Below are 230,686 nucleotides of genomic sequence, written 5' to 3'. Positions count from 1 at the left end.
GTTAACCAGTTTCTAAACTTGATGATTCAGGAAAATTATCAGGGGAAAATCTCTGCCGTTAAACACTGTCATCGGACAAGTTTTGGACGATTTTTAACGGATAGTCCTTGGGATGAGGAGGCGATCAGTCACCAGATTCAAACCTATGTTTTATCCTGTATCTATCAGCGTTCTTATCAAACTCAACAACCTATTTACGTGATGGTTGATGATACGACTTGTGTTAAAACTAAACCTTCGTCACGGGCAACACATCCTATTCAAGGATGTAGCTGGCACTTTTCTCATCTTCATCATCAACACGTTTATGGTCATCAATTTGTCGCCTTGATGCTTCAATGTGAGGATTTAATTCTTCCTTATCAAATCATTCCCTATGAAAAAGAGAAACAGAGTAAAATCGAACTCGTTCGAAGAGCTCTGATGGAATTACCCAAACCTCCCTATAAAGGCTATGTCTTAGCGGATAGTTGGTATACGTGTGAAGCTCTCCTTCAAACGGCTAAGCAAGTCGGGTTTCATTATTTAGGAGCGATTAAAACGAATCGAATCATTCTTCCTAAAGGTTACCGTCCCAACGGAATTCAACTGAAACAATTTGCGAAAACATTATCCCTTCATGATCTCGACTTAGTGACCGTCGGATCTGAGCGTTATTATACGTATCTATATAAGGGACGAATAAGAGGGGGACATGTCGTCCAAATCATTTTAAGTTGGCCCCAAACGGCTCCTTTGGAAGAAAAAGCTTTACGTTGTTTTATGAGTCATGATTTGAAAATGTCTGCCAAACAACTACTTAAACACTATACTAAACGTTGGCCTATTGAAATTTTCTTCCGAGAAGTGAAGCAAAATTTCGGAATGGGGAACTATCAAATTCGAACTTTACAAGGGATTAAACGATTGATGTTAATGATTCAATTCGTTTACCTTTATTTAAAACGAATAACGTTAAATAATCGTTGTTTGGGTGACAGTTTACGCCAGTGTCAACGAAAGCAAAAACAAGAATTAGTGAAATTAATTTATCATAAAGCTCAAAAAGGTGTGGAATTAAAAACCATTTTTGAAGAGTTGAAAATTGCATAGGGTAAGTGTATTTTCATTCCTTGGAAAATTTTTCTTAAAAATTGCACATTAATAGTTCTATAATATTTAGTGTTGCTGATTAAGCAGCACTTTTTTCATAGGATAAAAAAAAGAGACTTCAAGTCTCAATCCTGTTACAATGTTATCGACTAAAACAATATTGAAAGGATAAGATTTAATGTCTCACTCATATTTTACTAGAAAACTTTTAAATATTAAAGATAAAAATATTACATTTTCAGAAGATTATCTTGAGGAAGTGAAGTTGAACGGAATTACTAGCTTTATCTTTAAAGGTATTCTTACGTATCAACCGACTCATTGTCAAAAATGCGGAACCCTATTTGATTCAAAATTTAAGAAGCATGGATTTAAAACCTCTCGAATTGTCATTCCAAAAGTCTCTCTTCACGATACCTACTTAGACCTAAAAAAACAGCGTTATTATTGTGGGCATTGCCAGTCTACTTTTACACTAAGTACTTCAATTGTTGAAAAGAACTGTTACATTTCTTATCATACGAAACACGCCATTGCTTTAGAGGCCCAAAATAAAATTTCTGAATGTGATATCGCACGTCGCCATCAGGTCTCTCATTCAACCGTCAATCGAATCATCCATAGCTTTTATGAATCTCAAACCTTAATTATTTACCTGAAAATCTCTGTTTTGATGAATTTAAATCCGTTAAGTCTGCTGAGGGGCATATGTCTTTTATTTTTTGCGATGCTGACTCAAAACAAATCATCGATATCGTTGAAGATCGTCGTTTAAACTCCCTTCAAGCTTATTTTAAACGATACACAAAGGAAGCACGTCATCGAGTAAAAAATATTGTGATTGATATGTACGCTCCTTACATCAGCCTCATTAAGGATCTTTTTCCTCATGCCCAAATTATCATTGATAAATTTCATCTCGTTCAACATCTCTCTCGTGCACTGAACAAAACTCGAATCCGATTCATGAAAAAGTTCAAAAAGCATGGTCGTAAATTCAAACGTTATTGGCGCTTATTTTTAAAATCTCACGCTTTACTTAATACCACCACTTATCGATCAGTTTACTGCTTTAAACAACCCATGCGTGAAATTGATATCTTAAACTTTCTACTTGATTTATCTCCTGAATTAAAAGCAACCTATGATTTATATCAAGAGTTACTTTTCGCTCTTCAGACAAAAAACTTAAAACGATTTAATCATTTACTCGAAACGGAACATCCGCTTGTTTCTCCTGAGTTTCAAACGGCTTTCCAAACCTTTAAAACTTATCAATCCTATATTAAAAATACACTCTCAACTCATTACACAAATGGTCCCATCGAAGGAATTAATAATAAAATTAAGGTCATTAAGCGTATTGCCTTTGGATATCGTAGTTTCTATCACTTTAAATCTCGTATTCTCATGGTTCAAAATCTAACAAAGCCTAAAACGAAAATCCTAGCAGCATAGCTACTAGGATTTCGATTTGAATTTTCGTTGTAACAGGTTACAAATTAATCAGCAACACTATTTGACAAAGAACCCTTTTATTAGACCTCTTTTTTGTTAAAATAATGTCATTTGATTGCTTGGTGGACGTGAAGCTGATTTGTTTGGCTTATCCGTTCCAAGTTCCATATCACCAAAGACATTCATCATTTGCATTTTTTCAATCAGCGTTTTAGAAACTTTCCCTCGAGTTTGAACATCCTTAATCGTTTTAAAGGGCTCCTCTTCTCTTGCAGCTACAATTTGTCTAGCCACGTTTTCCCCCAATCCATCCAACGCTGTAAATGGAGGGATTAATGACTTTTTATCGTCAGAAATTTTAAAATCAACGGCCTGTGACTCTTCTAAATTAAAGTTTTGAAAGTAAAAACCGCGTTCTGTCATCTCTAATGCAATTTCAAGTATAGTAACTAAGTTTTTTTCCTTAGGTGTGGCCTCAAATCCCTTTTCATCAATTTCGTCTAAACGTTTTCTAATAGCATCTGGCCCCTTCATCATCGTTTCAATTTCAAAGACATCCGCACGTTTTGAAAAGTACGCACAATAATAATAAATAGGATGATGAACTTTAAACCATGCAATTCGAATTGCCATTAAAACATATGCAGTAGCATGGGCTTTTGGGAACATATATTTAATTTGCCCACAAGACCAAATATACCATTCAGGAATATGATGCTTGCGCATCTCTTCTTCAAACTCTTTCCATCCGTCTGGCACCTTACTCGCCATCCCTTTACGCACAAACTCCATAATCTTAAACGCCAGAGCGGGTTCTAAGCCACCATACATTAAATAGACCATAATATCATCACGACATCCGATAACATTTTTAAATTCAATCTTGCCAAACTTCTCGTATTTCCCAGACACTAAATCGGCTGCATTATTCAACCATACGTCCGTTCCATGAGAAAGACCTGAAATCTTAACTAACTCCGCAAACGTTTTAGGCTTCGTATCTTCAAGCATATTGCGCACAAAAGGAGTTCCAAACTCCGGAACGCCATATGACCCCGTCGTTGAACGAATTTGCTCTGGTGTCACCCCTAATGATTCCGTGGAATAAAATAATTTATAAACTTCTGGGTCGTCGGTTGGAATGTCCTTCGGATCTATTCCTGAAATATCTTGTAAATAACGAATAACCGTCGGATCATCGTGCCCAAGTATATCAAGTTTTAATAAATTGTCATGAATAGAATGGAAGTCGAAGTGAGTAGTTCGCCATTCCGCCGTTGGATCATCGGCAGGATACTGAATTGGTGTCACATCATAAATATCCATATAGTTTGGAACAACAATAATCCCTCCCGGGTGTTGCCCCGACGTTCTTCGCACACCCTCGCATCCTTTTGCTAAACGTTCAATTTCAGCTGTACGCATTTGATGATGCGTATCTTCTAAAAATCCTCTTACATATCCAAATGCTGTTTTTTCAGCGACGGTTCCAATCGTTCCGGCACGGAAGGCAAAGTCATCACCAAATACCTCTCTACAATACAGATGGGCAACCGGTTGGTATTCTCCTGAGAAATTTAAATCGATATCGGGAACTTTGTCTCCCTTAAATCCAAGGAATGTCTCAAACGGAATATCATGTCCATCTTTTCTCATCTTCGTGCCACAATGTGGACAATGTGCATCTGGCAAATCAAACCCCGACTCAGCATTAGCTAAAATCTCCTGAAACTGTTCTTCCTCCGGACGAATTCCGTAGCGATGTTTTTCATCTTCGTTCATTTTAAAGGCCGAAAAAAGACAGTTTGGGCATCGATAATGCGGAGACAACGGATTAACCTCCGTGATATCCATTAAAGTGGCTACAAACGATGACCCGACCGATCCACGAGAACCAACTAAGTAGCCGTCATCAAGTGATTTTTTTACAAGCATGTGAGAAATATAGTAAATAACCGCAAATCCGTTCCCGATAATACTATTTAGTTCTTTAATCAACCGATCAAGAACATACTGTGGCAATTCTTTACCATACCATTCATAAGCTCGTTCATAACACATTTCACTTAAACGGTCTTTAATACTTGGAATCCCCTTATCTTTAAGGAAATCATCTGCCGGTGTAAATAATTCATCTTTAATTGCCTTAATCATTTCACACTGATCGGCGATCATATTTGGATTAATCACAATAATTTCTTTCTGTTTCTCTTCACTTAAAAAGTGAAAATCGTGGTACATTTCATCCGTTGTTCTAAAATGCATACTCGGGATCGATTTTATATCTGGATGATTAAGTGGATGACGCCCTCCCCCAATTGCTGGTGTTCGCGTATATATTTGACGATAAATTTTATCATCACGATTTAAGTGGTGAACATCTCCCGTTGCACAAACTGGAATGTTCAACTCCTCCCCTACTTTAATAATTCGCTCGATGGTCTTTATAATATAATTTGCCATCTCCTTTGAGTTCAAATCAATTAAATGGGAATATACTTCCGGTGGTTGAACTTCTAAATAATCATAGAATTTCGCCTTTTCCTTTAACTCTTCATAAGATTTATTTAAGGCTGTTTCAAAAACCTCACCATTGACACAGCTACTCCCAATAAGTAGCCCTTCTCGATGGGCCTGTAAATAACTACGGCGAATACGAGGTTGCCCATACAAATCGTTTGTCATGGACTGAGAAACAATTTTAAATAAATTTTTAAATCCTATCTCATTTTTAGCCAGGATAGTCACATGCGTTGAATAATCCAATTTAAATGAACTATCATCATCAACTAATTGATTAATTTGATCATGCGTCTTAATCCCTAGTTTCATCATATCCTTTAATAGCAAAATAAAGGCTTGACCTGTCGCACGCGCATCATAAATCGCCCGGTGATGTTGCGTTAACTCTACTTTAAAAAATTTAGATAAAGCTTTTAAGTTAAATCGTTTCATTTTACGCTTAAACTTTTCATCAATAAGGGCATCTGTCGCATAGTTCCAATAAACACCATATTGATGATGATACATGACACGGGCAGCTGCTAGTGTGTCAATCACAGGATTTTCACAGTCTCCTAAATTAAATCGCTCATATGTTGCCTGTAAGTGCCCCATATCGAATGAGGCATTATGCGCAACTAGAATACAACCTTCTGACCATTCCTTAAACCTTCTCATCACATCCTCAAGCTCAGGGGCCTGATCAACATCACTTTGCATAATATGCGTTAACTCAATGGTTTTTAGTGACAGTTTTCGATGAGGATTAGCAAAGTCAGAAAACTCATCAATAATTGATCCATTATAAATTTTTACTGCGGCAATTTCAATAATCACATCATAATTAGTCGAAAACCCTGTCGTTTCCACATCATATACGACATATGTCGCTGAGTTGAGTGAAATATCTTGTTCCGCCCAAGCGATTTTAGGGCGATCTTCAACAAGGTATCCCTCAACTCCATAGATAATTTTAATATCGTTCTTTTTGGCTGCATGATAGGCATCTGGAATGGCCTGAACGACTCCGTGATCGGTCAAAGCAATTGCTCGGTGCCCCCATTTTGCTGCCTGGCTAATATAAGACGAAATATCAGTCACTCCGTCCATCGCACTCATCTTCGTATGGACATGCAATTCCACACGCTTTTCACCCTCAGGTGCTAAATCTTTTCTTTCTTCAACCTTAGCATCAATAAGATTCGCAGCATTGACCATCATGCACAATTCCTTTGAAAAAGTATCAAATTGAATTCTCCCACTGACACGAACCCAGTTTCCCTTTTTCAAAATCTTTGGGACCATTTTCTTTGTTTCATCCGATTTTGCAAACATTTTAATATAAATAGAGTCCGTATAGTCAGTAAATTTAGCAGTTATTAACAGCATCTCACCATTTCTAATATCGCGGGTTTCTGCATCAAAGATATAACCTTCTAACACACACCGACTCATTTCATCATCAATATCTTTACAGTTCATCGGATTCCCTGTAATAGGTCCACCAATCGATGTCTCAGTAACTTCAGGTTCTTTTCGCGAATAGCCTCCTCGTCCTCCTCTAGCTCCTCCTTCATTTCTAAAGGTTGGGCGTTGCGGATTAGGTTCAGTCTCAACACTCTTTTTCACCTCTACGATTGGAGGTAAGGAAGTCTCCCTTCTTGTCAAAATTTCTGCATCAGAAAGAGCATCCTCGGAATAGATAGGACACACTTCTTTTATTGGAAAGCCAAACTGTTCAAATCCACGTTGAATTTTTATCGCGTACTTTTCTTTAATTTCTTGATAATCACGAGCTTCCTTTACTGCAATTTGTAGCTGATCACCTACAACGGTTGCTTTAAAACTTTCAAGACAGCGTATCAATAAATCTTGCCGACTTAAATATTCAATCATTAATGGCCAATACTCCAAAATCTGTTCATCACTCGGACGGCTTAAATAACGAATCGTAAAGCTCGCATGATTAATGGTTGAAATACGACCAAATGTATTTTCAAAATGGGAATAAAACTCATAAAAAGCGGCTGAAACCAATGGTGTATCAAAAGTTAAATGAAAGAGCAGTTCCTGACGTTTTCTAAAAACATCGACTTTTTCAATGAGCTTATTATCGAATAAAAAAAGTTGGTGCTCTGGATATTGAATTTGTTCTAACAAAATTTGCATCTGTTTTTGCATGCGGGGATCCCCCTTTTCTATCTAAACACACAGTCTATATCTACTATATATTTCTCCTATCATCAGATAAGAGACGTCAGATGGTAACTCACCACCCATCATAACTAATCCATTCTATCACTGTTTTCAAATTATTTCATCATCTAATAGAACTGATTTTTTCATGTTTCATTACCATAAATATTTTTTACTTTTTATACCGTATTCATACGATCACATGACCATACACATTAAGTAAAAGCTCTCCTATCACTTATGTATAACATTTCTTCTAGTAGTAAATCATTCAAAAAATTCCTAATTGTATAAATACGACACATGTATCATAGGGCCTATCAGCTTTCATTTAAAAGAAAATATTCTTTCGTTCCTTATATCTTTTTAGGCACACTGCCTTTGACTGAGTCTTTCCGTTTTTTCGATACAAGCCTTAGTTTCAGCTTTATATTACAAAATAGCGACAAATAGCCTTCTAGCCTCTTCAGAGACTCGAATGGTATGTTGGAAAATTTAAGTGCATAAAAAGACACCAAATTGACTTCCATATCCTAATTAATTCCTCATATCAGGCTACTTGTATTAAAATAGCCGATAAAAAAAATTCTCTCAGGGAGAGAATTTTTTAAGCTAATTCCTGATACTTTTCCTTAATAAATGATACAAGTTCTGTAACCTTTACTTCAAAAACTTCACCAGTCTGTCGAATTTTGATTTCCACTAATCCATCACTAATTCCACGACCAACTGTCACGCGAATCGGAAGACCAATTAAATCTGCATCAGAGAATTTGACACCTGCACGTTCTTTACGATCATCTAATAGTACTTCAAATCCAACAGCTTTCAAGTCTTCATAAATTTTTGTAGCAGCGTCTAACTGCTCAGCTTTCTTAACATCAACTGGAATAACATGAATATCAAATGGAGCAATCGACTTCGGCCAAATCATTCCATTCTCATCATTATTTTGCTCAATCACTGCCATCATCACACGGCTAACACCTATTCCATAGCATCCCATGATAATAGGTTGTTTCTTTTGATTCTCATCAAGAAAAACAGCATTCATTGATTCAGAATATTTTGTTCCTAATTTAAAGACATGTCCAACTTCGATTCCTTTTGCATGATCTACCACACCGACACCATCTGGTGATGGAGCACCAACTGGTAAATCTGCAACTTCAATATTTGCCGCGAATGATCCTGTTGTTGAATACACAATTGTGTCTTCTCCAACTTCAGCTAAAGCCATAAACTCCGCTGATTGTGATCCACCGATTTGTCCACTATCCGCTTCTACCATTCTAAATTTTAATCCACAACGATTAAAGATATTAGTATAAGCCTGTACAAATTTATCATACGTTTTATCTAAAGATTCCTGATTTGCATGAAACGAATAGGCATCCTTCATAATAAACTCTCGACCACGCATTAATCCAAAACGTGGACGTGCTTCATCACGGAACTTTGTTTGAATCTGATAAACGGTTAATGGTAATTTTTTATATGAATTTAAATAATCACGTACAACATCTGTAATAACCTCTTCATGTGTAGGTCCTAACGCAAATTCACGGCTATTACGATCAGTTAATCTCATCAATTCAGATCCATAAACAGACCAACGTCCCGTCTCGTCCCATAATTCTTTTGGTTGTAACGCTGGCATTAATAACTCGTTTCCATCAATCGCATTTAATTCTTCGCGAATAATCGTTTCAATATGATGAAGTGAACGCTTCGCAAGCGGTAAATAAGTATAGACTCCAGCTGCAACTTGTTTAATAAATCCAGCACGCAATAAAAATTGATGTGAGCGAATCTCGGCATCACTTGGTACTTCACGCAATGTTGGAATAAACATCATTGATTGTTTCATGTTTTATCCTCCTACAAAATTAAAGATATTTTTACATCCTTAACTTCTTATTTTTTTCATTATCGCATCTTTTCGACCGCTTTTCAATCCTTTTATGCATTAATCAGGCGAATAACATCATTAAACGTCACATAAATGAATAATCCGAAGAATAAAAGTAGTCCCGCCATATGAACATACCCTTCAACACGACGGTCGATTGGACGCCCAATAAGCGCCTCAATTAAAACAAAAACGATTCTTCCTCCATCTAAGGCCGGTAAAGGTAGTAAATTCATAATTCCAATATTAACACTTAAAAAGCCAATCCATATTATTAGCGAAGTTAATCCAAAGGTTGCAATGGTAGATGTCATCGTATAAATTCCAACAGGTCCTGATAAATCATCAATCCCGGCCTCTTTTGTAACAAATAACATTTTAAATGTTTGAAAAATTGATACAAATGCTTCCTTCATTTTAAATACCGCATAGTTAAAACCCGATAAGAGAGATTTTTCATATTCTGTAGAAACCCCAATTGAAGTACTTATTTGCCCCCCATTTTCACTAATTTGAGGGGTAAGCTCTACCGTCTTTGTCTGTCCATCTCTAATGTACGTCACCGTTGTTGAATCCTTGGTAGAAGAAATAGCCTGGGTTAATTCCTCCCAATTTGCTACGGAGTGATTGTTATAAGAAATAATTTGATCACCCGCTACCAATCCGGCCACCTGAGCAGGAGAATTTTCAACAACTCCTCCTAACCTATTTGATCCAGTTGGCATTCCTACTGCAAGACCCACAATAAAAAACAGAACAAATGCTAAAACAAAATTCATTGTAGCTCCTGCGGCCATGGTCGCAAATCGAGCCCATTTTGATTTTGACTCTAGGCAGCGGTCGTACGGGGCAATTTGCTGTACACTTTTTTCAAGGATATAATTTGCATCATGATCAACATCATACCTTTGCACTTCGCCACCTTCTAATGTCAAAGTGATACTTAATGCCTTGTATAAATCTAACTCCTTAATTGTCCCAACGACTTTCTGATTCGTAGGATCTAGAAATATCTTATTAACTTTTCCATTTTGATCAAACTCTAACCCGACGACTTGATCAACCTTAACGATCTCTTTCTCGGCCTCTTCGCCTGCCATTGAAACGTATCCCCCGAATGGGATTGCGCGAATAGAATAAGTCGTTTCACCGCGCTTTTTACTCCATACAAGCGGTCCCATTCCTATTGAAAACTCGTGACATAAAATTCCATAATGTTTTGCAACTAAAAAATGTCCTAGTTCATGAACAAGGATAATAACCCCTAAGGCTAAAATAAAGCTTAAAATTCCTATCATCTATCCATCCTCCATTATTCATACTTTTCAGTTATTATACGACGTGTGTTTTTATCAATCTCTATAATGTCCTCTAAAGCTGGACGATCAACCTTGTGGTGATGTTCCAAAGATTCATATACAACTTTCTCAATATCTAGAAAGGAAATTTTATCTTTTAGAAACAAATCAACGGCTGCCTCGTTTGCCGCATTTAAAACCGTCGGACAACTTCCTCCTTCATGTCCAGCCTCATAGGCCATTTTCAAACAAGGAAAACGTTCAAAATCCATTTTTTTAAACTCTAACATGCCTACCTCTTCTAATTTTAAAGATTTAGACTGTTTTAAATCAATTCGCTCGGGGTAACTCATTGCAAATTGAATAGGAATACGCATATCTGGGGTTCCCAAATGAGCAATAATACTTGTATCCTCAAACTCAACCATGGAATGAATAATACTTTGTCTATGGAGAATCGTTTCAATTTGATCATATGGTAAATCAAACAACCAATGTGCTTCAATGACCTCTAATCCTTTATTCATCATGGTTGCAGAATCAATCGTAATTTTGGCACCCATTGACCAATTTGGATGATTTAGAGCCTGTTCACGGGTTACTTCCTTCAACATTTCCCGTGTGTAATCTCGGAATGAGCCACCACTTGCCGTAATAATAATTTTTCTTATTGCCTTTGCATCCTCCCCCTGTAAACATTGATAAATTGCAGAATGTTCACTATCGACGGGTAACAACTTCACTCCATATTTTCGAGCCTTCTCCATCACTAAATGACCCGCAGTAACAAGAGTCTCCTTATTAGCAATTCCAATCGTTCTACGCATCTCAATTGCTTTTAATGTTGGCAATAACCCAACCGCCCCCATAACAGCTGATAAAACAAAATGCTCATCACCAGCAACTGCATCGTATGTTGCGACATTTATTAAACCTTCATCCCCAAATCCAAACTCCACTTCTTTATATTGTTCAGCCAACTGCTTAGCGGATTGCTCACTAATAACAGAAACATAGGCCGGTCTGAATTCATTAATAATCTTTTTTGTTAACTCAATGTTACGCCCCGCGGAAAATGCAACTAAACGGAACTTATCTGGATGTTGTCGAATCACATCTAGTGTCTGTGTACCAATTGAGCCTGTTGCTCCTAATAAATAAATATTTTTCATTTTACATCACCACGTTCAATCCATTAATTAAAATATATAATGCCAATGACGCATATAGATGGCTATCAAATCGATCCAATACTCCTCCATGGCCTGGAAAGAGATTTCCAAAATCCTTAATACCGAATTCTCTTTTCATCGATGATGCGACTAAATCTCCTAATTGCCCCACAACGGCAACAACTAAGCTTATCATTATTAGAATGCCAATATGAGTTGAAATCCCCGTCAAACTTCCAAATAGGGTTCCACCAATCACCCCCAATAGCGTTCCACCAAATGACCCTTCAATCGTTTTATTGGGACTCACACGAGGAGCCAACTTATGTTTTCCAAATTTTTTCCCACAAAAATAGGCTCCTGAATCCGTTATAGCTACTATTAAAATCATAAATAAAAGAAGATTTAATCCTAAAAAGCGGATAAATAAAAGTGCATGAAATGTTAAGCCCACGTAAAAAATGGTTAAGAGATAATAAGATGCATCTTTTAAACTAAAATCTTTACGAATCATTGAAACAAGTAATAGAACAAATAAAAAGATAGCCGGAATCTCTAACCCAAAAGAGGTAACTGCATGATAGTTTAATTGATTAAAATCAAATGAATAAAAAACAATAACCAATGTTGCAATTATAGTGAACAGTTTAATTTCAATCGGCGTCTTAGTCGTTATATCCTTCATTGAAATCATTTCACGTACAGCTACTAACGATAATCCCCCCCCTAAAATAAGAACAGGATAATTCCCATAAACAACAATAGGAACACCGATTAAAACCATGATAATAGCTGTAATAATTCGTTGTTTCATGAATAAATCTCTCCTTTACTTTTTCTCACTTAATCCACCAAAGCGTCGTTGACGACTTTGATAATCAAAAAGTGCCTCATATAACTGTTGCTCTTTAAAATCAGGCCAGGCAATTGACGTAAAATATAACTCAGCATAAGCTAATTGCCATAGTAAATAATTACTAATTCTTAATTCCCCGCTCGTTCTAATCATGAGATCAAGCGGTGGTAAATCATAGGTCATGAGATAGCGATCAATAAGATCCTCACTTATCTCTTCTACTTTTAATTGATGATCTAGAACATCTGTCGCAATCTGCTGAACTGCCTGTTTAATCTCATCCCTTGAACCATAATTTAGTGCAATCGTTAATGTCATCTTCTTATTATTTTGTGTCATTTCCGTAATTTCTAACACTTTTTTCTGTAAATCTTTAGGCAAATCCTCTACATTCCCAATAACCTTTAATCTAATATCATTCTCTATTAATTCTGGCGCAAAATCATTAAAGAATTTAATGGGTAATTTCATTAAAAATTTAACTTCCTCTTCCGGTCGTTTCCAATTCTCCGTTGAAAAGGCATAGACAGTTAACGCCTTAACCCCAATATTTGCACATATTTTTGTAATCTCACGTACATTCATCGCACCCTCTTGATGACCTGCCGTTCGCGGGAGACCACGCTTTTTAGCCCATCTTCCATTCCCATCTAAAATAATCGCAATATGTTGTGGCAAAGGTGCATTTAAAATGCGATTTTTATCTAACTGTGCCTTTTTTTTCTTTTTAAAGAACATTAAAGAAACCGCCTTTCATATATATAACCTATCTTATATATTTTAATACACTTACTTTCTTTTTTCTACCAACATTCCGTAATTATACAAATAAACTTTAACTCTGTCATAAATAAATACCTGCCTTGAAATTTTTTCATAAAAAAAAGCTACTAAAAAATTAGTAGCTTAATTTATATAAAGCCATCTTATGGTGCCACATATATTTAATGACATTCCAGAAAAATCACTCACTGCAGGCTAATGCTTAAGGGCATGTTGCCGAATTTTTTTCTTTATTCTTCGAATTTCTTCCTTCGTCAAGGGTTGAAGCTCACACCCCATCTCGAGAGTGGAATTTCCTTTCTGTTTATTAAAAGATAACTTAATAAACTTACTATCCTTTCCTTTCATTCGAATTTACCTGCAAAATAATTAGTTACTTCTTTTGAAATATCCATAACGTTGTGCGTTTGTTTTCACCCGAGTTTCTACACTTTGGGCCGCACGTTTTTCGTCGCCAACAAATTCAGCACCAAATTCCGTTTGCATTTTAGAAACATCAGGGATTAATGCATTACGAGCTGACTTTTTAAATTTTTTTTCTTCAACCGTCATGTTGCCGCCTCCTCATAACACCATGTGATGACAATACTATTTTGCATTTTTTGTCGAATAATATACTTGGATGTTGAGTGTTTTTTTTTATTTTAATTTGAAATATCCCATTCATAAATATTAATTTCTCTTACACCAAACATATACATTTCTAAATAAATAGGAATATAATAGGTACCCATCCATCGTGCATTTAGTCGTTGACAAGTTCTATTCGATGGAATATTACTCGGTAAACAACTAATGTACAAGTAATTCATCCCATGTGCCTTAGCCACACGTTTAATAAGCTCACACGCTTTTTGTGCATAATGATTTCCACGATACGGAGGATATATTTCATATCCAACGTTTCCCCCATAAAATGTATTCTCATTATAACCAATACGAATATCAATTTTCCCTATTTCATAAGGGCTTAAATGTTTTTTAATTTGAAAATAGTACGTTGGCGCCTTAAACTTCTCTAAATGAGCAGGAACCTTTCTTTCAATAATTAAATCAATTTCTCCGTCTGTTAAATACCCCACATCCTTGAATCTAATCATTATCCCAACACCCCCCTGAATCTTGTTACATTATTCTTTATAATCATACGTCTTTCATTAGAAAAAAATGAAAAAAAGACAATAAAGATTATCTTTTTGGGGATAAAAAAAGCTACCCAACTTGGGTAGCTTTTTTATGCTAGATAGACATAATATCTTTTTCTTTTTCGTCAGCGACTGCGTCAACTTCTTTGATTTTTTTATCAGTTAATTTTTGAACATCTTCAGTATAACCTTTTAAAGCATCTTCAGTAATTTCACCATTTTTTTGTAATTTTTTAAATTCATCATTGGCATCACGACGAACATTTCGGATTGCAACTTTTGCATCTTCTGCGAATCCTTTAACTTTTTTCGCTAACTCACGACGACGTTCTTCAGTTAAAGCTGGAACATTTAAGCGAATAACTTCACCATCATTATTTGGTGTTAATCCAATGTTTGCTTCATTAATTGAACGTTCAATCGCTGATAACATTGATTTATCATATGGTTTAATTACAAGTTGACGTGCTTCCGGAACTGTAATTTGTGCCATTTGATTAATTGGTGTTGGCATTCCATAATAATCTACTTGAATATTATCTAATAATGCTGCACTTGCGCGTCCAGTACGTAATACTGAAAACTCACGTTTTAAAGAATCAATTGCTTTACTCATTCGAGTATCTGCGTTTGTTAATACACTTTTAGGCATAATTATCTCCCTTTCACGATTGTTCCGATTTTTTCTCCGGCTACAGCCTTTTTAATATTACCAGACTCATTCATATTAAAAACTAATAATTCAATATCATTATCCATACATAAAGAAGCCGCTGTAGAATCCATTACCTGTAACCCTTGATTTAAAACTTCTAGATATGATAACTCATCATATTTAGTTGCTTCTTTATTATAACGTGGATCATCATTATATACACCATCTACGCCATTCTTTGCCATTAAAATTGCATCTGCATTAATTTCTGCTGCGCGTAAAGCAGCTGTCGTGTCTGTTGAAAAATATGGATTTCCAGTTCCACCACCAAAAATAACGATACGTCCCTTTTCTAAATGGCGGATAGCACGACGACGAATATAAGGCTCTGCAATTTGATTCATATGAATAGAAGTTTGCGTACGTGTTTGAATCCCACATCCTTCTAACGCGTTTTGCAACGCCAGTGCATTCATTACGGTTGCTAACATTCCCATATAGTCAGCACTAGATCGTTCCATTCCCATTTCGCTGGCAGTTTTCCCACGCCAAATATTACCTCCACCGACGATAATTGCAATTTCTACACCTATTTCATATGCACTTTTAATTTGTAGTGCAATCTGTTGCACGGTCTCAGCATCAATACCAAACCCTTTTCCTCCTGCTAAAGCTTCACCGCTTAGCTTTAAAACAACGCGCTTGTAAGCCGCCATCAGGACACCCACTTTCCATAACCTTTTAAATTCGAAACAAGGGACACAGAAATGTGCCCCCTAAATATAAATGGTAATTATGCGCGAACTTGGCTCATTACTTCTTCAGCGAAGTTTGCAACAACTTTCTCAATTCCTTCTCCAACTTCTAATCGGATAAATAATTTGATTGTTGATCCATTATTCTTAGCATATTTAGCAACAGTAACATCTCCATCTTTAACAAATGGTTGTTCTAACATACATACATCTGCTAAGAATTTACGGATACGACCTTCTACCATTTTTTCAACGATATTAGCTGGTTTTCCTTCATTTAATGCTTCTTGAGTTAAGATTTCACGTTCTTTAGCTACAACTTCAGCAGGAACTTGATCAACAGTTAAATATTGTGGGTTAATAGCTGCTGCATGCATAGCTGCGTCCTTAGCAACTTCTTCTTTTCCTTCAACAACTGTTAATGCTGCAATACGTCCTCCCATGTGTAAGTAAGAACCAAAGAATTCGTTATCTGCTTTTTCAACAACTGTTAAACGACGTAACGTAATTTTTTCTCCGATTGTTGATGTTGCTTCGATTAACATTGCATCTACTGTTGTTCCATCAACTTCAATTGCTAATGCTTCTTCAACATTTGCTGGTTTGTTAGCTACTAAGATTTTTCCTAATTTATCTAATAATGATAAGAATTGTTCATTCTTAGCAACGAAGTCTGTTTCTGAGTTTAACTCAAAAATAACTGCTGTATTACCATCGATTGCTACTGAGCATAATCCTTCAGCCGCTACACGATCTGATTTTTTAGCTGCTTTTGCGATTCCACGTTCACGTAACCAATCGATTGCAGCTGACATATCTCCATTTGTTTCTACTAATGCTTTTTTACAGTCCATCATTCCTGCACTAGTTTTTTCACGTAATTCTTTAACCATAGCCGCTGTAATTGCCATTATGATTCCTCCTAAGATTTTAATAAAAGTTTAACACCACTTATCGTTGTATCTTTTTGATAATAACAAAAAAACACAAATATTGCAAGCTATTACAATCTTCTTTTTAAAATGAATTCATCTTAAATCATTCATCTATATTCTAGAAGATTTATCTTATATTTATTCATTAAATATAAAACAACTTATTTATTACACATTTTCAAAAAAAATACCTTTAACTCTAATGAGAAAAAGGTATTCATTATCAAATTACTCAGCTACTACTGCTTCTTCAACTACTTCTTCAGTAGCTACTTCTTCAGCAGATCCTTGATTTACTTCAATGATTGCATCAACCATTTTACCAACAATTAAACGTACCGCACGGATAGCGTCATCGTTAGCTGGAATTACATAATCAACATCTTCAGGATCACAGTTTGTATCAACAATACCGAATACTGGAATGTTTAATTTACGTGCTTCTGCAATTGCAATACGCTCTTTACGAGGATCAATTACGAAGATTGCGCTTGGTAATTCTTTCATATCACGGATTCCGCCTAAGAATTTATTTAAACGATCCATTTCTTTGCGTAATGTGATAACTTCTTTTTTAGGTAATACATCAAATGTACCATCTTGCTCCATTGTTTCTAATTCTTCTAAACGAGCAATACGAGCTTGGATAGTTTTAAAGTTTGTTAAAGTTCCACCTAACCAACGTTGGTTAACCCAGAATTGTCCTCCACGGATTGCTTCATCTTTAACAGCTTCTTGAGCTTGTTTTTTAGTTCCTACGAATAAAACACGTCCACCATCTTTTGCGACTTCTTGTAAAGCGTAATAAGCTTCATCTAATTTTTTAGCTGTTTTTTGTAAGTCGATGATGTAAATTCCATTACGATCAGTGTAGATGTATTTTTTCATTTTTGGGTTCCAACGACGTGTTTGGTGTCCGAAGTGTACCCCTGCTTCTAACAATTGCTTCATTGAGATAATAGCCATTGTAAGTTCCTCCTAAGTTCGAATTTGTTCGGCCGCCACATCTTTCAACACAAATTGCCACTATCATAAATAGCACTAGACAATTCGCTCCAGATGTGTGTGTATTTTTATGCCGTTTATAAATTTATCATACTTCGTCTTTTTTTTCAACTATCTTTCAAATTTTTTTATTTCTAAAATAAAATTTCAAGCAAATCCCTCATCATTAAAAACCTTGAGCGAGTTAATGACAGTCTTTCCTTTTCTACTACAATAAAAGCTATTCGTCAGGGGTTAGATGCTTCCTCTTAGATATGAATCAAATAATTTATCACGTTTTACTACCATCTATCCGTCTAAAACCTTATAAACTGCACCAAAAGTATATCCCCTAAAAGCGTCCTGCACCATATGATTACCCTTTTTCGAATTTTAAATAGACAGAAACCTTCATTTACTATAATTAGAAAAAAACTTTCCTTATCAGAAAGTTTTCGGTTCATCCATTTCTTTATTTATAATATTCTAAGTCTGCGTTATCAGCCACACAAATAATTGTTTGTAGTAAAAACGGTGGAAAATTCAATTGACTCGTTTTTATTGTACGAGGTTCACCCACAACCTTCGCACATCGAATACCATCTTGCGTTAAAACAAGCACATATTGCCCCCTATTTATATCCGTTTGCATTACCGCATATGTATAAAAACCACTATATCCTTTAAATTGAACTTCGATTACAGTGACCCATTCATCTACTAATTTTTCCCCCAACACTATCTGTCCATCCCTATCTTCGCAAATTTGCGACTGTTCAGAGTTTGGTATTAATAAGTAAATCAATATCCCTAATCCAATTAAAAAGATGATAATAATGCCACTCACTAGTAAAATTGCTTGCACAATATATCACCCCGTAAATTAATGTCTCTCTTTCGTTCTAAATAAATTTTATCGAATATTGCTAGCAAAATCAACCACTTATATCTTTTTTTCGTTATTTTATGACATTATTTTTGTAGTACTCTCCTTATATCTCAATAACTAATTATAATATCCCCACTTCCGACCTTTTTATACTTTTTAATGAAAAAAGCATCCCATAGATTAAACCTTCTATCTAACCTATGAGATGCCTATTATGATTTAAATTGGTTATTCTTTAATTGTCTTTGACGTTTCCGTTAACGATGCAATCAACCCACTAACATTTTGAATTTCAGATGGAATAATTAACTTCGTTGCCTGTCCTTCAGCTACCTGCGCCAATGCCTCAAATGATTTTAACGTTAATACTTCCGTAGTTGGTTGTGCCTCATTAAGCATCTTTAACCCTGCTGACGTTGCCTCTTGAACTTTTAAAATAGCTTCCGCTTCCCCCTCTGCTTTACGAATAGCAGCTTCTTTTTCTGCTTCTGCCGCTAAAATCATCGCCTGCTTACGTGCCTCTGCTTCAAGGATTTGCGATTCTTTGAGCCCTTCTGCTTTTAAAATGGCTGATGTCTTTTCCCCTTCTGCCTGTAAAATTTTCTCTCGTCTCTCACGCTCAGCACGCATCTGTTTCTCCATAGCAGCCTGAATATCTTCCGGTGGAATAATATTTTTTACTTCTACCCGATTAATTTTGATTCCCCATGGATCCGTTGCTTCATCCAATACAGCACGCATACGTGAATTAATAATATCCCTTGAGGTCAATGTCTCGTCTAATTCCAATTCCCCAATAATATTACGCAATGTTGTTGCCGTAAGATTTTCAATAGCTGCAAATGGGTTACTAACTCCGTATGTAAATAATTTAGGATCCGTAATTTGAAAAAATACAACCGTATCAATCTGCATCGTAACATTATCTTTAGTAATGACTGGTTGTGGTTTAAAATCAATCACCTGTTCTTTTAATAATACTTTATTTGCAACACGGTCCATAATAGGAATCTTAACGTGTAAACCGACGTTCCATGTTGCTGCATAAGCCCCAAAACGTTCAATAACGTAGGCATTTGCCTGAGGTACAACTTTAATATTTGCCATAACTAAAATAATCATCACAATGATAATAGCCAATATAAAATAAAGCATAATTTTCATCTCCTTCCTTCTATTTAACGATGATCGTAACCCCTTCAATTCTTAAAACAGTCACAATAGCACCTTCGGCGTAAGTCTGTTTACTTTCAGACATAGAGCGCCAAAATTTCCCTTCCAGCTTCACCTCACCCGCTACATACGGAAGAATTTCTTTAGTAACAACGGCTTCTTTACCAATCAAGTCATCAAGATTCGTCTTTTCCTTTCCAACCTTCAACATACCAACCGCAAATTTTCTCGTTTTTACAATCAAGATTAAAGAGGTTGCAAGAAAAATAAAAATTTGAATCATAACCGAATCAATAAAAATAGAGGTAAGCATAGCGGCCAACGCTCCAATAGCAAACCAGATAGAAACTATCCCTAGCGTCATTGCCTCAATAATACCAAAAATAGTAGCAAGTAAAAACCATAACCACGGTAAAGGAATAGTTAAACCTACACTTAATAAACTAGCCATTTCCCCTCACTCCATTCTAACCACTACTCTTCCATTATAGCTAATCAACCGTCCATTTAGTACTCTTCCTCAATACTATTTTTCACTTTTTCTTGCTCTAGGATGTGCGACCGCATAAGCCTGTTTAAGGTGCTCCTTCGAAACGTGAGTATAAATTTGCGTACTTGATAAATGCTCATGTCCAAGTAATTCCTGCACAGCTCTTAAATTTGCACCATGATTCAGTAAATGCGTTGCAAATGTGTGCCGAATCATATGTGGGGCAACCTTAATATGCATGGCAGTATTCCGAGTTAACCTCTTTAAAATATCACGAACGCCTCTGTCAGTTAATGGAAACCCAAGGTGATTTAAAAATACAACATCTGTTTCAATATGTGACTTATTCAATAATTGGTTTCGTCCCACTTTTAGATAGCATTGCATCGATTCCACAGCAAAATCTCCAAGTGGAACATACCGGTCCTTTTTCCCCTTTCCGTGCACCAATAACATCCCTGTCTCAAAGTCAAACTGGCTTATAGTGAGATTACAGCATTCCGAAACCCGTATTCCGGTTGCATATAAGAGCTCTAACAATGCATAATTGCGGCTTCCTAGTACAGTTGATCGATCGATTCCTTCGAACAATGCTACCATTTCTTCCTCATATAAAAATTTAGGCAACACCTGTCCTCCCTTCGGTGCCTTAATAATTGAAAAGGCATTGGAAGAGACGACCCCTTCCTTCAGTAAAAAATAATAATAGGAACGCAAAGACGATAACTTTCGACTTACCGTATGACGATTCAATTTTTGTAAGTAACATTCATTAAGATAACTCCTAACATCACCGTATTCCACATCAAAAGGGGGGATAGATTCCTTCTCGCAAAATAACGTCCATTCGACTAAGTCCTTTTGATAATTTGAAATTGTATGCATCGAGTACCTCTTCTCATACATCAGGTATTCCAAATATTTATGAATCAGCTCCTCCACTTTAACCCTCCTTTATGCCAAAGAAAACAGTACCTTCCGTACTGTTTTCTTTACCACCTTCTATAGTAACTCTTTACATTCCTTAATTTTTTCGATAGCACGTGCTGCATACATTGCTTTCTTTTCTTTTTTCTTCACACGACCCTCTAAATCTAAAAACAGCCCAAAATTAGCATTCATCGGTTGAAATCCATCACAAGAAGTATGCGTAATGTAGTAAGCCATTGATCCCATCGCCGTTTCCCTTGGGAATTCAATTAGCTCTTCACCCAACATATACTTCGCCATATTGATCCCTGCAATCATTCCCGATGCAGCCGATTCAACATAACCTTCCACTCCCGTTAATTGACCTGCAAAGAACAAATCATCACGTGTCTTAAATTGATAAGTCGGACGAAGTAGTACCGGAGAATTAATAAACGAATTTCGATGCATCACTCCATAACGGACAATTTCAGCATTTTCAAGTCCTGGGATCATTTGAACAATACGTTTTTGTTCCCCCCATTTTAAATGCGTTTGGAATCCAACTAAATTATAAAGCGTTCCCGCCGCATTATCCTGTCTTAATTGAACGACGGCATACGGTGTTTGTCCTGTCTTTGGATCTTCAAGGCCTACTGGTTTCATTGGACCAAATAAAACTGTTTGTCGGCCACGTTTTGCCATTACCTCAATTGGCATACATCCTTCAAAGAAAACTTCTTTTTCAAATTCCTTAACCGGAACCACTTCTGCATTAACTAAAGCCTCATGCCAAGCATTAAACTCCTCTTCAGACATCGGACAATTTAAGTAGGCAGCCTCACCTTTATCATAACGAGACTTTAAATAAACTTTATCAAAGTTAATAGAATCCTTTTCAATAATAGGCGCTGCGGCATCATAGAAATAAAACGAATGATGTCCTGTCATTTCACGAATATATGCGCTTAAAGCATCACTTGTTAACGGACCTGTCGCCACAATCGTCGGCCCATCGGGGATTTCCGTTAACTCTTCTCGAATAACTTCCACATTAGGGTGTTGACTTAAATAATCTGTAATTTGTCCTGAAAAGCCTTCACGATCGACGGCAAGGGCTCCTCCTGCAGGTACAGCATTAGCATCTGCTGCCTTCATAATAAGTGAATCTAAAATTCGCATCTCTTCCTTTAAAACACCGACCGCATTAGCTAAACCGTCTGCACGCAATGAATTTGAACATACTAATTCTGCAAAATTTTGCGTATGATGAGCTGGCGTATTTTTTACTGGACGCATTTCATATAGCTTAACTTGAATTCCACGTTTAGCAAGCTGGTAAGCTGCCTCCGAACCTGCTAAACCTGCTCCAATGACATTTACATATTTCATTTATACTAGCCTCCTACAAGTTGCGACTGAATATTTCATTACAACTGAAAATTATATCATAAATTCAATCAACTGCTAAGCCCCTTTCGGTGCCCGACTCCTTCACCGACTATCGGTTCATACTTTATAAAATACCCTTGAAAACCCCACCTTTTAAAAGGTGGGGTTGAGATTAATCCTCTTTATAATCACATTCCTTATTTGAACACTGAACCTCATTTTTCTTTCCTTTGACCACAAGTAGTTGCCCACACTTCGGACATTTTTTATCAATCGGCTTATTCCAAAGTGCATAATCGCACGCTGGATATTTATCACATCCATAAAAAACTTTTCCACGACGTGTTTTCTTTTCAACGATCTCTCCCGTTTCACACTTAGGACACTTCACTCCAGTTGAAACAGGGGCCGCTTCCTCTTTCGCTTCTTTTTTTATATATTTACACGTCGGATATCCGCTACAAGCGACAAATTCACCGTAACGCCCACGACGAATAACGAGCGGGCTTCCGCATTCTGGACACTCTTCCCCTATTTCAACAGGGGCAATTTTCTCCATATTTTTCTGTGCCTCTTCAAGCATTGGCATAAAATGATCGTAAAACATTTTCAACTCATCATACCATACTTTTTGACCTTTAGAGATTTCATCGAGGTTATTTTCCATTGCGGCCGTATACTCGACGTTGATAAACTCTGAAAAAAACTCGGCTAACTTGTCACTTGTTAAAATACCTTGATCAGTAGGTTTAAATTTTTTATCCTCTAGCATGACATACCCACGATTTTTCAAGGTTTCCATCGTTTGCGCATATGTAGATGGACGGCCAATTCCTAACTCTTCCATTTCTTTAATCAATTTTGCCTCACTATAACGTGCTGGCGGTTGAGTAAAATGTTGCTGTGGTTCGATGTCTACGAGGGCTAATGTATCCCCTACATTTAGACGCGGTAAAGCTGCATTTTTCGTTTCCTCATAACTATAAACACGTAAATACCCATCAAAAACTAAGACCTGACCATTAACACGAAATAAATAATCATTCGAGCGAACCTCAATTGTTGTTGCTTCTACGGTAGCACTTTTCATCAAACTCGCAACCGCACGCTCCCAAATTAATTTATATAAACGCAATTCATCGCGTTTTAAATACGGCTTCATCTCTTCAGGTGTTCGGGAAACAGATGAAGGACGGATTGCCTCATGGGCCTCCTGTGCATTTTTCACTTTTTTTGTACTCGTTGCTGTTGTTTTAACGTAGTTCGTTCCATAATTTTTTTTAATAAATGATTTTGTTGCATCGATGAAGTTATCAGCTAATCTCGTAGAATCCGTTCGCATATAGGTAATTAATCCGACTGTTTCTGAACCTATATTAATCCCTTCATATAACTTCTGAGCAATCGTCATCGTTTTCTTCGCGTTATATCCAAGCTTACTTGCCGCTTCCTGTTGAAGCGTTGAAGTAATAAATGGAAGTTTGGGTTGTTTTAATTTATTCTTTTTTTCCACCTTTTCTACAACATAAGGGTCTGAAAGCTCCGCCAAAATAGCCTTAACTTCATCCTCGTTCGCAATTGAAATCTTTTTATTTGCTTTTTTCATAAGTTCAGCTTCAATTTTGGCACTTTGTCGTTCAAACATCGCATGAATCGACCAATACTCTTCACTTTTAAACTTTTGAATCTCTTTTTCACGTTCAACAATAAGTTTTAGAGCCACCGATTGAACACGACCTGCACTTTTACTCTTAATCTTACTTTGTAACAATTTACTTAACTTAAAACCAATAATACGATCAAGTATACGTCGGCTCTCTTGGGAACGAACTAAATCCATATCAATCGCTCTCGGATGTTTAAAAGCCTCTAAAATAGCGTCTTTTGTAATCTCATTAAAGACGACACGTCGCTTTAAATCAACATCCAGTCCAAGAACATCTGCCAAATGCCAACTAATCGCCTCCCCTTCACGGTCGGGGTCGGTAGCTAGATAAACGGCATCTGAATTTTTAGCAGCCTGTTTTAATTCTTTTATAATTTTGGATTTTCCAGTCACATTTTTATAATTTGGCTTAAAATGATCCTCAACATCCACTCCTAAACCACCCGGTCCAGTCGTTGCTAAATCACGAATATGTCCGACGCTCGATAAAACCGTATAGTCCGATCCTAAATAATTTTCAATCGTTTTGGCTTTAGCAGGCGACTCTACTATTACTAAATTTTTCCCCATACCTATCACCTTTTCTATCTCAATAACTAACCCAGCTATTCTTTAACTGAGCGCTTTCTCATCTATTATTCGACTCTATTTATAAACTATTCACTAGTTATTAACAATAAACAGTCAAAATAAAACACAAAAAATATTACTGCTTTCCTCTCCTCTTGTCAATCATTTCATTAGAAATTTCATAGAAAGAATCCATTCTTTTTCATTTTTTTACTCTTTTTTCTTTTCTATTCAACACAGCGTTTAATAATTTCCAGAATTATCATATTGTTAGCACAGTCATTCTACAATTTTTTGCACTTAGGCCGATGACCCCTCACTTTTAAATCACCAAGTACAACTTCTACATATGGTTTAACCAAGAAAAAATTTCACTGCAATTTAAAAAACAATGTGCGCCATAGCGAATTAACTCTAAACATCCCCTTGATGAATGAACATTGTACGAAGCGGGCAACGCATAAACAACCTTTCCAACATCAATTTGGCCTTTTAATGAATTTAATCGATAATCGCCTTTCGTCATTTCTATAACAATTAAAACATCACTTAAAGCTTGTAACAAGTGATGCGCTCTATTAAATCGTTGAGCAGACGGGGAAACACCTGGGGGATACTCTGTTAATACCAAGTGCCCCTTTATTAATTGATAATATAAATCGTAGTTTTCTCGAGGGTAAATAACCCAAAAACCAGAGGGCAAAATAGCAATCGTTTTCCCCTCTTTAGTAGCTATTGAATGCGCAACTGTTTCAATCCCGAGTTGTAAATTTCCTACAAGAGTAATTCCCTTATCTAGAAGTTGAAAGCCTAGTTTACGTGCCTCACCTATCCCTGTTTGAGAAGGTCTTTGATTTCCAATTAAAGCAACCCTTTTTCCCTCTAACAAGTTTGGATTCCCCTTGTAATAAAGAACAAATGGAGGAGCCGGCATCTCTTTATAACACTCTGGGTATTCCGGATCTAAGATTGTTAAAACTGATATATTTTTTATCTGCTTTAAACACTCCTTCACCTGATTTTCAGTTATTTGCGTTAACATTTTATCTTGTATCAAAAAATCATACATTTCCTTCCAATTACCTTTTTTTAAAATACTAAGTGTAATTAACTTTTCACGTATATTCATGTTTATCACCCAATATACTATACGAAGAAGGCAATCCCTTTCCTTTTCTAAACAAAAAAAGATTACATTTTCGTAATCTTTTTTTGTTTAGAGCGTATAGGTTCAAACGATTTACGGTGCTCCGCTACGATTCCATAATCCTCTATCGCTTGTAAATGTTCCTTCGTTCCATATCCTACATGGCGTTCAAACCCGTAATTCGGATATTTTTCCCCTAAGTCCTTCATATAGGCATCCCGCGTTACCTTTGCTACGATACTAGCCGCGGCAATTGAAACACTCTTTGCATCGCCCTTTATAATTGAGGTTTGCGCAATGTTCACCCGAGGCAATTGAATGGCATCCAGTAACAGGTGTTGTGGTTGCTGTTGCAAATGATTAATCGCCCGTTCCATCGCTAGCTTCGTTGCTTCATAAATATTCAGACGATCTATTTCTTCACTGGTACAGATTCCTACCCCTATTCCAATCGCATGTTTTTGTATCTCCTCGTAAAAATATTGACGCTTTGCCTCTGATAATTTTTTTGAATCATCAATTCCGAACAACCAACAATCAGTTGGTAAAATAACGGCCGCCGCCACAACAGGTCCTGCTAATGGCCCTCGTCCTACCTCATCAACACCAGCTATCAAATCAATACCATTATAACGAAGCTCATTCTCATAGATAGACATTGTAATAAATTTTTGAAATTCATCGTACTCTCGTTGAACCTTTTTTTCATACTGTCTAACTAATCTCTGAACCCCTATACGGTTATCCTCTTTTAACTTCTCCAAAATAGAATCTTCAACGATATCTTGTTGTAAGAGATTTTTTATCTCACTTATTGTATAATTTTCCATCCGTTAGTCGCTCACCCTTCTAAATCACTAGAAATCATATCTTTAACCCATCGGATTTATATTATCAACTTTCCGATGCTCACTAAATGATGCTAAAATTCACCCTCCTATTTTAACATCATTCCTAAAAGGATTCTAGACTATTTTCCTCGTTTTTATAAAATCCCCCTAAAAGTAAACGATTGTTTCGGATCACCCCCTACGAAAAAGGCCTTAATTACTATCTAATAGTAAATTAAGGCCTCTCTACTAATCCTCTTTTTTAATATCTATCGGACGCTCAAAAGATAACCGCCCTAACTTTAATCCTCGAATTTCACGGAGTAAAATTTCATAAACTTTATCATAATCTACATAGCCACCCGATTGTAAGAATCCGCGTTTCCGACCGATTTCCTCCAAAACAGCAACCTTATCATCAAATTCTCCACTTAAATGATAGCGTTCAATCAATCGCTCCGGATAATTATTTATTAAATAGTCCAATGCATATAAAATAATATCATCTAGGTGCAAAATTGTATCTTTAATTGCCCCAGTTACTGCTAGATTATAACCTACTCGTTGATCTTCAAATTTTGGCCATAAAACACCCGGTGTATCAAGCAATTCTAATTCCTTTTCAACCTTGATCCACTGTTGCGCTTTCGTCACACCTGGGCGATCTCCCGTTTGGGCCGCTTTTCGTTTAGCTAAATTATTTGTTAACGTTGATTTACCTACGTTAGGAATTCCCAAGATCATCGCTCGAATAGGACGTGGGCGTAACCCTTTAGCCTTTTCTTTCTCAAATTTTTCTTTTAAAATCTCCTTTGAAGCTTCAACGATTTGTTTAATCGCATTTTGGTGAAGAGCATCAACGGTGATGACTGGTTGATTTTGCTGCTTAAAGTAGTTCACCCACTGTTGTGTAACGGTTGCATCTGCAATATCAGCTTTATTTAAAATAATCAATTTAGGCTTATGCTTTATGATTTCATTCATCATTGGATTACTCGATGAATAAGGAATACGAGCATCTAATAATTCATAAACAATATCTACTAATTTTAATTTTTCTTGTATTTGACGACGGGCCTTTGCCATATGTCCTGGAAACCATTGTACTGTCATCGTGTCACTCCCTAGGTTGTTTTTACTATTAGATTATCCTGATATGAACATTTCATTCCCACCCTAATAACTTAATTGTCTCTATGATCCATCCATTGCGCCCCAACTACATGACCTAATATTTGATTTTCATGGATAAGCCCAATTTGCCGACTATCCACGCTTAGCGGGCGATTATCACCAAGGACCAGATAGTACCCCGGTGGAATTTTTTCACAAGATTGAAATTGACATACTTCTTGTAGTGTAAAATCCCAAGTAAAGGTATCCCCTGACTTGATATCTTTATCAAGATATGGCTCCGGTACAACTATCCCATCCACATATAGTTGATCTTCTACCACTTCTATACTTTGGCCAGGAAGTCCAATTATTCGTTTAACATAGTACTGTCCCTCACTGACCTCAAAAACAATAACATCAAAGGCCTTCGGTTCATAGCCTAACTTCCATAGAATTGCTGAATCACCATCTTGTAAGGTTGGCAACATTGACGCACCATCTACCTTTACTGGCGTAAATATAAAATGTTGAATCAATATGACCATTACTAATGCAATTAAAAATGTTTTTCCCCAATAAAATCCAAACCGTAATACCCTAACTCTCATATTACTTTCCCCCTTAGTAAGTCCCCCTATTCTATCCTAATTTAATCAATTATTCAATCGGCCCAAAACTTGATAATGGCCACTGAATCCAAACCGCCTTTCCTAAAAGCTGATCCTTATGAACCAACCCAATATCCCGACTATCCCGACTATGTGGGCGATTATCACCAAGGACCAAATAATAATCTTCTGGAATAACAGAACACTCATCAAATTGGCAAATGTCTTCTAAAGTAAAATCCTCAGTAAAAGAACCGCTATACGCTACAACACTTTTCCCTCTTTGTAGATAATTTTCCATAACAGGTTGGTTATCTACATACAATTGATCGTCATAATAAGAAACCGTTTGTCCAGGTATTCCAATGACCCGCTTAACATAATAGACATTAGGAGAATATTCAAATACTACCACGTCAAATGGCTTAGGTTGATACCCTAATTTCCACAAAATAACAGAATCCTCATCGTGCAGGGTTGGATACATAGAAGGCCCATCCACCTTTACCGGTGTAAAAACATATTTATGAACAAGTGTTACTATAATAAAAATAATAACAAATGTTTTTACCCAATCAAAAACTTCTCGCAGTATTTTTTTCATTCCCTTCACTCCACCAATCTATTTTTCACCTAGATTTATCATATGCTATCATAGTCCAAACCAACGGTGCTTATACATTTTACTGTTAATTTTACCATAAAAATGAATTAATAACAAAAAAAAGATGCCCCAAACCGGAGTTTTTTGGGCATCTTAGTTGCAATTGAGGTAAGTGTGTTAAAATTCTAAAATTATCGACGCTCTTTAATACGAGCTGCTTTCGCTGATAAGCTACGGATGTAGTTAAGTTTTGCACGACGAACTTTACCACGACGAGTAACTTCGATTTTTTCAATAATTGGTGTGTGTAATGGGAATGTACGTTCTACACCACATCCGAAAGAGATTTTACGAACTGTGAATGTTCCGCTAATTCCTTTACCATTTTGACGTTTTAATACTAAACCTTCGAATACCTGAACGCGCTCACGGTTACCCTCTTTAATACGAACGTGTACACGTACGTTATCTCCTGCGCGGAATTCTGGTAAATCTGTTTTTAAATATGATTGTGTTAATTCATTGATTAATTGTTGACTCATTAATCTCACGCTCCTTCATTACGCAAGTTCATTCAATTAGATCATCTAATTCAGCGGAACCTGGGGTAGTGCTCTTTGGCACGTTTGAAATCATACCATATTATTTTTACTAATTCAATGGATTTTGAGTGAATATTCGCAAAATTCTTCTTTTTTTGATTTCTAGCTCTTAAAATAAAGCTTTTTTTCCTTTTATTTAGTAACACATCTTAATTTTCCATTTATAAAATTCACAGATAAATCACAGATTTAATCATTTTTTAACGCTTTAAATTGATCAATGAGTTGTTTTTCTTTCTCCGTTAATGACCGAGATTCTAGTAAATCTGGACGGCGTTGATAAGTACGGTAAAGTGATTGTTCATGACGCCACTGTTCAATCCTTTTATGATTACCTGAAATTAGCACCTCTGGAACTACCATTCCCCGAAAGTCAACCGGACGAGTATACTGGGGAAATTCAAGTAATCCTGTTGAAAATGAATCATCTTCATGAGATTCTTGCTTTCCTAAAACATCAGGTAACAAACGAACAACGGCATCCGTCATCACCATGGCAGCAAGCTCCCCACCCGTTAATACGTAATCACCTAAAGATAATTCGTCCGTAACTAAATATTCACGAATTCGCTCATCGAATCCTTCATAATGTCCACAGATAAAAATGAGATGTTCCTCTTTAGATAACTCTTCTGCTTTCGATTGGGTGAATCGCTCGCCTTGAGGACACATCAATATAATCCGTGGCTTCGTCTCTCCAGCCTGACACACTGATTCAACTGCATCAAAGATTGGCTGGGCTGTCAATAGCATTCCAGCACCACCACCATAAGGATAATCGTCCACCTTTTTATGTTTATTTTCGGAAAATTCTCGAAAATTTACGGTGTTTAATTCAACAGCGCCACTCGCTTGTGCCCTTTTTAAAATGGAATCATTAAAAACCCCTGTAAACATTTCTGGAAATAAAGTTAAAACATCTATTTTCATTATAATAACCCTTCTAACACATTAATTGTTACTTTTTTTGACTCGATGTCTACTGATTTTACAACATCTTCAATGTAAGGAATCAGCGCATCTTTCTGACCTGGACGTTTCACAACCCAAACATCATTCGCTCCTGTTTCAAGAATTTCACTAATCTCTCCAATCACTTCATCATCCGTTGTCACTACTTGACACCCGATAATCTCGAAGTAATAAAATTCATTTTCATCGAGTTCGTCTAACTCGTCCGCCGAAACTAATAATGCACACCCTTTAAACTTTTCAACATCGTTGATGGAATTAAGATGTTTAAACTTTAACAAATCGGCCCCTTTATGAACACGATGAGTAGCCACTGTTACCTCAATATGATCGCCATTAAAATCAATCACTAATTGGCTTCCCTTCTTAAATCGATCTTCTTTAAAATCACTATTTGAAATAACTTTAACTTCCCCTTGAAGGGCATGTGTATTAACAATTTTGCCAACCTGTAAAAAATCCATAACCTAAACCTCCTATAATAAACAGGGCCTCTTATTTCAAAGTAAGCCTTTATATCTCTATTATAGCATATCGTCGATAAACTCATACAAAAACCTCCATAAACATTCAAATCCCACCTACCGTTGGACATTCTATCCCCAATCACCTTAAAATAAGCGCATGCTAAGGCGAATGAGGAGGGCTTGTCTTCAAAAATTTACAAAACCATAGAAAAATTCTTAAAAAGAGTGTCTCTTTTGCCATATTTTATTTCCTATTTGGATATGTTATAATATCCATAATTATCAAATTTATAGGAGGGATTTTATGAATTTACGTCTAACAAAATCAACTGTCTTAATTTTCACGTATATTTTTGCGATGTTTTTATTACCTTATTTATCTTGTCAACTACTTGCTAAGATTTGTACAAGCGAAATTGATATTCAGGTGTATGCCAATTTAATCTCTTACCTTGTCCTCGTGGTTGTTTCACTCTTATTCTTCGGATCAGAACTCTCTAAACAATTCAAACAAATTGTATCGGCTAAACACTTCATTAAACATATTTTTATCGGCTGGCTACTCTTATTTATTTCATCCTATATTGCGAGCTTCCTCATTATTTTCTTTACTCAATCGTCAGATTCTTCAAGCAATCAACAAGTCATCACGGATTTAATGGCATTTCATCCAATTTTAATGGGGGGAATGACCATTTTATGCGCCCCACTTGTTGAAGAGGTAGTTTTTCGATTAACTGTAATGAGAGGATTACTTAAATATCCTTGGATTGCGATTTTACTAAGTAGTTTCTTATTCGGACTCATTCACGTCATTAGTTCATTATTCATTGGTGATTTTGCAGATTGTATCTATATTATTCAATACATGGCTATGGGATGCGCTCTTGGGTATGTCTATTATCGTCATCAAAACATTTGGTATTCTATCGGTGTTCACGCTATTCAAAATACATTATCAACCGTTATGGTTATTCTTCTTTCACTTTTAACAGCATAAATACCACCACAAAAATGGGCCCCTCAAATTGAGGGGCCCATTTTATTAAATCTAATAGATAAACAATCCAAGCTGATAAACAATTAAACTCACAACATAGGCAACTATTAATCCGAAGGAAATCATTAACAGGGTTGTCTTAATTGACTTTGTTTCTTGATACATGACCCCTACGGTCGACAGACACGGAATATAAAGTAACGAAAAAACGAGGAAACTAAATGCCTGTAGTGGTGTAAATAAGTTTAAAATTCCTATTTCGGCCCCGCAGATAATCAACATAGACGAGGCGACTAATTCTTTGGCTAAAAATCCCACCACTAAACTACTCGTTGCCTGCCAGGTTCCAAATCCAAGTGGGATAAATAGAGGTGCTAAAAGGCCCCCTAGTATGGCCAAATAACTTTGATCACCCGCTACATGCAACCCTGAGGGTCCCATCTCTTGAAGCAACCATAATAACACAGAACCAAGTACAATAAATTTTCCCGCCGTATGCAGAAAATCATTTCCACGACTTAATGTTTGGCCCATTAAGTTTTTAAACTGTGGCGCACGGTAAGGCGGAACCTCTAAAATAAACTGACTTTGAGTTTTCTTAAAAATCGATACAGATAATAACTTAGCACTTAACAAGGCAACAATAATCCCCAATAAATAAAGCCCCATAATAATGAATGATTGTGATTTTTTAAAAAATAGGCCCACGAATAAAACGTAAACCGGTAACCGAGCCGAACATGACATAAATGGAATGACCATCATCGTCTTGATTCTTTCAAACTTATCAGGAATGGTTCGAGTTGCCATAATAGCGGGAACATTACATCCAAAACCAGTAATAAGTGGAACGATTGCTTTACCATTTAAACCGAATCCAGAAAAAATATAATCCATGACGATAGCAACCCGAGCCATGTATCCCGTCGCCTCCATAAGTGAGAGACAGAAAAATAAAATTAAAATTTGCGGAAGAAAGACAATGACTCCTCCTACCCCGGCTAAAACACCGTCAATTAAAGCCCCATAGATAAAGCCGTCTTCGGGAAGTCCTAGGGATAAAAGCATCGACGAGATAGTAGGTGTTACCCAATTCTCTAAAACAGCTGTAAATCCATCAGAAATTGGATTTCCGAGCCAATCAAACGTTAAAACATAAGTTACAAACATGAGAAATAAAAAAACAAACAAACCAAATACAGGATGTGTTAAATAGCGGTCGATAGGAGTCAATTTTACCTCATTCTCTACCTTAGCCCCGGGAATTGGTTTAATACAAGCCTGATAGACTTGATGAATCCATTCACGTCGTTTATTAAAAATTGCCCCCTTTAAAGAAAGAGCATCACCTGATTCAACAATTTGGCTCTCTGTTGTGCAAACAACCTGTTGAATCTTTTTCTTCTCTTCATCAGATAGAATGGAGTAAATTCCATCATTGCCCTCTAATGCTTGAATGGCAACCCAACGTTTATCCAACTGATTAACCGTCTGGGGAACTAATTCAATAATTTGGGTAATCGCCTTTTCAATGGTCAGTCCATAATATAGTCTAAACGGCTTTTTGACAGATAGGTGATCTAATCGATCCACGACCTGAGAAACTCCCTCACCTTTTCTGGCAGAAACTAAAACAAGTTCATTCGAAACATATTCATTAAATTTTTTTGTATCGAACGTTAATCCCTTTTTATTAAGAGCATCTATCATATTAAGTGTCATCATCATTGGCACATTTGCTTCAAGCAACTGAATCGTCAAATGTAAATTTCTCTTAAAGTGTGTCGTATCAATAATATTAATAAACCCATTATACGATTCATTTATAATAGCATACGTTACTACCCCTTCATCTTCACTACTCGGTGTCACGCTATAGGTTCCGGGTAAATCAATGAGCTCGGCCTTCTTGCCTTTAATGGATCCGACTAATTTATCAACCGTTACCCCGCTCCAATTTCCAACGTGAGCATTCGCCCCTGTTAGCGCATTAAATAATGTTGTTTTTCCAACATTAGGATTTCCAATCAACATAAAACGCAATCTTAAAACCTCCTCAATTATATCCTTTCAATCATAATTTTTGTGGCATCCTGTTTTCGGATACAAAAATCAACATCATCAATCGATATATAAAACAGTTGTCCAAAATTTAAAACACTTAATAGTGTCACCTCAGAGCCAATTGCAATCCCAACATCATATAAACGACGGCTAAAACTTTCAGATAACTCGTTAAATGATGTAATAATAGCACGGTCTCCCTTTTTTAATGTCGCTAACGTCATAGCCATTCCTCCTTTTTCGTCTTACATAACACCCGATAAGCCCCGAAAATTAGAGATTGTTTTCACAGTCAATCTCCCTTCTCCATGTTCGTGTCACCATCTGTCATCTAAAACAAGACATACTTTTAGTAGCTAATTAATACATTCATTATAGGTGATCAAAGATGAAAAATATCATGAAATCTGTTATTCTTCTTGCATTTCTTGCAATTCTTTTACTCCAACCAGCGCCCATAATTGCGGCGACTAAAACTGGTTTTTTAACATGGGCTGATAAGGTCATCCCATCGCTTTTCCCATTTTTTGTTTTAACACGCCTCATGGTGTACTACCAGGTTCCCCAACTCATTGGAAAACTATTAGCACCCCTTTTCAAGTACCTTCTTCATCTCTCGCCAATTACATTCTTTGTTATGTTAATGAGTATGATTAGCGGGAACCCATCCGGATCTAAAATGGCGCGGGATTATTACGACCAACGCCTCATCAGTGACCGTGAGATGGAAGGATTGATGTACTTTTGTAATTTTTCAAGTCCACTATTTATTTTAGGAACGGTCGGCGTGGTGCTTTATCAATCAACAACCATCGGATACCTTCTCCTTATCGCGCATCTCGTTGGATCATTAACCGTCTTTCTAGCATGCTATCCTTTATTACGTAATAAACATGCGCTAAGTCAGGTTAAAATCCAACTGCCTACCCAATCCTTCTCGTCCATTTTAATTGACTGTATTGAGGGAAGTTTACAAACTTTAATTCGTATCGGTGGAATTATTGTTTTCTTTTATATTATATCAGAGGCGCTGACAATCATCCACTTTACATCGTTCATCAGCACCCTTACTTCCCCCTTACTCACCTCAATCAATCTTTCATCTGCCGATCCACTGATTGCCGGAATTTTAGAGTTTACTCAAGGAGTCACAAAAGTTTCCCAATCTTCTGCCTCCTTACAAATTAAACTCATTCTAACTGCTTTCATTGTAGGATTTACAGGACTCTCTGTCCATACTCAAAGTTTTATGTTTGCTAAAAACTTAAAGATCCCTTATTTCAAATATCTTATGATGAGAATCCTCCATGGAACTACGAGTTCTATCATCATGGTTCTGTTGTCAAAAACCTATTTACTAGAAAACATCCATGTCTTCGCACCAATAGAACCATCCACTTATCCACTTCCTCATCCAACCATTTCAATCACACTTTTTCTTCTAGCCACACTCATCATTTTAAAGGTAGGACGTCTACTAAAACAAACATTCTTTACCTTTTCTAACTAACTGGCGTCCATTAAAAAAGCAGTCCGATAGGACTGCTTTTTTAATCTTTCTTTTTTAATTGTTGATACTTTTTTTCCAATTCCACTTGTACAAATGGGGGAACAAAACTTGACACATCCCCCCCAAATCTTGCAACTTCTTTCGTTGTCGATGAAGAGAGGAACATATTCTCCGCTTTTGTCATCAAAAAGACAGTTTCAATATCTGGTGCCAGTCGCTTATTCGTCGTCGCAATCTGAAACTCATACTCAAAATCTGTTACGGCACGTAACCCCCTTAAAATCGTTTTTGCCCCTACTTGTTTGGCAAAATCGACGATAAGTTGATCCGAGCATACCCTCACCTCTACACGTGGTAAATGAGCCGTTGCTTGCTTTAACAGAGCCACCCGCTCCTCAAGCGTAAATAATGTTTTTTTATTAATATTTTCTGCTACGGTGACATATAAATAGTCAAATAACTCGTAGCCCCTTTCAATCACATCTAAATGTCCATTAGTTACCGGATCGAAAGTTCCGGAATAAATTCCCACCTTATGCACGACCTCATTCCCCCACTTTCTCGCTATGATTCACGACGGTAAATAGTAATCGCCGTAATTCCGTAGACTTCTCGTTTACAAACTACAATATCTCCAACCGAATCATGAAGTTCATCCTCTTTCAGACACTCAGCCATAATAATTCCACCCGGACTTAATAATTCATGCTCATGAATAAATTCAATCAACTCATTAATTCGTTGTCCTTTATATGGAGGATCTAATAAAATAAGATCAAACTTTAATTCACGTTTGACTATAGCTTTTAACGCCTTAAAGGCATCATTTCGATAAATTTCAACTCGCTCATCTAATTTTAAATCTTTAATATTTTGCTTAATCGTCTGGATCGCTATATTTTCACGATCAACGAAAATAGCTCGTTCAATCCCACGACTTAATGACTCTATTCCAAGATTCCCACTTCCTCCAAAAAGATCTAGAGCAAGCCCTCCTTCAAAATACGGCCCTATAATATTAAAGATACTTTCCTTAACCTTATCTGTCGTCGGGCGTGTATTGGTCCCTTTAACAGCCTTGATACTGCGTCCTTTTAATGTACCAGCAACCACTCGCATCTTATCACTTCCTAATATTTTTGCTAATTTAATTGTATAAAAATTCTCGTTAATGTCAATATTATAATTGTAGCCAATCGGCTACTGTAAAATAATCCCCCCTATTCTTCTATCATACTTCTCCTCTCCCTTTCACATATGGTCAAAGTATGAATAATAAGCCGCCACTCCCCCTAGGCGGCTTATTTTTATTATATTGCTCAAAAAAAGATTGCCTGTCGGCAATCTTTTTTATATTAGAAACGGAAACCTCCACGTCCCTTTCCTTTTCCTTTTTTCCCTGAACCAGGTCCCATCATTCCAGAAAGCCCTGCTAACGGATTAGACCCACCACGTTGCATCGCTGCGGCCATACGTTCCATTTGGCGTGGATCCATATTTGAAAAACGTTTCATCATTTTACGCATATCCGTGAACTGTTTAATTAATCGGTTAACTTCCGCAAGATCACATCCACACCCTTTAGCAATACGATTTTTTCGACTGGCATTAATTAAATCTGGATTTTTTCGCTCCTGCTCTGTCATCGAATAAATAATAGCTTCAACACGGGCCATTTGTTTAGGATCAATATTAATATCTTTCAATTGATTTCCAACTCCGGGAATCATTTTTAAAATATCTTCAAATGCACCGAGTCGTTTCATTTGCTTCATTTGTTTTAAGAAATCATTAAAATCATACGTTGCATTCATCATCTTATCTGCAAGCTTCATGCTCTCTTCTTCATCAAAGTTTTCTTGAGCACGTTCAATTAACGTCATGACATCTCCCATTCCCAAAATACGAGAAGCCATCCGTTCTGGGTGGAATACTTCTAATGTATCTAGTTTTTCCCCCATCCCCATAAACTTAATCGGAACATTCGTCATTTTACGAATTGATAGAGCTGCCCCACCGCGTGTATCCCCATCTAACTTCGTTAAAATAACCCCTGTCAAATCTAACTGTTGATGGAAAGATTCAGCGACATTAACTGCATCTTGCCCGGTCATCGCATCGACAACTAAGAGGATTTCCTGAGGCTTCACTAAAGCCTTAATTTCTTTTAATTCATTCATTAATGATTCATCAATGTGCAAGCGTCCAGCCGTATCAATAATCACTAAATCGTGACCATTTTCTTTGGCATAAGCAATTGCTTCAGCTGCAATGTCAACTGGATTCATGGATGTTCCTTTTTCGAAAACAGGAATATTTAATTGTTTCCCAATAGTTTTTAACTGATCGACGGCGGCTGGTCGATAGACGTCACAAGCTACTAATAATGGATTCTTCTTATCCTTTTTACGCAAATAAGTTGATAATTTACCTGTGTGTGTTGTTTTCCCGGCACCTTGAAGACCAACCATCATAAAAACTGCTGGCTTAGATGTACCGAAATTTAAATACTCTGCTTCATCTCCCATTAATTTAGTTAACTCTTCATTAACGATTTTAATAACCTGTTGTCCTGGGGTTAAGCTTTTTAAAACTGTCTCCCCTATAGCCTTTTCTTTCACTTCTTTAATGAATTCACGTACTACTTTAATGTTAACATCCGCTTCAAGTAAGGCTAAACGCACCTCTCGCATCATGACATCAACGTCTTTTTCTGTTAATTTCCCTTTACGTGTCACGTTTTTTAACGCAGACTGTAAACGTTCTGATAATGTTTCAAATGCCATCAACTAAACCTCCTATATCCAACTGTATGAATCATCTATGATTTAAGCTACCGCTCATTCTATTTCGTCCGAAACATTTAAAATTTATTTTATTTCTTTTCTTAAAAGCAAGCGTGCCCTCTAACCAAATTAATCGAGCGCCTGTAACTCATCCATCCATTGTCTTAGTCGTTCATCGGTTAAATCGACTAAAATTTGTCCTATAATTTTTTCACGCGCCTCACGCTTACTTAGTAATTGTAATTTTTCCTCATACCCGTCAAGTAATTTTTCCGTACGTTTAATATTATCAAAGACGGCTGTGCGACTCACTTCAAATTGCTCCGCAATCTCACTTAATGATAAATCTTCCTGATAATATAATTCAAAATATAACTTTTGCTTCGCCGTCAACAATGCCTGATAGATATCGTATAATTCATTCATCCGATTAACCTTTTCTAGCACAGTTACACCCCCAGTCTATCTATCCAAAGTGATTCCGGCTCTTTTTCATACCCTCACCGAATACAATAAACCGAATACCTCATCAAACAGAAGGTCTTTTTCCCCTGTCATTTAAAAAGTCCTTAGCCCCGCTTCAACACGTGTATTATTTATACTATGATACAACGGAACGAAACGTTCCGTTGACCGATCAAAATGAAGTCGCATCAGACAGAAAAAATCAACCTTAATAAATGGATTTTCTTTTTATAAATTTATTGAGATTCTCGCTTATCAAATAAATCCGCAAACAATCCATAAATATACTGCTCAATATCAAATTGTACAAGGTCCTCAGGTTTTTCTCCAAGCCCAACGTATTTAATTGGAATTCCAATTTCGTTACGAATAGCCAGCACAATCCCACCTTTAGCTGTCCCATCTAATTTAGTTAAAACAATTCCAGAAACATCCGTAGCCTCTAAGAAAGCTTTCGCTTGGCTCATTCCATTTTGTCCTGTTGTAGCATCTACGACAAGTAATGTCTCGTGTGGGGCCCCTGGGACCTCTCTTTCAATGACACGTTTAATTTTTTCAAGTTCTTTCATTAAATTAACTTTATTTTGTAAGCGTCCCGCTGTATCGCATAATAAGACATCAACTTGGCGAGATTTTGCTTCTTTAATCGCGTCAAACATAACAGCAGATGGATCTGATCCTTCCTTAAGAGAAACAACGTCAACGTCTAAGCGATCTCCCCAAACTTGTAACTGTTCAATTGCTCCCGCACGGAATGTGTCTCCTGCAGCCAGTAAAACTGATTTTCCTTTTCCTTTTAACTGATGAGCAATTTTAGCGATTGACGTCGTTTTCCCAACTCCGTTTACTCCAACGAATAAGATAACCGTTAACCCCTCTTTATTCATTCTCAAATTAGAGTTAACAATTTCACCCTTTACATAAATTTCAAATAATTTATCTACCATTACTCGTTCAAGTTCTTCAGGTTTTGTTACGCCATACTCACGAACCGTATCTTTTAACTGATCGATAAAGTCCACCACCGTTGATACCCCAACATCGGCTAAAATAAAAATATCCTCTAATTCATCAAATAATTCATCATTCACATCTGAGTAGTTAGAAAAAACGGCCTGTAATTGTTTTAATAAACTTCCACGCGTTTTTTTCATTCCTTCTTTATAGTGTTTTTGTGCACGTAATTCTGTTTCAGATACTTCCTTATTTCCTAAAACGATCGATTTTAAGCGATCAAATAAACCCATGGAATTCACCTCAATCATTGTATTATCCTAATATAAATTACTACTTATTGTTACTCTACCATACTTTTTATCATCTGACCATCACTTTTCATCATCCATATAATCAGAGACATTTTCCATTCGAACTGAAACAAGTTTTGTTACCCCGCGCTCCTGCATCGTCACGCCGTATAAAACGTCCGCCTTTTCCATTGTCCCCTTACGGTGTGTAATCACAATAAATTGTGTTTCTTTACTAAAGGCCTTTAAGTAATTAGCATAACGCGCAACGTTTGCCTCATCAAGCGCCGCCTCTACCTCATCCAAAACGCAAAATGGTACCGTGCGAACACGTAAAATGGCAAATAATAAAGAAATTGATGTTAAGGCTTTTTGCCCACCCGATAATAAATTAGATGTTTTTAACTTTGTACCTGGTGGCTGAGCAATAATTTCAACCCCTGTATTTAATAAATCGTGAGGATCCGTTAAAACAAGATCAGCCGTTCCACCACCAAATAATTTTTTAAAGATTTCAATATAATGTTCACGGACCGCATCAAACGTTTCTTTAAACTTAACGGTCATCTCCTGGTCCATTTCATTAATCGTTTCCTCTAAGGTGGCCTTGGCTTCAATTAAATCATCACGTTGAGTCGTTAAAAATTCATATCGTTCCCTTACACGCTCGTACTCTTGAATTGCCCCAAGGTTAATTTCGCCAAGCGCGTTCATCTGATTTTTAATGGTACGAATTCGAGCCTTCATTTCATCAATTGACCCCTTTAATGGGTAGTTTTCATTCGCATGGTCGAAAGTCATTTGATATTCTTCTTCTAGTTTATGAATCAAGATATCCATCTCGACGTCAATTTTTCCAAGTGTGACGTCTAATTGTTTTAACGATTCAGACATTTGTTGTTGGACCTTATGGCTTTCTCTTACCTCGCGTTCAAGCAGTTCTAATTCTTGACTAACCTGAGTTAAATTCATTCTTTCTGATTGAATTTGGCTTAAAATCTCTTCGCGACTTCCCTGATTTTTAACAAGATCGGCCTCTAATTGGATAACCTCATCATCATTTCCACTGATCGCTTGCTCGCTTTCCTCAATTTTGTTCAGTAACTCTTGGAGTTGCTGCTCTACCTGTTGACGTTCATCACTCAATCGTTCAAAAGTTGATGTTTCATTATGCAATGCCGTCTCAAGTTTAGCCACTTCAACCTTTAATTCCGTCATCTGATGTAATAATTGAGATTTTAACTCCTCTTGTTGCTCAATCTGATACTCTAACGCCTCTAGAGTCGCCTTTTCTTCCTCAATACGATTTTCTAATTGTAGACGTTGCTCTGCTAATTCATTATTTTTTTGTACGGCTTGTTTCAATTCCGTCTCATACTCTACCCGCTCATCTTCAAGCATTTGTTCACGCTCTTGTTGGGATTTTTCTCGGTATTCAAAAGCTAACTTTTGTTGATTAACTTCTGCTAATTTATCTTTTAATCGTTCGCCCTCCGCCTGAACTTTTTGTAACTCTCGTTCCGTCTCTTTGACGGTTTCTTTCCATTGTTCTTGAAGTTGGCGCGATTGTTCCACTTCTCCTTCAAGCGTGGCTATTTGCTGTTTACACTCCTCAATCTCATTCTTTTGTCGTAATAAGGATGACCCTTGACGTTTGATGGCTCCTCCGGTCATGGCACCACCCGCATTAATCACATCTCCTTCTAATGTCACGATGCGATATCGATAATTTAACTGTTTAGCTAAATTTTTAGATGTATTCAAATCACGGGTAACAATAATACTCCCTAAAATATTTTCAATAATGTGACGATAACGCTCATCATACTCAACGAGCTCAGAAGCCACGCCAATGACATCGCGATGACCCTGGATTCGATTTCTAACATCACTCGGTAATACGCGTGGTTTGATCACATTTAACGGTAAAAATGTAGCACGCCCTGCATGATTTCTTTTTAAAAATTCAATCGCTCGCTTTGCATCATCATCCGTCGTTGTGACAATTTGCTGCATCACCGGACCTAACACAACATCCATCGCTAACTCTAATGATTTAGGAATCGTTACTAACTCAGCAACTGCCCCTTCAATCCCCTTAATCTGATTTTGTTCACGGGCCTTTAAAATCTTTTTTACCCCTTCGTTAAATCCAGAAAAATCCTTTTGCGCATCTTCTAGCCACTGCAATCGATTCGTTAATTTATCTAATTGATGCGTCAATTGCCGATGTCGGTTTGTCTCCATTTCCGACTGTTTCAACTTTTGTTGATATTCCTTATGTAACGTCTGATATTGATCACGCTTTTCCTTTAGCGTCGTTTCAAAATCACCATATTTTTTTATAAATGCCGATTGCTCTTCTTGTAAGGCTTCCCGTTCTATTCTTATTTTTTCCTCATCTTCAGCAAGACGTGTAATAATGTTTTCACTACGTGTAATTTGCTGACTAATCGTCTGGTATTGATTTTTAACACTTGATAGTTGATTCACATCTTTAAAATAAGACTCTCTTGTCGCCTCCAACTGACTCTTTAAGTTTTCTTCTAAATGCTGATATTCCTCGGATACCTTCGTTAATTGAGACTGGTGATGTTCAAGGGAGTCCCTTGTCTTTGAAACCCGAGTCTCAGCCTCGAAAACGTGTGAAATAGATTGGTCGAGACGCTCCTTTAACTGCGCCTGTTGCATAGCCAACTCTTCTTTATTAAAGGATGCGTTTTTATGTCGTTCTCTTAGCACATCCCGTTGTCCCTGGAGTCGTTGAATACTTTCCGATGTCTCAACTAACCGGGCTTGTAATTCTTCAAGTTGACCCTCTTTGTGCTGCTTTTGTTGTTTTAACTCATCGCGTCGGCGTTCATCCGTTAAGATTTTCGTCTGAATACTTACATGTTCAAATTCAACATTTTTTCGTTCTTTTTTCGCATGGGCTAATTGATCGTTTAAAGTTTTAATGTCGTAAGCTAGCACACTAATTTCAGAATCGCTACATTCTTGTTTAAGCAATAAATACTTTTGTGCCTGATCCGCTTGCTTTCGTAAAGGTTCCACCTGATCTTCAATTTCAAAAATAATGTCTTGCACGCGACTTAAATTATCACTCGTTGACTCCAACTTTCGTGTCGCCTCTTTTTTCCGCATCTTATACTTTAAAACACCCGCCGCCTCCTCAATAATCGTGCGGCGCTCTTCTACGCGTGCCTCAACAATAGCCTTGACTTTGTCCTGTGAAATAATAGATAACGAATCATGTCCGATTCCGGTATCCATTATCAAGTCAATCACATCTTTCAAACGTACTTTCTGCTTATTAATTAAATATTCCCCATCGCCTGTTCGATAAACCCGACGGGTAATACTAACTTCCTCATAATCAATAGGTAAGCTATGGCAACTATTATCAAGGACGAGCGTCACCTCTGCAAAGTTCAAAGGCTTTCTCGTTGAGGTTCCCGCAAAAATAATATCCTCCATTTTAGCACCGCGTAAACTTTTAGCTGATTGTTCACCTAAAACCCAGCGTATCGCATCAGAAATATTACTTTTCCCTGACCCATTCGGACCTACTACAGCCGTCACGCCCTTTTCAAATTCAACGACTGTTTTATCTGCAAAGGATTTAAAACCAATTGTTTCTATTCTTTTTAAATACATATGTTTCTTCCTTTATCTACATTATTAACTTTATTATTATACCGAATGTTTGTCGTAAAATAAAGGGACAAGACGAGGGTTAAGATACGGAGTTTATAAACAGGTTATTAGTGAGGTGACCCTTACCGATTCAAAGCATTATAAAACTTCCCATGAAGCGCCCACACATCATGCTCAAAATTACTCATCAAGGTCATAGTCCGGCACCTTTGACAATCATAGGAACTAATAAAACTCACGCCTGGATGGCTTCCCTGAATAAACGGAAGATATTGATGATCTCCTAACGCCTTTAACCAAACCCCATATCCATACCATTCTCCTTCTACTTGAGGAGATAGCATTTCACTCACCATTGATGGCGACAGAAGTCGTCCCTTTACAAGGCAAGTCCAAAAACGATCCATATCTTTCGCTGTAGTGTAGGCTCCACCTGCCCCGTTTCCTTTCACATCTAAACTATAAATATTACTATAATAGGTTTGCGATTCCTCTTCTAAACAATACCCTGTCGCACAATTTAATGGTAATCGGTCCAATTCGTAATACCCTGTATCCCCCATGTTACATGGAGTAAAAATCATTTTTTCCAAGTAGTGTTCAAATGGTTGCTTCGTCACTGCCTCAATTATTAAACTTAGGACAACATAACCTGCATGATTGTAATGAAACTTTTGCCCTTTTGGATAAACCATGCGTTTATGTAAAAATAAAGGGAGTAAATCCTCTCCACTCCTAATTCGATAATTCGGATAGTTTTCCCACATTGTCGCATAATTCTTCCCTAAGGACTCATCAAAATAATCGGGTAATCCTGAAGTATGTGTTAAAAGTTGACGGATGGTAATTGTTTTATCAATATGATGCCAGTCCATTGGCAATACTTCCCCCAATGTCTGATTTAGTGATAGAAATTTTCCTTCAATTAATTGTAAAATCGCAACGGCGATAAAAATCTTGCTTGCTGATGCCATGGAAAATTTGGTATCTAATCGATTCATTCTCTGATTAGCCAAATCTGACTCACCATAAGCCTGCTTAAATATCCATTTTCCATGTTCCTCAATGGAGATAACCCCTTTAAAATTATCTTGAACCAAATCATTCATTCACAATTCCCCTCCTTTATGCATTGATGACTCTCTTAAAATGTATTAAAAAACAGATTACTTCATGAATAAGCAATCTGTCTTTTATTAAATTTCAAATAAAAATCCTTATTCACCAATTCCTAGCCTTCCCCTTCACTCACATTCCTTTTCGCTCATGATCTGAAGATGATTTTAATATCTCATATTCATCCTCAAGATCACAATCGGCGCGTGATGCCACAACAAGACAACTGTATAAGGTAATTCCTATAATTCCAACGGCGGATCCTACAATAAAACCACTCCAAAACATGCCACCACCTCCCTTCCTCTTAGAGAGATTGTTCCAATCGCATTTATTTCCTACTTTCCTAATATATGCCTAAAGATTAAAAAAGGAATCAGGCAAAAAGTGTGGAAAATGAAGCGGTAGACTTCCCATCTTTTAATTCATCTAAGAGTTGATAAAATTCATAACCATTCATGGTTTCTACACCATTTCGACCGGCAAATAATAAGGCTTCTTCTTCGAAATCACTTGTACTGATAACGAGTGAAAGATCCGCCTGAACCTCATAATCCTTTACACTTCCATAAAATTCACGAATCTCATTTAAAGTGACTAATTCGCCTAAGGCAAATTCCAATCCTTCTGGATTTGTATATATATTTTCTATCATCGGTACCTTTTTGAAAATTTTAACGATCATTTTTTTCCCTCGATGCCAAACTGTTAAGTCATAACCTAACCGATCTGAGGGATGACTAACTTGAATATCAGAATACCCTAGTAACTCAAAACATCGCTTTAACAACTCACAAAACATCTCATCATTCATTTTAGAAAGTTGTTCAAACATGAGTAGCTGATTTAATTGAATTCGTCGTCGATCATTTTCCTTCGCATATTGTTCAACCGCTAACTTTCGCTGATTTTGCTTATACTTAATAACAAGTAAACTCATAATGGTTCCCATTAAGATAATAAGATACCAATCAAGCACCTGCCATGATTTTATCCAATCTGTAAAGCCATAAAAGAAATTAAATAAAACAAATGCAATAATTACATATGAAACATATACTATTCTTTTTTCCATCTTGTCCATCACCCCCTGTATTATAAACATCCATCCAACGTTCTAAACAAAAAAGATAAAAAAAACGCCTTATTTTAAGACGTTCTTCTTACTTCTTTTCCAAAAGGCATCAACGACAGGATGGCAAATTTAAAAGCTTGTAAAGCAAACGGGATTCCTACGATGGTCACCGTTAAAATAACAGCACTAATCAAGTTGGCAATCGCTAACTCTAATCCTCCGAAGACTACCCATAATATATTTAAAAGAAAAGTTCCCCCAGAATCATTTACCGTAACTACCTCCTTACCAAAAGGAGCTAATTGCAACGACGCGAGTTTAAAGCACTGGCGACCAATTGGAATTCCAATAATCGTAATACTCCAAAGAACACCAAAAAAACACCAAATAAGGGCGTTAACAAAACCGCCACAAATAAACCAAATCAAATTACCAAGACACGACATTTTCTCACCCCCATTCTCCATTTTATGCAACTGTACGCGTGTTTATTTCATTATTTTCTTAACCCACTTTACCCGGCTTCCATAAGGGGGAAATACCAAATGAAGCGGAATCTTTGTTGAACGCTTCACCACCGATTTACTATAAGTAAAAGTATCAAAGCTTGCTTTTCCATGATATCTTCCTACTCCAGAAGTACCGACGCCCCCAAAGGGAAGTCGATGAGAAGCCACATGCGTCACCACATCATTAATACACCCTCCACCAAATGAATAGCGATGAATCAACGACTGAGCAAATGAATGACGTTCTGAAAAAATATAAAATGCTAAGGGGCGCGGATGTTTTAAAAGGCAAGCATCAATATCTGTTAACTCCCTATAGCTTATAACCGGTAACAACGGTCCAAAGATTTCTTCATCCATTAGTGAATCTTCCAATGTGACTTGACTAAAAACAGTGGGTGCAATATAACATTCCCAGATATCAACCTCTCCCCCACAATAAATTTTTAAGCGATTCTCTTCGATGAGTGAAGCCAACCGTTTCGTGTGCGATGAATTAACAATTCGTCCATAATCATCATTTTCTAACGGGTTTTCTCCATAAAAACATTGAATGGCCCTCTTTAATTGATCTAAAAAATCATCATAAACCTCTTCGTGAACCAAAACGTAATCAGGGGCTACACAAGTTTGTCCATTATTCATAAACTTTCCCCATGTAATTCGTTGAGCCGCTAATTTTAAATGGGCAGTTTCATCCACAATCACTGGAGACTTTCCACCTAATTCTAACGTGAACGGAATAAGTTGTTCACTCGCCTTTTGCATGACTAACTTACCAACACGGACACTTCCTGTAAAAAAGATATAATCAAATGGAAGTGAAAGTAAGTGTTGATTAACAGTAACACCCCCTGTGACAATGGAGATATAATTGGCATTAAATGTTGAACTAATTAATTGAACAAGAACCCTTTCAACCGTCGGTGTCAACTCCGATGGCTTTAATATTGCCCCATTTCCTCCCGCAATTGCCCCGATTAACGGCTCAAGCAATAACTGTACAGGATAATTAAACGGAGCCATAATTAAAACGACACCATACGCAGATGCATAAACAGTCGAGGAGCCAATAAGTTGCGCACTTTCGCTCCTAACCCGACGAGGACGCATCCACTTTTTTAGACGTTTTAAAGTATAATCGATGGAAGTATACAAAAAACCAATTTCTGCTGTATACGATTCAAAGTCTGGTTTCCCTAAGTCTTCTTTTAATGCGCGCATTAACTCAGGCTCATACTTCTTAATCGCCTCTTTTAAGCGTTTTAAAGCCTCTATTCGGTCAGAAAAAGATAAGGGCCCGTGCATCGATAAATAATTTTTTTGCTTAATTAGTTGTTCATTCACGTTCATTTAATCACCCTTCTTAATAAAAAAACCTCTGCATAGCAGACGTTTCTTTTCTACTTCCTTTTACGGTGGTTTTCCTTACGGTTAATATAAAATCCAGCCATCACTGTAATAATTAACGAAATAATAAATACGATTAAAAAACCGTACGGATTATTTTGAAAAGGAACAGGAACATTCATTCCCCAAAAACTTGAAACAACCGTCGGAACAGCGATAATTACTGAAACGACCGTTAAAAACTTCATTACCATATTTAGGTTATTTGAAATAATTGTTTCAAATACGTTTAAGTTACTACTTAAAATATTTCCATAAATTTTTGACATGTCAATCGCCTGTTTATTTTCGATGATCACATCTTCTAACATCTCGGACTCTGGCGTATCATTTTTCTCTAATTTAACCAAACGCTCTAGTACAATTTGATTAGAACGTAAAGAAGAAGACAGGTAAACTAAACTTTTTTGTAAGTCTAGCATCTCAATTAAATCTTCATTTTTCGGAGAGTGCCGTAGGGCGCGCTCAACTTGACTACTTTTTCGTTCAATAACCCTTAGGTATCCTAAATATTGGATCGAAATCGTATATAAAATTTGATATATATGAGCATTAATACTCGTTGTTGGCATTTTAAGCCTTTTGGTAAAGACATTTAATTCCCTCGTGCATAACGTCAGTAACATATGATTAGTCTTTACAATTCCTAGTGGAACGGTTGAATAATACGTATCCGACTCAAAAGAGACGGGAACGTCAACGATAATCATCGTAAAATTATCTTCAATTTGGACACGTGAACGTTCCTCTTCATCGAGTGCCGTAATCACTGTCTCATATTCTAAATCATATACTTTACACAATTCTTCAACCTCTTGATGGGTTGGATCAATCAAGTTAACCCACTCAAATCCTCCGCTAGCTAATGAATTAATAAAATTCACTTCACTTCTCATCGAATCACCTCTTATCATTTCTCCCGATGTCGATCAAGATGAGCTGACATCTTTAGGATTCGTTTAATTGTCCGTATGGGAATGGAATCTTCCACGTGATGTCACCTCCTCAGAATTATCAACATAATAAAAGAACAAAAACTGACATCTTCCTAGTCTTTGTACCTTTAAAAGAAATATAACAGGATGAATTTCCTTATTTAGTATACTACTAATCTAATGAATTAGCCACTAAAGAAACGACCTTTTTCACTTTTGTCGTATAATTAGACCTCCCCCCCTCCTTTCTTTCTCTTTTCACCGCCAATTAGAAAACTTAAAATCATGAAATAAAAAAGAGTTCTCCTTAACTTTTGTCATTATTTTCGCTATAATAAAGATAAATGACGATAAAGAAAGGACGTGACGGCAACATGAATAAACCATCTATCCCTGAAAAAATTGTACCTGAGGTAACAAGCAACTTGCGTAAAAATTTCGTACGTGTTCCCGATGTCATTCGAAATGCGAGCGGAATCCGAATCTTTGGAAAACGATTAAAATCATTTATTTTTACAACAGATGTTGCAATTATAAAGAATACAAATGCAGATGCAGTTATTGCTGTCTACCCCTTCACTCCACAACCGACCATTACACAGGCCATTATGTCAGTTTCAGATATTCCGGTTATTTGTGGCGTAGGGGGCGGGCTCACCCATGGTACCCGCTCAGGTAATATTGCCTTGCACGCCGAATTCCAAGGAGCCATTGCGGTCGTGTTAAACGCCCCAACACCGCAAGAAACCATTGAATATGTTAAGGAAACCATTGACATCCCTGTTGTCGTAACCGTCGTCTCTGAACATACAGACGTTCAATCACGCATTGAAGCAGGAGCCGATATCTTAAACGTAAGTGGTGGTTCAAAAACGGCAGCGATTGTTCGTAAAATTCGCGAACAATATCCAACTATCCCAATTATTGCAACAGGAGGACCTACTGATCAATCCATCCTCGAAACCATTGCTGCGGGGGCAAACGCCATTACTTATACACCGCCAACTAACGGTGAACTGTTCCGGGTGAAAATGGATCACTACCGTGAAATAGAAAATAGTGTTCAACACCACGAACCGATCGATCGTATTCATGAAGAAGAACTTTCATTAACTGAATAATTGCCTTTTAGAGCCATCGTGACTGATGGTTCTTTTATTTATAGAAAAAAGTGTGGCGATCACCACACTTTTTTTCTTTATTCATGACGTAATGCATCAATTGGATTAAGGTTTGCTGCCTTCATTGATGGAAGCAATCCAAAAATTAGCCCGATTGCAATCGAAAATACAACTGATCCGACAGTAGCCGGAAGACTAATCGCTACCGGTGTTTGTGAAACAACGGAAATGACTTTGGCGAGTATAATTCCCGCTAAAATTCCCAAGATCCCACCTAAGCTCGTTAATACGGCCGCTTCCGTCAAAAATTGGGCTAAAATTACTCGTTTTCTTGCCCCAATAGCTTTCTTCAAACCAATCTCATTTGTACGCTCAGTCACAGAAACGAGCATAATATTCATAACCCCAATGCCTCCGACGAGGAGTGAAATACTCGCAATCCACAACAATTGCTGATTCGTTGCAGCACTTAATTCTTGTAATTGCTTCGCCTGTTCAAGAATGTCAATGGCCTGATAACTTAATGTACTATCCCAAAGCTCAGCATTTAAAATATTCGCACAATCACGTCCTACTGTTCCCATATAATCGGTATGACTCGCCTTAACCGCGACATGTTGGGGTTCATCGTATGCATACACAACCGGCCAAACAACATCTGGAAGAAAAATGTTACCACCTTGGTTTTGATGGTAGGTATAGTAATCATCAATCGAGTGAATAACAGGTTTGGATTGATTAGCCAATTCAACAACCCCAATAATAATAAACGGTTCCCCTCTTATCTCCAACGTCTGTCCAATTGGACTTTCACTTTGAAAAAGACTTGAAGCAACATCCTGATCGATAATCATATTTTTTCTAAATTCCTGGTAATCCGAATCAATAAAGAGGCGTCCCTGACGGATCACATAGCCCATGACGTTAAAATAATCCTCATCTATTCCTTTCACGCTCGGCCCTTCTAATAAGGTGCTCTTATAATAGATTCCATCTGCATAACTTCTACTCCGATACAAAGAGGCACCTTCTACATGCTCTATCGCCTTGATCTCTTCCAACGTAGCGGCAGATACTTCTTTCGTCCCATACGGAATCTGGTCTCCCTCGACTTCATATCCATCTTGACTCAACTTAACCTGTACGACATTATTCCCTGACCCAATCAAATTCTGTTTAATTTGCTCATTTGTCCCTTTAATCGTAGAAACAATGGCAATAATCGACGCAATCCCAATAATAATACCTAACATGGTTAAGAAGGAGCGCATTTTATGTGACCAAATACCTTTTAGTGATAGCCCAATATTTTCGATCATAGTTATTCCTCTCCTTCTAGCATCACCTTAGCTTTTAACCCGTCCTTAATATTTTTAGTATACGGGAAGGCTAAATGATCTTCCTCGTTTACTCCCGAAAGAATTTCGATATACGAACCGTAAATAACCTTTCCTGTCTGAACACGTTCTTTGACTAAACGTTTATTCTGATCCACCTTATAAACAAATTTTTGGCCGTGATCCTCGCCGACATAGGCCATGTCGATGTAAAGAGTTTGTCCTTCCTCCTGCGGCGATTTTAGTGTGACTGACACATTCATATTTGGGCTTAATTGTTGATCTCCTTCAATGGTCGCAACAAATGGATAACGTGACACTTTCGGACCCCAATCTTGATTATCTTCAACAGGGTAGGGATAAATCTCTGTAATTCGTGCTTCATAGCTCATCCCCGTTTCATAAGACTGGATATCTACTACTTGACCGACATCTACCTTAGCCAATTGATATTCATTGAGCGTTCCCTTTAAGTAAAAGCCTTCATCACTTGTGACCACAAGAAGCGGGGTCCCATCGTCTATTTTAGACGGAAGGTCCTCTACCTTTTTTACAACACCGTTGACGCTACTTCGAACGGTCAATTGTTCGATTTCTTTTTTAATTTGTTGCTCCTTTAAGAGCGCTTCTTTATAATCCAACTCCAACCCTCTAACAGCTGACCGTTTCTCTTGAATCAATTGTTGAAGCTCCTCTTTTGAATAAGTATCCTCACCTTCTGTCCCATCTTGAACAGGTTCTTCGTCATCGGGTTGAGCAGCAGGAGGCTCCACCGAAATTGGCGGTTCCTCTTGACCTGGAACCTTCTCACCATCTGGCTCTAGGATTTCATCCTTTATCAGGGATAAGTAGTCTCCCACGCTCATCGAAACAACCCCCTCTGGAATTTTCAACCCTTCTCCATCAATGAAAAACGATTCTTTGTTTCCATCATCTGAAAGAACGATTAAATTTAATTTCATTGGGGCAAAAACGGTGGTTTTTCCTACCTCATCTAATCCCTTTAAACGATATAAAAATGAAACATGTAACCGGTCTTTTTGATGAGCTTCTACTTGATACGTTCCATCCTCTAATGGGAAAAATTCGGAGTTATAATTTAACCCTTCTTTCGCATCCGTTCCCTCTTCCTGAGACGCTGTAACTGCCTTCGCCTGGTTGCTTCCTGTCGCAAAAGAACTCATCGATTGTAAGTTTTTCAACTCTTTTTTTGCCAATTGAATTTGAACATCTAACCCTTTAACTTTAGATTGTTGAACCTGTAATTCTAATTCTTTCAAACTTTGGTCATAAACAATTAAGGGGTCACCTACTTGTACCCGATCTCCCTCAGCAACTAAAACCTCTTTAACTGTTTTAAAATTCTCAAGCATGACCTCTTGGGTCATATTCGAGGCAATATACCCTGAAGATTCTTCTAAATCCCCCCACCATGAGGTACTTAAGTGGGCGACGGGAATCGTTTCAATTTCATTTGAACGCATAAATGTTAGATAGCAACCTATCCCTCCTATTAAAAGGATAAAAAGCATACCACCGAACATAAGTAATTTCTTCTTTTTCACCATTCCCATCTCCCTTTAACAGCCGAATGAATGAGCTCACCGTCTAAAATTGCAATCTGTCGATTCGCTGCCTGCGCTACCTTTGCGTCGTGAGTAATCATAACAATAGTAACGCCTTCATCATTTAATTGTCTAAATAAGTCCATAATTTGTACCCCTGATTTACTATCTAACGCTCCTGTTGGTTCATCTGCTAACAAAAGAGATGGATGATTTACAATTGCTCGTGCAATCGCAACGCGTTGCTTCTGCCCACCTGATAATTGCGTAGGCTTAAAATGAAGCCGATCACCGAGTCCAACCCTTTCAAGTGCCTGTATCGCGCGCCGACGGCGTTCACTTTTAGGAATTTTGGCATACGTCAAGGGTAACTCAACATTTTCAAGCGCACTTTGCGAAGATAAAAGTTGAAAATTTTGAAAAACAAATCCGATTTCATTTAATCGCAAGTCCGAAAGTTCGTCCTCAGATAAAGATAGAACATCTTTTCCATTCAAAAAGTAGTCACCCGATGTTGGCAAATCAAGACATCCTAAAATATTCATCAGTGTCGATTTTCCTGAACCCGAAGGTCCCATAACGGCGACATAATCACCCATTTCAACTGAAAAATTTATATTTTTTAACACTTCTACTTTTAATTTATCCTGAAAATAATTTTTTTGTATATTTTTCGCCTCTAATAGCATTTTTTACCCCCCTATTCCTCAACCTCGGTTAATGAGCCATTTTGCATTTTCTCGCATGCAATCCCTTCTTTAACTTGCTCGTCGGGAAAGGCAATATAATCATCCCCTGTTAATCCATCTAAAATTTCATATCGTTGTTGTTGCTCATCATAAGCTCCTAATTGCACTTCGCGTTTTTCTAATTTATGATCATTTTCTACGTATACGTAGCTTTTATCATCTTCATTCATCAAATAGTAGTCATAAAGCCATATCCCCTCGGATGACTGATCCTGCCCCTCATCTAATTCCACGTAGACGTGTTGGCCTAAAATTAAATTTTCTGTCGATTCTAATTCAACATAAAAAGGATAATTGGTTGCCACCTCTGAACTTCCGCCCATATTTAAATCATTCGGGGTGAGCATATTATTTAAATCAATCATGGTTATTTTTCCTTTCCATGTTTGTTCCTTATTTACCCGTGATCGAACGATGACAGGCTGTTCTACCTGTAATTGTGAAACACTTTGCTCACTAACTGTTCCCTTAATGCGATAGTTGGTCATCGATAACAAGGTCATGTAGCTTTCGCCATTTCCCTCTGAAGCAGTGGCATCGCCCCCAATTGATTTAACAACACCTGTAACTGTACTTTTAACCACCGAATTTTCAACAGATGATTTTAATTGTTCGACTTCAACCTGTTTACTTTTCCTATCATACTCCGCCTGCTTTAGTTCATTCTGTGTCGTTAAAATTTGTGCTTTATGTTCAAGGCTTAATTCGTTTGCTCCTACTGAGGCATTATTGAGTAAACCTACCTGCTCATTTAAATCTGTTATAGATGCACTTAGCCGTTCTAACTCTAATTCAGCATGACTTAACTGTAGCTCGAGTTCCCCCGTCTCATAAGAAAATAGTGGTGTCCCCTCTTCAACTAAATCGCCAACCTTTACGTAAACGTCTTTAATGACACGGTCCATATTTCGTTTTACCTCTGTTGTCTCTTGTGGTTCAACAATCCCGCTGTATCTTTGAAAAAGTCCAGATCCACTCCCTAATTGATGAATAGATGAGACGGATTCAACATACACGATCCCCTCTTCATTATTTTTTAGAGACTTTCTTGCAAAAAAAGTACATGGAATTAAAATACCTAACACGCAAAGTACACAAAGCAAGACTATCTTTTTCTTATTCTTCCTCATTTTTACAATACCTCCTATTTTTTTCTAAATTATATCACTATTTGAGTTTAAGAGGCAACCTAAATTCATCATTATTCCCTTTAATTGAAAGACGATGACCTAGTCTTCACTCACCATGGCCGTAATTTCATCATATGATATAGTAAATTCCCCTAAAATGGAGGCGGTCTTAGTGAAGATTAAATCATTACGCGTTAGTACCCCCAATGGCTTGTGCGTCAACGTCACGACCCCCGTTCCCCTGACGCTACTCGTCGGTCTATCTGGTTCAGGAAAAAGTCAAATTTTGTTTTACATTTATAGCCTGTTTCAGCTCTTAGCAGGACACTCCATAAAAGGTCTAGCAAACGGAGAATACGAAATGTGTTTTATCCTCAATCAAAAAGAGTACCGTTACCTCGTCTACATCAATGATAATTACCCCATCATTCAACACTTATGGAACTCTGCCGACTCCTCATCCCCAACATTTGAAGAATTAATTCCCCTTTTAATGCCTGTAAAATGGTTAACCTCTATTCCGCAATTTCGTCAAACCAACACCATCACCAAATCGTATCTCCTTGCAACGAAACAGCAAACTTCTGAAATTCTCTCTATTTTTCAAAGTATTTTCGACTCCGTTGAAGACATAAAGTTACTCCATCGCCCGAAAAATACTCTCGAACTCTTCTTTAAAGAAAAAGGAGGTAGCTACCTTGAAATCCACAAGATGTCTGATGGAATGCTTAAAACATTATATTATTTAACAGAATTTGTGTTAAGCGAACCGGGTACCCTCCTACTGGTCGATGAATTTGAAAACGGACTTGGATTAAACTGTATGGGTTCATTACTCGAAGAGATGATGGGACGTGATGACCTTCAGCTCATTTTAAGTAGTCACCACCCTTACGTCATTAATAATGTCCACAGTCACTTTTGGCGTATTATCACACGCCAACAAGACACGATTGAGGCGCATACCGCTGAAGAGCTTGGAATCGGGCAAACAGAATATGACAGTTTTTTTGAACTCATTAATGTCCTTTCGTTTGAAGGAGGCGTCTAACATGAAACTCTATATTCTTGTCGAAGACGGAAAATCAGGACATAAAATCATTGATCACTGGATACCCCTACTACTGCCGACCCTAACACGTGCAAAATCTATTGCAGAAATTCAAAATAATCAATACGTTCTCTATAGTGGAATGGGTTATCCTCGTCTCCTTGGAACCGATCGTTCCTCTCCCGAAAAAAACATTCTAGGGCAAACGATTGATACTATCAATCTCTATCAAACTATCGACTACCTTTTAATATTTCTAGATGGGGACGATGATGGCGTCAATCTTCGTCATCAAATCGTTCAACAAAAAATTGAAAGTTATCACCGCCCTCTCAGTTGCCCTTATGTAATCTTTGTCCAAAATAAATGTCTTGAAACTTGGTTACTCGGTAATCGGGACCTTTTCCCCACAACCCCTCTCCCTAACTTTCTCCCCTTTCTAGCCCACTACAATGTTAGCATCGATGATCCTGAACAAATGGAAAAGGACCCAAATTTCGCCTTCGCCTCTACGTCAGCTCTCTATCATGAACGCTATTTAAGAGCAATGATGCAAAACTTAGGTTACCGCTATAGTAAATCACGCCCCTGTCCTATCATGTATACAGAAAGTTTTATTAACGGTCTTAAAAAACGCATAGCTGAAACGCAACACCTTCAAAGCTTAAATAATTTTTTCATTTTTATGGATCAATTAAAGGAAAACCCACCTCATGCACCTACTCCCCCTCCACCTTAATTTAAGCTTTCTATCTTTTCATCCCCTTTTTAAAAAAACTTCACCCATGCATCTTATATCAATGATACAAAATATAGTAAAATACAAGGGAATACTACAAAGATTAGGAGAAATAAAATGAAACCAGAATGGAAAATTCAATTAAATCATACGGTGTATGGTTGCTACCAACAACAACTTATCCTTGAGAATGAACAATTCACTCGTCTAGCTACTACCCAAGAAAATATAACATTCCTTCATGACCTCATGTCGATTGAGTTAGATGACTTAAAAGAAGCTTATCTAATTGAACGAATTGACTTATTTAGGGAACACTTAAAAGCCTTAAATTTTTCGATTGAATTTTTTCATTGCTGGAATGAAGAAACGGCCAATAGCTACACAGAGTATACAAAAATTGCTCACTCTCAAGAAAATGAAATTGTAGTTTGTTATAAACAGGTCACTTTACCTCACGTAACAAAGGAAGGAAAAATAATAGATAAAATTGGTGATCTTCAGTGCATTGACAAAACAAAGTACGAAGTTGCCAAAGATTCAAAAATAGGGTCAATCAAACTACAACTACTTGATATGGGGATATCAGAAATCAAGGCATAAAAAAAAGAGCGTTTCAGTAAGAAACGCTCTTTTTTTAGTCCATTTGAACGGTTTTTCGACCGTAGTAAACCTCTTCATCAATCTGATTAAATGCTTTTCCAACTAAAACGGCTGTTGTTAATGTTCCGTTCACATTTAACATTGTACGTCCCATATCAAGAATTGGATCAATCGCAATTACACCAGCAATCAAAGGAAAATACTCCCCTAATCCCATTCCCGATAAGACAACAGATATTGCCATCGTCGCCGAACCTGGTAATCCTGCAATTCCAAATGAAGCTAACGCGATAACAATAATTAACATCATAATAAATGTTATGTCAATCGGTGTTCCCGTCATATTAGCAACCATCACCGCTACTAATGCTGGATAAATTCCGGCACACCCATTCATTCCTGCATTAGACCCTAAGCTTCCAACGAACGTTGCAGTCCCATTATCTAATCCGACATTCTCGGTTAATTTTTCAATACTCACTGGTAAAGTTCCTAATGACGATCGAGATGTAAAGGCTAAAACTAATGCATCAATTACATTATGTACATAACGAATTGGATTTAACCCTTTACACGCAATTAAAATGAAATGAACTACCATCATGAGCGCGACTCCAACATAGGTAGCCAAAATAAACCCAATAGCATCATTAATTGCAGAGATTCCGCGTCCCGCAATTGTATTGGCCAATAGAGCAATAACCGCATACGGCATCCATTTAATAATAGTCATGGCAACGCTTAATATGATTTTATAAAAGGCTTCAACTAAGTCAATAAATGGTTTAACAATCGTTTCATATTTTTTCATCTGACGCTTAGTCGCTAATCCTAAAAATGTCGCAAAAATAACAACTGCTACAATATTCCCCTCAGCCATTGCCGATACTGGATTAGATGGAATCAAGCCTTGTAAGGTATCAACAAGCGGTTGTACTTCTCGAATAGCGGCATCACCTGTCACTAACTCATATCCAACACCCAGTTTAAATACATTTCCAACAATCAATCCAATAATCGCAGCAACAATCGTTGTCGAAACAAGGGTTAATAACGTATACATCGTTAACTTCCCTAAATTTTCTCCCTGCCTCATATTTAAAATCACTCGAATGATAGAAACAAAAATTAGTGGAACAACTAACATTTTTAATAAATTCATAAATCCATTTGCAATTAAACCATACCATTTATTAATTTCCGCAATAAACGGCACTTCCAATGGATTCGTTGGATATGCCCCAACGATTTGAATTAAGATTCCTAAAATAAGCCCCAATCCAGTAGCTGACAGCATACGTGTTGAAAACTTTACCTTTTTCTTCTCCATGTGTTTCATGACACCAAATAAGATAACGAGTACCCCAATAAAAATAATCGTCCTTATATCCGTTAAATATAAGAAATCTTTAAAAAATGCGCTTTGCATAAACGATGAAATCCTCCTCATTCTATCAAATACTAATATTTTACTTAAAATAATAGTTTTTTACAAGTATTTTACGTGTTTTCTCCCCACAGTCAATTTTTCAACCTAATCTTGTCTTAAAAAAGAAATAAAATCATTAGGATGCATATTATCAATGTATTGTGCGATTAAAAATTCGTCCCGGATTGATGAATGAGAATTAACATACTCTTCATAAATAAGCCTAATCTGATTTTCTACCTCATCCGACTGAACCTCATAAAAGTCTTGATAGCCATTTGAAGTAAACAAATTCGTTCCAATGAACATTTTATTATCGATGAGATACAAGCTTGGCAATAAATCTAAAAAACCATCTTTCATCACCTTGAAATCACAATGTTTCTTTATATTCGAAACCTTAATAAGTGCCCGATGATTTAATAAAATATACATCCAAAAGCACAGCAAAATAACCCCTGTAAATAAAGTGACTTTTAAGAAAAAAGAATGCATGGGTTGAAGAAATAATAAAGAGAACGCAATGATCATGATGAGACAAATAAATTTTTGATATTTAAACTTTAATTCCCTTTTTACATCTATCTCTATCTGTAAAGATTCAAATAAAACATCATGGAAGAAACTTGTAAATTGTTCTGGAGCAAGCATTAACGCCTTTTTAGATAAAATGATTTGAGTATTTTTCAATAGATTGATATCCAGTGTGGAGTAAACATGAGGGTCAATTTTTTCAACATAAATGGTGACATTCTCCTTGGCCTGTCTTAAATGTTCATAAAGTTCGGCTACTGAGCACGAACGCAATGAGTCGTATTTTTTTAAATCCATTTAATGACATCCTTTCCTATTTCTTTTCTCCTATTATGGGTCAAATCTGTCATTTTATATCAAACTAATTACTTTTTTTATTTCATCAGCACAAAAAAAGTAGTGATCCACTCACTACTTATAATTCTATTGATTCCAAGTTATTGTTAGGCTGTTTAATGTGATTCAAGTATAATTGTGTTTCTGAAACAACAACCCCACTTAAGGCAATAATCGCTACTAAATTAGGAAGCGCCATGAGACCATTAACAATATCGGCAATTAACCAAACGGCCTCTAACTGTAAAAAGGCGCCACTTCCAATCATCACAACAAAAATAATACGATAAGGCGTTATACTTTTGACACCGAATAAAAACTGACAACAACGTTCCCCGTAATAGTTCCACCCTAAAATGGTTGTAAAAGCAAATAAACTTAAACAAATCATTAATAGAATAGAACCTAATGGGACTCCCCAAATAGTTGGTAAAACAGTATTAAATGCCCTCTCTGTTAAAGAACTTGCAACTACACCCTCCATCTGCCAAACACCGGTAACCATCAATGTTAAACCTGTTAATGTACAAATAATCAAACTGTCAATAAACGTCCCGGTCATCGAGATAAGGCCCTGTTCTGCCGCCCACTCCGTTTTTGCTGCAGCAGCTGCAATAGGTGCACTTCCAAGTCCTGACTCATTTGAAAAGACACCTCGCGCCACACCATTACGAATTGCCATCGCCACAGTTGCCCCCGCAAAACCACCTGTTGCAGCTGTCATATTAAAAGCCCCTTTAAAAATCATTTCAAACGCAGGTATAATAGACTGATAATTAATAATCAAAATAAACACACAAATGATCAAATAGCTTGTTGCCATAACCGGGACCACTTTTTCTGCTACCTTAGAAATGGACTTAATCCCACCGAATGTAACAATTAAAACAATACCCGCTAAAATAAGACCCACAATCTCTGCTTTAATATGGAGGGTACTTTCAATACTAGATGTAATCGCGTTTACCTGGGTAAACGTTCCGATTCCAAGTAAAGCTACTAAAATTCCACTAAAAGCAAAAAACACCGCTAATGGTTTATATTTTTTACCCATTCCATTCGTAATATAATACATAGGTCCACCCGCAACCTCTTGATTTTCATCTAATTGGCGGTACTTAATAGCTAGAACACCTTCGGCATACTTCGTTGCCATCCCAAAAAATGCTGCTAACCACATCCAAAATAATGAACCGGGTCCACCTGCAGCCAATGCTGTCGCAACTCCTATAATGTTCCCTGTTCCTACAGTAGCTGCTAATGCTGTGCATAAAGCACTAAACGAGGAAATGTCCCCCTCTCCAGAGTTTTCAGATTTAAAAATTAACGTTAAAGCATGTGGTAATTTAATCAACTGAATGAGTTTCAGTCGAATGGTCAACAGTATTCCGGTTCCAACTAATAATACGAGTAATGGTGGTCCCCAAATAAAACTATCTAACTGGTCTAAAAAATTAATCATCTTATCGTCTCCTTTTTCACACCCGGCGGGTTGCCTAAAGAGGGATGTTTTTTTTAAAGCTCTCACGTCTCCTAACCACAAAAAAAGAGTCATCAATAAGATGACCCTGGAGTGGCGTAGGATAAAATTGAGCACGCTTTAAAAAACGTCTCAAAAATCGATCCGATCCCTGTCCTTTTGCCTGAGAGATTGAGCAGTTTGCCTTGCCCCTTCGGCGCCTAAATCAATAGGTCTCTCCAGAGTTCCGTCCACTTTACAGTCCACACTTACAACTAAGTACCTGAGAGTATGACTCCTTCGGTGTTCCACTAAGGGAAGCTCTTCTATAAAGTTTCAACCGGTGTTTATTAATATATACTTATTGTACCCCCCTCGCTATAAAAACGCAAGGTTACATTTAAATATTTTCTCATTTAAAAAATTCCATGAAAAAAGAGAGGTTACTCCCCTCCCCCTTCGTTAGAACGGATAAAAATTAAAGTAGCGCCAACGATAATTAATAAGACCGGAACAACAAGTTCCGCAGATAATAAATTCCAACTAGATAATAACAGGAGTCCTCCTACGGATAACCCTATAACATTCAAACGCTTCACCCCTTCTTCTAGGATGTTGCATAATGAAGGGACAATAATAAACAATGTCCACCACCCGCAAAAGAAAAATTCAAAATTCCAAAGATGTAAGGAGTCACCAAAAAATCCGATTCCTACAGCAATGAGTAGGCACCCCCAAAACATATCGATGCGACTTAATTTCATAAGCATCACGCTCCCTAAGGAAACATATGCTTTGCCTTACATCACTATACCTAATTGAGATAATCAGTCAGTACTTTTTTCACCCATTGATCATCGATATCAAGCTTCCAACCTAAATAAGAACGTACAAAAGGAATTTCTACGCTCAACCGTTTAGTCGGACGATCCTTATCTTTTGTTTGGGTTAAAATCATTGCCAACTGCCGTGTCATCGTTCCCTGCACCCGATCATTCACAAGATCATCAATAACGCGTCGCCAATCAGATAACGTATTTTTCAAAATATCATTGCGCTCATCGATGATTAATTGGGGAATATCAATCACTTCAAACTCTGCCTCTACCCAAGCCTCATTTTCTACAAAATGAGTTTGACCTACCGTGTATTCTAACGTGTTCAAGACTTCTTGCGCAATCACCCTCTGATCCTCATCTAAATCTAATTTATTAGAATCTAAAATAGCCGTATATTCCGTCTCCTTCAAATAATAAAGTCCCCCTCTAACTAACCATTGGGGTAATTGAAAATAGACAACGATTCCCACGAGTAAAATAATTACCATGCTACATAAAATGACTAATCTTTTTTTCATTCCTCACACTCCTTTAATACCTTTAACAATAGGACTCTTTATTCATTTTAAAAAACATCCTCCATTAAAACAACGCTTCTTCCCTCAAAAGGTAAAAATCTTTCCATTTTTCTTCTAAAATTCTTTCCCTAAAACGACATTCTTTAAAAATAAGACATTTTCTTAATTTATCAGACATATCATTTAATAGACAGATCAGATATGACACACAATCCCTTTAACAATTTACCTCACACAAAACATACAACAGATCCATCTATTTCTATCTAATAGACACATCTCATTCTATCAACCATCACGAGAGGACCCATAATCTATCGCCTAGCAATTAGATAGCCGAATTTTGATAGATTATCATTTCCTCATGATAAAGGAGGTCTATAAATGATTAAAATTTTTTCAAGTACAGCAGGTGAAGAAATTTTGGTATCAACAATTAATAAATGGTTAGAAGAACATCCTAATGTTTACATTCAATCTTTTAATTACCATACTTACTATAAAACTTCATTTGCAAGTGAAGATGAATTAGTTTATAGCTTTGTTATTAATTACATGACTATAAATAATTAAAAAGGGGGACCTACACTGTAGGTCTCCTTTTCACCCTTTAACTTAATGGTGCTGAGAGTATCACAAGAATCTGCGCAGGGGTTAGTGCAACCAACTCATGCACCACACGGGCGTCAAATGATAACATCGTTTTTTCAGTTAATTCAAATACACCATCGTCGGCTAATGGAATATTCTCCATTTCAAATGACATTTTCACGCTTCCTTTTAATACAATAACGGTTGCATAACCATTATGACGATGCTTTGATAAGCCTTCTCCTGTCTCAAAATTAAATTGTACACACTTATATTTGTCATTCGTTGTTAATAATTCTTTTCTTGATGATAATTGGCCTAAATCAATAAATTGTACTTTACTTTCCATTTTCAAATGACCTCCATCATGCTCAATTAACCAAAAATCTCTTCTTTAGAATGGCCTTCCCCTTAATAAATATTCTTATTTTTTTTCTTTTTAGGCCTGATGAAGCATACAATTTTAAGAGGACTTTAACGGGGAGGAACACTTATGGATTATCAATTATTTACCGACACAATACTTAGGACACTACTTTCAATGTTTATCGGAGGACTCATCGGATGGGAACGTGAAAACACCCATCGTCCTGCAGGGTTGAGAACACATATGCTCGTATCCGTCGGTGCTTGCGTCGTCATGCAATTAGGCGCCTATAATTCCACGCATATCGCTGCCCAGTTTAACATCGATCCGTCACGGCTTGGAGCACAGGTGATATCTGGAATTGGTTTTTTAGGTGCTGGGACAATCATTAAAGAAGGGACAACAATTAAGGGATTAACGACTGCAGCTAGCCTTTGGGTTGTTGCCTGCTTAGGGTTAACCATCGGAGCCGGAGCATATATTCTCGCCATCGTCGGATCCCTTTCCGTTTTAATCACGTTAACCGTCTTCGAACATGCCTCATCATTTATTCCCTTTGGAAAATACCGACGCTTCTCTATCCATATTAAATGCAAAGAATTAACCGAAACTCTTCAGTTTTTAAATGAAATCTCCCTTAAATATCACGCTAAAATACTTGATCTTGAACTTATCTCCGTGATGGGGGATATTCGTGAAATATCTTTTCATCTTTCCACTAAACGATTAAACAAATCACTCGACTCAACAACCCTATTTTCTGACATGAATCAAAATGAAAAAATCATCTCTATTAAACTAACCGAATATTAAAAAGGAGCTTAAACCTAGTTTAAGCTCCTTTTTAAAGCCATCTAACCTACTCACTATCAAACGAATACCGTTAGAAATAAATTTCCTACAATTAACAAAGAGAGTGCCCACCTTACGCACCTTATAAAAGGTTCTTCCATCATACTGCCACTTTAATGTCATCAACTAAAACTTTCTTGAGGCACCCCCGCCACCCGATTGGCCGCCTCCCCCCCGTGAGGATGAAGAATCAGATGTTGAAGAAGAGGAGACATTAGAAAAAATACTTAATATCACAAATAACGTATCTATAGCATCCAGTCCAAGGATTCGGCAGATAAAGAGATAGATAACAAACGTCACCACAAAGCCCACCATCATAAAAACGGGATGAATTGAGGCCCCCTCATCAATCGATGTAAGATGCCCCTCAAAAATATCTTCATATCCATACTCCTCTTGAACGGCGAGGACCAATTGATTAAAAATATTAGTGATTGCTTCCGAATAGTCCCCTAATGATAGATCATTCATGGAGGCATCAATGATTCGCCCAACTTTTCCATCAGGCAAAATCCCTTCTAATCCATAACCTACTTCCACGCGTATCTCTCTATCTTTTACTGCTAATAAAACGAGCACGCCATTATCATATTGCCTATTTCCGAGTTTCATCATCTCAAACTGATTCACAGCATAACTTTCGATGTCTTTCCCCTCTAAACTATTAAGGGTTACAACCGCTAATTGTGGTTGCTCCTTCGTTTTTTCAAATGCACGATTAATCGTTAAAATATGTTCCTTTGCCTGTTCACTCAATACGTGCGCCTGATCCGTCACATAAAAATTTTCGGATGGTTGAATAGCGGCTTGTCCTTTAAGTGGCCAAAAAGCAGCACAACTGCTTATAAAGCACACGAGAACGAAAAAGCGAATGAACCTTTTGAAATTCCGACATACTACTACATGTTTATTATTTATAATTTGCATTCATAACATCCCCTTAACTACCCGAAAAAAGGTTGCTCTCCATGCAACCCTTCCTTCTTAAAACTCTACATTTGGAGCCTGTTCCGCACCAGATTGTGCCTCAAAATAATCTCGTTTTTCTACACCCATTAAACGTGCAACGACACTTGTTGGGAACTTACGAATTTTTGAGTTAAACATTTTAACCGATTCATTGTAACGATTACGCTCTACACTAATTCGATTTTCCGTTCCTGCTAATTCATCCATTAATGTTTGGAATTGAGCATCAGCCTTTAAGGCCGGATAGTTTTCAGTAATCATCAATAACCTTGAAAGTGCACCTTCTAATTCATTAGATGCTTCAACCTTATCGTTGATTGTCTTTGCACCAGCTAGTTTTGCACGAGAATCTGCGATTGATGTAAAAACTTCTTTCTCATGCTCCATATAACCTTTTGTTGCATTAACTAAATTGGGAATTAAATCAAATCGACGTTGTAATTGAGTTTCTACCGCAGCAAACTGTCCATCTACATTTTCCTCAGCAGAGACAATCCCGTTATAACTTGAAATAAAAAAACCTGCTATAACCACAATGATAAATAAAATACCCATTATAATTGGTGCTGATTTTTTCATCCAAACATCCCCTTTATTTTCAATTTTATATGATTATTATAACATAAATGAAAGTTTATTAAACATCTATTGCCTTTTTTATTAAATCTTTCCCTAAGGAAGGAGAACGCGAAACCAAATGAACCTAACCTAATCCTCAGCCATAATTTTTAACTTAAAAAAGCTAATCTCTCCAGTATCAAATCAAAAGGGTCCCTTTTTATCGCTTTTCTTCTCGAGTGATCAATGACAAATAATCTTGCGCGCCTATTACTTTCACAGGGATTTCATTTAGAGGTTGTCTCCTCTTGTCGTTTAGTGACCACCCTATGTGTGAAAAAGAACTTTATCCCCATCATAAATAGGGCAGGTGCTAACAGATAACTCGTAATTGCCAATAGGGTATATAAAGACGGTTGATACCGGTAAATGTCCTGAACAAACGCAATTGGAATCCGTAATGGTTTCTGGATAATCATCAAATTAGCTTCATAATATTTATTTAAAATAAGGCAAATCATCGTTGCCCCCAAAAAATAGGCACTAAAGTAACCGTAGCTTTTCAAACAAATTAACTCTGGCACATAGCGAAGGTATAAAACATTTAAGTAAATCATGAGAACATGAAATATTAAACTATGAAGACTTAAAAAATGCCAGATGGGATAATTCATCAAAGACGTTGTGGGCATCAATAAAAAACTAACACCCCCAACAATCCCCCCTATTATAATAAACGACTCCCCTAACCTTTTAATAACCCCTTTCCCGTAGCCACTCATAAAAGACGCATAAATAAATAATGAACAAAAGGAAAGAGGAAGCCATGAATCGATTTCAGTATATCCATAATAAAACTTGTACCCTATTTTAACTAATTCTAACAAAGTAACAACCCAAGCAATCACGCGTGTAACTCTTATTAAATGATTTTCAGATAAATAGCGAAAGGACACGCGTAATCCGATGACCAACGCGAAAACACAGATAAATAAGGCTACTAAATGAGGAAGAGTAAACATCCCCGCCGCATCATACTCATGTAAAGGAGCAAAAATAGGAACTTGCATAAACTCCATAAAAACCCGCCTCCTTCTAATTTCAAACCATAACCTCAAAGCTAAAAAAAGTTACCCCTTAAAACTATTCGACCCATAGATTAAGACATAAATTCTTTGTGTTGTTAATGTGCATCCCCCTCCCATTTCCTAATAATTATCCGTATCAGCAGGAGGAAAGAGCATCTATCAAAAATAATATAACAAAACTCGACAAAATACTACTTATTTTAATCCCTAATCATCACGAGTAGGGATTAAAAATGAAAATAAAGTTTGAGTAGGTTGTTCAGGTGAGATGGGATTAAGAATAAATAAAAATATAGATTCCTAAAAGAATTCTCATACCATCTACTTCAATCCTCTACACTACATATAATATGTGTGCTTACCTAATTAATCTACTAAAAAGGAGAATTTTGTCGCTTAAACTTTAAATTCATACTATTCTTTACCTCTCTGAAAAATAGAAGATCTATATGGTTTATTTTTTTATACCTATCCCCTTTTCCTGACCCAATGAGAGCTCGAAAAAAATGCCTACACAAAGGGGACCTAATCCTGGCATTTGACAACTATTCGACTCTCGCCCGTCATCCTCCGTTGAAAAAAGATATTTTTAAAACCGTCTGACTTGAAATCGACAACCCCTTCCTTAAGAATCGTCATTATTAAAAAAAAAGAAGCGAATCAAAGCATACATACTAGAATCCACTTCTTTTATAGATCTTATCAAACTTCACGCCATAAGATTAAATCTAATCACCTTTAACTATTTGGACGAGCATCATATTGAGTACGCATCGTCAATATTAATTGATGATGCATCGGCGATTCAACTAAAGGCATCGCTTTACATGCTACTTTTCGAACATCCCCCTGTTCTTTGTGATGACAACAAGTCGATTTTAAATAACTTAAAAACTCCATATGAGATTTATTCTGACACAGCTGCTGATTTTTTCTAAACGTCAGCTTATTATCTCCCTCCGTTTGGTAAAAAACATCGTCATTTTCTAAAATCCCCTTTAGTTTATGAGCCATTCTATCTCTCCCCCTTTGTCCTACTAATAGCATACGCGAATCCCCTCTAAAATATACGAATCTCGCGGTGAAAATACACTAAATTTTGGTAATAACACTCCGTTATCTCTCATTTTTCTATAAAAAAAGAATCCGTAAAAATTTCTTTCTACGGATTCCTTTTTACTCTAACGTCAAGAAAATGGAGGCATCAATCGGAGTCGAACCGATGCATTGGAAATAATATTCCCTGCCTTACCTCTTGGCTATGACGCCTATTTCTATTTTCTTTTAATGGAGGCGCCAATCGGAGTCGAACCGATGCTCAGGGAGTTGCAGTCCCACGCCTTACCTCTTGGCTATGGCGCCTGTTTCTATTTTCTTTTAATGGAGGCGCCAATCGGAGTCGAACCGATGCTCAGGGAGTTGCAGTCCCACGCCTTACCTCTTGGCTATGGCGCCTTTTCTATTTTCTTTTAATGGAGGCGCCAATCGGAGTCGAACCGATGCTCGGGGAGTTGCAGTCCCATGCCTTACCTCTTGGCTATGGCGCCTTTTCTTCATACTTCATTATATGCATTCAATCAAGAAAATGAACCATTTGTCCTATAAAATAGAAATATTTTTAGGCCTCATTAATTGAATGTCCACTCTCCCCTGTACAATAAAAACAACATAAAAAATGGAAACAGTCCCTGTTTCCATTGTAAGCACGTAATAATAACACGGATACAAAAATAGCTACCACTCCTGTAAACTAAAGGTACAGAGTTGGTAGCTATTATTTTATATTGTTACCGACAAATCTCTTGGACTGTTTTTGCCCATGGCAAAAAGTCCACCAATACGCCTGGATTTCGTATGAAGTCCGTATTAGGTAGTTTTTCAAAAAGATAAGTGAGATATTTGGATGGATTTAGACTATTTTCCTTGGCTGTCTCAATGATAGTATATGCCATCGCATTGGCAGTCGCACCCTTCATACTGGTTGAAAAAAGGTAGTTTTTACGGCCAATCGCGATAGGGCGAATTGCTTGTTCAGCTAGATTATTCGAGGCTTCAAGATTTCCATCATCTAAAAAGCGCAAAAGCTCTACCTTTTGATTGAGGGCATACATAACCGCTGTTTGAAGTTTTCCTTTCATCACATAGAAGGATTCGAGCCACTTGAAAAATTCTTCGATGACTGGTTTGATGATCAGTTGGCGCTGTTTTTGACGTTGCTCAGGAGATAAATCTTTAATCGTCTTTTCAAAACGAAAGATTTGATCGCAGTATTCGACTGCCTTTTTTGCCTTACCATTATTCCCAGGTATCTCAAAAAACTTTCTTCTGACATGAGCCCAACATCCAACTAATTTCACGTTGGGAATATTTTTATAGCCCGAATACCCATCACAGTGAAGATAACCTTTAAATCCTTCTAAGATAGTGGTTGCCACCGCGCGTTCACGTGTTAGATCAGCGTGGTAATAAGCTACAGGATGTTGGGCATTTTTGATGGTTCTAAATAACCAAATCCTTGATTGAGAGGTGGCAGGTTTTCCATCCGCTCGATTTAAAATTTGATACGGTGTTTCATCTGCGTGTAAAACGGTCTGTTGAACTAGTTCATCTCTCAATCGCTCATAAATCGGAAGTAACCAATCATAAGAGGTAGTGATTATCCAATTTGAGAGCGTCTTATCACTCACACTTAATCCATAGCGTGCCCATTCTGATACTTGTCGATAACAAGGAATACTTAAGACATATTTTTGATGAAAAACTTCAGCTAACACACTCGCTCCGGCAAAGCTTCTTTGAATCGGAGCTTTTGGAGTTTCGGCACAACGAATCGGTTTAGCTTCGATCGATGCATCATGACAATCACATGCATACGCGTAACTAATGTATCGCTTTTTATATAATCGGGCTGGAACGAAACAAACTTCGTCACGAATGACCTTTTTTCCTATCCGTTTCATTTCGTTTCCACAATTTGTACATAAGCAGTCTTCTCCATGTAATTGACAATGGATTTCCTCAATCGGTAAGTCCTTGATTAATTCTGCCTTCCTTCCCTTTTGTTTTTTACGTCGATAGGTTATTTCTTCGACGGTTTGGTCTTCAGTTGTCTCTGTCTCTTCAAAAAATTATCTGGATTAAATAATGAAATTTGGCCATCGGCTACTTTAGTCTTTTCACTCGAAGATCCAAATAGTTTTTTAGTCATGCATTGAATTTGTTCATTTAATTGGCGAACTTGTTCTAAAAGTTCTTGATTTTGCGCAAGTAAGTCTTTGTTTTGTTTCATTAATTGTTGTTCAAGTTCTGTCATCAAATTCGCCTGCTTTCAAAAAGGTTTCGTTGTAAGATTAGTATACCTAATCTTACAACTTATGAAAATAGAAATAAGAGATTTTTGTCGAAAATCCCTTATTTCTATTAGTATAAACATCCTGTTTTAGCAGGTTTAATGGCTTTGGGTTGTTGAATGGATAACCCCTCTAATAACCAACGGAGTTCTTGGGCCGTTAATTTCTTAACTTCGTCTTGATCTTTAGGCCATTGTAAATTTCCATTTTCAATTCGTTTGTACAATAACATAAATCCATCACGATCCCAGTACAAAGCTTTATATCGATCCTTTTTTCTTCCACAAAACAAGAAGATGGCATCATTAAATAAATCTAAGTTGTATTTATCCGAGACAACACTAGCTAAACCGTCAATCCCACAACGCATATCAGTATGGCCACAAATGATAAAGATATTTTGAACCGTAGTAAAATCAACGAGCATACTTAGACATCTCCGCTAGAACAGTATGTAAGATATATTTGTTCACACCATTGTAAAACGTAACTTCAGCATCCTTAATTTTAAAGTGACAAACAGGTGTATTTTTATTAGTCTCAGATACTGAATTAGACTTTAAATTAGAGTCACTCAATGCGACTGGAACTATAATAGGATTTTCTTTCATAAAAAATAGACCTCCTTTTCTTTGATAGCTACAGTATAGCTCAAAGATGGAGGTCATAATAGACATGTTTATATTACGTGCTTACTTTCCATTTTAGTGATGAAGGTGTTCATAAACATCAAAGAAAAGTTTAATCCAATGCGAGGGTGCCTTCCCATCCCTAATGTTTTGAATTAACCGTCCAGTTATGTCTTTCCTATAAGGGCTCTGTGCCAATTGCCGGTGAATAGCAACAGGGAGTTCAAATAACCATTCATCTTCAATCATTAATAAGGCTCCTTCGTGGTAATGAATTAAAAAATGAGCCTTCTTATCTTGTTCCATTAACTCCTCGAATCCGTCCTCTCTTAAATACTGACATAAAATCCACTGCGCTACCGTTATTAAATCTTTTGGAGCACGTTGTAAATGATGGTAAATACCATTAGAAAACTGTTGGTAATCCATCTCAATTTGAGCCTCGATTGCCTGTTGAATCGATCTAAAATTAAAGCAAGACTGCCACCTTCTCTCTAATTCCAATACGATCCGCTCACGTACATCCGATAAGGTGATATTAAATAACATAATGAGCTCATCATCCGTTAATTGATTGAGATACATCCTTACAAGTGAAGATAACTCACCATTTGGTCCCGTTAAAAAGGAGGCTAACTTCACATATTCCACGTCCAAAAATTCATGAAGGACATGTCTCCCTACAAAGTGCCGTATTAACTGTTGCTCAATCATCCCCTCAATCACCGGACACAGTTGAGGACGTGACGTTAAAAATTCAAGGCACTCCCCAATCGTGGTAGAGACCATCACTTGACCAAATAAAAAACGAACCATTCGAATCAATTGTTCATCATCCATAGACAATAATCCATACACCTCTAATAGTGTTTGCCTCATTCTACAAATTCCCTGCTCAATCTCTTTTGAAAGCGCCCGATTCGTTAATAAAGAAAAAACTTGTTGACCATACTCTATTAATTCATCCACATGTTTTGTCTGTAAACGCGTGATTCCCATTCGAGCGATTAAACTTTGAAGTTCTTTACGGCTCATATAATGAATCATTAAATAAAGGGTAAACGAATCAAGTTCTTGAGCACCTTGCATCAAACGCATCTCTATATATTTTTTATATAAGTAAGTCACCTCCTGACAATGATTAATGACTAACTTATTTTCATCAATAAATTCAAATAATTCTTGAATTTTAAATTGCACCTGCTCTAATTGAGAAGACCCCTTGGTCAAATCATCCGTTAAAACAAGTACCTCATTTAAATACTGATTAATAAAAGAAAAATTACTCAAATCAGCTAAAAAAACATACTTTCTCTTAAAACTAGCCGGCAAATGATAATAGAGTAATTCCAAATTCAGCTGAGAAATCTCATCAGCAACCCCTAAACCCTCTTCCGGCGCTAAACGCGAAACAATTAATTTCCCTACGAAATACCGATTAAACTGAGCTAAAAAATAAAGTAAATAATGTCGGCTCTTAAACGCCTCAACAGCTGTCTTCTTATATAAATCGTAAGCGTAGGACCAATTACCATGTCTAAACTGATAGTAAGCTCGATGATAGTGCTGCCAACTCCCCCCCTCGTTAACACAACATTCCGATAAAATACTCGTATATGGTGGCATTAAATAATTTTTTTTATTGTTATTGAGCTCATACACCTCTCCATCCCTAGAAAACACGCGGCTAATTCCCGCTTTTTTTAATAACTCAAAGGTTTCATCTTTGAGCTGACTCGTTTCTAACAACGTTAACTCTCCTAATTCTGAAACTTTGTCCTCAATCAATAACCTTAAATCCTTTAATCGTGCCCGTTTCAGCTCAATCAGTGGACGCAACTGATAAGTTAATTTTTCTTCCTTTGACACATGTTGATACATATTTTCTAAATTTAACGAAGAGAGTGTCCGAAAAAATGAGCGATAACGTTCTAGATACGGATACTTTTCTGCCTCTTTTAGAAGATAATTCACATCTATTACATGAATACCTTGAGATTTATAATAATCAAAACTATTATGATCAAGCATCTGTTCTAAATAAAGCAGATAAACGGGTTGAAAACTACTTCCTTGTAATTCCTTCACCCAATTTAAAATCAATTTCATATTACGGTCATTTAATGAATATCCAACAAAGAGCGTCGTATTCGATGCAATAATTGATTTGACCATCGTTTCAATGAGACGAAACTGGCGGCTATAAGAAAGATAGTCGTTTTCTTTTAAAACAACATTCTGATGCCGAACATCTCCATGCATCTTAATTAAAAACTTCTTTGTTCTCGTCTGAGAAACTTCCTCATCCTTTGCAATCACATCATAAAATAAGCCTCTAGCATAAATAGCCTGTTCTAGTAAATCATCATAATTAGTTGTGATTAAATGGACCGGATTTAGTTTTAAAATCTCATCATGAATCAAATTACTTTGTAAATCCAAATCAAAAATATCCCGCAATAAATCATAATATTCTTTATGCCCGCGCAAATTATAATATTTTTGTGGAATTCGTAAATATTCATTTTGCGAGTACTTCTCTTTTTGTTCAGAAAAAGGACCGGCAAATTGGTCAATAACCTCCTTCCACGAAGGAAAATGAGAGAGCATCGACACCCCCGCCCCAACAACAACCACTAACTTGTTATCTTCTGACGCCCTTTTAATAATCCTTAAACTCTCTTGAATAAATGGTTCCATTTGTACCCCCATCCCTGTGTGTCTTCTAATCAATGCCTACATGACGCTCATCCCAATATGCTTAACGATTCCATCGATGCCTAATCACTCACGGTTTATCTCTCCTATTTTATGAGGAATCTCCTCCTAGCATACCGTTCGTTCATCACAAACTAAATTCTTTCAATTATATTCTTTTGAAAATAGGTTAAACTAACAGTAACTATAGGAGGGATTCTTGTGAGCCTAAAAGAAACATATGATGATTTATTTTTCAAATCTTCGGAAGTCCAAAAGAATTTAGAAACATTAAAACAACGAATGGAAGAACTCGATACACAAATTCAAGTGATTGAACGAAACCCTAATTTTTTAGAAACAGACGTTGAACCATTGTATGAGTTACTTTGGAAGGCGAGAATAGATTATAAAAAACAACAAACCGAATTTCATACTTTAACGCTCCAACTCCAACAGCTCAACCATATTCTTGAGGATCTCCACTAGTCCTCTCTCTTCACCATAAAAAAAGCATCCTATGATGCTTTTTTATTTCAAGTAAATCGGATGATAAGAAGCAATATAACCACTGTCACCATTAGGTTCAAAAACGACGGTAGCTGCTCCTACCTTGTGGCAATCAACAGTCATGGACCACCCTTTATCTAAAATCAGTTGATCTCCTAACATCCTATCCTCTAATTCATATAAATCTAAATCAATCGTATAAGTCCCATCCTCATTTTGCTGACACTGATAAACCTCAGGATAAATCGCATCTTTATGAACAGGAATTTCTGGACGTGCAACATAATCCCCTAAATCAATATAGATATTATCAATGACAAGGTCTTCATTAAAATAATGATCAATTAATGACTTCATCATCTTTTTATCGAAAGCGACATACACCTCTTCATTTTTAAACATCTGTTCAACCATGGCTGGATACTCAAGTTCAAGCATATAAGAGGAAAAGTTCAAAAGTTGAAGCGTGTGTTCCTCATCCGCTTCATAATCTAAAAAGTGTGTCACCGTTAATGCGCTAAAATACTCATTTAACTCACCCACCTGTACATCAGAAAGCGGAATAACCCATTCCTCTTCGGTTTCAACAGATACTGCCTTACTGTTTCCAAAGCTCAATAAAATAACTACACATAACATCGCCAATGAAAACCAAACCATACCTAACACCTGTTTCATTAAAAATTCGCTCCTTTAATCTGTTCTCATAAAGATGATTTTGTTTATAAATGCGGATTCAACACGCTCTCAAACCCTTTGAGTTAGAGTGAGTTAAAATCATCTTCATCCATCGAGCAGATTTTTAAATTTACCTTGCTAGATAAAACCTTATGCCTGTGCAGATAAATTTTTACGATTCTTAAAACATGGATGGCGACACCGGCAACTTTCTTACCATTACCCCACCATCAGAAGGAAGCACTGGTTAAAATATAAAGACCATTTCCATTTGATAGATTTGATGATTAAACCTGTTGCAACGCAACCCTCTCTTCCATCATGCGACAAATTAATGATTGATATCTATTATAGTTTATTCCACAAGCCTAAAAAAGTTGACAATGTAAAAGGCTATAACTGGGATCTGTTATAGCCTTTCGTAGTGATGTGATTAATTATTTAGACATTCCCATTCACATATATATGTCCTTTAATCCCTAGATAGACCTTTAGAAGAAATAAAAGTTAAAAGTTGACCGATTTATTCACCCCTTCAATGGTTACACACCATCGATTAATAAACCCACGCCCGCATCGCCTACGATGCCCATTCCAAACAGGACCCTAGCTTCGGAAGCCTCCCTCTGTTTCTACGTTTTAGTGCATAAAAAAATGTCCAGTAGGTGATAAAGTTATCACATACTGAACATCTGCATGAAATGGCCTTGAGACTTCTAATTCAAATTTTCCATACGTTGATTCCATAGTCGTCAAGGTTGCATTTTGTGGACTCGGGGTTGAATGAACCTTAAAGGATTTAATAATAGTCTCCGTTACCTCAAGCGTGTTTGTAAAATTTCCTGTAAACGATACGGTAATCTGTAATAATCGTTGATGTGAAATCAAGAATGCACGCGTCACAACCCCCAACTGCTTTACCGACTCCCGAATAACAAGTGCTGGATGACCATCAATCACCGTCTCCACTAACTCATCAATTCCCACCTGGTTTAATTCACGTTTTACCAACTGTTTTAAAAATTTTCGTTGATCCGATTTCGTATGAAAAGAGGCCAAATCTAATCGTCGATTACGAATCGTTACCACCAATGGAGCAAGCATATAATCCTGACATTGGCTTCCCTCATAAGCAATAAAATCATACCCGTCACGATAATGGTCCACTTTTAGATGATTAGGCACTAAAAGACTATAATTAGATGCCCCATACGCTTCTAATTGATGATAGACATACTCGCGACAAGCGTATTTTCCTAACAACTCTTCTAAATTTAACCCCTGAAGCGTTGTGCAGAATTGATGATTTAATCTCATGAATCCATTTCCCCTTTTATCAAAGATATTCGATTGTAGTCGTCTTTTTTACTACATTGTCATTGTATGGGCCAAAGTGGTTTTTTAGACATTATTTTTTTCACCCTTCACTTTAGCCTCCCTTATCTATCTCGCTTAAGACGATTAAAACCCCCACCTAAAGATATTCATTTATACAAAAAGACATTCCACTCTTCTCTTTCCACTTTTTTCATAGCATGCGAATCTGTACAAAAACACTGTAACGCTTCAACACCCCGCCGCTCTCACAAAAGAAGGGGGCACTAAAATTCAATTGAAAACGCAGTAACATGACGGTATACTAAAGGTTATCTATTTAAAAATAGGTTCTATTTCCAATCACTCATTAAAGAAATAGAACCCAACCATAATAAAACAGAGAAAGGATGGTGAATCCGGTTGTTCATGTGATAAAATGGCTACCTCTCTCTAAGAGATGGCGGGTTCGGGGGCAGCTTGTCCCATCACGCTTCATGTAAAAAGAAGTCAACTGACCTGAATCAAATGTTGTGCCTTTTATTCGATGATGACAACCTTATACGATGTGTACAGCAATCTCAATCAAGCATCAAACAGACCACGCATTTTTAGCAAGAAACTTTGATTATGATTCGACCAGTCAATTAAAGTTAGCTAAAATTCCAAGAAATTATAGCTCCCCGCTTGAACCAACGCTCAACACCTTTAAAACCCGATATTCGATCATTGGCATGATGCTATGGCATGAAGGAACCCATGTCCTAGTAGATGGCATGAATGAAAAGGGGCTATCAGGTGCCATTTTAAATTTACCTGACGCCTGCGTGTGGAATAAAGCCCTCATTTCCGATGGCATCAATCTCTTACCTACCGATGTCTCCTTCTATTGTTTATCGCAGTTTTCTTCTGTCACCGAATTAAAGGCGGCCATTCATCAACTCAATATTGTGGCCCCCGAGGATCATCCCTTTGCTAAAACCACTCAAATTCACTGGATGTTTTGCGATAAAACTGGTGAGTCAATCGTCGTCGAACAAACGGAATCAGGCCTATGTATTTATGATAACCCTATTGGGGTTCTAACTAATGGGCCAACCTTCGATCAACAATTAATCAACATTTCCCCCTATCTCAAAGATAGCCAAACGGCTCCTCCCCTCCCAGGAGATGATTCCTCTCCCTCACGCTTTATCCGGGCGGGGTATTTAAAACACCATCTTCAATGGACTCAACAGCCGCTATCGACGGTAACTCATTGCTTTCACATTCTAGGAAATGTCGCCCTCCTTCCTGGGATTTTAAAGCAAACACAAGGAGAAGAGTTTGAGACGCGTTATACAGCTTGTATGGACCTTAAACACTTGCGCTATTACCTGAAATGGTATCATCATCTAAAGACTCAAATCATTGACTTAAAACAAGAGCAGGATGAAAGCAAGACGCTGACTTTTTTTGAGTAAATCAAACGGTTCCTTTGCTCCTCACTTCTTTTGTCTAGTTGTGTCATCTTTGTCCTAAAAGAGATGGCGGCGGATATACTTTAGATATATCCATGTATATCTTGCGTTCAATTATAAGAAGAGAGGATTGACCAACGTGAAAAAATTTATTGCTATTTTATCTGGATGTATCACTATTCTACTTGTTGCCTTTTTCGTATACAATCGTTTAGGAGCTCAAACGACACAAGAAGCGATGACCATTGCCGGGTTAAATACTCTTGAAGTCCTTTACGAAAAGAAAACAAACGATGGGTCGATTTTACTTTATCGGACACCTGGTGAGGAGCAGCTATCTCTCGCGTTTTTAAATCGGAATCTTTTAGGATACGAATACATTGACAGCGCGATCCAATATGAAACAACTTCACTTGAGGAGCAAGCGGGGTTAACGTATGTTTCCCTAAAAAAATCTGATGCCATCCCTTATACCATTTACGCCGGTGTTACAACAAATCCTGACCTTTTCGAAGTATTAGTCACGGAGCCAACCTTCCAAATTGCTCACAGTGCTAAAGTATTTGAATCAAATATCGAAGGAACTTATATCTGGATGGCCTACTCAACTGATTTTACAGGAGAAAACTTTTCTCTTATTGGTTTAAATCAAGAGGGAGACATCATTGGAGATTTAGAAACAGTCGGAACAACCGTCACCATTCACCCTGTTGATACGGCAGAAGCAAATTAAAAAAAAACATCTTTACGATGTTTTTTTTTGTTTTGCTGGGGGCAAAAAGTCGCCCCCGTCTATGTTTTTATCTCATTTTAATAAACAAAATCGGTATGCGTCCACTGACGGAAAAAATTAATATCTCGAATACTTCCATCGGAATTTAAGACGCCTAAATAAACACCGTCATTTCGTCCCACTTTGAAGATAGCATTCGCGGTTCCTTCTTTAGACGAAATCCCCATGTCCTTCACACATTTCGCAAAAATCTCTTTCCCTACCCCATACGTTTCAGTAATGTAAGCAACTAAATAAATATCAATCGCACCGGCACCCAGTTCTCTTGGGTCTTTTCGCAAAAGATGTTCCTTTATAATCTCAGGCCAGTCCTCCTGATAACTCTCTAATAATAAGTCTTGAATTTCATTAATGCAATACGCCTTATAGCAACGTTTCTCTCCCTGTTTTAACATCGATGCATCGCCATTTAAGTCAACTAAATGGACTAACATCTTCTTTAATCCACATAAAATGGGAATGACCTTCGTCGTTAATGATCGCCCTTGTAAATAGTCCGGTAAAATAATCTTTAAATTCTCATCTTTCATAACCTCTCCCCCAATTAATGTAAACCCTTTCTAATAGTTAATTCACGTCTATTATAGGTCCTCTTGCTAACTTTTTCAACATGAATTGCTAAATTTTTGAAAATTAATGGATATAAATCCCAACTTCTCCTTTTTTATCAGAGATACCGACCTCACGTTCAATATATGAGCCGCTTCTTATTTGGTGTCACTCCACAACCAAGGAAGCACGACAAAATAAAAAAGGCTAACTAGCCTTCCTCATTATTCAACACAACCGCTTTATTCTTTAGTCCCACTTTCCTGAATAATGGCTTGATTAGACCAAAATTTAGAAATTACTTCATCAATCATCAGGTTGGCCCCAATTGCAATCATACCTGGTAAAATAATAATCAGACCGGGAATATAGTACAACAAAATAAAAAAGGAAACAATCATGCCAAATAGTTTTAACGAATTGGAAAATTGAGTATGGGTCAACAAAAAAGAGTCTCGTACCATTTTAAAGCAGCTGATTTGATAATTCGAAAAAATATACACTAAATACGTACTAATGAGCGTACACTCAAAGAAAACAATCCCCATTAATAAAAACTGCAAAATAGAATCACCAGTTGATCCTCGATGAGAAACAATCAAATAAGTTAAACTTAAAAACCATAAAAGGGTCAAAAAAAGAGTCAACCACATGGACTGCAACAAATCTGCTCGATAACACTCTAAAAAATCATTAACGAGTTGATACTCTTCTTTTAAAGCTTTTTTCCTCCCAATATAAAACAACGCTTTCGTTGAAGCTGCTATCGTAAAAATAGGTAAACAACCAATTAACCATAAAATTGACACAACCGCAAGATCACAAATTTCATCTATCACTTTAAAGACAAAATAACAATCCGGTTCCTTTTTCATTAAAAATCCCTACCTTTAATTCAAATATTATTCAATCATCCACAAATCTTTTACCATTATATTATAAAATATAACATTTTCATCTTTTTTTCAACAATAAAGTCGTGAGATACCGATTACACGATTAAAAAAACTAGCCCAATTAACAACGGCTAGCCTCTTTATCCCAAATTATATGAACGATCTTCCTCAATAGACCCGCTTCCTGTTCCTGACCCTCTCTCAACCGTCATTCTTAAAAAATGTCCTCCCCCTATTTGTTGAACGTCATTTTAGAAAGAATCGCTCAAACCCATGGGTCGTTCTAAAAAAAGAGCCTGTTTTTTAACAGCGAATAGAACCCATCCCTCATGAAAAAATAACGTTCAATCAAGCAGTTGACTCTTCCATAGGGTCTGACGATTATTCTTTTATAACCACCACCCACTCATCTAACATGGCAGAAGATTACCGCTTCACTATTTTTCATAAAAAAAGAGGGCGTTCGTGCCCCCTTTTAGCAAACAGCTCCACCTGTTTCCTTAACGTCTTCCTCAACGCTAATGACTGTTTTGATAAGTGCGGTCAATCCTTTCACAATTTCATCTTGTGACATCGATGGCATCGTTGGCTTGTCAACGGTTTGCATCGGTAAATAAGGAATGTGAACAAAACCAGCCTTTAATTTTGGCGCCTTCGTTGCGGCGTAATGTAAGGCACCGTACATCACGTGATTACATACAAATGTTCCTGCTGTATTCGAAACCGCCGCCGGAACAAAGGATGCTTTCATATCACGCACCATCGCTTTAATCGGTAACGTTGAAAAATAAGCAGCCGGCCCGTCTTCGAAGATGGTACGATCAATCGGTTGTGCCCCTTCGTTATCGGGAATACGCGCATCATCTTGATTGATGGCCACGCGTTCTACAGTAATATTAGGGCGTCCTCCCGCTTGTCCCACACAAATCACCGCATCAGGTTGTTCTTCATCAAGTAAGGTGTACAAAACATCAAGACTACGATCAAAAACAGTAGGAATTTCACGTTTAATAATTTGAACCCCTAAAATTTCATCCGGTAATTGTTTAACTGATTCTGTCGCCGGATTAATCGACTCTCCTCCAAATGGGTCAAATCCTGTCACTAATACTTTTTTCATAAAAACACTCCTTTAACCTCTATCTTCTTAAAAAGCTAAATATCGCATTAAAATAATATGAATGACTAACATAATAATCGCAACCGGCGCTTGAGCCTTTATCACGCCGTATTGATTTTTTAAATCCAAAATGGACGCCGGTACGATATTAAAATTAGCCGCCATCGGCGTTAATAAGGTCCCACAGAATCCAGCTGTCAAGGCTAACGAACCTGCAATCACTGGATCAGCGCCTAAATTAAAAACAAACGGAACCCCAATTCCTGCAGTAATGACCGAAAAGGCAGCAAAGGCATTTCCCATGACAGCTGTAAATAACACCATTCCGACGCAGTAGGCAATCACACCTAACCAAATATTATGAGTAGGAATAATTTGACTCACACCATTAGCAATCACATCCCCAACTCCTGCCACCGTAAATAACGTTCCAAGTGCCGCTAAAATTTGAGGTAAAATAGCAGTCGGTCCGACTTGACTTAAGAGACGGTTAGCCTCTAAATTCGCTTCTTTAACTGACGATTTTGAGATCATCATAATGATAATTAGCGCCCCAATTCCACTTAAACCAATGGCGTTATAGGCCCCTAAGTTTGTAAACTGAGCAATAACAAAGGCTAAAAAGGCCAACACAAGAGCTGGAATAAATAATTTATTTCCAATCTTTTGGGCAGATTCCTTTTTAAACGCTTCACTCGTTGTTTCAAAATGAACCATTTTAACTTGTTTCGTCGCTGATAAAATGGCCATGACAATGATGAGTCCTCCCACCACGTTAGCTGGAATATAATCTCCAAAAATAAAGATAATTCCTAGAATAAACCAAAAGAGGGCGGTTCCCCAGCGCGCTTCCTGCCCTTTATTCACAAGGGAAAAAACACCTAATGAAATACTAATTAAACCAATAATGGTATAGATAATAAATAAAAGGATCTCTGTCACTCCTATTTCCCTCCTTTTGACTCTAACGCCTCGTGCATACGTTGCCGTCTTTTCTCATTTAGTCTAAATTGAATAATCCCAATGATTAATGCCAAAAGAGCAATCGGTAACGTATAAAGGGCAATAGTTGTCGGTCCTTGCTTTTCATCAACAGGAATCCCTAATTCCGTCAATGTCCCTACAATAAGCATGACACCTGAAGCTCCAATGAATAAATTTTGACCAAAGAAATTTCCATAGTTCTCTGCGGCAGCTGTTAACCCTTTAATTGACTCCAGATCGTTCTCCGTTACCTCTTTATATTTAGAACGCGTCGCCCCTTCGGCCATCGGCAATACAAGCGGTCTCCCAAATTGAACATGACCTGACATCCTGATACTAAGGGCCGCCATCACGAGACGGAACGCTAAATAAATACTTAAAACACCGTCCGCCTTCGCATTTTTCAACCGCCCAATTAACCAAGCAGCACGTTCCTTTAATCCATAACGCTCCATTAACCCAATAACAGGTAAGGTAATGATAAACAATGTCATATAACGGTTGGCAACAAACGCCTCCCCGAGCTTTGTTAAAATTTCATTAAAATCTAGTCCACCAACAAAACCTGTAGCGATTCCCGCTATCACAACAATGGCAAGCGTGTCAATTTTCAAAATAAAACCGATAATAATAATAAAAATACCAATTAAGCTTAACACATAATCCCTCCTTCACTATCATACATATCTTCTATTATACCATACTTTTCAAGCTGTCTTTCCTTTCATTTATTTGGCAATTTTAAAAGGCTAAAAGGTCCTCCCTTTTAGCCTTTTCCTGTAGACCCTATTTTTTAAAATAGGCACAACTTCCAGTCCCATCGGCCTCAACGACTAATTTTACTGGAATTCGTTCTTTTAACTCATTAACATGTGAAATAATTCCGATTAAGCGGCCATGATCTTGTAAATCCATTAAAATATCAATGGCTTGATCCAATGATTCCGAATCTAACGTTCCAAATCCTTCATCGATAAACATCGTATCTAACTGAATCCCTCCGGAATTTTGTTGAACGACATCGCAAAGACCAAGTGCCAGTGCTAATGAAGCTTTAAAGCTTTCTCCACCCGATAACGTATTAACCGGTCTTTGATTACACGTATGACTATCATAAACGTCCAGGTCTAATCCTTTGCGCCCTCCCCCCTTAACCTCTTCGCGACGCAATAAATAGTACCTTCTAGCCGTCATCTTCTGTAATCGTAAATTGGCCGCAAACAATACTTCATCAAAGTAACTCGATAAAACGTAAGTTTCAAAAGACATCCTTCTACCACTTCTTCCGTTGGCCAAGGCATCCAGTTCACCGAGTGTGGCATACTCTTTTTCTTTTGATTGAATCACTGCATATTTTTTGGTCACCGAAGAAAGGAGGCGCTCATTCTGTTCCCGATTGGCTTGAACCCTCGCACGCTCGCCTTCTAATTCCGAACGTTTATGTGAAAGGTCCTCCATTCTCTCCTTTAACGGAGTAAGATCTGTTTGAACTGCACCTGCTAATTCATCACGTAACGCTTGTTCGATCGACACGGCTGTATGGCGCTCTTGGTAATATTGAATAACAAATTGCTCCAACTTATCCATTGCATCTATCCATGATTTGGCCTGCTCATAAGTCTCCCGATTAAGAAATGTTTGGACAATCTGCTCCTCTAATGAAGTGGTGGCTGTCTTAAGTTGCGATTCATACCCCTCTAATTGATTAGTTAACTCCTGTCCCACGGTCGTTAATCGCGTCAATTGTGAACAAACACGTTCATAATCTTCTTGACTTTTTTTGATGTGTTGTTCGTGAGTCACTAAACAGGTACTTATTTCCTCAAGGCGTGACATTAAAACGTCAACTGAGCGATAATCCATCGGAATCTGTTCCTCTAAATCCTTAACCGAACGTCGCTCAGACTGATAAAGATCGCGCTGATCCTGACGTTTCTGTTCTTTCTGTGCAATTTCTGCTTCAAGGGGGGCCATCATTTCCTTCTTTTTCACCAATTGCGCCATCTGTTCTTCAAGCTGTTTCACCTGAATCAATACTTGAGTCTTTTTGCGCGTCAGTTCAGACTGCTGATTCAAAAGCTTTGATTTTAACTGTCTCATGGCCACTAACGTCGCTTCCTCATCTTCACCTAGCAGACAACGTTGAATTAAGCTCGTCTTCAAGTGATTCAACTCCTCTGCTAGCTTTTGAAGCGTCACGCGTAAAATCGAACATTCCTGTTCCTCAGATCGCCCCCTTTCTTCGAGTTTCTCAACGTCTACACGATACGCCTCTAACGCGGCCTTTGATAAAATACTTTCCTGGCTACGACGAGGATTCGGATGATCACACGATCCACACACGGGACAAGGTTGCCCAACTTTCAGTTCATTGGCTAACCGAATAGCTGCTGCATTAATAAATAATTGTGCTTGATGCTCATAATCCTCCCGTTTAAGGCGTGCCTCCTCTAAATGGGTCGTAGCGCTTGCTTCTTTATCTTCAAGGCTCTTAGCCGTCTGCTCATACGCCTCTAGTTTTTCACAAAGTAACGTGACGTTCTGCAGCTCCTCCTGTCCTTTCACTTCCCTTAATTCTAATCGATGTTGTTCTTCACGTTGCTTCTCTTTTACCACATTTAATGGATCAAGCTGCTCCACTTGATCCTTTAAAGCCGCTAATTCTATGTTTCGACACTGAACCTCCGCGGTAAGCTCACGCTCTGTCTGCTCTAATTGTTGCAGTTGCTTCCGTTTTTGATCTAATAGCTTGACCCCTTCAACATAGCGTGACAACTCATCCTTTTCCCGATTCATCTCGGTCATCTCTTGACGTAAGACATCAATGGCGTCGTAACATTTTTTGACTAAGATATACTCTGTCTGACAATCCGTTAACTGCTTCTTAAGATGAGCCTGCTTTTCTAACGTATCCTGCTTAAAAGCTTGATATTTTAAACATTCATTTTCAAGATTAATCAGGCCTTGTGCCTGCTTCGCCTGACTCACCTGATGTTCGTATCGGGTAATGGTGTCTTGTTGCTCAGTGAGTTGATCTAACCGTTCTTTTGCGGTCGCATACTCTTCAATTTTTTCATTGATTTTCTTTTTTAACTCATACTCTTGTTGGCAACTACTTAATTGCTCAGCTATTTGTTCCTTTTGTTGCTCTAATTGATGTTCTACCGCTTCAAATCGCTTTTGTTGATGCTCAATGTCTTCCATCACTTCGTGTAAAGGACGTTCTAAATCTAACGCCTGATTTTCGTCTGTTCTTACTAATTGAAGTTCTGCCGTCATCGCCTGTTGAGTTTCAAACACCTCGGCCTTTAATCGATTAGCTTGCTGAGTTAACTGTTCCTGCACAGCCTTATAAAAATCAGTTCCGAATATTTTACGTAGAATTTCTTCCTTATTCGTTGTATTAGCCACTAAAAACTCTTTAAAATCTCCTTGCGGAATCATGACAATTTTTCGAAACTGTTCAATTTTTAGCCCAATAATTTGTTGAATTTGTTCACGAACTTCACTTTCTTTAGTCAAGGGCGGATAATCGCTTGCCACCTCTAAAAATTCGACCGTCGCCGGAACTTCGCGAAATCCCTCTCCCCTTTTTTTCTTTTGAAGTTGTTGCGGTGATCGCGTGATACAATAAGTTTTCCCATTCACACTAAACGTAAAAGAAACCTCCGTTTTAATCTCGCTTTCCTTTACAAAATCACTTCTTAACTCTTTTCCAGAACGACTTCCCCCACTTGTTTCTCCGTAAAGCGCATAGCAAATCGCATCAAAAATTGTCGTCTTTCCCGCACCTGTTGGTCCCGTCACGACAAAAATATCTTGTTGATCTAAATCTTCTTTAAAATTTAAAGTCAGCGGCTTGGCATAAGGTCCGAAGGCAGACATTTTCAATAACAATGGTTTCATTCACAAGACTCCTTTCGCACTTCTTTAATAATTGTCTGAATCGATGTTTTTGCGGCCTCTGACAACGCCTCTCCTTTATGGTGTTCATAAAAATCACTAAATAATTGTTCCGCCGTTTTTTGTTGACGCGCCTGTTTTGTCAATTGACTTCCCTTAAACGCTTGATTATTTTGTTCTAACTCTAACATCATCACATAAGGAAAATTTTTACGAAGTTTGGCCATCGGCTCAATTAATTCACCTTTATCTAATAACACAATACGCAAATAATCTTCACATCTTGGTAAAGCTAGAAGTTCCTCTAATGTCCCTTTGATTGTTTTCATGTCCCGAAGTGGTGTTAACGGCAATAATTCACAAGAAAGCTTCCCTGCTTCGTCTAAATCAATCATCGTCACAGATTTGTGATACTGTTCTTCTGAAAAAGAATATTTAAGTAAGGAACCACTATACCTGATCTTGTCACTTCCCACTTTTTGTGTTCGATGTAAATGACCTAAAGCGACATAATCAAACGCCTCGAAGTAGGCACTAGAAACTGACTCTTTCCCTCCTACCACTAACTTTTTTTCCGAATCGGAGATTAAAATCTCCTCACTTTGACCCACAACAAAAGCATGCGTGAGTAAAACGTTTCGCTCTGTCGCATCAATCGGGTTAGCAGCCAGAGTCACTCGCATCGCATCGTCTAATGATTTAACCGTCTCATCCTCGTGGAGCTCGCGTACAACGGCATAATCGGCAAATGGTAATAAATAAAAATTAACCGGTCCAAATTCGTCTCGCAAGACCACTTTTTTGATCTCCTTCGTATATCTTCCCGCGACATAATAATGAGCCGCCTCAAATAACTCATGACCAAAATTAATGAGGTCCGCCCCATCGTGATTGCCCGCCACCGCCAAAATTGGCGTTTTCAATTCAACGAGCACTTCCTTTAAAAATTCACTATATAAAGCAACCGCCCGAGCGGGGGGCACACTGCGATCATAGATATCGCCCGCTAACAAAAGCGCATCCGGTTGATACGTCTTAATATATGATTTAACCTGTTCAAGCACATAGCGCTGATCCTCAAGCATGGAAAACGAATTAACTACCTTACCAAAATGCAAATCGCCTAAATGTAATAACCTCAACGTCTTATCCTCCTAAAAAGCGAATGTTTGTTCTCATTATAAGCCTTTTTTACAAGAATCGTCAACCCAATCCCTAACGAACTCATCGACAAGATTTTCGGATTATTTCCAAGGAAATACACGTCCCCCTATTATCGTCCATAAAAAAGATAATTCGTGCAAAAAAAGACAAAAAATTATACAATAGAAACAACTTAAAGAAATCATCCCCTAACACGTAAAAAATAGGAGGTTTTTATGCTAAACCCAAACTTACCAAAATATCTTGCCATTGCCGAATGGATGAAAGAAAACATTTATAATAACACCTTTAAAGCAGGCGAAAAACTAATCAGTGAAAATAAACTGTGTCAAAAATTTGAAATCAGCCGTCAAACCGCCCGGCAAGCAATCGCCGTCTTAGAGGAAGAGGGACTCGTCATCAAAAAACAAGGAAGCGGAACTTACATCAACCCAATTAGTCTCAAAGCCAGACTCAACACCAAAACCATCGCCCTCATCCTACCCGAACTGTCAAACGATCAAACCCCTACGATGTTAACCGAGATGGAGGACCTCTTTTCAACGGCGGGCTATCAGCTAACAATACGCCTCACCCACCATCAAGTGACACGAGAGCGCGAACACTTATTAGCCCTCTTAAACGCAGATATCGCCGGTTTAATCGTTGAGGGAACAAAGTCTGCTTTACCTAACCCCAATCTTGACCTTTATCAGGAATTTTTAACTCACCATATCCCCTTACTCTTTATTCATAATTACTATCCCGGACTTCCTTGCCATTTCATTATGACCGATGATACGGCCTGCGGCCAACTCGCTACCCGACACCTCATTCAACAGGGGCACCAAAAAATTGGAGGATTGTTTCAATTCAATACCCTTAAAGGTAACTTTTTTTATAAAGGGTTTTTAACAGAAATGTACGACCACCATTTAGGGGTCGATGAAAAACATCTCATTTGGTACGGAACCGAGACGACTGAACACTTATTTTCACAGGGAAATCTTTCAAACCTACTCGATACCTTACGTCGTTTTACCGCCATTCTTTGCGATAGCGAGGAAGTTGCCCTAAAACTGATTCAACACCTCACTAACGAAACCTCATTAAACGTTCCAAATGATCTTTCGTTAGTGACGCTAGGAAACACAAAACTGAGCCAACTCGCTACCCCACCACTGACAAGTATTGACCCCTGCCGTCCAACGATTGGAAAGTTGACCGCAGAAGCTCTAATTCAACAGATTGAAGATCAAGAAACGATGATCAATCATATTTGCCAACCGACACTCATTCCTCGTCAGTCGGTAAAACACCTCCTAGACAAATAAAAAAAGAGCACTTGGCTCTTTTTTTATTTCTGTTTTTTCTCCATCAACTTACTGAATTGTTCCAAACCAATGATGACTGCTCCACCGATAATAAACCACACAAGGTTAAACGTTGAAAAAGACATCGGTGCTTGAGCTGTTTCAAGCGTTGTTGGTCCCATAATGACCGCATAAATCGACCCGATCATTAATCCTAAAATTAAGTAAATCATTTGTGGACGTGCTGTCTCTAAGAAGTGGCGAATTAATTTAATCGTTGATAAAATCCCAATAATAACTCCAAGTCCGAATACGATTAAAATAGGAAGGGCCGAAAAATTAAACGTTAAAACTTCTTTAATTGAACTAATAATTGTTGTATATAACCCAAAAATCAATAATAACGTGGATCCCGAAATTCCTGGTAATACCATCGCTGAAATCGCAATCATTCCTGCAATAAAAACATAAAGGATTAATCCAATATTTAAATGGCTAAGAGAAATCTCCATTCCACCTCCGCCTGATACCGGATTAAACACAGTAATCGCCACAACAATCAAGATTCCTGTGACCGTCCAAACGATATTTAAATATTTATTTTTAATCGTTTCTTTTTCCGCTTTGATAATTAATGGGATGGAAAATAAAATAAACCCAATGAACACCGAACTAATACTATAAATGTGTTCTTCAAAAATCGAACTTAAGAAGAGAACCGAAAGAATCATTCCAAGCGCCCATCCGATTCCAATTTTTAATAAAAATTGAAGAGCCTGTCCTTTATCTTCTCTGCTACTCTTTGAAACAAGCGTGTTTAAAGAACCGATAAACTCATCATAAAATCCTAAAATAAAAGCGATCGTCCCTCCTGAAACACCAGGCACACTATCGGCAAGCGCCATAAAAAAACCGCGAATTAAATTGATTATAAACATATCTTTCACCTTTACCTATTCTATCTCATCCATTTTCCTAAGAGAAATCATCCATTATTTGTAAACGGATAATAGCCTTTTCCATTCTAATTCTAGCATAAAGCCTTTTAAACTTCAACGAGAGAAGAAAAATTAAAAACACTTACAACCTAAGATAAAATTAAAATTCTCATTCACACATTAGGCCCTTTTCCCATAAACTACTAGTGAATCATCCATCATTACTTTATGGGAGGTATTTAAATGACTGCAACTATTAAAAGCTATTTTGTCTGCGCAAATAGCTCACGCGGATTTTATAATTTCTTTGACTCAAACCTTCAAGGCGTTGATCACTTATACATTTTAAAAGGGGGACCAGGAACAGGAAAATCGACATTAATGAAACGAATCGGTGCTGACTTTTATGACTTAGGCTATGACGTTGAATTTATTTATTGCTCGTCTGATCCTCATTCACTTGATGGAGTCCTTATTCCCCAATTAAAAGTCGGAATCGTTGACGGTACTGCTCCCCATGTTATCGAACCAACGGCACCTGGAGCCGTTGAACAATACGTTAATTTAGGAATCGCCTGGGATCGTGCAAAACTTGTCCCTTACAAAGAGGCAATCCTTGATTTAAAACACCAAATTAGTACTTGCTATGACTTACTTTATTATAAATACGCCGAAGCCCTCAAAATTCATGATCAATGGGAAAAAATCTATATTGATGAAATGGACTTTGACCTTGCCCCACGATTTAGAGCGATCCTTTGCGACGCCCTACTCGACTATAAAAAAGAGGACCATCTCCCTGTCGTTAAACACCGCTTCTTCGGTGCCTCTACCCCTAACGGATCCACTGATTACATCGAAGATCTAACTCGCGGATTTAAACGATACTTCATTAAAGGTCGACCAGGAACAGGAAAATCAACCCTCTTAAAAGAACTCGCTAAAAAAAGTGAATCCCTCGGATACGATACCGAAATTTATCACTGCTCTTTCGACCCTGAATCACTCGACATGGTCCTCATCCCTAAACTAAATGTCTGCTTCTTTGACTCAACAGCTCCACACGAATATTTCCCTAGTGTTGAGACCGACGAAATTATTGATACTTATGAGGCACTCATTACACCAGGAACCGATGAAGCCAATGCCGAAGCACTTAAACAAATTGAAGCAGACTACAAAGCCACTGTTAAATTAGGAACCGTCGCTTTAGGACAAGCTAAAGCCCTTCACGATCAATTAGAAGAAATTTATATTCAGGCCATGAATTTCGACATTATTGAAGGAATCTACGTCCAACTCAAAGAAGAAATCATGGACCTCATTCAATAACTTTTTACAATCAAAAAGATGAGAGTTAATCCTCTCATCTTTTTTACTGCCGCCAAGAAAACAGCCCTCTTCTCTGACACCGCCCGTCCCTTAACGACGTTTCGATTTGTTATCTTTTGTCGCTTTCTTAATTAATAAAGCCTCCATTTTTGATTTAATTTGATTATACGTTACTTGATCAAACAATAAATCATTCCAAATCTTCACATGATTATCACGCATTCCGGCAATGGCTTGCTCATGCGTTGGACGCACAATCACGGCCACACCTTCTTTTTTCTTAATCTCTACCACGACTTTTTCCTTTTGTTTCGTTTCAAACGTTCCTTCAGCACCATTAACTGTATCTTTCCACATGACGATTCCCCCCATCATATCACCACTTTGGCAGTGACCTCTTTTTCAACTTTATGCGACCTTCCCTAAAATATGAAAAAAAGTGAGCTCACGCTCGCCTTTTAAAAAACAACTCATTCCGTTCATTGACAAGACATGATAAAATAATACACGATATTTATCAAAAAATAGAACTTTAACATCATGACCACTCACATTTAAAAAGGGGTTTTATCAACTTATACGAGGTGAATTATGTTCAATAAAGCTTATATCAAGAAATTTATTCATGACTCATGGATCGCACTCCGGCCACTTTCTTTAACACTGGCCATCGGTTCCACCACGCTAGGAATCCTAGCCGCTTATCAAATGGGGGCCATTCACTTTAACGATCCTTTCGACCTTCTTCTTATCTTTCTCATTACAGTTGCTGGATTACTGGCCCAGTCGGGTGCCAACTTAGTCAATGATTACTTCGAAGGGTCGTTTCGTTACTATCGTCCGGGGGGGCGCCAAATCAAATTTTTAGGGGTAGTCCGCACGTATTTTGATGTTTACGTCTTTTTATGGGCCATGGCTTGTTTCGCCATCGCCGGACTCATTGGTCTTTTTTTAATTTACATCACCAATCTTCACATGCTAGTCATCGGACTGACAGGGCTTTTCATTGCCTATGCCTACACAGGAGAACCCTTTGTCCTCAAACGCAAAGGACTTGGAGTCATCATCTCCTTTATCGCCATGGGACCATTAATGGTATTAGGCGCAAGCTTTCCCTTTACAAAAGAATTATCTTGGTATCCCGTCCTTCTGGCATTGCCTGCCTCGCTTTTCATTCCAGCTCTCATGATTAGTAATGAAATGCGTGATTTCACACGCGATCAACGGTTAAGTATCGGAACATTAAGTGTGCGCATCGGGAGTAAAAACAGCACCTACCTCTATCGAACACTAGTGTTTGGGGCCTATGTTTTAACCGCCATCTATGTAATCACAGGACTTTACCATCCCGTCGCCCTCATCGTCTTCTTAACCCTAAAAGATGCCCTTACCGCCAACCAGTCCGTCACAAACTTTGAAAAACTCGGAATTCCTTATACCAACCGTCTGCACTGGAAATTCACGCTTTTACTGATTATTTCCCTACTGTTTTAAGGAGGTTTTATGAAGCTAACGATTTGTAATGAAACATTTCACGTGGAGGTTCAATACGCGAAACGTAAAAAAATAAAGTTAGAGGCGACCCCTGAGGGGCACCTCACGCTTAAAGTTCCGCGGCACACGAGTGAGGAAGACATCGTGGCCTTTCTTGAATCCAAAAGCGAATTTTTAATGAACTTACGTCAAAAACAAAAAAATAAAAAGTTTATTTCGAATCAAAAATCCTATGCGGACGAGGAGTTATTTCTTTATCTTGGTCAGGCACTCCCTCTTTCTCAATTGCTTGAGGAAATTCCCGAGGAAAAAGATCAAATTCAACAAGCTCTTCAACGATTTTACACTAAAAAGACAAAACAATACGTAAAAAAACGAATTCCTCATTTTCAAACCTTGATTGGCGTTAAAGCAAAATCGATCACCGTCCTGGATTCCCCTCGAACATGGGGGACCTGTAATTCAAATCGAGAATTGACCTTCAACTATAAACTAATCATGGCACCCCCGATTGTGATTGATTACGTCATCATTCACGAACTTTGTCACATCCACCACATGAATCACGACCGCTCATTTTGGAGAAAAGTTGGAATGTATGACCCTAATTATAAACAACATCAAGCCTACCTTGAAAAATTCGGAGGTGTCATGACCATCTAAAAAGCAGCCCATCGGCTGCTTTTTTTATTATTCGATTTGACTGAGGAATCAACCGCTAACAGATCCCTCCTCTTTGATGAAGTGATAGCGAATCCTATGATAGCCCCCCGTCTATATATAAAAAAAGGCCCTTCCTAAAAGGAAAAACCCCCTCTCTTCATTAACCCTTCATTGTAAGAAGTCGCATTTGTCGTACTTCCTCAACCTCTAATCCTGTTGCCGACGCAATCGTCTCATCATCTAAAACATCCAATAAATTCTGGGCGATTTCTACTTTTTCCTCTTCCTTTCCTTGTTCAATTCCTTGTTCAATTCCTTGTTCAATTCCTAATTCGATTCCTTGCTCAATCCCTATTTTAATGCCTTTTTGGAGTTCTCGTTCTTTAATCTCCAATAATGTCATATATTCCACCTCCAACCTTTTATCCTGCTTAATCCGATTGACCCTATCATGTAGTTGATGCATAGGCTCAGATGTTGCCTGAGAGATACTTTTGTTAGAGAAGATTCATTAGTTTTCATCTCGTATTCGTCGAACTTCCTCAATATCTAATCCTGTTTTTAACGCAATCGTCTCGTCATCTAATATATCTAATAAATTCTTGGCGATTTCTATTTCCCTTTGTTCAATTCCTATTTTAATACCTTTTTGGAGTTCTCGTTCTTTAATCTCCAATAATGTCATGTATTCCACCTCCAACCTTTTATCCTGCTTAATCCGATTGACCCTATCATGTAACTGATGCACGAGTTCAGATGTTGCTTGAGAGATACTTTTGTTAAAGAAGCTTCATTAGTTTTCATCTCGTATTCGTCGAACTTCATCAATCGTTAGTCCTGTTTTTAACGCAATCGTCTCATCACCTAAAACATCTAATAAATTCTGGGCGACTTCTATTTTGCCTCGTTTAATGCCTTTTTGGAGTTCTCGTTCTTTAATCTCCAATAGTGTCATATATTCCACCTCCAACCTTTTATCCTGCTTAATCCGATTGACCCTATCATGTAACTGATGCACGAGTTCAGACTTTGTTGAGGGGGATTTTTATAAAAAAATCAATTACTTATTTTCGTTTCGTAATCGTTGGACTTCTTCAATCGTCAGTCCTGTTTTTAACGCAATTGTTTCATCATCTAAAACATCTAATAAATTCTTGGCGATTTCTACTTTTTCCTCTCTTTTCCCCTCTATTTTTCCATCCTCAAATTCTTCTTTAAAAATTTCGTATAATGTCATATATTCCACCTCCAACCTTTTATCTTGCTTAATCCGATTGACCCTATCATGTAACTGATGCACGAGTTCGGACTTTGTTTGAGCAACATATGTATCTGTTGAATTCTCAACATAGCTTAATAATTCCTTCATCTCCTCGTCCACGTCATCCATAACCCCACGTGTATTTAAAAAGATTTTTGTTGTCTCATCATTTAATTTTAGCGATTGATCTTCTATACAATAGTTTTCAAAACTGTAAATATGTCTCCCTTTGCCAAAAGGATCAAACGTGCAAATAAAGATGACAAAACTTTTACAAAGTTCTAAATAATCACTGCCCTTTTGAATAAAGTCCAAATCGACGCTTCCTTGATAATATCGACTCCTCTTCGCTAGGTTTTTATGTTTTCCTCTTTGCATCTCTACATTATAAATGGTTTCCTCTTCATCTTGAACATAAATGTCTAACCGAATCGCTTTACTCTCCATTACTAAATCAATGGACTTTTGGCTTTCCACAAATTTAATGCTTTTAATCTTAACCTTCAAAATCTTTTCTAACACTTGCCGGCAAACCTCTGCATCTGAAAAAACTTTAGAAAACAAAAAGTCATCCGATAAATTTAATTCTTGTAACGTTCTTTTTCGTTGATAGGGCATTTAACAAACCTCCTCTATTATAGCATATTCAAGATTACAACTAATCCCCTCTCTTATAAATACGCTCATTAGAGGCCATTTCCTTTTTTTGATTATCTAAAGTTTTGATGATTCTATTATCCATTTTAGGAAAATGTTATTTCGCCTATCTTAAATTGCAAAAAACGGTAAATAAGTTTACCGTTTAAAATAATCATGAGGGTTCTATGCTGGGGAGAAGCGATTATCCACCGTTTAATCTGCCCTAAAGCTCAAATTATTATTTAATTTTTCCTAATTCTATTCCTGTTGATTCAACAAATATTGAAGAGTTTCTTTCTTTGAGCAAAAGCATTGTCGATCACATTGTCTTACATGTTTAAGGTTAAACCCATTGACATCCTTTTCATTAATAAATATAAGTCTTCCATCAATTATTTTACAACCTTCGTAAATAAATTCTTTCGGATAAACAGCAACCAGAAGTTTAGAAGAAATCGGATAATACACACAACTATTTTCTAACCCTTCCCCAAAACCTACATTTCCTGTTCTGTAATTTAAAAACATAACAGGATTATCACTTGATATAAAATGCCCTTTTCCTGTAATTCTATAAATACACCAATAACGATTCGACAAAAGGGTAACTATTTTACTTATTAGCTCTTCATTAAGTGTTCCACTCATAAATGACCAACGACGCAAATCATCAGAGATTTTATAATTCTTTAGTTGGTTATCTAACTTCTCATCCCCTTTTCCCATAAACAATTCCTTTATCTTATCTAACACGTTTTCTTCTATATCTGGGGCAATCGTTAGTAAATAATCACGCGCCTTTAGGCAACGCAATAATTGGAAGGTTATAATAATTGATAAGCTCATTTTACATTCTTGATTAATAATATACGCATTATCTTGAACCAGATTATTTGTTACCTGTTGAATAAGCCTCTTAACACTAGTCCCCATCATAGGTTCTATATGTGTAGCATAAAAATTTTCCCAGGCATATTTATTTGCGCACAAGTTTACCGTATAAAAATCCTTTTCTACCGCTATATCTTTTATATTAGCCTCAAATATCTTTCTCGTCTTCATATCCAATGTGTATGTTTTAAATTGCTCCCTTTTCTGAAAAGAAAAGTTTTTCAAATAAGTTTGTGGAACATGATGCTGCCGAACTGGGTTTTTAGACATCCGTCATTCACCTCTTTCTCCCATATCAGTATCGGAAAAAATCTATTTAATTTTATTTTAGTAATTCATGTTTATTATTTCCAAAACGGAATATGGAATACATAGATAATCTATAAAATAAGTACGAACTATCTTATAGAAGACGAACTAAATAAATTAAATAACTCCTGTAGGAACCGTGCAACCTTTACGTTCAATAATTAATTCTTGATAAAAATTTTTTTACCTTTATTCATATCATCCTTGGTAAATGAACAAAAGGTGCGAAAATCTTTTTTCTAATACTCATCGGGTACTATATCTACATAAAAAGGATAATTCGTTCTTTCTCCGGTCTGCTCATTTTCAACAACCAAGGTAATCATCTCATTTTTTTTATAGCGTTTATTCATGAGTACGAGTTCAACCTTATACATACGAAAATCTATTTTATCTGCAGTGCTATCAGCAACTAATCGTACTTCACTTGAAATCACTCGCTCTTCTGAGTCTTCAAAGTAAACCTTACAATGAAACGGGAGAAGATCTCCCCCTACTTTATCTGTTTGCATCAGTTGAATTGCTACATCATAATTCTTAATTATATTATTCAGGTTTCGACAAATAACATTAACTGTTTCAATATCAATAATTTCAGTTACTTTGTAGTGTAATAATGGAACAATGAATTCTTGTGGCATTGCTCCACCATGAACATAGTTAACTCCCGCTCCTTGAGTTTTGAATCTCATATTTCCTCTTGGGACAGTTGCGTACATTGGTGTATTGACAGTCGAGCTAATATCAAACGTCAATGTTCCATCAATGTTAAGTGGCTCTTTTGAGAGCATATAACGACGTTTCTCTTTAATTACATTTAATTTCTCACGTGACAGTTTATCAATTTCAGAAATTGGACTGACTTGGTATAAGAAGCCATGATCAGACGTGATGTAAAGTTGTTTAATTCGTGATATTTTACCTTGATTAATTTTAGCAATTAATTTATTTAATTCATCAAATGTTTGATTAACAGCTTTAAAGACGTCCTTTTCACTTGCTGCATGATCACCCACTGCATCAATCGTATTATGATAAATATAGACAATCCCTTTGTCTGTAAATAACTTTTTAAAGTCTGTTCGATTTAAATGAATAATCTCATCATATCGATAAGCTGTTCGCTTCAATTCGTCGTTTAAGATTTTTTTACGATTCTCAAGGCCATTTGAATCTATGTCAGCAATAAAGACTTTTCCATGGTCATTCATTTTTAATAGATTTTGACGTGGTAACATGGCTGCCATTCCTAATTCAGTAATCGAAGGCATCACTGATTGCATCGAAGTAAGCGTTAAACTACTTGGACGAATCTTACCTTGTTTAATTAATTTATCTTTTAATTCATCCGCTGCTTCGTAACGTAAGCCATCAGAAATGATTACGACGCCGCATTCTTTTGGCTTTTCTGTTTCACGAGGCATATGTTCAAAGAAGAAGTTCTTCTGGTATTTAACATCATCGATTTCCCATTTAGTTCCTCTGCTACTAAAAGCCGTTGACCACTCAAGACTTAATTTTGATAAATAGTCATTCACATAGATGGTTTCAATTAAATTTTTTAATGTTTCAAAATCATCACTCATCGTTAACTGATCATAGGCATCATAAAATTTACGGTAAGCTTGATCCACTCGATAATCCGATTCTAAATAACGGTTATACAACTTATTAACAGTTGATTCATTTGAATGAGGTAAATGTTCAAAGAACTCAATGGCCGACCAAATACTTGTATATTCTGCTTCATACTGTTGAAAGAAATGAAGCGATTGACGTTCAGCAATGACCGATTTAATAACGTCTGGATTATAAATACGTTGTACTAACTGATCTTTTAAATGACTAAGAATAAACTGATCAAATTCTTTAAATGTCCCACTATATTGAATTGCTTCAGTTGAAGCATCGTTTAATATAGATTGAATTTTTAAGTGTTCATACATTTTATTCGCTAGGTCATCATAGTCAACAGGTTCATACTTCATTAAAGTTTCCATAAAAATACGTGTATTTTGTTTATTGATTAATAATTTTTCTGGCAATTCTGACCCGATTTCTAATGTTGTTGTTTCATTGATATACGTCATAAATAATAATGAAATAAATTCATTCAATGAAGGCGTCTCTGTGATATATCCAAAACGTTGTTGGAGAACAGTCCACAAGTAATCACCTGCCTCAAACTTTCGTAGTAAAGTAATTGCTTCATTTGCACCTTCAGCTTCTACCTCATGTTTAATTAATGTCATTAAAACTTCATTAAAATCTGCTGGACAATTTAATAAACTCCCTATGATACATAGCTGTATGATATCCTTATTTAAATTAAACTGTTTCTGAACTAACTTTTGAAACTTCGTTTTTCGTGATTTATTTTTAAAGAATATAGCGTATTTTTCAATCGTTGAACGGTACTCCTCCGATAAATTTAATGAACGTAATAAAATAGCGGTTGAATCACTTAAATAAAACTCACTATACAAATAAATATCCATTAATGGATCATCTTCCGATTCATCTTTTTTATCATATGGCACATATAATAAAATATTTTGATTAGCATATTCCATTTCAATTTGATAACGCACTTTAAACGCATTGTCATAATGGTATTGAATGACTTTTACGTAAGCACGTAATATAAACATGTCTATTATGACCTCCATCTTTGAGCTATACTGTAGCTATCAAAGAAAAGGAGGTCTATTTTTTATGAAAGAAAATCCTATTATAGTTCCAGTCGCATTGAGTGACTCTAATTTAAAGTCTAATTCAGTATCTGAGACTAATAAAAATACACCTGTTTGTCACTTTAAAATTAAGGATGCTGAAGTTACGTTTTACAATGGTGTGAACAAATATATCTTACATACTGTTCTAGCGGAGATGTCTAAGTATGCTCGTTGATTTTACTACGGTTCAAAATATCTTTATCATTTGTGGCCATACTGATATGCGTTGTGGGATTGACGGTTTAGCTAGTGTTGTCTCGGATAAATACAACTTAGATTTATTTAATGATGCCATCTTCTTGTTTTGTGGAAGAAAAAAGGATCGATATAAAGCTTTGTACTGGGATCGTGATGGATTTATGTTATTGTACAAACGAATTGAAAATGGAAATTTACAATGGCCTAAAGATCAAGACGAAGTTAAGAAATTAACGGCCCAAGAACTCCGTTGGTTATTAGAGGGGTTATCCATTCAACAACCCAAAGCCATTAAACCTGCTAAAACAGGATGTTTATACTAATAGAAATAAGGGATTTTCGACAAAAATCTCTTATTTCTATTTTCATAAGTTGTAAGATTAGGTATACTAATCTTACAACGAAACCTTTTTGAAAGCAGGCGAATTTGATGACAGAACTTGAACAACAATTAATGAAACAAAACAAAGACTTACTTGCGCAAAATCAAGAACTTTTAGAACAAGTTCGCCAATTAAATGAACAAATTCAATGCATGACTAAAAAACTATTTGGATCTTCGAGTGAAAAGACTAAAGTAGCCGATGGCCAAATTTCATTATTTAATCCAGATAATTTTTTGAAGAGACAGAGACAACTGAAGACCAAACCGTCGAAGAAATAACCTATCGACGTAAAAAACAAAAGGGAAGGAAGGCAGAATTAATCAAGGACTTACCGATTGAGGAAATCCATTGTCAATTACATGGAGAAGACTGCTTATGTACAAATTGTGGAAACGAAATGAAACGGATAGGAAAAAAGGTCATTCGTGACGAAGTTTGTTTCGTTCCAGCCCGATTATATAAAAAGCGATACATTAGTTACGCGTATGCATGTGATTGTCATGATGCATCGATCGAAGCTAAACCGATTCGTTGTGCCGAAACTCCAAAAGCTCCGATTCAAAGAAGCTTTGCCGGAGCGAGTGTGTTAGCTGAAGTTTTTCATCAAAAATATGTCTTAAGTATTCCTTGTTATCGACAAGTATCAGAATGGGCACGCTATGGATTAAGTGTGAGTGATAAGACGCTCTCAAATTGGATAATCACTACCTCTTATGATTGGTTACTTCCGATTTATGAGCGATTGAGAGATGAACTAGTTCAACAGACCGTTTTACACGCAGATGAAACACCGTATCAAATTTTAAATCGAGCGGATGGAAAACCTGCCACCTCTCAATCAAGGATTTGGTTATTTAGAACCATCAAAAATGCCCAACATCCTGTAGCTTATTACCACGCTGATCTAACACGTGAACGCGCGGTGGCAACCACTATCTTAGAAGGATTTAAAGGTTATCTTCACTGTGATGGGTATTCGGGCTATAAAAATATTCCCAACGTGAAATTAGTTGGATGTTGGGCTCATGTCAGAAGAAAGTTTTTTGAGATACCTGGGAATAATGGTAAGGCAAAAAAGGCAGTCGAATACTGCGATCAAATCTTTCGTTTTGAAAAGACGATTAAAGATTTATCTCCTGAGCAACGTCAAAAACAGCGCCAACTGATCATCAAACCAGTCATCGAAGAATTTTTCAAGTGGCTCGAATCCTTCTATGTGATGAAAGGAAAACTTCAAACAGCGGTTATGTATGCCCTCAATCAAAAGGTAGAGCTTTTGCGCTTTTTAGATGATGGAAATCTTGAAGCCTCGAATAATCTAGCTGAACAAGCAATTCGCCCTATCGCGATTGGCCGTAAAAACTACCTTTTTTCAACCAGTATGAAGGGTGCGACTGCCAATGCGATGGCATATACTATCATTGAGACAGCCAAGGAAAATAATCTAAATCCATCCAAATATCTCACTTATCTTTTTGAAAAACTACCTAATACGGACTTCATACGAAATCCAGGCGTATTGGTGGACTTTTTGCCATGGGCAAAAACAGTCCAAGAGATTTGTCGGTAACAATATAAAATAATAGCTACCAACTCTGTACCTTTAGTTTACAGGAGTGGTAGCTATTTTTGTATCCGTGTTATTATTACGTGCTTACACTTTTACACCATCAATTTGTAAGTCATTAATATTTTCCAAAAACTCTTGCTCTGAATCATGCCAAATAATAATTTTTCGTTTATATCCATCTTTTAATGGTTGTTGAAAGAGTTGTTCTAACTCTGTAATAATCCCGTTTAACTCCATACTACACCTTCTTTTCCAAATAAAAATAGAGTCTTTCGACTCTATTTTACTATACTTTTTCATTCCTATAAATAATTACATCTTGACTTTGTATAATAAGTCACCTTTTTTAGAGTTTGATGAACTATCTGTTGTCAACTCAATATTTTGGAACTTTTGATAATTTACTTTCACTCCATCATCTAAATCTAAAGGAATACGTTGATGGGCTACATGGGCTAATAATAAATCATACTGTGTACACTCATCTAATTGCTTATGAAGCTTTTCTTGTAACTTTTTCGCTTTCCCTTTTTCAGAAGCCGAAATATTATCAAAGTTAATTAAGTGATCTAAACGCTCAAGTTCTGCTTCATACTTACGTTGTAGGGGATGCAAATAATCTGTACGCACCTTAGCTACCATATCTTCATTATAACGATACATATAAATTAAAGCTTTAAATCCATTTTGTTTTCCACTATCAAACATCCAATAAATTGGACGCCTTTGATATACCTTCGAGTGATCCTCCATAAATCCTTTTAAGAAATAGCGACGTAAGCAATCACGTGAACTTTCAGTAGATTTACGTTTAAAACATTCTGTATCTGCAATAAAGTTTAAATTCTCCTCAAGTGTCTCTTCACCGTAAACAACTTTCACAAACGCAACAAACCGATTCAGTAAATCGTCTTCAAAATATTCTGTATCACTAATTAAAATTATCCCATCCTCATCTGCTTTAAAGGTTTGATATTTACTTTCATCAAAATCCCCACCTGCAAAAATCAATCCTTCTTCATCTAATGAATAGCGCCCCATAATACACCCTACAGCATAAGAGATAAAAGATTTTATTTCTTCATCAAAATCCCCCCTTTTAAGCTTAATATCATTTAGATTTATTTCAGAGGATAATTTCTCTTCAAAATTATATGCTTTAATAAATATACGGTTCAACTCTTCCTCATTGGTTTTTAACTTTTGGGTTTGATTAACTAGAAATAAGGAGTAATTCTTAAAAGACATTTCTAAATCATCAGATTTAAAAATTAACAAACCATTTTTCTTAAAATTATACGATATTTCTGATAAATCCCAATCGTATCTTGAAATTTCAATATTTTCCGAAACAAGTTGTTCTACTCTCTCTTTAATATCTACTTCTGCTAGAACCAAAGGAGCGATAGACTTTATATGACCACTTTCAATCTTATTACCTTGATACATTTCAAGCCTATTCTTCTCTGCAACTATCGAATTATAATATCCCAACAAATATAATTGATTGGTTACAATAGCTGGCGAAGTATTATCAAATGCACATTCCTCGTAATATCTTAGGTTCATCCGTGAAGATACTCTTGTCCAACTAATATGCGGCTTAAAATAGTAATCTTTACCAGATAGGTTCCCGTTATTTTTCCTAACAAACTCTCCGTCTTCACCATATTTTAAGACCCATAAATTATTACCATACCATTTCCTATATAGCCCTCCCTTATTATATTTTACATATGGAAAATCAAGTTTCTGCTCCCACCAATATCTAATTAAGTTGCTACCTGGTTGGCTTCCAATTTTGGTTTCTATATGTTCTCTTTTTAAATTAGAATCAGTGGCCGTCAAAAGACAATCACCATCACACTCTAATTTTCCAACCATACAACTTTCCTTATTCGATGACTTAGCAAAGGAGATAAACTTATCCTCTTTTTCATTTGTACTTTTATATTGGGTTAAATCAAGGTATAGTAATTTATAGTTATATTGTATCCAATTTTTTATAGTAAATATAACTGATTGCACCACTTCCCCTTTAATTTCATCAAATGTTCCTGCCCCAAGTTTAACTAAATTTTCAAACTTTACATTTTTCAATAGATCCATTCTAATTGGTTTAAATTGAAACTTAAATAAAAAACTCGACTGTGTAATCATTGAGGTATATCCATTTTTTTTTGTAAGAGAGATACAACGCTTAATAAATGCTGTATATAAATCATTCTTATAATCCTTATATTTTTCCTGAATAAACCGATCTAATTTAGGACTTAAATCTGATCTCGTTTTATAGGGGGGATTACTCACGCATACATCATATTTTTTACTTAACAACGCTGCTTGCTTTAATAAATAATTTAATTTAATAAGGATTTCATTATTATCAAATAGTATAAGTTCCTTATTTGTTAAATTACTTAATGTATCCGTTAAATAATCTAAATCTAAAGAATCGACTTCTATTAAAGACCCAAATTCTTTTGCATTCACAAAAGAATTTACTAAGTGCGTTAAATTACGCTCTAGTAAGATATTACTAGTTGTAACTCGTTTAATCTCTTTTTTTGTGATTTCAGTACTATCTTGAATTGAAAAAATATTAATTTGAATACTATTTCTTTCTATATCTTTAAATAATCGACGGGAATAACTTCTTGCTTTCATTATTAGTGCAAAATATGCTAATTGCCTGGCACGATCATCAATATCTAATCCATAAATATTTTTTTCTAAAATTAAACGTGGGATTTCTTTTTCTGAATAACCTACACTTTGATAAATCTGATATAAAACATCAAATGCATAGACTAAAATATGTCCACTCCCCATAGCTGGATCAATGAGGGTTAAATCCTCTGGTGTTAATATTTCCTTTTCCTTTTTTATTTTTTCTAGCCCACTTTTAACAATGTCTTCTTGTTCTGATTCTTCTAAATAATATTTCCATTTTGATTTTAAATCCTTATTTGGATGCCCTTCTAACCAGAGGCGCCCTAATGAATTTTCTACCATGTATTTTACAATCCATTCAGGTGTAAATAACTGAGTAGCTGCTGGAATATTTTCTTTTGTAATCTTTTTATTTTTTTTCAGATCTGCGAATACTTGATCTTTTTTCTCAGAAATGTAATATTGATATAACCATCCGATAATCTCAACTTGGTTTGTCCAATCTTCTTCTGGTACTAACTCAATCATGTCTTTAATAACTGAACCATTTGAAATCATCACTGATGGTAATAATAATTCCGTATAATCTTCAATTTGCTCAAACATAACGGGTAATACTTGTCCAAAGTAATTACATACTTTAATAAAAACATATTTAAATAATTCTTCCTGCCTATTGTGCTCTTTTAATTCAATTACTTTATCTCGATTCAATTCTAATTCTTCGATATGATCGGCAATCTCTGTGATAATATCAGGATCAACTTTTCCTGGAACGTCTGAAGATAAGACACGTGTTCTAAATGGAAGATAGTCATTGACTTCCATATAACGAATCGCAATAATACGATTAAACCATGTATATGCAATTTCTTCTACAAAAGGTTCATAGCCTTTTTCCTGAATTTTTTGTATGATTGTATCTCGATTTTTCTTTTGAGATTCAGTTAGAGTTTGTGTTTTAATAGTATAAACTCCACCTAATTCGACTAACTCTACAACTTCTTTATCTGTGATTCCTAGTTCTTCTAAACATTCAATCACACTCTTTATTAATTTTTGACGCGATTCTACCGCAAACTTTTTAATCGCTGTTTTATTCATCTTTTCACCTCATTTTTAGAGCATCCAAAATGCTTTGGATGCTCTTTCTTATTACCATAATTCAATGATTGTATCATCTTGTAATTGGGCTTCTAATTCTTTCTTTAATTCAGTTAAAATAACATCAATATCACGTTCGGTTTCAATGGTTTTTAATTTTTTAGTAATTTCATTTAATCGATAAATTTTACGTTTTTTCTTCGATACAACAGGTTGTGTTTCTTCTTTAATTCCTGCGGATTGGATTCGATTTTTATTTTCTCGATCCAGTGTTACAGTGATTTCTTTATATAAATTTTCTTTTAATGAATCGAGTTTATATTTTTCAGCAAAAATCATATCAAATGAGGTTGGATTTAATAAACGTTGCTCTGATTCGTCATATCGAGAATTAATTTTAGAAATCACAGCTTGTTTTGATTCTAGATTATTGGCATAGGTCAATAACGATGCTTTGTCTTCCTTTATTTGATTGAGTAATGGCTTTGCCTGCTCCTCTGTCGCTAGTTTAAAATTATCATCAAATTGTTTCTTTAACGCATGAACATTTTGAATTTTATTGTATGGCTCTTTTACACTTGTAATTTGTTTAAGTTGTCCGATTGCTTCTGCAATTTCTTCGGTTTGTAAATAGTCTGAATTTCGTTCATACAATTTAATAACATTTAATGCTTTTTGATAGGTTACTAGTTGTTCTCCTTGATAGAATGCTTTAATCGATTCAACATCGTCATGGTAGTCTAATAACTCATCTTCTAATTTATATACTAGTTGATAAACAGATTTCAAATTCTTTTCTTGTAAGATTCGTTCGCACAATTCTTTTCCATCTAATAACGTTTCATAGCCAGGGTATACTCCCTGTTCCGTTTTATCAATTAATCGTACAACCGTATTTAATTCTTTTTGAACCTCTTGTTTAAAATCATTCATTAATTGATCTTCATCTTCCGTTACAAATAAATCAAACAATTCTTTCATTAATCCTTTAACCACTTTAAGTAGTTTAGTCTCAATGAATTCGCGACGTTCGATAGCCACACGATTTGTATAATTTGAATTCGTTAATAATTCAATAAACTTCTTAGGGTTTTCTGTATTTAAATATTCATGATTATATTTAAAGTTAAGTTGTTTATCTTTATATAATGAGATAAGTTGTCCCACTGTATCTAACTCTAACCATCCAAATGGTGGCTGTGAAAATTTATCTAGGACCTCTTTAATCGTTAAGGCTGATAGTTTCATTTGTTGAGTTTGAATATATTGAATCAATTCCATTTTACTATTTGAGGTTAGCGTACTCATGTGGTGTGGTTGAACTAACCAATCTTCTAGTTGTTTTGAACTTTCAAAATGCTGTTCAATATATCCAAGCTTATTAAATAATGCATCAATCATCAGTTTTAATCCATCATTAATTCTCTCTTTTGGATCTTTAGCATTAATTGTTACTTCTTGCATATTTGCATAAACTTTAGCTGACTTTAAGGCTTCTTTTAAATAACTACGGGCACGCTCACATCGTTCGATTTTTTCCCTATCCTTTCGTGTGACAATACTTTGAATTTCAGGACTTAAATTTGTTCCACTTTTTAATTGAACGAATTTTTTAATTTTTAATGACTCTTCAATCTCGTTTAAATAATTAATCGTATCGGCAGGTAACTGAATAATCAAACAATGTTCACGTGTTGATTTTGATTTTAAATCAATTTCTCTGTAATCTTCATAATAAGGTGTAATAATATTAAATCCAATTTCATATGTTTTTGGACTTAAATTAATATCGTCAATTTTGCGGGTTAAGTTAAAGTTATAATACTTATTTAAACGATATTTAGGATCTTTATAAATTTCTTCAACAATTATCTCTCCGACTTTTTTTACAATTGCTGTAGAATCAATGGAAATGTTTTTAATTTCACGATTAATATCTTGTTCATCATTTGTTAGGAAATCATAAATTTCTCCATTTTGTTGAATCAAAGTTTCATGTGTAAGACGCTTTAATGATTCTTCAATCTTCTTACCTAACTCTAATTTATCTTCATGAATGTTAGATATCATGAGTGTTGTAATATTTTCTTTCTTCGCTTTAATTTCTTTCGCATATTTCACTAAGAATAACACTTTTAAAACTTCAACATCAAAATCTGTTAAGCGTTCATTATCTATTGCATTTGCAATCGCACGTACAACTGTTGGTTCTAAGAAGGATTCAATTGTTTTATAGAACGTACTAAATGGAATTAAATAACTTAATTCTTCATTCATATTTTGAATGGCGGATTCTTGGAAGGCACTTAATAATGAACGTTCTCCTTCTGATAAATGCTTTCCTGAAGCTCCTTTAATACGAATCCCATTAAAAACTTGCTGAAGTAATTTAAATTGATATGGAATAAATGGATAGAAATCAATAAATTCTTGAGCACTGCTATAAATCTTCATTTCAGCCGTATCGCTACTGAACGTTAATAGGTTTTTTAAGGATGATTGTTGTTGAATAAATAAGTCATTCAATGTTGCTTTTGCTACTTCATTTTTTTCTAATAAACGTTTACGAATCACTTCATCAACGTTTCGACTTGATAAGCTTAAACGGGTATCAAAACGTCCTAAGATTTTAGAGAAATCGTTCCCCTTGACTTTTTCAGCGACTGCATCAATATCTTGTTGACTCGTAACTAAGACCCAAACACGACCGTGACAACGTAATCCTAACTCTTCTACTACTGTTTGAAGATTTAGCATTAGCTTAGAATCTTCTCCAATGTATTGGCCAATCTCATCGACTAAAAAGACAATTTGATGGGCAGGCCCCTTCTTTTCTAAGTATTCATTAATTCGTTTAGCAAATAATTCAATATTTAGGGTGAAATTCTGTTCGGCATTTTCAATCCAGTGACGTGCTGCTTCTTCTGTCACACCTAATGTTTTAACGTAAGCTTCTACGATTTCATCAGCAATATAATCGGCATCTTCTCGGCTTTCAACCCACGAACTTCCATAAATATCTTCAAAATTTACTTTAAATTCTTCATATTTCTCTTTTTCTGTCAAATAACGCTCGAAATCCGCTAACCACGGAGTAATTCCACTAAATCCTTGCATTTCATTAAACACGTTATTGAAGACATGAAAAATAGCTTCTTTATCATTTTTAGACGTTGCTGTACTTTTAGCATCAATGTTAAATAACATCACATCTGTTGTTAAATTCGATGCGAACGTCATATCTTTAATAATTGTTGTATCCGTAATTTTATCTTTAAAAAAGTCTAACGTTGATTTATGATCCACTGTTTTATTAGCTAAGGCATAAGATAAAATTTTTAAAAAATGTGATTTACCTGATCCAAAGAACCCTGAAATCCAAACACCCATCTTATCCGTTTGCTGTTCTACGCCACGATGATAGGCATTAAAAAAAGTTTCAAAATGTTTTAATAATTCATCAGTTACAACATACTCATCTAATTCTGTATAAATATTTGACTCATCATCCTGTCCAACTTTAATAACCCCTTTAATATCACGATCAATCTCTTTTAAATATAATTCACTTAACTTCAATTTCTCCATCTCCTTTACCTAGTGCTAATCCACTAATCGAAATGCACGATAATAATTATCATCCTTTATTAGGTTAAATAATGATAAACTTTGTCCATCATAACGGCCAGGGAAAAACATCACTAATGGATTTTGATCTAATACATGATGCAAATTATTCAAAATACTATGTGAACGAATAATAGGATAAGCTTGTCCGACACCTGTAATAAAAACAATATGATTTGGCCCTACTTTTTCTTTAATATAGTTAACTAGTAAATCATTATTTAATGTTAATCGCAAGGCTTTTCTCGTTTTATCAAACACAAACTCTGAACCTTTTTTTTCTTCAAACTCAAAGTTTTTCTCTAAAAATCCCTTTTCATTTAAGATATCAATAATGGCTTGATATAAATTAATTTCAATTATATGATAAGGTTCGTGCGCTTTATTTAACTTTCGTTTAATAAACTCAATATAATCCCGAACTAACATTTCATCTTTTGGATCATAGTCAAAAATATGAAAATTCAATTCATTCCCTAGTTGTCGTCCCTCAAAAAAACCATCGGATTTAATACGAGGAATGATTTGTTCTAAGCGTTGCTGTAAAATTGTCATTATCTATCACCTAACATGGCCTTAACATATTTTTCATCACCTGAACGAACTAAATGTTCCTTAATGTGTTCTGGTAGATATGCAGGCGTTACTTTTAATTTACTTTTTTCTTTTGAGGCGGCGCCTCCTTCAACCATTGAGTTACGATAACCACTCAATAAGCGTTTAACTGTTGCATCACTCCAATTGGCAACTGTCTCACTTTCCATTGACTTTTCTCGAATAAAAGCTAGCATCTCACTAGGTTCTATATATTCTTGTCTTAAAAGTAACTTTTGCTGATACACCTCATACATGAACTCAAAGAATAACGCATCTGTTTTCATTAGGGCATATAAACAAAGTAATCGTCCGATCTCAGAACCAGATTGACTAATCTCTCTAACTAAATAACTGTCTAGAGCCCCTATTCTCTTGCACACAAAACTACTAAACTCCTGTCTGCGTTTAATACTAGTCGTTTGAAACGTATTTTCTTCCATCGTATATTGGTAAATCTCATCAATTAATTTGTTTTCTAGATATAGTCGACATCCTTTTTTAATTTCTAAAAATAAAAAAGGAATATACGCTTGATTAGTTGTATACTGTATTTGACTCATTTGAAGCTCCTTCCGAGCAATTTAAATAATCTTAAATTTAATCATAAACAGATTTTCTAGATTAGCTCCCTTGTAACTAGATTTACGTAAATCTGACATCATTTTTCGGCGCTGCTCATCAATTTCATCTTCTTTATCCCCTAGTTCATCACGCTTACGTTTTAATTCCCTTTTTATTTTACTAATTTCAGCATCTAATTCTTCCATCTCTACGGTTGTTTTCGCATTATCAAATTGACGTTGTTTATCTTTAATTTGTTTCCTTAATGAACTGATTTCAAGATTTAAACTCTCAACCAATTCATCTGCCCATTTAGTAATACGTTTTGTTTCTTCACGATAAATCTGATTATTACATTCAATGACTTCATTAGTAATCGTATTTCCATAAATCTCAGCATCAGCCCCAAGTCGTATTCTCATTTCACTAGGTACTGAATCCTTTTCAATAATTTGACCATCTAACCTAAATAACTTCTCACCTAGTTCCGTATCAATTGTCTCACCATTATCAAGTAACCCATTAATGAAGAGATATTCTTCAACTTCGTACGATTGAATACTTAGTTTATTTAAACTTAAATATCCAGTTTGGCCTACTAAATTTTTCAAAGCCGTAATATTATATGGATAGTTCGTAATATCAAACGTCACATAATCTTCATTTTCCATCGCTTGAAGTGCTGTATCAATGACATATTCACCTAAATCACTATTCATTCTATAGGTACGATAATCATCGTTATCAGCACCTTGCTTTGAAATTAAAGTATATGCCCCTGTTGCATCACTAATAATATCCTCATTTATTGTAAACGTATAATCATTACTAAATGTTGCTACATCTTTTAATTGATACCGTGTCAATTGCCAAAAATCCTGCTCAATATCTTGTAACTGTTGTTGGGTCTTTTCGACCGTATTTGCAAACTTTGCATGAACATCTTCATCAAAGTTGTCAATAAGAGCTTGGCGTGTTTCTTTAATCTTTGAATCGATATCGTCTTTAAACATCTCTTGTAACTCATTAAATGCTCGCTCAATTTCCATTGGAGTACGACATGAGGTATAAATTTTCATTAATTCTTTTTCAATATCAGTTCCGTTTTCTAAATTCCCAAGTACTTCATCAGATGAACCAAAGACCCCTTCAAATAAATGAAACTTAGCAGTCAATAAATCATATACTCGTTGATCAATTAAGTTCTTGTTATTTAAGAAGTTAATCACAACAACATCACATTTTTGGCCATAACGGTGACAACGACCAATACGTTGTTCAATACGTTGAGGGTTCCACGGTAAATCATAGTTTATTAGAACTGAACAGAACTGCATATTCAACCCTTCTGCTCCAGCCTCCGTTGCAATCATTATTTCTGCTTCTTCTTTAAAGTAATCAAGAAGAGCTTGTCTCATATTTGTTTGACGAGTATTTCGTTTAAAGTCGGCATTTTTAGGATTTTGAATCCAGTTATTATAAATTTGAATTGCTTCTTCCGTATTATTTTGTCCTGAGAAACGAACAATTTTATCATACCCATTTTCTTTTAAGAAGGAATATAAATAATCTTGTGTTTTACGTGATTCCGTAAAAATAAGAACTTTACGGTTCGCCCCTTCTGTTTTTTCTAATTGTTCAAACGCATAATTCAATGACTCTAATAATTTCATTGCCTTACTATCGACGGTGATACGCTTAGCAATCTCAATGAATTCATCGATTAGTTTAATTTCTGCTAATAGTTTTTCTGAATCAAGCGACTCATCCTGCTCTTGATTCTCCATTTTAATAAACTCATCTTCATCAAAATCATCCTGATCACGTAGCTGCTCTAACCAATCATTTAATTGATCTTGATCAGCTGTTTCATACATTAATTGAAGACGTTGTTTGAATCCCTCTAACGTTCCGATTAATGCATAAGTTGAAGATGATAAAATTTTACGTAACACCATTTCAACTAAATGACGTTGACGCTTATTAATTCCATACGTTTCTTCATCCTGAATATAATCCGTGATTAACTCATATAAGAGTTGCTCATCTTTACTTGGTGAAAAACTAAATGTTTGTGCTTTACGCTCTGAATAATTAATGTATTGTGTGACTTGTTTACGTAATGTTCGATGAACAAAATAACTTAACCGTTCACGCAACTCATCCATATAAATTTGAGAAGCGTGCATATAACGATGTTGGAAATACTTTTTGTCTCCAAAAATATTTTCATCGATTAACATTGATAACCCATATAACTCAATTAGTGAATTTTGTAATGGCGTCGCCGTTAATAGAATTTTCTTACTTTTTTCAGTAGCCTCTTTAATATTTTTAGCAATTTGATTGTTTTTCATATGAACATTACGAAGTTTATGCGCCTCGTCAATAATGACTAAATCAAAGTTTGCTAATTTCACTTTGTCCTTCATATTACTTACAAAATGATGAGATGCAATAATCACTTTATTCTCCTGTACAAAGGGATTATAATAATTTTCCTTTTCATACTTTCTGAAAGCCTTGGAATCCATGACTTCACTCGGAATATTAAATTTATCAATTAACTCTGCCTGCCACTGCTTAACTAAAGATGCTGGTGCAGTCACAAGAATTTTACGTTTCATTTCACTCCAATATTGTGAAATAATTAATCCCGCTTCAATTGTTTTTCCAAGACCAACTTCATCAGCTAAAATAACGCCCTTACTAACTGGAGATTTAAAAGCAAACATTGCTGCTTCAATCTGATGTGGATTTAAATTAATTGAAGCATTAAATAACGTATTTCCTAGACGCTTCGCATCATTACCAGGATTTCGTAACGTTAACTTATTCGCTAAATACTTCGCATGATACGCTGTACTCATAATTTCTCCCCTAACTCCTTATTTTTTTCAAAACTCATTAAAACATATAACTAAATTATAATTTTACACGAGTAAAAAAAACTATTCAACTCCTTAATATGCCAATATTCATTAGGTTGCGACCGATTTCTCATATCCATTTTTTTAAAACAACTATTATATTCCTGAATAATTCTCTTCAAATCTTCCATAATGAAAAGGTAGATACGGGATATCTAACATCTACAATGGGAATCTTCCCTGATTCCCACGCTAAAATATCTTTCACTGATAAAAAATTCACCTCAAGGCGAGGTGAATTTTTTTATGGTTTATAAACGACCTGAAACTCTTCACAGACAACAGGCATCTCATCATGAAAGTGAAGTCCCATCTCTAAAAGTTCCTTAGAAAAAAAATCGCGGTGAGTCGTTCGCCACGTCTCTAGGCGTCGATCACCTTCCCCCTCTTTAAACGCATGCTCCTCAGTTACTTCATTAAACGGAACGATACTCACCTTAATCGTCTCCACGATACAAACGGCCTCTTCTCGTCCGTTTAAAATAATGTTATAATCGGAAACTTGCGGTAACCTTTCCTCACCTCTCTCATACCAAACATAAAGAGAAGAGGTTGCACATTTCTGTCCACTTACCACTAAATTAGCCAACTCATCTGCCTCTACCCCAAATGACCACGCCTGATAGGTATCTCCAATCATTGGATTAACGAATCGGTAAGCTTCCCATAACTCATCCTTTTTCATCCCATCTCTCCTTAGCTATAAAAAAAAGTCCTCCAACCTTGTGTGTTAGAAGACTTTCTATTATATGAATTCCTATAATTAGGATTTTCTCTCAAAGTGGCGCGCCTGGCAGGAGTCGAACCCACAACCCTCTGATCCGAAGTCAGATGCTCTATCCAATTGAGCTACAAGCGCTAATTAAATTATTCATTTCCTTACATTTCTTATTATATCGCTTTTTTTTCCTTTGGTCAACCCTTAATCCCTATTTTTTTAAACCTTCGGTTGAGGGTTTACCTTTTTAAAAGCCCTCGAATTGATCGAGGGACTTTGAATCTTCACTTATTTTTTCTTCAGCTGCGTTTGATAAACGATCTGACACCCCAACTTCCTTGGAATCAATCGATTCAAAAACAATAACACACGATTTGAATACCCAGGAATAATCAGAGTCTTCCCCTTCATCCATTCGTAATAGGCATACTTCGCCACCTCATGTGCAGTCGGCACCTTCATTGCAGATTTTGCTACTTTGATCTTTGCCCGCTGCTGAAACCCTGTGTCAACAGGGCCCGGGCAGAGGGCACTTACAACAACCGATGCCCCTTTCGCCTCTAACTCCTTCGTAATCGCCTCCGTCAGCTGCAACACGTACCCCTTACTCGCGTAATACGACGCCATCAATGGGCCAGACTGAAAAGCCGCGGTTGACGCCACGTTTAACAAATAGCCGCGATCCTGTGCGACAAATCGTCTTAAAAATAGCTTGCTCAAATAATGAACGCTCTTAATATTCAAATCAATCATATTAAATTCATCTGAAATATCTAATTCTAAAAACTCTCCGTATAACCCATACCCCGCATTATTGACTAAACCAATGACGTCGTAGGCTAAACACGCCTCATACAATCGACAAACCTCATCGGGGTTCGAAAGATCCATTGGCATCACCACAACCTGGCATCCTGCATATTTCTCCAGTCTTTCTTTTAACGTTTCCAATAAAGATTGACGTCTGGCTACTAATATTAATGAATGCCCTTCACGGGCGAGTACTTCACACATTGCCTCCCCAATACCTGAGGAAGCGCCCGTCACAACAAAATACGCCATCAACCATTCACTCCTCCAAAGAAAAAGGCAAAACTCTTTTTTCCTAAGTTCTGCCTCTTCCCATTATTTTTTTTCACATGTTTTTGCTAAAATTTCAATCGCACCTTTAGCAGCCTGTTGCTCTGCTTCTTTTTTGGTTTTACCCATTCCACGACCTAGCGTAATTTCATCTAATAAAACTGCCGCTTCAAATAAACGGTTATGCGCCGGTCCGCTTTCTGATACGATACGATACTCAATCGCTTTTTTAGAATCAGCTTGAACAAGTTCCTGCAATGTACTCTTATAATCAAAAACATGCATCACAGTTCCTTTTTGATACGCCTCATGAATAATCTCATGCACAAATGGATAGACAACATCCATTCCTAGGTCTAAGTAGATAGCGCCTAAGAAGGCCTCAAAAGCATCGGCTAACACCGTTGGACGTTCACGACCTCCTGAGTTCTCTTCCCCACGACCGAGTAACATTAATTGTCCAATATTAAGTTTACGTGCGTAAGATTCTAAAGACGGCTCACAGACTAATTGGGCCCTGATCTTCGTCATTTCCCCTTCAGATAACGCAGGTTTCAAATTAAATAAATAATTAGATACCGTTAGTTCTAAGACCGCATCACCTAAATATTCTAAGCGTTCATTATCTTCAATCTTATAACGACGATGTTCGTTCACATATGATGAATGCGTAAAGGCTTGACAATAACGATCAAGTTGTTTAAAAGGTATCTTATTTTCATTTAAAAACTCCGTTAATTGATCTAAATACGCCATACAATCTCACCTCCATTCAATGTGAAGTAATTATAACCTTTTTCCTGTTATTTCTCAAGCCATTCAAATCAACATCACAAAATTCGACGAAAATAGAATCTATTTTCGTCGAAGAAATTGATTAATTTGATTTTAACGCCTCACTAATTTTACGCACGACGTCTTTGGATACCGTTTCACGTGCCTGACGAATGGCATTCATTAACGCCGTAGCATCCGATGATCCGTGTGCTTTAATAACTGGAGCCGATACCCCTAGTAAAATTCCGCCTCCAACTTCAGATGCATCCATGCGTTTTTTAATACGAGAAATTGCCGGTTTTAATAACAACGCTCCAATTTTTCCACGCGTCGTTGATAAAAACTCTTCTTTAATTAACGATAATAATGATTTTGAAGTTCCCTCAACCGATTTAAGAGCGATATTTCCTGAATAACCATCTGCCACAATAATATCGACCTCTCCTGCAATCATGGTTTTCCCTTCCATGTTTCCAACAAAATTAATCGATGGGTCCGCTGAAATAAGGGCAAATGCTTCTTTTTGTAAATCTGTTCCCTTTCCATCTTCTGTTCCAATGTTCAATAGGGCAACCGTTGGATTTTGAATATGCATCACCTCACGTGCATAAATAGAGGCAATTTTAGCATTTTGATATAAGTATTGTGGTTTCGCATCGCTCGTTGCTCCAGCGTCACATAAAATCGTATATTTGTTCTTTTTAATCGTTGGCATTACCGGTGCTAATGCCGGACGCTCCACTTCTTTTAAACGCTTCACCACTAAGGTTCCCGCTGCAATTAAAGCCCCAGTTGCTCCAGCCGAAACAACTGCATCAATCGCCCCCGTTTTTGCATCCTTACATGCACGCACCATCGATGAGTCTTTGAATTTGCGGATAGCCATCGCTGGGTCTTTAATATCCATTGGAATCACCTCTTCACAATGAACGATTTGAATTCGATCATGAGGCTCCTTCATAAATTTAAGAATTTCAGATTCAATTCCATATAAATAGACTTCAATATCATCAAACTTTTTAACGGCTTGATATGCGCCTAACACTGTTTGCTCAGGTGCAAAATCGCCACCCATCGCATCTAATCCGATTTTTATCATGTACCTATCCACCTATCTCTTTATTTTTACTTATAATTATAAGCTATTTCTTCCTAAAAAGAATCCCTTTTTAGTCAAATTGATGCATTTCATTGGCCACGGTCTCTTGAATATAATCACGTAACCCCAAAAATTCGTTATTATATAAAAATTCATCCGAGCTCACTAATGCATAAGCATCCTGCATCGCTACTTCTAGTATGTTGTAGTCTTCGACTAAGTCAGCCATTTTAAATACCGGTGCCCCTGATTGTTTCTCACCAAAAAAGTCTCCCGGTCCTCTGAGTTTCAAATCAGCCTCTGCAATCTCAAAACCGTCCGTCGTTGACGTCATGATTTTAAGGCGCTCTAAGCTCTGTTCATTTTTAATATCACTCATCAATAAACAATACGCCTGCTCACTTCCACGACCGACGCGACCTCTTAATTGGTGGAGTTGTGAGAGTCCAAATCGATGCGCATCGTAAATGAGCATCAAGTTCGCATTTGGCACATTAACTCCGACTTCAATAACGGTCGTTGAAACTAAAATTTGCGAACGATTTGCGACAAAGTCTTCCATCACAGCATCCTTTTCAGCTTGTGAGAGTCGTCCATGCATTAATCCAACTTTTGCCTTACCTAAAAAGTGATGCTGCCATAATTGATGAACTTCAACTGCATTTTGAACATCGAGTGCTTCTGATTCTTCGATCAGTGGGGTAATGACGTAGGCTTGTTGGCCGTGGTCTAAAATGGTTTTTTGAATAAAGTCTAAGGCGCGATCGAGTTTAGCGCTATCGATGAGAAAGGTCTCGACGGGTTTTCGGCCTTGTGGCATCTGGTTAATGATGGATACATCCATGTCTCCAAATGCTGAAATCGCCAACGTCCTTGGAATCGGGGTTGCTGTCATCATTAAAACATCAACAACGTCTCCTTTTTCACGAAGCATCTTTCGTTGATTCACTCCAAAGCGGTGTTGTTCATCCGTAATGACAAGCCCAAGATTATGAAAAACAACGTCTTGTTGGATAATCGCATGGGTTCCGACAATGAGGTCGATGTCTCCCGAGGCCAACTTGGCTAAAATTTCACGGCGACGTTTTCCTTTTACGGAACTGCTTAAAAATTCAATTTGGAATTCTTCATAAGGTTTAAATAAGTCAACGAGGGATTTAAAGTGTTGTTGGCCTAAAATTTCAGTTGGAACCATTAATGCCGTTTGGTATCCTGAGAGCATCACCATTAGTAGGCTAATTGCAGCAACGACTGTCTTTCCGGATCCAACGTCCCCTTGCAGTAGACGATTCATTCGACTCCCAAGCTTTAAGTCCTCTTTAATTTCTTGTAGTACCTTTTGTTGAGCATCCGTGAGTGTAAACGGAAGGTTTTTTATAAAGGTTTCGACCCGCGTTTCATCAAAAACTTTCTCAGCTCCTTGGCGTTCGATTTTTGTCTGATAACGTAAATATTGTAATTTAAGTTGAAATTTAAGTAATTCCTCATATTTAATCCGACGTTTAGCCTGACGAACCTGTTCTTTATTTTGAGGAAAGTGAGAGAATAAAACCGCCTCCTCCGCCGATATGAGTCGATATCGCATTCGGATTTCATGAGGTAAGTCATCATTCAATGACGCCCCATAGGTATCATACGCCTCTTTTAAAATTTTTTTAAATGTTTTAACGGGGATTTCTTTTAAGGAGTAGATGGGTTCAATTTTTTTACCATCTACGGTTCCTAGTTTTATATCCGTCGCCGTAATCACTTTCCGTCCGAGATCCCATTTCCCTGTCACTGTGACAAGTGTATCGAGTTTTAGTTGATTTTTTAAAAACGTTCGATTAAAGATGACTACCTTCACGATTTCTTGGTTGACTAACACATTAAAGCTTAATCGCGACTTCATCTTTCCGTAATACTGCACCTGACACGCCGTCACAACCTTACCTAAAACGGTAATTTTCTCTTCATGCATGGCACGGTGAATATCGATCAACTCAAAGCTATCATAGCGGTAAGGAAAATACTCTAATAAATCCTTGACGCTTTCGATTTTTAAATGCTGTAGTTTTTCAAGAAGAGACGGCCCTACCCCTTTAACTTTTCCAACTGGAACCGTAGCTAGTGACATCTCATCACACCCTTTCTATCCTCGGTGAACAAATTTATTGAACAAACGTTCTTTAAATCTTATTTTATCACAATTTTCTTCATTCGCTCTACCTCCGACAAAATTTTATCTCTTTTATAGCTTTTCTTGTTTTCAATGATGACACCATTGAAGCGTTAGCCTCTCCATCATAAGAATAACCTCCTTTAACTCTAACTAAAAAGACTCTCCCTTAGCTGCGAAGCATTCACTTATGCATACATTCCCCATTCTTCCCATCATAACTCTTCATACTACTTATAAAAACAAAAAAAGATGAGAATATTCATTCTCACCTTTTTTAATTATTCAACTGAAATAATATATGAATAAACAGGTTGTTGTCCGTTAAAGATTGTTACTTCCACATCGTCATATTTATTCTCAATGTATTCTGCTAATTCATCAGCTTCATCTTCATCGACACCTTCACCATAAAGAATTGTAACAATTTCGCTGTCTTCATCAATCATTTTATCGGCTAAAGCGCAGGCACTTTCAAAACGTTCTGGAACAGAAATCACAATATCTTTGTCTAAAATTCCGATAAAGTCATTTTGTTTAATGTCAACACCGTTCATTTGTGTATCGCGAACCGCGTATGTGACTTGTCCAGATTTAACTTCTTTAATTGCCGCTGTCATCTCTTCCTCATTATCTTCAATCGGTGCATTTTCATTAAACATCATTAATGCCGTATATCCTTGAGGAATCGTTTTTGAAGGCACAACAACAACATTTGCATCTTCTGTTACATCTTTAGCTTGATTTGCCGCCATAATGATATTACTGTTATTCGGTAAAATGATAATGTTCTTCGCATTCAACTCTTTAATTGCCGTTAAGAAATCTTCTGTTGAAGGATTCATCGTTTGTCCACCTTCAATCACGTAATGGCACCCTTGTTCTTCAAATAACTGTTTAACACCTTCACCAGCAACAACTGAAATAATTCCATACTCAGCTTTCTCTGCTTTTGCAACCGGAGCGTTTTGACCAATGATCTCATTATGTTGCTCCGTCATATTTTCAATTTTTAATTTCACGAATTCACCGTGTTTTTGTGCTAAATTCAACGCATCCCCTGGTGTTAAGGTATGGACATGCACTTTAACGATATCTTCATCTTGCACCACGACAATTGAATTCCCTAACTTTTCTAATCGTCCACGGAAAACATCTTCTTTAAATGGTCGACGTCCTTCCTCTAAACGAATGATGAATTCTGTACAATATCCAAACTCGACTTCCTCACTTGATAAAGCCGTTTGAGCAGCCTCTTGTGTGGTTGTCTGTTCTTCTAATGCGATTGTTTCTCCTTTTAATGCTTTTAAGAAACCTTCAATAATATAAAGTAATCCTTGCCCACCACTATCAACAACACCAACTTCCTTTAAAACCGGAAGTAATTCTGGTGTACGATTTAACGACGCTTGCATTTCATCAACCACTATCTGATAAAGAGCCTCCATTGTTTCAACTGTTTCATAATTAGCAACTGCTGCCTCTGCAGATTCGCGTGCAACCGTTAAGATTGTTCCTTCAATAGGCTTCATAACTGCCTTATATGCCGTTTTCACACCACTTTCTAATGCCATCGCAACTTCTTCAATATTTGCTTCGTCCTTCCCCTCAAGTCCTGTCGCAAACCCTCTAAATAACTGCGATAAAATAACTCCTGAATTTCCACGTGCACCCATTAATAATCCACGAGATAATACTTTAGCAACCTTTCCGACTGAGGCTTCATTTAAGGCAAGTAATTCTTTAGCCCCTGCCGTCATCGTCATGCTCATATTCGTTCCCGTATCACCATCTGGAACAGGGAACACGTTAAGTTGGTCAACATATTTAGAATGATTCGCTAAGTTATTAGCCCCGTTAATTACCATTTGTTTAAATACGATTCCATTAATCTGTTGTAACGACATGTTCAATACTCCTCCTAGCGATCTAAACCTTTAACTCCTTGTACAAACACATTAACTTCTTTAACGTGTTCACCGAAAGTTTTTTCGATCACATATTCTACCTTCTTCTGAATTTCAAAACATACTTCTGATACTTTAATTCCGATTCCAACAATAACATATAAATCTACAATTAATTTATTATTTTCATCTGCGCGAAGTGTAACACCTTTACTATAGTTTTCCTTTCCTAAAACAACGGCTAATCCATCTTTAACTAAATTTTTTGAAGCCATCCCCACAACACCATAACATTCCGTTGTTGCATTCCCAATGACTGTTGAAAGAGCCTCTCTTGAAATATCAATTCGACCATATTCATTTTTAATTTGGACTGTCATCTGCGACAAACCTCCCTCAGCGCTTTATTCTTAACTTCAATTTTACTATATATTATACACATTGACAAATATAAAATGCCCTGAAAGCCAGGTAAAACCACTTTAACATGACTATTATCCGCAATTATTTCAAAAAAACTTGCTAATCAACAAAAAGTATGATAAATTTATAGGAGTCTCAGATATGAATGTGAAGTAAGGAGGTTTTTACTAATGGCTCGTGTTTGTACAGTAACTGGACGTCGTACTAAAACTGGTAATGCTCGTTCACACGCTATGAACGCTTCAAAACGTACTTGGAAGTCTAACGTTCAAAAAGTTAAAATCTTAGTTAACGGTAAACCTAAAAAAGTATACGTTTCTGCTCGCGCATTAAAATCAGGAAAAGTAGAACGCGTTTATTAATAACATAAAAAAGGTTATCTCTTATGAGATAGCCTTTTTTATGTTATTAACCATCTTATTCTATCCAAATTCTTGTTTTTTCCGTTTGGGTTAAAATATTCACAAAATCGCCCAGCGCTTTTTTTTCGATAAATAGAAGTAATTGATCATAGTCAATATCAGCATATTTTAAAAGCTCCTGTTTAACCACCTCAATTTTTAAAACCGAACTCGCTAATGAAACAGGAATTCGAAAGGTCATCAAACTTTCTGTTTCCTCGAATTGATTGATATTAATATTTAAATATCGATACGTTTGTCCATTTATGCTCTCATAACTTTGTTCAATTGTTTTAATCAATTGTTGGGCCTGCTCGGCCGTAATGATCCGACGCTCGACCATTTTTAAAATTTTAATTAATTCCTCACTCTTCATAAGGCCCCCCTTATTGTGTGATGATACGGACTTGGATTTCTTCCGATTGTAACCGAAAAACTTCAATTGGCGGATAGTCTGCCATTAACTCAACAATTTCTTTTAAGTGTCTTAGAATTTGTGACTTCTCCTCCTTTGTTAACGGATTTGTTGATTCCCCTTGTTCAAAAGTAATAAAAGGGGCACATAGTTTTAAAAAAGGGGTAACAAATTTCAAAGAAACAGCGGGTAATAAATTTTTTTTCCCTCGATGAGTCACTAACAATTTAATTTTACAGGCGCTTTGCTTCTTTAATTTAGTGCCTCGTTCTATCTCCTTAATTGCTTGTGGAACATTTAATTGGCCGGATTCTATCTTTTCTAGTACCGCTAAATAGTTCAAGGCTCATCCCCCTCTCTCCCCTTCATCTCCCTATATTGTATTCAAAAAAACATTTAAAAATTATGTAAAATAAAAAAATAGTTGTCGATTAATTCGACAACTATTTTTAGTGTTTCTTGAACACATTCATAATACTTTGAATAATAACACTGATCCATTTTGGTAGTTTGATTGTATAGAATCTCATCTTTATCCGCTCCCCTAATCAAAGATGTTAATTACTGTACACTATATGAGGGGAAAAATAGAGATATGACTAAAAGTTAATCACAACTCGAAATCATTAATAAATAACCCGATTCAAATTTTACTTGATAGTCTGCTCCAAGTGTTTCATTACTAATACATCGAATATCATCCTGTGCTAATGTATAGTTTACGAGTGGGTATTTAACGTTTTTTAACGTAAGATGAGTCACTGTTGATTCTAATGCAAAAAAGGAAAGGTATTTAAAAGCAGTTGCCTCTAAGTGATGCTCTCCCTTAGAAAGAACCGTCAACCTATTTTTCTCACCAACAAGTTGAACGTAAAGCCCCTTCTTGACAAACTGAAGTAATAATCGAATATTGGCTAATGTATGATCAATGCGTCCTCCTAGCGCTCCATAAAGAGTCACTTCCGACGCTCCCCGATGCAAAGCTAGATTTAATGCAGCCTCAGTGTCTGTTTCATCCTTTTCGCAAGGAAGATGAATAAGCTCTCTTGTAGCTTGAGAAACTGCACCATACTCTTCGGGTGTCACGGAATCAAAATCTCCGATTGCTAAATCCGGTGAAATTCCCCGTTCAAGCAGATGAAAGGCTCCACGATCCACCCCTATAATAAACTGATCTGCTAATGCCTTTTCATCTAAATATAATTCATGAGAACCACAGATAACGGCGACTTTCATGGGCCATTAACCTTTGATCTGTTCGATGGCAACGCGTCGATTTGGGGCATTAAATACCGCTGAACCCGCGACAACAACATCGGCCCCAGCTTCCTCACATAAGCGAGCTGTCTGTTCATTTACCCCACCATCAACTTCAATTAAGAAAGATAACTCTAACTTTTTGCGCCATTCATTTAAAATCGCAATTTTATTTAATGCCTCAGGAATAAATGTTTGCCCTCCAAAGCCTGGATTAACAGACATAATTAACACCCAATCTACCTCATGTAAGACGTGTTTAATCATCTCAAGTGGCGTGTGAGGGTTTAAGACGACACCGCATGCCATTCCATTTTGTTTGATTAATTGTAAAGTACGATGTAAATGGCGACATGCCTCCACATGTACCGTAATAATATCCGCCCCAGCTTCTTTGAAATCTTGAATAAATAAATCAGGATTTTCAATCATTAAATGAACGTCAAAAGGTAATGACGTATGAGGACGTAAGCATTTAATTAGACCCGGTCCTAATGTAATATTCGGTACAAAGTGACCATCCATTACGTCAATATGAATATAATCAGCTCCAAGCTGTTCCACACATTGGACTTCCTCCGCTAATTTTGAAAAATCAGCAGCTAAAATTGAAGGTGCAAGTTTTAACATCGGTTCGACTCCTTTATTCCTTAATACTTCGGTTTACGGCTTTTAATTTCTGTCAAGAATTGTAGATAATTTTCGTATCTTGTTGGCAATATCTCTCCTACCTCAACCGCTTCCTTTACCGCGCAACGCGGCTCATTGACGTGTAAGCATCCTCTGAACTTACAATCTTGTGATCGTTGGTAAAATTCAACAAAACACTCCGATAAATCATTAGGTTCTAATTGGTCTAAGTCTAACGAACTAAATCCCGGCGTATCTGCAATTAATCCATCACTTAATTTATGAAGTTCGACATGCCTCGTCGTATGTTTTCCACGTCCTAACGCTTTCGAAATTTCATTCACCTGAATATTTAGTGTTTGATCCATTGAATTTAATAACGATGACTTCCCAACTCCCGATTGCCCACAGATGACGACAATCTGATTGCGAATCAAATCCTTAATCCCATCTAACCCAAACTGTTGTTTCGAGGAAGTTTCAATGACTTGATAACCAATTTCTCGGTAATACTGAATGATTGGCGCTATTAAAGACTGCTCCTCAGACGTTAACAAGTCCATTTTGGTCAAAACGATAATAGGCTCGATTTGATTCGCTTCAATAACAGCTAAAAAGCGATCCAAGAGTTTAGGACTAAAGTCAGGTTCTTTTACCGAAAAAACGACTAATGCCAAATCAACATTTGCAATGGGTGGACGAACCAACTCATTTTTACGGTTTAAAATCTCCATGACATACCCATTCCCATCGGGCTCTACAGTAAAGTGAACAGAATCACCAACAAGCGGAGTAATTTTCTTTTTTCGAAATAATCCACGACTTCGACATTGAATCAGTTCTTTCGTCTGTAAATCTTCAACGTAATAAAACCCGCTTAATGCCTTTAAAATAATTCCTTTTTTCAAACTATCACCTTCTAAATGATGAAACGATTTCATCATTTTTCTTTGTTGTCTATTCTTTCTTATTTGTTTTTTTCTTTTCCTTTTCAGGCTCTTTTGCCACATAAAGGGTTACATTCGATTTAACCTTCACACGTGTTCCTACGGCTGGTGAAGTTTTAAAAATATCCCCGTCTTCATATTCCTCGTCTTCAATATAAATCACTTTTCCATATTTCAGATTCAGTTTTTTCAATTCTTGTTCTGCTTCTTTTAACGTCTTTTGGGTAACATCTGGGATATAAACCTCTGCAACTTTACTATGCGCTGGATGGTAAATAATAATAAAGTAAAGTAACATTGCACCGGCTAAGAAAATAGAAAATGAAACTAAAATGGCTGAATTTAAGAAACCAAACTTCTTTCCGGTATTGGTTTTTCGTCGCCTTTTAGTTTTTTCTGTTGGCTGCTTCGCCATTTTTTCCGATACCTCCTTTTTAAGGTCCGTCATCACCATCGTTTTTTCAAGATCTTCCTCTTGTAAATCAGTGAGTAGAGGTTCATCAACACGATCCATTTGCAGTGCTGAACGTAAACTGACAAGCAATTCATCTACACTACGATAACGTTCACTCGGTTGTTTTGATGTACAACGGCTAATAATATTATCTAGACTATTTGGCAATTGATCGTTCACTAATTTAATAGATGGCATCTCTGCCTCTAAATGCTGTAACGCGATATTAACGGCTCCCTCTCCTTTAAAAGGAACATCGCCCGTCAGTAACTCATATAAAATGATCCCTAACGCATAAATATCTGAGCGCTCTGTAGCTAAATTACCACGGGCTAATTCTGGTGCTAAATAATGCACTGATCCCATAATGGTATTCGTTTGAGTAATATCGGCCTCGTTACTTGAGAGTGCAATTCCAAAGTCAGTAATTTTTACAACCTGATCCTCTGTAATCATAATATTTTGTGATTTTAAATCACGATGAATAATCTTATTTTGGTGAGCGTATAGGACCCCTTCCGCCAACTGAGTCATGACATGAATCGCAGTTTGTGGATCTAGTGCCCCATGCTCACGCAAATAGTCTTTTAATGTTTTACCATTAACATACTCCATGACAATAAACGGTTGTTGTTTATAATCACCCACGGTATAAACATGAACAATATTCGGATGATCTAAATTAATCACCTGAGCCGATTCGCGTTTAAACCGTTTAATAAACCCCTCATCTTTTGACAATTCATAACGCAACATTTTAATTGCTACGTGTCTTTTTAACGTACGATCGTACGCTAAATAAACATTAGCCATCCCCCCATCGCCAATTAACATTTTAATGTCATAGCGTGAATTAATCGTTGTTCCGATTATCATAAAGCTTCACTCCCTTCAAGACGTTCACATAAGGCAATCGATATATTATCTTTTCCGCCCTTTAAATTCGCCATTTCAATCATTAAATTAACTTTTTCTTCTGTTGATTTATCTTGACTTAAAATCCCAAAAATCTCATCATCATCCACCATTGAGGTCAAGCCATCTGTACAAAGTAAAATGGCGTCTAAATTATAATGTTCAAGAACAAGATAATCAAACTTGACATCCTTATTTACCCCTAAAGCATTCATAATAATATTACGATGCGGATGATTTTTAGCTTCTTGTTCCGATAGTTTTCCTTCATCCACTAATTTGCGGACAAACGTATGATCTTTTGTAATCTGTCTTAGTCGTTGATGTGATAAAAGATACGCTCGACTATCTCCAATATGCGCTAATGCAATAAAGGATTTCGTCATCACTGCTACAATTGCTGTCGTTCCCATCCCATGTGAAAGTTGGTGATCGGCAATATACGTCAAAATTTCTTGATTAATTTGATTTAATAGTTGCTTTAACCATTTCCTTAATTCTTCAGGATCCTCAAACTTTAATTCTTCGTCAAAGTGATTACTAATCGTATTAATGACCATACCACTTGCTACCTCGCCCGCAGCATGGCCCCCCATCCCATCAGCAATCACCATCATCGAACAATGTTGGTTTTTATATCCTTTAACAGCATCTTCATTGTGTGGTCGGACTTTTCCGACATCCGTCTTATAACACACCTGATCAAACATTTTACAAGGCCCCCTCTTTAGCTCTTAATTGGCCACACGCCGCGTCGATATCACTTCCTAATTCACGGCGTACTGTCGCATTAATTCCTCGCTTTTTCAATGTCTTTTCAAATTGTTCAATATGCTCAACTGGTGTCCGGTCAAATCCACGTTCTGGAACATAATTGACCGGAATTAAATTCACATGACAATTCATTCCTCTTAATAAATCGGCTAACTTTTGCGCACACTCCACCGTATCATTTACATTTTTTATTAACCCATACTCAAAGGTAATTCGACGATTGGTTTCATTAACATAAAATTTAGCCGCTTCCATTAACTTTGCCAACGGATACGCACGGTTAATTGGCATGAGCTGAGAACGCATCTCATCCGTTGGGGCATGAAGCGAAATCGCAAATGAAACCTGCGGATGGTGTTTAGCAAAATCATAAATTTTAGGAACGATCCCGCTTGTCGAAACGGTAATATGACGCGCCCCAATATTTAATCCTTGCTCCGCGTTTATAATTTCAATAAATCGCGTCAAGTTCTCATAATTTTCAAATGGTTCACCAATTCCCATCACGACGATATGGCTAACACGTCCCTCTGATTGGTCGAGGTACTGTTGAACACGTAAAACCTGGGCAACAATCTCACCAGCTTCTAAATTTCTTTTTAAACCGCTTAACGTTGATGCACAAAACTTACATCCAATGCGACACCCTACTTGCGTAGTCACACACACTGAATAGCCGTAATGATGGCGCATTAAGACCGTCTCAATCAAGTTTCCATCCGACAACTCAAAAAGAAACTTTGTTGTTCCGTCACTTGCTACCTGCTTTTTACGTTCTGAAAGAGTTGTAAAATCAAATGTCTTACTTAGTAACTCTCTTAAGTCCTTCGGTAAGTTATTCATTTCATCAATGGACTGTACTCTTTTTTTATAGAGCCAATCAAAAATTTGCTTGGCACGAAATTTAGGTTGCTTTTGATTGACTAACCACGTTTGCCAATCCTCAATATCTAAACTAAAAATGGACTTAAACTCCATCCAATCACCACCATTTCTACTAAATTCATCATCTATTGTTCACCCTTAAATTAAATGGAACATCCCTTATTTCTTATTATTCACCAAAAAATATCATTTAATCGATGATTCTTCTATCCCCTTACGCCTTTCTTTTTAAACAGGCGATAAAAAATCCATCGGTTTGATAATCGCCAGGAAACAGTTGAACCATTCCATTTTTTGTTTGAGCGGCTAATACTTCAGGTAATCGAGAAACTAAGGTTTGATCGAGTTCAAACTCCGGATGTTTATTTAAAAACCATTCAACACGTTTATCATTTTCCTTACGATTAACCGTACACGTACTATAAACCAGCGTTCCCTGCACCTTTACTAAAGGAGCGACCGCTTCTAAAATATTTTCTTGGATTTTAACAATCTCATCTAAATCTGAGGGTTTCTTCGTTAATTTAATTTCTGGATGTCTTCTTAAAATTCCAAGTCCTGAACATGGGGCGTCAACCAGAATGGCATCAAAACTCTCTTTGTCGTAACATTCATTCAACTTTGTTGCATCTTGAAGCGATGTCACAACATTCGTCAATCCTAAGCGTTTGACGTTCTCTTCAATCAATTTAAGTTTGTGCTCATATATATCATGGGCATAGACCTTACCAGTTTGCCGCATCATTTCAGCAATATGTGTTGTCTTCCCACCAGGGGCCGAACAAGTATCTAATACTCTCGCATGGTGTTTAGGTTTTAACGCGCGAGCGACGAGCATCGATGCTTCATCTTGTACATAAAACCATCCTTGCTTAAAGGTTTGAGTCTTAAGCGGATTCCCTTTTAAAACGATGAGAGCGTCCTCACTTAAATATCCCTCTTTGCATTCCACGCCTTCAGCTTGTAACCTTTGCTTCAACTCCTCGCGTGTTCCACGAACAGCATTGACACGAATCGCCATTTTCACCCGCTCATTATTAGCGCGGGCCATCTGTTGTGTTTTTTCTTGACCGAATTGTTTACTCCAAAGTTTAATGAGCCAAAGGGGATGTGACGTTTCAATGGCTAGTCTCTGTGTTTCGTCCTCTATCGTATCAAGGCTCGCCAAAGGAGAGCGCGTCATTTCACGTAAGATTGCGTTCACTAATTTTCCATGAAACTGTCCACCACGTTTCTTCGCAATAGCTACCGCCTCAGAAACCGCCGCATGCTCTGGGACTCCGTCTAAAAATAACATTTGATAAAGCGTCATTTGAATTAAAATACGCACCCATGCTTTCACTTTCCCTTTAAAAAAAGGAGCTGCATAAAAATTCAATAACTGTTCATTTTGCAATGTCCCATAAACTAATTCTGCCATAAAATTTTTATCTTGCACCGTTAAGTCATTTTTTTCAATTTTATCATTTAGGGCATGATTACTATAGGCCTGGTTAACTAAAATATCCGTTAACGTCTGTAAGGCTAGCTCACGAGCATTTGCCATAATACCACTCCGTTCTCCTGCATTCTTGATGTTTATAGAATGATGTCATTTTATATTATAGCATAATCTACCTACTTTCATCTGTCATTTCACACAATTCTTGCCTAAATTCCCCGCGATTTTAACAATTGATTAATAAAAAAAAGAGGATTCATCCTTTACACATCGATGAACCCTCTTCACTTTTATGCCTTATCAACAATCTTACGATCGAAATTCCCCTGAATTTGCGTGCTTTGTAAAACATTCGTAAACGCGCGTGGATCAACTTCAGATAACAACCTTAAAGCAATATATAATTCATAACTTGAAACGACCATCATTAATAAACTACGATTTTGATGGGTATAAGCTCCCTCTGCATTAATAATCGTAATCCCACGTCCTAGACGATTTTGCAAGGTTGTAATCACCTCGTCTTGTTTATTGGTCACGATGAAGACAGTATAACTTTGATGAGGGGTATGAATACGGTCAACAATTTGCATTTGCACAAACATTAATAAAATCGTGTAAAGAGCAATCTCCCATCCGTCAAGAAATCCTGCAATGGTAATAATCACGCAATTTACGGAAAAGGAATACTGACCAAAAGAACCATGTGTTCTCATCGATAAAATTTGAGAAACAATATCAATCCCTCCTGTCGATCCTCCGTATTTTAAAATGGTTCCACTACCAACAGCATAAATCATTCCCCCGACAACAATATTTAATAAAATATCATCAGAAAAAGAAATCTCAGGAATCACATTTAAACTGATTGTCATGAGAGTAACGGTATAAAGCGTATGATAGGTGAATCTTTTACCTATAAACTTATATGAAATAAGTAATAATGGAATGTTAATCGACCAAATCAATAGCCCTAAATTAATTTTAATTCCCCAGGTACTATACAGTAATCGGCTAATAATCTGTGAAATCCCCGTTACACCACCTACGTATAATCCCGATGGGTTAATAAACCAGTTAATTCCGATTGCAAACAGGATAATCCCCACTGTAATCATCCCTAAACTTCTACATTCTCTTTTAAAACGTTCTTCCTGTGCAAAGCTCATCCTTAAACTCCTCCACTTCCGCTCCTTTTGGATAGTCGTTTTTGTATGGATTTCAATCTAATTCTTGAGAAATTATAACATGTTTTAGGCAGATTAGAAACGGGGAAAAGCAAATATTTTACTATAATTTTTACTTTTATTTTTAGCCCATCATTTAATAAAAAAAGGCGTCCAAAAGGACACCTCATTTAACGATAAATAACCATCGCCGAATAACTATAAACTTGCGATTCCTCATCTTTAAAATGAGAAATCGCATATTTAATATCAATAAAAGACTCTTCAGGTAATGTCATTAAAAATCCATTCACCTTTTCCTCTAAATCTAATTCGTGCTCTTCATCAAAACATTTAACCGAAATAGCCATTAAGCTCCCCCTCCAAACTGAATAAGCTGACGATCCGTTAATTATTTAATTTCCTTCTTCACAAAATGCCCTTGAATCATCTCACTACGAACCACATTGGTAAAGGCTTGCTCATCGACCATTTTGATTAACTCCAATGCTTCATATAATTCATAGCTTGATAAAACCATCATTAAAACACTTTTATCATTTTTCGTATACGCACCTCGGCCTTCAAGAACAGTAATTCCCCGGTAAAGATGCTGATGAATCGTTTGAATCATCTCGTCCTCTTTCGTTGTGACAATGTACAACGTTAAATTTTGATGCACCGTATGAATACGGTCTACCACAACAGAAGTAATATAAATAGAAATAATCGTGTATAAGGCTGTTTCCCATCCCTGGATTAATCCAGCTAATAAAATAATAACCGCATTAATCATAAATGAATACTTTCCAAAAGAACCGTCACACTTCATTGAAATATATTGAGACACAATATCAACGCCACCCGTTGAAGCCCCAATTTTTAAAATCAAGCCAATTCCAACCCCGATTAAAACTCCACCGAATACAGCATTCAATAAAATATCATCGGAAAAACGTCCCATCGGTATAACCTCTAAAATAACGGACTGAAGGAAGACAGCTACAATACTTAAAAAAGCAAACCGTTTCCCAATTGAATGCCACGCTAAATAAAGTAACGGAATATTTATAATAAAAATAAGCATCCCGAGACTCAAACTCACACCAACTGTTGAAGAAACGAAAGCAATAATTAATTGGGCGATCCCAGTTACCCCACCTGTATATAAATTAGCAGGTGTAATAAACATATTCATCGCCAATCCATAAAGAAAGATTCCTAAAAACATCATAACGACATTTTTAGCTTTGATGGCAACCGTTTCATTTTTTAATAGATTCATCCTTTAAATCCCTCCTAACCTTTTAACAGTCACTCAACTTAAATGTCCTCATTTTCTTCTTTTAGATATGTCCATCCATCCTCTTGATACACTTTACCTTCTTTCATTAAATGCCCAAGTGCTCGTTTAAACGATGCCTTACTCATTTTAAAAACGCGTCGGATATCATCTGGTTCCGATTTATCACAAAACGGCATGGCACCTCGGCGTCCCATTAAATAATCAAAAATAACCTCGGCATCTTCGCCAATAGCGAATTCTTTTTGTGGAATGAGTGACATATTAAATTCGCCATTTTCCTTGACACGAACAACGCGCCCTTCCACTACTTCTCCAAGGCGTGGCTCTTCACGACGCTCACTTTCATGAATGAACCCCATATATCCTTCCTCAGTAATGACATTCGTTCCAATTTTCCCTGTACGAATAACACGTGCCTTCACTTTTTTTCCATGCAATGATTGAGGGGCTTCTTCCTTAACTCCTCCAAATTCTTGCGGACGTGCTAAAATAGCAAACAGATAATTCGATTGAGATTCTTTTAAATAGCAATACACATAATCTCCGATCTGTGGCCATAACGATTCAAAAATAGGTAAATCAGACGGCGCAATTAAAATATTTTTATTAATTCCGATATCGACAAATACCCCTAAATCTTTGCGAACATCTACCACTTCAGCCCAACCGAATTCTTCTGTCGTAATTGTTGGTTCGTGCATGGTTGCTGTCAAACGCTTTTTCGCATCATAGTAAAGAAAAACCTCCACATTTTCCCCAACCTCAAGTGGGCGTGTCACCTCTGCTTGATGTAAGAAATATTCCTCACCATCTAAAACTAATGTATAACCAAGGGGCGTCTGACGCTCCACTTTCATTTCATGAAATTTTCCTGCTAACATCTAATCACTTACTTTCCTTTTAAAGTCAATATATTATAACATGCACCAATTTTTGTGAAAAGTGGGTTTTTACTTTTCTTCCTAATTATTCGGCGTTTTCATGGATCCTCTAAAAGATAGTATCACCGATTCCAGTTAAAACCATGCCCGTTATTAATAGAAAACAAAAAAATGACGCGTATGACTCACCTGTTGACTAACCTAGCGCCTTGAAAAGGTAGACAACACCACTTAAAAAAAGCAAATGAACGGGGTAAAACCAATAGAAAAAATATCGATGAAATCGAGGGGACCCCTTCTCTCCCGTATACAACGAAATGGGCCATAACGCCAGCAAAGAAAAAAGCTGAGCAATGTACTGCAAGTATAGACTCGCCTGCAAGACCAACACCCATCCGCTTGTTAAGGTTAAACCGTAATAAACCTCGATAAAACTAGCATCAAAAGGAAAAGAAAATAAGTGCGGTCCATAAAGTAAAACATTCAAAAAAATAATCATCCCATTCATTTTTTTACGGTCATAAAAGAAAAGGTACATTAAAAAAATCATAAAGACGCCATATGAATCATAATCAGCCCTTAAATAAAATGCCACCAACCCAAAGCATAAGACAAGTCCCCCTCCTAAAAGTTGCGATTTTTGACACTTCGTTAATCGATCGTATCCCCAAATGGTCATCAAACCAAGACAAAGCGTAAAAAACACATTTTGATGACCCCAATTCAATAACGAAGAAGAGGTTGCTAAATCAAAAAAGGGTTCCGAAATAAAAGCGAAAACGCCAAGTCTTAAGACATATTTTTTTCGGCTATGCGTGTGGTAAAAACCATTTACAATTAAAAATGCAAAAATAGGAAATGACAATCGGCCGATTAATCGCATCCCTGTCATGATTCCCTCCAATAAAACAATGACCCCCGGTTGCGTCGTACACGACTGAAGATAGGGAACGATAATCGCACCCACATGATCAATAAACATGGTGATGATAGCGATCATCTTTAGCTCAAAGACCGTTAATCCCCTGTTCAATGATGAACTGTCCTCCAAAGACGTGTCTGATTGTTTTAAACTGTCCATTTAGGCCCACCCTTTCTATTTTTTTCTTAAATTATACCACAGCCTTTCTAACATCTATACCTAAATAGCCCTGTCTTTCCCCTTCCTAGCAAACTTAGGCTATCTTATAAAACATAAATGCACGATTAAGGCCTCCCGCTAAAGGTTATTTTTTATATAACATTTTTGCTCGGCATCGGATGATGGGAGCCAACCTACTAAATGAGGAAGACGTATTTGCCACCGCGTTTTCTTTCAATGCCTTCATCTTTATCTGAACCAAAAAAGGGAATTCGCCTCTGCGAACTCCCTTTTTGATTAATCTAAATCACACACTAAACGTCCCTCAAGCAGGCTACGTCCAATTGATTTTCCAAGTGCAACTGCATCTACTAATTTTTCCTCATCCGGTTTAAAACATAATTTCACCGGTTCAAGCATCTTTAACTTTAATTGGGTTAGACGCGTGTGAACATTGTCGACAGCTTCTCCACTCCAACCATACGATCCAAAGGCAGCACCAAATTTTCCACCGTGAGTCACAGGATTCATTCCTGTTAAAACATCCCAAACAATAGGTACAGCATCTTTATTAACCGTTGTCGCCCCAATCGCAATCGCATCTGCTGCGTAAAGGTCATTAAATAATTGATCCTTAACTTCTGGGAAAGATTTTATATCTAAGTCATATAGGCGAACCGAAACCTGAGGATTAACCATTAAAATTCCCTCTTTAACCGCTTGTGCCATCGCCTTCGTATAACCATAGGCCGACGTAAATGGAATAACTGCTAACTTATCTGTAGAATAATCTTCTGTTGACCATTTTTTATAGATTCCTATAATTTCTTCAATACGCGTATCAAGAACAGGTCCATGTCCTGGACAAATCATTTTAATACTTAAACGCGATAAAGATGCAATCGCTTTCAGAACATATGTTTTAAACGGTGCAAAAATCGGATTATAGTAATTTAATAAAGCATCCATATAATCTTCATTTTTTGTTTCTGGAAGCTTTGACATCAATACATCATCAAAGGCATAATGGCTTCCAAACGAATCGCATGTAAATAAGATTTCATCCTCTACAAGATAACTGTAAATAGTATCTGGCCAATGTAAGTTTGGCGCGGAAATAAATTGAAGTGTACGCCCCCCTAAATCTAACGTATCATTCATTTTTACAGCCTGAGATTTAAAATCTATATTGACAATATTGCGTAAGTAACGAATCGCTACAGCTGAGGCAATGACTGTAATATTCGGATTAAGCTTAATTAGCTTTTCAATTGATCCGGCATGATCAGGTTCCGTGTGATGAACAATAATATAATCAATGTCCTCAATCGATACTAATTTTTCAATTTTTTGAAGGTAATCCTCAAAATAAGGCGCTTTCACCGTATCAAATAAAGCAACCTTCTCTTCACCTCTAACAAAGTATGAATTATAAGACGTTCCATACTTTGTTTCCATTACAACGTCAAATACTTCAAGCTCATGGTCTTGTACTCCTAACCAGTAAACATTTTCAGTTAGCTTCAAACTCTCCATTTAACTGACATCTCCTTTATAAAACCTGTCATCATTGATATAGACTTTTACGTTTCTAATTTTAACATACTATCCTTTTGTTGCCTACTTATATACCCCTTTTATTTTAAACGTTATTATCTTTTAACTTAGCTTTCATACAACTCAAGCGGTAATCCATCAGGATCATTGAAAAACACGTATCGCTTTTGTGTGTACTCGTCAACTCTAATCTCTTGTGTTTGAACCCCTGACTCATTCAAATAAGAGACAACCTGTTCAATATCTTCTACACGAAAGCACAGATGTCTTAACCCACAAGCCTCTGGATAAGAGGGACGCTCGGGGCTATTTGGAAACGAAAACAACTCTATTTCACTCGTTCCTACCTTTAAGTCTAATTTATACGATTGACGTTCCGCCCTGTAATTTTCCCGAATGACCTCCATTCCTAAAATATTGACATAAAAATGCTTAGAACGCTCATAATCTGAGGCAATAATTGCAACATGATGAATCTGATTAAACATCGTTAACCCCCTCCTTTTTCTCCCCTATTGTACTAGGAATACGCGACAAAATCAAATCACAAAAAAGGAGTTAAGCCGACAACTTAACTCCACTTGTAATCTTTATAATTTGTTTGGTTCTTCGTAGTCAATTCCCTTTGTGTCAACCGTTACTGTTTTCATCATTTGACCAATCACCGGTTGGTCTAAATGGTTACATTCCACACTTGCAATTTGATCAACCACATCAATTCCTTCAATGACTTTTCCAAAAGCGGCATAGCTTCCATCTAAATGTGGTGAATCTTTATGCATGATAAAGAATTGTGATCCGGCAGAGTTAGGTACATTCGTACGAGCCATTGAAATCACTCCGCGCTCATGTTTCACAGGGTTATTAAATCCATTTGAATTAAATTCCCCATAAATACTATATCCAGGTCCACCAATTCCTAATCCTTGAGGATCTCCTCCTTGAATCATAAATCCTCGAATCACGCGATGAAAAATAACCCCATTATAAAATCCTTTATTCGCTAATAAGATAAAGTTACGTACGGATTGCGGCGCAACCTCTGGGTATAATTCGATTTTAATTTGACTTCCATTTTCCATTTCAATTGTTGCAATTGGATTTGTATCCTTTGAATATTCTGTTTGTCCATTGTATTGTTTTGCCATAACAAAAGCCTCCTCTAGCACTTAATTAAATTGTTTCCCAACTTCAAATGGATGTGAACCATTTAATAAGCTTGCAACATCCATTCGCTTTTTACCTGATAATTGTAAATCCGTTAACTTTAATCCGTGTTGATCCCCACAAGCAACAACAACTCCATCTTTTGCAACTTTCACAATGGTTCCCGGAGCTGCATCATATGTTACTTCCTCAGGTTCAGCCCACCATACCTTAACAGTTAAATCGTCTAACTGCGTAAAAGCAACAGGCCATGGATGTAAACCACGCACTTGATTATATAATACACGTGCCGGTTTTGACCAATCCATTCGCTCATTTTCTCGCTTAATATTAAAAGCGAACGTTGCCTCCTCATGATTTTGCGGCGTTGCCACTAAACGTCCCGCTAATAACTCTGGTAAGGTCTGTGATAAAAGTTTAGCACCAGCCTCACTTAACTTTTCAAACATCGATCCCGTATGGTCCTTTTCTCCAATCGGAACAACAACCTTACTAATCATGTCTCCTGTATCCATCTTTACATCCATATACATGATGGTAACACCCGTCTCTGCTTCACCGTCAATAATGGCTTGATGAATAGGCGCCCCTCCACGATATTTCGGTAATAACGAGGCATGAACATTAATACATCCAAACTTCGGAGCATCTAATAAAACCTTAGGAATAATTTGTCCAAAAGCAGCCGTAATAATTAAATCTGGATTCCAATCAAGAACTGTCTGATAATCCTCTCTAATTTTTTCCGGTTGAAAAACAGGAATGCCATGCTCCAGTGCCTTTTGCTTCACCGGCGTTGGCGTCAAGAGGCGCTTTCTTCCCACTGGGCGATCAGGTTGTGTCACAACCCCGACAACCTCATATCCATCCTTAATAATTGTTTCTAAAACAGGAACCGAAAAATCTGGTGTTCCCATAAATACAACACGTGTCATGCCAGTCCTCCTCTTTAGATACTAAATTGACTCCCCATCTCGGGTAACCATCTGTCCTTACCGCAGAAACATTTTGATTATTAGCTAAAACCAACCCTTTACTTCCAATTAAAAAGCGACAAACCTAATTGACTAAAAAGCTCATCCACTTTTTAAACGAAGACAAAGGCCTTTGATAAAACCTCATAAAATGTTTTACAATCGACATCGACTCTAATTATTATTAGCACATCTATCGACATTTTACTACTACCATCCTCATTTTTTTAACTAAATTGATAAGGAAAGAAGTCAAGTGATAAATTAACCGTTCCTTCTTGGAAGTAAGTCAATAACTGTACTAAAACGCCCCTTAATCTAGGCTCCTGCTTATATTTTATCATAAAATACATTCTAAATCGCTGATTAATACGACCCACATAAGGCATCGTTGGGCCAATGATCACACAACTATGTCCCAGTTGATTCCTTAAATATTGATTCACCTGATCACAGGCCTTAATTAACTCATTGTAATCTTCACTATTTAACATAACACTTGCCAAGTAGTAATACGGAGGATAACCAAAACGACGACGCATTTTCATCTCCTCGACATAAAAGGCTTGGTAATTTTGTTGGACCACACATTGCATCACATAGTGATCAGGACTATACGTTTGAATCAAAACCTCACCCTCAAGTTCATGCCTTCCGGCCCGACCTGCAACTTGGGTTAATAGCTGAAACGTCCGCTCTGCCGCTCGAAAATCTGCTAAATGCAGCATTAAATCCGCAGCCAATACGCCAACTAATGTCACATCCTTAAAATCTAATCCCTTCCCGACCATCTGTGTTCCAATTAAAATATCTGCTTCCTTTCGTTCAAAGGCCTCTATTAACTCCTGATGGGATCCCTTCTTTGACGTGGTATCCACATCCATTCGCATCATCTTAGCCGTAGGAAACTCTTCTTGTAAATACTCTTCCACCTTCTGCGTTCCTAACCCAAAAAAGCGCAATTCATCACTCTGGCAAGCGGGACAATGTTTAAGTAAAAACGTTTCAAATCCGCAATAATGGCACTTGAGTTTCTGATTTGATTTATGATAAGTTAATGAAACATCACAATTTGGACAATTGACTACCTCGCCACACTCACGGCATTGCAAAAAGCTTGAATAGCCTCGGCGATTCAAAAGAAGCACGACCTGCTCCTTCCTTTCTAAACGGGTCGCAATCGCTTGACGCAACGCTTCACTTAAAATTAACTGATCCCCTTTTGCACTTTGTCTCATATCTACAAGCTTTACGGTAGGTAAAGTTGCTAAAGAAACCGCACGTTGCGAAAGGGTCAGCAAACGATAGACCCCCTTTTGTGCACGAGCAAAAGACTCTAGGGACGGGGTAGCACTCCCAAGAACAACAGGACAGCGATGAACCGTTGCCCGCCACTTAGCCACCTCGATGGCATGATAGCGCGGAGCCTCTTCCTGCTTATACGTTGCCTCATGTTCCTCATCAATAATAATCACACCAATATCTTTAAACGGAGCAAAGATCGCCGAACGCGCACCAACAACAATCTGAACCTCCTGCTTTAACACTTTACGCCACTCATCATATTTTTCCCCCATCGATAAAGCACTGTGTAAAACAGCGACCCGATTTTGAAATCGGCTCTTAAAACGGCCCGCAATTTGAGGCGTAAGTGCAATTTCTGGAACAAGCATAATCGCCTGTTGTCCCCGATTAATCACAGATTCAATTACCTGTAAATAAACCTCAGTCTTTCCGCTTCCCGTAATTCCGTGAAGCAAAAACACATCATGCGACTTGGATTCAACAGCCGATAAAACACTTTTAACAGCCACTGCTTGTTCTTGATTTAAAGGCAACGCTTGGGATTGAGGATAAACATGATCCGCATACGGATCGCGATAGGCCTCTACCTCAATTTCTTTCACCACTCCCTTATCAATCAACGTTTTTAACACCGCATGGGTGACTTGCAATTCAGACATCAAACGCGACTTTAAAACAGGCTGGTCGTGTTCACTTAAATAAGACACGACCAACTTCTGCTTATTCGCGCGATTAAACATTGAAAAATCTACTATCGGCTGTGTTAGTGCCACATATTTAACCATCTTTTTGCCTAACTTATCTTTAACCTCATAAATAAGTTCTACTTCATTTTGTTCAAGTGCCTTTTTCACCTCTTTCAAAAGCCCCTTAGGAACCTGATCATAATCAACTAAATCCGTATGAGAAAATAATGATTGTATCGAGGGGTGAGTCGGTTGACTTAAACACAGCAATTTCTTTTTATATTTAGCACGCATTGCATTAGGAATCATCGCCTCAAAACATTGAATCATCGTACTGCCCGTTTCAACACTTAAACTCATTCCTAGTTCTTTTAACTCCTCATTTAAAACAGGAACCACATCAATTAACTCTTGAATAGGTCGAAGTTTCTTTAATTCGGTTCCCTCTTTTAAGGAAATAACAAAGCCCATAACTGTTCGTGGACCAAAAGGAACAAGCACCCTAACACCTGATTGAATGACATCCCTTAACTCTTCGGGTACTAAATAGTCAAACACCTTATTGACAGCCTTATTTTTGATATCGACAACAACCTCCGCAATCATTTACAGCACCTCCGACCACTCTTCCTCTTATTATAGAATATCTCATCCTTTATAATCATTTCAAAAATAAAAACCTTAGCGTTGGCTAAGGTTTTTTTCAGCTTATTGTTCTTTTAATTCAAAATCAACAACATCATTTAAGATTTCTTCTAATGCTACCCCTACCGGTTTAGCACATTTCGCTGTCGGTAAACCATCAACATAATCTAATTGAGATTGTCCATCGTTTACAATTTGACGTGCACGTTTAGCCGCGATATAAGCAATTTTATATTTTGAATCGACTTTATCTAATAATTTATCAATTGATGGGTAACGCATTCCTGTCATTCTTATTCAACCTCCACGATGTTTTTATTGTAATACTCTAATACACGATTTGAACGTGAGTGTTCAGCCTCAATAATGACCATAATACGATCACGCGCATTTTCAACCGTATCATTAATGACGATATAATCGTATTCATGAGCAAGTCCGATTTCAGACTCCGCTTTTTGCATACGTTTATTAATAACTTCCATCGCCTCTGTTCCACGCGTCATAATACGATTGCGAAGTTCTTCCATACTTGGAGGCGCGATAAAAATAAAACATGCATCCGGCATCACATTTTTTACTTGTAACGCCCCTTGAACTTCAATTTCAAGGACAACATCTTTTCCTTCATCCAACTTTTTCTTCACGTAATCTAATGGAGTTCCGTAATAGTTTCCAACAAATTCAGCCCACTCCAATAATTGACCTTGATCAATTCTATCTAAAAATTCTTCTTTTTCAACAAAGAAATAATCCACGCCATCCACTTCTCCAACGCGTGGCTTTCTTGTTGTCATTGAAATCGAATACTCTAAATTATGGTTTTCTTGTTTGAATATTGATGCGCGCACAGTTCCTTTTCCTACACCACTAGGACCTGATATGACTATTAGTACGCCTTTTTCTACTAATCTCATGCATTCACTTCTCCTTAAACTTTCATTCCACTATAATAGCATGAATTTAAATAAAATTAAATAGTTCCATCTCGAATTTCTAACGAATTATTATCTCATTCATTGTAGACATTTTTTTAATATCTATACACTATCTAGCATTATTATGATATTTTTCGGTGTTTTTATGTCTAATCATTTTAAAAAATGCTATACTTTTAAATATAAAATTAGTGTTAAAGAGGTGATTTTTCAATGGCTTTTGACGGTCTTATGACATCAAGCGTTGCCACGGCGTTAAAAGAAACTTTAACCGCCGGTCGTATCAACAAAATTTATCAGCTATCCAATCACGAAATTCTCATGCAGATTCGTGCTGGTGGAAAAAATCAAAAAGTCCTATTTTCCACACATCCCGCTTATGCCCGCGTCCAAATTACACACCTAGACTATCATTATCCAGACGAACCACCGATGTTTTGTATGTTTTTAAGAAAACATCTAGAAGGGGGAATCATTCACCATATCGAGCAAATTAATCACGATCGAATCATTAAATTTACGATTCGTCATCTCAATGAACTAGGGGATCAAATGGTAAAATTTTTATATATTGAAATCATGGGAAAACACAGTAACCTCATTTTAACAGACCCTTCCCATCGCATTCTTGATACCATTAAACACATTTCACCCCTGGTGAACCGTTATCGCTCACTTCAACCAGGGGCGACTTATATCCTCCCGCCCCTTCAAGAAAAACAATCACCTACGCCTGTTAGCTTTGAACTTTTTTCTAAGCTCATCACCGATCAAGAACGTTATGATAAACAACTTGTCGCTCAATTTCAAGGATTATCCCCACTTATTGCCCGTGAAATTGTTTATCGCAGTGAAACAAACGCATTAAAAGACCTTTATCAGGCGTTTACTGACACGATAGAACAAATAAAACACGATCCCTCTTACCATTTAATGCTAGGAGCTAAAGAAAACTTTTATCTTATTCCTCTCTATCACACACATAGCGAGCTCATTTTATGTGAAACCCTCTGGGAGATGTTCGATCGCTTTTACTTCGGCAAAGATGAACGTGACCGAATCCGTCAACAATTTTACGATATCGAACGTTTTATCCGTCAAGAATATGAAAAAAATGCAAAAAAATGTGACAAGTTAAATCAAGAATTAATAAATTCTGAAAAAGCGGACGAGTATAAACAATTAGGGGATCTTATTTTGGCGAATATTTACCAAATTCAAAAGGGAAGCACGTCTATTCGAGTGCAAAACTTTTACTCAGAAACACTAGATGAAGTGACCATCGCGTTAGAGCCTATGTTAACTGCCTCAGAAAATGCTCAAAAGTATTTTCAAAAATATACGAAGGCTAAAAATGCCGTCAACTATATTATTGAACAAATGGATCATGCAGAAAAAGAAATGGCTTACTTTGAGACGCTAATGTTACAAATGGAAACTGCAACCTTAAAAGATGCCTATGAAATTAAAGAGGAACTTGAACAAACAGGCTATTTAAGAAAAAAACAAACAAAAAAACGCAAGACCTCTTCAAAACCAAGTATTGAAAAATACTTATCAACTGATGGGGTTGAAATTTTTGTCGGAAAAAACAATCTTCAAAATGATTATCTTACTCATAAATTTGCACGTCGTCATGAATGGTGGTTCCACGCAAAGGATATGCCTGGATCGCACGTCCTTGTTTGTAGCGACGCAGATGAGCTAAGCGAAGCAACTATTCGCTCGGCTGCACAACTCGCCTCTTACTTTTCAAAGGGTCGACTGTCATCAAGTGTTCCAATTGATTATACCCGCGTGCGTCACGTCAAAAAGGTGCCTGCTGCACATTTAGGCTTCGTGACTTACGATAACCAAAAAACGATCTATATTGATCCAGATGAGCACTTTGTAATGAACTTAAAAAAATTAAAATAATCACCATAAAGGGAGGGGCTAATTAGCCCCTCCCTTTATTTTATTTGGATTTCTTTTTATAAACACTCGTATGCAAAAATTTCTCATAGACAACCTCACCTTCCGCATTATAGCCATAAAGCGTCGTATCGGCCTTAAGCCCATGATCATAAACCACCGTCTTTGGCTCATAACGAATCCCATGTAATGCATCAGCATTCGACCAAAGCTCAACGGTCAAGCTCCCATAAGCCGCGTACGCATAAATATAAATCGGATAATCGAGCGTATTAATAAATTTTAAATCCACCGAATAATCTACCATGGTCGCATCTTGTCCTAATGGAACATAACTCACCGGCAAACTATGGTTTCGACGTTCCGTTGCCGTAATACCCGCCAAAAGGTGCGCATTATATAACGTTGACGAAACTTGACAAATCCCTCCTCCAACCCCCGGAACAGGTCGACCATTAAAAAAGACGGTGGAATTAACATAGCCATTTTCAATACTTACCGGAGAGACTTTCTTAGCATAAGAAAACTGTTCTCCTGGCATCAAAATGGTCTGACTAACTTTCGAAGCCGCAAGTTCTACATTTTTAGCACGCGGAATTCCTGGTAAATAAGTCGTTGAGTAAGAAGAAATTTTCGCATTAATCTTTCTCAACTCTAATACATCGTGTTCCCGAGGATCCGTTAAAAGGTTCGCTTTAACTTCAATTGAATCACCTGTCGCCTTCTCTAATGTTTCTATGATTGAATCACGAAGCTCTTCTGCTAAAATTAATTGCCCATCTCTTCCCTCGTTAAGAACTAATTGATTATACCCCTGCATGTCAAACGTCGGTTCAATTTTTTCAATATACACCTCTTTTTCAATGAGACGTACCCATTCTTCAATTAATTGCTGATCATACTTATATTCTAATGAAAGGTCATATTGTATCGGTTCACGAAGCTGTGTCGCCCATTCTATCGATTCTAACTCTTTGAACTTTAAAAGAAGATCATCAACTAATAACTCACGCTGGCGTTTTAGTTGCGGATGAAACGTCGATAGCTTGGTCTCAAACGTTTTATCTCCTGCTAAAACAGTTAACTTTCGCTCTGATTGTTGATCTAATTTATTTTCAATCACTGACAAAATTCCTTCATGATCGATACTTGTGATTTCTTGCCCATCAATAAAAAAACGTGGCATAGCCCCGCCCTCTTCAGCGAAGGCAACGATTTCCGTCATCAGACATCCTAATCCTATCGTTAATAAAAGAAACAACGTATGAAGAAACAGGACTGCCCTACACATCATCCGCCACGCTATCGACTTCCACATCGTTTGACCTCCTCAATTATTCTAACCATCATCTCTTATTAGAATGTTATAAACAACTCTTGTTTATTCTCAAAAACGACAAGATCTCCTATTTTTTGTTGTGAGAATGATTGTTTTATTGCCCCATAACGCCGATGTTGTCTCTTTTTTTCATTTCTTTTTTCAAAATTAAAAATGGATTGCCCACACAACAACGTTTGCATCCTAAAAAAATAAATTTCATTGGACAAACCTAATCGCCGTTGTCTTACCCGTTGAATTTCCCTATTCAAAAAATGCAGGATAGGTTCTGAGGTCAAAAGCATTGTCTGACAAATGTCCTCATAACAACGTTGTGCCACCTGATATCTATTAAAATTTTCAATTCCCCAGCAAATCACATCGCCTTCATATCCCTTCATCTTCAACGTCGCCGCTTCAACTCTAGCCGGTATAAACACTCCCTCACCATTCACGCGATATTCCCGGCTTCCTCCCCCTTTATAACCAGCTCTTTTTTCTGAGTATTCTGGTTGATGCTGGCGCAGACATTTTAATAAAGTTTCTTTAGTCGATAAAACCTCTAATTCATAAAGTCCTTTCGCTATTTTCTCTGATGCATCTGGTGGAATGATTTGAAAATGGGTTAACTTTAAGCAAGATAAATCAATCTCATCTAAGGAGGCATCGAATGGGCATGGTTTTAGAAAGATGCCGTTCTGTTTTAATTCCTGTCTCAATTTATGCGATAGCCGACAGGTCAAGGTCTTCTGAACAAGTTCACCATTCTTAATTAAATCATACGTCCGGTAAACATAAGCCTCCCGCTTTGCATCCCGATGATTTTTTTGTACGACTCCGCACAGTTTAACCGTAAAATACACGTTCATTTTTGTTTGACTCGCCTTAACCGTAACAACCCGGGCAGGTTTTCCTAAAAAGGAGGCGGTAAAACAGAGATCATTTCGACTGTCAGAGACGACCAAAGGACGTTCAGCTCGATAATAAAGTTGGGTAAACGGATCGTCTAATAGCCGCTTTAACACATCAAATACAGAAAACCTTGAATTTAACGAATCGCTGATTTGATGGCGACTGGCTCCTTCATCAAGATATACCAAGCTTTGCTTTAGTTCATTCACTGAATATCCTTCGTAAACAACAGAGAACAAGGAAGTTTCGCGCAATAACTGGCTCGCCTCATGAATAAAACGGTGTTTGAGTAGATAGTAACTATATGCTAAACGAAACTGTTCCTCCATAGATTCGGAGATGACTGAAGGATTTATTTTTATAAGCTCCCCCTCTAAACTAAGCGCTCCATCAAACGTAACAATAAGTTGTGAGACCTGCTCAATCCGTTTAGGATGGCGAACCCGGTTCGTCTGTCCCATTAAAAAATAATCTTGATTTTCAATGACCCACTGGCGATTTTCCTGCGTTTTCAAACAAGAAATCCACCGTTTTAACCGGCGACGATAGCGAATGGCCTCACAGTAAGGATAAAAATCCCCCGTTTGCCCCGTTTTAGCAAGGCGAACTAAAAAGGGAAGATAACAGTTCCCCATTCCTACAACGTAAGTCATCACATGATGAGAAAACAAATCTAACATCCAACCATAACAACGCGACCATTCTATCGAAAGCGGGTACCGTTTCGAATAAAGATGTCCTGTCGTGACAATAATAACCTGCATCTTTTCGAAACTGCTTCTTTGGGTTGCCCATAAAAAAACTTCTGCTAGAGCCTCAGATAAAACGCATTCCCCGTCTCCACAACATTCCTCTAACTGTCGATGCAACTGATCAATTATTTGTTGTGGTTCTTCGAGGGTGGCCTGTTCAATTAACCCAATCAGTTCACCTTCCCCACCAAATAACAGAAGGGAGAGTTTGTGTTTTTTTCCAATTGACTTAACCGTTTCCGTCACTAGGTCCTTAAGGTCCTCTAAGTGCGCGGCCATTAAGGAAGAACCATCGATTAATAAAATGGTATGTAAAGTCGCACGTTTTTGAATAGGCGACACCATTTCATAAAAATATCCCATTTTTCTTTCATTAGGTGATAACTGTACTTCCTTCTTTCCTAAACTATAAACCCTTCGTCCACTCACGCGTTCCACTGAACATCCCTCCACCCATTGATTGTTATCCAATATATGAAGGGGTCCTTTATATTATTCAATGAACATCATCAGGAACCCTCCCTCTTTAATCCCTGATATTTCTTCTATGACTTTCCTTTCATTTATGTTAATCTCTAAACGATCCCCTCTTTTCATACAAAGATGGAAATATAAAGGAGAATATTATGAACTTTGTCGCTATTGACTTTGAAACCGCCAATGAAAAACGGGCCAGTGCCTGTTCCCTTGGACTTGTCGTCGTGAAAAACAGCCAAATCGTCGACAAACGCTATTACTTAATCAAACCGAAAGAATTACGCTTCGCCCCTATGAACACTCGAATTCACGGCCTACGGGCAACCGATGTTAAAAATGAAAAGGAATTTAATGAGCTTTGGCCCGAGATTAAAGATTTATTTGAGCATCAGTTTATTGTGGCACATAACGCCTCATTTGATATGGGCGTCTTAAGGGCTACCCTTGATCTCTACCACATTCCCTTTCCTCATTTTGACTATAGTTGTAGCATGCTACTCTGTCGAAATTACTTTCCCCTTCTTGAAAATGCAAAGCTAAACACGGTCAGTCACCACCTAGGCATTGCCTTTAATCACCATCACGCACTAGCCGATGCCCTAGCCTGTGCAACCCTTTTATTAACAGTCAACAAAGAGTTAGGGTCTCCTTCCATCAGGGCACTCTTTCAACACGTCGGTATCACCCCAGGATCTGTATTTGAAAAAGGATACCAAGCACCTAAAAGGGGAAAATCGATGGTAACCTCTCAAGCCTCACCCCATTCAGTTACTTCCTCTCTTTTCAACAGCCAAACTGATTTTTTCAAACATCAAACCGTTGTCATCACTGGTCCCCTCCAGTCTATGACGAGAGCGGAGGCAATTGCTATCATCAGTCACCTTGGAGGGACGGTGGGGAGTTCCGTTACCAAAAAGACAAATATTCTTATAACTGGGGGACAAAAAATATATGAATTATCCCCTGAGGAAATGACTACTAAACTAAAAAAGGCAATCACGCTTGTTTACCACGGACAAGACATTCTTTTTTTAACCGAAAATGAATTCCTCTCCATTTTAAGAGGCGAATAATTGGTGATCATCTTATGATAAAAAAGGTTCCTACATTTATAGGAGCCTTTTTATTTTTTCACACGCATCTTAGGGCCGTCTTCTTTCATCGTTCATGGACTAAAAAACATGATTCCCCCTCTTTTTCTAAAAAGAGATATTTCCTCCCCCTCCTTTTATTTCCTAACTTTTCGACACGCTATTTTTAGTTATTTCCCAGCACCACTCATTGGCGATAAATATCGACACAACATTTCCCGACATGTTTTTCAATTACCGTGATGCGACATCTATTTCCCGACAAAATCAGTGTTGTTTTTGGGAAATAAAAAAGAGTGCAAATGCGCACTCTTTTTCCCTTTTGTTGGCTACAATTCGTATTTTTCCTGACTATTCAAATCGTCATCTTCTTGTATAGCTTGACTTTTATCTGGTGTTTCCTCAGAGGGAGTTTCCTCTTTCGGATGATTCCGTTCATCTACTGAATCATCACCCTCACGGGACGACTCACCCGATACATCTTCGTTATCACCTAACTCGGATTCATCCTCTTTTGGTTTAGCTGAGGAATCTTGTTGATCGTCTGCTTTGTCCGCCGGTGAATTTTCTGACTCCTGTTGATTTGGAACATTTTCTTTATCTTGGTCTTGTTTATCGTCCTGTTTATCTTTACGATCAACGGCAGCGTCGTCGTTATTTTCATCCTCTTCGTTTGAATTTGATTGATCAAGTATTCCATAATTTAAGATATAGTCTTCAAGCGTCCAATCTTTATCATGGATTTCAGTCGCTACTTCAACACCTACATAGCGAAGATGATAAGGTTCATAAAAATAACCCACCTCGGATTCCCGATTTTCCGGATAACGAAGGATAAATCCATATTCATGCGCGTGTTCTAGTACCCACTTTCCTTCGTCGGTATTCGCAAATTCAAGGGAAAGTTCATTATTAATCGTTGGTGTCGTAATATCAATCGCCAATCCGGTTTGATGTTCGCTATGACCAGCACGACTATTAAAGGAATCCGCGTATTCAAGCCCCATTTCATAAACATCTTGATCGTAAAGGTTTTTTTGGACCTCATATGAAATATATCCGTTTCGTAAGACTAAATCATACCCCGCTTCTTTCGCCTTTGCAAAGAGTAATTCGGTTGCATCAGCAGCGTCACGACGTAAGTAATTCGTATTCACTAAGGAGTGTTCAGTTAACGGGACCTCTACCGGAACAAAATCAGTAGGCGTATAATTAGCGGCAAGTTGATAGTTTTGATTGACCAAAACAAGTAGGCTATCAACATTTGGCGTTTGAACAATATCCTGATAGAAATTTGATTTAACATTAGGATACTTAGCGTATTGTAGGGCATAGGTCACCGAATAATTTTTCTCTAAACTTAAAATTTCATCATAAATAGAAAAACGAGAGGGATCAAAGCTACTTGACTTCATTAACTCAAGGGCCTGCTCAGGTTTAATCTCAGTTTCCATGAGCGCCTTCAAATTAACTAATCCGAACTTTTGAAATAACTTCTCTACTTCCTCAGCCGCATACCCTTTTTCCTTCAATCCAGGTAAGACAACATCTTGGTATTCATCGACCATCGCCACAACTTCGGTTGGCTTAAGTGTCGCATTCTCCTTCTCATAGGCGACATAGCCAAGTAATGTCATCATATCTTTTTTCGTTTCCTGCGCATAATTTAATAATCGATTGAGGGTCAATACGTCCACTGACTCCACATAAGTTTTAAACTGCGGATCGGAAAACCAACCTTTAATAACATCCTCTTCATAACCCTGTTGAAGTAATGTTGGAAAAAATACATGGTCTAAAAAGGTTGCTAAATAAACAACCTCATTGGTCTCAAGATCTTTATAATGTTTAGAAAGCTCGACATAAGAATCATAGCAGTCGTAATTAAACCCTGAAACTTCTAAATACTTTTCTAAATCTTTGCTGCTTCGATGATCATCAATTAAATCTTGAACTAACTGAGGATGATTTTCCTTCAACTCCTGAATTAGTGAGTGATCATAACCAAGCCTTCTTAACACCATTTCATCACTCATCATATACGAGTAAAAAAATACACCGCAACCAAGTAAAGTGGCTACCCCAACTGGGACTAATACTTTTTGCATCTGACATTCACCCCTTTTCAAATCTTTCTTAGTATGTACCAACTTTTTAAAAATAAACCTAAATTTAGCAATTACAAGAAGGAATTTAATCAACTATTTTGGGTTTTTTAACTAAACGTTGCCCTTTATCTCACATAAAGTAATAGTGTACCTGGAGGTGATTATATGAGTTGTGAATGCAGTACTTCATCCACAAATACGAACTCAAATACCAAATATGCAAATTGTGTCGCAGACACTGTGCGCTTCATTAATCGATTACAACAAGCTGTTGTTCCTACTGAAATTGGTTGCAATCGTTGCAATAACCCTGTTTTAGGAGAAACTTCACGGGCGAATACCCGTCCATTTATTCTCTATCTTAAAAATGGGGAGGCATTTAAACCGGCCTTCTTAACAGATAGCCCACAAGCGCCACTTCCTATCTTTCGAGTTGAAGATGTCTGCGGAAATTGCGCCACATTAAGAGCTTTAGCAAGAAAACACCCTGGTTGTATGAGCGAAGGATTCGAATTTGACGATTGTTGCGAACATCATCATGATGAATTAGTTCCAACGCGCACTTGTCTCATCGTTAATTTGAATGATTTCATTGCCATTCAATGTCTTGACGATGTCTTCCTTAATTTAGAAGTTTGCGATTGTGCGCGTTTATAAAAAATAGATGGTTAGAGAGGGTCTTAAACGTAAAGGTTAAGACCCTTTTTGAATAATCATCCCCTTGTTCAATTCCCCTCTAACATTTAAAGTTAAAAAAAGGGATAAATCCAAGACTGGATTCACCCCCTTTTAAACCTCATCTGTTATCTATTTCACTTTATTTTATATAAATTTATTTTTATACTAAAAACCTCGTATCTTTTGCTCGCGTTCCCTTAAATGAATTTGGAACTCTTCAATATCTTCTTGTGTCGCTTTATTTTTAATCAATGATCGTGACACCGGCCGTTGTTTTAGATAATTTGAATACTCCTTATTTTTAGCTTCCTAACGTTTATTAGCTTTAGTTTGTTTAGTTATTTTCATTTGAATTATCCTTTCTAAAATAATAAAGTATAAAAAAGAGTAATAAAATTCCACTAAAATACGTTTTCTTAAACATTAATAAAATTGCCATTAATATAATTAAACAAATTCTTAACATATTATTCTGCTAGATGTTATAATAGGAAGAGGGTGGACCTAATCACCCTCTTAAACCTTAGCGTTTTTTATTTCGCTTGGGTTTGTTAACAGTTGCTTTATATGCGATGGAAGCAACTATTATTGGACTTATGGGTGTGGCGAAGTTATAAAAATTTTCGCTACACTCTTTTATTTTATCTAGCATTTCCTCACCTCCTAAATACGTTATAATGCGTGCAGTAAGAAAAAACAAGTATTTTTTATAAAACATATAAAAAAAGTAGCAAGTGATAAAAATCACTTGCTACTTTTTATTTAAAACTTGATTAGCTTATCCATTAAATTTTCAGATCTAAATAAAGAGTTGAAATCAGAACAACTGATGGAAACCATTCAAAAATATCTAGAGCTAACTTGGTCACCCGAACAAATTCCTAATAAGGTTTTAAAGATTGTTATTTCATTTAAAACTATTTATCGTTGGATTTAGGATGGAACGATTTTATTAGGAGATTTAAGTTGTTTAGGGCAAAAAGGAAAGCGTCGAAAACCACGAGAAACACGTGGACGACTTAACATTAGAACCTCGATTCATCAGCGTCCCAAAGAGGTAAACAAACGTCATACATTGGGACACTGGGAACTTGATATGGTTGTTTCAAGTCATGGTAAAAGTAAAGATTGTTTAGCCACCTTTGCTGAACGTCAAACACGCTTTTATGTGACTATAAAAATAGAAAATCGCTCGGATTCAGAAATGTATCGAGCGATTAGTGAGTTATATGAACTCTTTCCTAAAGACACCTTTAAAACCTATACGGTTTGATCGAGGAAAAGAGTTTGCTTATTATTCCAAAGTAGAAGTTGACTTAAAGGTTCCTGTTTACTTCGTAGATGCCTATTCATCTTAACAAGAGTCAGTGATGAAGAAATTAATGAGGCACTCTGCCTCATTAATCATCGACCACGAAAATGTTTAGGTTGGAAAACTTCATGAGTCACCTACCCACGCAGTGACATCCACATTTAGTAGGGAATCGAGCTATTTCATGAGAAACTATCGCATTTGTATTAACAATTCGTCATGTTGAAAAAAACATACTCTATGTCAGAGTTAACTTCTACTTTTTCAACAGATGTCGTAAAAAAAACATCTTCATAACATTCAATTATCTCCCTGTCAATAATGCTACTATGATATTAGTTAACGGCATCTTCAAGAAATTTCATATTAATTTTCCCCTTAAAGATGTAGAATACGAATACCTTCAATCTCTGCCACAGAAATGACCTCGATTTCATCTTTGAGATTATCAATCGTAATATGTCGATCATCTTTTAGCTCAATCATCCCTGATTTTAAACTCCCATCTTTTTTTACAATCTGAACGATAGGTGCCTTCATCAATAACGGACGATTAGTTAATTCTTGAATAAATGTTAAAAGTTCTTGTTGCTTCTCATCTAACTCAACAACGGCATCTTGTGGATCTTGCACGTCATTAGCCCCTTCATCCTCTAAAGTGACCTCTGATGGACTCTCCTCTACCACCTGATCAACAATCTCTACCACTCGCTCCTCCATCTCTTCCGTTGAATCTACAGCCACGCCTTCAACCTCAATCTGAGGTTCACTCGCCTCTACTTTTGGCACAGGGCATGAAGTTGATTCACTTTCCTCTGACACTTTTGCAGGTTCTTGATGATAATTAACAACAATATTGACCGTTTCATAGGGACAATCATCCGACTCGACCACAGATTCCTCATATGTATTTTCCTGCATATCATCTTCCTTTGGAACAAGCGCCTGAAAATGACTCTCCTCTAAGCGATCAAAACTATGTACATAATTTTCGGCCACGATATCTTTTGGTTTTTGAGTGGGCGTTTTAAAAAAGCTTTGCTCTGTAACCCTACATCCTTTATACGTCGTATCAACAAATAATAAGGGTCCCCTTTCATTTGATTTTGCCATATTAAACAAACCTCCCTTACGTTAACCTACTATAATCTATGCAGCACATTTTGAAGCGGTCACTCCCATCTTCTCAAAAAAAGAAGGCGCAGCTTTTGAAGACTTCTCCCGTTGTTTGAAGAGATTAAAACGATTCCAAAAAAAGAGCCGACTCTTTTAATCCCGAACAAACTCCTCCTACAAAGAGCACCATGACCTTCGAAAGATGACGACTTCGTCCTTAACTTAAGTCGCTTACATCAATCGTTTGCTCCTCTAATCATCAAGAGGAAACGCGCGCCTCCCTAAAAAATCATCTCAATGGCTTATCTTTTCTCATATTATCTGATAAAATAGACATGATATCTTGACGTAATAGGTGATAAACGTGAGAAATATTTTAAACAAGTTTAAAGTTTTATTTTATAATCCCATTATTGTTTACTTAATTTTAATTATCGGAATTGGGGTGGTTGCCATCCAATCGGCCTCCCCACTTTTTAAAATTAATTATGCGGCTACGCATGATAATAATGCGTTTAAGCAATTACTCTTTATTGGAATTGGGGCCGTTATCGCGGTATTTATTATCATCATTGGTATTGAACGAATTCGCGCCCTTCGGTGGTGGATCTACGGTTTTTGGATGATTCCGCTTCTTGGACTTTTCGCCTATAAAAAGCTCCACCTTCCGATTCCCTTCGTTAAAGATTTAAATGGAGCCGTTTCTTGGTACGAGCTTCCAGGAGGGTTAGGGACAATCCAACCTTCGGAGTTTATGAAAATCGGGCTTGTTCTCGTCGTGGCAGATATTATCCAACGTCACAATGAACGGTACCCACATATTAGGCGAACCTTCAAAACAGATTTAAATTTATTGATGAAAATTATGGCGGCTATTTTACCCCCATCTATCTTAATTTTCATCCAACCCGATTCAGGGGTAACCATGATTATCCTTTTCTTCATTGCCATCATGATATTTTCTTCTGGCATTCAATGGCGTTACATTTTAACTGTCGGAGGCATCGTGATCGTGCTCATTGCAACCTTCATTTTACTCGTTGGGGTCTTTCCTGAATTTTTAACCGGAACACTCGGAATCGATGCCTATAAATTAAGTCGTTTCTTCGGTTGGTTTGATCCGTTTGGAACGATGGATAAAGACGGGATGCAACTGGCTAAGGGATTACTCGCCATCGGGTCTGGAAACCTCATTGGAAATGGATTTCAAAGTGCCCATGTCTATTTCCCTGAAGCCCACACCGATTTCATTTTCGCCGTCATTGGAATGGATTTCGGATTAATCGGAACGCTTATTACCATTACTTTATGCGGTCTATTTGACTACGAAATCTTAAATACAGCAACGCTTAACCGCGGACATTACAATAGTTACGTTTGTATTGGAATCTTTGGAATGCTATTTTTCCAACAAATCCAAAATATTGGGATGACCATCGGTCTTCTTCCGATTACCGGAATTACCCTTCCTTTTATTAGTTATGGAGGAAGCTCTTCACTTTCCTACATGATTTTATTTGGAATTGTTCTAGCGTCCTATATTGAAGGCATCAAAATCAAACATAATGAAGTCGATTACCATGAACGAACGTTATATTTAAAAACAAAAGCGTATATTAAAGATAATGTTAAATTTGATGATTAAAAAAAGGCTCATTTCTCATAGAGGAAATGAGCCTTTTTTTCGTTCTAAGCATAAACGATGGCTTCTTGAACTTTAAGGAAATAAACATAACACGACACTGTTTTAGTGGGATAAATTTCTTTAATGGCTTTTGAGTAATATTTCATCTGAACAGTGTAACGCTCTTTTAGTTCTTCATATTGCTCCTTAAAATCACGCACGTAATCTGTCTTATAGTCAATAATTAAAACTTCATCCTCAAATTCTGCTAGTAAATCAATAACCCCTTGTAATAAAACTTGTGACCCTTTATCTTCCGTCAATTGAATTAAGGTCATAAAGGGAACTTCTTTTTTAATGGTGATCGCCTGGGCTAACCGGTGATACAACGCACTCTTCGTAAATTCCAAGACGTGGTGTAGGTCAATTTTATCAGCCATTAGCGGGGTCATCATTTCCTTCTCAATCACCCGTTGTTTCATCTCCATTAAATCCGCTAACGTATAATCTAGACGAATCGGTAAATGTTGCATAAACTGGTGCAATGCCGTCCCTGCCTCAGGTCCACTTACTTGCTTTTCCTTCATAAAAGATGGCCGATCATAGGCTACCGCACGTTTCACTTCTGGTACGCCCTTTATCAATGGGGTTGTTTCCTCTTCCTTTCTTTGGGAAACGGATTGCTTCGCTTGGATTTCTACAAGAGATTGATAAGGATATTGGCGTTGAAACACCTTTTCAAAATCAATGACCGGTGGTGTCACTCCATGATGTTGATCATTCACATCCGTCTCATTCAATTCCTCGTATGCGGATACGACACGTATCTCCCATTCACTAGAATCATCAATCCATAACGGTTGTTGTTCGCAATATATAGCACTAATTTCCTTTGAATCCCGGTGGCGAAGAACCGCTGGAATCAACCAATCTCCGTAACTTTTAGCCTGCATTCTAGCTGTCATAGGCAGTCGATCCCCTGACTGCATCACGATCTCACTCATCGAAGCTAATTTTTTTTTTACGTCAAAAACACCTGTAAAAATAAGCTTCGATTGGGCTCGTGTCATCGCAACATAGAGCAGTCGCATCTCCTCGGCTAACATTTCTTTATGAATCATCGCTCCCACAATATTTTGGGCCATCGTCTTTTGTTTAAGACGAAGATGAGGATCGATATATTTCACAGCGACTCCGTAGTTTTTGTGAACTAAGTAATTTCCGAGTTCATCTTGGCGGTTAAACGTTTTATGAATTTGAGAAACAAAAACAACTGGAAACTCTAATCCTTTGGACTTATGAATCGACATCACACGAACCACATCTTCCGTAGCCGTCACGGTTTTTGCCTTTGCGAAATGTTTTCCTAAAGATTGCATCCGTTCAATATACCGAACAAAGCCGTAGACACCTTTTTTCGTTGTCGTCTCATACATTCGTGCCTTATCTACAAAGACATCCAAATTGGCTCTTCTTAAATATCCGTGAGGAAGCCCTAAGACAAATTCATAATACAACGTTTGCTCATAAACAAGCGTAATCAATTGCGAAAGGGGCATCGTCTTCGACTTAAACCTCCATTGCTCCACACATTGAACAAAATGATTCGCCTTTTCTTTTAACAGGGAATCCTCTCCCTCTTTAGCATAGTGACGGACAAGATCATAAAAAGAGGTCGCCTTACTAAACACCCGAATCATCGATAATTCCCGCTCACTAAAGAAAAAGAGTGGCGAACGCATCAATCCAGCGAGTGGAATATCTTGATAAGGATTATCAATTACCTTTAAGCAGGAAACTAAATTAATAATTTCTATAGACTCAAAAAGATCTGTGTTTTGCTCCGTAAATAATGGAATATGATAGCTCCTAAACACATCTTGAAAAATCGTCACACTTCCTAACGATCGCATTAAAATAACGATATCCTGATATTTTAAAGGGCGATAACTTCCCTTTTTGCGATCATAAATTTCTTGCCCTTGGCTCATCCACTGTAAAATTAATCGAGCAATATGATGAGCCTCCACTTCCACCGCACTTAAATCCACGTCGCTTTCCTCATCAAATTGAGGTTTATCAATTAAATGAATCTCACTTTTATTAAACGCATCATTCGCTTCATTTAAAACCCCAAGCTTTAATTGAGCTGCTTCATCATAAGCAATTTCACCCACTTCTTCGTCCATGACCTGCGTAAAAACATAATTAGTAGCGTCTATCACTTGTTGATGTGAACGGTAATTTTTCATCAAGTCTATTTTATTTCCATCTGGTTGAGGAGTAGAAAATCGATGATATTTTTCTTGAAAAATACCTGGTTCGGCTAAACGGAAGCGATAGATTGATTGCTTCACATCCCCTACCATAAAGATAGGAATCTTTGGTTTAGCGACACTTGCAATTGAATGAATAATATATTCCTGCATCGAATTTGTATCTTGATATTCATCAATCATAATTTCTTTAAATTGGCGATACACTTCTTTGGCAACTTCTGTTGGCTTCCCACGATCCGTTAATAATTGGAGAGTGTTCCATTCTAAATCAGAAAAATCTAACATTTGTCGCTCATGTTTGGCTTTCATAAAACGTTCATGAAATAAAAAGACGAGTTTTGATAGGGCGATGACAAGGGCTTGGCTCGCTTTAAAATGTTGATGATGTGTTTCATTCGTATATACAAAATATTTTTCTTCGAGTTTGCCAATTCTCTTTTTAAAGGCATCGCGGGCCTTTTTACTTTGCTCATGTGCCTCTTTATCATATTGCTTCGCATTAAACCTTGGGAAAGTAGCTAACTTTGTTCCCTTAAACGCCTCGCGTAACTCAGCATACGTCGCCTGGGCTCCCTCTTTTAAACGATTTAAGTATTCAAGGTCTTGCGGATAAACATCGGTTGGATATTTATGTGCCACGCCCATCACTTCCGCATCTTGCGCAAACGCATATGCCTTTTTCAAATCTAATAATGCCTCATCAATAACAGGTGACATCAGGTGATTTAATTGCTGATAATACCCCCACGTGCTTAAGTCATCGCCCTCCCACTGATATAAGTCAGGCAATTCCTTAAGCCACTGCTCCATATGAGGATTTGATCGAGCGAGTTCATAAACTTTTAAAACCATCGTCTTTAATGCTTCATCATCTCGATCACTATTAAAACTCTCACTTAATTGCACATACGCTTCATCGTCTTGTTCCGCTAACTCATCAAATAGCGCCTCAATCACATCATCTTGCAAGATTCCTACTTCAATATCATCCGCAATCTTAAAAACAGGATCCAGTTGTAACAAATAATAATATTTTCGAATCAACTTATTACAAAAAGCATGAAAGGTTGAAATATTAGCCGATGCAATCTTATTTAATTGAGTTGCTAATAACACATCATGCGGATGGAGTGCCAGTTCCTGCTCAATCCGCGAACGAATCCGTTGCTTCATTTCAGCAGCGGCCGCTTCAGTAAAGGTTAGAACTAATAGTTCATCAATATTAATCTGATCAATTAAAATCTTCTGAATCATCCGCTCGACTAATACTGCTGTTTTACCTGAGCCAGCACCTGCTGAAATTAATAAATCATGCCCCTTTTCATAAATCGCTTGCCATTGCTCATCATTCCAAATGGCATCTTGAGGCTTCTTTGGTAAATTACTCATCATCACCCGGTCCTCCATCCTCTAATCGACACTTCATTGCCTCTAGGGCAACCTCGGTCTTCATTTTAGGTAATACACGCCACTCATTTCCAACAAAGTCTAAATCAAATTGGCAAATCCCTCGATATTGACAGTAATCACACGCCGTCTTTGATCCGTGTTTCGTCGGATTAATTTTTAAATGGCCCTTTGTAATCTTGATCGCTGAGTCCTCAATCATTTGGTTCGTATACTTGCGTAACAACTGAAGTGAATCATTCGCTAAAATAGCATTACCTCGGGATGAAAAACTCCCATCTTTCTTTAACGTAATCGGAACAATATCACTTTTACTTTGCTCCCCTAACCGTTGATCACTGAGATGTACAACATCATAGTCCTCAGGTAAATAGCCATTCATTTTATATTTTTCATACTGTAATTGCTCTACCTTTTGTTCATAGGCTTCCTGACGCAGTAAATCATCTATATCATGACTAATAAATGGCCGATGGACGTGAAAATAAAGCAGTCCCCCGACCTCAGCTGGTAAATCAATCAATTGCAAGGCATTTGAAACCACGATATCTAAATAAGTTAATAACTGGAGGCTCAATCCATAGTACACTTTATCCAATTCTAATTCTTTATCACTTGATTTATAATCAATAATCCTTAAATAGGCACGGTCCCCCGCTTCATTTTTAGCAACATCCACGCGGTCAATAACCCCTTTTAATGATAATCTAAACCCATGAGGTAACTCCCGTGCCTTCAGATGAATCCCAGATGTCCCATGAACATCAAATGGTAATTCAAAAAATAGCGGTTTAAATAAACTATGTTGGCCTTGATACTTTAAGCCTAGCAAGGTTTTAGACACAACTTGAGTCAATCGTTCCGTTAACTTCATCATTCGTTTACTTTGACGTAAAACCCTATAGAGTAATTGTTCACTTAATTCATCTGCTACTAAGCGAGCTAACGTCTGACATTCCTGAACACTTAAGTCGGAAAATGAGCGATTTTCTCTTTTTATCATTTCAGATATTCTCTTTAATGCTTCATGATAAAGTTCCCCAATATGAGGTAAATCCAATTGATACGTCGGACGCTCTTTTAAACGTAATCCATATCGTAAATAATGGGCAAACTCACATTGATTAAATAACTCTAGTCGTGAAACACTAGCTACAATTTCCTCACTATACAATTGTTTGGTTAGTTGCTCATCTAATGAAACCACATCATTTTGGTAATTCAAAATATTCATAATCGTCTGATAGATTAACGGTTGCTTCTCTTTATAATAATTCAATAACGGTTCATAATACGCTCGCTGGCTGGCATCCTGTTTTAATACAGCAATTAAATGTGCAACTGTTTGGGAGTGGGTCGTTAGATGTTCATAGACATCTTCCTCCGATTCACGTCCGATGTGTTGTTCAACCGACTCCTTAAACATGTTTTTTAAATGCGTATAGATGTATGAGGGTAAAAATTCTTTTCCTTCATCATTACTAGTTGCATAAGAGAGCGTTAACGAAAGTTTAGGGGAAGTGAAAACCGTATATAAAATAAATTGTTCATCTACTTGTGCCTGGATTAGACTAGGTGAAAGCTCAATTCCAAACGATTTTAATGCCTCGCGTTCAGTCTCGCTCAATAGACTAATTTCGGTTAATGTTTTAGGAATTTTCCCTTCGTTCACACCAAGGACAAATGCATGTTTAATCCCGTATTGGGAAGGGTCGCTTAAATCCCCCACCAATTGATAACGAGAACGACGAAGTTCACCTACTGCCACTTGATCTAATCGTGGAGGTACCGTCGCATAAACCATCTCTTCAAGTCCGGCCTTAAAGATTGGCACAAAATCATCTAAACTTACTGTTTCCTCCTGCCCAATTTCCACAAGTTGTTCAAAAAGAGACAGAAGTTTATTCCAAACTTGGGCGTGACGCTTATACAGTTGCAAATCTCCAAGTTCCTCCGCACTCTCTTCAAATAGGGCTAATTTTTGTGGAATGTGGCAATCCTCTAAAAAGGTGAACAATGCGATCGCGTAATCTTTATACGTTTTCGCTCCTTTAAAGGCGTGTTCAAGTGATAAAATGGCCGTACTAATCTCATTCTTTAATTGGTTGATTTGTCGTTCCAACTCTAAATCGTCGTCCGTTTTGACGTAACCACGCCCAAGTCCCTGATAACGATCATAATTCCATTCTTCTTCACTGATCCAATCCGCCTTCTTTAAATTTCTTGTTAAACAATAGTTTTCAAGTTGATCCACTTGGCGTTGGTAGGCTTGATAGGCGGTATAAAAAGACTGCCCCTTTTTAAATCCTTCAACATTCATAAAGAGCCCCGTTTTAATCACCGTAAAAAGCGTATCATGACGCCAACGTGATAAAATAACATCAAAAATATGATAAATCAGCATCATCAACGGATGATGAAGCATGGATTCTTTATAGTCTAAGAAAATAGGAATTTCAAATTTGGGGAAAATAGCCGCGATTAATTCATCATAAGCAGCCGCGTCCCCCGTATAAATCGCAAGATCACTATATGCATATCCTTCATTGTGAACGAGATGATAAATTCTTTTGGCAACCTCTTCAACCTCTACACGTTGATTAGCTGCTGCAAAAAAGGAAACCCCCTTTTCATTTGAAGGAGATAAAGGCGCTTGTAAAAAATGCTGTTCTAAATGTTGAAGTGCAGGCGACTGATGAAAACGAGACTTGGCATTCGATGATATTTCAACGATTTCATAATCAAGTCCACGTTCAGTCGCCCCTGCTTGTAAACGTTGCAACGTACGTCTTGGTAACTCAAACACTAGGCTTTGATCATTTAGATCATGCGTCAATACAATCGTGACAGACTTGGCATATTTCATCAGTTGAAATAAAATGAGTTCTTCCTGCTTATTAAAGATATGATACCCGTCCACGTAAAAATCGCTAGTCGCAACCGTCTGGCTGTTCGCAATTTGCTCGCTTAAAAGCGTATAATAATCCTCGCTCATTAAATATTTATTCCATGAGACATGTTCAAAGTTTTCATATAAAATCGCTAAGTCATGAATTTTTTTTAACGATTGAAGTGAGCCATTAATCCCTTCCTTTAACTCGTTAGCACAAGCAAATAGCTGAGACGGGCTTACACAATAACTCTTAAATTCTGAAATCATTTCACTAATTTTATTAATAAAGCCCGGTTTATTTGCATAATACGGAAATAATGCAAGATCATCCTTCTTTTCCGTCATGACTTTTTGCAGTAAAATCGCTAGCCCTACCTCATCTAAATGATATCGGCTTAACCCGCCTGTTTCCTGTAAAATACGATATGCAAAACGATTAAAACTAAGTCCCTGTACGCGCATCAGGCTCGGATATCGACTTTGTTTTAATAATTGATATTCCATATGAAATGACATTTGGTCAGGAATTAACACATAAATGGGGTCACCTTGAGGTAACTCATCGCAGGCCTGTTTTATTTCATCTAAAATAACACGGGTTTTTCCAACACCCGATCGTCCTATAATAAAACGAATACTCATCCTCTCACCTCTTATTTCTTTTCCTATAATATGGCTGATTCTAATTCCCGTTAAACACGGCTTCTGCAAACAACTAGCCGATTAAATCTATGGATTTTCCTAATTAACAGCCACCTCTTTTACCGATTCAGACATTCACTTCCTCTTAGGCGGCATTCAGTCACATGTCTTGGCATCCTCATGACACGACTTCATTCACCTTGATGAGGGCGGAAACATGTCTCCTCATTTCCTCCAATCATTATCGTTATATTTAAACCCGACGTTCATGTTACCTTTTATAAGTCTCCCCTAATTAGGCATCCTTACACGCCCTCAAGTCTCCTATCGTTGAATGAAGTTCGACTTGAAATAGGTTGCATTGGCTCATCCGATGGAGGGTCTACCTTATTTCTCGCCTCCTGATGTATAAAAAAGACAACTGCCAATGAGTTGTCTTTTTTATACATTATTTTAAAGCATCTTTTAAAGCTTTACCTGCTTTAAATGCTGGGTATTTACTCGCTTCAATTTCAATTGTTTCTCCAGTATGTAAATTGCGTCCTTGACGAGCAGCACGTTCACGAACCTCAAAAGTTCCAAACCCTACTAAAGCAACTTTATCATCCTCTTGTAATGCTTCAGTTACTGTTTCAATGTACGCACTTAAAAATTTATCTGCTTCTTTCTTTGTTAACTCCGCCTTTTCAGCGATTTTATCTACTAATTGAGAACGATTCATAAATTTTAAATACCTCCTAAGATGTTTCATTGCAAATAAAAGTTTACCATACCCTCTAGTGAGGTTGCAAACATTTATTTGCCTATTTTCCTCTGACATACTATTTTATCCTATTATGTAATAAATTAATGATTCCTAGTCACTATTTTATTAAATTATATTAAAAATTCTCTCATCAAGAAGACGATGAGAGAATTTTTTGGATAAATTATAGCATAATCGCAATTAATCCACCATTACCTTGGTTAACAATCTTGATTAATGTCTCTTGTAATTTCATGCGTGCATTTTCTGGCATTGAGTATAATTTAGCAGAAATTCCATCGCGGACAATTTCGCTTAAACAACGACCAAAGATTTCAGTTGACCAAATTGATAATGGATTTTCATCTACATCTTTTAAGATGAAATCAATTAAATCTTTACTTTGTTGCTCTGTTCCGATGATTGGTTCAAAAACAGATTCAACATCTACACGGATCATATGAATTGATGGGGCAATAGCTTTTAAGCGAACTCCATAACGTGATCCTTGTTTTACAACTGTCGGTTGACTTAATGTCATATCCTCAATTGATGGTGTCGCAATACCATATCCTACTTGTTTCACCATTTGTAAAGCACTCGCGATAGGCTCATACTCTTTTTTAATGTTTGCGTAATCTTGTAATAAATACATTAAATCTGCTTTATCTTTGATTGGACCTACTAATTCAGTTAAGATTTGATCATATAACTCATTTGGAACTTTAATTTCTAATTCGGCTAATCCAACCCCTGCATCTAACGCGCTAATATAGCAATCTTCAATGACATCTTCTGCTTTTAACTCTTCAGCTAAATAGTTAATATCACGAAGTTTATAGAATTCGTTTGTACTTTGGTTAATTAATTTTAAGAAGCGTGCTTTTAACCAATTGTCATCACTTAATGCATCTACCCAGCTTGGTAATTTGATATCTAATTCTGATACTGGGAATTCATATAACGCCTCAGTTAAGACACTATAGATATCTTTTTTCGTCATGTTTTCAACACTTAATGGAATAACTGGCACTCCATATTCTTCTTGTAAATCATTACGTAAAGCCGCTACATCTTCTGTTTTTGGATGTGTTGTATTTAATACAACGATAAATGGCTTGTTAATCGCTTTTAATTGCTCAATAACTAACTGTTCAGCCTCTAAATAATCTTCACGTTCGAAGTTTCCAATTGAACCATCAGTTGTCATAACGATTCCAATGTGTGAATGATCTTCAATAACCTTTTGTGTTCCAATGGCTGCAGCCTCAACAAATGGGATTGGTTCTTCATACCATGGAGTGTTTACCATTCGTGGACCTTCCTCAGTTTCATAACCAACTGCACTTGGGATAACATAACCCACACAGTCGATTAAACGAATACTTGCAGAAACTTCACCTTCAACTGTTACATTAACAGCTTGTGCTGGAATAAACTTTGGCTCAGTCGTCATAATCGTTTTTCCGTTTGCACTTTGTGGTAATTCATCAACCATACGTTTTTTTACATTTTCATCTTCAACTAATGGAATAACAAGTGATTCCATAAATTTTTTGATAAACGTAGATTTTCCTGTACGAACCGCTCCTACGACACCTAAATAAAACTCTCCATTTGTACGGGCAACAACGTCTCTCATCAGTTCATTAGTTTCCATAGTGTAAACCTCCATTTTCAATTATATTTGTCACTAACAATGTATGATGCTTATCCTCTACTTTATGAGAGAATTTAAATAAAACTTTTATTTTTTGATCCGACGTTTGAATAAGTCCAAGGATCTTTTCTCACCTAACTCAACAATGAATCAGGTTGCGTTTCCTTCGAATTATATGCACCATTAGCTTAAAGATATGATAACTTTTTTCCAAATTTATCATTTGCTACATCGTGGGGAATAAAAAAGAGGGTGCGTTTTTTGAAACGCACCCTCTTTTTTATCTTTTTAAAACAAACTCCCACTTACATCATCATTTTCAATAATTGATCCATATCTGTTGGAACTTCACCATTAAGAATCATTTTTGTTAACTGATCTTCTACTGATTTATCCACTTTACGACCAACAATTGAACCAACACTTTGAATTAATGCACGTACTTGCTCTTCATTTTTCAAATCCATTCCTGAGGCTTGATCTGCAATATTAAAAATTTCATCTTGATTAATATTTACATCTTTCCCACAACGTCCAAAAAGATTATTAAACATAAATAAAACCTCCTCATGTCTCATGTTCAATATAACATATGACATCAGGAGGTAATTTGTGACTAATGACCTATTAATTTAACTTTCCTTCAAAAAAAAGCATCTCATTAATAAAATTCTGGTTTCATCTCGCGACTCATTAATTGATTAATGGCTTCACGAGGATCTAATTTATTAAAAATCACTTCATAAACCGTTTCTACAATTGGCATTTCAATATTTAATGCCTGCGCCATCTCATAAGTTGCCTGACAAGTTCTAACTCCTTCAACGACCATCGTCATACTATCAAGAGCCTCTTGAAGATTCGATCCATTTCCAATTTTATATCCAGCTTGCCAATTGCGACTATGTACCGACGTACAAGTTACAATTAAGTCTCCAAGTCCACTAAGACCACTAAATGTTTCTTCGTTCGCACCTACAGCAACCCCAAGACGTTTAATTTCTACAAGTCCTCGTGTAATTAATGCCGCCTTTGGATTATCACCATAACCAAGTCCAGCTAAAATTCCTGCCGCTAAAGCAATCACATTCTTAATCGATCCACCAATCTCTACTCCGATTAAATCATCCACACGATAAACGCGGAAATAATCATTCGTAAACATTTTTTGAACCTCATTCGCACGGTCTACGACTGTCGCCGCACAAGTAACCGTCGTCAAAGAACGTTGAATAACTTCCTCAGCATGTGATGGTCCTGTTAAAGCAACAAACGCCTCTAAATAATCGGCATTAATCTCTTCCATAACAATCTCAGACACACGCTTATGTGTCCCTGGCTCAATCCCTTTACTCGCATTAATAATAACAACCTTATGTGTTAATTGCGTATTAATCGTTTTTAAAACGTCACGAATCACTTTCGTTGGAACAGATAACAAAATAAACTCTGCTTCTTTTAAGGCCTCTTTCAAATCAGTTGTCGCTCGTAAAGAAGATGGCAATTCTACCTCTTCAAAAAATCGAGCATTACGATGATTTTCATTCACATCTTTGACGATGTCTGCATTTAAATCATATAACATCACCTGATTTTTATTATCACATAAAACTTGCGCTAAGGCTGTTCCCCAACTTCCAGCTCCCACTACTGTTATATTTTTAACCATTATAAATCCTCCTCATTATATACCTGTTAATCCCTATTTCTTGCGATAATATGAATAGGTGTTCCTTCAAATCCAAACGCCTGACGCATACAGTTTTCTAAATAACGCTTATATGAAAAGTGTAATAACTCAGGATCATTAACGAAAACAACGAATGTTGGCGGTTGAGTAGACACTTGAGTTGCATAGTAAATGCGTAGACGTTGTCCATTATGCGTCGGTGTTGGATTCATCGCAACTGCATCCATAATTACATCATTTAAAACATGAGTAACCACACGTTTTTTATGATTTTCTGCCGCCATATTTAGTGGTTCAAATAACGTGTGTAAACGTCGTTTCGTTAATGCTGATAAGAAAACAATCGGAGCATAATCTAAAAACGCCATTTCGGTACGAATTAAATCTTCCCACTCTTTCATTGTTTTATCTGTTTTTTCAATCGCATCCCACTTATTAACAACGATGACAACTGCTTTACCAGCCTCGTGTGCATACCCCGCTACACGTTTATCCTGCTCGATTAATCCCTTCGAAGCATCAATGACGATTAAACACACATCACTGCGATCAATGGCGCTAAGCGCACGAAGAACACTATATTTTTCAGTGGTCTCATACACTTTCCCTCGCTTACGCATTCCGGCTGTATCAATTACAACATATTTTTGTCCATCTTTCGTAAATTCCGTATCAATGGCATCACGAGTCGTCCCAGCGATATCACTTACAATAACACGTTCTTCCCCTAAAATGGCATTTGTTAATGATGATTTTCCAACATTCGGTCTTCCGATGAGTGAAAATTTAATCACATCTTCTTCGTAATCTCGTCCTTTTTTATCCGGCATTTGTAAAACGATTTGATCGAGCATATCCCCAAATCCAATACCATGAACAGCAGATGTTGCAATCGGATCACCTAATCCAAGTGAATAAAATTCATAGATTTGATCTCTGAAATTAACATCATCCACCTTATTTACAACAAGAATAACTGGTTTGTTAGTTTTATATAGCATATTTGCAACTTCTTGATCGGCCTGAGTGATTCCGTCGCGAGCATTCGTTACAAATACGATGACATCCGCCTCATCCATTGCGATTTCCGCTTGATGTTTAATTTGTCGAACAAATGGTTCATCACCAATTTCAATTCCACCTGTATCAATCACGTTAAACTTACGTGTTAACCATTCCCCGCTACTGTAAATACGATCACGAGTAATTCCAGGTTCATCTTCTACAATCGACACACGTGATCCTACAATTCGATTAAAAATCGTTGACTTTCCAACATTTGGTCTTCCGACAATTGCTACTACAGGTAATACCATGTTGTCACCTTCTTTCACCTTTCCAAAAAAAATACATCGTTAATATTATAGTAGTTTTTGACTCCATTAGTCAAATTTTCAAGAATAAAAATAAAAAGGGGGAAATCCCCCTTTTTCCTATCGCTATCTTAGTAAACGTTAATCCATTAGGAAGCTTGTCTTTTCTTAAAAAATCTAAGCTCAACAGTGAGATGTCATAAAAATCTTACGTTGAAGCGTATTTCATGTTCTGATGCCCTCTTGTAGTTGGCTCAATCTTTCAAGTTAACAATCAAAAAGATATTATAATAAATTTTTTAATGCATCCCCGAATAAGTCCCCTAATGTTTCGTTTTCCATCGCCTCTTGTTTTTGCATATAGTTATTAAATTCTTCACGTTCTGCATCTTCAACAATACGGCGAATGCTTAATTCTAATTTAAATTGTTTAGGTTCAAAACGAGTGACTTTAACCTCGACTTCTTGCCCAACTGTTAATACGTCTTCCACACGAGAAATACGTTTTTCCGTGATTTGATTCATTGGTAGAAAACCAACTACATCTTCTTCGACTGCAACGAATGCTCCGCGGTCATTAGTCGCCACAACCGTTCCTTTCACAACATCTAATGTTTTAAACGTTACCGATTCCCAAGGATTTGATTTCACTTGACGTAACGATAATCCTAAGCGATGTTTTTTCGCATCTAATGAAATAATTTTAACTTCCACTTCATCCATTGGAGCTACCATCGATGCCAATTTCATCTGAGGATTCCATGATGCCTCTGTGTAATGACATAATCCTTCAATGTATGGAGCCACTTTAATAAATGCTCCTAAATCTGTCACATTCGTTACTTGTCCCTTAATTACATCCCCAACCTGATGACCAAACGCCACCCATGGGTCTTGCTCTACTTGTTTAATTGACAAGGCAAGGCGATGATTTTTATTATCCATCGATAGGATACGAACGCGAACAGTTTGACCTTCTGACACTACCTCATCTAATTTTGCCTTATGATCCCATGATAATTCAGATAAATGAACTAACCCTTCAACACCTGCTGTAACTTCTACAAAGGCTCCAAAATCCATTAAACGGACCACTTGCCCATCTAATACATCTCCAACTTGGTGTGTTGAAGCAAACTGTTCAAATGGCGTCATTAAAGTTGCCTTAATTGATAATTGTAATTTTGTTCCATCAATTTTAATGACTTTCGCAGATACCTTTTGCCCGACTGTTAAGGCATCCTCAACATTTGCCACCGGTAAATGAGAAATTTCAGAAATATGAACTAATCCTTCTAACGAACCAAAGCGAACGAATGCCCCATATTTTTCGATACGAACAACTTCACCTTCAACGATTTCTCCAAGTGCTAATGTTGAAAATTGTTCATCGCGTGCCGCTTTTAATTGTTCTGCAATCACCATTTTACGTGATACTTTAATTTTACGGTTGCGAGCGTTAAATTCAACAATTCTCACAGGAATCTCTTGTGAAACGTATTGATTTAAGTCAGAAACGTATTTAACATCAATCATATTAGCTGGTAAGAACGCCTCTAATCCAATATTTACAATTAAACCGCCCTTAACAACACGTTCTACTTTCGCGACTAATGTTTCACCTTTTTCAAAAGCCGTTTTTAATTCTTGGAAACGTTCGTATTCAAGTAAAGCACGGCGCGATAATAAAATTTGCTCGTCATCAACTTTCTTAATCATCGCTTTTATTTTATCACCGATTTTAACTACATCTTTGGCAGAATCCACTTTATCTAATGTTAATTCATTTAAATAAATCGTTCCTTCTGTTGCTCCATGAATATCAACCGTAACCTCTTGATTTGTTACACGAACAACTTCACCTTCAATGACATCATTCACTGCTGGTAAGTCAAAATTAGCCATTGATAGAACTTCACTCATCGTCATTTCTTCTGGATTTTGTTTCATTAAACTTCCCCACCTTTTTTTACAATATTTATAATTGCATCAACCGCCTCATCAATTGTTAAATCAGACGTATCGACGACAATTGCATCCTCTGCTTTCGTTAAAGGAGAATGTTCACGTGTTGAATCTAACTTATCGCGTAATTCGATTTCTTCTTTTAACGTTTCAAAATCACACGCAATTGATCGGCGTAAGTTTTCATCATAACGACGTTTTGCACGAACATCCACCGATGCTGTCATAAAAATTTTATAATCGGCATTTGGTAAAACATTCGTTCCGATATCGCGCCCATCCATTACCACATTATCCGTTTTAGCATATTCAATTTGACGATTTTTTAATTCATCTCGAACAAATCGAATAGCTGAAACAGCTGATACATTTTGTGAAACAATAGGTTGTCGAATCGCATCTGTTACATCTACCTCATCTAAAAATACTTTTTTATCATTCGTTAAACGAATCGTTGTATTTTTAAGCATCTTCGCAATTGTTTCTTCGTCTGTTACATCCACTTTTTCATTTAACGCCTTTAGCGTTACTGCACGATACATCGCTCCTGTATCGATATAAATGTATCCTAACATTTGAGCTACTTTTTGAGCAATTGTACTTTTTCCTGCTGCTGCTGGTCCATCAATTGCAATTACTTTAGAACGAACCATATTATCACCTCGACTTGTCCTTATTTTATCACATTATTTTACTTGTAAACAACCACAAAATGGGGACTTCTCACAATTGAACCTCCCCCTTATAAAAATAAACTAAACAAAAAAAGAACAACCTTCCGTTTTTGTTTAGTTTACATTTAACTAGCCCTCCGTTATCGTCTAGGCAAGGGCCTTTTCGACCAAGAGGTAAAACACAATCTTAAGTTTTCCATCCAAACTAGGAGTAAAGCGATGCCGTTTAAAATAAAAGTTGTTTTCAACTCTAAATCCATTTAAAATAACATCAAACATGCGATGATTAAAAGTAAAATCATTCCTGCTGATAAAAAATAAATGAACAAATAATTGACGCGATCCGAACGTTTAGGCAAGCTTAACTTACGCTCTTCATTTAGTGCATCTACAACAGCATCTTGATCGTTTAAGTAAAGAGCTTCTAATGTCGTTGATACCGATTTATCCACTTGCTCTTCCTCATTTTTTTCATCAGCAATCGTAGATTGCTGTAACTCAGACCATGCACAATCATCTAAATCCACTTCGGAATTAAAAATCAACTCAATATTCTTATTAAAAATATCGTCTTGATAATTAGAATTCGACGTTTGTTCATTCTCGATAATATCGCTAAAAATAGAGCTAATACATTCGCCCTCTGTCTGTAACCTTTTTAAACGACCATAATCATGTTGAACAAGTGCATCCAAATAATCTAAATCTGTATCTATTATCTCTTCTAAATCTGTATATTCTTCAACTTCGTTGTCTGACATTATCAATGATACCCTCTCTTTAGTTGGCAACTCATCTTCAAGTGGCTCGATTGGAACCGATAATAGTTCCTGTTCTAATTGTTCCCACTCACTAAAATCCTCATTTTTAATCATTTGAGTAATTTTCGAATAAGTCGTCACCCCGTACTTTTCTTGTAACAGTCTCATCATTTCCTGAGATCGTGTCGCTAACTCTTTTCTTCCCGGAGCCCGTCTCATTTGTAAACTTTCATTGGCCTCTAAAGCTGATGACATAATTTCTGATAATCGTGAGGAGATGGACTCTTGTAAGGCCTCTGATTTTAATTCTAAATTAGAGGCTACCGAATGAGACGGTACGTCCTCTTCACATGCATTAAAATAAACCTTTCTTAATTCAGAATAATCTGCTTTCTGTTCCATCTCACTCACACTCCTTTTTATTCAAAATACCGTTTATCTAACGGATCGTTACCTTCAAAAATAAAATTTTCATGACCATCTCGCTCGCCTAAAGGACAAATAGTCATTGATATATAGGAATCGACGAATTGTCGAAGCTTCTTATCACTTTATTTTATATTTTGTAAAATATTCACTGAGGACTTAGTCATTATATCATAAATTTATTTTATTTAGCGCATTAAATTTGAATTTTTTTGTCTTTTTAGTTTATAATATACATGTAATTCAAATGAATTATATATTCTTAATCACAATTCTTGTAAGGGGGATAAATTAATGGCTAAATTCACAAAAGTTAACAAAGATGAATGTATCGCATGTGGTGCTTGTGGTGCCGTAGCACCAGACGTATTCGGATATGATGATGAAGGATACGCTGAAAACATCCTTGAAGGAGATAACAACCAAGGTGTTGTTGAAATCACTGATTTAGAAAGCGATGTTATCGACGCAGCTGAAGGATGCCCAACTGAGGCAATCGAAGTTCAAGATACACCTTTTAACTAATTAAGCCAAATACTACGTTATTATGTAGGATTTTTAAAAACTTATACAAAAAAAGCTTATTATTTTAACAATAATAAGCCTTTTTTTATTAAAGGCGAGAGAAACAAAAAGAATTTAATCCTTTTACTTTCCTACTCACCTCATAAAAGGGTATGAAACGGGCGATAAAGTTTCTAATCATGAGAACTTTATCGCCCGTTTTTTGATGTTTATCTTTAAAATTGACGCATTTTTGTAAACTTAACTTTTGGCTTCTCTCTCTTATCATTCGCCATTGAGACTAATGTCTTTACCTCATGTGGTGTCAACGGACGGAACTCCCCTGCCGCAAGACCAACCACATCGATGCAACCAAACTGCTCACGACGTAATTTTTTTACAGGAAAACCAATCGCATCAAACATTTTTTTTACCTGATGATACTTCCCTTCATGAATGATCAATTGAACAAGTGACGATTGATTCTTTTTATCCACTGAAATTAAACGGGCGCTCGCAGGCTTGGTCTTATAACCATCAACGACAATCCCTTTAGCTAACGGTTTTAAACTTTCCTGTGTAACAATTCCCTTTACACGTGCTAAATAAACTTTATCAATTTCCCCACTCGGATGCATCATTTTGTTCGCAAAGTCTCCATCGTTGGTTAACAATAAAACACCCGATGTATCGTAGTCTAAGCGTCCAACAGGATAGAGTCGTTCCGAAACTTTATCTTTAAAAAAATCTAAAACAGTTCGACGATTTTTCTCATCAGAAACAGTACTAACAAAACCACGTGGTTTATGTAAAACGTAATAAACCTTTTTTTCTCGTTGAAGCGGGATTCCCTCAACTTCAATTTTTTCTTTTCCTGTCACCTTAACGCCTAATTCGCGCACTACTTTATCATTAACAGTTACTTTTCCTTCTAAAATTAATTGCTCCGCCTTACGTCGGGAAGCAATCCCTGCATGGGCAATAACCTTTTGCAATCGTTCCATGTAAAACCCTCCAATCAGAAATGACGCTAAATTCGACAAGAATCTAGATGTAACACTCATTTTACCTTTATTATAAGTAAAAATCAATGTTTAATCCTATGGAAGAGAAATTTCACATGCTATTTATCTTTTATCCAAAGAAAATAGAAACAGACACAATAGCAGCAATAAACCCAATTAGGTCAGCCGTTAATCCTAATTTTAGCGCGTGCTTCATCTCACTCAACCCTACCGCGGCAAAATAAACAGTAATGATATAAATCGTTGTATCTGTACTTCCCTGCATGATTGAGGCTAGACGTCCAATACCCGAATCAGGACCATAAATAGAAAGTAAGTCTGATGTCACACTAAGGGCCGCTGATCCTGACAGGGGCCTTAAAAACATCAGAGGTAACACGTGAGCATCCACGCCAATGGCTGTTAGAATAGGATCTAATAGATTTGCGATAGCGTCAACGATTCCTGAGGCCAAAAAAACCTTAATTCCAACAATCATCCCGACAATATTAGGAACTAAAGACACCGTTGTCCTCATCCCCTCTTTTGCCCCCTCTACAAAGTGATCAAAGGCATTCGTTTTGTTCACAAAAGCCATGACAAAAACAGAAAGCAAAAAGATTGGTAAAATGTATACACTGATTGCCCCCATCTACTCACCCTCTTTCCTGTCGTTTTCTAACAACACCCTCACCAGAGGAAGGAATCCGTTTCATTCGACTATAAATATTATGAATCAACAATCCCCCAATGGTCGTAATGCCAGAAGCAAAAAGAATGGGTAAAAAAACCTCACTCGGATTTGTTGAGTGATACATATGACGAATCCCAATAATCGTTGTTGGAATTAAAGTAAATCCCGCGGTATTCATAACGAGCAACGTATACATCTCAAAGCTCGGACGTGCAGGATCAGGATTTGTTGCCTGCAACTCCTTCATGGCCTTAAGACCCGTTGGAGTTGCTGCACTTCCAAGCCCTAATAAGTTACTCACCATATTGGTCGTTAAATATTTCAAAGCTGGATGTCCCGCTTTAAGCTTAGGGTATAAAAACCGAGTCACTGGCGTTAAAACCTTGCAAAGCAAATCAAGCATTTTTGCATGATTTGCCACCTGTAAAATTCCTGTCCAAAACACCATGATTCCTGCTAAATAAATAAGCAAATCAATCGCTTCCTGGGCACCTGCCAAAATCGCATCATTGACTGCTGAAGTTGTTCCACTAAAAAAGCCATAAACGATTCCAATTGCGAACAGTCCCATCCAAATTTTATGAATCACTAGAAGCTCACCGCCCCTGTGAACCAATTAACCACTTTTTCAAACCATGATTGCTTTTCAACTTTTGGTTCGATTGCTTTATAAACAGGAATTTCCTGTACCAGCTGCTCATCAATAAATACCTTTAATTGTCCCACTTCTTTTCCCTTCGCTTTCTCATAAAGCGATAAGTCCGTCGTCACCTTCTCACTTCCATCTTTTGCAACAACAACATCGACTTGTTTTTCAATATATAACTTATCTTTAAGCTCGCGGTTTTCTACGTGAATCTCCCCTGGCGTCATTAACGTCTTAACCTCATAATGGTCAAAACCATAATTAAATAAACTCATATGATCATTCCAATCATCACCCGCTTTTAAAGTGACAACAATTAACTCCATCTCATCTTTGCGTGCTGAAGTCACAAGCGTTCGTCTGGCCTGCTTCGTAAAACCAGTTTTCCCACCAATGGCATAATCATAGTAGCCCGTCACTAACTTATGTTTATTATTCCAAACATAAGTGGTCCCATTTTTCGTTGTTGCCTTATGAGTCTTTGTCCCTGTAATTTCTCTAAAAATAGGATTATTCATCGCATATTGCATGACTAATGCCATATCTTTTGCCGTCGATAAATTATAGGTTGTCTCATCTAATCCAGAAGGATTTTGAAATACACTATTCGTCATTCCGATTTCTTGAGCCTTTTCATTCATCATCTTGACGAATCCCTCTTCATCTTCACCCACAAATTCAGCAATCGCCATCGCCGCATCATTTCCTGAGCGAAGCATTAATCCATATAATAAATCAATAAGCTTAACTTGATCCCCAAGCGTTAAATATAACGCAGATCCTACTTGTTGTGTAACGTTCTCCGATACTTCTACCCATGCATCCAAATCCGCATTTTCAATCGCCACAATCGTTGTTAAAATCTTCGTAATACTAGCAATATACATCTGATCATTCGGACACTTTTCATAAAGAACCCGTCCAGTTGATTGCTCCATTAAGATTCCACACTGAGAACTAATTCCCATCGCAGAGGCACGATTTGAATGACTTGTTAATAGGAGTAAAAAGATCATTAGCGTTACGAATATCTTGTTTTTTTTCATTTTTTACTCACCTCAGTCCTGTAACTATTACACTCTATGAGTAGAAGACAAAAAATATCCTTGAATAAAAACACCTGTTATGACAGATTTTTAATAATAATCACGATTTACCCCTTTGGCATCCCTCGTAACAAATCGTCCTTTTGATTCACACTTATCTCTTTTCTTCTTTTTCAAATCATAAAAAAAGGATGAGAATTCATCCTTTTTTGTTCGTACCCGCCTATTTAATCAATTGATAAAACAGTCCATGTTCCTTACAGTAAAAATAAACACGAGCATATTTACGCTTTGGCATCCTAAATTGTAATTGCCACTCCGGATATTGTTTTTTCATGATGAGCGTATCTTCAATAATTGCGGCCGTAAACATAATGTAATGCTCTTTTGTCATCTCATGCGATGTTGTCAAGTAAAATTCACCGTCTACTTCCTCGACCACTAACTCATGCCCTTGTTCCGCCTTACGCGGTGTGAGGGGTTGTAATAATTGATGACAGCACGAAATCGTAGCTTCAGAAATCGATGTTGCAACATTACCGCATTGCGGGCAGACATAAAATTTTGATTGTTTCATATTTCCTCCTATTTGTTCATTTAAGTTTAATTCCCCTGATAACAGGTAATCGACACTTACATTAAAAAATTCTGCTAACTCCGGCAAAACAGAAATATCTGGACAGCCTAGTCCACATTCCCATTTACTCACTGTTTTATCACTTATATTTAAAGCGTTAGCCACTTGTTTTTGGGTTAAATCTCGTTCCTTCCTTAAAAAATAAAGAAGCTCACCTATTTTGTCCACTTGCATCCTTTCCACTCCTTCCTATATAAAAGTTAAGACTTTCTTTAATCTATGACCTCTTCCTTTTCCTTCTTAAACGAATTCCGCTGTTATCCCCCCAGTTAGTTTATCCGCTAAATGAGCAAACAAGGACACTTCCTCCCGCAGGGGCAAGTCGTCTTCCCTTTTACACGATTGATTTAACCTCTTTTCTATTTTAACATTCTCGCTAGCAAATACAATCCACGCTCCATAGAGTTCATCACGTGTAAACTAAAGAAAGCTATCAAATCCCCTTTGGGCGTTTGATAGCTTTCGCATTAAAATCCTTGATTAGTTATAAGTTTTTTTAGGTTTTTTCCCTTTTTTAAGACGTGGCTTTGAATCATCCACTACTTCAGCTGCGATTTCAGCAGACATCGTATTCTTCGCAGCTTTTGCATTTGTGACTTTTTTACTTTTAGGGTCTCTTGGCATCACATTACGCCTCCTTATAAACTAGGATACCTTTTTATTATGCCAAAAAGGGGAAAAAATATTTATTCTTCTTCATCTTCTGAAAAATTAAATAAATCGGATTCTTCTTCTAAGTTAAAATCCGGAGTAATAAACGGTAATTCAGGAAGTTCCTCTAACGTTTTAATTCCAAAGTAATCCAAAAATTCATCCGTTGTCTTAAATAAAATAGGGCGACCTGGTCCTTCTAGACGTCCTCCTTCTTCAATTAATGAAAAGTTTAATAACTTTCTGAGAACATTGTCACTACTAGCTCCGCGGATATTTTCAATTTCATGGCGCGTAATGGGTTGGCGATACGCCACAATGGCTAAGACTTCCAATGCAGCATTTGAAAGACCACGTTGATGTGGATTTTGAATCAGTCGCTTTAAATAAGGGGCGTGTTCCTTTTTCGTTGTCATCTTATAAACCCCTGCCACCTCAATAATTGTTACACCACTACTTATATTTTGATAGCGATCTTTTAATTCCAATAATAAAGAGTTTACCTCGTCTTTATTAACCTCTAATACGTACTCCACTTGTGCAGGTGTAATTCCTTCATCCCCTACCGCAAATAATAATCCTTCTAAAATACCTAAACGTTCTTGCTTAAACAACCTCATCACCTTCTAAACTTGAAATATAAATGTCCTCGTAGTAGCTTTGTTGAGAAATACTAATCTGATTACTTTTAACCAGTTCAAGCAATGCTAAAAAAGTAACAACAATATATTCTTTATCAAATCGCTCAAATAAACTCGCAAAGGCCACTCTTTTTTTATATTTCAATTGCTGACTTAATGACTTCATGCGCTCTTCAACAGAAATATTTTGTGGCACAATTCTCGTCTTTAGGGGCTTTGTTAACTTATGCCGACGTAAAAGCTTTTCAAATGCCGAGATTAATTGCTCAACTTGAAGATTTTGTGGCAACTTCTCGACATGATCAATATAATCAGAAAAATCAATAGGCGGCTTCGTAAAAAATTGTCCTCGCTCTTCCTCTAATTCTCGCAACTCCTTTGTTACCTCTTTATACTGTTGATACTCCACTAAACGTTGAATCAACGCCTCTCTCGTATCCTCTTCATACTCATCTTCTATTTCAACAACCTGTTTTGGCAATAAACTCTTACTTTTAATCTCAATTAATGTCGCAGCCATGACCAAATATTCAGATGCAATTTCAAGTTTCAACTCTTCCATAGCATGTATATAATCTAGGTACTGGTGCGTGATTTCAGATATTTTGATATCATAAATACTCACTTTTGCTTCTTTTAATAAATGCAATAATAAATCAAGTGGCCCTTCGAATGCATCAATTCGCACTTCGTAACCCATAACCCACCTACTTCCTACTAAATACCCTTTCTCTATAAAAACAAGTCACTTTTCTCATAGTTAAGAAAAAAGAGCCCCCTTATAAACCATTGAACGACAAAAGTCTCTCTATAAGTACTAGTTAACCCCCGTTGTACAAAAATAAGCCTAATCTCCCATCTTCATTTTAACGAATTTTTTTATTTTTCTCAATCGTTCTCAAAAAAAAATCAATAATCCTTATATTTCATCGTAAAAACCCCCTCATCATCCCATTTATCGGAATTTCATAAGGGGGCAACAATTATTCAGGTTGAGAATCTTTTTGGGATTGTCGTTGGCGACTGTTATATCTATACGGAATCGGATAGCGAATAATGGCTTTCATTAGCGCCTTAAAGTTAAATGGAACAAGTGGATAGAGATAAGGTTTTCCAAAACTTTTCATCGTTGCTAAGAAAATAAATCCCACTACAATCGCTCCAATATATCCATATAGTCCTAAAAGAGCGGTCGCGATAATAATAAAGAGTTTAAACATCTTATTAGCAAGCCCTAATTCATAACTTGGGGTAACAAATGCACCGATTGCACCGATTGCCACGCAAAATAAAATTTCCGGACCAAATAGACCTACATCAACAGCAACCTGACCAATTAGAATGGCCGAAACAATCCCAAGCGCAGAAGAAATCGCCGTTGGGGTATGAATGGAAGCTAATCGTAAGAATTCCATACCGATTTCACCTGCTAACACCTGAATAACAATTGGAATACTTCCTTCCTCCTGAGGAATTAAAAAGCTCATAAAATCAGGTAAATATTCCGGATGTAACACGAGTAAAAGCCATGTTGGCATTAAGAAAATGGAAACGATAATTCCTACATAACGAATAAATCTTAAAAATGTTCCCACCGCTGGGGTTTGGCGATATTCCTCTACACTTGTGAGGTGATCAAATAACGTAACAGGACCTATCATCACACTTGGTGATGTATCGACAATAATTGCTATCATCCCCTGATAAAGATGGGCCGCAACAACATCCGGTCGTTCTGTATACCTTACTAACGGATAAGGATTATAAACCTGTCCAGTAATGAACTCTTCTAGTTCTTTATCCGTCATTGTTAATCCATCAACCTTCACTTGTTCAATTCGATGTTTCACATCGTCAACCATTTGTTGATCGGCAAGCCCCTCGATGTACATTAAAACAACATCCGTTTTTGATTGATCGCCGACCTTTAAAATAACATTTCTTAACTTACCTGTACGGATTCGGCGACGCGTTAACGCCGTATTAACCACAATATTCTCAGTATACCCATCCCGAGATCCTCGTACGGTTTTCTCCGTATCAGGCTCAGCTGGGCCGCGTCCAGGATAACTACGGACATCAATAACAAATCCCTCTGCTTCGCCATCAACAATCATAGCCACTAGCCCACTCAAGACACTCGTACAAATTTCGTCAATTTTATCCGTGGGTGTGACTTGTTGGTGAACCAATCGATTATGTACCGTTTGTAAAACATCATTGCCGGGGTGCGGTAAGCTGTTGAGTAACAATAATTGTGTCATTAACTCGACTAATAACTCGGAGTCGACCAGACCCGTTACATAATAAATTTGAAGACGACGTCCCATGACAACAATCTCACGCTGTCCGACATCAAAACTTTTACCAATCCCAAGCTTTTCCTCTAATACCTTTTGGGTCTCATCAATATTCTTTTTTATGACTAAATCAGCCTGCGTCGTTTTATCTTCGGCCATAGTATCCCACCTTTCCTCATAGTCATTCATCCATTACCAATCAGCCTTTCGGTTTAAATACGAGAGCGATAATAAAGGCAAATAAAATGGCTGCCGTAATTCCAACAGCGGTTAAATCAAACATCCCCATTCCAATTCCAATAAACCCTAACTGTTCGGATTTTTCCATAGCTCCATGAATCACTGAATGTCCAAAACTCATGATAGGAAGTTGAGCTCCGGCACCGGCAAATTCAATTAATCGATCATAAAGTCCAAATACATCTAGTGCCGCTCCTGTCACGACAAAGCCACATGTAATATGCGCTGGCGTTAACTTAAAAAAATCTAAGATAAATTGTCCGAGGGCACAAATCAATCCACCAACCACAAATGCTTTTAAGAATATCATCTCGACAATCGCTTCTTTCCTTTTATATTTTAAACAACACACTTATTTATTAATCCGCCGAACAGAGTGCAACAGCATGAGCGATACATGGAATTGTTTCCTTTTGTTGCACAATTAAAGGATTTAACAAGGCCCCAGTCGCCACAACAAGAACCCGTTTTAATCTTTGTTGCTCTAATAATTTTTTAATATGACCATACGTCACAACTGCACAGCAACCGCATCCACTACCACCAGAAAAGACAGGTTGATCCGGTGAAAAAACTAGTTTCCCACAGTCATTATGCTGTTCACTGATATCGTATCCCTCCTGTCTTAGGATATCAACGACGATGGGACTTCCGCAACTCGCCAAATCCCCTGTCAAGATGAGGTCATAATAAGAAGGATCAACTCCTAAATCCACAAAATGTTGCTTAATAGTGTGTGCAGCAGCGGGGGCCATTGCTGCTCCCATATCATTAGGGTTATTTTGAGCCGCATCAACAATAATTCCCGCTGTCGCCGATTCAATACGAATTTTTGTTTTTTTATGACTGACTAACGCCACGCCCGATCCCGTCACAGTATATTGAGCCGTTTCTGGTTTTGGACCACCGTATTCTGTCGGATTACGATACTGACGTTCTGCAGAAGAGTTATGACTACTCGTCGCTGCCAACGCGATTTTGGCATTATCACTGTCTACCATCAACGCGCTCAACATTAGCGATTCCATCGATGTAGAACATGCCCCGTAAATACCGAAAAAGGGAATATTTGTCTCTCTAAATGTGTAATGCGTTGGAACAATTTGATTCACCAAATCTCCAGCAAAAGCAACGGATATTTCATTTTCTTGAATTTTAGCTTTTTCGATTACTTTTGTAATAGCGCTACGCATTAACTGAGACTCAGCTTGTTCCCAAGATTTTTGACCACAATAGGGCTCATCAAACATGACATCAAAATCATCTTTCAGTGGTCCCTGCGACTCTAGTGGACCAACTGCTGTTGCCGTTTCTAATAAGTATACGTCATTAAATTTCCAAGATTGTCTTCCGGCTTTCATTCCTATCATCCTTTTCTAACACGATCAATCTGACTAATTTTTTACACGGAGTCTGTCGTTAAAACGTTGGATACGACACCCCTTTAATAGAACTAAAGCTTCACCTTTAAGCACCCTTCGTCGCAAGGTGGCTTATCATCCAATCCATATTTTTTTCTAGCCTAGTACATTAAACTCTATTAATAAATAGCGTAAAATTCCGAATACATAGGCTGAAACAACAGCAAAGACAATTACCGCTCCCGCTAACTTAAATAAATTCGTCGCAATTCCAAGTACGACTCCCTCACTTTTACTTTCTAGGGCAGCCGAAGTCAATGAATTGGCAAACCCTGTAATAGGAACAAATGCCCCTGCCTTTGCCACTTGACCAAACTCATCGTAAACTCCAAGTCCTGTCGCCACCGATGCAATTAAAATCACCGTTACGAGCGCAAGCGTACTTGCTGTTTCACGCACAAAACCAAAAAAATGAACATACATCTCAATAAGCAGCTGTCCACCAACGCAAATTAAACCGCCAAAGAAAAAGGAAACTAGAGCATTTTTTAAATAATTAGGTTTTACTTCATGATTTTTAATAACCTCTTCATATTTTTTCGTTTTCACAGACGTCACCACTCCTCAAAAAATGAACTCTACACTTTAATATGACTTTATTTCTAAAAATTATAAGTTCTTCTCACAAAATTCCCCATAAAATCATAAAATTAATCGACTAAAATAATTTTTTTCATCGCTTCTAAGAGGGGCAAATACTTTTGTCTTAGTATCAACATTTAATCCCGTTACAAGCTTCCTTAGCTCCTTTGATTAAAGCGAGTCCTTCATCAATTACTCACCTATCTACGTCCATCTAACAAGCTCTCCTTATTTTCCTTAAATAAAAAAAACGTCGCCCCAACCTACGTTTACCGTAGATTGAGACGACGTTTCACTAACTTGTCATCTTTTCTTTTAATTCTTTTAATATTTTCTTTTCAAGACGGGAGACAGCTACCTGATTAATTTCTAACCGCTTTGCGACTTCCGATTGGGTGTAACCTAAGTCAAATCGTAAATAAATAAGCATTCTTTCGGTCGAATCTAGATCCGATACTAGCTGTTTTAACACGATTTTTTGCTCAAGTTGCATTCCTTCACGATGATTTGGAATCCGCTCAATAAGTGGCATATCCTCTCTCTCATAATTATCTAATGAAGAAACATTCGTCGGCGCATTTAACGCCAAAATAATTTGCTCTTCCGTTAGCTCGGTTGCCTCGGCCAATTCTTTCATTGTGGGCTCCCGTTCAAGCGTTTTATTAAGCTGATCCTTTACCTCTTGAATTTTATGAATATTACTTTTAATACTGCGGCTAATTTTGATTGGACTTTGTTCACGAATAAAAGCTTTAATCTCACCAATAATCAGTGGAATGGCGTACGTTGATAAGGTGGTATCATAAGAAATATCAAATTGGATGATAGCCTTTAGCAATCCCATACAACCTATCTGAAATAGGTCATCCTTTTCAACCTCTAAGTGCCCAAATTTATGAACAACAGACCAAACTAAATCCATATGATTTTGTACTAAAATTAGCTTTGCTTCTTCATCACCACTTTGAGCCTTTCGTATTAGCTCCTGAATTTCTTTTTTATTCATCCAACCATCCCTCATGCCTTGTCATTTCTGTCTAATGTTTGCCATGTTACTGCGCCGATGAATCTAAAGGTAAAAACTCTTTTTCAAATGAAACCACTGTCCCAACTCCCACTTCCGAATGAACCTCAAATTGGTCACTAAATGATTCCATAATCATAAATCCTAACCCACTTCGCTCTTCTTCCTGCTTTGTCGTATAGAGTGGTTGTTTTGCCAATTCAATATTTTCAATTCCTTTTCCAAAATCTTGAATAGTCACACGTAAGCGACGCCCAACAAGCGTAGCTTTCATATCGATCATTCCATCCTCATTATCCTCATACCCGTGAATAATCGCATTAGTTACCCCTTCTGAAACAATCGTTTTAATCTCATTTAATTCTTGTGCATTTGGATCTAATGGTGCAATAAAGCCAATAATGACAAGTCGTGCAAAACTTTCATTAATACTTTTTGCAGGAAATTGTAAATGCATCTCGTTATTCATATTATGCAATCCCCCTAATGGCAGACTCTAATTGTGAGTCATCTTCAATAACTTTAATAATTTTTGAAAGACCAGATAATTCGAACACCTTTGAAACTAATGGTTTCATTCCAATAACCATAACCGTTCCATTCACTGATTTTAATTGATTATATCGCCCTAAAATAATTCCGATTCCTGAACTATCCATAAAATCTAAATGTTTTAGGTTAAAAACGATATGCTTAATCTGTGATTCCCCCATCACAGTATTTAGACGGCTACGCAATTGATCGGATGTATGGTGATCTAACTCACCATTTAAATTGACGTATAACACTTGATTTTCAACATAAAGTGAGACAGTTATACTCATAATAATCCCCTTCCCATGTTAGATTGACTCCATTTTAACCGATTAAAAAGATTCATATTTCCTTTTCGACAATTGTAGTGTTTTATTTTTTTCACCCCTTCCGCAATCGCTCCTAAAATTATCATCCTATTTGTCTTAAAAAATAAAAAAAGGAGGAAAATGCATAAACTCTGTTATGCATTTTCCCCAAATAACATTTGTGACACAATATAGCCGAGTAGTCCAATAAAACTATTTTTTTCAACAGGCTCTTTTACCGTTAAGGCCACTTCTTTATAAACTTCACCATTATAATAATAAGTTAATGTCCCAACTTTATCTCCAGGTTGAATCGGTAACTCCATATTATCGTTTAACGTTACCTCATAATTTGTCTCCTGTTCAGGATCAGTTTTCTTTTTAAGCAATGTAATTGGTTCTGACGTCACAATATCAAATTGACGGTTTTTGGCTAATAAATTATATCCAGTTGAAACTAATTTTTGATCCTCTAATTTTGGAACTAATTCATATTGTTCATAAGCATATTCAATTAAACGCGCCACTTCTTGGTTACGAATATCTGACTTACTTGCTCCCATAACAACAGCAATCACGCGCATATCATCGCGGTTAGCTGTTGCTGTCAAACAATATCCCGCTTCTTTTGTATAACCCGTTTTTAACCCATCAACGCCATCAACATACTTTAATAACTTATTCGTATTAACTAACCAAAATGGAGATTCCGTATCCTGGCGAATATAATCTTCGTAAAGACCTGAAAACTCCGTAATCTCAGGATAGTCTTGGACTAAATGACGTCCAATAATTGACATATCATACGCCGTTGTTAAATGTCCTTTTGTCGATAATCCCGTTGGATTTTTAAACTCCGTGTTCTTCATCCCTAATTCTTTTGCCTTCTCATTCATTTGTTCAACGAACTTTTCTTCTGTTCCGGCTACACGTTCAGCAAGTGCCGTTACCGCATCATTCGCCGATGCAATAGCAATACTTTTGAATAAATCCTTTACGGACATTTCCTCACCTGGTTTTAGGAAAACCTGTGATCCCCCTAGACTAGCCGCATGCTCACTGACACGAATCACTTCATCCCACTTCATCGATCCATTCTCGATTGCTTCTAGGATTAAGTACATCGACATCATCTTCGTCATACTCGCGGGTGCGAATTGTTCATGAGCATTTTTCTCATACAAAACATTCCCTGTTTGTGCCTCAATTAAAACCGCTGCCTTACCATCTGATACTAACTCATCTGCACGAGCCACAGTCACATGAATAAAGCAACTCAACGTAAAGCATGCAACTAAACTAATTAACACTTTTCTTATTTTCATTTTTACACCTCTTTTTCTTCCTGTGGCGTTACTACACATTTATGTCTCCCAAATTTAAAATATACCTTGTGACAGAAAGGTCACCTCCTTTTCACTTTAGGGCACCTTCTTCTTTTAGCAGATAACAACGAAATCCACCTAATCTGCCCTTGATTTGTTATAAATTGTTGCATTTCCTCCATACGTTTTCCTACAAAAAAAGTTAGCCCGTAAAGACCCCTCGGTCTTAGCAGGCTAACCTTTTCATTGACTATTTTGTCACATAAAAAAACGATTAACTTAGGCAACGACATCATAAATTAAAGTAGGTGGACACACCGGGTCCTTACAGATACAATACGCCTTCTGAATATAGGCGATTGCCTCTTCATTATCAACACGATTCGCGTGAATATAAGCTAATACATCTCCTTCACCCACCGAATCACCGACTTTTTTATCGAGAACAACACCGACAGCCATATCGATCATATCATCTTTCGTCGCACGTCCCGCTCCAAGTTTCATCGCTGCAAGTCCAATGGATAACGCATCGATTTGGTGAACGTATCCTGATTGGGAAGCTTTAACCGGAATAATAGAATCTGCTTTAGGCAATAAATCAGGATTCTCGATTTGAGCAACATCACCGCCTTGAGCTTGAACAAACTCTTTAAACTTGTTAAACGCCTCTCCGCGATGAAGTTTCTCTTTAAGTTGCTCATAAGCCGTTTCAACATCCGGTGCCTTTTTCGCTAATACAACCATTTGACTTGCTAATTGAAGCACAAGTTCCTCTAAATCTTTTGGTCCATGACCCTTCAACGTTTCAATGGCCTCCTTCACCTCAAGCGCATTTCCAATGGCTAACCCCAATGGTTGATTCATATCTGTTAAAAAGGCCACCGTCTGGCGTTGGGCATCGCGTCCAATTTCAACCATCGCTTGAGCAAGCTGCTTCGCATCCTCTAATGTTTTCATAAACGCCCCGGCACCAAACTTCACATCAAGAACGATCGCATCAGCACCCGCGGCAATCTTTTTACTCATAATAGAAGAGGCGATTAACGGAATCGACTCGACTGTCGCTGTCACATCTCGTAGCGCATATAAATATTTATCTGCCGGCGCTAAGTTTCCAGTTTGGCCGATAATAGCCAGTTTAATTTCATTAACTTGCTCGATAAAACGTTCCATATCAAGCTCAATCGTCATGCCTGAAATGGATTCTAATTTATCTAGCGTACCACCTGTATGGCCTAATCCTCTTCCACTCATCTTAGCAACAGGAACTCCCATTGAGGCAACCAACGGTCCTAAAATTAAAGAGGTCTTATCCCCTACTCCTCCCGTTGAATGTTTGTCAACTTTAATTCCCTCGATGGCTGATAAGTCGACAACTTCCCCACTGCCAACCATCGCCTGTGTTAGAGCTAAACGTTCAGCAGGCGTCATTCCATTAAAGACAACCGCCATTAAAAAGGCAGACATTTGGTAATCCGGGATTACTTTATCTGTATAATTTCGAATCATCCATTCAATTTCTTCAGTTGTTAATTCAATATGATCGCGTTTTTTAGCGATTAAATCTACCATTCGCATGCTAATCACCTATTTCCATTTATGATAAAAACACTTTCAATTATACCTTAAACAGGGGGGCGGATGAAATGTCTCCATGAAAATATCTATTAAAAAAGCGTTTTTTTGAATACTTCCCATAAGTCGTGGGAAAATATAAATATAACTTGATATCATTGGGGTGAAAATATGTTTCGACAACACAAAATCTTATGCGAAAATAAAGAAACAGTCATCTATCTTTTTCTATACGATCAACAGATTGACTTAGAAACAATGAAAATTATCTTTGCTCAAATTTCAAGTCAAAAACTCGAGGCGCGAATTATTGATTACTTTAAGCAATGTAACATTAAATATCAAGGGAATCATGTGCGACTCGTTTATCGTGAAACCATCATTCGAGACTTATATCTCAGTCATTATCACCAATCACATACGGACGCAACAAATGTCATCCATCTTTTTTAATATATTACCCACTTGGGACGTAAAAGCTGTAAAGAACATTCTTTACAGCTTTTACTTTTTCTCGGATGTTTTTGATTTTTTAAACCAATGAAATTCCTGTCCCATCTCAGTTGATAAATCAACGGGTGAAAGGAACGATCCAAAAAGATAACGATTCATCTCTTGTTCCCATGCTGTTGTAAAAGCATCAGGATAATCAATTGGCTGTCTCTTTTTCTGTTTCATGACAACCCTCCTTTTATGATAACATCCCCGTTAAACTCGCAAGTAATACAATAATCACTAAATAGATTAAAACAGCGATTGAAAAGTTCCGTTTATTCGCATTTAAGCGCCGATTAAAACAAAAATAACCAAAAACGATGAAGTTAATAATAGGAAGCATCGCAATTAAAATTAAAAATAGCCACTCTTCAATTTTAACTACGGGTTCAACCGATGTCTTCTCACGTTCCGCTTCCATCTATCCACGCCCTTCCCGTATCAAAGATAAAAATAGTATTTGAAAAAAATTGATTTTTATACCCTATTTTACTTGTGCTTATCAAATAAACGACGCTCAGAAGGGAAAAGATTACGGCTTTCTACCCTCTAGTCTTCATCTCATGCAAAACAAGGCCTGTCCTTAACCTACTAGCCCCTTAGGCCATCAAAAAAGAGGTGATCCGATTGGTCACCTCTTTTCAATTCATCTCTATTAATCTAGCTTAAAGGCTTTTTAATAAGTGCTTCAACTTGCTCACACACATCATTTGTTGGCAACTCGGCATAAGTCTCATAAGGAATAGGATCGTGAACCTCTAAACGAATCACAGTACGGCGCGGCCAACGTTTTGCCACCTCATAACTATTATAAATCGTTACGGGTATAATGGCAGCCTTAGCCTTCTGGGCTAACTTAAAACTACCTGCTTTAAATGTTCCCACTTCAGCCCGAACCATACGCGTACCCTCAGGAAAAATCACCATTAAATGACCTTCCTTCACACTCTTAGCCGCAGCCGAAATCACCTTAACCGATTGTCTCACATCATTTCGATCCATAAACTGACACTGGATTAAACGCATCGCATCGCTTAGTAAGAAAATATGATCCAATTCTTTTTTAGCCACATAGCCATGTGGACGTTTAATCACCTTTAACATGGCGACAATATCAAGGTTACTTTGATGATTCGCATAAATAACCCCATGCTCGATTGTATCTAACTTTTCAAGCCCCTTTGCTTCAACTCGAACGCGAAAAATAAGTGGGATCGCCCATGAAACAACCCAACTAATAAAGTTAAAACGCTCAGTATTAGAGTATTGATCCCCCTTTAATTGCTGTACTCGTGCATTCACACATAAAACAACAATTACAACAAGTGCTAACGCCGTGAGTAAAACGCCTAGCACAATCCATAAAATGGTTAACATTATTCCTTCACCCTTTCATAAATAGTAAAACGTAATTCATGACTTACTTTCTCCTTAACTTTCACCCATTTCGAAAAGTCTAGCGGTGGAAAATAGCAATCTCCCTCAAATTCCCTTTCAATATGTGTGATATAAAGACGCTCGACATAAGGAAGAAACTGTTCATATATTGAACGGCCACCTATAATAAATAACTCTTTCTCTTTCGGATAATGTTCGATAAACGTGACACCATCTGTAAGCGTCGTTACTTCCTTAAAGTCATAACTTTTTATCGTCGTTAAAACATAGTGATGTCGGTTTGGAAGAGGAACCCCTTTATAGGAGAGGATAGATTCAAAGGTTAAACGTCCCATTAGTAAATCGTGTCCTGTTGTTATTTGCTTAAAATAATCAAGATCCTCCTTATAAAACCAGGGTAACCGGTTCTTCGATCCAATTAAGTGATTCTGATCAAAGGCAACAATCAAGGAAATCATAGGCTGTCCGCCTTCTTATTCATGTCCTCAATCTCAATCACACCATAAAAAAAGTGACGCTTTTGATTTTGTCGAGAAATAGTAAACCCGAGCTTTTCAATGATAGGATTTTTATAACCCGATTTTACTACTACGCGTTTTTTAGCGACACGAATGGCCTCCTTCACATGGTCCTCCGTCATCACATCATAAGCAACGACCGGCTTAATGACTTTAATGCCCTGAGAACTTTCTACAGAATGATGAAACATAAAATCAAAATAAACGACATCGAAGGCATCATTTTCACAAGTGCGCAAATAATCTAAATTATCTGCTCGCACTAAAGAAACTCGGTCAATCAGCGCCTTCCACTCCGGCTTTTCATACGCTGCAAAATAAGTAAGTCCTTCCCTAACCAAAACAAATAATGGGAAGCTTTTTTCTAATGACACCACTTTCCCCTGTGGTCCTACTTGATAATTAGCTACGAGCGTATCGCTTGCTAGTCCTAGCGTACAATCTAAAAAACTCATCCCCTCTTTAAGGCCACATGCCGTAACTAAGCTATCCGTTTGCCCACGTTCAAGCTGTTTAATACGGTGCATTGCCATATTAGGGTGGAAAAAGACCTCTTCTTGACCTTTCTCATAGTAACTCAACCCTCTTTGGTTATTCACCACAAATAGTTGAGAATCCAAAGAATCAAGTAATGACTTTACGGTTTTTTTTCTTCTTGGCACAAACGGAATCGATAAATCATCTGCGAGGTGTTTTGCCCTTTGAACTAATTCCGCTGTTTCATCAAATGCTGTTGTAACAATCACCTTATCACCACTCTTTTTAAACTCTTATCTTCTTATTGTGACAGATAACAGGCAAGAGTTCAAGTTGTTTTAGATGGGAACTAAAAAATCGTCCTTTTACTGGACGATTTTTTCATTTATACCGAAGCTTCCTCCACTTTCATCTCTGTTAGTTCACTACTTTCTTTTATCGTTGATGTTTTCGTTTGAATAAACGATACCTTTTCTGCCACTACCTCGACCACCCGCAATGACTTATGATTAGGAATTTCATAAGTTTTGTGAACTAACCTTCCTTTAATTCCAATAATCGCACCTTTTCCACAATATTCTACCACGTTATGTGCTAAACCTTCCCACAAACTTACATTGATAAAATCAGTCTCATATTCGCCCGTCACTGAGTTTTTAAATGAACGATGAACCGCTAATGTTACCGTCGTCACTCGTTTCCCTTCCTGAGTCTCCATTAATTCCGGTTGACGGACTACCCGTCCAACTAAAACAACATTATTAAGCATCAATATTCTCCTTTATTTTGTGTCTTCATCTAACTATACGCAAAAAAACGACGATTTCCTTTTTTAATTTAACCTTTTTTATTCACTTCGTTCTCATAGGCTAAAAATTATTGAAAACGTATTCTGTCGATTTTTCTGCAAAGGACACAAAAAAGACATATTTTCTTGTCGAATTTTGATATAATAACAACTGTATTCATGAACATCCCCCCCCGTTCATGTAATACATTCCTTTCATTATTGTTTTTCATTCCATTTTTTAATTTTTACATCCCCTCATCAAACAAATGTATTGGGTTAAATTTTAACAAACTTTTTTTGTTAAAATTCCAAAAACCTTATACTATTCCCCTCTGGGAGAATTAGTGCCCCCCACTAATTCTCCCCTTTTTTTATTTTCCTGACTAAATCTATTAAAATGCAACCTTTTGATAGGATGAAATAAATCTAAAAAAAAGCTCTCATATGAGAGCTTTTTACGATTGTTTAGGGAGTAATTTAAATGTGCTCATGCGATCTTCAATAAAATATTCTTTCGCAATCGTTTGCAAATCTTGTAAACTTAACTCCTCTAAAATATCTAAGATTGAGAATAATTGAACACCATTAAAAGCATATTGTGTAAATTGATTTGCAATAAACTCAACTGAGTTTAAAGCTGATAGGAAGCGTCCAACTTTTTTATTTTTAATTCGTGTAAATTCAGACTCATCAATTGACATGGTTGGAATGGTTAAAAGCTTATCCTTAATACTTTTAGCCAATTCATCAGGGTAGCGTGTATCCCCTCCGACAATTGAAAATCCAAATGATAACTCACAATTTGTCTCATATGAGAACGTATCATTAATATAGCCTTTATCTAATAATTCTTCGTAGTACGTCGATGAACTACCAAATACTAAATCAAAGATAATATCTAATGCAACTTCTTTTTTCAATAACGCACGTCCATCCTGATCGACGCTTGCATCTTTTACCCCAACAAATACTTTTGCTGTCCCAACTTCCATCTCCAACGTGCTTTCCTCACGAAAAACTTGTGGATTTTCTTTCGGATACTCACGAGGAATTGGGTCTTCTTTTTGATAATCTTTTTTCGCTTGATTTTCACGAACAAGTGCCATCATTTCTTCAACATCAAAATCCCCGATTACAAATAAAAGCATATTTGATGGGTGATAGAATGTATGATAACATTCGTATAATAATTCAGCCGTAATGGGTTGAATCGACTCAACCGTTCCGGCAATATCAATTCTCACGGGATGAGTTTTAAACATGTTTCCAATGATTTCATAATATGCTCGAAAATCGGGATTATCATCGTACATCTTAATCTCTTGTGCAATAATTCCTTTTTCTTTTTCAACGGTTTGCTCCGTAAAATAAGGAGATTGGACAAAGTCGATGAGCGTCGTCAAATTCTCTTTTAAATCACTCGTACATGAAAATAAATAACAAGTTCTTGTAAACGATGTAAATGCATTAGACGAGGCACTATGTGCAGAAAATTTTTCAAACACATCATAATCTTCTTTTTCAAACATTTTATGTTCAAGGAAGTGAGCAATTCCATCAGGCACTAATTTCATCTCATCTTGACCAATTGGAATAAAATGATTATCAATTGAACCGTATTTAGTCGTAAATGTCGCAAATGACTTATTAAAACCTGGCTTTGGAAGCATGTAAACTTCTAATCCATTTTCTAATTGTTCATAATATAATTTTTCTTTTAATTGAGGAAACTCTTTAAATTCCATTACTCGGCCACCTCTTTTCCTGTTAAGAAGAAGACTGTATCCTCTTTAATTTTTTTGGCTACTGCAACAACTTGCTCAGCTGTCACGGCATTCACCGCTGCTACCCATTCTTCAACACTTAATGGATGTTTTAATAATTTATTTAATGCTTCGTGAGCCATCATTCCTGAAGCTTGATCCATAGATTCTAATTTTGAATTAATTAAAGATTTTTTCGCTAAGTCTATTTCTTTCTCACTAAAATTACCAGACACCATATCTTTTAATTGCTCATCAATGATTTTAAGAGCCTTGTCATAATTTTGTGACTCAATCCCTGAGTATACATACATGACTCCTTTATAATTATCTAAGCGAGAGGCACAGTAATAACAAAGCGATTCCTTCTCACGCACATTCATAAACAATTTCGAGTGCGCATATCCTCCAAAAATTCCATTGAATACGAGCAATGGTAAATAATCATCATCGTCGATTCGTGTATGCGTACGATATCCGATATTTAATTTACCTTGTGAAATATCTTGAACCTCTTTAATGACCTTCACTTCTTGGATGACTTTATCTTCATGATCAATAACTTCTTGATTGACGCTTCGGTGAGCAAAGTTAAACTGTTTACTAAATATTTCATAAACATGTTGTGAGTCAATGTCCCCAACAACTGCAACGCTAACTTGGTTATTGTTTAACATTTCCTCATACGTTTTCATTAAATTTTTCCCGTTAATTTCAGCTAAATCATCGGCATATCCAATCGAATTGATACTAAACGTCTCACCTTGACACATGTTTTCAACGAGCTTTTGTAAAGAATATGAGACTTTATCATCATAAATCGACTCAATATATTCTTTTAATAAACGTTTTTCAATGTCAACCACTTGCTCCTTAAAAGCACCATCTACCAGCAATGGCTTTAAGATAACTTCTTTTAAAAGCGCGACTCCCTCTTCTAGTAAAGGCTCTTGGTGACCTAAAAATTTCTCATTTGCTAAAGAAAGATAGAATTTAATATTATGCGTTTTCCCTCTTTTCTCAACTGTCGTTGATAACGAAGCTCCATAGAGCGATTCTAGGTAAGTATTTAACGCCTTTTTCGAAGGATATTTCTCTGTTGCCCCACGTAAAACATAAGGTAATAATGAACGCTTCGTCACTGTGTCACGATTGATCTCCGACTGGAATGAAACTGAAATAAGATTCGTTTTAAATTTATCCGTTTTTATTGTTGTTAAAGTATAACCTAAATCATCAAATTGACGAACTTCCATAGAGTCACCACCTATTTTTCTAATATGAATTAATACACGTATGTTTTGAAGAGAATTCGGCCATTTTATTAGTCCATTGATTGTTGTTAACAAAAAAAGCCATTTTAAACTAGTGGGCACACCTCACCTAAATCTCTTCAGATTTTCCTCATTAAACACGATAGAGTACACGTTAAAACTCACTCTTTCACTATTTTATGATTTGTTGCCTTCTTTTAGTCAGAACTTTCACTCTTTTTTAAAATTTTTCTTTTCATAAACATTCTTAAACTTGATACAAAAAGAACAACCCCTTAGAGGTTGTTCTTTTTAATTAAGATTACGCTAACTCTAATGCAATCTCCATCATTTGCGTAAACGTATTTTGACGTTCTTCTGGAGTCGTTGCTTCATGTGTCACTAATGAGTCAGAAACAGTTAATAAACATAGCGCATTAACTCCTGCATAAGCCGCATTCATATATAAGGCAGCAGCCTCCATTTCAACCCCCATAACGCCCATTGCGCCCCATTTTTTCCATGAGTCTTTTTGAGCGTCATAGAATGTATCTGAAGATAAAATGTTTCCTACTTTAACTTCGATTCCTTTTTCTTTTGCAACATTTACAGCTTTATTTAATAATTCCCATGAGGCAATAGGTGCGTATGTTCCTGGAAGCCCATATTGAGCCGCATAGTTTGAATTTGTACAAGCACCCATTCCAATTAATACGTCACGAATTTTAACATCTTCACGGATAGCCCCACAAGAGCCAATACGAATTAAATTTTTCACACCGTAAAAGTGAATTAATTCATAAGAGTAAATACCAATTGAGGGGATCCCCATTCCAGAACCCATTACAGAGATTTTTTTCCCTTTATAAGTTCCTGTATACCCAAACATATTACGAACAGTATTAAACTGTACCACGTCTTCTAAATACGTGTCGGCAATAAATTTAGCACGTAAAGGGTCTCCTGGTAATAAAATAGTTTCGGCAATTAAGCCAGGTTCACTACATTGAATATGCGGTGTAGGAATTGTCATAAATCTCGCTCCTTACTTATGTATAAATTTTAGTATGCTGTCGTATTATCTTTTCCTTGAACTAAAGCAACTCCACCTGAAGTACCAATACGGTTTGCTCCGGCTTCTACCATCGCTTTCATATCATCTGATGTACGAACACCGCCAGCTGCTTTTACACCTACAGTTTCTCCAACTGTTTGACGCATTAAACGCACATCTTCAACAGTTGCTCCGCCAGTTGAGAATCCAGTTGATGTCTTCACAAAGTGGGCACCTGCTTTCACTGACATCTGGCAAGCTTTTACTTTTTCTTCATCTGTTAATAAACAAGCTTCAATAATTACTTTAACTAGTGTACCGTTGGCTGCATCAACAACACTTTTTACATCTTCGTACACTAATTCCCAGTCACCATCTTTCGCTGCACCAATATTAATAACCATATCAATCTCAGTTGCCCCTGCTTCAATGGCACACTTTGTTTCGAATGCTTTAACTTCTTTAAACGTTGCCCCTAAAGGAAATCCAACAACTGTGCAAACCTTTACGTCTGTTCCTTTTAACTGATCGGCACATAATGAAACCCACGTTGGATTTACACAAACAGAAGCAAAATCATGCGCTTTTGCCTCTTCACATAACGTTAAAATTTGCGCCTTCGTTGTTTCAGGTTTTAAAACAGTATGATCGATATATTTACTCGCCTTCATAAGGTACCTCCTCATTACATTGATCAAAAACGATCTAAGCCTTCTTTAGTATAGCTGAAGTTTGAAAGATTATATCAAAAAATAAAAATATTCTTTGTTCTGTTCATTTTCCCGTCTTTTAAAATAAAAAAAATGAAGACGTCTTACAAACAACACACGCTTCATTTTACCAAAAAACGTTTTATTTTAAAACAATTATTACAAAATAATTACAAAATCCGCCTAAGTCTTCCACCTATTTAGTTCCTCGTTTTATCTGAATCGCGTACGTCACTAACGTCCGTCCGACAAGAAAGACAGGAATTGCAAAAAAGATTCCCATCAGACCAAAAAAGCTTCCCGCAAGCATCATTAAAATCATAATAAACAGGGGGTGCATATCTAAATTTCTACCAATAATAAAAGGTTGTAAAAAATTCCCCTCGATTGCCTGTAAAATTCCTAAAATAATAATTACAACAATGACCTTATTCCACGAAATAGACAATGCAAAGATAATAACTGGAATCGCACCGATAAATGGTCCAATGAACGGAATAAAATCGGTAAGACCGATTAAAAACCCAAATAATAAAGCATAATCAATGCCTGCAAACATTAAGAGGACTGTTGCAATCAAAGACACACAGACCATCACTAAAAAGACCCCTCGAATATATTCACCTAGCGACCGATCTAAAAGTTGTGAAATTCTCACGACATGAGGACGATATTGACTAGGAAAAACACCGACCAATCCTTTAACTATTTTTTCATAATCCTTTAAGAAGTAAAATAATGCAATTGGTACGATGACAATAAACATGAGCGAACCTATAATGGAGAAAATTAAATTAAAGGTAAAGCTACTTACTTCCTGAATATGTTCAGAAATTGCCCCCATCCAAGAAGGATACTGACTAAAAAAGAACTCACTTAAATGAAGCCCCATCTCATGATCAAAAAGAAGTAATTGATTTTGAATGGCCGTTAAATAGGTCGGTAAATTTAAAATTAAATCATGAACCTCACGTATCAATGTTGGCAAAAACCAAGAAATACCTCCATATAATCCCCCAAAAACTCCCCCATAAAATAAGGTAACTGAGATTACACGAGGCAATCGTAATCGTTCTATCCATAAAATAAGCGGATGAATTAAATAGGCCAGTAAAAAGGCCACGAAAAATGGAAATAGACTACTAAATACTTCTCCCCCAATTTTTTTCCATACGGCGGATGTCTGAATGAATAAAAATAGGATTACTAAACTGACTAAAAAGGCCACTGAATATAAAACATAACGTATCATCCGATGATGTTTATTAAAAAATTCATCCATCTCTATCACCTCATTAACTCAAATCATTGCTACCCTTGTCTTTATATTATAAGTTTATCAACCTCAATTATGCTTATTTTTCTCTATATCCATAAATATCTCGTTTACTAAGGAGCACAAGCTCCTCCGATAGTCGTAAAAAAAATTTTCTACTCCATTCCCTTTTTTAATAAACACCCTTATTAAAAAGGCCCCACCTGGTAAAGTAGAGCCTTCATCTAAGTTTCAATGGCGGTGTCCTCACCCCAACCGCTTCATTTGACCGACTAAAAAAACAAGTCCTTGTAAGAGCAGAAGCACCAAATAAGGAGCAATGACAAAGTGTACAAAATAACAACCAACAGCCGATAACACCGCTGCACCTACCACATAAATATATTTAAATGAAACAATTCGAGAAAAGGTAACCGCATCTGGTAACAGAAAAATCCCACTTAATACGATCGATCCATTCAGTAAAAAAAGTACCGTCAACCAAAGGGGTTGTCCGATTAAGATTCCCATTAATCCACCCGTTAAAATGTAGCCTAAAAAATAAACGACGACAACCCGCCACTCAATGACGCGGCGTCGCATTAAAAACAAGGCACTAACACATAACGGAATAATTAACGTATAACTCATTCCCCCTTCAAATAAACCAAAAATAACATTCGTCATCGAATAATAATGCTGTTTAAAAGCAGTCAATGATGAATGAAGCTCATAGACGGTCGTCCTATATGGGGCTGTCAATGAAGGTGAAATATCAGTTAATCCTAAATTATATTGAGTTGCCATAAGGCCAATTACACCTACTACATAAGCAATCAAGACCGGGTGAAAGGTATAATAGGAATATCCATGACGGGTATTTTGTGAAAAAAGGGCAACAACTGTTATGGCCACACAAAAAACAGAAATAGGTGCGTCTAAGGAAAACATTAAAATTAATAACATTGTGTTTAAAACCGTTGGCCTATGAAGTGGAAAAAGTAATCCTTCCTTTAATTGGCGCGGAAGTGTTCCCACTAAAAAAGCAGCTAACCAGTCTATTAGAAACGCATAACCCACAATCCCCCCAAACTTCACAACGTGTACTTTTACTATTTCAAATGCTATCTTTTGACCTAACTGGCCAATCGTGGAATAATAAGCAAATTCCACAAATATCCCTAATAGAATTAAAAGAACAGTCACCATTAAAAAATGTTGCGTTTGGCATTTAACATAAACACGTCGCTCTTCATACTCCTTGGCTTTTTTCTTTATAACTTCTTGAATCCTTTTCATGTTCGAATCAACTCACTCCCTTTTCAATCCATTCAAAATAATTATATTCTATCACGTTAATCCTTTTTTTGGTATATAAGTTGATGACTATTTAAAAAAAGATTAGCATGGCTAATCCTTTTGAATAAATCTTCTTTCAATCATCAATGGAGACTCCTCATCTAACTTAACTTATTTACATAAAGAAGCCCTTACTGTCCTTTACGTTGAATCGGAATAGATTTTGTTAATTCTCGAACCACATAACTTGCTGCAATCAACCCTGCAACACTTGGAACAAAAGCATTTGAAGCAGGCGGTAATTGTTGTTTACGAACTTCGCTCTCCTCCTTACCAACAACTTTCAACGTGTCTTCTCGACCAATAATTGGACTCTCTGTTGAATAAATAACTGGAATTTTCCCACTGATCTTTTCCTTCTTCAATTTTGTTCGAATCACCTTAGCGACTGGATCATACGATGTTTTCCAAATATCTGCGATTTCAAACCGTGTCGGATCCAATTTATTAGCGGCTCCCATTGAAGAGATAAATTTAATCTTACGTCGCAAACATTGCTTAATTAAGTGAATTTTGAACGTAATCGTATCTGAAGCATCAACGATAAAATCAATCGGATAGTCAAAAAGTTGCGGTGCTGTTTCCTCATTATAAAACATATGGAGTTGAACCACACGGCAGTTTGGATTAATCTCGGCAATTCGTTCGGCCATCACTTCAACCTTTGGTCTTCCTACCGTCTTAAGTGTCGCATGAATTTGACGGTTCACATTCGTTATATCTACTACATCCTTATCGATTAAAATGAGGGTTCCAACTCCTGTACGTGCCAATGCTTCCGCGGCAAAAGAACCTACACCACCAATACCTAAAATCGCAACTGTACTATTTTTTAAAATTTCTGTTCCCTCGGGACCGTAAACTAATTCATTTCTAGAAAATTGATGTAACATATTTGTGATACTCCTTACGCTTCTATTTTTATAAACCGATTATACCGTTATTATCTTCAAATTACTACATATATACAAATAAATCGTCTCATTTTTCACCTTCTTTCTTCTTGTAAAACAGGATGGCCTCACCCACACTAAATAGTTCATCATTTTTTTTATTTTTTTATCATAAAGATGTATTATTTTAAAAGACTCTGCTCATAATAGTATTGTCAAGAAGAGAAGTAAATAGACAGTGAGTATTTATTGAAGTTAAAATACTTATATTTCGGATTTAGAGTATGCAATATCAAGTCGCTGCCTATCCAATAATTTTATATATCGTTGATATGTTCAATTCATTATTGCCCTTCTTGATGACGTATATTCTGAATTTCCCTACGTGGATTGTAACGAATATACTCTTCTACTTAATCATCCCTAGATTGTGCGTATAGTGATTAGTTGTTGAATCTGAACATCTCTGATAAGGGAATCTGGCGTTCTAATATGGTGTTGAATGCTTAACCACTTCTTTGGTTAAGACTCCTAATATATTAGACAGGATACCCACCTGCTACCTTAGCGGGTTTTTATCCTAACACTTACGGCAATTTGGGCCCATTAAGTTAAGCACGAGAAATAATTCTCGTGCTTTTTTTAGCTTTCTTGAACCCTCTATAAAATCATTTATTTATATCTGTAAACTCTTGTTTTTTATCTCAGAACATGATAGAATTTAAACAACATCTGAGGTATGCGTAAGGTGATTAGTTCTTTAAATCCGAACACTTCTGATAAGGGAATCCGATTCGCTAATACCGTGTTGAATGCCTAGCCTTTTCCGCCTAGGACTCCTAACGTATTAGATACGATGCCCACCTGCTAATTTAGCGGGTTTATATCCTAACACCTACGGTACTTCGGAGAAAACACAAGCCCCGGCTTGTGTTTTTATTTTATCTAAAAAAAGAAGGTATCTGTCTAAATGACGATACCTTCTTTTTTATTTTATCTTACAGTAAACCCAATCAATAATCTCACAATCGACATCACTATCAAACTTGCGAGCAAATAATTCTGGACTATCGAGCAGCAAATCGGCATCTGACATCGTATACGTCTTAGGATTAGCGCCACCATCCCATTGAATTTCCCGAAGTGTTCGATTAATCACACTCTCTTTAAAGGGTGAATTTAAAATAAGGGTCTGTATAAAGTGCTCATCTGCACAAATCGTATGTTTAAACTGGCGAATAAACTCCGGATGTTGTTGTAAATAATCAAGCACATACGTCACACAATCACCCGATAATGTAAACCAGTTTGCCCCCTTGTAAACAGTAAACCCCTTTAAGTTAGGACGCATCGGAAATCTTTTATACAGGGAGGAAAGGAACGCATTCACCTTGGCAAGCGGACGAGCACGATTATATTTACAATCTGTTAATAGATAATACCCCTTCACCCGCCAATAATCCTGATTTTTACGAACCTCTAAAAATTGATGCCCAACATATTGTTGAAGAAAACGTGTAACCTCTTCCTTTGATTTAATAAATAAATCTTGTCCACTAATTAGGTGATAAAAATCATACGTTTTTCCTCTGGTTTGTTTTAATAACGCCACCATCGCTAAAACCTGAGAATAACCACCCCAATGAATACTAATTCGTTGTTTAACAAAAAATACATGAGGATTTTCATTAAAATATTGACTTAACGAAACAAACATCTCCTCACTTTTTTGATCAATGTGAACATAGACCTGATGGTTTTCATCGGCAATCCATTCAATGAGCCGCTTCGTTTGCTCTTCATTTTTGTGTGCCATCATTAAAAAAGCTTGCTTCATTTTTCTCACCCTATTTTAAATATTTATCTAATCGTTGATCAATGAGCGATTCCATATTGCCCTTTTGTTGAAACTTTGCTGGCGTAAATTTTTTAGCACGCTCATACAACTCAAGAAAGTCCTCTCCGTCATGGTAAGTTAAAATACAGCCAAGTTCCTCTAATTTATTTGCCAACTCAATTTGATGGTCGTTTACATGCTCCTGGTATTTTTTCAACCGCGGAACAGCAATAATTCTTTTTTGACTTTTCACACCTTGTAAAATCGAACCTGCCCCTGCATGCGTCACAATCAGATCAGCTTTCTGATATAACTTTTCCATCTCATCATTTGACGTAAAATCAAATAATTTCATTTTATTCGTTTTGTACTGATTATGCCCGGCTTGCACCACGACTTCTTCCTGATCGGCTACCTGTTCAACTAAACGGAGTAATCGCGTAAAATCTTGCTTTTGAGTTCCACATAAAACTAAAATCAAAATAAACACCCTCCTACAATAGCATTCGGATAAACTTCTAATAATTCTTCCCATTGAATATAAAAATCCGTCGCAATCTTATACATCAATTTTCCACTCATTGACGGGCTATGAACATTGGCAACCGTTTCAATATAGATAACCTTCCGTCCGAATAGACGACCATAAACACACATCGGAATAGTTGAATGAACACCCGTTGAAACAATTACTTTTGGATTGTACTTCATAAAATAAATAAATGAAATGAGCCAAACGTAGAGATATTCAAAAATATAAATCCAACCATCATTCTTCGAACAATACATTAAATACTCAGTTGGAAAAACACTATCCTGAGAAATCTTCGTTTTCTCCGTGACAATCACGCCGTGATATTTTTCGATTAAATGACTTAACTGCAACAGCTCCGTATAATGGCCGCCTGCACTTGAACAAAATAAAACTTTTCCTTTTTTCACGTCTAATCACCGCATTATTTTTTAAATTTAACCTTCGTCAGATAAATGACCCTTGATAACATCTGATAAAACAATCGATTCGTACACTTGTAATATAGATGTTTTTTATCTTTTTTACTCATAAGATATCGATTTTTCTTCCAATTGGGAAAACATTCATTTAACAAACGCCATCCCTCGTTTAAAATCCGCTCTCGGTCTTTTTTATCTCCTATTTGAGACGCCCTTAAAAATGAACTTCCTAAAAAATACTTTAATGTTAAATATTCGAGCTCCTCATGATATTCTTCCTCAAGACCATGACACTTATAAAAATCAAAAATATCATAAAAAACAGTTAACATATCGCCCACTTTTGCATTTTGCGTATAAGTAATCGAATCTTGTCGTTGAACATAGTAAACAAGGGGTTCGGAAACATAAGCTATTTTTTTTATAAACGGGGCTACCCGGATGGAAAAGGAACTATCTTCATACCTTAATCCAACTGGAAATTCAATTCCTAATGTTTCAAACCAACTTCTTTTATAGAGCTTATTCCACACCGTAGGCATCATCTCAACGAGCATCTCTTTTGAATGATGGTAAGGTCCATCTATTTGACGCTTGAGTTGATCGGGGTATGCCCAATAAAAATCACACGTCGTTACCTCAGCATCCGCCTTCATCGCCGCGTCGTATAGCTTTTCAAACATCGTCTCATCTACGTAGTCATCACCATCAACAAACCCAAAATAATCTCCACGCATATGTTTCATTCCATAGTTTCTTGCATCTGATAATCCACCGTTTGGTTTTATTAAACTTTTAATCTTATTTGGATAACGTGCTTGATAGCGTTCAATAATCACATGCGATTCATCAGGAGATGAATCGTTAACAACAATAATTTCAATATCTTCGAGCGTTTGGCGAACCAACGATTCTAAACAACGCTCTAAATAGTTCTCCACATTATAAACGGGTACAATGACACTTACCTTGGGCATGATTTCACCTTATCTTTCTATATTAACATTTTTTACAGAAGTACATAAAAATAAGGTCATCGCAATAAATCCTAAATATAAATTGGTAAATAGTTCATCTATTACATGACCACTATAGTAAGCAGCTCCAAGCCCAACCCCTACCGATAAAAGAAGCATTAAGTTACTAAACTTAACAACCTTCTTAAACTGGAGTAATGCTCTAATGGTTGAAAGGAACACCAGTAATAAATAAGGACCAACAAATAAAATAACTCCAACGAATCCCATTGTATAAAGTTGGCGCCATCCATCTTGTTCAAGGATCAATTCTCCTTCACTCAATCTCGAGAAGCCCATTCCTAACATTTTTTCTTTAGTATCCATCATATCCCATTTATACTCTGCAAATAATTTTTGTAATTTTCGTCCATCGCTTCGCTTTTCAAATGGTTCATTTAACACAAAGTTCCAAAATTCTGGATCAAACTCAATCGGATAACTTTTATCGTAATAAATAGATGGGAACGTAAATAAATATGAGTTTTCCCTCAATACGGCAATCAACACAGCGTCTTTTCCCTCTTTATCATCGACGTGTTTTTGAAGTTGCTCCACTTGATTTGACATTTGGTTAATTCCGTCGGACTTCTCTTCTTCTTCCTTTAAATTTTTAATTAATTGCGTATTACTCTCCTGATATTTAATGGCTGGCGTATACGGATACACAACAACTGTTAGAGCAATCATCGCAATAATAATCATAAAAAACTTTAATCTAAAGGGGTTTAACCTTAAAACACTGCATCCAATATAACTAAACAATGCCGCAACAGCAACTAAAACAACACCGAGTGTAGCCACGCGTGTTCCGATCATCATCATACAAAGTGAATGTAACATGATGAGTAAAACAATTGGCCATTTTCGTTTCATCTCGTATAAAACCTTATACAATAACGGCAATAACATAAATAATAAGGCCCCTAACACGTTGGCCGCAGGGTACCAACCTTTTGACATAAGTAACTTAGGATCTAGTCCCTCACGATAACTTTCCGTAAACCACGAAATAAAGTTAGCTTCTGTCATTCCACCATAACTTCCTAGTGAAACATGACAAATATTCGTTATAAAGATAACAGAACATGTAATAAGTGAGACACTGATCACTAATTTATTAAGTGTCTCTTTTGTAAACTGGGCTAAATATGTGCAATACATCATTAAAAAAGGCAGCACCAGAATTAAAATGTATTTAATCTCTATTTTAAAGTCAGCCCTAAAATTAGCCGGTAAATGAATATCTAATTTTTTCATTCCAATAAGGTGAAAAACTGAATAAATTCCAATGACAAGAGCACAACCCAATAGGAATGGAAAAGATTTCTTCTTATTTTTATCAATAAAAAAGAACCCTATCATTGCTAAAACTGGAAGGCCTAAAAAACGAATAATCGTTGATGGAACGATAAGCCCATATCCCTTTAAAAAATCGTTTGCAAGATAATCCAGCTCAAGAATGGGCTGAATCACTAACAATACAAATACCGCTACTGAAAAAAACTTAACTCTATCCATTTCTCTAAACCTATTTACCATATGTCCCCTCCACTAATTGATTAAATTGATCAATAATAACACTGTTTTTATAATGATAATTTTCTAAATTTTGACGCATTGCGGTTAATAAAGACGGATTTACTAACACATTTTTCATTGCCTCATAAAATTTTTCCTCATTATTTTCTGTAACAAGCCCATATTGATCTCCTTTTAATTGTTCTTCGATTCCTGCAACCTCAGTTGCAATAACAGGCGTTTTGCAAATAAATGACTCAAACACAACGGTTGGTAACCCCTCATACCTTGACGGAAGTAAAAAACAGTCAGCAAGCTTAAAATAAGCAAATGGATTTTCCTTAAATCCAATGAGTTTGAAAGTTTCTTGACACCCAAACTCTTCTATTGCTTGACGAAGTGCCGCTTCATCTTCACCACTTCCAATAATCATAATCTGATGATCAAACCCCTCACTCATAAGCCTACGGTGAATGTTAATTAGGCGATCGTACCCCTTTTGTTCAACCAATCGACCAACACTTATAAATGTTAACGCGTCACCTTTAAATAATTTGACATATTCCTGTGGTACTTCTTGTTTTGATTTTTCTTTAATCATTTTTTCTTGAATGACGTTATGAATGACTTTAACCTCTTCTTTTAAACCAAAAACCTCTTGATAAGATTTCGATGCAACCCTTGAAACAGCCACATTTTCATCGATCAATTGTAACACCTTTTTCATTAAAGGCATATGATTGGCTGAAAAATTTTGTTTTTTATAGTCTAAATGAACCCAATTAATCTTTTTACGACTATTCCCATATGCCACAAAAATGGTACAAAAACCTTCCTTAAATGCGATTTCTACATCGTAAGAATCTAATTTCATTTTTTTCCGCTCAGCCTGAATTTTTTTACCTATGCTTCCCGTCTTCATTAAAAAAAGTAAATATAATTTATTTAAAATTAAACGAAGATTTTTACTTTTTATCACCTGATTTAATGGTTGATCAATGACCTTAAAGAAAGGCGACCCCTCAATAACACGAATGTTCGCTGGAATATCCTTTAACATCTCTCCGTGTTTATGTAAGACTAAAACATCTATTTCATGAGAGGTGTTTGCCCCTAATTCCTGCAATAAATTATTTAATACTCGAGAGACGCCTCCAAGTGTCATTTCATCTGTTACAAATAAAATTTTCTTTGACATCGTTTCACTTCCTATCTTTGATTTATGACAAGGCGTAGCCTATTTCAATTTCTTTTTTAAGAAGTGTTTACCTGCTAATAACCATCGAACAAGAAAAAATAATTTATACTTATACAAAGTTAAAATTAGACGATCTTTAAAAGAATACGTTTTAACATATTTATTTTTTAACCAATTTGGGTAATATTCATGCATAAAATCAATCGCTCGATTTAAATACTCCCCTGCATCTTTCACATTTAGTTGACGTGAACACCCATAAAATATTAAATTTTTGATGTATAAATATTCCACTTCTTCTTGATAATCCTCTTTAAAATGTTCTTTAATTAAGCCAAGTGCCGTATAGATATCCAAGCTTTTTGTTGAATACGTGTTCATGATGGATCCTTCACGTTGAAAGTACTGATAAAAAGGTTCATTAATCTTTACAATCTTAGAAGCGTTAGCTAAAACCATCGGGATACAACCTAAATCCTCATACCATATTCCGACTGGAAACTTAATATCTTCGAATAATGATTTTTTAAATAACTTATTACACGCACTGTTGTCAATCGTCAATAAAGAGGGATGAGTCTTCACACTTCCAGACTCAAAGTTCCCACAAGATACCGTCTCAATTCGCCCCCCGTCATAGACATTATTAAGATCACAAACCACAATATCCGCTTGAGTAGATAGAAGTAATTGATACATCTTCTCGCACATGTCGTGACTAACCCAGTCGTCACTATCGATAAAGAGCACATATTCTCCTCGAGCGTAATGAAGACCGTGATTTCGGGCATCCGCTAGCCCTCCATTTTGCTTAATGATGGAGATTACCTGCTTAGGATAATCTTTAACAAATTCATCAATAATCACTTGGGATTGATCAGGACTTCCATCATTGACACAAATAATTTCAATTTCCTTCATCGTCTGATTGACTAAAGAGTTTAAACACCGAGCAAGATATTTTTCTACATTATAAATTGGAACGATAATACTAATGATTGGATTCATTCTTTTATCCTACACTCCCTTCATTTACAACAGTTTTTTTAGCTTACCTACAATCAAGCAAAACTCACTTAAATAAGAGGTCGCATCGACTTGTTTTATTGTTTTGATTAAACAAGACTCCGTATTCCTGACCTTGTCTTATATATACTCTACTTACAACTATATTTCCGATGAACTAGGACCTAACCGATTTCACTTTATTGACGGTATGTTGTTTAATAAACAAAATGGTTTTTAAAATGAGAAAATGTTTGTGATACAATAACTTGAACACTACCTTTTCTTTTTTAGATTGTTTCTGAATATACGGGTTCTCAACCCATTTTGGAAACTTTTTATTCATATAAGAAATCGCCTTTTTCAAATAAAGGTCACCATTCTCAAACTTTCGCCAATTCAAAAGACTAGTTAAAATAACGTGTTCAACATAAAGGAATTCTATTTCATCCTTATATTGATCGTAATATCCATTTGATTTATAATAGTCCTCTATAAGCTCAAGTACTTTATAAATATCTAATACTTTTTCATTTAAGGTTGCCATAATAGACCCTTCACGTTGAATATAGTGAACAAATGCTTCTTTAACATGGGCAATTTTATTCGTATTCATGATAAGTCTTAACGTCGTTGCTAGATCTTCATACCATAATCCCTTTGGATAACGGATATCTGTCTTTAAAAATAAATCTTTTTTATATAATTTATTCCAGGCAGATGGACCGCTTAACAACACGTTCCTCATAAAGTCAGTAGATTCCTGTCTTATCCCTGAAATATACAGACTTTCTTTTTCCTTCGTCTCCCAATCCATGACAAAGTCACAGATTACTAAATCAGCCTCTTGCTCTCTCGCCGCCCTATACATTTTTTCAATCATCTCAGGTTCAACCCAGTCATCACTGTCAATAAAGGCAACGTAATCTCCCGATGCAAGATTTAATCCATAATTTCTTGCATCACTTAATCCCCCATTTTCTTTTAAATAACCTTTGACAAGGTGAGGGTATTTTTCGACGTATTCATCAACGATTTTTTGTGATTGATCAGGACTTCCATCATTCACACAAATAATCTCTATTTCTTGAAACGTTTGTGACACTAACGATTCTAAACACCGTTTTAAGTATTTTTCTACTTTATAAATAGGAACAATAATACTTACTTTCACCATTATAAAAGCTCCTTTAACTCTATCATTTTTATTAATCATTATTTATTTGCGACGGAAAAACGGAATCTTCATTCTCCATACAAACTTTCTAAAATCTTCAAATAGGATATAGTACATCAAGGTATATAGCAGAGTAATAATTGCCCCAACCCCACTTGTGACGATAAACCACATCAGCATATTAGAAACTCCGTTTGGAAATAGTCGTTTCCAAATAAACATTCCAACTAATGTTAAAATAAACATCAATGCCGTCCGATTCATAACTAGGCGATAATATTTTTGCGCCGATAGTTCAAATACTTTAGGATAAACTAATTTCGCTGTCATCATTAAGTCAATAGCATAATACATGACAAACGTTCCTAATAAAATTCCTACAATTCCTAATGGCTTAATCAGAAGCAAAGAGATTCCAAGATTAACAATAACAGATAAAATCGCAATCATTCGTGTTTCTTTAAATAAACCATTAACATCGCGAAGAATCAATAATGGCTCCCGAGAAACAAGATAATAGGTATTCATCGTAAATAAAAATACCCCCGCGTAAGATAACACATACATATCATCTTTCATCCATAAGCGAACAAAGTCATTTGCCGTAATAAATAAAATACTTGAAACAATCGAACTCAAAAGAAAAGAGAAATTGGCATACTGCAAAAATGTTGAATACTTATGATCCTCATCACTTGAGAATAAGTTTCCGAAACTATCCGCTGGCGCCTTAATAATACTATATAAAATCTTAATTAAACTCGAACAAATCATATTATAGGCATTATAGACATTTGTCATTAAAGGCGAAATGAAATAAGTTAACAATAAAGGATCCGTATTTGATAAAGCGACCCCGGCAATTCGATGAACAAAAACGTGCTTTGTATTCTCGAGCGTACTTAAGTCGCGGCCTTCCTTATTATCCCTCAAATAAGGATATAACTTCAACGCTTTCTCCCTCGAATAAGCATATGAAATGACCGTTAAAATTCCATCAATAATTAAAACAACTTCAAAAGGAAGCCCCATTAACGCAATCACAATTGAAAACAGCGAACGTAAAACCGTAATAATTTGAATTCCTAAGTTTATTTTATAATATTGTTGGTCAGCCTGTACGACGATATTGGGTCCCATTAAGAAGTAAGAAATAACAACTGGGATAAGTAATAAAAAGTAGATACTATAAATCATAAAGGCTGAAATAGTACCATCCTTTTGACTAATGAATAACGGTTGGACAATCCCTATAATAAACCCTAAAATTCCAATAACCAGCCCTATTTTTCTAAACAGAAATACTGCACCATTATAGAGCTCAGTCACCCGCTTGTCATCTTTCTTTGCTAAAGGTTGATAGAGAATCTGTTGAAAAGCAATCCCAAATCCCCCTTCAACTAGACTTAAAACCCCCATTAGTTGAATCATTGTAGAGTAGAGCCCATTTATTGATCCACCATAAATACTTGAAAATAAACTGAACTTTATAATCCCCATAACGGGTAAAATTAAATTCGGTATTGTTGTCACAAGCATATTTAATAACGAATGTTTCATCCGCATAAAATCACCTCTAATTCTATAGTCTTTCCTATCAAATGATTAAATATTAAACATTATGAAAATGTGTGTCATAAAAGAATCTATGACACACATTTTCATTTTAATGTTCTTTAATTCCCTTCTACGCCTAAAACACCTTGAGTTTCTCCTGATCCTGATGGCTGTTCCTGATCTGGCGTTAGAGACGGTTGATCGTCAGGTTGTACGGGTGTTTCATCTGGTACGACTGGAGTACTACTTTCTCCTCCATTACCTGTTGTTGGCTCATTAGTCGGAGGGGTACTTGTATCTGGTGTGACTGGTCCTGGATAATTTCCTCCACCTGCACTCGGCTTATTTGAGACATTACCTGAATCAGTCGTCCCATCTGTTTTATTTGAAGAAGCGTTCGATCCACCATGCGATGATGAACTTGGCACCTTGTTTAAAACGGGCGCATCTTCTTTTGTCGTACTATTTACTTTTTCAATATCTTTATCTTCCTGATCGAGGTCACTTACACTACGATCCTCTTCTTCAAACGGCATTGTTTCATCATAATAAGATTTAATCCATCTTCCATCGGGAGTTTCTTTAAACCCATTAAATGAGAATGTCGGTTGAATCGTTGGCGATTGCTCTCCTAAGTTGATCATCATTTGCTTACGAGCATCCGCAATTGCCCCTTTGTATGGGAAGGCATAGCTTAATTTAAATGAGTAATATGGATTAGATAAATAACCATATTCTGCACTTAATACCATGCTTTTAATATAAATCATTTCTAACGGATTTAGCCCTGTTGAACCTGAAAGTAATCCTAATAAATATTGAATACCTGAAGTCATTTGATTCATTGAAATATTTGTTTCAATATTATTTCCTAACACATCTAATAAGTCTAAAAACTCACCTACTGTATCCATTTCCGTTAACATCTGATTAACAATACCTTCAATCACAAGTTGTTGATGCTCTGCACGGCCTAAATCACCTTTTGCTAACGTCTTACGATGACGTGAAAGTGCTAATGCCTGCTCTCCGTTTAATAATTGATAACCTTCCTCAACCTTGATTAAATGCTCACCAAATTGACGATTACTGTCCTGTTCCTCAATAGTTACCGGAACATCCACATAAATTCCACCAATCGCATCAACTAACTCAACTACCCCCTTAAAGTTAATCTTCACATAATAGGGGATATTTAGGTCAAACATTTTCTCTACTGTTTCCATTACACACGTTGTTCCCCCGTTATTTGAGTGGGTAATTTTATCTTTCGTGTTATTAAAACATGGAACCTCCACATAAGAATCCCTCGGTATAGAAGTCATCGTCACCGATAAATTTTTAGGATTGACTGTCGCTACAATTAAAGAATCTGCCAATGAAGCAGCACCTAACCCTTGTTCAGTTGAATCGACACCAATTAATAAAATCGAGAACGGATTCTCAATTAACGATGTATTTGTAATTTTCGCATCTTCCTCTGTCGCTTTAAGCACTGTTTCTATCGTTGCTAACACCTTGGTCTCTTCTTTAATATTTTCAAAGCCTGATTGTCCAGAAAATAAAGTCGCATAATTATCTCCTACAATAATTGCATCAATTTTTTCAGAATATAAATCTTGAAGCATCGCAATCGGTGAATTATACTTTTCTACTTCCGCCTCATCACTCAACTTATTTTTCTCTAAAAATTGATCAATATTGTCTGAAACCTCTTCTTTAGTCATATTTAACGTTCCGATTTTATAACCCTCTAAATCTTTGACCTTTTCAAATGATCGATTAGATAGGGTTACTAAACTATAATTAACCGTTGATTCATTCATTGTCATATTTGTCAATGAATTATACACGCGTGTATTAACATAGCCACCGTAACCTCCTAAAAGAAGTCCGATTACTGAAAGTGTTAAAAATACAACTGTCCCTTTTTTTGATTCAACTTTAATTGCGTATAATCCGAACATTAATAAAGATAAGTATAATAAAATTAAAACTAAAATCACGTTGACACGTAATGAAAAATCAAACCCCGAATACTTATTAAGATAAATCGCATTCCAAATAATCGGAACGATTGGAATCATCATAATTAATCGATAAATCCATTTTAATCCTTTTTTATTAAACATATCTGCCCCTCCCTACTCTGATAAAATTGCGTTAATGAATAAATCACCATCAACCTTGGTTAAAATAAATGTCGCTGTTGTTTGAAGACTCGTCTCCTCAGCAAGCCCCATCGGTTCATATGACCAATTTGCCTGAAGTGAGATACAATCAAGTTGTTCCATTTCATCCTCGTCGCCTTCGACTTCAATAACATCATTTAAATTAACATTTGTGATTTGCACCTTATTAACGCTCATCAATGAAGAGGCATCTTCATTTTCCAAATAATAGTCTAACGTTTCATAATAACCATCAATCGCTTGTTTTTTAAACGCCGAACGCATCTCTTTATCAATAAATTGAACACCACCTACATCACTATGATTAACTTTATTGGTCCACGTGTAAAAGTCGGCAATAAAGTTTTTAACAATAGCTGTGGCATATGCTTGCGTCGTTTGTTCCGTCTGACTGTTCTGATAATCTTTTTGCGCTTCTAACAACTCATCAAAAATTTCCTTTTGATACCCTGTTGCAGTTTTTGATAAATGATACTCTCTCTTCTCATTTTCAACCACCGGCGTACTAGGTTTTAATGATTCATTTGGTCCCCCGGCCATTTCCTTGACCTGATGAATAAGCATACCAGTTAGCACCATTGTTGAAACAAAAAAAATACTCCCAAAAATAATAAATGGCTGTTTAATGATTTTTCTCATATTCATGCCTACACCCTCCCTTTAAACTCTGCCTTATGCTCTATGTCTGTTTGTTATTATAAATTACTTTCGCTATTCCTATAATGCAAATGCGATTATAAAAACGTGAGACATTACATGAAGAGAAATCATCTAGCACCATTTTACATGATTTAATGCTATTTGAAAACACTTAGCCATTTTTTTACACAAAAATGTACAATTTTATTCATATCCTTGCAAAAAAAGAGTGCCATCAGGCACTCTTTTCGTCGATTTAAATCAAAAATTTTATTATTATAGGAAATCCTATTTCTTCAACTGAATACGTAACTCATCTAGTTGTGCTTCAGAAACCACACCTGGTGCCTCCGTCATCGGACATGATGCAGATGCATTCTTAGGGAAGGCAATAACATCGCGTAAACTTTGAGAACCCGTTAAAATCATCGCAATTCGATCAAGTCCTAATGCTAATCCCCCATGTGGTGGTGTTCCATATTTAAAGGCGTTCATTAAGAATCCAAATTGTTCCTCTGCCTCTTCCTCTGTAAATCCAAGTGCCTTAAACATACGCTCTTGAATGTCTTTTTGGTAAATACGCAGTGATCCTCCACCTAATTCATATCCATTTAAAACGATATCATAAGCTTGAGCCTTTGCCTGATGACCATCTGTATCAAACGTCGCTAATGTATCCAGACTTGGCATCGTAAATGGATGATGTGCTGCAAAGAAACGACCAAGTTCCTCGTCATATTCAAATAGCGGCCAATCAATGACCCATAAGAAGTTAAATTTCGATTCATCAATTAAACCTAATTCTTTTCCTAAATGTAAACGAAGTGCTCCTAAACTATCAGCAACAACCGATTTTTTATCAGCGACAAATAATAACAGGTCTCCTGTTTCAGCTTGCGTCGTTTGTTTAATACGCTCGATTTCTTGTTCACTGAAGAACTTAGCGATTGGCCCGTTGAATCCCTCTTCAACAACTTTCATCCATGCTAAACCTTTTGCTTTATATTTTTTTACATAATCGGTTAATTTATCAATGTCTTTACGTGAGAAACGATCCGCAGCCCCTTTGACACATAAAGCTTTAACTTCGTTTCCTGCCTCAATCGTTTGCGCAAAAACTGAAAATCCGCAATTTGCCACTGCATCATTTAAAGCAATTAATTCCATTTCAAAACGTGTATCTGGTTTATCAGACCCAAAACGTCCCATTGCCTCTTCATAACTTAAGCGTGGGAATGGACGTGGAATATCTAAACCTTTCACATCCTTCATCATCTTGACTAGCATTTCTTCAATCATATTCATTATCTCTTCTTGCGTTAAGAATGAGGTTTCAATGTCAATCTGCGTAAACTCAGGTTGACGATCCGCACGTAAATCCTCATCACGGAAGCAACGAGCAATCTGGTAATAACGTTCAAATCCAGATACCATTAATAACTGTTTAAAAATTTGTGGTGATTGTGGTAGCGCATAAAATTCCCCTTCGTGCACACGACTTGGTACTAAGTAATCACGCGCCCCCTCAGGAGTTGATTTATTTAAGTAAGGTGTTTCTACCTCAATAAAATCGTGTCCGTCTAAATAGCTACGAATTGATTTTAAAATATTGTGACGTAAAATAAAATTTTTCTGCATAACAGGGCGTCTTAAATCTAAGTAACGATATTTTAAACGCGTATCTTCTAAAGCATCCGTTTCATCAGCAATAATTAACGGTGTCATTTCCGCCTCAGAAATAATCGTCAACTCATCTAAAACAACCTCAATATCTCCCGTCGGCATATTTGGATTTTTACTTTGACGCTCTGTAACCTCACCCTTAACAGCAACAACATACTCATTACGTACCTTATTCGCAGCTTCCAACACCTCTGGTTTTGCTGTTTCTGGATTAACAACTAATTGTGTCATTCCATAACGGTCACGTAAATCAATAAAAATAAGTCCACCTAAATTACGTGTTTTGGCAACCCATCCTTTTAATTCAACAATCTGGCCTACCTGTTCAATTCTTAATTCTCCGTTATTATGTGTTCGATTCATTTAATTCACCTCTTACTAATGTTGACATCCGCAGCTTGAACCATTTCCATGGCCCCCACAACATTCATAATCCTCACCGTGTCCATGACCTCCACAGCAACCTGCGTGATTTTTCTGCTGATCTTCTAAAATATAATCAATAATTAAAGCAACCGGAATCGTTTGTTGTGTTCCCGTTTGATTATTTTTTAGGTTAATCATTCCTTGTTGTAGTTCATCATCACCTAAAATCGCAGTATAACGAGCATGGTGACGATCTGCTTGTTTAAATTGTCCCTTTAAGTTTTTCCCTAGATAATCTGTTTCACAAATTAATCCGCGTGAACGTAAGTCTAATAATAAACGAGACCCAAACATTTTAGCATCTTCACCTAATGTTATTAAGAAGAAATCTACTGCGTCATCACCGCCTACTTGAATTCCCTCGGCCTCTAAAGCAAGTAACAAGCGTTCTAACCCCATCCCAAATCCAATAGCTGGAACTGTTGGTCCACCAAGTTCGGCAACCAATTTATTATAACGCCCTCCTCCACACAATGTATTTTGAGCTCCAAATCCTTCAATATCAGCTTGAATTTCAAAAATGGTATGCGTGTAATAGTCAAATCCTCGAACTAGAGTCGCGTCGTATTCATAGTTAATTCCCATTGATTTTAAATATTGTTGCACCTTTAAGAAGTAGGCACGATCCTCTTCGACTAAATGATCGATTAATTGAGGTGCGGTTTTCATAATCTCCTTCTCACGGTCTACTTTACAATCTAAGACACGAAGGGGATTCTTCTCCAAACGAACTTGACAATCCGCGCATAATTCATTCTGGTGTCCCTCAAAGTGATTAAGGAGTGCCTGACGATAATTTTCACGGCTTTGGGTATCTCCTAGTGAGTTTAGTTTTACTTTAATATTTCGTAATCCTAATACTTTATACAACGTAACAGCCAATGAAATAACCTCAGCATCTAGTGCTGGATCCGCGCTTCCAAATACCTCTGTTCCGAACTGGACGTGTTGGCGATAGCGTCCCTTTTGTTGACGCTCGTAGCGGAACATTGGCGCAATATAAAATAGTTTTTGTACCATTTGGTCTGCATATAACTTATTTTCGATATAACTACGTACAACGCCCGCTGTACCCTCAGGACGTAATGTCATCGAGCGATCACCACGATCTTTAAAATCATAAGTTTCTTTTGAGACAACATCCGAAGTTTCTCCCGCTGAACGATGATAGAGACCGGTACTTTCAAACATCGGTGTACGGATTTCCTTATAATTGAAAATTGAACAAATTTCTCGGATAAGACTTTCGATATTTTGCCAACGTGCACTTTCTTTCGGTAAAACATCGTAAGTTCCCTTTGGTTTACTAAAGTTCATGTTAAAGCTCCTTCCTAGTTATTACTGATGATGACTACTTCATTATTTGGTACTCCTACAAGTTAAGCATAAAAAAAGCCCCTAGATAAAATTCTAAGGACGTAATATACGCGGTACCACCTTAATTGCCATCGTCTATCAAACGACAACCACTTTCAAACGTTAACGCCGCCTACGGATATCTCTACTATAACATTCAAGATACCTTCTCACAAGTGTCTATCTATTATGTATTCGTCGAAGCTTCCAGCCTAGGCTTCGTTCTCTGTTACGACTTCCATTCTAGCCTCTCTTGATCATTGAATTTATATTTATAGTTGACCATTTTCTTTATTATAATACATTTTCTTTTAAGATTCAATCATTAACGTCGTTGGACCGACATTTGTAAATGAAACATTCATCATAGCCCCAAACACACCAGTTTCAACAGTTATACCATACTTATCTCTTAATAACTGATTAAACTGTTCATACAAGGGTTGGGCTACTTGTGGAGGAGCCGCTTGAATAAAGCTAGGGCGATTCCCCTTCTTTGTATCTCCATATAACGTAAATTGAGAGATTGAAAGAATTGATCCCGCTTCATCTTGAATTGATTTATTCATCTTACCAGCCGCATCCTCAAAAACTCTAAGATTCGCTACCTTCTTAGCACAATACTCCACATCCGCTAACGTATCCTCATGTGTCAATCCGACAAGTAAAACGAATCCATAATCAATTGCACCTACTACCTGATCATCGACCGTAACACTTGCATTTCTTGCCCGTTGAACGACTACTTTCATTAAAACAAACACCTCACTACTGTAAAATACGCTCTACGCTAAAAACATCTTTAACACGTTTAATCGTATTAACAATTGATAACAATTGTTCAATATTACGCACCGAAAATGACATATTGATAATCACTGTATCCGCAGATGCCTGCGCGTTCAATTCCGTAATATTTGTATTGATGGTTGCTAACCTTTGAATAATATCCCCTAAAACATTTTTACGGTCAAGTGCGACAACCTTAATTTTAGCATTGAACGTATTTCGATGCTCATCATCCCATTCAACAGGCACCAATCGACCATTCATTTTTGCATTATGACATTCCGCATGATGAATTGTGATCCCGCTTCCCTTTGTAATATAACCAACAATCGGATCACCTGGAACTGGATTACAACATTTAGCAATGCGTAAATCAACATTGTCTAATCCATCGACAATAATTCCAAAACGATTTTTTGCTTTTTTACGTTGTCCCTCTTTGACTTTCGCAGCATCATTAATCTGCTGAATAAGATCCGTCTCATTAACCTCTTTTCCATCCGATAAATAACGTTCTAAAATTGTCTTCGGAACGAGGCGACCACGACCGATTTGATAGTACAATTCCTCGAGTTTATCAACATTTTGTTTTTTATAAATTTTTAAAAGCTTTTGAGTATCAATGGAATTAATGGATAAATCCTTTGACGCAAGCTCTTTTGCAAATAATTCCTCACCTTTACGTGTATATTCCTCACGTTTTGTTCGATTAAAGTACTGACGAATTTTATGGCGCGCCTGCGAAGTTTTCACTATATTTAGCCAATCTTCACTCGGTCCAAATGAATTACGTGACGATTTAATTTCTACAATATCACCTGTTTTTAATTGATAATTTAATGTCACAATTTTTCCATTTACAATCGCCCCTGTTGTCTTATGCCCCAGGTTTGTATGAATTCGATAAGCAAAGTCAATTGGGGTTGATCCAGGTGGAAAATCAAACACATCACCATTTGGAGTGAATACATAAACATTCGCATTAAAAATGTCATCTTTAACTAATTTCATTAACTTTTCAGCATCGTTGACTTCTTCTTGATAGGCAATCAGTGTCTCATACCATTTTAATTTGTCTTGAATTTCCTTTTGTTCCTGCTTAGCCGTCACTTGACGATTTTCCTTATACGCCCAATGTGCAGCAACCCCTTGCTCTGCAATTTCGTCCATCTCTTTTGTTCGAATTTGCACTTCAAACACATGGCCATTTGGACCGATAATAGTTGTATGTAAAGACTGGTACATATTAGGCTTCGGCATTGCAATATAATCCTTAAAACGATTTGGAATCGGTTTAAAATTTGCATGAATAACCCCTAGTGCCGAGTAACATTCAGGAAGCGAATTAACGATTAAGCGAAGAGCTAACAAGTCATAAATTTCATCAAATTCTTTTTCGCGCGTTTGCATTTTCTTATACACACTATAAATATTTTTAATACGTCCCTTAATTTCAAAGGGAATATGATACTCCTCAAGAGCGGCTTTTATCTCTTCTTCCATCTCTCGAATTTGTTCCTCACGCTCATGTTTCTTTTGTTTAATTAATTGAGCAATTCGATAAAAATCTTCTGGCTTTAGAAAGCGTAACGACGTGTCTTCAAGTTCTGCCTTTACTCGATACATCCCTAATCGATGCGCAATTGGAACATAAATTTCCATTGTTTCATGGGCAATTGCACGTTGTTTCTCTGGAGGCAAAAATTTAAGTGTTCGAATATTGTGCAAGCGGTCGGCAAGTTTCACTAAAATAACACGGATATCCTTACTCATAGCTAATAGCATCTTCCGATGATTTTCCGCCTGTTGCTTTTCTTTTGACTTATAGGTTAACTTTGTTAGCTTTGTGACACCATCAATAATTTCGGCAATTTCATTATCAAATAATTCAGCAATTTCTTCTTTAGTAATATCTGTATCTTCTATAATATCATGAAGCAATCCTGAAGCAATCGTTCGTGGCCCCGTTTGCCATTTCGTAAGAATATGAGCCACCTCAATGGGATGAATAATATAAGGTTCGCCTGATTTTCGTAATTGATCTTTATGTTTCTGAAAGGCAAGTTCAAAAGCACGTTCAATCACCGCAATACTCTCTGGATTTTTAATATACGTTTTAGCTTGCTCTAAAACATGATCAATAGATATCTCATATCCGTTTAATTGATACATAAACATTACTCCTATTATTTAATCTACTTAATTTTATTATAAAGCTAAATTTGTCATTTGTTTCATGAAAGACATAATTTTTTAAAAATATTTACTAGGATGAAAAAAAAGGATGATTATTCATCCAACCTTTCCTATCATTTAATAATTTTTTCATACTTTTTAAAAGTTTAACACAAAAAAAAGGAAGAATGCAACACAAAATGTGCCATTCCTCCCTTAGCTTTTCAATTATTTTGAATTAATATTTCATTAATGACAAAACTTCATAGTTTTCTAACAATTTTCGACCGTTTAACTCTTCTAATTCAATTAAAAAAGCACACCCTACAACAACTCCACCTAATTGTTCAATTAGCTTAACTGTTGCTTCAACCGTTCCACCAGTTGCTAATAAATCATCTACAATTAAAACACGTTGTCCTGGCTTAATTGCATCTTTATGCATACATAATGTATTTGACCCATATTCGAGATCATAATTAAAAGACACCGTTTCACGTGGTAATTTTCCTGGTTTACGAACAGGGGCAAACCCAATTTTTAACTCATGGGCAACCGGACATCCAAAAATAAATCCTCGGGCTTCAGGTCCAACAATAACCTCGGCCTGCTGTTTTTTTGCAAATTCAACCATTTTTTGCGTCGCATAATTATATGCCGCGCCGTCTGACATTAATGGTGTAATATCCTTAAATTGAATTCCTTCCTTCGGAAAGTTAGGTACATTCGCTACATAGTCTTTAAGATTCATCAGTCATTTCCTCCCTAGCTGTTGTAAAAATATGTTTTAATTCTGTCCACGTTGTTAATTCAAAAAATTCAAGCATCTTCAATTTTGAATTTTGGAGTTGATACGTTGCAGCCTCTGATAAATCGCGCTTTGCGATGCAATCGGGTAAAAAAACAGAACCATTTTTTATTATAACAAGTTCCACTTCAAAAAACACCTGTAAAATAAATAATAATTCATTTTTGCTAATTCCCAGTCTTAAAAAATAATTCATCATTTGGTGGTTTAGCGTGATAGGGGCATGTTGTTTAATCACCCGATAAACGGTGACAAATTTCTCACGACTAGCAAACGTTATATTCGAATCGATAGGCGCTATAACAATATTATTAGGCTTTTTCTCTCGAATGAGTCCTATTAATTCTTCCTTTGAATTCGGTAGTTGATCAATAACTAATGTTTCAATATGATTTTCATCTTTCGCCTTTGCATAAGACGTTGCCAAGAACAAATCATCTTTTCGTTGTTCATACGCCTGTTTATTACGCAAATCGATTAATTGAAACTCCTCACACAAAACGTCAACAAAGTGAAATTGAACATTTCGATGCCCATTCCATTCATTAATTTTCAGTTCTCCTACAAAACTAAACCGTGTATCTTTCGTCAAATAAGTCGATAAATGGGCTTGATTAAAGGCAATGCCTTCCAGACAATTTCCATCTTGTTCGAGTGTAAATTTTAAATGCTGCATTTTGTTTCCGATGACTTTTACGTTGCTTACATATACATCTCGCATTTCAAATAAGGGTGGGCGATTCCCTTCTCCAAAGGGAGCCAGGCACTGCAATTGATCAACGAAAGAAACATCTAAATCTGAGATAGGTAAGCATAAATCAACGGTAAGAGAGGGCTTAAGATCCGTATCTTTTAAAAGTTCATTCATTTGATTTTCAAGAGGTTGAAGATTTTTTTTATCAAATGTAATTCCTGCTGCCAAGGCATGTCCACCAAAGCGTTCTATCAGTGATTGACATTGCGTTAATAATTCAAATAAATGGTATCCTTCTACCGCTCGTGCCGACCCTTTAATAAAACCTTCGTGATCATCTGTCACTACAAAGACAGCCTTCTGCCACTGCTTTGCTAAACGCCCAGCTACAATTCCAAGTATCCCCTCATGCCAATGAGGAGCATATAGAATTAACGCCTTTTTCACTGCTAAAGTCTCCTGATCTACCATTTTCATCACTTCTTCTAATACTTGTTGTGTTGTCTTTTGCCGTTCGGTATTAATTTGTTCAATTTGTTGAGCCAGCTCCGTCGCCTCATCTTGATCCTCACAAATTAAACACTTTACAGCTAGCGTCGCCTCATCCATACGACCAGGAGCGTTTAGGCGGGGACAAATCTCAAACCCTACGTTAACCTCTGTTACCTCGTTCTTATTCGTATTGGCCATCTCCATAATGGCATTCAATCCCTCAATCTCTGTTTCCTTTAAGGCGGCAAGACCTCTTTTCACAATCGATCGATTTTCATCAATTAACGGGACAACATCACCAATGGTTCCAAGCATGGCAATAGCATAATAATCCTCAGGAATGACTTCCTCTAGTAATGCCTCCGCTATCTTCAACGCAACCCCCGCGCCTGATAAGTGATGAAACGGATAATTTTTATCAAGCTCCGGATGCAAGATAGCATACGCGCGGGGAAGTGTTTCCTTTACCTGGTGATGATCTGTAATAATAAGATCTACCCCATGTTCCATCAACAATTCCGCCTCTTCAATTCCGGCAATTCCATTGTCTACCGTAATGACTAATTGAAAACCATCCTCTATTGCCTGCATAAACGCTTCTTTATTCGGGCCATATCCCTCATAAAATCGATTTGGAATATAATAATCAACCAAAGCTCCTAGCTCGCGAAGACAACGAACTAAAATAGATGTTCCAGTTACCCCATCTGCATCGTAATCGCCATAGACTAGAATCGGTTGTCCCTCATCTATGGCCGTATTAAGTCGCATAATAATTTTAGACATTTGCGAAAACAATAACGGATCGTGGTGAACCGGCACTTGATGGTTAAATGTTGCAAGATTTTCCGGTTCTACTAACTTTCTAGATAAAATAAGACGTTCAATCGCCGGGTGGAGTTCACCTCTCTCTCCCTGCATACTTTCGTCTAATATGTCACATTTTCTCCAATTCATCATCGATTTAAGCAAAAGTATCTCCTCACCTTCATATTTTAAAATTCTTATTCATAGACTTAAGCAAAATCATAACTAAAGTATAGGTGAAAAAATTATGAAAAAACAAAACGTCGTACAAGGAACATTTATTCTCGTTATAGCGGGACTCATCACCAAGGTCCTAGGAATGATTAACCGCGTCATGGTGACACGTCTACTTGGTGAAGATGGAATTGGAATCTATATGTTAATTGGGCCAACCCTCATGTTACTTACAACCTTTGCAAGTATCGGTCTTCCAATTGCTATTCCAACCCTTATTTCTCGCGCCAACGAACGCCAAAAAAAGGTTTTATCTGTATCACTCATTATTGCTATGGCTTCGAGTTTACTCATTAGTATCTTATTGTTTTTTATTGCCGAACCATTAGCCGTTTATTTACTCAAGGATGAGCGAACTTATCTACCCTTGATTTCCATTGGTCCACTACTCTTTTTTGTTTCACTTTCAACTATTTTCAAGGCCTATTTTCAAGGAGAACAGAATATGTTCCCATCAGCCATTTCAACCCTAGTGGAACAAGTTATCCGGATGGTTTTCTCTGTTCTTTTTATCTCATGGCTACTTCCACACGGAATTGTATTCGGAATTGTTGGAACAATTTGGGCATCAATTGCAGGAGAGTTTTCTTCTATCTTAATTCTTATTTTTCTATTCTTTAAAAACATCAAGCATAACCATCAGGGGGCAAACTTAAGACCGATTCATCTAAGCCCTCAGAACTTTAAAGATGTATTAGCTATTTCATTACCGGCAACAGGAAGTCGACTCATCGGATCATTCTCGCATTTTCTTGAACCCATCGTTGTTGTCCAATGCCTTTTCAAAATTGGTTATAACAGTGCACAAAGTGCGAAATTATACGGAGCCGTTTCCGGTTTTGCCCTGCCTATGGTTCTCATGCCTTCGTTTATCTCAAATGCAATTACTCAAGCAATCGTTCCACCAATTAGTCAGGCATTTGCTAATAAAAGATATGATAGAATTTATTCGCATCTTAATAACGCCTTCTTGATCTCATTCTTACCAAGCGGAATTTATACCGTTTTATTGATGCTATTTCCAACCGAATTAATGAATCTACTTTATGGCTCTTCAACCGGGGCAAATTACCTCATTCTAATGGCCCCTGTCTTCTTACTCCTTTACTTTCAAGCACCACTCACTTCTACCTTACAAGCAATTGACGAGGCGAATCAAGCGATGAATACGACTTTCATCTCCTCAGTTATAAAGATTATTATGATGATTATTTTGCTTCAAATTCCAAACCTAAATATTTATGGGTTAGTTATTTCTGTTTTGTTTAATGTTATATTTGTAACCGGATGGCACTTTCTTCTAGTAAGAAAACATATCGGTTACCGCATGAATCTACGTTCCGTTTTCAATGCAACATTAATCATCGGAATTACGTTCATGCTTGGTTCCTATTTAAAATTAGCTTATACCTTCCATACCAATCAATTTCTTAATATGATTATTATTTGCTTTATCGTGGGCATTTCGTACTTATTTTTACTTTTTGTCTGCGGTCTATTTCCCACTCAGGTCAGTGATGGAAAGCGGATCAAACGACAAGCTAATTATAACACGAAATAACAAAAGAAGTAGCAACTTTACTTAAAGTAGAAAACGTCGTCAAAATTAACGGCGTTTTTTTTCATTTAAATTTAAGGATTCTCGCGTAATAAACTGAAGTTCCTTTCCATCAAATGCAGCATAGTAAACCTCTTTTACTCCAAAAATCCCTTTTTTATCCATTTGTTCTTCTACCCATTTTTCCGTTTTATGAATTTTTAATAAATTTTCTTTTTCAATACCTCCGGATGTAATAATAGGAAGTGGACAATAGGTAACATCTTGCCTTTTAAAGGAAGAGAGTTGTCCATTTGACTCTAAAATGGCATACTCAACCTCAAAAACAGATGAAATATTATTTGCCCGTAATTGGAGCATGAGGTCATCAAAAGTATATCGTTGTTTTCTCATCTCATGGATATTAATTCTTCCCTGATGAATAAGAATGGACGGCTTCCCATCAACAAACTCCCGAATTTTTTTGTATCGTAACGTAATAAAGGCGGAAGTAAATTGCAAAATTCCAAGTAATCCAATGGCTAATAAAACCTCATGAATGGGACGTTCTAGATTATCAATTGCCATTGCTGCAATCTCCGCCATTAAAACAGAGACCACTAAATCGAGCAACGTCAATTGACCAATTTCCCTTTTTCCCATTAACTTAAACACGATTAATAGGACAATATAAAAAAGCGTCGTTCTATATATCACATTATAGCAATTAAGATCCATATTTTTCCCTCTATTTCAATCTTTTATCCTTAAAGTTACATAATCATTTCAATTGGTTCATAAAGTTACTAATGAATACACATAGTCATAGGAGTTGAGAATATGTCAGAAAAACTAGGAAAAGCATTACTAGACGGATTGGCATTCATTGTTATTAGTATCCTCATTTTCGGTCTACTTATAACAACAATTGCTTATTTTGGATGGGTCTCAGTCGGGTTACTCGGAAACATCATCTACGCTGCTTTTGTTATTACCTTTTTCACGGGGACTGCTATTATTTCTAAAAAATTCGCTGAAAAAGGATGGTTAATCGGTATTTGTGTTGCTTCGGTTATGGTATTATTAAGCCTTCTATTTTATACCATCGGTGTTGAGGCACCTTTAAGCCTACAATTTTACATTCGAAGCATTATCACCTTTGTCATTTGTATTGCAGGGGGAATGATTGGGGTTAATTTACCAACTAAAAAATAAAAAGAGGAAGAGCCTCGTATCAGGCTCTCCTCTTTTTATTTTTCTACTTTACGAGCGATTGCGTGACGTTCAAAAATCCATTTTTGACCCTCGTCATTAATTAACGTCACCACTTCTTCTTCAATTGAATGAATACGTCCATGAATTCCTCCAATAGTTACAACTCGATCCCCTTTAGATAAACTATTTTGCATCGTTGTTACTGCCTTACGACGTTTGTTTTCTGGGCGAATCATAAAGAAGTAAAAAATCGCCCCTAATAACACTAGTTGAATAGCTAACATAACTGTTTGATTCATTATAAACCGCTCCCTTTCTTACTCGTCAACAAACTTATCATTGATGACTTTATTTATCTATCTCCATAAATCACTGAAACCTTTCAATGACACATGGCCTATGCTTAAAATCCTCGTGATCCTGGCAAATTAATCCCATATTGTTCAAAGAATTCTTCACGGAAATCCAATAAACGATCTTGTCGGATTGCCTCTCGTATCTGCTCCATTAAATGGATTAAGAAATGTAAATTATGATACGAAACTAATCGTTGTCCAAACGATTCATTCGCCTTAATTAAGTGGCGAATATATGAACGTGTATAATTCTTACATGTGTAACAATCGCAGTTTGGATCTAACGGCGTAAAGTCGCGCTCATAAACTTTATTCTTAATAACCACACGTCCGACTGAAGTCATGGCTGTTCCATGACGAGCGATACGCGTTGGTAAAACACAATCAAACATATCAATTCCGCGAATAGCCCCATCGATTAAGTCGTCTGGTGACCCTACTCCCATTAAATAGCGTGGCTTATCCTTTGGCAAATAAGGAACAGTATATTCAATCATTTTTCGTGCGACATCCTTTGGTTCCCCAACTGATACCCCTCCGACTGAATAACCTGGGAAGTCCATTTCTACTAATTTTTCAGCACAATACTTACGTAGTTCAGGATATTCTCCTCCCTGAACAATTCCAAATAAAGCTTGGGTTTCGGAATTTTTATGCGCTTTTTTTCCTCGTTCCGCCCAACGAATCGTACGATCAACTGAATTTTTCATATATTCAAATGTCGCAGGATATGGGGGACACTCATCAAAAGACATAATAATATCAGCCCCTAATGAGTTTTGTACTCCGATTGAAATCTCAGGTGACATAAATAAAGGAGCCCCATTACGATGGTCGCGGAAAGTTACTCCCTCTTCAGTAATTTCACGTAATTTGCTTAAACTAAAAACTTGAAATCCACCTGAATCGGTTAAAATAGCTCCTCCCCAATTTTCAAACTTATGAAGTCCACCTGCTTCCTCAACAATCTTCTCACCTGGTTGTAACCAAAGATGGTAAGTATTCGCTAAAATAATTTTAGCTCCCATCTGATCAAGTTCTTCAGGAGATAACGTTTTAACAGTGGCCAACGTTCCTACCGGCATAAAAACTGGGGTTTCAAATGTCCCGTGTGGGGTGTGCAATTTACCATAACGAGCACCTGATTGTTTACATTCATGTATTAATTCATATTTAATCGCCAACAGAGGCACCTCACTTTTTCTAGATTCTAAGTTGTTATTCTTCAATAATTAACATCGCATCTCCAAAGCTAAAGAAACGATACTTCTCCTCTACCGCAATGCGATAAGCATTCATGATAGATTCCTGTCCTGCTAGAGCCGAGATTAACATAATTAATGTTGATTTTGGCAAATGGAAATTAGTTAACATCCCATCAATTCCTTTGAACTCATAAGGAGGGTAAATAAAAATATCTGTCCATCCTTCACAAGCCTTAAATGTTTGATGATTACGAGCGATTGTTTCAAGTGTTCGCGTCGAAGTCGTTCCTACGGTAATAATTCGACCACCCTTTTGTCTCGTTTCATTTAATAAATCAGCCGTTTCCTGTGACATCTGATAAAACTCCGCATGCATCTCATGTTCTTCAACACTCGTCGCAGATACCGGTCTAAATGTCCCTAATCCGACATGCAAAGTAACATATGCAATATTTACCCCTTTGCTTTTAATTTTCTCTAGTAACTCTGTCGTAAAATGTAATCCGGCAGTAGGAGCTGCGGCAGATCCAATTTCTTTAGCAAAAACGGTTTGATATCGATCACGATCGTCTAGCTTTTCCGTAATGTAGGGCGGCAGTGGCATTTCACCTAAGGAATCCAATACCTCATAAAAAATTCCCTCGTATACAAATTTAAAAATTCGTTTTCCCATCTCGCCCGTTTGAATACATTCAGCTTTTAGGCGACCATCACCAAACTCAACCACCGTCCCAACTTTAACTCGCTTAGCCGGTTTAACTAACGTTTCCCAACAGTCGTCTTGTTCCTGTTTTAAAAGAAGAACCTCAATATGAGCCCCCGTATCTTGTTTTTGACCCATTAATCTAGCCGGCATCACTTTTGTATTATTTAAAACAAGCGTATCATTCGGTTTTAAATAATCAATGATCTGATGAAAAACCTCATGTTTGATTTCACCTGTTTTTTTATTTAAAACCATTAAACGCGACATATCCCGGTTTTTTAAAGGGGTTTGTGCAATTAACTCTTCTGGTAATTCGAAGTCGAATTGATCTACGCGCATAACACACCAACTTTCTATGTTGCAAAATTTATCACTATGTATAAATTATCTACCAAATATCGTTATTTTTCAATCTTTATTTTAACGGATACGGGACGTTCAAATGTTCACAAGCTTGAGGAGTAATCACCCGACCACGAGGGGTTCGCTTGACAAATCCTAATTGTAACAAATATGGCTCATAAACATCTTCCAGTGTTTGGGGCTCCTCCCCAATTGACGCCGCAATAGCCTCAATTCCACACGGCCCTCCATTAAATCGTTCAATAATCCCCATTAAATACTTGTGATCAACATAATCTAATCCTAGTGAATCTATGTCTAAACGGTCCAATGCTAACTTTGCAATATCATGTGTAATGATACCATCCCCTATAACTTGTGCATAATCGCGCACACGTCGAAAAAGACGATTAGCAATACGTGGGGTTCCTCGCGAACGCCGCGCTAGCTCTAAAGAAGCTTGATCATCAATCGGTGTATCATAAACAATCCCTGTTCGTTTTACAATGGATTGGAGTTGCTCTTCCGTGTAGTATTCTAAACGATTCATAACACCAAAGCGGTCGCGAAGTGGAGCTGATAAATCCCCTGCACGCGTCGTTGCACCTACTAATGTAAACGGAGCCAAGTCCACACGGATAGAACGGGCGGAATCATCTTTTCCGACAACGATATCGAGCACGTAATCTTCCATCGCTGGGTATAAAACCTCCTCGATACTTTTAGGTAAACGATGAATCTCGTCAATGAATAAAACATCTCCAGGTTCTAGAACCGATAAAATAGCAGCTAAATCACCACTCCGTTCAATCATCGGCCCTGAAGTCGTTTTAATATTAACTCCCATTTCATTTGCGATGATCGTCGCTAAAGTCGTTTTTCCAAGACCTGGTGGGCCAAAAAGCAACACGTGGTCTAATGACTCATTTCTACTTTTTGCCGCGTCAATAAAAATTCTTAAGTTCTCTTTCACAGCCGTTTGGCCAATATACTGATTTAGACGCTCAGGGCGCAAACTTAATTCTGATTCATCTTCTCTCATTTCATCCGGCGTCACTAAGCGTTCCTCTATCATCATCTAACCTTCTTTCCTATTTATTTTGGCACATTCTGATAAAACAATACCAAAATTTTCTTTTAATAATCGTTCACCTTGATCGGTTAAGTAATATTTAATTTCATGATTTTTATCCATCTCTAAGTGCAAAATGCCTTGATCAAGACAATATTGAACAAAAGCTCCCCCTATTCCAAACGGATTAACTTGCTGTCCTTTCCCCATTTTAAATATCCCCCTTATTTAACCAATAATTGCAATCCCTTTTTAATAATCTCATCAACGGAAGCCGTTGTATCCTTGAAGGCCGTCCTTACCTTCGTTAATTCCTTATCCCCATAACCAAGCGCCTGTAATGCCTCAATGGCCTCCGTTAAACCAGGATTCGTAAATAATGGACCTTCTGGAATCACAAGCTTCCCTTTTAAATCCAATATAATTTGTTGGGCTGTCTTCGGACCAATTTTAGGAAATTTGCATAAATACTTCGCATCACCATTTTCAATAGCCTGACGTAAGCCATTCATGTCTTTCATCGCTAAAATTGCACAGGCTGTCTTCGGACCGATTCCACGAGCACTAATTAAATTAATAAATAAATCATGCTCCTCTAGGGTTCTAAACCCATACAAACTAATTTCATTCTCGGATACCACCTGATGTGTAAAAACCTGAACAGCTTCTCCCTTTTTAAACTCATACGGATTCGCTGTATGAACCTTATACCCGATTCCGTTAACCTCAATGACAACAAAATCCTTTCCACCATACGATGTGTGTCCCTTTAAATAAGCGAACATTTCAAATCACCTCTTTATCGCCCATTATAACATAAAAAGAGACAGCTAAAAAGAGGAGAAAAACAAACATTAGTTCTATGGTTGCAAGTTATAAACTAAAAAAAGTGTTAACTCAATCACGGACTGAATTAACACTTTTTTTATAATCGATTTAATGATTTTTATGTCTATAAGAGTGAATGAAATTATAGTAATATGGAATAACGATGACAAATCCACCAATAATGTTACCAATTGTTGCAATAAATAGGTTCCAAGCCATCCCTGCATAAGAAGCATCTGCCCCTAAAACTTTCCCCATTCCTAAAACAAACATATTGGCAATACAGTGTTCTACTCCCATTAATGCAAAGACCGCAACAACTAAAATACTTAAGATACATTTACCTGCCACGTCTTTAGCCGCGTATGCCACGTAAACTCCACCAGCAATTAAAATATTACATAAAATTGCACGGAAGAAAATTGCTGATGTCGATAAGCTAACTTTTGCTTCTGCTAAATGGCGAATATTCTCAGCAACATGAGGGTTCACACCATTTGTAAATAACTCTGCACCTGCTAACAAACCAATTCCAAGTAAAACTCCCAAGAAGTTTCCAATCCAAACTAAAACTAAATTTTTAATAAACGCACCTAATTTTACTTCTTTTTTAAAGTAAGCCTTACCGATTAATGTATTTCCAGTGAACAAGTCAGCTCCTGTTAATAAGATTAAAATTAAGGCAACAGGGAATAAAAATGCCCCCACAATTTTTCCTGCATATGGGTCTGTCATTTGTCCGTAAACAAGTAAATAAACCGTATACCCTAATGCGATAAATAACCCCGCTAACATTCCCGAAACAAGAACGACACTGTCTTTACGCGCTACCTTATACTTTCCAACTTCAACAACTTCATTTGCAATTTCCTTAGCCGATAACATACGTGGCTGTTGCATACCAATTCCTCCATTTACTAATACATTAACTTTTCTTTTTTATAATTCCTTTAATAAAATACCACTTTTCCATCATTTTTTCAAATGTATTTGGCTACTTTTTTATTCGTAAAGCGCTATTTTATACTTTTGAGGACGATATACCTAAACTTATCTTTTTAAACGTTTCTTTAACATTAACTCATAAACCTCTTTCATAACCGCCGATATAGGAACAGCCAAAAAGACTCCGATAAAACCAAAAAGGGATCCCCCTAAAATAACAACAGAAATAATCCAAAGAGGAGATAAACCAACAGAATCCCCCATAATTTTAGGTCCTATCACATTTCCGTCCAGTTGCTGTAAGACAAAAATGAAAATGGCGACCCAAATCGCACGAATGGGATCGATCATCAACGTCATACCAATCGGAAAAATCGCTCCAATGATAGGACCGAAATACGGAATAATATTGGTGATAAAAACAATAAAAGAAAACAATAAAACATAGGGTACCTTCAAGACCGAAAAACCGATTAGCGCAAGCAGACCAACAATTAATGAATCCAATAACCGGCCTACCATATAATCTTGAAACGTATGATAAGTAAATCGGGTAAAATAAAGAACCCGTTCTTCTTGCCTTGGAAAATAGCCTGCTAAAAAACGTTGGAACGAACAAAAAACCTTCTGTTGATCGATGATTAAATAAATTGAAATAGTAAAACCTAAAAACCATTGTAAAATCTCGGCTAACACGCCTATCAGTGAGGACCATAAAGAAGTCGATAACTGATTCACAATGCGAAATGTACTTTGACTAATACTTTGGATATTTTCCTCTATATATGCCAAAATCTCATTCCAATACGGAATTCTCTCTATCACCTCATAGCCAAACTGATTTGAATCTAAAGATCGAATATGTTTCGTGATTTCCATAATACACTCAGACACTCCAACTAAACACGATGGGATAATTAAGCCAACACAACAAAGGACTCCCCCTACCATAACCAAATACGCATTAAAGATACTTAACCCACGAGAACATTTTAGCCGTCTTTCAAACCAAAGGACAATAGGGTTCGTTAACGCGACTAAAATAGCTCCAATCAAAAATGGCTTAAAAATCCCTACAACGGACCCTATCAGACGATAAAAAAACTCGGGATAGCCGGTTAGGCGATAAAATAAAACCCCAAAAATAGTTAAAAATAGACTATACTTTACTGTTTCCTTCGTCATCCCTCTCACCTCTAACTTTATTTCCTGTATTATGGTCAAAGAAGAGAGGGTTAAATCAACTGCTTTTATTTATTCAGCAAAACACTGCAGGAAACCCATTACAAAAAGTTAACGAATTTTATTTTCTCACAATTTATTACATGGCATAACCTTCTATTTTTTCACCCGCACGCGGTTTGGCGACTGAGGATTCTCCCTCAACACACGATATAAAATTCGATACGCATCCTCACTGCCTAAATCCATATAATACTTCAACACTTCCGGTCTAAAATCAAACGATCCATAAATTCCGTTCCCCAGCTCTTTACTCGGAAAAATTTCAATAATTCTTTTTCCTTCAATCGAGGACTTTCCAATTCTTGAACGTGGATCCAAATAAACAACAATAATAGTCTCACAATCCGTTGATAATAAGGGGCGAAGAGGAGCCAACTCCGATTTCATTGGATCAACATAATTAACCCCTTCAATCGAAACAGGTTCGTATAATCCTGGCACGGCAGTTGTCGCTAAAAGAACACCTTTCATCTGGTGATAAGAAAGATCATTCAATTTAAAAAAACGTCGTCGTGAAGACTTAGACTCCTTACAGGCAATATAAAGATCACGATGATCCTCTTGAATTGAAACAGGATTTAAATAATAACGAAAAACTTTATCAAACCCCTTCCTTTTTAAAGGTAAGCCAACCTGATTAGCCATGCCTGCTAGATTCATCATCCCCATAAAAGAAGGGATTTTTCGATAATTTATAGAATCTACAATTTGATTCATTCGATTCATATTTTCTTTGCTGATTGAAAAAATAGAAGACCACGGGCAATTGAGCCAAAACTTTTCCATTTCTTCTGGCGTATATTGCAAAAATAACGCACCATTGACTCCTCCAATGGAAGATCCTGCCACGGCATGGATATGGGATAATAGTCCAAATTCCTCAAGCACACGCAGAACACCAACCTGATACGCGCCCTTTGCCCCACCTCCGCATAAAACTAAACCTATTTTTTTCATGCTATCCCTCCTTTCCATCTAACATAAAATATGACAATGTTCACCTAACAGTACCTACCCGCCCAAACTTTTTTAATGTTCTACCTCCACCGCACATAAAAAAAAGTTAGTATAAACTATTCGTTCATACTAACTTTCCTGTTTTGATAATTTTCCAAGCACAAAGGCATTGGCTACTTTTTTCATTTCTTTTGTTGAATTGAGCGTACAAAAATGTGGTTGCCCATTAAAGAAGGCCGTTTGATACCCCACATGCTCATCTTGCAAATATTTCGATAACTCTCTTCCAAGAGGCCCACTTGCAAACTTCATCACAAATATAGATTGACCTTGCCATCGGTTAGCGCGTTCATCCATTGATTTAACATACGTGTCAATCTCATCAAAACATCCGAGACACCCCTCACACTGTTTCCGCTTCCCGCTTAAATGCCGCGCAATACACGGCGTCGGAGTTAAGGCCATTAAATGATTTTTCTCCTGAAAATGGTGACAATACTTTACATAATCAAAAATAGCCCTTTGTGACAGCGAACGATCCCCCTGATATTGCGACTTTAAATCCACCGTTTCTAACCAAACGGCTACTCGGTCTGGTAATAGATGATAGTTGAGGAAGGCGTAAAAGTGGTACGGATGAAACCATCCTCGAATTGATTTCTCATTCATCCATTTAAACCCATGCATCAAATCAAACTTTTCAACACCATACGGAGTAAAACAGCGGTCCTTTAACTCTTCCTTTAATCCCCGCAACCCTGGCTGTATCACCGCGGGAATTGGAACTAACTGAACCTTATTTGCGATGAGGTTGCCCTCGATATACCGTTTAAATAA

215 protein-coding genes, 5 tRNA genes, 2 other RNA genes, 1 riboswitch and 1 other annotated feature (2 of these 224 only partly in view) are annotated in these 230,686 nt (G+C 36.9%); of the genes, 34 read left to right on the top strand and 188 right to left on the bottom strand.

Translation table 11 applies throughout. The features are described from left to right. The 3 genes from AC6I0I_RS04760 to AC6I0I_RS04750 all read left to right on the top strand — a co-directional run. Positions 1-1,092: the 3' portion of an IS701 family transposase gene (locus AC6I0I_RS04760; RefSeq protein WP_161832744.1), read on the top strand. Its footprint begins 99 nt before the window's first position; the window shows 1,092 of its 1,191 coding nt (coding positions 100-1,191); its start codon lies off the left edge, out of view; it ends in the stop codon at positions 1,090-1,092. A gap of 178 nt (positions 1,093-1,270) precedes the next feature. Beyond that, positions 1,271-1,867 carry a transposase family protein gene (locus AC6I0I_RS04755; protein WP_497993658.1) on the top strand — a complete coding sequence of 199 codons (597 nt, stop codon included), beginning with the start codon at positions 1,271-1,273 and terminating at the stop codon, positions 1,865-1,867. Further along, complete coding sequence (locus AC6I0I_RS04750) at positions 1,801-2,550, top strand: ISL3 family transposase (protein ID WP_338506721.1); 750 nt, start codon at positions 1,801-1,803, stop codon at positions 2,548-2,550. The genes AC6I0I_RS04755 and AC6I0I_RS04750 overlap by 67 nt, the downstream gene beginning before the upstream one ends. A gap of 96 nt (positions 2,551-2,646) precedes the next feature. Here the strand turns inward: AC6I0I_RS04750 and AC6I0I_RS04745 are convergent, their stop codons facing one another. The 26 genes from AC6I0I_RS04745 to rimM form a co-directional block, all read right to left on the bottom strand. After that, positions 2,647-7,233: a PolC-type DNA polymerase III gene (locus AC6I0I_RS04745; RefSeq protein WP_161832177.1), complete on the bottom strand. Its 4,587-nt coding sequence runs from the start codon at positions 7,231-7,233 to the stop codon at positions 2,647-2,649. Between the two features lie 622 nt (positions 7,234-7,855). Then, positions 7,856-9,118, bottom strand: coding sequence for a proline--tRNA ligase (gene proS, locus AC6I0I_RS04740; protein ID WP_161832178.1), 1,263 nt, complete (start codon positions 9,116-9,118; stop codon positions 7,856-7,858). A 92-nt stretch (positions 9,119-9,210) separates the two neighbouring features. Beyond that, positions 9,211-10,458, bottom strand: a complete 1,248-nt coding sequence (rseP, locus tag AC6I0I_RS04735; protein WP_161832179.1) for an RIP metalloprotease RseP — start codon at positions 10,456-10,458, stop codon at positions 9,211-9,213. A gap of 14 nt (positions 10,459-10,472) precedes the next feature. Continuing rightward, positions 10,473-11,630 carry a 1-deoxy-D-xylulose-5-phosphate reductoisomerase gene (gene dxr, locus AC6I0I_RS04730; protein ID WP_161832180.1) on the bottom strand — a complete coding sequence of 386 codons (1,158 nt, stop codon included), beginning with the start codon at positions 11,628-11,630 and terminating at the stop codon, positions 10,473-10,475. A gap of 1 nt (position 11,631) precedes the next feature. After that, on the bottom strand, positions 11,632-12,444 hold the full coding sequence (locus AC6I0I_RS04725; RefSeq protein ID WP_161832181.1) for a phosphatidate cytidylyltransferase: 813 nt from the start codon (positions 12,442-12,444) through the stop codon (positions 11,632-11,634). A 15-nt stretch (positions 12,445-12,459) separates the two neighbouring features. Next, complete coding sequence (gene uppS / locus AC6I0I_RS04720; RefSeq protein ID WP_161832182.1) at positions 12,460-13,224, bottom strand: undecaprenyl pyrophosphate synthase; 765 nt, start codon at positions 13,222-13,224, stop codon at positions 12,460-12,462. A 414-nt stretch (positions 13,225-13,638) separates the two neighbouring features. After that, positions 13,639-13,821 carry a hypothetical protein gene (locus AC6I0I_RS04715; RefSeq protein WP_161832183.1) on the bottom strand — a complete coding sequence of 61 codons (183 nt, stop codon included), beginning with the start codon at positions 13,819-13,821 and terminating at the stop codon, positions 13,639-13,641. 92 nt (positions 13,822-13,913) lie between these two features. After that, positions 13,914-14,369, bottom strand: a complete 456-nt coding sequence (locus AC6I0I_RS04710; RefSeq protein WP_161832184.1) for a GNAT family N-acetyltransferase — start codon at positions 14,367-14,369, stop codon at positions 13,914-13,916. A 139-nt stretch (positions 14,370-14,508) separates the two neighbouring features. Further along, on the bottom strand, positions 14,509-15,066 hold the full coding sequence (gene frr / locus AC6I0I_RS04705) for a ribosome recycling factor (protein ID WP_161832185.1): 558 nt from the start codon (positions 15,064-15,066) through the stop codon (positions 14,509-14,511). A gap of 2 nt (positions 15,067-15,068) precedes the next feature. Beyond that, on the bottom strand, positions 15,069-15,785 hold the full coding sequence (gene pyrH, locus AC6I0I_RS04700; protein WP_161832186.1) for a UMP kinase: 717 nt from the start codon (positions 15,783-15,785) through the stop codon (positions 15,069-15,071). Between the two features lie 77 nt (positions 15,786-15,862). Then, positions 15,863-16,735 (bottom strand): translation elongation factor Ts, encoded by an 873-nt coding sequence (gene tsf, locus AC6I0I_RS04695; protein WP_161832187.1) that lies wholly within the window; start codon positions 16,733-16,735, stop codon positions 15,863-15,865. Between the two features lie 252 nt (positions 16,736-16,987). After that, a complete protein-coding gene (rpsB, locus tag AC6I0I_RS04690) occupies positions 16,988-17,725 on the bottom strand; it encodes a 30S ribosomal protein S2 (RefSeq protein WP_161832188.1) in 738 nt (245 codons plus the stop codon). Between the two features lie 490 nt (positions 17,726-18,215). After that, complete coding sequence (locus AC6I0I_RS04685) at positions 18,216-18,608, bottom strand: hypothetical protein (RefSeq protein ID WP_161832189.1); 393 nt, start codon at positions 18,606-18,608, stop codon at positions 18,216-18,218. A 252-nt stretch (positions 18,609-18,860) separates the two neighbouring features. Continuing rightward, a complete protein-coding gene (locus AC6I0I_RS04680) occupies positions 18,861-19,796 on the bottom strand; it encodes an SPFH domain-containing protein (RefSeq protein WP_202618766.1) in 936 nt (311 codons plus the stop codon). Positions 19,797-19,806: 10 nt separating this feature from the next. Then, positions 19,807-20,256 (bottom strand): NfeD family protein, encoded by a 450-nt coding sequence (locus AC6I0I_RS04675; protein WP_161832191.1) that lies wholly within the window; start codon positions 20,254-20,256, stop codon positions 19,807-19,809. 75 nt (positions 20,257-20,331) lie between these two features. Then, positions 20,332-21,237 carry a tyrosine recombinase XerC gene (gene xerC / locus AC6I0I_RS04670; RefSeq protein ID WP_262953688.1) on the bottom strand — a complete coding sequence of 302 codons (906 nt, stop codon included), beginning with the start codon at positions 21,235-21,237 and terminating at the stop codon, positions 20,332-20,334. A 60-nt stretch (positions 21,238-21,297) separates the two neighbouring features. Next, the gene (gene trmFO, locus AC6I0I_RS04665; protein WP_262953689.1) at positions 21,298-22,596 is read right to left on the bottom strand and encodes a methylenetetrahydrofolate--tRNA-(uracil(54)-C(5))-methyltransferase (FADH(2)-oxidizing) TrmFO; all 1,299 of its coding nucleotides are present in this window, start codon (positions 22,594-22,596) and stop codon (positions 21,298-21,300) included. A gap of 172 nt (positions 22,597-22,768) precedes the next feature. Next, positions 22,769-24,832: a type I DNA topoisomerase gene (gene topA / locus AC6I0I_RS04660; RefSeq protein ID WP_161832194.1), complete on the bottom strand. Its 2,064-nt coding sequence runs from the start codon at positions 24,830-24,832 to the stop codon at positions 22,769-22,771. A gap of 343 nt (positions 24,833-25,175) precedes the next feature. Continuing rightward, positions 25,176-25,961, bottom strand: a complete 786-nt coding sequence (locus AC6I0I_RS04655) for a DNA-processing protein DprA (protein WP_161832195.1) — start codon at positions 25,959-25,961, stop codon at positions 25,176-25,178. Positions 25,962-26,023: 62 nt separating this feature from the next. Then, positions 26,024-26,809, bottom strand: coding sequence for a ribonuclease HII (rnhB, locus tag AC6I0I_RS04650; protein ID WP_161832196.1), 786 nt, complete (start codon positions 26,807-26,809; stop codon positions 26,024-26,026). 249 nt (positions 26,810-27,058) lie between these two features. Further along, entirely contained in the window at positions 27,059-27,922 is an 864-nt protein-coding gene (gene ylqF / locus AC6I0I_RS04645) for a ribosome biogenesis GTPase YlqF (protein WP_161832197.1), read from the bottom strand. A gap of 71 nt (positions 27,923-27,993) precedes the next feature. Continuing rightward, positions 27,994-28,533 carry a signal peptidase I gene (gene lepB, locus AC6I0I_RS04640; protein WP_161832198.1) on the bottom strand — a complete coding sequence of 180 codons (540 nt, stop codon included), beginning with the start codon at positions 28,531-28,533 and terminating at the stop codon, positions 27,994-27,996. 49 nt (positions 28,534-28,582) lie between these two features. Beyond that, the gene (gene lepB / locus AC6I0I_RS04635) at positions 28,583-29,137 is read right to left on the bottom strand and encodes a signal peptidase I (protein WP_161832199.1); all 555 of its coding nucleotides are present in this window, start codon (positions 29,135-29,137) and stop codon (positions 28,583-28,585) included. A gap of 191 nt (positions 29,138-29,328) precedes the next feature. Then, positions 29,329-29,679 carry a 50S ribosomal protein L19 gene (gene rplS / locus AC6I0I_RS04630; protein ID WP_161832200.1) on the bottom strand — a complete coding sequence of 117 codons (351 nt, stop codon included), beginning with the start codon at positions 29,677-29,679 and terminating at the stop codon, positions 29,329-29,331. A 249-nt stretch (positions 29,680-29,928) separates the two neighbouring features. After that, on the bottom strand, positions 29,929-30,669 hold the full coding sequence (trmD, locus tag AC6I0I_RS04625) for a tRNA (guanosine(37)-N1)-methyltransferase TrmD (protein WP_161832201.1): 741 nt from the start codon (positions 30,667-30,669) through the stop codon (positions 29,929-29,931). After that, positions 30,669-31,175 (bottom strand): ribosome maturation factor RimM, encoded by a 507-nt coding sequence (gene rimM, locus AC6I0I_RS04620; protein WP_161832202.1) that lies wholly within the window; start codon positions 31,173-31,175, stop codon positions 30,669-30,671. The genes trmD and rimM overlap by 1 nt, the downstream gene beginning before the upstream one ends. A gap of 307 nt (positions 31,176-31,482) precedes the next feature. Between rimM and AC6I0I_RS04615 the strand changes: the two genes are divergently transcribed. Further along, entirely contained in the window at positions 31,483-32,178 is a 696-nt protein-coding gene (locus tag AC6I0I_RS04615) for a CPBP family intramembrane glutamic endopeptidase (protein ID WP_161832203.1), read from the top strand. 51 nt (positions 32,179-32,229) lie between these two features. Here the strand turns inward: AC6I0I_RS04615 and feoB are convergent, their stop codons facing one another. Both feoB and AC6I0I_RS04605 read right to left on the bottom strand, forming a co-directional pair. Continuing rightward, complete coding sequence (feoB, locus tag AC6I0I_RS04610; RefSeq protein ID WP_262953702.1) at positions 32,230-34,212, bottom strand: ferrous iron transport protein B; 1,983 nt, start codon at positions 34,210-34,212, stop codon at positions 32,230-32,232. 26 nt (positions 34,213-34,238) lie between these two features. Continuing rightward, positions 34,239-34,466, bottom strand: coding sequence for a FeoA family protein (locus AC6I0I_RS04605; protein ID WP_161832205.1), 228 nt, complete (start codon positions 34,464-34,466; stop codon positions 34,239-34,241). A gap of 164 nt (positions 34,467-34,630) precedes the next feature. On the opposite strand from AC6I0I_RS04605, the gene AC6I0I_RS04600 reads away from it, so the two are divergent. After that, the gene (locus AC6I0I_RS04600; RefSeq protein ID WP_161832206.1) at positions 34,631-35,752 is read left to right on the top strand and encodes a nucleoside recognition domain-containing protein; all 1,122 of its coding nucleotides are present in this window, start codon (positions 34,631-34,633) and stop codon (positions 35,750-35,752) included. 40 nt (positions 35,753-35,792) lie between these two features. Here AC6I0I_RS04600 and coaD read toward each other — a convergent pair whose 3' ends face one another. The 12 genes from coaD to AC6I0I_RS04540 all read right to left on the bottom strand — a co-directional run bounded on the left by coaD (position 35,793) and on the right by AC6I0I_RS04540 (position 48,913). After that, positions 35,793-36,293: a pantetheine-phosphate adenylyltransferase gene (gene coaD, locus AC6I0I_RS04595; protein WP_262950203.1), complete on the bottom strand. Its 501-nt coding sequence runs from the start codon at positions 36,291-36,293 to the stop codon at positions 35,793-35,795. 23 nt (positions 36,294-36,316) lie between these two features. Further along, positions 36,317-36,871, bottom strand: coding sequence for a 16S rRNA (guanine(966)-N(2))-methyltransferase RsmD (gene rsmD, locus AC6I0I_RS04590; protein ID WP_161832724.1), 555 nt, complete (start codon positions 36,869-36,871; stop codon positions 36,317-36,319). A 236-nt stretch (positions 36,872-37,107) separates the two neighbouring features. Further along, a complete protein-coding gene (gene ffh / locus AC6I0I_RS04585) occupies positions 37,108-38,538 on the bottom strand; it encodes a signal recognition particle protein (RefSeq protein ID WP_161832725.1) in 1,431 nt (476 codons plus the stop codon). Positions 38,539-38,667: 129 nt separating this feature from the next. Then, a complete protein-coding gene (locus AC6I0I_RS04580) occupies positions 38,668-38,985 on the bottom strand; it encodes a putative DNA-binding protein (RefSeq protein WP_161832726.1) in 318 nt (105 codons plus the stop codon). Positions 38,986-39,239: 254 nt separating this feature from the next. Beyond that, positions 39,240-40,268: a signal recognition particle-docking protein FtsY gene (ftsY, locus tag AC6I0I_RS04575; protein WP_338507286.1), complete on the bottom strand. Its 1,029-nt coding sequence runs from the start codon at positions 40,266-40,268 to the stop codon at positions 39,240-39,242. Between the two features lie 63 nt (positions 40,269-40,331). After that, positions 40,332-43,907 carry a chromosome segregation protein SMC gene (smc, locus tag AC6I0I_RS04570; protein WP_262953690.1) on the bottom strand — a complete coding sequence of 1,192 codons (3,576 nt, stop codon included), beginning with the start codon at positions 43,905-43,907 and terminating at the stop codon, positions 40,332-40,334. 122 nt (positions 43,908-44,029) lie between these two features. Beyond that, a complete protein-coding gene (locus tag AC6I0I_RS04565) occupies positions 44,030-45,016 on the bottom strand; it encodes a serine hydrolase domain-containing protein (protein ID WP_161832728.1) in 987 nt (328 codons plus the stop codon). Positions 45,017-45,155: 139 nt separating this feature from the next. After that, on the bottom strand, positions 45,156-45,311 hold the full coding sequence (locus AC6I0I_RS04560; protein ID WP_262953691.1) for a hypothetical protein: 156 nt from the start codon (positions 45,309-45,311) through the stop codon (positions 45,156-45,158). 88 nt (positions 45,312-45,399) lie between these two features. After that, the gene (locus AC6I0I_RS04555; protein WP_262953692.1) at positions 45,400-46,098 is read right to left on the bottom strand and encodes a restriction endonuclease; all 699 of its coding nucleotides are present in this window, start codon (positions 46,096-46,098) and stop codon (positions 45,400-45,402) included. A gap of 74 nt (positions 46,099-46,172) precedes the next feature. Next, entirely contained in the window at positions 46,173-46,544 is a 372-nt protein-coding gene (locus tag AC6I0I_RS04550; protein WP_161832730.1) for a YccF domain-containing protein, read from the bottom strand. Positions 46,545-46,586: 42 nt separating this feature from the next. Then, a complete protein-coding gene (locus tag AC6I0I_RS04545; RefSeq protein WP_262953693.1) occupies positions 46,587-47,960 on the bottom strand; it encodes an aldehyde dehydrogenase in 1,374 nt (457 codons plus the stop codon). A 50-nt stretch (positions 47,961-48,010) separates the two neighbouring features. Beyond that, the gene (locus AC6I0I_RS04540) at positions 48,011-48,913 is read right to left on the bottom strand and encodes a magnesium transporter CorA family protein (RefSeq protein WP_161832732.1); all 903 of its coding nucleotides are present in this window, start codon (positions 48,911-48,913) and stop codon (positions 48,011-48,013) included. Positions 48,914-49,326: 413 nt separating this feature from the next. Between AC6I0I_RS04540 and AC6I0I_RS04535 the strand changes: the two genes are divergently transcribed. Continuing rightward, positions 49,327-50,073 (top strand): beta/alpha barrel domain-containing protein, encoded by a 747-nt coding sequence (locus tag AC6I0I_RS04535; protein WP_161832733.1) that lies wholly within the window; start codon positions 49,327-49,329, stop codon positions 50,071-50,073. Positions 50,074-50,150: 77 nt separating this feature from the next. Here AC6I0I_RS04535 and AC6I0I_RS04530 read toward each other — a convergent pair whose 3' ends face one another. Genes AC6I0I_RS04530 through AC6I0I_RS04515 form a run of 4 tightly spaced genes read right to left on the bottom strand, consistent with a single transcriptional unit; the run spans position 50,151 to position 54,854 of the window. Further along, positions 50,151-51,392, bottom strand: coding sequence for an ABC transporter permease (locus AC6I0I_RS04530; protein ID WP_262953694.1), 1,242 nt, complete (start codon positions 51,390-51,392; stop codon positions 50,151-50,153). 2 nt (positions 51,393-51,394) lie between these two features. Further along, the gene (locus AC6I0I_RS04525; RefSeq protein WP_262953695.1) at positions 51,395-52,975 is read right to left on the bottom strand and encodes an HlyD family efflux transporter periplasmic adaptor subunit; all 1,581 of its coding nucleotides are present in this window, start codon (positions 52,973-52,975) and stop codon (positions 51,395-51,397) included. Next, the gene (locus tag AC6I0I_RS04520) at positions 52,972-53,664 is read right to left on the bottom strand and encodes an ABC transporter ATP-binding protein (RefSeq protein ID WP_161832682.1); all 693 of its coding nucleotides are present in this window, start codon (positions 53,662-53,664) and stop codon (positions 52,972-52,974) included. The genes AC6I0I_RS04525 and AC6I0I_RS04520 overlap by 4 nt, the downstream gene beginning before the upstream one ends. 11 nt (positions 53,665-53,675) lie before the next feature. Then, positions 53,676-54,854: an efflux RND transporter periplasmic adaptor subunit gene (locus tag AC6I0I_RS04515; RefSeq protein ID WP_262953696.1), complete on the bottom strand. Its 1,179-nt coding sequence runs from the start codon at positions 54,852-54,854 to the stop codon at positions 53,676-53,678. Between the two features lie 172 nt (positions 54,855-55,026). Between AC6I0I_RS04515 and AC6I0I_RS04510 the strand changes: the two genes are divergently transcribed. The 3 genes from AC6I0I_RS04510 (at position 55,027) to AC6I0I_RS04500 (ending at position 57,247) form a co-directional block, all read left to right on the top strand. Next, positions 55,027-55,905 carry an AAA family ATPase gene (locus AC6I0I_RS04510; protein ID WP_262953697.1) on the top strand — a complete coding sequence of 293 codons (879 nt, stop codon included), beginning with the start codon at positions 55,027-55,029 and terminating at the stop codon, positions 55,903-55,905. A gap of 1 nt (position 55,906) precedes the next feature. After that, complete coding sequence (locus AC6I0I_RS04505) at positions 55,907-56,644, top strand: hypothetical protein (protein WP_262953698.1); 738 nt, start codon at positions 55,907-55,909, stop codon at positions 56,642-56,644. Positions 56,645-56,761: 117 nt separating this feature from the next. Then, positions 56,762-57,247, top strand: coding sequence for a hypothetical protein (locus AC6I0I_RS04500; protein ID WP_161832686.1), 486 nt, complete (start codon positions 56,762-56,764; stop codon positions 57,245-57,247). A 34-nt stretch (positions 57,248-57,281) separates the two neighbouring features. Here the strand turns inward: AC6I0I_RS04500 and AC6I0I_RS04495 are convergent, their stop codons facing one another. From AC6I0I_RS04495 to AC6I0I_RS04475, 5 genes are all read right to left on the bottom strand, one after another. After that, positions 57,282-58,676, bottom strand: coding sequence for a cation:dicarboxylate symporter family transporter (locus AC6I0I_RS04495; RefSeq protein WP_262953699.1), 1,395 nt, complete (start codon positions 58,674-58,676; stop codon positions 57,282-57,284). 105 nt (positions 58,677-58,781) lie between these two features. Next, positions 58,782-59,507 (bottom strand): hypothetical protein, encoded by a 726-nt coding sequence (locus AC6I0I_RS04490; protein ID WP_161832688.1) that lies wholly within the window; start codon positions 59,505-59,507, stop codon positions 58,782-58,784. A 118-nt stretch (positions 59,508-59,625) separates the two neighbouring features. Next, complete coding sequence (locus AC6I0I_RS04485; protein ID WP_161832689.1) at positions 59,626-61,008, bottom strand: alanine/glycine:cation symporter family protein; 1,383 nt, start codon at positions 61,006-61,008, stop codon at positions 59,626-59,628. A 159-nt stretch (positions 61,009-61,167) separates the two neighbouring features. After that, positions 61,168-61,258, bottom strand: a riboswitch (glycine riboswitch). A 190-nt stretch (positions 61,259-61,448) separates the two neighbouring features. Continuing rightward, positions 61,449-61,769 (bottom strand): LiaF transmembrane domain-containing protein, encoded by a 321-nt coding sequence (locus tag AC6I0I_RS04480; protein WP_161832690.1) that lies wholly within the window; start codon positions 61,767-61,769, stop codon positions 61,449-61,451. A 50-nt stretch (positions 61,770-61,819) separates the two neighbouring features. After that, positions 61,820-62,362, bottom strand: a complete 543-nt coding sequence (locus AC6I0I_RS04475) for a hypothetical protein (RefSeq protein ID WP_161832691.1) — start codon at positions 62,360-62,362, stop codon at positions 61,820-61,822. A gap of 384 nt (positions 62,363-62,746) precedes the next feature. Between AC6I0I_RS04475 and AC6I0I_RS04470 the strand changes: the two genes are divergently transcribed. Further along, complete coding sequence (locus AC6I0I_RS04470; RefSeq protein WP_262953700.1) at positions 62,747-62,935, top strand: hypothetical protein; 189 nt, start codon at positions 62,747-62,749, stop codon at positions 62,933-62,935. Between the two features lie 37 nt (positions 62,936-62,972). Here AC6I0I_RS04470 and AC6I0I_RS04465 read toward each other — a convergent pair whose 3' ends face one another. Beyond that, on the bottom strand, positions 62,973-63,302 hold the full coding sequence (locus AC6I0I_RS04465) for a cupin domain-containing protein (protein WP_161832693.1): 330 nt from the start codon (positions 63,300-63,302) through the stop codon (positions 62,973-62,975). Between the two features lie 144 nt (positions 63,303-63,446). Here AC6I0I_RS04465 and AC6I0I_RS04460 point away from each other — a divergent pair, with 144 nt between their 5' ends. After that, positions 63,447-64,133: an MgtC/SapB family protein gene (locus tag AC6I0I_RS04460; RefSeq protein WP_161832694.1), complete on the top strand. Its 687-nt coding sequence runs from the start codon at positions 63,447-63,449 to the stop codon at positions 64,131-64,133. Positions 64,134-64,298: 165 nt separating this feature from the next. On the opposite strand, the gene AC6I0I_RS04455 is transcribed toward AC6I0I_RS04460, so the two are convergent. From AC6I0I_RS04455 to AC6I0I_RS04395, 13 genes are all read right to left on the bottom strand, one after another. Beyond that, positions 64,299-65,102: a TPM domain-containing protein gene (locus tag AC6I0I_RS04455; protein ID WP_262953701.1), complete on the bottom strand. Its 804-nt coding sequence runs from the start codon at positions 65,100-65,102 to the stop codon at positions 64,299-64,301. A gap of 57 nt (positions 65,103-65,159) precedes the next feature. Beyond that, positions 65,160-65,723 carry a LemA family protein gene (locus AC6I0I_RS04450; protein WP_161832696.1) on the bottom strand — a complete coding sequence of 188 codons (564 nt, stop codon included), beginning with the start codon at positions 65,721-65,723 and terminating at the stop codon, positions 65,160-65,162. Between the two features lie 266 nt (positions 65,724-65,989). Then, positions 65,990-66,781, bottom strand: a complete 792-nt coding sequence (locus tag AC6I0I_RS04445; RefSeq protein ID WP_161832935.1) for a TMEM164 family acyltransferase — start codon at positions 66,779-66,781, stop codon at positions 65,990-65,992. Between the two features lie 747 nt (positions 66,782-67,528). Continuing rightward, positions 67,529-67,804 carry a hypothetical protein gene (locus AC6I0I_RS04440; protein WP_161832936.1) on the bottom strand — a complete coding sequence of 92 codons (276 nt, stop codon included), beginning with the start codon at positions 67,802-67,804 and terminating at the stop codon, positions 67,529-67,531. Between the two features lie 182 nt (positions 67,805-67,986). Then, a tRNA-Asn gene (locus AC6I0I_RS04435) sits at positions 67,987-68,059 on the bottom strand. 19 nt (positions 68,060-68,078) lie between these two features. Next, positions 68,079-68,152, bottom strand: a tRNA-Cys gene (locus tag AC6I0I_RS04430). Positions 68,153-68,171: 19 nt separating this feature from the next. Further along, positions 68,172-68,245, bottom strand: a tRNA-Cys gene (locus tag AC6I0I_RS04425). Between the two features lie 18 nt (positions 68,246-68,263). Next, a tRNA-Cys gene (locus AC6I0I_RS04420) sits at positions 68,264-68,337 on the bottom strand. 240 nt (positions 68,338-68,577) lie between these two features. Then, positions 68,578-69,873 (bottom strand): IS66 family transposase, encoded by a 1,296-nt coding sequence (gene tnpC / locus AC6I0I_RS04415; RefSeq protein WP_262953812.1) that lies wholly within the window; start codon positions 69,871-69,873, stop codon positions 68,578-68,580. Next, on the bottom strand, positions 69,870-70,103 hold the full coding sequence (locus AC6I0I_RS04410; protein ID WP_262953809.1) for an IS66 family transposase: 234 nt from the start codon (positions 70,101-70,103) through the stop codon (positions 69,870-69,872). The genes tnpC (AC6I0I_RS04415) and AC6I0I_RS04410 overlap by 4 nt, the downstream gene beginning before the upstream one ends. Positions 70,104-70,210: 107 nt before the next feature. Then, positions 70,211-70,567, bottom strand: a complete 357-nt coding sequence (tnpB, locus tag AC6I0I_RS04405) for an IS66 family insertion sequence element accessory protein TnpB (RefSeq protein WP_262953810.1) — start codon at positions 70,565-70,567, stop codon at positions 70,211-70,213. Beyond that, positions 70,557-70,751, bottom strand: a complete 195-nt coding sequence (locus tag AC6I0I_RS04400) for a hypothetical protein (RefSeq protein WP_262953811.1) — start codon at positions 70,749-70,751, stop codon at positions 70,557-70,559. Before AC6I0I_RS04400 ends, tnpB (AC6I0I_RS04405) begins: the two co-directional genes overlap by 11 nt. A 93-nt stretch (positions 70,752-70,844) precedes the next feature. Further along, the gene (locus AC6I0I_RS04395; protein WP_161832863.1) at positions 70,845-73,469 is read right to left on the bottom strand and encodes an SIR2 family protein; all 2,625 of its coding nucleotides are present in this window, start codon (positions 73,467-73,469) and stop codon (positions 70,845-70,847) included. A 219-nt stretch (positions 73,470-73,688) separates the two neighbouring features. Between AC6I0I_RS04395 and AC6I0I_RS04390 the strand changes: the two genes are divergently transcribed. Beyond that, positions 73,689-73,955 carry a hypothetical protein gene (locus AC6I0I_RS04390; RefSeq protein ID WP_161832864.1) on the top strand — a complete coding sequence of 89 codons (267 nt, stop codon included), beginning with the start codon at positions 73,689-73,691 and terminating at the stop codon, positions 73,953-73,955. Between the two features lie 42 nt (positions 73,956-73,997). Here AC6I0I_RS04390 and AC6I0I_RS04385 read toward each other — a convergent pair whose 3' ends face one another. Next, entirely contained in the window at positions 73,998-74,654 is a 657-nt protein-coding gene (locus tag AC6I0I_RS04385) for a hypothetical protein (RefSeq protein WP_262953649.1), read from the bottom strand. A gap of 639 nt (positions 74,655-75,293) precedes the next feature. Next, on the bottom strand, positions 75,294-75,971 hold the full coding sequence (locus tag AC6I0I_RS04380; RefSeq protein ID WP_161832866.1) for a hypothetical protein: 678 nt from the start codon (positions 75,969-75,971) through the stop codon (positions 75,294-75,296). 563 nt (positions 75,972-76,534) lie between these two features. Between AC6I0I_RS04380 and AC6I0I_RS04375 the strand changes: the two genes are divergently transcribed. After that, positions 76,535-77,431, top strand: coding sequence for a linear amide C-N hydrolase (locus AC6I0I_RS04375; protein WP_262953648.1), 897 nt, complete (start codon positions 76,535-76,537; stop codon positions 77,429-77,431). Positions 77,432-77,567: 136 nt separating this feature from the next. Continuing rightward, a complete protein-coding gene (locus AC6I0I_RS04370; RefSeq protein ID WP_161832868.1) occupies positions 77,568-78,161 on the top strand; it encodes a hypothetical protein in 594 nt (197 codons plus the stop codon). Between the two features lie 77 nt (positions 78,162-78,238). Here the strand turns inward: AC6I0I_RS04370 and AC6I0I_RS04365 are convergent, their stop codons facing one another. The 7 genes from AC6I0I_RS04365 to AC6I0I_RS04335 all read right to left on the bottom strand — a co-directional run bounded on the left by AC6I0I_RS04365 (position 78,239) and on the right by AC6I0I_RS04335 (position 86,815). After that, positions 78,239-78,751, bottom strand: a complete 513-nt coding sequence (locus AC6I0I_RS04365; protein ID WP_262950232.1) for a hypothetical protein — start codon at positions 78,749-78,751, stop codon at positions 78,239-78,241. 261 nt (positions 78,752-79,012) lie between these two features. Beyond that, positions 79,013-79,645 carry a DUF624 domain-containing protein gene (locus AC6I0I_RS04360; RefSeq protein WP_262953646.1) on the bottom strand — a complete coding sequence of 211 codons (633 nt, stop codon included), beginning with the start codon at positions 79,643-79,645 and terminating at the stop codon, positions 79,013-79,015. 496 nt (positions 79,646-80,141) lie between these two features. Then, a complete protein-coding gene (gene pcp / locus AC6I0I_RS04355; protein ID WP_262953644.1) occupies positions 80,142-80,786 on the bottom strand; it encodes a pyroglutamyl-peptidase I in 645 nt (214 codons plus the stop codon). A gap of 27 nt (positions 80,787-80,813) precedes the next feature. After that, complete coding sequence (locus AC6I0I_RS04350; protein ID WP_262953642.1) at positions 80,814-81,728, bottom strand: DUF979 domain-containing protein; 915 nt, start codon at positions 81,726-81,728, stop codon at positions 80,814-80,816. Between the two features lie 2 nt (positions 81,729-81,730). After that, complete coding sequence (locus AC6I0I_RS04345) at positions 81,731-82,429, bottom strand: DUF969 domain-containing protein (RefSeq protein ID WP_262953641.1); 699 nt, start codon at positions 82,427-82,429, stop codon at positions 81,731-81,733. Between the two features lie 127 nt (positions 82,430-82,556). Next, positions 82,557-85,676, bottom strand: coding sequence for an AAA family ATPase (locus tag AC6I0I_RS04340; protein ID WP_262953639.1), 3,120 nt, complete (start codon positions 85,674-85,676; stop codon positions 82,557-82,559). Then, complete coding sequence (locus AC6I0I_RS04335; protein ID WP_262953638.1) at positions 85,673-86,815, bottom strand: exonuclease SbcCD subunit D; 1,143 nt, start codon at positions 86,813-86,815, stop codon at positions 85,673-85,675. The genes AC6I0I_RS04340 and AC6I0I_RS04335 overlap by 4 nt, the downstream gene beginning before the upstream one ends. Before the next feature lie 237 nt (positions 86,816-87,052). Between AC6I0I_RS04335 and AC6I0I_RS04330 the strand changes: the two genes are divergently transcribed. Next, positions 87,053-88,150: a GntR family transcriptional regulator gene (locus AC6I0I_RS04330; protein WP_262953636.1), complete on the top strand. Its 1,098-nt coding sequence runs from the start codon at positions 87,053-87,055 to the stop codon at positions 88,148-88,150. 23 nt (positions 88,151-88,173) lie between these two features. On the opposite strand, the gene AC6I0I_RS04325 is transcribed toward AC6I0I_RS04330, so the two are convergent. Next, positions 88,174-89,067 carry a DUF368 domain-containing protein gene (locus AC6I0I_RS04325; RefSeq protein WP_262953635.1) on the bottom strand — a complete coding sequence of 298 codons (894 nt, stop codon included), beginning with the start codon at positions 89,065-89,067 and terminating at the stop codon, positions 88,174-88,176. A 243-nt stretch (positions 89,068-89,310) separates the two neighbouring features. Between AC6I0I_RS04325 and AC6I0I_RS04320 the strand changes: the two genes are divergently transcribed. Next, on the top strand, positions 89,311-90,399 hold the full coding sequence (locus AC6I0I_RS04320; protein ID WP_161830893.1) for a PRK06851 family protein: 1,089 nt from the start codon (positions 89,311-89,313) through the stop codon (positions 90,397-90,399). Between the two features lie 90 nt (positions 90,400-90,489). Here the strand turns inward: AC6I0I_RS04320 and AC6I0I_RS04315 are convergent, their stop codons facing one another. Then, the gene (locus AC6I0I_RS04315; RefSeq protein WP_161830892.1) at positions 90,490-90,756 is read right to left on the bottom strand and encodes a hypothetical protein; all 267 of its coding nucleotides are present in this window, start codon (positions 90,754-90,756) and stop codon (positions 90,490-90,492) included. 234 nt (positions 90,757-90,990) lie between these two features. Here AC6I0I_RS04315 and AC6I0I_RS04310 point away from each other — a divergent pair, with 234 nt between their 5' ends. Together AC6I0I_RS04310 and AC6I0I_RS04305 are read left to right on the top strand one after the other, a co-directional pair. After that, positions 90,991-91,893, top strand: coding sequence for a prenyltransferase (locus tag AC6I0I_RS04310; RefSeq protein ID WP_262953634.1), 903 nt, complete (start codon positions 90,991-90,993; stop codon positions 91,891-91,893). Between the two features lie 9 nt (positions 91,894-91,902). Then, positions 91,903-92,556 carry a M48 family metallopeptidase gene (locus AC6I0I_RS04305; RefSeq protein ID WP_161830890.1) on the top strand — a complete coding sequence of 218 codons (654 nt, stop codon included), beginning with the start codon at positions 91,903-91,905 and terminating at the stop codon, positions 92,554-92,556. Between the two features lie 160 nt (positions 92,557-92,716). Here AC6I0I_RS04305 and AC6I0I_RS04300 read toward each other — a convergent pair whose 3' ends face one another. The 6 genes from AC6I0I_RS04300 to pglZ all read right to left on the bottom strand — a co-directional run bounded on the left by AC6I0I_RS04300 (position 92,717) and on the right by pglZ (position 98,307). Then, positions 92,717-92,959 carry a hypothetical protein gene (locus AC6I0I_RS04300; RefSeq protein WP_262953633.1) on the bottom strand — a complete coding sequence of 81 codons (243 nt, stop codon included), beginning with the start codon at positions 92,957-92,959 and terminating at the stop codon, positions 92,717-92,719. A gap of 108 nt (positions 92,960-93,067) precedes the next feature. Continuing rightward, the gene (locus tag AC6I0I_RS04295; protein ID WP_202618678.1) at positions 93,068-93,241 is read right to left on the bottom strand and encodes a hypothetical protein; all 174 of its coding nucleotides are present in this window, start codon (positions 93,239-93,241) and stop codon (positions 93,068-93,070) included. Between the two features lie 108 nt (positions 93,242-93,349). Then, a complete protein-coding gene (locus tag AC6I0I_RS04290; RefSeq protein WP_262953632.1) occupies positions 93,350-93,511 on the bottom strand; it encodes a hypothetical protein in 162 nt (53 codons plus the stop codon). A 105-nt stretch (positions 93,512-93,616) separates the two neighbouring features. Beyond that, positions 93,617-94,435 carry an Rpn family recombination-promoting nuclease/putative transposase gene (locus tag AC6I0I_RS04285; RefSeq protein ID WP_262953631.1) on the bottom strand — a complete coding sequence of 273 codons (819 nt, stop codon included), beginning with the start codon at positions 94,433-94,435 and terminating at the stop codon, positions 93,617-93,619. Positions 94,436-94,714: 279 nt separating this feature from the next. Then, positions 94,715-95,617 (bottom strand): DUF4238 domain-containing protein, encoded by a 903-nt coding sequence (locus AC6I0I_RS04280; RefSeq protein WP_262953630.1) that lies wholly within the window; start codon positions 95,615-95,617, stop codon positions 94,715-94,717. A 278-nt stretch (positions 95,618-95,895) separates the two neighbouring features. Next, positions 95,896-98,307 (bottom strand): BREX-1 system phosphatase PglZ type A, encoded by a 2,412-nt coding sequence (gene pglZ / locus AC6I0I_RS04275; protein WP_497993657.1) that lies wholly within the window; start codon positions 98,305-98,307, stop codon positions 95,896-95,898. 64 nt (positions 98,308-98,371) lie between these two features. On the opposite strand from pglZ, the gene AC6I0I_RS04270 reads away from it, so the two are divergent. From AC6I0I_RS04270 to tnpC (AC6I0I_RS04255), 4 genes are all read left to right on the top strand, one after another. Beyond that, positions 98,372-98,566: a hypothetical protein gene (locus AC6I0I_RS04270; RefSeq protein WP_262953811.1), complete on the top strand. Its 195-nt coding sequence runs from the start codon at positions 98,372-98,374 to the stop codon at positions 98,564-98,566. Beyond that, positions 98,556-98,912, top strand: coding sequence for an IS66 family insertion sequence element accessory protein TnpB (gene tnpB / locus AC6I0I_RS04265; protein WP_262953810.1), 357 nt, complete (start codon positions 98,556-98,558; stop codon positions 98,910-98,912). The genes AC6I0I_RS04270 and tnpB (AC6I0I_RS04265) overlap by 11 nt, the downstream gene beginning before the upstream one ends. Positions 98,913-99,019: 107 nt before the next feature. Further along, positions 99,020-99,253 carry an IS66 family transposase gene (locus AC6I0I_RS04260; protein ID WP_262953809.1) on the top strand — a complete coding sequence of 78 codons (234 nt, stop codon included), beginning with the start codon at positions 99,020-99,022 and terminating at the stop codon, positions 99,251-99,253. Further along, positions 99,250-100,545, top strand: coding sequence for an IS66 family transposase (gene tnpC, locus AC6I0I_RS04255; RefSeq protein WP_497993668.1), 1,296 nt, complete (start codon positions 99,250-99,252; stop codon positions 100,543-100,545). Before AC6I0I_RS04260 ends, tnpC (AC6I0I_RS04255) begins: the two co-directional genes overlap by 4 nt. Before the next feature lie 84 nt (positions 100,546-100,629). On the opposite strand, the gene AC6I0I_RS04250 is transcribed toward tnpC (AC6I0I_RS04255), so the two are convergent. The 14 genes from AC6I0I_RS04250 to AC6I0I_RS04185 form a co-directional block, all read right to left on the bottom strand. After that, the gene (locus AC6I0I_RS04250; protein ID WP_497993656.1) at positions 100,630-100,782 is read right to left on the bottom strand and encodes a hypothetical protein; all 153 of its coding nucleotides are present in this window, start codon (positions 100,780-100,782) and stop codon (positions 100,630-100,632) included. Between the two features lie 75 nt (positions 100,783-100,857). Then, positions 100,858-104,322 (bottom strand): BREX-1 system adenine-specific DNA-methyltransferase PglX, encoded by a 3,465-nt coding sequence (gene pglX / locus AC6I0I_RS04245; protein WP_262953489.1) that lies wholly within the window; start codon positions 104,320-104,322, stop codon positions 100,858-100,860. A gap of 51 nt (positions 104,323-104,373) precedes the next feature. Beyond that, the gene (gene brxC, locus AC6I0I_RS04240) at positions 104,374-107,901 is read right to left on the bottom strand and encodes a BREX system P-loop protein BrxC (protein WP_262953490.1); all 3,528 of its coding nucleotides are present in this window, start codon (positions 107,899-107,901) and stop codon (positions 104,374-104,376) included. A gap of 24 nt (positions 107,902-107,925) precedes the next feature. Next, positions 107,926-108,504, bottom strand: coding sequence for a DUF1788 domain-containing protein (locus AC6I0I_RS04235; protein ID WP_262953491.1), 579 nt, complete (start codon positions 108,502-108,504; stop codon positions 107,926-107,928). Further along, positions 108,504-109,106 (bottom strand): DUF1819 family protein, encoded by a 603-nt coding sequence (locus AC6I0I_RS04230; RefSeq protein WP_262953492.1) that lies wholly within the window; start codon positions 109,104-109,106, stop codon positions 108,504-108,506. The genes AC6I0I_RS04235 and AC6I0I_RS04230 overlap by 1 nt, the downstream gene beginning before the upstream one ends. A gap of 21 nt (positions 109,107-109,127) precedes the next feature. Then, entirely contained in the window at positions 109,128-111,977 is a 2,850-nt protein-coding gene (locus AC6I0I_RS04225; RefSeq protein WP_262953493.1) for an SNF2-related protein, read from the bottom strand. 304 nt (positions 111,978-112,281) lie between these two features. Further along, the gene (locus tag AC6I0I_RS04220; protein ID WP_262953494.1) at positions 112,282-112,722 is read right to left on the bottom strand and encodes an ASCH domain-containing protein; all 441 of its coding nucleotides are present in this window, start codon (positions 112,720-112,722) and stop codon (positions 112,282-112,284) included. Between the two features lie 97 nt (positions 112,723-112,819). Further along, a tRNA-Arg gene (locus AC6I0I_RS04215) sits at positions 112,820-112,896 on the bottom strand. A gap of 147 nt (positions 112,897-113,043) precedes the next feature. Further along, entirely contained in the window at positions 113,044-113,817 is a 774-nt protein-coding gene (locus AC6I0I_RS04210) for an SDR family NAD(P)-dependent oxidoreductase (RefSeq protein WP_262953495.1), read from the bottom strand. 63 nt (positions 113,818-113,880) lie between these two features. Then, positions 113,881-114,591 carry a ribonuclease III gene (gene rnc, locus AC6I0I_RS04205; protein WP_262953496.1) on the bottom strand — a complete coding sequence of 237 codons (711 nt, stop codon included), beginning with the start codon at positions 114,589-114,591 and terminating at the stop codon, positions 113,881-113,883. 121 nt (positions 114,592-114,712) lie between these two features. Next, entirely contained in the window at positions 114,713-115,711 is a 999-nt protein-coding gene (gene plsX, locus AC6I0I_RS04200) for a phosphate acyltransferase PlsX (protein ID WP_161830878.1), read from the bottom strand. A 70-nt stretch (positions 115,712-115,781) separates the two neighbouring features. Next, positions 115,782-117,827: an ATP-dependent DNA helicase RecG gene (recG, locus tag AC6I0I_RS04195; RefSeq protein WP_262950246.1), complete on the bottom strand. Its 2,046-nt coding sequence runs from the start codon at positions 117,825-117,827 to the stop codon at positions 115,782-115,784. A 323-nt stretch (positions 117,828-118,150) separates the two neighbouring features. Further along, positions 118,151-119,776, bottom strand: a complete 1,626-nt coding sequence (locus AC6I0I_RS04190) for a DAK2 domain-containing protein (RefSeq protein WP_262950248.1) — start codon at positions 119,774-119,776, stop codon at positions 118,151-118,153. Positions 119,777-119,790: 14 nt separating this feature from the next. After that, positions 119,791-120,156 (bottom strand): Asp23/Gls24 family envelope stress response protein, encoded by a 366-nt coding sequence (locus tag AC6I0I_RS04185; protein WP_161830875.1) that lies wholly within the window; start codon positions 120,154-120,156, stop codon positions 119,791-119,793. A 213-nt stretch (positions 120,157-120,369) separates the two neighbouring features. Between AC6I0I_RS04185 and rpmB the strand changes: the two genes are divergently transcribed. Beyond that, a complete protein-coding gene (gene rpmB, locus AC6I0I_RS04180) occupies positions 120,370-120,561 on the top strand; it encodes a 50S ribosomal protein L28 (protein ID WP_055245030.1) in 192 nt (63 codons plus the stop codon). A 55-nt stretch (positions 120,562-120,616) separates the two neighbouring features. Here the strand turns inward: rpmB and AC6I0I_RS04175 are convergent, their stop codons facing one another. From AC6I0I_RS04175 to gmk, 22 genes are all read right to left on the bottom strand, one after another. Continuing rightward, on the bottom strand, positions 120,617-120,976 hold the full coding sequence (locus AC6I0I_RS04175) for a hypothetical protein (RefSeq protein ID WP_161830874.1): 360 nt from the start codon (positions 120,974-120,976) through the stop codon (positions 120,617-120,619). A 10-nt stretch (positions 120,977-120,986) separates the two neighbouring features. Next, positions 120,987-121,358, bottom strand: a complete 372-nt coding sequence (locus AC6I0I_RS04170) for a hypothetical protein (protein WP_262953497.1) — start codon at positions 121,356-121,358, stop codon at positions 120,987-120,989. A gap of 106 nt (positions 121,359-121,464) precedes the next feature. Beyond that, positions 121,465-121,545: a stage V sporulation protein SpoVM gene (gene spoVM, locus AC6I0I_RS04165; protein WP_161830905.1), complete on the bottom strand. Its 81-nt coding sequence runs from the start codon at positions 121,543-121,545 to the stop codon at positions 121,465-121,467. A gap of 76 nt (positions 121,546-121,621) precedes the next feature. Beyond that, entirely contained in the window at positions 121,622-122,251 is a 630-nt protein-coding gene (locus tag AC6I0I_RS04160; RefSeq protein ID WP_262953498.1) for a thiamine diphosphokinase, read from the bottom strand. 6 nt (positions 122,252-122,257) lie between these two features. Beyond that, a complete protein-coding gene (rpe, locus tag AC6I0I_RS04155) occupies positions 122,258-122,902 on the bottom strand; it encodes a ribulose-phosphate 3-epimerase (RefSeq protein ID WP_161830871.1) in 645 nt (214 codons plus the stop codon). A gap of 20 nt (positions 122,903-122,922) precedes the next feature. After that, positions 122,923-123,810, bottom strand: coding sequence for a ribosome small subunit-dependent GTPase A (gene rsgA / locus AC6I0I_RS04150; RefSeq protein WP_161830870.1), 888 nt, complete (start codon positions 123,808-123,810; stop codon positions 122,923-122,925). Between the two features lie 49 nt (positions 123,811-123,859). Beyond that, positions 123,860-125,179, bottom strand: a complete 1,320-nt coding sequence (gene pknB / locus AC6I0I_RS04145; protein WP_161830869.1) for a Stk1 family PASTA domain-containing Ser/Thr kinase — start codon at positions 125,177-125,179, stop codon at positions 123,860-123,862. Beyond that, entirely contained in the window at positions 125,176-125,928 is a 753-nt protein-coding gene (locus AC6I0I_RS04140) for a Stp1/IreP family PP2C-type Ser/Thr phosphatase (protein WP_262953499.1), read from the bottom strand. Before AC6I0I_RS04140 ends, pknB begins: the two co-directional genes overlap by 4 nt. A 1-nt stretch (position 125,929) precedes the next feature. Then, positions 125,930-126,970 (bottom strand): dual-specificity RNA methyltransferase RlmN, encoded by a 1,041-nt coding sequence (rlmN, locus tag AC6I0I_RS04135; RefSeq protein ID WP_161830867.1) that lies wholly within the window; start codon positions 126,968-126,970, stop codon positions 125,930-125,932. A gap of 121 nt (positions 126,971-127,091) precedes the next feature. Next, positions 127,092-128,423 carry a 16S rRNA (cytosine(967)-C(5))-methyltransferase RsmB gene (rsmB, locus tag AC6I0I_RS04130; protein WP_262953500.1) on the bottom strand — a complete coding sequence of 444 codons (1,332 nt, stop codon included), beginning with the start codon at positions 128,421-128,423 and terminating at the stop codon, positions 127,092-127,094. A 185-nt stretch (positions 128,424-128,608) separates the two neighbouring features. Further along, a complete protein-coding gene (locus AC6I0I_RS04125; protein WP_262953501.1) occupies positions 128,609-129,487 on the bottom strand; it encodes a YitT family protein in 879 nt (292 codons plus the stop codon). Positions 129,488-129,675: 188 nt separating this feature from the next. Further along, entirely contained in the window at positions 129,676-129,855 is a 180-nt protein-coding gene (locus AC6I0I_RS04120; protein WP_161830864.1) for a sporulation protein Cse60, read from the bottom strand. A 41-nt stretch (positions 129,856-129,896) separates the two neighbouring features. Further along, the gene (locus AC6I0I_RS04115) at positions 129,897-130,769 is read right to left on the bottom strand and encodes a YitT family protein (protein WP_161830863.1); all 873 of its coding nucleotides are present in this window, start codon (positions 130,767-130,769) and stop codon (positions 129,897-129,899) included. 38 nt (positions 130,770-130,807) lie between these two features. Then, a complete protein-coding gene (locus AC6I0I_RS04110; RefSeq protein ID WP_161830862.1) occupies positions 130,808-131,671 on the bottom strand; it encodes a CvfB family protein in 864 nt (287 codons plus the stop codon). A gap of 196 nt (positions 131,672-131,867) precedes the next feature. Further along, positions 131,868-132,752: a TraX family protein gene (locus tag AC6I0I_RS04105; protein WP_161830861.1), complete on the bottom strand. Its 885-nt coding sequence runs from the start codon at positions 132,750-132,752 to the stop codon at positions 131,868-131,870. A gap of 297 nt (positions 132,753-133,049) precedes the next feature. Further along, positions 133,050-134,288 (bottom strand): FprA family A-type flavoprotein, encoded by a 1,239-nt coding sequence (locus tag AC6I0I_RS04100; protein ID WP_161830860.1) that lies wholly within the window; start codon positions 134,286-134,288, stop codon positions 133,050-133,052. Between the two features lie 128 nt (positions 134,289-134,416). Beyond that, positions 134,417-134,797 (bottom strand): SMU1112c/YaeR family gloxylase I-like metalloprotein, encoded by a 381-nt coding sequence (gene gloA2, locus AC6I0I_RS04095; RefSeq protein WP_161830859.1) that lies wholly within the window; start codon positions 134,795-134,797, stop codon positions 134,417-134,419. A 102-nt stretch (positions 134,798-134,899) separates the two neighbouring features. Next, positions 134,900-135,457 carry a peptidylprolyl isomerase gene (locus AC6I0I_RS04090; RefSeq protein ID WP_161830858.1) on the bottom strand — a complete coding sequence of 186 codons (558 nt, stop codon included), beginning with the start codon at positions 135,455-135,457 and terminating at the stop codon, positions 134,900-134,902. A 21-nt stretch (positions 135,458-135,478) separates the two neighbouring features. Beyond that, complete coding sequence (fmt, locus tag AC6I0I_RS04085; protein WP_161830857.1) at positions 135,479-136,411, bottom strand: methionyl-tRNA formyltransferase; 933 nt, start codon at positions 136,409-136,411, stop codon at positions 135,479-135,481. A 266-nt stretch (positions 136,412-136,677) separates the two neighbouring features. Then, a complete protein-coding gene (priA, locus tag AC6I0I_RS04080) occupies positions 136,678-139,047 on the bottom strand; it encodes a primosomal protein N' (RefSeq protein ID WP_161830856.1) in 2,370 nt (789 codons plus the stop codon). A gap of 102 nt (positions 139,048-139,149) precedes the next feature. After that, complete coding sequence (gene rpoZ, locus AC6I0I_RS04075) at positions 139,150-139,377, bottom strand: DNA-directed RNA polymerase subunit omega (protein ID WP_161830855.1); 228 nt, start codon at positions 139,375-139,377, stop codon at positions 139,150-139,152. Between the two features lie 2 nt (positions 139,378-139,379). Continuing rightward, a complete protein-coding gene (gene gmk / locus AC6I0I_RS04070) occupies positions 139,380-140,003 on the bottom strand; it encodes a guanylate kinase (RefSeq protein WP_161830854.1) in 624 nt (207 codons plus the stop codon). Positions 140,004-140,237: 234 nt separating this feature from the next. Here gmk and AC6I0I_RS04065 point away from each other — a divergent pair, with 234 nt between their 5' ends. Continuing rightward, positions 140,238-141,941 carry an Rqc2 family fibronectin-binding protein gene (locus tag AC6I0I_RS04065; protein WP_262953502.1) on the top strand — a complete coding sequence of 568 codons (1,704 nt, stop codon included), beginning with the start codon at positions 140,238-140,240 and terminating at the stop codon, positions 141,939-141,941. A gap of 40 nt (positions 141,942-141,981) precedes the next feature. Here AC6I0I_RS04065 and AC6I0I_RS04060 read toward each other — a convergent pair whose 3' ends face one another. Together AC6I0I_RS04060 and AC6I0I_RS04055 are read right to left on the bottom strand one after the other, a co-directional pair. Beyond that, complete coding sequence (locus tag AC6I0I_RS04060; protein WP_161830852.1) at positions 141,982-143,256, bottom strand: VanW family protein; 1,275 nt, start codon at positions 143,254-143,256, stop codon at positions 141,982-141,984. A 38-nt stretch (positions 143,257-143,294) separates the two neighbouring features. Further along, on the bottom strand, positions 143,295-145,358 hold the full coding sequence (locus tag AC6I0I_RS04055) for a vWA domain-containing protein (protein ID WP_161830851.1): 2,064 nt from the start codon (positions 145,356-145,358) through the stop codon (positions 143,295-143,297). 188 nt (positions 145,359-145,546) lie between these two features. On the opposite strand from AC6I0I_RS04055, the gene AC6I0I_RS04050 reads away from it, so the two are divergent. Continuing rightward, positions 145,547-146,470, top strand: a complete 924-nt coding sequence (locus tag AC6I0I_RS04050) for an exonuclease domain-containing protein (protein WP_262953503.1) — start codon at positions 145,547-145,549, stop codon at positions 146,468-146,470. A 347-nt stretch (positions 146,471-146,817) separates the two neighbouring features. Here the strand turns inward: AC6I0I_RS04050 and AC6I0I_RS04045 are convergent, their stop codons facing one another. Next, positions 146,818-148,596 carry a M15 family metallopeptidase gene (locus AC6I0I_RS04045; RefSeq protein WP_262953504.1) on the bottom strand — a complete coding sequence of 593 codons (1,779 nt, stop codon included), beginning with the start codon at positions 148,594-148,596 and terminating at the stop codon, positions 146,818-146,820. Positions 148,597-148,761: 165 nt separating this feature from the next. Between AC6I0I_RS04045 and AC6I0I_RS04040 the strand changes: the two genes are divergently transcribed. After that, positions 148,762-149,253 (top strand): CotY/CotZ family spore coat protein, encoded by a 492-nt coding sequence (locus tag AC6I0I_RS04040; protein ID WP_161830848.1) that lies wholly within the window; start codon positions 148,762-148,764, stop codon positions 149,251-149,253. 967 nt (positions 149,254-150,220) lie between these two features. Beyond that, positions 150,221-150,547 carry an IS30 family transposase gene (locus AC6I0I_RS04035; protein WP_370512579.1) on the top strand — a complete coding sequence of 109 codons (327 nt, stop codon included), beginning with the start codon at positions 150,221-150,223 and terminating at the stop codon, positions 150,545-150,547. A gap of 417 nt (positions 150,548-150,964) precedes the next feature. Here AC6I0I_RS04035 and AC6I0I_RS04030 read toward each other — a convergent pair whose 3' ends face one another. Beyond that, complete coding sequence (locus tag AC6I0I_RS04030; RefSeq protein WP_161830847.1) at positions 150,965-151,699, bottom strand: hypothetical protein; 735 nt, start codon at positions 151,697-151,699, stop codon at positions 150,965-150,967. A 367-nt stretch (positions 151,700-152,066) separates the two neighbouring features. Here AC6I0I_RS04030 and AC6I0I_RS04025 point away from each other — a divergent pair, with 367 nt between their 5' ends. Then, positions 152,067-153,347 carry an FtsW/RodA/SpoVE family cell cycle protein gene (locus AC6I0I_RS04025; RefSeq protein WP_161830846.1) on the top strand — a complete coding sequence of 427 codons (1,281 nt, stop codon included), beginning with the start codon at positions 152,067-152,069 and terminating at the stop codon, positions 153,345-153,347. A gap of 44 nt (positions 153,348-153,391) precedes the next feature. On the opposite strand, the gene addA is transcribed toward AC6I0I_RS04025, so the two are convergent. From addA to AC6I0I_RS03975, 10 genes are all read right to left on the bottom strand, one after another. After that, complete coding sequence (gene addA, locus AC6I0I_RS04020) at positions 153,392-156,997, bottom strand: helicase-exonuclease AddAB subunit AddA (protein WP_237658855.1); 3,606 nt, start codon at positions 156,995-156,997, stop codon at positions 153,392-153,394. Further along, positions 156,987-160,547: a helicase-exonuclease AddAB subunit AddB gene (gene addB, locus AC6I0I_RS04015; RefSeq protein ID WP_161830845.1), complete on the bottom strand. Its 3,561-nt coding sequence runs from the start codon at positions 160,545-160,547 to the stop codon at positions 156,987-156,989. Before addB ends, addA begins: the two co-directional genes overlap by 11 nt. Before the next feature lie 448 nt (positions 160,548-160,995). Further along, positions 160,996-161,268, bottom strand: coding sequence for an HU family DNA-binding protein (locus AC6I0I_RS04010; protein WP_161830844.1), 273 nt, complete (start codon positions 161,266-161,268; stop codon positions 160,996-160,998). Between the two features lie 208 nt (positions 161,269-161,476). After that, the gene (gene spoIVA / locus AC6I0I_RS04005; RefSeq protein WP_161830843.1) at positions 161,477-162,952 is read right to left on the bottom strand and encodes a stage IV sporulation protein A; all 1,476 of its coding nucleotides are present in this window, start codon (positions 162,950-162,952) and stop codon (positions 161,477-161,479) included. A 305-nt stretch (positions 162,953-163,257) separates the two neighbouring features. Beyond that, the gene (locus AC6I0I_RS04000) at positions 163,258-163,506 is read right to left on the bottom strand and encodes a stage VI sporulation protein F (RefSeq protein WP_161830842.1); all 249 of its coding nucleotides are present in this window, start codon (positions 163,504-163,506) and stop codon (positions 163,258-163,260) included. A 107-nt stretch (positions 163,507-163,613) separates the two neighbouring features. Continuing rightward, positions 163,614-164,621, bottom strand: coding sequence for an NAD(P)H-dependent glycerol-3-phosphate dehydrogenase (locus AC6I0I_RS03995; protein ID WP_161830841.1), 1,008 nt, complete (start codon positions 164,619-164,621; stop codon positions 163,614-163,616). 26 nt (positions 164,622-164,647) lie between these two features. Then, complete coding sequence (gene der / locus AC6I0I_RS03990; protein ID WP_161830840.1) at positions 164,648-165,958, bottom strand: ribosome biogenesis GTPase Der; 1,311 nt, start codon at positions 165,956-165,958, stop codon at positions 164,648-164,650. A gap of 282 nt (positions 165,959-166,240) precedes the next feature. Further along, a complete protein-coding gene (locus AC6I0I_RS03985; protein WP_262953505.1) occupies positions 166,241-167,905 on the bottom strand; it encodes a S1 RNA-binding domain-containing protein in 1,665 nt (554 codons plus the stop codon). Next, entirely contained in the window at positions 167,905-168,573 is a 669-nt protein-coding gene (gene cmk / locus AC6I0I_RS03980; protein ID WP_161830838.1) for a (d)CMP kinase, read from the bottom strand. The genes AC6I0I_RS03985 and cmk overlap by 1 nt, the downstream gene beginning before the upstream one ends. Positions 168,574-168,854: 281 nt before the next feature. Further along, positions 168,855-169,757 carry a hypothetical protein gene (locus AC6I0I_RS03975; RefSeq protein WP_161830837.1) on the bottom strand — a complete coding sequence of 301 codons (903 nt, stop codon included), beginning with the start codon at positions 169,755-169,757 and terminating at the stop codon, positions 168,855-168,857. A gap of 318 nt (positions 169,758-170,075) precedes the next feature. Here AC6I0I_RS03975 and AC6I0I_RS03970 point away from each other — a divergent pair, with 318 nt between their 5' ends. Then, complete coding sequence (locus AC6I0I_RS03970) at positions 170,076-170,306, top strand: ferredoxin (protein WP_161830836.1); 231 nt, start codon at positions 170,076-170,078, stop codon at positions 170,304-170,306. A 215-nt stretch (positions 170,307-170,521) separates the two neighbouring features. Here the strand turns inward: AC6I0I_RS03970 and AC6I0I_RS03965 are convergent, their stop codons facing one another. From AC6I0I_RS03965 to AC6I0I_RS03885, 17 genes are all read right to left on the bottom strand, one after another. Beyond that, a complete protein-coding gene (locus tag AC6I0I_RS03965) occupies positions 170,522-171,289 on the bottom strand; it encodes a pseudouridine synthase (protein ID WP_161830835.1) in 768 nt (255 codons plus the stop codon). 130 nt (positions 171,290-171,419) lie between these two features. Continuing rightward, positions 171,420-171,941: a spore maturation protein gene (locus AC6I0I_RS03960; protein ID WP_161830834.1), complete on the bottom strand. Its 522-nt coding sequence runs from the start codon at positions 171,939-171,941 to the stop codon at positions 171,420-171,422. Positions 171,942-171,945: 4 nt separating this feature from the next. Continuing rightward, positions 171,946-172,572, bottom strand: coding sequence for a spore maturation protein (locus AC6I0I_RS03955; protein ID WP_262950257.1), 627 nt, complete (start codon positions 172,570-172,572; stop codon positions 171,946-171,948). Continuing rightward, positions 172,572-173,675, bottom strand: coding sequence for a D-alanyl-D-alanine carboxypeptidase family protein (locus AC6I0I_RS03950; RefSeq protein WP_161830832.1), 1,104 nt, complete (start codon positions 173,673-173,675; stop codon positions 172,572-172,574). Before AC6I0I_RS03950 ends, AC6I0I_RS03955 begins: the two co-directional genes overlap by 1 nt. A gap of 223 nt (positions 173,676-173,898) precedes the next feature. Beyond that, positions 173,899-174,486 carry a helix-turn-helix domain-containing protein gene (locus tag AC6I0I_RS03945; protein WP_161830831.1) on the bottom strand — a complete coding sequence of 196 codons (588 nt, stop codon included), beginning with the start codon at positions 174,484-174,486 and terminating at the stop codon, positions 173,899-173,901. A 306-nt stretch (positions 174,487-174,792) separates the two neighbouring features. After that, complete coding sequence (locus tag AC6I0I_RS03940; RefSeq protein WP_161830830.1) at positions 174,793-174,936, bottom strand: hypothetical protein; 144 nt, start codon at positions 174,934-174,936, stop codon at positions 174,793-174,795. Positions 174,937-174,998: 62 nt separating this feature from the next. Next, positions 174,999-175,577 carry an SMC-Scp complex subunit ScpB gene (gene scpB / locus AC6I0I_RS03935; RefSeq protein ID WP_161830829.1) on the bottom strand — a complete coding sequence of 193 codons (579 nt, stop codon included), beginning with the start codon at positions 175,575-175,577 and terminating at the stop codon, positions 174,999-175,001. Further along, positions 175,570-176,304, bottom strand: coding sequence for a segregation/condensation protein A (locus tag AC6I0I_RS03930; protein WP_161830828.1), 735 nt, complete (start codon positions 176,302-176,304; stop codon positions 175,570-175,572). Before AC6I0I_RS03930 ends, scpB begins: the two co-directional genes overlap by 8 nt. 283 nt (positions 176,305-176,587) lie before the next feature. Continuing rightward, positions 176,588-178,063: a spore germination protein gene (locus tag AC6I0I_RS03925; protein ID WP_161830827.1), complete on the bottom strand. Its 1,476-nt coding sequence runs from the start codon at positions 178,061-178,063 to the stop codon at positions 176,588-176,590. A gap of 40 nt (positions 178,064-178,103) precedes the next feature. Continuing rightward, positions 178,104-178,454: a stage V sporulation protein AE gene (gene spoVAE / locus AC6I0I_RS03920; protein WP_161830826.1), complete on the bottom strand. Its 351-nt coding sequence runs from the start codon at positions 178,452-178,454 to the stop codon at positions 178,104-178,106. 49 nt (positions 178,455-178,503) lie between these two features. Beyond that, positions 178,504-179,505: a stage V sporulation protein AD gene (gene spoVAD, locus AC6I0I_RS03915; RefSeq protein WP_262950258.1), complete on the bottom strand. Its 1,002-nt coding sequence runs from the start codon at positions 179,503-179,505 to the stop codon at positions 178,504-178,506. A 156-nt stretch (positions 179,506-179,661) separates the two neighbouring features. Further along, entirely contained in the window at positions 179,662-180,114 is a 453-nt protein-coding gene (spoVAC, locus tag AC6I0I_RS03910) for a stage V sporulation protein AC (protein ID WP_161830824.1), read from the bottom strand. 328 nt (positions 180,115-180,442) lie between these two features. Then, complete coding sequence (locus AC6I0I_RS03905) at positions 180,443-181,153, bottom strand: sigma-70 family RNA polymerase sigma factor (protein WP_161830823.1); 711 nt, start codon at positions 181,151-181,153, stop codon at positions 180,443-180,445. A 46-nt stretch (positions 181,154-181,199) separates the two neighbouring features. Continuing rightward, entirely contained in the window at positions 181,200-181,640 is a 441-nt protein-coding gene (gene spoIIAB, locus AC6I0I_RS03900) for an anti-sigma F factor (RefSeq protein ID WP_161830822.1), read from the bottom strand. Between the two features lies 1 nt (position 181,641). After that, positions 181,642-181,995 carry an anti-sigma F factor antagonist gene (spoIIAA, locus tag AC6I0I_RS03895; protein ID WP_161830821.1) on the bottom strand — a complete coding sequence of 118 codons (354 nt, stop codon included), beginning with the start codon at positions 181,993-181,995 and terminating at the stop codon, positions 181,642-181,644. A gap of 173 nt (positions 181,996-182,168) precedes the next feature. Next, positions 182,169-183,338 (bottom strand): D-alanyl-D-alanine carboxypeptidase family protein, encoded by a 1,170-nt coding sequence (locus AC6I0I_RS03890; RefSeq protein WP_161830820.1) that lies wholly within the window; start codon positions 183,336-183,338, stop codon positions 182,169-182,171. Positions 183,339-183,617: 279 nt separating this feature from the next. After that, positions 183,618-184,919, bottom strand: a complete 1,302-nt coding sequence (locus AC6I0I_RS03885; RefSeq protein ID WP_262953506.1) for a pyrimidine-nucleoside phosphorylase — start codon at positions 184,917-184,919, stop codon at positions 183,618-183,620. A gap of 168 nt (positions 184,920-185,087) precedes the next feature. On the opposite strand from AC6I0I_RS03885, the gene AC6I0I_RS03880 reads away from it, so the two are divergent. After that, the gene (locus AC6I0I_RS03880; protein WP_161830818.1) at positions 185,088-185,369 is read left to right on the top strand and encodes a hypothetical protein; all 282 of its coding nucleotides are present in this window, start codon (positions 185,088-185,090) and stop codon (positions 185,367-185,369) included. A 51-nt stretch (positions 185,370-185,420) separates the two neighbouring features. Here the strand turns inward: AC6I0I_RS03880 and AC6I0I_RS03875 are convergent, their stop codons facing one another. The 13 genes from AC6I0I_RS03875 to AC6I0I_RS03815 form a co-directional block, all read right to left on the bottom strand. Beyond that, the gene (locus tag AC6I0I_RS03875) at positions 185,421-185,594 is read right to left on the bottom strand and encodes a hypothetical protein (RefSeq protein WP_161830817.1); all 174 of its coding nucleotides are present in this window, start codon (positions 185,592-185,594) and stop codon (positions 185,421-185,423) included. A 13-nt stretch (positions 185,595-185,607) separates the two neighbouring features. Further along, positions 185,608-185,832 (bottom strand): hypothetical protein, encoded by a 225-nt coding sequence (locus AC6I0I_RS03870; RefSeq protein WP_161830816.1) that lies wholly within the window; start codon positions 185,830-185,832, stop codon positions 185,608-185,610. A 239-nt stretch (positions 185,833-186,071) separates the two neighbouring features. After that, positions 186,072-186,788, bottom strand: coding sequence for a lysophospholipid acyltransferase family protein (locus AC6I0I_RS03865; protein WP_161830815.1), 717 nt, complete (start codon positions 186,786-186,788; stop codon positions 186,072-186,074). After that, positions 186,788-187,267, bottom strand: coding sequence for a dihydrofolate reductase (locus tag AC6I0I_RS03860; protein WP_161830814.1), 480 nt, complete (start codon positions 187,265-187,267; stop codon positions 186,788-186,790). The genes AC6I0I_RS03865 and AC6I0I_RS03860 overlap by 1 nt, the downstream gene beginning before the upstream one ends. Further along, the gene (locus tag AC6I0I_RS03855) at positions 187,264-188,073 is read right to left on the bottom strand and encodes a class I SAM-dependent methyltransferase (protein ID WP_262953507.1); all 810 of its coding nucleotides are present in this window, start codon (positions 188,071-188,073) and stop codon (positions 187,264-187,266) included. The genes AC6I0I_RS03860 and AC6I0I_RS03855 overlap by 4 nt, the downstream gene beginning before the upstream one ends. Before the next feature lie 116 nt (positions 188,074-188,189). Further along, entirely contained in the window at positions 188,190-188,573 is a 384-nt protein-coding gene (gene ssb, locus AC6I0I_RS03850) for a single-stranded DNA-binding protein (protein WP_161830812.1), read from the bottom strand. Positions 188,574-189,049: 476 nt separating this feature from the next. Then, a complete protein-coding gene (gene yfmH / locus AC6I0I_RS03845) occupies positions 189,050-190,339 on the bottom strand; it encodes an EF-P 5-aminopentanol modification-associated protein YfmH (protein WP_262953508.1) in 1,290 nt (429 codons plus the stop codon). Next, positions 190,339-191,613, bottom strand: a complete 1,275-nt coding sequence (gene yfmF, locus AC6I0I_RS03840; protein ID WP_262953509.1) for an EF-P 5-aminopentanol modification-associated protein YfmF — start codon at positions 191,611-191,613, stop codon at positions 190,339-190,341. Before yfmF ends, yfmH begins: the two co-directional genes overlap by 1 nt. 319 nt (positions 191,614-191,932) lie before the next feature. Then, on the bottom strand, positions 191,933-192,643 hold the full coding sequence (gene deoD, locus AC6I0I_RS03835) for a purine-nucleoside phosphorylase (RefSeq protein WP_262953510.1): 711 nt from the start codon (positions 192,641-192,643) through the stop codon (positions 191,933-191,935). Between the two features lie 29 nt (positions 192,644-192,672). Next, positions 192,673-193,335, bottom strand: coding sequence for a deoxyribose-phosphate aldolase (deoC, locus tag AC6I0I_RS03830; RefSeq protein ID WP_262953511.1), 663 nt, complete (start codon positions 193,333-193,335; stop codon positions 192,673-192,675). Positions 193,336-193,570: 235 nt separating this feature from the next. Beyond that, positions 193,571-194,656 (bottom strand): AI-2E family transporter, encoded by a 1,086-nt coding sequence (locus AC6I0I_RS03825; RefSeq protein WP_262953512.1) that lies wholly within the window; start codon positions 194,654-194,656, stop codon positions 193,571-193,573. 240 nt (positions 194,657-194,896) lie between these two features. Then, positions 194,897-195,928 carry an RnfABCDGE type electron transport complex subunit D gene (locus AC6I0I_RS03820; protein ID WP_161830806.1) on the bottom strand — a complete coding sequence of 344 codons (1,032 nt, stop codon included), beginning with the start codon at positions 195,926-195,928 and terminating at the stop codon, positions 194,897-194,899. Between the two features lie 191 nt (positions 195,929-196,119). Further along, the gene (locus AC6I0I_RS03815) at positions 196,120-196,881 is read right to left on the bottom strand and encodes a tRNA threonylcarbamoyladenosine dehydratase (RefSeq protein ID WP_161830805.1); all 762 of its coding nucleotides are present in this window, start codon (positions 196,879-196,881) and stop codon (positions 196,120-196,122) included. A gap of 417 nt (positions 196,882-197,298) precedes the next feature. Here AC6I0I_RS03815 and ssrS (AC6I0I_RS03810) point away from each other — a divergent pair. After that, positions 197,299-197,489: non-coding RNA, 6S RNA (gene ssrS, locus AC6I0I_RS03810), on the top strand. Positions 197,490-197,607: 118 nt separating this feature from the next. Continuing rightward, positions 197,608-197,797, top strand: a non-coding RNA gene (gene ssrS / locus AC6I0I_RS03805) — 6S RNA. A 72-nt stretch (positions 197,798-197,869) separates the two neighbouring features. On the opposite strand, the gene AC6I0I_RS03800 is transcribed toward ssrS (AC6I0I_RS03805), so the two are convergent. The 17 genes from AC6I0I_RS03800 to recJ all read right to left on the bottom strand — a co-directional run bounded on the left by AC6I0I_RS03800 (position 197,870) and on the right by recJ (position 219,372). After that, on the bottom strand, positions 197,870-198,718 hold the full coding sequence (locus AC6I0I_RS03800; RefSeq protein WP_262953513.1) for a beta-1,6-N-acetylglucosaminyltransferase: 849 nt from the start codon (positions 198,716-198,718) through the stop codon (positions 197,870-197,872). 10 nt (positions 198,719-198,728) lie between these two features. Beyond that, complete coding sequence (gene pssE / locus AC6I0I_RS03795) at positions 198,729-199,199, bottom strand: PssE/Cps14G family polysaccharide biosynthesis glycosyltransferase (RefSeq protein ID WP_161830803.1); 471 nt, start codon at positions 199,197-199,199, stop codon at positions 198,729-198,731. Continuing rightward, positions 199,196-199,660, bottom strand: coding sequence for a PssD/Cps14F family polysaccharide biosynthesis glycosyltransferase (gene pssD, locus AC6I0I_RS03790; RefSeq protein WP_161830802.1), 465 nt, complete (start codon positions 199,658-199,660; stop codon positions 199,196-199,198). Before pssD ends, pssE begins: the two co-directional genes overlap by 4 nt. 14 nt (positions 199,661-199,674) lie before the next feature. Then, positions 199,675-200,649 carry a glycosyltransferase family 2 protein gene (locus AC6I0I_RS03785; RefSeq protein WP_262953515.1) on the bottom strand — a complete coding sequence of 325 codons (975 nt, stop codon included), beginning with the start codon at positions 200,647-200,649 and terminating at the stop codon, positions 199,675-199,677. A 9-nt stretch (positions 200,650-200,658) separates the two neighbouring features. Next, positions 200,659-202,230: an O-antigen ligase family protein gene (locus AC6I0I_RS03780; protein ID WP_262953516.1), complete on the bottom strand. Its 1,572-nt coding sequence runs from the start codon at positions 202,228-202,230 to the stop codon at positions 200,659-200,661. Next, on the bottom strand, positions 202,220-203,407 hold the full coding sequence (locus AC6I0I_RS03775; protein WP_262953518.1) for a glycosyltransferase: 1,188 nt from the start codon (positions 203,405-203,407) through the stop codon (positions 202,220-202,222). The genes AC6I0I_RS03780 and AC6I0I_RS03775 overlap by 11 nt, the downstream gene beginning before the upstream one ends. A gap of 39 nt (positions 203,408-203,446) precedes the next feature. Next, on the bottom strand, positions 203,447-204,415 hold the full coding sequence (locus tag AC6I0I_RS03770; protein ID WP_262953519.1) for a glycosyltransferase family 2 protein: 969 nt from the start codon (positions 204,413-204,415) through the stop codon (positions 203,447-203,449). A 175-nt stretch (positions 204,416-204,590) separates the two neighbouring features. Beyond that, positions 204,591-205,589: a glycosyltransferase family 2 protein gene (locus AC6I0I_RS03765; RefSeq protein ID WP_161830797.1), complete on the bottom strand. Its 999-nt coding sequence runs from the start codon at positions 205,587-205,589 to the stop codon at positions 204,591-204,593. Between the two features lie 42 nt (positions 205,590-205,631). Then, on the bottom strand, positions 205,632-207,155 hold the full coding sequence (locus tag AC6I0I_RS03760) for an MATE family efflux transporter (RefSeq protein ID WP_161830796.1): 1,524 nt from the start codon (positions 207,153-207,155) through the stop codon (positions 205,632-205,634). 110 nt (positions 207,156-207,265) lie between these two features. Next, a complete protein-coding gene (locus AC6I0I_RS03755; RefSeq protein WP_262953520.1) occupies positions 207,266-209,278 on the bottom strand; it encodes an LCP family protein in 2,013 nt (670 codons plus the stop codon). A gap of 12 nt (positions 209,279-209,290) precedes the next feature. Continuing rightward, a complete protein-coding gene (locus AC6I0I_RS03750) occupies positions 209,291-209,983 on the bottom strand; it encodes a hypothetical protein (RefSeq protein ID WP_262950192.1) in 693 nt (230 codons plus the stop codon). A gap of 282 nt (positions 209,984-210,265) precedes the next feature. After that, positions 210,266-212,023, bottom strand: coding sequence for an aspartate--tRNA ligase (aspS, locus tag AC6I0I_RS03745; RefSeq protein ID WP_262950194.1), 1,758 nt, complete (start codon positions 212,021-212,023; stop codon positions 210,266-210,268). 15 nt (positions 212,024-212,038) lie between these two features. Then, positions 212,039-213,403, bottom strand: coding sequence for a histidine--tRNA ligase (hisS, locus tag AC6I0I_RS03740; protein ID WP_262950196.1), 1,365 nt, complete (start codon positions 213,401-213,403; stop codon positions 212,039-212,041). A gap of 92 nt (positions 213,404-213,495) precedes the next feature. Next, positions 213,496-213,712: a binding site (T-box leader), on the bottom strand. A 41-nt stretch (positions 213,713-213,753) separates the two neighbouring features. Next, a complete protein-coding gene (gene dtd, locus AC6I0I_RS03735) occupies positions 213,754-214,194 on the bottom strand; it encodes a D-aminoacyl-tRNA deacylase (protein ID WP_262950197.1) in 441 nt (146 codons plus the stop codon). A 16-nt stretch (positions 214,195-214,210) separates the two neighbouring features. After that, entirely contained in the window at positions 214,211-216,403 is a 2,193-nt protein-coding gene (locus AC6I0I_RS03730) for a RelA/SpoT family protein (RefSeq protein WP_161830790.1), read from the bottom strand. A gap of 241 nt (positions 216,404-216,644) precedes the next feature. Beyond that, complete coding sequence (locus tag AC6I0I_RS03725; protein WP_262953521.1) at positions 216,645-217,157, bottom strand: adenine phosphoribosyltransferase; 513 nt, start codon at positions 217,155-217,157, stop codon at positions 216,645-216,647. Continuing rightward, on the bottom strand, positions 217,147-219,372 hold the full coding sequence (gene recJ / locus AC6I0I_RS03720; protein ID WP_262953522.1) for a single-stranded-DNA-specific exonuclease RecJ: 2,226 nt from the start codon (positions 219,370-219,372) through the stop codon (positions 217,147-217,149). Before recJ ends, AC6I0I_RS03725 begins: the two co-directional genes overlap by 11 nt. An 82-nt stretch (positions 219,373-219,454) precedes the next feature. On the opposite strand from recJ, the gene spoVB reads away from it, so the two are divergent. Further along, positions 219,455-221,002: a stage V sporulation protein B gene (gene spoVB, locus AC6I0I_RS03715; RefSeq protein ID WP_262953524.1), complete on the top strand. Its 1,548-nt coding sequence runs from the start codon at positions 219,455-219,457 to the stop codon at positions 221,000-221,002. Between the two features lie 45 nt (positions 221,003-221,047). Here the strand turns inward: spoVB and AC6I0I_RS03710 are convergent, their stop codons facing one another. Then, entirely contained in the window at positions 221,048-221,716 is a 669-nt protein-coding gene (locus tag AC6I0I_RS03710; protein WP_262953525.1) for a DUF421 domain-containing protein, read from the bottom strand. A 102-nt stretch (positions 221,717-221,818) separates the two neighbouring features. On the opposite strand from AC6I0I_RS03710, the gene AC6I0I_RS03705 reads away from it, so the two are divergent. Beyond that, positions 221,819-222,193 carry a TIGR04086 family membrane protein gene (locus tag AC6I0I_RS03705; protein ID WP_161830786.1) on the top strand — a complete coding sequence of 125 codons (375 nt, stop codon included), beginning with the start codon at positions 221,819-221,821 and terminating at the stop codon, positions 222,191-222,193. Positions 222,194-222,228: 35 nt separating this feature from the next. Here the strand turns inward: AC6I0I_RS03705 and yajC are convergent, their stop codons facing one another. The 10 genes from yajC to AC6I0I_RS03655 all read right to left on the bottom strand — a co-directional run. Continuing rightward, positions 222,229-222,492 carry a preprotein translocase subunit YajC gene (gene yajC / locus AC6I0I_RS03700; RefSeq protein WP_161830785.1) on the bottom strand — a complete coding sequence of 88 codons (264 nt, stop codon included), beginning with the start codon at positions 222,490-222,492 and terminating at the stop codon, positions 222,229-222,231. A gap of 104 nt (positions 222,493-222,596) precedes the next feature. Next, entirely contained in the window at positions 222,597-223,733 is a 1,137-nt protein-coding gene (tgt, locus tag AC6I0I_RS03695; RefSeq protein ID WP_317453421.1) for a tRNA guanosine(34) transglycosylase Tgt, read from the bottom strand. A gap of 34 nt (positions 223,734-223,767) precedes the next feature. Next, positions 223,768-224,799 (bottom strand): tRNA preQ1(34) S-adenosylmethionine ribosyltransferase-isomerase QueA, encoded by a 1,032-nt coding sequence (gene queA / locus AC6I0I_RS03690; RefSeq protein WP_161830783.1) that lies wholly within the window; start codon positions 224,797-224,799, stop codon positions 223,768-223,770. 76 nt (positions 224,800-224,875) lie between these two features. Further along, the gene (ruvB, locus tag AC6I0I_RS03685; RefSeq protein ID WP_202618673.1) at positions 224,876-225,877 is read right to left on the bottom strand and encodes a Holliday junction branch migration DNA helicase RuvB; all 1,002 of its coding nucleotides are present in this window, start codon (positions 225,875-225,877) and stop codon (positions 224,876-224,878) included. Between the two features lie 3 nt (positions 225,878-225,880). After that, on the bottom strand, positions 225,881-226,084 hold the full coding sequence (locus AC6I0I_RS03680) for a hypothetical protein (RefSeq protein WP_161830781.1): 204 nt from the start codon (positions 226,082-226,084) through the stop codon (positions 225,881-225,883). A 14-nt stretch (positions 226,085-226,098) separates the two neighbouring features. Next, a complete protein-coding gene (gene ruvA / locus AC6I0I_RS03675; RefSeq protein ID WP_161830780.1) occupies positions 226,099-226,659 on the bottom strand; it encodes a Holliday junction branch migration protein RuvA in 561 nt (186 codons plus the stop codon). Positions 226,660-226,810: 151 nt separating this feature from the next. Next, entirely contained in the window at positions 226,811-227,602 is a 792-nt protein-coding gene (locus AC6I0I_RS03670) for a formate/nitrite transporter family protein (RefSeq protein WP_161830779.1), read from the bottom strand. Between the two features lie 150 nt (positions 227,603-227,752). Beyond that, positions 227,753-228,832 (bottom strand): AI-2E family transporter, encoded by a 1,080-nt coding sequence (locus AC6I0I_RS03665; protein ID WP_161830778.1) that lies wholly within the window; start codon positions 228,830-228,832, stop codon positions 227,753-227,755. Between the two features lie 153 nt (positions 228,833-228,985). Further along, entirely contained in the window at positions 228,986-229,849 is an 864-nt protein-coding gene (locus tag AC6I0I_RS03660; RefSeq protein ID WP_262953526.1) for a patatin-like phospholipase family protein, read from the bottom strand. 129 nt (positions 229,850-229,978) lie between these two features. Next, positions 229,979-230,686 carry the 3' portion of a hypothetical protein gene (locus AC6I0I_RS03655; RefSeq protein ID WP_262953527.1) on the bottom strand. Its footprint extends 378 nt past the window's final position, so only the last 708 of its 1,086 coding nucleotides appear in the window; its start codon lies off the right edge, out of view; the stop codon is at positions 229,979-229,981.

Source organism: Turicibacter sp. St.80E1, from assembly GCF_059728495.1.
This window is presented reverse-complemented; position numbering and strand designations above follow the sequence as displayed.

Bases quoted from the DNA above. Each gene is read 5' to 3' on its own strand.
- AC6I0I_RS04755 (WP_497993658.1), top strand. From the start codon at position 1,271: ATGTCTCACTCATATTTTACTAGAAAACTTTTAAATATTAAAGATAAA.
- AC6I0I_RS04750 (WP_338506721.1), top strand. From the start codon at position 1,801: ATGTCTTTTATTTTTTGCGATGCTGACTCAAAACAAATCATCGATATC.
- AC6I0I_RS04745 (WP_161832177.1), bottom strand. From the start codon at position 7,233: ATGCAAAAACAGATGCAAATTTTGTTAGAACAAATTCAATATCCAGAG.
- proS (WP_161832178.1), bottom strand. From the start codon at position 9,118: ATGAAACAATCAATGATGTTTATTCCAACATTGCGTGAAGTACCAAGT.
- rseP (WP_161832179.1), bottom strand. From the start codon at position 10,458: ATGATAGGAATTTTAAGCTTTATTTTAGCCTTAGGGGTTATTATCCTT.
- dxr (WP_161832180.1), bottom strand. From the start codon at position 11,630: ATGAAAAATATTTATTTATTAGGAGCAACAGGCTCAATTGGTACACAG.
- AC6I0I_RS04725 (WP_161832181.1), bottom strand. From the start codon at position 12,444: ATGAAACAACGAATTATTACAGCTATTATCATGGTTTTAATCGGTGTT.
- uppS (WP_161832182.1), bottom strand. From the start codon at position 13,224: ATGTTCTTTAAAAAGAAAAAAAAGGCACAGTTAGATAAAAATCGCATT.
- AC6I0I_RS04715 (WP_161832183.1), bottom strand. From the start codon at position 13,821: ATGACGGTTGAAGAAAAAAAATTTAAAAAGTCAGCTCGTAATGCATTA.
- AC6I0I_RS04710 (WP_161832184.1), bottom strand. From the start codon at position 14,369: ATGATTAGATTCAAGGATGTGGGGTATTTAACAGACGGAGAAATTGAT.
- frr (WP_161832185.1), bottom strand. From the start codon at position 15,066: ATGCCTAAAAGTGTATTAACAAACGCAGATACTCGAATGAGTAAAGCA.
- pyrH (WP_161832186.1), bottom strand. From the start codon at position 15,785: ATGGCGGCTTACAAGCGCGTTGTTTTAAAGCTAAGCGGTGAAGCTTTA.
- tsf (WP_161832187.1), bottom strand. From the start codon at position 16,735: ATGGCAATTACAGCGGCTATGGTTAAAGAATTACGTGAAAAAACTAGT.
- rpsB (WP_161832188.1), bottom strand. From the start codon at position 17,725: ATGGCTATTATCTCAATGAAGCAATTGTTAGAAGCAGGGGTACACTTC.
- AC6I0I_RS04680 (WP_202618766.1), bottom strand. From the start codon at position 19,796: ATGAAAATTATGCTTTATTTTATATTGGCTATTATCATTGTGATGATT.
- AC6I0I_RS04675 (WP_161832191.1), bottom strand. From the start codon at position 20,256: ATGGCTAGTTTATTAAGTGTAGGTTTAACTATTCCTTTACCGTGGTTA.
- trmFO (WP_262953689.1), bottom strand. From the start codon at position 22,596: ATGAAATATGTAAATGTCATTGGAGCAGGTTTAGCAGGTTCGGAGGCA.
- topA (WP_161832194.1), bottom strand. From the start codon at position 24,832: ATGGGGAAAAATTTAGTAATAGTAGAGTCGCCTGCTAAAGCCAAAACG.
- AC6I0I_RS04655 (WP_161832195.1), bottom strand. From the start codon at position 25,961: ATGAATATACGTGAAAAGTTAATTACACTTAGTATTTTAAAAAAAGGT.
- rnhB (WP_161832196.1), bottom strand. From the start codon at position 26,809: ATGGAAAATTATACAATAAGTGAGATAAAAAATCTCTTACAACAAGAT.
- ylqF (WP_161832197.1), bottom strand. From the start codon at position 27,922: ATGACAGTACAATGGTTTCCAGGACATATGGCAAAGGCCCGTCGTCAA.
- lepB (WP_161832198.1), bottom strand. From the start codon at position 28,533: ATGAGAGTTAGGGTATTACGGTTTGGATTTTATTGGGGAAAAACATTT.
- lepB (WP_161832199.1), bottom strand. From the start codon at position 29,137: ATGAAAAAAATACTGCGAGAAGTTTTTGATTGGGTAAAAACATTTGTT.
- rplS (WP_161832200.1), bottom strand. From the start codon at position 29,679: ATGAGTCAACAATTAATCAATGAATTAACACAATCATATTTAAAAACA.
- trmD (WP_161832201.1), bottom strand. From the start codon at position 30,669: ATGAAAATAGATGTTTTAACTTTATTTCCAGAAATGTTTACAGGGGTT.
- rimM (WP_161832202.1), bottom strand. From the start codon at position 31,175: ATGGATTTTTTACAGGTTGGCAAAATTGTTAATACACATGCCCTTCAA.
- AC6I0I_RS04615 (WP_161832203.1), top strand. From the start codon at position 31,483: ATGAATTTACGTCTAACAAAATCAACTGTCTTAATTTTCACGTATATT.
- feoB (WP_262953702.1), bottom strand. From the start codon at position 34,212: ATGTTGATTGGAAATCCTAATGTTGGAAAAACAACATTATTTAATGCG.
- AC6I0I_RS04605 (WP_161832205.1), bottom strand. From the start codon at position 34,466: ATGACGTTAGCGACATTAAAAAAGGGAGACCGTGCTATTATTACATCA.
- AC6I0I_RS04600 (WP_161832206.1), top strand. From the start codon at position 34,631: ATGAAAAATATCATGAAATCTGTTATTCTTCTTGCATTTCTTGCAATT.
- rsmD (WP_161832724.1), bottom strand. From the start codon at position 36,871: ATGCGAGTGGTTGCTGGTACATTAAAAGGACGCAGTATCAAGGCTGTT.
- ffh (WP_161832725.1), bottom strand. From the start codon at position 38,538: ATGGCATTTGAAACATTATCAGAACGTTTACAGTCTGCGTTAAAAAAC.
- ftsY (WP_338507286.1), bottom strand. From the start codon at position 40,268: ATGATTGAGGTGAATTCCATGGGTTTATTTGATCGCTTAAAATCGATC.
- smc (WP_262953690.1), bottom strand. From the start codon at position 43,907: ATGTATTTAAAAAGAATAGAAACAATTGGTTTTAAATCCTTTGCAGAT.
- AC6I0I_RS04565 (WP_161832728.1), bottom strand. From the start codon at position 45,016: ATGAATGATTTGGTTCAAGATAATTTTAAAGGGGTTATCTCCATTGAG.
- AC6I0I_RS04560 (WP_262953691.1), bottom strand. From the start codon at position 45,311: ATGTTTTGGAGTGGTTTTATTGTAGGATCCGCCGTTGGAATTATAGGA.
- AC6I0I_RS04555 (WP_262953692.1), bottom strand. From the start codon at position 46,098: ATGGAAAAAAGAATAGTATATGTTTCATATGTAATTATTGCATTTGTT.
- AC6I0I_RS04550 (WP_161832730.1), bottom strand. From the start codon at position 46,544: ATGTCGTGTCTTGGTAATTTGATTTGGTTTATTTGTGGCGGTTTTGTT.
- AC6I0I_RS04545 (WP_262953693.1), bottom strand. From the start codon at position 47,960: ATGAACGTGAATGAACAACTAATTAAGCAAAAAAATTATTTATCGATG.
- AC6I0I_RS04540 (WP_161832732.1), bottom strand. From the start codon at position 48,913: ATGAGAAGTGAAGTGAATTTTATTAATTCATTAGCTAGCGGAGGATTT.
- AC6I0I_RS04535 (WP_161832733.1), top strand. From the start codon at position 49,327: ATGAATAAACCATCTATCCCTGAAAAAATTGTACCTGAGGTAACAAGC.
- AC6I0I_RS04530 (WP_262953694.1), bottom strand. From the start codon at position 51,392: ATGATCGAAAATATTGGGCTATCACTAAAAGGTATTTGGTCACATAAA.
- AC6I0I_RS04520 (WP_161832682.1), bottom strand. From the start codon at position 53,664: ATGCTATTAGAGGCGAAAAATATACAAAAAAATTATTTTCAGGATAAA.
- AC6I0I_RS04515 (WP_262953696.1), bottom strand. From the start codon at position 54,854: ATGAGGAAGAATAAGAAAAAGATAGTCTTGCTTTGTGTACTTTGCGTG.
- AC6I0I_RS04505 (WP_262953698.1), top strand. From the start codon at position 55,907: ATGAAACTCTATATTCTTGTCGAAGACGGAAAATCAGGACATAAAATC.
- AC6I0I_RS04500 (WP_161832686.1), top strand. From the start codon at position 56,762: ATGAAACCAGAATGGAAAATTCAATTAAATCATACGGTGTATGGTTGC.
- AC6I0I_RS04495 (WP_262953699.1), bottom strand. From the start codon at position 58,676: ATGCAAAGCGCATTTTTTAAAGATTTCTTATATTTAACGGATATAAGG.
- AC6I0I_RS04490 (WP_161832688.1), bottom strand. From the start codon at position 59,507: ATGGATTTAAAAAAATACGACTCATTGCGTTCGTGCTCAGTAGCCGAA.
- AC6I0I_RS04485 (WP_161832689.1), bottom strand. From the start codon at position 61,008: ATGATTAATTTTTTAGACCAGTTAGATAGTTTTATTTGGGGACCACCA.
- AC6I0I_RS04480 (WP_161832690.1), bottom strand. From the start codon at position 61,769: ATGAAATTAAGTCGCATCGATATGTTTTGGGGGTGCCTACTCATTGCT.
- AC6I0I_RS04475 (WP_161832691.1), bottom strand. From the start codon at position 62,362: ATGAAAAAAAGATTAGTCATTTTATGTAGCATGGTAATTATTTTACTC.
- AC6I0I_RS04470 (WP_262953700.1), top strand. From the start codon at position 62,747: ATGATTAAAATTTTTTCAAGTACAGCAGGTGAAGAAATTTTGGTATCA.
- AC6I0I_RS04465 (WP_161832693.1), bottom strand. From the start codon at position 63,302: ATGGAAAGTAAAGTACAATTTATTGATTTAGGCCAATTATCATCAAGA.
- AC6I0I_RS04460 (WP_161832694.1), top strand. From the start codon at position 63,447: ATGGATTATCAATTATTTACCGACACAATACTTAGGACACTACTTTCA.
- AC6I0I_RS04455 (WP_262953701.1), bottom strand. From the start codon at position 65,102: ATGCAAATTATAAATAATAAACATGTAGTAGTATGTCGGAATTTCAAA.
- AC6I0I_RS04450 (WP_161832696.1), bottom strand. From the start codon at position 65,723: ATGAAAAAATCAGCACCAATTATAATGGGTATTTTATTTATCATTGTG.
- AC6I0I_RS04445 (WP_161832935.1), bottom strand. From the start codon at position 66,781: ATGGAGTTTATGCAAGTTCCTATTTTTGCTCCTTTACATGAGTATGAT.
- AC6I0I_RS04440 (WP_161832936.1), bottom strand. From the start codon at position 67,804: ATGGCTCATAAACTAAAGGGGATTTTAGAAAATGACGATGTTTTTTAC.
- AC6I0I_RS04410 (WP_262953809.1), bottom strand. From the start codon at position 70,103: ATGACAGAACTTGAACAACAATTAATGAAACAAAACAAAGACTTACTT.
- tnpB (WP_262953810.1), bottom strand. From the start codon at position 70,567: ATGCTCGTTGATTTTACTACGGTTCAAAATATCTTTATCATTTGTGGC.
- AC6I0I_RS04400 (WP_262953811.1), bottom strand. From the start codon at position 70,751: ATGAAAGAAAATCCTATTATAGTTCCAGTCGCATTGAGTGACTCTAAT.
- AC6I0I_RS04395 (WP_161832863.1), bottom strand. From the start codon at position 73,469: ATGGAACCATTTATTCAAGAGAGTTTAAGGATTATTAAAAGGGCGTCA.
- AC6I0I_RS04385 (WP_262953649.1), bottom strand. From the start codon at position 74,654: ATGAAACAGGTGTTAGGTATGGTTTGGTTTTCATTGGCGATGTTATGT.
- AC6I0I_RS04380 (WP_161832866.1), bottom strand. From the start codon at position 75,971: ATGAGATTAAATCATCAATTCTGCACAACGCTTCAGGGGTTAAATTTA.
- AC6I0I_RS04375 (WP_262953648.1), top strand. From the start codon at position 76,535: ATGTGTACAGCAATCTCAATCAAGCATCAAACAGACCACGCATTTTTA.
- AC6I0I_RS04365 (WP_262950232.1), bottom strand. From the start codon at position 78,751: ATGAAAGATGAGAATTTAAAGATTATTTTACCGGACTATTTACAAGGG.
- AC6I0I_RS04360 (WP_262953646.1), bottom strand. From the start codon at position 79,645: ATGAAAAAGGAACCGGATTGTTATTTTGTCTTTAAAGTGATAGATGAA.
- pcp (WP_262953644.1), bottom strand. From the start codon at position 80,786: ATGAAAAAAGTATTAGTGACAGGATTTGACCCATTTGGAGGAGAGTCG.
- AC6I0I_RS04340 (WP_262953639.1), bottom strand. From the start codon at position 85,676: ATGAAACCATTGTTATTGAAAATGTCTGCCTTCGGACCTTATGCCAAG.
- AC6I0I_RS04330 (WP_262953636.1), top strand. From the start codon at position 87,053: ATGCTAAACCCAAACTTACCAAAATATCTTGCCATTGCCGAATGGATG.
- AC6I0I_RS04325 (WP_262953635.1), bottom strand. From the start codon at position 89,067: ATGTTTATAATCAATTTAATTCGCGGTTTTTTTATGGCGCTTGCCGAT.
- AC6I0I_RS04320 (WP_161830893.1), top strand. From the start codon at position 89,311: ATGACTGCAACTATTAAAAGCTATTTTGTCTGCGCAAATAGCTCACGC.
- AC6I0I_RS04315 (WP_161830892.1), bottom strand. From the start codon at position 90,756: ATGTGGAAAGATACAGTTAATGGTGCTGAAGGAACGTTTGAAACGAAA.
- AC6I0I_RS04310 (WP_262953634.1), top strand. From the start codon at position 90,991: ATGTTCAATAAAGCTTATATCAAGAAATTTATTCATGACTCATGGATC.
- AC6I0I_RS04305 (WP_161830890.1), top strand. From the start codon at position 91,903: ATGAAGCTAACGATTTGTAATGAAACATTTCACGTGGAGGTTCAATAC.
- AC6I0I_RS04300 (WP_262953633.1), bottom strand. From the start codon at position 92,959: ATGACATTATTGGAGATTAAAGAACGAGAACTCCAAAAAGGCATTAAA.
- AC6I0I_RS04295 (WP_202618678.1), bottom strand. From the start codon at position 93,241: ATGACATTATTGGAGATTAAAGAACGAGAACTCCAAAAAGGTATTAAA.
- AC6I0I_RS04290 (WP_262953632.1), bottom strand. From the start codon at position 93,511: ATGACACTATTGGAGATTAAAGAACGAGAACTCCAAAAAGGCATTAAA.
- AC6I0I_RS04285 (WP_262953631.1), bottom strand. From the start codon at position 94,435: ATGCCCTATCAACGAAAAAGAACGTTACAAGAATTAAATTTATCGGAT.
- AC6I0I_RS04280 (WP_262953630.1), bottom strand. From the start codon at position 95,617: ATGTCTAAAAACCCAGTTCGGCAGCATCATGTTCCACAAACTTATTTG.
- pglZ (WP_497993657.1), bottom strand. From the start codon at position 98,307: ATGTTTATATTACGTGCTTACGTAAAAGTCATTCAATACCATTATGAC.
- AC6I0I_RS04270 (WP_262953811.1), top strand. From the start codon at position 98,372: ATGAAAGAAAATCCTATTATAGTTCCAGTCGCATTGAGTGACTCTAAT.
- tnpB (WP_262953810.1), top strand. From the start codon at position 98,556: ATGCTCGTTGATTTTACTACGGTTCAAAATATCTTTATCATTTGTGGC.
- AC6I0I_RS04260 (WP_262953809.1), top strand. From the start codon at position 99,020: ATGACAGAACTTGAACAACAATTAATGAAACAAAACAAAGACTTACTT.
- AC6I0I_RS04250 (WP_497993656.1), bottom strand. From the start codon at position 100,782: ATGGAGTTAAACGGGATTATTACAGAGTTAGAACAACTCTTTCAACAA.
- pglX (WP_262953489.1), bottom strand. From the start codon at position 104,322: ATGAATAAAACAGCGATTAAAAAGTTTGCGGTAGAATCGCGTCAAAAA.
- AC6I0I_RS04235 (WP_262953491.1), bottom strand. From the start codon at position 108,504: ATGACAATTTTACAGCAACGCTTAGAACAAATCATTCCTCGTATTAAA.
- AC6I0I_RS04230 (WP_262953492.1), bottom strand. From the start codon at position 109,106: ATGAGTCAAATACAGTATACAACTAATCAAGCGTATATTCCTTTTTTA.
- AC6I0I_RS04225 (WP_262953493.1), bottom strand. From the start codon at position 111,977: ATGAGTACAGCGTATCATGCGAAGTATTTAGCGAATAAGTTAACGTTA.
- AC6I0I_RS04220 (WP_262953494.1), bottom strand. From the start codon at position 112,722: ATGAAAAAGGATGAGTTATGGGAAGCTTACCGATTCGTTAATCCAATG.
- AC6I0I_RS04210 (WP_262953495.1), bottom strand. From the start codon at position 113,817: ATGGCGTATTTTGTTGTGACGGGCGCTTCCTCAGGTATTGGGGAGGCA.
- rnc (WP_262953496.1), bottom strand. From the start codon at position 114,591: ATGGCGTATTTAGATCAATTAACGGAGTTTTTAAATGAAAATAAGATA.
- plsX (WP_161830878.1), bottom strand. From the start codon at position 115,711: ATGATAAAAATCGGATTAGATGCGATGGGTGGCGATTTTGCACCTGAG.
- recG (WP_262950246.1), bottom strand. From the start codon at position 117,827: ATGTCACTAGCTACGGTTCCAGTTGGAAAAGTTAAAGGGGTAGGGCCG.
- AC6I0I_RS04190 (WP_262950248.1), bottom strand. From the start codon at position 119,776: ATGTCGTTACAACAGATTAATGGAATCGTATTTAAACAAATGGTAATT.
- AC6I0I_RS04185 (WP_161830875.1), bottom strand. From the start codon at position 120,156: ATGACAGTCCAAATTAAAAATGAATATGGTCGAATTGATATTTCAAGA.
- rpmB (WP_055245030.1), top strand. From the start codon at position 120,370: ATGGCTCGTGTTTGTACAGTAACTGGACGTCGTACTAAAACTGGTAAT.
- AC6I0I_RS04175 (WP_161830874.1), bottom strand. From the start codon at position 120,976: ATGAAGAGTGAGGAATTAATTAAAATTTTAAAAATGGTCGAGCGTCGG.
- spoVM (WP_161830905.1), bottom strand. From the start codon at position 121,545: ATGAGATTCTATACAATCAAACTACCAAAATGGATCAGTGTTATTATT.
- AC6I0I_RS04160 (WP_262953498.1), bottom strand. From the start codon at position 122,251: ATGAAAGTCGCCGTTATCTGTGGTTCTCATGAATTATATTTAGATGAA.
- rpe (WP_161830871.1), bottom strand. From the start codon at position 122,902: ATGTTAAAACTTGCACCTTCAATTTTAGCTGCTGATTTTTCAAAATTA.
- pknB (WP_161830869.1), bottom strand. From the start codon at position 125,179: ATGATAATCGGAACAACGATTAATTCACGCTATGACATTAAAATGTTA.
- AC6I0I_RS04140 (WP_262953499.1), bottom strand. From the start codon at position 125,928: ATGTTTGATCAGGTGTGTTATAAGACGGATGTCGGAAAAGTCCGACCA.
- rlmN (WP_161830867.1), bottom strand. From the start codon at position 126,970: ATGGAGTTTAAGTCCATTTTTAGTTTAGATATTGAGGATTGGCAAACG.
- rsmB (WP_262953500.1), bottom strand. From the start codon at position 128,423: ATGGCAAATGCTCGTGAGCTAGCCTTACAGACGTTAACGGATATTTTA.
- AC6I0I_RS04125 (WP_262953501.1), bottom strand. From the start codon at position 129,487: ATGAGCTTTGCACAGGAAGAACGTTTTAAAAGAGAATGTAGAAGTTTA.
- AC6I0I_RS04120 (WP_161830864.1), bottom strand. From the start codon at position 129,855: ATGGCTATTTCGGTTAAATGTTTTGATGAAGAGCACGAATTAGATTTA.
- AC6I0I_RS04115 (WP_161830863.1), bottom strand. From the start codon at position 130,769: ATGAATCTATTAAAAAATGAAACGGTTGCCATCAAAGCTAAAAATGTC.
- AC6I0I_RS04110 (WP_161830862.1), bottom strand. From the start codon at position 131,671: ATGTTAGCAGGAAAATTTCATGAAATGAAAGTGGAGCGTCAGACGCCC.
- AC6I0I_RS04105 (WP_161830861.1), bottom strand. From the start codon at position 132,752: ATGGACAGTTTAAAACAATCAGACACGTCTTTGGAGGACAGTTCATCA.
- AC6I0I_RS04100 (WP_161830860.1), bottom strand. From the start codon at position 134,288: ATGGAGAGTTTGAAGCTAACTGAAAATGTTTACTGGTTAGGAGTACAA.
- gloA2 (WP_161830859.1), bottom strand. From the start codon at position 134,797: ATGTTTAATCAGATTCATCATGTTGCAATTATTGCCTCAGATTATGAG.
- AC6I0I_RS04090 (WP_161830858.1), bottom strand. From the start codon at position 135,457: ATGGCAAAACAATACAATGGACAAACAGAATATTCAAAGGATACAAAT.
- fmt (WP_161830857.1), bottom strand. From the start codon at position 136,411: ATGACACGTGTTGTATTTATGGGAACACCAGATTTTTCGGTTCCTGTT.
- priA (WP_161830856.1), bottom strand. From the start codon at position 139,047: ATGATTGCGGAGGTTGTTGTCGATATCAAAAATAAGGCTGTCAATAAG.
- rpoZ (WP_161830855.1), bottom strand. From the start codon at position 139,377: ATGACAGGAATGCGTTACCCATCAATTGATAAATTATTAGATAAAGTC.
- gmk (WP_161830854.1), bottom strand. From the start codon at position 140,003: ATGAGATTAGTAGAAAAAGGCGTACTAATAGTCATATCAGGTCCTAGT.
- AC6I0I_RS04065 (WP_262953502.1), top strand. From the start codon at position 140,238: ATGGCTTTTGACGGTCTTATGACATCAAGCGTTGCCACGGCGTTAAAA.
- AC6I0I_RS04060 (WP_161830852.1), bottom strand. From the start codon at position 143,256: ATGTGGAAGTCGATAGCGTGGCGGATGATGTGTAGGGCAGTCCTGTTT.
- AC6I0I_RS04050 (WP_262953503.1), top strand. From the start codon at position 145,547: ATGAACTTTGTCGCTATTGACTTTGAAACCGCCAATGAAAAACGGGCC.
- AC6I0I_RS04045 (WP_262953504.1), bottom strand. From the start codon at position 148,596: ATGCAAAAAGTATTAGTCCCAGTTGGGGTAGCCACTTTACTTGGTTGC.
- AC6I0I_RS04040 (WP_161830848.1), top strand. From the start codon at position 148,762: ATGAGTTGTGAATGCAGTACTTCATCCACAAATACGAACTCAAATACC.
- AC6I0I_RS04030 (WP_161830847.1), bottom strand. From the start codon at position 151,699: ATGGCAAAATCAAATGAAAGGGGACCCTTATTATTTGTTGATACGACG.
- addA (WP_237658855.1), bottom strand. From the start codon at position 156,997: ATGATGAGTAATTTACCAAAGAAGCCTCAAGATGCCATTTGGAATGAT.
- addB (WP_161830845.1), bottom strand. From the start codon at position 160,547: ATGAGTATTCGTTTTATTATAGGACGATCGGGTGTTGGAAAAACCCGT.
- AC6I0I_RS04010 (WP_161830844.1), bottom strand. From the start codon at position 161,268: ATGAATCGTTCTCAATTAGTAGATAAAATCGCTGAAAAGGCGGAGTTA.
- spoIVA (WP_161830843.1), bottom strand. From the start codon at position 162,952: ATGGAAACTAATGAACTGATGAGAGACGTTGTTGCCCGTACAAATGGA.
- AC6I0I_RS04000 (WP_161830842.1), bottom strand. From the start codon at position 163,506: ATGTTTAATAATCTTTTTGGACGTTGTGGGAAAGATGTAAATATTAAT.
- AC6I0I_RS03995 (WP_161830841.1), bottom strand. From the start codon at position 164,621: ATGGTTAAAAATATAACAGTAGTGGGAGCTGGAAGTTGGGGAACAGCC.
- der (WP_161830840.1), bottom strand. From the start codon at position 165,958: ATGGTATTACCTGTAGTAGCAATTGTCGGAAGACCAAATGTTGGAAAG.
- AC6I0I_RS03985 (WP_262953505.1), bottom strand. From the start codon at position 167,905: ATGAAACAAAATCCAGAAGAAATGACGATGAGTGAAGTTCTATCAATG.
- cmk (WP_161830838.1), bottom strand. From the start codon at position 168,573: ATGGTTCGTTCTAAAGTAATTGCAATTGATGGACCAGCAGCAGCAGGA.
- AC6I0I_RS03975 (WP_161830837.1), bottom strand. From the start codon at position 169,757: ATGGAACAGAAAGCAGATTATTCTGAATTAAGAAAGGTTTATTTTAAT.
- AC6I0I_RS03970 (WP_161830836.1), top strand. From the start codon at position 170,076: ATGGCTAAATTCACAAAAGTTAACAAAGATGAATGTATCGCATGTGGT.
- AC6I0I_RS03965 (WP_161830835.1), bottom strand. From the start codon at position 171,289: ATGGAACGATTGCAAAAGGTTATTGCCCATGCAGGGATTGCTTCCCGA.
- AC6I0I_RS03960 (WP_161830834.1), bottom strand. From the start codon at position 171,941: ATGGGGGCAATCAGTGTATACATTTTACCAATCTTTTTGCTTTCTGTT.
- AC6I0I_RS03950 (WP_161830832.1), bottom strand. From the start codon at position 173,675: ATGAAAAAAAACAAGATATTCGTAACGCTAATGATCTTTTTACTCCTA.
- AC6I0I_RS03945 (WP_161830831.1), bottom strand. From the start codon at position 174,486: ATGCAAGTGGACAAAATAGGTGAGCTTCTTTATTTTTTAAGGAAGGAA.
- AC6I0I_RS03940 (WP_161830830.1), bottom strand. From the start codon at position 174,936: ATGCCAAGAGACCCTAAAAGTAAAAAAGTCACAAATGCAAAAGCTGCG.
- AC6I0I_RS03930 (WP_161830828.1), bottom strand. From the start codon at position 176,304: ATGGGTTACGAAGTGCGAATTGATGCATTCGAAGGGCCACTTGATTTA.
- AC6I0I_RS03925 (WP_161830827.1), bottom strand. From the start codon at position 178,063: ATGGCCGAAGATAAAACGACGCAGGCTGATTTAGTCATAAAAAAGAAT.
- spoVAE (WP_161830826.1), bottom strand. From the start codon at position 178,454: ATGATATTCTTAAAAGCATTTGTGGTTGGTGGATTGATTTGTGCCCTC.
- spoVAD (WP_262950258.1), bottom strand. From the start codon at position 179,505: ATGAAAGCCGGAAGACAATCTTGGAAATTTAATGACGTATACTTATTA.
- AC6I0I_RS03905 (WP_161830823.1), bottom strand. From the start codon at position 181,153: ATGAATAAAAAAGAAATTCAGGAGCTAATACGAAAGGCTCAAAGTGGT.
- spoIIAB (WP_161830822.1), bottom strand. From the start codon at position 181,640: ATGAATAACGAGATGCATTTACAATTTCCTGCAAAAAGTATTAATGAA.
- spoIIAA (WP_161830821.1), bottom strand. From the start codon at position 181,995: ATGAGTATAACTGTCTCACTTTATGTTGAAAATCAAGTGTTATACGTC.
- AC6I0I_RS03890 (WP_161830820.1), bottom strand. From the start codon at position 183,338: ATGAAAATAAGAAAAGTGTTAATTAGTTTAGTTGCATGCTTTACGTTG.
- AC6I0I_RS03885 (WP_262953506.1), bottom strand. From the start codon at position 184,919: ATGCGAATGGTAGATTTAATCGCTAAAAAACGCGATCATATTGAATTA.
- AC6I0I_RS03880 (WP_161830818.1), top strand. From the start codon at position 185,088: ATGTTTCGACAACACAAAATCTTATGCGAAAATAAAGAAACAGTCATC.
- AC6I0I_RS03875 (WP_161830817.1), bottom strand. From the start codon at position 185,594: ATGAAACAGAAAAAGAGACAGCCAATTGATTATCCTGATGCTTTTACA.
- AC6I0I_RS03870 (WP_161830816.1), bottom strand. From the start codon at position 185,832: ATGGAAGCGGAACGTGAGAAGACATCGGTTGAACCCGTAGTTAAAATT.
- AC6I0I_RS03865 (WP_161830815.1), bottom strand. From the start codon at position 186,788: ATGTTAACCATTTTATGGATTGTGCTAGGCGTTTTACTCACGGCGTTA.
- AC6I0I_RS03860 (WP_161830814.1), bottom strand. From the start codon at position 187,267: ATGATTTCCTTGATTGTTGCCTTTGATCAGAATCACTTAATTGGATCG.
- ssb (WP_161830812.1), bottom strand. From the start codon at position 188,573: ATGCTTAATAATGTTGTTTTAGTTGGACGGGTAGTCCGTCAACCGGAA.
- yfmH (WP_262953508.1), bottom strand. From the start codon at position 190,339: ATGGAATTTAAAGAGTTTCCTCAATTAAAAGAAAAATTATATTATGAA.
- yfmF (WP_262953509.1), bottom strand. From the start codon at position 191,613: ATGGAAGTTCGTCAATTTGATGATTTAGGTTATACTTTAACAACAATA.
- deoD (WP_262953510.1), bottom strand. From the start codon at position 192,643: ATGACAATTCCTACACCGCATATTCAATGTAGTGAACCTGGCTTAATT.
- deoC (WP_262953511.1), bottom strand. From the start codon at position 193,335: ATGAAGGCGAGTAAATATATCGATCATACTGTTTTAAAACCTGAAACA.
- AC6I0I_RS03825 (WP_262953512.1), bottom strand. From the start codon at position 194,656: ATGGATGAATTTTTTAATAAACATCATCGGATGATACGTTATGTTTTA.
- AC6I0I_RS03820 (WP_161830806.1), bottom strand. From the start codon at position 195,928: ATGAAAAGGATTCAAGAAGTTATAAAGAAAAAAGCCAAGGAGTATGAA.
- AC6I0I_RS03815 (WP_161830805.1), bottom strand. From the start codon at position 196,881: ATGTTACATCAATTTTCTAGAAATGAATTAGTTTACGGTCCCGAGGGA.
- AC6I0I_RS03800 (WP_262953513.1), bottom strand. From the start codon at position 198,718: ATGAAGCAAGCTTTTTTAATGATGGCACACAAAAATGAAGAGCAAACG.
- AC6I0I_RS03785 (WP_262953515.1), bottom strand. From the start codon at position 200,649: ATGCCCAAGGTAAGTGTCATTGTACCCGTTTATAATGTGGAGAACTAT.
- AC6I0I_RS03780 (WP_262953516.1), bottom strand. From the start codon at position 202,230: ATGGTAAATAGGTTTAGAGAAATGGATAGAGTTAAGTTTTTTTCAGTA.
- AC6I0I_RS03775 (WP_262953518.1), bottom strand. From the start codon at position 203,407: ATGTCAAAGAAAATTTTATTTGTAACAGATGAAATGACACTTGGAGGC.
- AC6I0I_RS03770 (WP_262953519.1), bottom strand. From the start codon at position 204,415: ATGAATCCAATCATTAGTATTATCGTTCCAATTTATAATGTAGAAAAA.
- AC6I0I_RS03765 (WP_161830797.1), bottom strand. From the start codon at position 205,589: ATGGTGAAAGTAAGTATTATTGTTCCTATTTATAAAGTAGAAAAATAC.
- AC6I0I_RS03760 (WP_161830796.1), bottom strand. From the start codon at position 207,155: ATGCGGATGAAACATTCGTTATTAAATATGCTTGTGACAACAATACCG.
- AC6I0I_RS03755 (WP_262953520.1), bottom strand. From the start codon at position 209,278: ATGTTTAATAAAAAAGGATTAAAATGGATTTATCGATTAATTATGATG.
- AC6I0I_RS03750 (WP_262950192.1), bottom strand. From the start codon at position 209,983: ATGAATATGAGAAAAATCATTAAACAGCCATTTATTATTTTTGGGAGT.
- aspS (WP_262950194.1), bottom strand. From the start codon at position 212,023: ATGAATCGAACACATAATAACGGAGAATTAAGAATTGAACAGGTAGGC.
- hisS (WP_262950196.1), bottom strand. From the start codon at position 213,403: ATGAACTTTAGTAAACCAAAGGGAACTTACGATGTTTTACCGAAAGAA.
- dtd (WP_262950197.1), bottom strand. From the start codon at position 214,194: ATGAAAGTAGTCGTTCAACGGGCAAGAAATGCAAGTGTTACGGTCGAT.
- AC6I0I_RS03730 (WP_161830790.1), bottom strand. From the start codon at position 216,403: ATGTATCAATTAAACGGATATGAGATATCTATTGATCATGTTTTAGAG.
- AC6I0I_RS03725 (WP_262953521.1), bottom strand. From the start codon at position 217,157: ATGAATCTTAAAGACTATGTAGCGAATGTACCTAACTTTCCGAAGGAA.
- spoVB (WP_262953524.1), top strand. From the start codon at position 219,455: ATGAAAAAACAAAACGTCGTACAAGGAACATTTATTCTCGTTATAGCG.
- AC6I0I_RS03710 (WP_262953525.1), bottom strand. From the start codon at position 221,716: ATGGATCTTAATTGCTATAATGTGATATATAGAACGACGCTTTTTTAT.
- AC6I0I_RS03705 (WP_161830786.1), top strand. From the start codon at position 221,819: ATGTCAGAAAAACTAGGAAAAGCATTACTAGACGGATTGGCATTCATT.
- yajC (WP_161830785.1), bottom strand. From the start codon at position 222,492: ATGAATCAAACAGTTATGTTAGCTATTCAACTAGTGTTATTAGGGGCG.
- queA (WP_161830783.1), bottom strand. From the start codon at position 224,799: ATGCGCGTAGATCAATTCGACTTCGAATTACCAGAAGAGTTAATTGCA.
- ruvB (WP_202618673.1), bottom strand. From the start codon at position 225,877: ATGATAGAGGAACGCTTAGTGACGCCGGATGAAATGAGAGAAGATGAA.
- AC6I0I_RS03680 (WP_161830781.1), bottom strand. From the start codon at position 226,084: ATGGGGAAAGGACAGCAAGTTAATCCGTTTGGAATAGGGGGAGCTTTT.
- ruvA (WP_161830780.1), bottom strand. From the start codon at position 226,659: ATGTTCGCTTATTTAAAGGGACACACATCGTATGGTGGAAAGGATTTT.
- AC6I0I_RS03670 (WP_161830779.1), bottom strand. From the start codon at position 227,602: ATGCAACAGCCACGTATGTTATCGGCTAAGGAAATTGCAAATGAAGTT.
- AC6I0I_RS03665 (WP_161830778.1), bottom strand. From the start codon at position 228,832: ATGACGAAGGAAACAGTAAAGTATAGTCTATTTTTAACTATTTTTGGG.
- AC6I0I_RS03660 (WP_262953526.1), bottom strand. From the start codon at position 229,849: ATGAAAAAAATAGGTTTAGTTTTATGCGGAGGTGGGGCAAAGGGCGCG.